This window comes from Gluconacetobacter brunescens, from assembly GCF_048695475.1.
Lineage (GTDB): Bacteria > Pseudomonadota > Alphaproteobacteria > Acetobacterales > Acetobacteraceae > Gluconacetobacter.
In genome coordinates this window covers 2,109,770-2,337,871 of the sequence record NZ_JBLHEN010000001.1, presented here as the reverse complement: position 1 = coordinate 2,337,871, position 228,102 = coordinate 2,109,770, and the positions used below count along the sequence as shown (strand labels likewise).

Below are 228,102 nucleotides of genomic sequence, written 5' to 3'. Positions count from 1 at the left end.
TGCCAGGCGGGTGCGTACGAAAGTCATCGGGCAGCTCTCGTCAGTAATGTCGAGTGACGCACTTTCCGGATCGTTCATCACTATCTCCTTCTATCCGAGTGGTTGCGGCGGCGCGGGGTTCAATTATAAGGGATGCGATTTATTTGACTGGCAGGATCTTGGATATGGCCACGGAAATGGAAAACAACACTCTGCGCGACCTGACGGCGCAGATCGCGGCGGCCTATGTCTCGGGCAATGCTGTCGAGGCGGCTGCCCTGCCGGACCTGATCCGGCAGATCTATGGCACGCTGGACGGGCTGGGCCGCGTGGCGCCGGAGCCCGAGCGCCCGGTGCCGGCGGTTTCGCCCAAGCGGTCGGTCTTCCCGGACTATATCGTGTGCCTGGAAGACGGCAAGAAGCTGAAAATGTTGAAACGGCACCTGAAGACGGCCTATAATCTGACCCCGGACCAGTATCGGGAACGGTGGGGCCTGCCCCATGATTACCCGATGGTGGCACCGAACTATGCGAGCCACCGGTCGTCCCTCGCGCGGAAAATCGGACTGGGTACGAAGCGCGAGGAGTGAATATGGGGCGCCCGGCCACGGGTCGGCCCCTCTCGGAGGAGGCGGTAGCTTCGTTGGACCAGACGACTGAGGTTCGGGCCGGACTGCCAGCATGGTAGCGTCGGGCGATGCCATGGAATCGCGCATCGGCCAGATGTGCATCGAGCGCGGCCTGAAAATGACAGGGCAGCGGCGCGTGATCGCGCGCGTCCTGTCCGAGGCCGAGGATCATCCCGATGTCGAGGAGCTGTACCGCCGCGCGGTCAACCTCGACGCGCGGATCTCGGTCGCGACCGTGTATCGGACCGTGCGGCTGCTCGAAGAGAAGGGCATTCTCGAACGCCGGGATTTCGGTGGCGGGCGGGCGCGCTACGAAGCGACCGAGGACGGCGACCATTATCACCTGATCGATGTCGACACCGGCAAGGTCGTCGAATTTGAAGATGCGGAACATACGGCCCTGATGCATCGGATCGCCGGACGGATGGGGTTCGACCTGGTTTCCCACCGTCTGGAACTGTTCGCGCGCCGCAAGGCGACACCGCCGGAGGAGAAGCCGGCCAGGGCCGCCCGGGCGGCAAGCAAGGATGGATCACGTCGTTGAGCCTTGAAAAACCGATCCGGTCGCTGTCGACCCTGGAATTCGAACGGGATGGGTTTCCCGAACTGCGCGGCGGCAATCTGGGTGTGCGCATCGCCGCGAACGACGCTGAGCGCGATGCCGCCCAGGCGCTGCGCTATCGCGTCTTTTATGAAGAGATGGGCGCGCGGCCCGATGAGCGGACCCTGCGCACCCGCCGCGATGTCGATGAATTCGACGAATATGCCGATCATCTGCTGGTCATCGACCATGCGATTTCCTCGGGCCCCAAGGGCGTGGTCGGGACCTACCGGCTGTTGCAGGGCGACAATGCGCGCAAGGTCGGGCGCTTCTACAGTTCGGGCGAATATGACCTGTCGCCGCTGACCGATTTTCCGGGGCGGCTGCTGGAAGTCGGTCGGTCGTGCGTCGATCCCAACTATCGCGGCCGCGCGGCGATGCAGTTGCTGTGGCGCGGCATCGCCTCCTACATCTTCCTGCACCGGATCGACGTGCTGTTCGGCTGCGCCAGCCTGCCGGGAACCGATCCCGCGCCGCTGGCCGACGAGCTGACCTATCTCTACCACAACCATCTGGCGCCGCCCGCGCTGCGGCTGCGCGCGCTGCCGCATCGGCGGGTCGAGATGCTGCGCGGCGATCCGAACCTGCTGGATCATCGCCGCTGCCTCGCCCGCCTGCCGCCCCTGATCAAGGGCTATCTGCGGCTGGGCGGCTATATCGGCGATGGCGCGGTGGTGGACGATCAGTTCAATACGACCGACGTGGCGGTGATCGTGAAGAGCGAACTCCTGGCCGACAAATATTACCGTCACTACGAACGACGGCTGCGTGACGCTCTCGACTAGGGCTCTGCCCGCCGGCGGGCTGCCGGAGGGTGCCCTGCCCGTTGCGCCGGTTCCGCCCGTCTGGCTGGGGAATGGCCTTGGGCGCGTGATCGGGGCCGGCGGATGGCGGGCCGACCTGCTGATGCTGCTGGCGGGGGCACTGGCCGCGCTGGCCTTTCCGCCGGTCGATCTGTTTCCGGTCCTGATTCCGTGCTTTGCCCTGCTGACGGCGGCGATCGATGCCGCCGGTTCGTGGCGGGGGGCCGCGCGGCGCGGCTTCGTGTTCGGGCTGGGGCTGCATACCGCCGGGCTGTACTGGCTGACCGATGCGATCCTGGTTCGTGCGGATACGTTCTGGTGGCTGGTGCCGCTGGCCTCGCCCGGCTGTGCGCTGATCCTGGCACCCATCGCGGCGTTTCCGGCGGCCCTGTGCCGTCTGGCGCCTGCCGGCTGGCGGCGCCTGCTGGCGTTTGCCGGGTTGTGGACCCTGTTCGACATGGCGCGGGTCTTCATCTTCAGCGGCTTTCCGTGGAATCCGCTGGGGACGACCTGGGAACTGCCGGGCCGTCTGGGTGACGTGATGATCCAGCCGGCGGCCTGGATCGGGGTGGATGGGCTGACCCTCTGCACCGTTCTGCTGGCGCTGCTGCCGCAGGCCGGACGGCGCGGTGTGCTGGCGGTTCTGGCGGGGCTGGCGGTCTGGGCGCTGGCAGGGTGGGGGCGGCTGGCCCTGACGCCGCTGCCCCCTGGCCGGAACCCGACGGTGGTGCTGGTGCAGGGCAATGTGCCGGAAACCGAGAAGATCGGCGGCCGCGACAATGTCGCGATCTTTCGCCGCTATCTGGCCTTGACGCGCTCCGGCATTGCCGATGCGCTGCCGGAGGCCGGGGGGCGGCCGCTGGTGTATGTCTGGCCCGAGACGGCTTTCCCCGGCCTGCTGGAGGAAGACGATATCGCGCGGCGGATGATCGCGCGGGCCGGCGAAGGAGCGGCGGCGGGGGTGATCGGCACGATCCGCAGCGATTCCGAGGGACGCTGGCGCAATAGCGTGATGGCGGTGACCGGGCCTGACGGGCGGGTGGCCGATCTCTACGACAAGTCTCATCTGGTGCCGTTCGGCGAATATCAGCCGCGTTTCCTGCCGTTCCATGTCGTTCCCGGCGAGGGCATGGCGGCGGGGAGCGGTGTCCAGACCTGGCATCTGCCGGATGTGGCGCCGGTCGGCCCGCTGATCTGCTACGAGGTGATCTTCTCCGGCCAGGTCGTGGACGCGAAGGATCGCCCGGACTGGCTGGTCAATGTGACCAACGACGCCTGGTATGGCGACAGTGCCGGGCCGCGCCAGCATCTGGCGGCGGTGCGCATGCGCGCGGTCGAGGAAGGGCTGCCGGTGGCGCGGGCCGCCAATACCGGTATTTCCGCCGCGTTCGATGCCCATGGCCATGAACTGGCGCGGCTGGGCTGGAACCGGCAGGGGGTATTGGCCGTTTCCCTGGGGGCCCCGCTGCCCGGAACAGTGTTCGGCCGCTGGGGCCGCTGGATTCCGATCCTGCTGGCGATGGCGACGCTGCTGCCCGCACTGGCGTTCCGGGTGCCGGGGATCGGCGGAAGAATGGCCGCCCGCCGCCTGTAGGCGGGCGCCACACCGGCCGGCCGCGTGGTGACATCGTCGTTTCTGCTATCGGCTATACGCCTGCCGTATCGCCTGCCCGCGCGTTGATGCCGGGCCGCTGACGCGCATGCCCCACCTTACAAATTGATTGTCAAATTGTCAGTTAGCGGGCTGTCTGGATGATGGTAAACCAAATGTTAATGTCGCATTATCCTGCCCGTCGCATATTGGACCCCGCACATGCCAAGGGACAAGAAGAGCCGTTGACCGACAAGCCCAGTGGTCCGAAGCCTGTGGATGTGCATGTCGGCGGTCGTATCCGGTTGCGCCGGACATTGCTGGGCATGTCGCAGGAGCGCCTTGGCGAGGCTCTGGGCCTGACGTTCCAGCAGGTGCAGAAATATGAGCGCGGGACCAATCGGGTCAGCGCGTCGCGGCTGTATGAATTGTCGGACGTGCTGGATGTGCCGGTCAGCTTCTTTTTCGACGGGCTGGACCATGGCCGCCGTTCGTCCGGCCAGGCGGCCGGCAGACCCGGTCTTGAGATGGCGTCCGGCTTTGCCCAGGCCCAGGAAGCCTTTGGCGGCGCGCCCGATGGCTCGCTGGCATCGACCAGTGAAATGACCCTGCTGGCGCGCCGCGAGACGATCGAACTCGTGCGCACCTATTATCGCATCGAAGATGCCGCGACCCGTCGGCGGGTGCTGGACCTGATCCGGATGATGATTCCGCCGCAATAAGCGGGGTCAAGGGGCCGACTGGCCCCTTGCGGGTCGAGGGCAGGGCCCTCGCCTTTCTCACTCGCGCCGAAGCACCCGGTCATTGACAAAGGACGCCAGCCGCCCGGCGATAAAATCCTGGCGCAGTTGAGCCTCGTCATATTCGTCACGCACCCAGTCCAGAAAGAGGATGCGCCCCTCGGCCTGCTGCTGGTAGCGCAGGAAGAAGGCGTCGAGGATACCGGTGCGCGAGCGGTTGAAATGGCCGAACCGCCATGAAAGCTGGCGCAGGGCCTGTGCTGCGGTGCCACCTTCGAACAGGATGACCAGCCCCGAGGCGAGGCCCGCCCGGTCGGCGCCGGATTTGCAGTGCATCAGCATCGGGAAGGCGATCGTCTGGTACATCGCGGCGAAGCGCAGGATGCGCTCGCGATGCGGGGCGCCCCGGCTTTCGAAGGCCATGTCCAGATGGGCTAGCCCCAGCCGGCTTGCGGCCTCGCGCGACAGGGCGTCGGACCCGCATTTGCGGTGGCCGCGCAGATTGACCAGCGTGCGCAGGTGATAGCGGCGCATGGCCGCCGCCAGCCGGGCCGGAGTTGGGTGGTTGCAGCGATAGACCTTGCCGGGGATGACGGCGGCGAGATTGGTCCAGGGAATGCGGAAGATGGCATGATCGACGAACAGGCTGTCGATCCACGCCCGCCTTCTGCCGCCGGGTGCGGCCAGGGAACCTTCGAACACGGCAGGCGGCTTCCTCGGTCTCGACAAAAAGAAAGGGCGCCGGATGTGTGTCATCCGGCGCCCCCCCAGTCAATCTCTTCCCACCTGGCAATCTCTTCCCGTCAGGCGGGCTGGGAGATCGGGATCAGACCTTGCGTTCCAGTTGCAGTTCCTTGATCCGGGCGATCGCCTTCGCCGGGTTCAGGCCCTTGGGGCAGGTCTGGGTGCAGTTCATGATCGTGCGGCAGGCATAGAGCTTCAGCGGATCTTCCAGCGCATCGAGCCGGTCGCCCGTATGCTCGTCACGGCTGTCGGCAATCCAGCGATAGGCCGCCAGCAGGGTGGCCGGGCCCAGATACCGGTCGCCGTTCCACCAGTAGGACGGGCATGAGGTCGAGCAGCAGAAGCACAGGATGCATTCCCACATCCCGTCCAGCTTCTCGCGTTCCTCGATGCTCTGGCGGCGCTCGGAATCCGGCGGCGGCGCGGTGTCGGACTTCAGCCAGGGCTCGATCGAGCGGAGCTGGGCATAGGCGCCGTTCAGGTCGGGCACCAGGTCCTTGACCACGGGCATGTGCGGCAGCGGGTAGATCGACACCGCGTCCTTCACGTCCTTGATCGGCTTGAGGCACGCCAGCGTGTTCTCGCCGTCGATGTTCATCGCGCACGAGCCGCAGATGCCCTCGCGGCACGAACGCCGGAAGGTCAGCGTCGTGTCGACGTTGTTCTTGATGTGGATCAGCGCGTCCAGCACCATCGGGCCGATCTTGTCCAGATCGAGCTCGTAGGTGTCGACCACCGGGTTGGCGCCATCGTCCGGGCTCCACCGATAGATCCGGAAGGGCTTGACGTTCTTGGCACCGGGCGCGGCCGGGAAGATACGGCCCTTCCCGATCGTGCTGTTCTTTGGCAGGCTGAATTCGACCATCGTCTCGTTCCTTTTCCGCCGCTTCGCTCAGTAGACGCGCTTCTTGGGGGGGAAGACCTGAACGTCGTCGGTCAGCGTCTTCATATGCACCGGGCGGTAGGTCAGGGAGACGCCACCCTTGTCGTCCAGATGGGCGACGGTGTGCTTCATCCATTCCTTGTCGTCACGGTCCGGATAGTCGTCATGGGCCTGGGCGCCCCGGCTTTCATGCCGGGCTTCGGCGCCCGCCATCGTGACCGTGGCATTGGCCAGCAGGTTCTCGAACTCCAACGCTTCCATCAGGTCGGTGTTCCAGATCAGCGAGCGATCGGATACCGCGATGTCGGGCACCTCGGTCCAGATCTCCTTGATCTTCTCGACACCTTCCGCAAGGCTCTTGGAATTGCGGAACACGGCCGCATGCTTCTGCATCGTGCGCTGCAGCTTGTCGCGCATGGCCGACACATGGGTGCCGCCCTTGGCGTTGCGCAGCTTGTCCAGACGGTCCAGCGCGGCCTCGCCGGCCTTGGGCGGCAGCGGCGCGATGGTCTCCAGCGGCTTGATCAGCTCGGCGGCGCGCTTGGCGGCGGCGCGGCCGAACACGACCAGATCCAGCAGCGAGTTGGTGCCCAGGCGGTTGGCGCCATGCACCGACACGCAGGCGGCTTCGCCCACGGCCATCAGGCCGGGCACGACGGCGTCGACATTGTCGGCGGTCGGGCGGATGACCTCGCCATGATAGTTCGTCGGGATGCCGCCCATGTTGTAATGCACGGTCGGCAGGACGGGCACCGGCTCCTTGGTCACGTCGATGCCGGCGAAGATGCGCGCGGTCTCGATGATGCCGGGCAGGCGCTCATGCAGCAGCTCGGAGCCCAGATGCTCGAGATGCATCATGATGTAGTCCTTGTGCGGACCACAGCCACGGCCTTCGTTGATCTCGATGGTCATGGAGCGCGAGACCACGTCGCGCGACGCCAGGTCCTTGGCGGTCGGCGCGTAACGCTCCATGAAGCGTTCGCCTTCCGAGTTCGTCAGGTATCCGCCCTCGCCGCGGCAGCCTTCGGTCAGCAGGCAGCCGGCCGGATAGATGCCGGTGGGGTGGAACTGGACGAATTCCATGTCCTGCGTCGGCACGCCGGCGCGCATCGCCATGCCGCCGCCGTCGCCGGTGCAGGTATGGGCCGAGGTGCAGGACTGGTACGCACGGCCGTAGCCGCCGGTCGCCAGCACCACCGTCTGGGCGCGGAAGCGATGGATCGTGCCGTCTTCCAGGCACCAGGCGACGACGCCGCGGCAGGCGCCTTCGTCGTCCATGATCAGGTCGATGGCAAAATATTCGACGAAGAACTCGACGTTATGCTTCAGGCACTGCTGGTACAGCGTGTGCAGGATGGCATGGCCGGTGCGGTCGGCGGCGGCGCAGGCGCGGGGCACCGGGGCCTCGCCGTAATTGCGCATGTGGCCGCCGAAGGGGCGCTGGTAGATCTTGCCCTCTTCGGTGCGCGAGAAGGGAACACCCAGATGTTCCAGCTCCTGCACCGCCGGCACGGCCTCGCGGCACATATATTCGATGGCGTCCTGGTCGCCCAGCCAGTCCGACCCCTTGACGGTGTCGTACATGTGCCAGCGCCAGTTGTCCTCGGCCATGTTGCCCAGCGACGCGCCGATGCCGCCCTGGGCGGCGACGGTGTGGCTGCGGGTGGGGAAGACCTTGGTGATGCAGGCGGTCTTCAGACCGGCCGCACCCATGCCCAGCGTCGCGCGCAGGCCCGACCCACCGGCACCGACGACCACGACGTCGTAGGCGTGGTCGATGATGCGGTAGGCATTCGATGATGGAAGAGTGATCGCGTTCATTGTTTGGACGTGTCCCGATGCTCGTCCGGCCCGATGGGCGCCTTAGGCGGCTGCTCCGGGGCCGGAACTGTCCTCTGTGTCACTTGCCTCGCGGCCCCCCGGACATCCGCCCGGGGGAGCCCGATCAGGCACCCGCCTTGGTCGACGGAGCCAGCGCCAGCTTCAGGACGGCGATCACCGCGAACAGCCCGATCAGAAGGGCGGCGCCCTTGAGAAGCAGGCTGGCCGGCAGATGCGCCTTGCCATGCACGTAGTCATCGATGATGACCTGCAGGCCCAGCTGCATGTGGTAGAAGGTCAGGACCATCAGGGCCAGCAGCATCGAGGCGTTGACGGGCTTGCCGCCCCATTCCACGACGTCCTGCTGTTCGGCGCCGGCCAGGCGCAGGACCTGGATGACGAACCAGCCCGAGAGGGGAACCAGCGCCACGGCGGACATCCGTTCCAGCCACCAATGGTCGACACCGGTCTTGGCCGAGCCGAGGCCCCGGGCCCGGCTCAGTTGAGAGCGCATGACATCGATGCGCGGCGTATGGGACGCGTTCATGTCAGGATGCCTTCTTCTTCTTTCTGGAGCGGCAGGCGGCGACGCCGAAGATGCTGGCGAGCAGCACCAGCGTGGCCCCCACCGTCACACCCATGGCCACCGGGCCGTCTTCGTTGATCTCCTTCTTTTCGAAGCGGTGGCCGGTATCCCACGCGAGATGCCGCAGGCCTGCCACGAAATGGTAGACCAGCGCCAGCGTCCACCCCGCCAGGGCGAGCTTGCCCAGCGGATTGCGGGTGACCTTCTGAACCTTCTTGAAGGATTCTGGTCCTTTCGCCGCGGCGCTCAGCCAGCAGACGCCCAGCGCGGACCCTGCCGCGGCTGCGACGCCGGCTGCCCGGTTCGCAATCGAAAGAAACATGGAGAGGCGGAAGCGATAGACCTGGAGATGCGGGGACATGGGTCGCCGGGTCAGTGTTCCGTCGCTTCGGTGCCCTATATAGAGCGCATCACGGACATCCTGCATGGTCGTCTCGTCGATTTCCCTGATTATGGCTCCGGTTTGTTCCGTCGCCTTGTGCCTGTTCGGTCCTACGCCCGGGAAAGGGCGCGGTCAACGCAGGGGGGAACACGAGGTCGCGAGACGCGCGGCCGGCGTCTGGCCCCGGGAAACCGGAACGGTGTCGAACCGTTCCGGTTTCCCGGCAGTTAAGCGCAGTTATACTCGGTGGGCGGGGGGGTGAATCAGGTCCAGCGCGATCATGGTCTCGGCGATCTGCACTGCGTTCAGCGCAGCCCCCTTGCGCAGATTGTCGGAGACGCACCAGAAGGCCAGCCCATTCGGCACGGTGGGGTCGATCCGCAGCCGCGACACGTAAGTCGCGTCCTCACCGACACATTCGATCGGCGTGACGTAGCCGCCATCCTCCTGCTTGTCGTGCAGGATGACGCCCGGCGCATCGCGCAGGACGGCGCGGGCGCGCTCGAGGTCCACCGGTTCCTCGCATTCCACCACCACGGCCTCGGAATGGCCGATGAAGACCGGCACCCGCACGCAGGTAGCGAATACAGAGATATCAGGGTCGAGGATTTTGCGGGTCTCGACCGCCATCTTCCATTCCTCCTTCGTCGCGCCGTCATCCATGAAGCGGTCGATATGGGGAATGCAGTTGAAGGCGATCTGCTTGGTGAACTGCTCGGGGCTGGCCGGGTCGCCGACGAAGCTGCCGCGCGACTGGATGAACAGCTCGTCCATGCCTTCCTTGCCCGCGCCGGCCACCGCCTGGTAGGTGGCGACCACCACGCGGCGGATGGTGAACAGGTCGTGCAGCGGCTTCAGCGCCACCACCATCTGGATAGTGGAGCAGTTCGGGTTGGCGATGATGCCGCGCTTGGCCTTCTTCAGCGCGTCGGGATTCACCTCGGGCACCACCAGCGGCACATCGGGCTCCATGCGGAACTGCGACGTGTTGTCGATGACGATGCAGCCGGCCTTGGCCGCGCGCGGCGCATGCACGGCCGAGACCGAGGCGCCGGGCGAGAACAGGGCGATGTCCCAGCCGGTGAAGTCGAAGGTCTCCAGGTTCTGGACCTTCAGCACCTTCTTCTCGCCGAACGAGATCTCCTGCCCGACCGAGCGGGCCGAGGCGAGGGCGGCAATCTCGGTAATCGGGAACGCGCGCTCGGCCAGCGTTTTGAGAATTTCACGCCCCACGGCTCCCGTGGCGCCTACGACCGCGACGCGGTATCCCATCGACACAATCCCTGCTCTATGCCCCCGGCCTATCCGGCGAGCCTCTCCTCTCCGGAACGGAGAGTGGTGAGAGGTAGTGCCAGACCCGGTGCTATGCAAGCGAGCGCCGCTGTCGGGCGCGGTTTTTCCCCGTTCCGGCCCCGGCGCGCGGCCGGGGTCTCATGCTTGTGTTGCTCTCCGCGCGGTGCCGCGCGTTGTCAGGATGGCCGCGCGGGTGCCAGATGGGCATGGCGATCCGGCGCCATGCGTCCGCTTCCGCCGCCGGCCCGCGCGGTGGCGGCCTGTCCAGGGGGATATCCCGTCATGTCGTTTTCTCGCGATATTTCGTCGCCGGCGCGCAGCAGGCACGCCATTCCACCGTCGGGCACCAAGCCGGCACCGGCCTGCACGCTGGTCATTTTCGGCGCGCGCGGCGACCTGACCAAGCGGCTGCTGATCCCGGCACTCTATAATCTGGCGGGCAGCGGATTGCTGGACGCGGATTTCCGTGTGCTGGGCGTGGATCGCGTGCCCGGCACCGCCGCCGACTGGCGGGACGGGCTGGCCGCCACGATGCAGGACTTCACCAGGGACCCGGACGGCGAGTTCTATACCCCGACCATCGACCAGGAATCCTGGAGCTGGGTTGCCGAGCGGCTGGATTATGTCCAGGCCGATTTCGCCGAACTGGAGCAGATGCGCGCGCTGGCGGGGCGGGTGAAGGGCAATGCCGTCTTTTATCTGGCGGTGCCGTCGCGCTTCTTCGGCCCGCTGGTGGCGATGCTGGGGCAGGCGGGGCTGGTCGCCCAGCAGGAGGGGGCGTTCCGCCGCGTGGTGATCGAGAAGCCCTTCGGCTCCGACCTGGCCACGGCGCGGGCGCTGAACCGGCAGGTCCTGAGTGTGCTGGACGAGCAGCAGGTCTATCGGATCGATCATTTCCTGGGCAAGGAGACGGTCCAGAACATCCTGGCCATGCGGTTCGGCAACCTGATCTTCGAGCCGCTCTGGCGCAGCGAATATATCGACCATGTGCAGATCACGGCGGCCGAGACCATCGGGGTGGAGCAGCGCGGCGCGTTCTACGAGCCCACGGGCGCGCTGCGCGACATGGTGCCCAACCATCTGTTCCAGTTGTTCGCCATGGTGGCGATGGAGCCGCCGGCCTCGTTCTCGGCCGAGACGGTGCGCACGGCGAAGGAGCAATTGTTCGAATCCGTCCGCCCGGTGCGGCCGGAGGATGCGGTGCGCGGCCAGTATGGTGCCGGCACCGTGGAGGGCAGGCCGGTGGTGGCCTATCGCGCGGCACCGGGTGTCGCGCCCGACAGCGTGACGGAAACCTATGTCGCGCTGAAGCTGCATGTCGATAACTGGCGGTGGTCGGGCGTGCCCTTCTATCTGCGGACGGGCAAGTCGCTGGGCGGCCGGCGGACCGAGGTTGTGGTGCAGTTCAAGAAGCCGCCGGTGGCGATCTTTCGCGGCACCGCGACCGACAGCCTGCCGCCCAACCGCATGATCCTGAACGTGCAGCCGGCCCAGGGCCTGACGATCGAGATGGCGGCCAAGCATCCGGGCCCGGCGATGGATCTGGCGGGGGTGCAGGTGAAGTTCCGCTACGAGGATGCGTTCGATCTGCAGCCCAATGTGGGGTACGAAACCCTGCTGTATGATTGCCTGACCGGCGATGCCACGCTGTTCCAGCGTGCCGACAATATCGATGCGGCCTGGGCGGCGGTTGATCCGGTGCTGCAATCCTGGGGGCAGGGGCCGGAGGGGCTCGAATTCTACGATGCCGGGGCGACCGGGCCTGCGGGTGCCGATGCGCTGCTGGCGCGCGACGGGCGGGCCTGGTACCCGCTTGACGGGACCTGAAGGATCGGGCTCTGCCCGAACCCGGCAGGGGTCGTGGACCCCTGCACCCCTATTCGTTTCTCAGTGCGTGGTGGCGGCCTGTTTCGGATGGTTGTCCGACTGGCGGAACAGGACGTCGGCGTCTTTCTTCTGCGCGTCGCTCAACCCGTTATACAACGTGCGGAAGGCCATGTTCAGCGCCTGGAGGTCCTGCGCGCGCTGGGTGATCAGGTCGGCGTAGGACTGCATGTTGTCCGGTGCGCTCAGGGTCGGCAGCTTGGTGCGGCGCTGCTCGATCGTGTCATGGAAGCGTGCCGCGTTGTCGCGCATCACCTGCGCGAAGGCGTTCCATGCGCTTTCCTGCGCGGTGGTGATGCCCAGTTGCTGATGCAGCGTGGTGATATGGGCTTCGAGCTGGTCCGGCGAGGGATCGTGCGGCGTGTGGACCGGAACGGCCGAGCCCTGCGGGGTCGGCGTGGCGGCGGATGTCGGGGCCGTGGTGTCGGCCGCCGCCAGTGCGGGCGTGGCCAGCAGGGAGAGGGCGGCAAGGAAGGAAAGCCGGCGGACAGTCATGGACGGAGGTCTCCGGAAAATCATGGGCTGAACGGGGGCCGGGCCTTTCGGCCCGGACGGGTTCAGTAAGGCTGCGCCCCGTAACCGTAGGACGCCTGAGGATAATAAGCCGGCGGGGGCGGGGGCGGTTCCGGCTGGGGCGGATAATAGGCGGCGGGCGGCGGCGCGGCCTGCGAGGCCAGCGCGCCACCCAGGATGGCGCCTACCGCCAGGCCGGCGACGCCGGCGCCGATGGCGGCACCGACGCCAGGGCCGCGACGGCCGCCCCGGTCACCGCCGCGCCAGCCGGGGCCACCGCCCCGGTAAGGCCCCGGGCCGCCATGACCGCCCCGGTCGTGACGGCCACGATCCCAGTGTTGCGCAAGGGCCGGGGCGGAGGCTGCGATAGGTGCGGCGGTGGCCAGCAGGAGGCCGGCCATCAGGATTGGGAGTGTGCGGACCCGCATGACGGGACTCCTATGGGTCTATAGCCGGTTCGGCCATGGTGAACCGAATTCTGTTTCATGTCAGGATGATCGGCGCCGATCATGTCAGAATCAGGGCCGATGTGGCGTGAGGATCGGGCGCGCGGGATCAGGCGGCGGACGACAGGCGCTTTGCCAGGGCGGACAACCGGTGGCGGCGCAGTTCGTTCCGGGCCTTGGCGTCGTTTTCCATATAATTGAGCTGGATCGTGTAGCGCCGGCCGACATATTGCCGGTGGCCGTGCCAGGTGGTCGGGCCGTTGGGGAAGACCAGCAGCGTGCCGTCGACGGGCGGGATCTCGGCCGCGTAATCCTCGACATCGTCCGGGCCGCGCAGCAGGCGCAGGCAGCCTTCCTGCCGGGCCCAGGCCTCGCTGGCCGGGTTGAGATACAGCAGCACCGTCACGCGCTTGGCCACGGAATCGCAGTGGATGCGCCCGTCCTTGGCCCGCGTGCGGCCGCGCAGGGTCAGCATGGTCGGCGCGTCGTTCAGGTCCAGGGCGAATTTGCGGGCGATCGCCTGGCGCAGGACCGGGCCTTCCAGTTCCGCGATCAGGCCCTGCGCCAGGGGCGAAAGGTTGAGCGAGGAGGGCGGGAACGACCCGCCGGACGACAAGTCGGGCAGGGAGGCCACCAGCGCCGCAAGATCGTCCGGCCGGATGAAGTTCCGGACCACGACATGGGCGAAGGGCGTGCTGGAAACCGGAGCGGCGTCCAGGGCGGCATAATCGGGGCGGATCGGCGTGGTGACGGTCATGGAACCTGCATGGGATGATGAAAACCACATCCCGATTCCTAGAGCCGGAGCCGGCGTGAAGGCAAGGCGGACGGAAATGGGGCGGCGGGGCTGGTGCCCCGCCGCTGGGGCTCAGGCCCCGCCGGCGGCCTTTTCGGCCGCATCGAGCGCCCGGGTGGAATAGACCGCGGCCGCGCCGGCATTCAGCGCCACGGCCACGCCCAGGGCTTCGGCGATGTCCTCCTTCGTGGCACCGGCCTGCACGGCGGCCTTGGAATGGACCGCGATGCAGCCGTCGCAGCGCGTGGTCACGGCGACGGCCAGCGCGATCAGTTCGCGCGTCTTGGCGTCCAGCCGGTTGGTGGCCTTGGCGGCGTTGTCCAGCGTCGTCAGCCCTTTGACCGTATCCGGTGAAAGGGTGGCGAAGGCGGGCACGGCCTGGCCGAGAAAGTGACGGTAGGCGGACCAGTCGATCATCACGAAATATCCTTGATGTGTGGTCATGGACCGCGGCGGAGTTCACCAGATGGAGAGCAGGCCTGTCACGACACGGTTTGGCGAGTTCATGCCCTTGATGAGATGCGTTGCCGGCGCTATCGGCCATAGATCATGGAATCCGCGCTGACAGCCTTCGCATCCGATCTGAACCTGCCCCCTGGCTCGGGGCCCCTGGCAGCGTACGAGGCGCGTGTGGCCGCCGGATTGCTGTCCCGCGACCCCGAGCAGGCCAAGGCGGCCGCGCGGCTGGACCAGTTGTGGCGGGAACTGCCCGGCTATCACCCGGTGGTGCGGCGGCCGAAGCCCAAGGGCCTGCTGGGCGGCCTGAAGGCCCGGCTGGGCCTGGAGGGCGGTGCGCCGGAGGTCCCGCGCCCGCGTGGGGTCTACATGGTCGGGCAGGTCGGGCGCGGCAAGACCATGCTGATGGACCTGTTCTTCGAACTGGCGCCGGTCGAACACAAGATGCGGGTGCATTTCCACCGCTTCATGCAGGATGTGCACAAGCGGCTGCATGACATGAAGCTGGCGCATCCGGAACTGACCGACCCGATTCCGCCGCTGGCCCATGCCATCGCGCAGGAAGCCTGGCTGCTCTGCTTCGATGAATTCCAGGTGAACGACATCGCCGATGCGATGGTGCTGGGGCGTCTGTTCGAATATCTGTTCGCCGACGGCGTGGTCGTGGTCGCGACCTCGAACACCGAACCGCAGGATCTGTTCCAGAACCGGCCGGGGGCCGATGCCTTCCGCCCCTTCATCGCGATCATCCAGCGCGAGGTCGATACGGTGGTGCTGGATTCGCCGCGCGACTATCGGCGCGGCGGCATGCGCGGCATGACGACCTGGATCGTGCCGCCCGGCCCCGACGCGGTGCAGGAGCTGGATTCGATCTTCATGCGCCTGGCCGACGGCGCGCCGATCCGTCCGGTGACGCTGGAGGTGATGGGCCGCAAGCTGGTGGTGACGGTCGCGGCCGGCCCGGTCGCGCGCTTTACCTTCGCCGATCTGTGCGGGCGGCCGCTGGGTGCCGGGGATTACCTGGCGCTGGCCACGCGCTTCCCGGCGCTGGTGCTTGAGGATATTCCCCGTCTGGGCCCCGATAATTTCGATGTTGCCCGCCGTTTCATCGTTCTGATCGACACGCTGTACGAACAGAAGGTGAAGCTGTTCGCCTCGGCCGAGGACCAGCCGGATGCGATCTACCAGAAGGGTGAAGGGGCGCAGGCGTTCGAACGCACGGCCTCGCGCCTGGAGGAGATGCAGAGTACCGCCTATCTGGACCTGCCGCATCTCTCCTGATCCGGCGCGTGGCGGCAGCCGGCGCCGTTAAACCGGCGCTGTTAAAATAGATGCAGGGTCTGCCTCTCTTTTCATCATTTCCGACGGGTGTGGCGTGGGGTGCCGCCTGCGTGTTCCGGGCCGTGTGCGCCGGGCGCGCGGGCGGCGGTGGAGGCGTTCGGGCTTCGGTGCGGGCGTTCCCTGCTGTCACGGTATCGTGACGCATATGGCGGTGGTGTGAGCGGTGCGGCGGTAGGCAAGTGGTTCGCTCTTTGCTTGGGTATGGGCGGCCCTTCGGGTCATCCGCCGGTTTTGCCGCCGTTCGGTGTGCTTTGCGCCTGGTCGCGGGTTCCGTACCCCGTTGCGCAAGCGGGTGGAAACGGAAAGGTGAGTATGCGTGCGAAGCAATCCTGACCGTGGCGAAAGATGGCGGCGGATGGCCAAAGGTGGCGTTAGGGTTGAGACGATAAACGGCTGGGGCCGGCATTCCGCCACGATTGGCGGTGATGGCTCTGGTCCGGATAATGACGTGGCCGGTCAGGTCATGAATGAGGAGATGTCTTCAAGATGGCGGGCGTAGATATCCTGTCGACCGCGTTCAGCGGAGCCAACACGGCCTATCTGGCCGACCTGTATGCTCGCTGGGCGGCGGATCCCGGCAGCGTCGATCCTTCTTTCGCATCGCTGTTCGCGGCGATGGACGAGGAAGGCGCTGCGATTTTGCATGACGCGGAAGGGGCCTCGTGGGCGCCGCGCCCGTCCAGCATCGATGGCGGCGACGTGGTGGCGGCCCCGGCCAAGGGCGCGCCCGTCTCGGCGGAGAGCCTGAACGCGGCGGCCGATGACAGCCTGCGCGCGACGCAGCTGATCCGCGCCTATCGCGTGCGCGGCCACCTGGAAGCCCGGCTCGATCCGCTGGGGCTGCAGGTCCCGAAGCCCCATACCGATCTCGACCCCGAGACCTACGGGTTCGGCCCGAAGGATCTCGACCGCCCGATCTATCTGGGCAAGATCGTGGCCAACCTGATCGGCAAGCAGACCGCGACGATCAACCAGGTGCTGGACGCGCTGCGCGCCGTCTATTGCGGGCCGATCGGCTCGGAATACATGCATGTGCAGGACCCCGAGCAGCGCAACTGGCTGCAGCAGCGGCTGGAAGGCGACAACTGGCGCGCCGGGGCCACGGTCGAAGAAAAGAAGCTGATCCTGCACCACCTGACCGAGGCCGAGGGTTTCGAGGCGTTCTGCCAGAAGCGCTATGTCGGCACCAAGCGGTTCGGGCTGGAAGGCGAGGACGTCACCATTCCGGCGCTGCACGCGCTGATCGACCAGGTGGCCAAGGACGGCGTGCGCACGGTGGCGATCGGCATGCCGCATCGCGGCCGCCTGAACACGCTGGTCAACATCGTGCGCAAGCCCTACACGGCCATTTTCAGCGAATTCGCCGGCGCCTCGTTCAAGCCGGACGACGTGCAGGGCTCGGGCGACGTCAAATACCATCTCGGCACCTCGACCGACGTGGATATCGACGGCAACCCGGTCCATATCTCGCTCCAGCCCAACCCGTCGCATCTGGAAGCCGTCGATCCGGTGGTGATCGGCAAGGTGCGCGCGACCCAGGACGATGACGACCCGCACGTGCGCAGCCGCCACATGGCGGTGCTGATGCATGGCGATGCGGCCTTCGCCGGCCAGGGCCTGGTCTACGAGACCATGGCGATGTCGCAGCTGATCGGTTACCGCACTGGCGGCACGGTCCATATCGTGGTGAACAACCAGATCGGGTTCACCACCGTTTCGGCCCATGCGTTCTCCGGCCTCTATTGCACCGACGTCGCCAAGGCGGTGCAGGCGCCGATCCTGCACGTCAATGGCGACGAGCCCGAGGCCGTGATCTACTGCGCGCGTCTGGCGGCCGATTTCCGCCAGAAATTCGCGACCGACATCGTGCTGGACATCGTCGGCTATCGCCGCCACGGCCATAACGAATCCGACGAGCCGTCCTTCACCCAGCCGACGATGTACAAGGCCATCGCCGCCCGTCCGACGGTGCGCACGCTCTATGCCGACCGTCTGGCGCGCGAGGGCGTGGTGAGCGAGGCCGATGCCACGGCGCAGTGGGATGCGTTCCACAACAAGCTGGAAGAAGCCTACCAGGCCGCGCAGACCTACAAGCCCAACAAGGCCGACTGGCTGGAAGGCGCCTGGACCGGCCTGAAGCCGCCGCCGGTGGGCAAGATTGACGCCGAGCCCGCGACCGGCATTTCGGTCGAGGCGCTGCGCAAGATCGGTGCCGCGATCAGCACCGCGCCGGCCGATTTCAACGTCAACCCGAAGATCGTGCGCCAGCTCAAGGCCAAGGCGACGATGTTCCAGACCGGCGAAGGCATCGACTGGGCGACGGGCGAGGCCCTGGGCTTCGGTTCGCTGCTGCTGGAGAAGCATCGCGTCCGCCTGTCGGGCGAGGATTGCCAGCGCGGCACCTTCAGCCAGCGCCATGCGGTGCTGATCGACCAGGTCAACCAGAACACCTATGCGCCGCTGAACAATATCGACCCGGCGCAGGGCGTGTTCGAGGTCTATAACTCGCTGCTGTCCGAATTCGGCGTGCTGGGCTTCGAATATGGCTACTCGCTGGCCGATCCGAACGCGCTGGTGCTGTGGGAAGGCCAGTTCGGCGATTTCGCCAACGGTGCGCAGGTCATCATCGACCAGTTCATCGCCTCGGGCGAGACCAAGTGGCTGCGCATGTCGGGCCTCGTGCTGCTGCTGCCGCACGGCTATGAAGGCCAGGGTCCGGAACATTCCTCGGCCCGCCTGGAGCGTTACCTCCAGCTCTGCGCCGAGAACAACATGCGGGTGTGCAACATCACCACGCCGGCGAACTACTTCCACGCCCTGCGCCGCCAGCTCAAGATGGACTATCGCAAGCCGCTGGTGATCATGACGCCGAAATCGCTGCTGCGTCATCGTCTCGCGGTGTCCAACCTCGAGGAATTCGCGTCGGGCACCACGTTCCGCCCGGTCATCGGCGAGATCGATCCGATCGCGTCGGGCGACAAGGTGGAGCGGGTCGTGATCTGCTCGGGCAAGGTCTATTACGACCTGCTGGCCGAGCGGCGCGAGCGTGGGCTGGACAAGGTCGCGATCCTGCGGCTGGAGCAGTTCTATCCCTTCCCGGAAAAGCTGCTGGCCGAACAGCTTGCGCTGTATCCCAAGGCCCAGGTGATCTGGTGCCAGGAAGAGCCCGAGAACATGGGGGGATGGACCTTCGTCGATCGCCTGATCGAGGGCGTGATGGGCAAGGTGGGCCGCAAGGGCGGGCGTCCGACCTATGTCGGCCGCGTCGCGGCCGCCAGCCCGGCCACGGGTCTGGCCCGCGTGCATGCCAGCGAACAGGCGGCCCTGGTCGCCAGCGCGCTGGGCGTGGCCTGAGGTTGCGTCCCGGCCGGCGGGCCGGGACGTTCGAAGGTCGGCCGGCGCGGTCTTTTCGCGCCGGCATCAGTCTGGTTATGTTGAGAATACACAAGCCGGCAGACGACGGGTGGGGGGCACGGAAGGCCGTGCCCCAATCCAGCACGCGGATCTGACCGGCAGAGGGAATGGAAAGAAAGATGTCTGCCGAGATCAAGGTTCCGACACTGGGCGAGAGCGTGACGACCGCCACGATTGCCAAGTGGCTGAAGAATCCGGGTGACAGCGTCGCCGCCGACGAGCCGGTGGTGGAGCTGGAGACCGACAAGGTCAGCGTCGAGGTCGCGGCGCCGGAAGCCGGCGTGCTGGGTCCGCAGCTCGTCGCCGAAGGCGCCGAGGTCGAGGTCGGGACCATCCTGGCGTCGGTCGAGGCCGGCAGCGGCGCCCCCAAGGCCGCCGCGCCCGCCAAGGCCCCCGAGGCGCCGAAGGCTCCCGCCGGTGTGCAGGCCCAGCCGGTCGCGGCCGGTCCGGTCGCGCGTCCCGCCACCCCGCCCTCCGATGTCGCGGCGCAGGGCGCGGCCCATGCCCCGATGCCGTCGGCGCAGAAGATGATGGCCGAGAAGGGCATCTCCACCGCCGAGATCGGCACCGGCACCGGCAAGGACGGCCGCGTGACCAAGGGTGACGTGCTGGCGTTCCTGGCGCAGCCGCCGGTGGCCAAGGCGGCCCCCGCCCCGGCCACGCCGCGCACCGACGATCCGCGCGAGGAACGGGTGAAGATGACCCGCCTGCGCCGGACCATCGCCCGCCGCCTGAAGGACGCCCAGAACACCGCCGCCCTGCTGACCACCTTCAACGAGGTGGACATGACGGCGGTGAAGGAACTGCGCGCCGAATATCGCGATGCCTTCGAGAAGAAGCATGGCGGCACCAAGCTGGGCTTCATGTCGATCTTCGCCAAGGCGGTGATGGCGGCGCTGAAGGAATTCCCGGCGGTCAACGCCGAGATCGACGGCGACGACATCATCTATCGCGAGTTCGTCAATCTGGGCATCGCAGTCGGCGGCCCCAACGGGCTGGTCGTGCCGGTGATCCGCGATGCGGAGAAGCTGAGCTTCGCCGGGATCGAAAGCGCGATCGCCGGTTTCGGCAAGCGCGCGCGCGACGGGTCGCTGAAGCTGGACGAGCTGTCGGGCGGCACATTCTCGATCACCAATGGCGGCATCTACGGCTCGCTGATGTCAACGCCGATCATCAACGCGCCGCAGTCGGCCATCCTGGGCATGCATGCCATCGTGGATCGTCCGATGGCCGTGAACGGCCAGGTCGTGATCCGGCCGATGATGTATATCGCCCTGACCTATGATCACCGCATCGTCGACGGCAAGGAAGCCGTCAGCTTCCTGGTGCGCGTGAAGCAGAACGTGGAAGATCCGCGTCGTCTGCTGCTCGAGGTCTGATGCGCCGGGGCGGACCGGGTCTTCGGCCCGGTCCGCCGATCTGATTCCGACGCAGCGAACGCAGGACAAGAAGATGACCATTGAAATCAAGGTGCCGACTCTCGGCGAGAGCGTGACGACGGCCACGATCGGCAAGTGGCTGAAGCAGCCGGGCGACAGCGTCGCCGCCGACGAACCGGTCGTGGAACTGGAGACCGACAAGGTCAGCGTCGAGGTCGCCGCCCCCGCGGCCGGCCGTCTGGGCGCGCACGCCGTGGCCGAGGGCGACGAAGTCGCGGTCGGCGCCGTGCTGACCACCGTCGAGGAAGGTGCTGGCGCCGCCCCGGCGAAGCCCGCCGCCGCCAAGCCCGCTCCGGCGGCGAAGCCTGCCGAAGCCAAGGCCGCCCCGGCTCCGGCCCCCGCCGCCCCGGCGGTCGCTCCCCCGGCCGAGACCGATTACGACGTGATCGTCATCGGCGCCGGCCCCGGCGGCTATGTCTGCGCCATCCGCGCAGCCCAGCTCGGCTTCAAGGTCGCCTGCGTCGAGAAGCGCGCGACGCTGGGCGGCACCTGCCTGAATGTCGGCTGCATCCCCTCCAAGGCGCTGTTGCAATCGTCCGAGAACTTCCATGCCGCCGGCCATGATTACGCGGGTCATGGCATCGTGATCGACAGCGTCAAGCTGGATCTGAAGCGGATGATGGCGCGCAAGTCCGAGGTGGTCGAGGCCAACGTCAAGGGCGTCGAGTTCCTGTTCAAGAAGAACAAGGTCACCTGGCTGAAGGGCTTCGGCAAGCTCGAGGGCACCGGCCGCATCACGGTCGACGGCAAGCCGGTGACGGCGAAGCACATCGTCATCGCCAGCGGCAGCGACAGCGCCGGTCTGCCGGGCGTCGATGTCGACGAGAAGGTCGTCGTTACCTCGACCGGCGCGCTGGAACTGTCGGCCGTGCCGAAGAAGATGGTCGTCATCGGCGGCGGCGTGATCGGCCTGGAACTGGGCAGCGTGTGGCACCGTCTGGGCGCCGAGGTCACGGTGGTCGAATATCTCGACCGTCTGGTTCCGGGCACGGATGGCGAAATCGCCAAGCAGTTCCAGCGGATTCTGGCCAAGCAGGGCCTGCAGTTCAAGCTGGGCCACAAGGTCACGAAGGCCGAGAAGACCGGCAAGGGCGTGACTCTGACCGTCGAGCCGGCCGCCGGTGGCGCCGCCGAGACGCTGGATGCCGACATCGTGCTGCTGGCGATCGGCCGCACCGCCGCCAGCAAAGGCATGGGCCTGGAAGAGGCCGGCGTGGCGCTGGACAAGCGCGGCCGCGTCGTCACCGACGCGCATTACGCGACCAGCGTGCCGGGCGTGTATGCGATCGGCGACGTCATCGCCGGTCCGATGCTGGCGCACAAGGCCGAGGATGAGGGCGTTGCCATCGCCGAGATCCTCGCCGGCCAGGCGGGCCACGTGAATTACGATGCCATCCCCGGCGTCGTCTACACTTGGCCCGAGGTCGCGACCGTCGGCCGTACCGAGGAAGACCTGAAGGGGGCTGGCGTCACCTACAAGACCGGCAAGTTCCCCTTCACCGCCAACGGCCGCGCCCGCGCCATGGGCATGACCGACGGCTTCGTGAAGGTGCTGGCCGATGCCACGACCGACAAGGTGCTGGGCGTGCACATCATCGGCCCCGGCGCCGGCGAACTGATCGCCGAAGCCACGCTGGCGATGGAATTCGGCGCGTCGTCGGAAGACATCGCCCGGACCTGCCACGCCCACCCGACGCTGAGCGAAGCGGTCAAGGAAGCGGCGCTGGATGTGGAGAAGCGCGCGATCCATATCTGATCGCACGTTCGGGTTTACTCTTTATCGCGCCCGGCCATTTCGGTGGCCGGGCGTTTTTTGTTGGGGCGCCTGTTTTCCGGGCGTGGCGGGTTGTGCTCGGGCTCTGCCCGAACCCGGCAGGGGTCGCGGACCCCTGCACCCCGATTCGTTCAGGCCTTGCGGAGGAACTCGGCCTTCAGCATGTAGCTGCCGGCTTCGATTGCGTGGTCGCCACCACGCAGGCGGATGTTCTTGATCTTGGTGCCGACCTTCAGCGTGGTCGAGGAGCCCTTCACCTTCAGGTCCTTGATCACGACGACCGTGTCGCCGTCGGCAAGCACCACGCCATTGGCATCGCGCACGACCTCTTCGGCGGTGGTTTCAGCGATGTCTGCTGGCCATTCATAACCGCAGGTGTCGCAGACATGATGCGCCCCCTCGATATGCGTTTCTGCCAGGCTGCATTGTGGGCAGGTGGGTGCGGTGGTGTTCATGAACGGGACTTATCCTCACCGGACCCGGCAGACAATCCCCGTCTCCTATCGGGCGGCGGCACTCGCCGCGCGGATGGCGGCGAATTCGGAACCGGCCTTCCATTGCGGCCATGCGTGCGAGAAGGCCACATTGCGCCCGACCTGATAGACGAGCGCCGCATCCTCGGCCGCGCCCCGCAGATCCCAGTCCTGGCTCCAGGCGTCACAGGCCTGATGGTAGCAATGCATATAAGCCTTCAGCCACGCCTCGCCCGCCGGGATGCCGCCCGACAGCAGGTCGTAAGGGCCGGTCATGTCCATCACGGCAATGACCGGTACGCCCGCGCGCGCAAAGGGCAGATGATCGGCGCGATAGAAGGCACCACGCTCGGGACTGGCCTCGGGCTGCACGATGCGGCCCTGTGCATGGGCGGCCGGCACGAGGTCGTCCTGCAGGCTATTCTGGCCGTCGCCGATGACGAAGGCATTGCGCGCCGGGCCGGCCATCTGCAACACGTCGATGGTGAAATTGGCGGCGGTTTTCGCAAGCGGAGCCAATGGATGTTCGACATACCAGGTCGATCCGAGCAGGCCGCGTTCCTCGGCCGTCCAGGCCGCGAACATGACCGTCCGGGCCGGTTTCGCACCGGCCTTGAAGGCGCGGGCGATTTCCAGCATCGCGGCGATGCCCGACCCGTCATCGATGGCGCCGCGCCGAATGACGGGCTGGCCCCGCGCGTCGGTGCCGACGCCGAACGCATCCCAGTGCGCGCCATACAGGACTGTCTCGTCAGGATATTTCGCGCCGGTCAGCTTGCCGATGACATTGCGGCTTTGCAGATGCGCCACCGCGACCGGCACGTCGGCCGTCAGGGTCGCGCCGGCAAGCGTCACCGGTCGAAACCCCGGATCGCGCGCCTTGACGCGCAACGCCGCAAGGTCGAGCCCCGCGCGGGCGAAGAGGCGCGTGGCGGCGCTCCCTTCCAGCCAGCCCTGGAGCGGCACGGGCTTGCCGGCGCCTTCCTCGCGCACGATGTCGAATGCCTCGCCGCCCGGCGCGATCACGGTCGTCCATGGATAGGAGGCGCCGGGCGTGTCATGCACGATCAGGGCCGCGATCGCGCCACGTCGCGCCGCTTCCTCATATTTATAGGTCCAGCGCCCGTAATAGGTCATCGTCCGGCCGCCAAAACGCCCGGCGACGGGCTCTTCCGGCCTCGCATCGAAATCCGGATCGTTGACCAGAAAGACGGCGACCTTGCCTTTCAGGTCGACGCCCTTGTAATCGTCCCACTGGCGTTCGGGCGCATGCACGCCATAGCCCACGAACACCAGTGGGGCCGCGTTCACCCTGATCCGTTCGATTGGCGACAGGGTGGTGAGATAGACATCCTTTTTCAGTTCCAGCGGCAGTGCGGCGCCGCCGACCGTTACGTCGAGCCGGGACGGCGTTCCGATCCTGGTGCGCAGCAACGGCACGGTCTGGGTCCAGCCGCCATTCTCGCCACCTGGTTCCAGCCCGATCTTCCGATATTGCGCGATTAGCCAGTCCACTGTCCTGGCCTCGCCCGTGGTCGCGGGGGCACGGCCTTCAAACGGATCGGAGGCGAGGGTGCGGATTGCCGCCGACATGCGCGCCGGATCGATCGGCGCCCATGGGATGGCCGCGTGGGCAGGCGCCAGCGTCGCGAGGATCGCGGCGGGAAAGAGCGCCGCGAGCGGACGACGAAGGATCATGGACTCTCTCCGGTCGGAATGATGCCGCCGCGTGGCAGCCTGTCGATGACAGGCACTCTGGGCAGGTTTCACCAGGGCGACAAGGCCGGGCGATCGGAAACCGGAGGGTTGTCGTGGATGTCTGCCTGGCACGTCTCCGGCGGCCGGACAGGTCTCAGCCCGCGTCTGACGGCGCGTCGCTGGCTGCGGCGGCGCGCAGGGCGCGGTCGCCGATGTCGCGCCGCCACACCGCGTCATCCCAATGGATGGCCGGGATGGCCTGATAGGCGCGGGCGCGGGCTTCGCCCAGCGTGCCGCCGGTGGCGCAGACGGTCAGGACGCGGCCGCCAGCCGCGATCAGGCGGCCCTGGTCGTCGCGCCTGGTGCCGGCATGGAAGATGTGGACGCCGGGCTGGGCTTCGGCCTGTTCCAGTCCCGTGATCACGCCGCCGGCGGCGGGCTTGCCCGGATAGCCGCGCGCGGCGAGGACGATGCTGATGGAGTGATCGTCGGAGAAGCGGATATCCGCCGCCTCCAGCGTGCCGGCGGCGACCGAGGCCAGGGCGGGCAGCAGGTCGGATTGCAGGCGGATCAGCAGGGCCTGGGCCTCGGGGTCGCCGAAGCGGACGTTATATTCGATCAGTTTCGGGCCCTCGGCCGTCAGCATCAGGCCGGCGAAGATGACGCCACGGAAGGGCGTGCCGCGCCGGACCATTTCGGCCAGCATAGGGCGCACCAGCAGGTCCAGCGCCGCTTCCTGCCTTGCACGGTCGAAGCCGGTGGGGGGCGAGACGGCGCCCATGCCGCCGGTGTTGGGGCCGGTATCGCCCTCGCCGATGCGCTTGTGGTCCTGCGCCGCGCCGATCAGCACGGCGGTTTCGTCGGCGCAGAAGGCGAACAGGGACACTTCGTCGCCCACCAGGCATTCCTCGATCACCACCGACTGGCCGGCGGCGCCGAGGGTGGCGTCGTCCATCATGGACCGGATGGCCTCTTCGGCTTCCGCGACCGTCATGGCCACGACCACGCCCTTGCCGGCGGCCAGGCCGTCGGCCTTGATCACGATCGGCGCGCCACGGCGGCGGACGAATTCCAGCGCCGGGGCGGCGGCGTCGAACCGTTCCCAGCGGGCGGTGGGGATGGATGCGGCGTCGCAGACTTCCTTGGTGAAGCTCTTGCTGCCTTCCAGTTCGGCGGCGGCGCGGCTGGGGCCGGCGCAGGGGATGCCGGCCGCGATGCAGGCATCGGCCAGGCCCGCGACCAGCGGGGCCTCGGGGCCCGGCACCACCAGGTTGATCCGTTCGGCCTTTGCAAAGGCCACCAGGGCAGGCACGTCATCGACGGCAATGGCGACATTGGTGCCCAGCGCGGCGGTGCCCGGATTGCCGGGGGCGATGAACAGGGCCTCCAGCGCGGGCGAGCGCGCGATCGCCGCCGCCATCGCATGTTCCCGTCCACCCGATCCGACCAGAAGCACCCGCATCACGTTACCGTCCCTGTCACTGACATATCCGACATTCCCCGGCTGTCCGGGGAGGCCGTCTCTATCATACCCCGCGCCGGCGGACGATGTTCTTTGCGGCGGCGCGGGTTCATGACCGGCCTTTCCGCCCGCCCTTCACCAGCCTGCCCACGGTTCTTCCCAGGCTGGCAAGCAGGCCGCTCCGCTCGGGCGGTCGCGGCCCGGCGCGCCTGATGGTAACGCCGCCGAAGGACAGCGCCGCCGAAAAGGGCCTGGAGAACGCAACGCGGAATTCGGTGGTCGGATCGCCGGCCGGCAGGTCGAAGCGCAGCGTGAAGGCCGTGGAGGGCCCGATTGTCGCCGCGCGCAGCCGGCGCCTGCCGACGACGCCGCCGGGCATGCAGAAGACGTCGATCACCACGTCGCTGGCGAACGGGCTGCAAGCAGGGTCGATGACGAGGTCGAACACGGCTTCGAAATACCCTTTGGGCAGGGTGACATACGGTCCGAAGATCCGATGGCCGGACGGGTAAGGGCCTGCCGGGAAATCCAGCCTGCCGTCGATCAGCCTGGAATCGCGACCGGTGAACAGTTCCGCCCCGAAATGGAGCTGCCCTTGTGTTGCAGGCGTCCCGAATGCTGCGGCATGCAGGGCCTCCCGACCCTCGGTAAGGTCGCGGAACATCCTGAGATCGTGGAACGAGACCAGATTGCTGCCGCTGTCATGCAGCACCGCCGTTTCAAGCGCGTCGATTGCGGGCGGCTGGCTGGTACGTGTGGTCTCGCCCGCGCGGAGCAGCCAGTCGCCGAGGGGTTTTTCGATGTCGGGTGTCAGGCCGGGGTTGGCATCCGACAGGGCGCGCAGCCTGGCCATCGTCGTCTCGCGGTCGTTCTCGCTCAGGCGGCGGAGGCCCTGCGTGATCTGCTCGCGCACCACACGCGGGGAATAATGTTCGCGGATATGGTGCTGGGCGTCGAGGACCTGACTGTGGACCAGCGGGTCCGCAAGGCTGGCCACGGCGGCGGCGAACAGGTTCAGGTCGTAATGCTCGAAGGCCAGCGGATGCTCGGCGAGCAGGGCGTCCAGTGCCGTATTGCGCCAGGCGACGACCGGCAGGTCGCACCGCATGGCCTCGAAGACGGGCAGGCCGAATCCCTCATGTTCGGAGAGGCAGAGAAGCGCGTCGGACTGGTTATAGAGCGCGCTGAGTTCCGCTTCGGAAATCTCGCCCAGGAAACGGACATCGACCTGGAGCTTCGCCGCGAATGCCGCGATGTCCTTCTTGACCTCGTCCTCCCGGCCGGCGAAGCGCACGATGACGGGGCGGCCGGTGAGGGCCGCGACGCGCCGCGCGATCGCCACGATGGAGCGATGGCCTTTATGGGCCACCACGCGGCTGACGAAGACGAGATTGATCGGCCCTTCCTGCGGAAAGACCCGGCGCTGCGGCGTGCGGTCGGGGCTGGTTGCGGCGGTCAGGTAGCGACTGGCGGGGAAGACGGTCGTGCATCGGCCGGGATCACCGCCGAGGGCTGCGAACTGGTCGCGCGTGAAGTCCGAATTGACCCAGAAACGCAGATGTGGCGCCTGTGCGAGGGCAACGATGTTTTCGAATCCCGCCAACGTATGCGACAGGTGCGTGGATTGGGAGAGGTAGAACCACGGCGCGGTGTTGTTGTGCCAGCGTATGACCGCGCGGGTGGGCCGCCCGCGCAGGAAATCGTCGATCTCCGGCCAGGCGCCGCAATAATGATAGATGATGATGCCATCGGGGTTTTCGTCGCACCATGCATGGAATTGGGGCAGGTCCTCGATCGGCACGTCGGGGTGCCGGGCCTGGTCGAAACGCTCCGCGAACAGGCGGGCGGTTTCGCCGCCCGGCATGTCGCGCAGCAGACGGTATTGATAGACGCAATCGAAACCGATCGAGTCGCTGATTTCGAACAGGCCCTGAACAAGGAAGGCAATTTTCATGGATGGCTGGTCCGGAGTTCGGGGCGTTGTCACGATCCGGCCCCCTGAAGTTCGGCACGCGCCAGGCTGGCGGCGGGGTGCAGGGAGGCCGCCGCCGCTTCGTAATACCGAAGCGCGTCGTCAGACCGTCCGGCTATCTTGTAGAAATGGCCGAGCTGAAGAGTGAGATCGGGATCGCCGGGACGCATGCCGAGCGCCCGCAGATAAAGCCGCTCTGCCAGGGCCATCGCCCCCGTTTCCTTGAGCATGTGGGCGCATTGAACGGTATAGTCGAAATGATCCGGTTGCAGCAGAAGCCCCTTTGAATAGATCCTGGCCGCTACTGCCCATTTGGCTTCGTCACGCGCGATGTTGCCGGCACGGAAAAGACGGCGGGCACGAACCCTGCCCAGAATCGCGCGGCTGCGCTTCCCGGCCAGAAGCGTTTCGATGTCCGATGCGGGAAGCGGCGGATTTTCCGATCCTTCGGTCTCGTCCTTGATGGCGAAATCGCGATGCGCATTTCGCAGTCTTGCACCGCCGAACGCAACCATCCCCGTGAAAGCCTGGCGTGGGTGGATGCGAAACGTGACCAGGGCGGATTCGTCCGTCGTCTCGAAGGTAATGCTGGCAGGGGGCATTCTCTCTCCCGGCCGGCATGTCAGGCAGTCGCGACCCACGACATGCGTGCCGTTCACGACGGCTTCGATATCGACCGTCAGTTCGCCCGGTGTCTGGAGCGTGATGTCGAGGATGAAGCGTACCCGATAGGTGCCGGGGGGAAGGGCGATATAGGGGCCGCTGACAAGGGGCCTGGCGGGATAATGCCGCGCCGCCCCGGCGGAGCCGGATTGGCGCCCGGGCGTGGTGATGACGGCGGAAAAACAGTTGAAATCCAGGGGGGCGATCCGAAGTTCGGCATCGTTTTCCGTCGCCAGGGCCGCGTAGCGCCGGGCCGTCGTCATCTCGGTGTGCGCGCGCGCCAGCCTGAGGTCGTGAAGCGAGGTGATGTTGATATGGCTGTCATAGGCCAGGCTGGCTTCGCTGCTTTGCGGAAAATGCCCTGCCGCGCGGTGCCATTCCCGCACGACCTGCCGCAGGATGGCGGGATGGCGCTCAAGCGAGGGTTCGCCCAGATCCGCCTCGGGTGCCGGTGCCGCCTGGTCCTGCGGGCCGGCCGGAAACACGCTGGCCAGGCCGGCGAGAATCTGATCGTTCGTGATCTCGGGCCGATAGCGGGGCAGGAGCATCGCCTGGGAGTCCAGAACGCGGCTGCGCACCACCGGGTCGCGCAGGGCGGCGATGGCGGATGCGAACATGTCGATATCAAAATGCCGGAACGCGAAAGGATGGCCATCCAGCAGGGTTTCCAGCGCCGTTACCGCCCAGGCGACCACCGGAACGCCCGCGCGCAGGGCGCCGAAGACATCATCCCCGAAGCCCTCATGTTCGGAAAGACTGAGGCAGGCGTGCGCTCGGGCGTGGAGATCGCGCAGCGTGCCCTGTGAAATGCCTTCATGCAGCACGATTGTGCAGTCTGCCGTCTCGATGGCGTCGCGCAGGGCGCCGGCATAAGGTGTGGGATCGTGGAAGCCGCTGCCCACGAAATGGAGCGTGAGAGGGCGCCCGGTGATTGCCTTGACCCGGTCGGCGACATGGATGGCATTGATCTGCCCCTTGTGCGGTGCGACGCGGCCCGCGACCAGCACGGTCGTTTCGTCGGGCGACGTGGCATGTGCCGTCCGTGCATCCGGTTTCGCCTGTTCCGTGGCGGCATGACCTGCCGGAAAGACGACGCGGCTCCGATCGGCCCGTCCACCCAGAGCACGGAACTGTTCGCGCGTGAAAGGCGAATTGCACCAGACGTGGATGTGGGGATATCGCGCGATCTCGGCAATGGTTTCGTAGCCCGCCAGGGCGGCGTGCGCATCGGCGTTCTGCCGGCCGAACGTGAACCAGGGAGGTGTCGCATTGTGCCAGCGCAGGATCACGGGCGCGCGCCGGTTGGTCAGAAGGTCGAGGCACGGAAGTGGACCATCCCGGTAATGGACCACGAGAACGCCATCTTCGTGCTCCGCGCACCAGCGCGGCAGATCGGCCGGGGAGGCGATGTCGGGAATCGGGAAGACGCCGGAATCAGGCAGGTCGGTAAAGAATGTGACCGCCTGGTCCGGGAAATGATCGCGCAGGAACCGGTATTGCGCGGCACAATCGAACCAGGCCGGATCGCCGGGGGCGGAGAGATGGGCGGTCCATAAAGCAATTTTCATCATATTGCCCGGGTTATTGCCAAGATGAAGTGTCCAGCCAACGAAAATGCGCGTCAAACGGCGCAAGGCGCGGGAGGAGGCGCCTGATCGGGAGAGGGGAGAAAGCAGGCCACCGGCACCGCTTCGGTGGTGATCGGCGCGTTGGGATGCCGTGTGCATCCCGCGCGCATGGCGGGCAGCGCGTCGCTTTCGCTGATCGATGCCGGGGCGCCAAGGGCCATCGTGTCCGGCCCGTCAGGCCGTTCTTGACTCGGCATCGGCACTTTTCAGACAGTCTTTTAACCGTGTTATCCATTACGCCCTATCGGTAACAGAGGCAACCGTCCGGGGCGGGCAGGGGCGGCTCGTGGCGGCTGGAAAGTGGCGACCAAGCCGCGTCGCCGTCGGGAATGGGGCCGGTCGGTCTGTCCGGTCTTTCGGGATCGGCGTGTCTATCCTACCTTGCGGCGATGGACGAAACGCTTCGCACGTCCGGTGGCCCCGGACCGGGCCCTGGACCGGGCAATGTGCCCGAATATTCAGTCTCCGAGATTTCGGGGGCGATCCGCCGTACGCTGGAAGGCACGTTCGGCCGCGTGCGGGTGCGGGGCGAGATCACGGAATTCAAACGCTATTCGTCCGGCCATCTTTATTTCTCGCTGAAGGATGAGAGCGGGAAGATCTCGGGGGTCGTCTGGCGCGGGTCGGTGTCGCGGCTGGGGCTGGTGCCGGAAAACGGGCTGGAGATCATCGCCACCGGCAAGGTCTCGTCGTATGGCGAGCGCTCGTCCTACCAGTTGATCGTCGAGCGGATGGAATATGCCGGCGAGGGCGCGCTGCTGGCGCGCATCGAGCGGCTGCGGCTGAAGCTGGCGGCCGAGGGCCTGTTCGATGCCGCGCGCAAGCGGGCGCTGCCGTTCCTGCCCGATGTGATCGGCATCGTCACCTCGGCGCAGGGCGCGGTGCTGCATGATATCCGCACCACCGTCGCCCGGCGCTTTCCCCGCCGGCTGCTGGTGTGGCCGGTTGCCGTGCAGGGCGAGGGGGCTGCGGCGCAGATTGCCGCCGCCATCGCCGGGTTTGACGCGATCGACGGGCGCGGGGCGGTGCCGCGCCCCGACGTGCTGATCGTGGCGCGCGGCGGCGGGTCGCTGGAAGACCTGATGGCCTTTAACGACGAGGCGGTGCTGCGGGCGGTGGACGCCTGCCGCATTCCGCTGATTTCGGCGGTGGGGCATGAGACCGACACCACGCTGATCGATTACGTTTCCGACCGGCGCGCGCCCACCCCCACGGCGGCGGCCGAGATGGCGGTGCCGGCGCGGGCCGAACTGGTGGCCGATCTGGCGCATCGTGTCGCGCGTCTGACCAGCGGGCTGACCCGCCTGACGCAGACCGCGCGACTGCGGCTGGACCGGGCGGCGGCGCGGATGCCCGACCTGCCGTCGCTGCTGGCCACGGCACGGATGCGGGTGGACGACCGGGGCGAGCGGCTGGACCGCGCGCTGCCGGGGTTGATCGAGCGGCGGCGCGCCGCCCTGCTGGCGACCGGGCGCATGATGCCCTCGCCCCTGCTGCTGACGGGGCCAGGGCGGGCCCGCCTGGATCTCGTGGCCAGCCATCTGCTCTCGGGCCTGCGGCAGGCGTTGCGCGACCGGCGGGCGCGGACCGACCGGGCGCGGCTGTCAGCTGCTCCGCTGGCGGGGATGGTGCGCGAGCGGCGCGCCCATCTGAACGGGCTGGCGGGGCGGCTGGAGTCGCTGTCGCCCATGGCGGTGCTGGAGCGCGGCTATGTGCTGGTGCGCGATCCGTCAGGCGTGGCGGTGACCCGCGCGGCCGACGTGCGGCCGGGCGGCCGCCTGGAACTGACATTCGCCGATGGCGTGGCGGAGGTCCGCGCGCTGCGGCCCGACGGGTCCCAGGGGCGGCTCGATCTTTGACCGTGCGGGCGATAAGACGGATGATGGATGGGACCGGATCGGCTTGCCCGATGGCCGGCCGGAGTACACAGGACAGAGCCATGAACGCACGTCGCCGGTCTTCCTTCATGCGCGCGGCCGGCCGGGTGGCGCTGGGCGTGCTGCCGGTTCTGGCTCTGCTGGCCGGTTGTGCCAAGCCCCCCGCGCCGGTGGCGAGCCAGCCGGGGCGGCATCCGCCCTTGCAGTTCGCGCCGGGAACGGTGGTGGAAGCCCCGCCGCCCGCCAACGAGGCGCAACTGGTGAACGACCCTTCCGCCCCGCTCGATACGCCGCTCTGCGGTGCTTCGGCGCATGCGACGCAGGCCATGGCGGCACGGGTGAATCCGGCGCCGCTGGCGTCGGGCAACGCCTGCGTGGCCAATGCCTGTTTTGATCCGCTGACCGGGACTTATATCGGCGCGGACGGGGAGCGGCATATCTGTCGTTAAGTATTTGTTCTTTTTTGAAAAAAAGAACCAAAAAACTTTTGATCTGTTTGGAATTCTTCTGCCGGGGCAGAGAACGCCCGTAAACGAATAAAAGTCTTTTTGCTTCTTTTTCTTCAGAAAAAGAAGGTTCTTCCTTCACCCATACGCCAACACAGATCAGGATCGCCGTATAAGGCTTATCCGGAAACGCGCCTGCGATTGGTGCAGGTTATGATTGACAGCCGAAGCCACGGGGCAACATCGTCGGGGGGATGAGCGGCCTCACTCCTCCGGATGGCGCCAATGACGGCCTGGCGACCGTTCACCTCTTTCCGTTGCGGCGCATGTTGCCGCTGGCCGATGCTGCCATCTATCTGGGTATCCCTGCGCGACGGCTGCGCATGCTCGGCCTGCTGCATGCGGGGCCGCGCCCGGCGGCGCGGAACGGGCGGACCCTGATGTATCGGGTCGAGGATCTGGATCGATATGTCACGCAATTATACGGTCGGGCACGGATTTCGGCGGCTGAGGAAGCGCGACAGCGGCAGGAATGGCGGGCGCGGATCGCGGCGCCGCCCGTGCAGGACGCACGCGGGCGCCCAGTCCGGCTGATCGATCCCTGCATGCAGGCGCTGACGCTCGATGCGCTGGTGTCGTCGGGCGGCCCGCTGGGGCTCAAGCTGCTGTTTGCTTCCGGGCTGGGGCTGATCTTTCTCTCCCATACGCCGGTGATGTGGCGGCTGTATGCGATGCTCTGAAAGCCTGCCTGGAAATGCGCGCTGGCGGCGATCCGACGCGTGTTTCCTGTGCTTCGGTGCTCACGGCCATCAAGGCCGCTCCGCTCCGATGCTCGGAAACACACGACGGGCACGGCCCTCACGGGCCGCTCTCGCTCGCCAGCGCACATTTCCAGGCAGGCTCTGAGGCGGGATGCTTCCGGATATGGGTGTGACGTCGGGAACATTTGCATCACGCACCGACGCCACCGCAGCAGACTGTTCTGGAATTACAGCGGAATTGTGGCTTTTTCGGCGCCTGTCAGCAGGCTCCGGCGCAGGGTGGTTCCGGTGGTGGCAGCACGCCGCCGGTCAGGCCGGGCGGGCGCATGGAGGGCTCGGGCGCGCGGGCTCCGGGTGGCGGCGGGGGTACGACCTGCGGCACGTTCGGGGGCAGGCTCTGCACGTCGATCGGCTGGGCCTGGGGGATGGGCTGGCCCTGATAATAGAGCGGGCCGCGATAGCTCTGCGGCAACTGGGCCGCATTCAGCCGGTCGACCAGCGAATCGCCCGTTCCATCGGGATAGGCGGAGTGCGACGCGTGGGGTGCCGAGGCCGGTGCGGGGCGGGCGGATGACAGTGCCGGTGGCAGGCACAGGGCGGCGAGGGTGAGGCAGCCGGCAATCTGCCGATGGGAACGCGGGTTCATGGCGACGGACCCTTTCAGAGAGGGGTGTGGAGAGGGGAGTATGGCACGCTCCGGGCCGGATCGTCGTGCGTGTATGTACGTGTTTGAACGGGCGAGGACTGGTCAGGCTCCCGGTGATCGGCTAGGCAGGGCAGCATTGCTGTTTTTGCCGTTCCCGGCCCGCGCGCCGTCGCGTTTGCTCCCTGTCTTACGGATTGCGATCATGACCGATATTTCCCGGGCCTCGTGCCGCCGGCTTCTGGCTGGATTCTTCGTTGTGACCGGGATGGGCGCCGTCCTGACCCCCGCCCTCGCGGCCGCCCCGGCGGCGCGGACAGCGCCCGCACCCGCGGCTGCCTCCGCGCCTGCCGGTGCCGACCAGCAGCCGGTCCTGCCCGCGCCGCCAGTGCCCGATTTTGCGGCGTTGCCGCCCGGTGCCAAGCCTCCCGCGCCGATCGTGGGCGTATTCGATACCGACGCGATCATGCGGCAATCGGTTGCGATCCAGGAAGTCGAGAAGGAGATGGCCGCGCGGCGCGATGCCCTGATCCGTGATGTGCGGGCCGAGGAACAGCAGCTTCAGACCCTGCGCCAGCAGATGATGAATGCGCCCCGGGCCGAGGCGGAAGCCCAGCAGCGCACCTTGCAGCAGCGCGCGGCGGCCGACCAGCGCAAGTTCGGCAACCGCAACCGGATCCTGGAGGAAGATATCCAGATCGCGGTGAACCAGGTTCAGCGAGAAATCGGCCAGGTGGTGAACACCGTGGCGAAGGCGCGCGGGCTGACGCTGGTGGTGCAGTCGGGCCTGACCGTGCTGCATGGGCCGCAGGTCGATATCAGCAACCAGGTGGCGAGCCGGCTGAATGCCATTCTGCCGCATGTCTATCTGCCGGCGGCGAACGAGGACCCGGAAGTGATCGCGAAATCGGGCAAGTTCCCGACTGCGCCGGTGCAGATGACCGATCCGCAGCAGCAGCAGGGGTAAGAAAGCGGTCCTGGAGCGCGCTGCGGCCAGTCGAATGACCGCACCACGCTTTAGGATCTCGCCTGCAAGCAAACCGGAAAACGAACAAAGTCTTTTTGCTTCTTTTTCTTCAGAAAAAGAAGATCACTCCGCCGTCAGATCCGCCAATGTGGCCGCACTGGCGCGCAATGCGTCGGCCGGGAGCAGGCGCACCTGCAAGCCGCGCTGGCCCCCATTGGTATAAAGATAGGGCAGGTCGGCAGCCTGCCGCGCGAAGGCCGTGGGCACGCGCTTCTTCTGCCCGAACGGGCTGATGCCGCCGACGCGGAAGCCGGTGATGCGCTCGGCATCGGCCGGCTTCATCATCCTGGCGCTCTTGCCGCCGAAGGCGGCGGCCAGTTTCTTCATGCTGACCTCGTGGTCCGACGGCACGACGACGCACACCGCGTTGCCGTCGATTTCCGCCATCAGGGTCTTGAAGACCCGGGCCGGGGGCTCGCCGATCGCCTCGGCGGCCTGCACGCCCAGACGGTCGGCGTCGGGATCGTAGCTGTAGGTCACGGGGATGAAGGCGATGCCGGCGCGGGTCAGGGCCAGTGTGGCCGGCGTGCCGGGGGTCTGGGGTTTCTTGGCCATGCCGGTGTCATAACAGAATCGGGCGGGCGCGTCAGGCTCTTGCGGGTGTCGTGATCCGTTGCCCGTGGCGCTGTTCGTCGGGCCGGCACAGGGCGGCGAGGGCGGCGGCGACCTGTTCGGGCCGGGGCAGGGCGGACAGGTCGGCGGCGGGCATGGCCTGCACCCGCAGGCGGGTGGCCACGGGGCCGGGATCGTAGAGATTGATCCTGAGCGCCGAGTCCGGCCCGATTTCATCGGCCCAGGTCAGCACCACGGCCTCCATGGCCGCTTTCGAGGCCGCCATCATGCCCCAGAAACTGGCGGGGCGGGTGGCGTGGCCGTCGGTCAGGAACAGGGCGCGGCCGGCGGGGGCGCGGTCCAGCAGCGGTGCGGTGGTGCGGATCAGCCGCCAGGTGGCGGTGGTGTTGACCGCCAGCGTGGCCTCCCAGTCGGTGTCGCGCATGTGGGTGACGGGTGTGAGCACGCCCAGCATGGCGGCGCAATGCACCAGCACGTCCAGCCGGCCGAAGCGGGCGGCGATCGAGGGGCCCAGCGCGTCGATCGCGGCGCCGTCCCGCAGGTCCATGGGCAGCAGGGTGGCGGGGCGGCCGGTGCGGCGGGTGATCAGGTCGTCGGTTTCCTCCAGCCCGCCCGGCGTGCGGGCGGTGAGGATGCAGTGGGCCCCGGCATCGGCCAGGGCCAGGGCGGTGGCGCGGCCGATGCCCCGGCTGGCGCCGGTGATCAGGGCGACGCTGCCGGGGGCCATGCTGCCGGGGTTTACGCTATCCGGCGGCATGCCGCCTCAGGCCCGGCAGGGGTCACGCGGCGTCGGAATGCGGGTCGCCGCCGGCGGCCTCGTAATCGACCAGGGCGATCGGGTAGTCGCCGGTGAAGCAGGCATCGCAATAGCGGCCGGCGGCGGCGTCGCGTCCCTCGTGGCCCAGGGCACGATACAGGCCGTCGAACGAGATGAAGGCCAGGCTGTCCACGCCGATCAGTTCGGCCATTTCCTTCAGGTCGTGGCGGGCGGCCAGCAGCTTGCTGCGCTCGGGCGTGTCGATGCCGTAGAAGCAGGAATGCGTGGTCGGCGGCGAGGAGATGCGCATATGCACCTCGCGCGCGCCGGCGGCGCGGACCATGTCCACGATCTTGCGCGAGGTGGTGCCGCGCACGATCGAATCATCGACCAGCACGACGCGCTTGCCGTCCAGCACCGGGCGGTTGGTCGAATGTTTCAGCTTCACGCCCAGATGGCGGATCTGGTCGGTCGGCTCGATGAAGGTGCGGCCGACATAATGGTTGCGGATGATGCCCAGTTCGAAGGGAATGCCGCTGGCCATCGCGTAGCCCATGGCCGAGGGCACGCCGGAATCGGGCACCGGCACGATCACGTCGGCATCGACCGCGCTTTCGCGGGCCAGTTCGACGCCGATGCGCTTGCGGGCCTCGTAGACCGGCACGCCGTCCAGCACCGAGTCCGGGCGGGCGAAATAGATATATTCGAACACGCAGAAGCGGGCCTTCTGCTCGCCGAAGGGCTTCACCGAGCGCACGCCGTCATTGTCGATGATGACGACCTCGCCCGGCTCGACGTCGCGGACGAATTCCGCGCCCACGATATCCAGCGCGCAGGTCTCGCTGGCCAGCACCCAGGAAGGCGGGGCGGACTCGGTCTCGCCGGGGATGCGGCCCAGGATCAGCGGCCGCACGCCCAGCGGGTCGCGCACGCCGATCAGCGCCTCGCGCGACAGCACCACCAGCGAATAGGCGCCCAGCACCTGCTTCAGCGCGTCGATCAGCCGGTCGATCACCGAGGCGTAGAGCGAGATCGCGATCAGGTGGATGAACACCTCGCTGTCGGTCGTGGACTGGAAGATGCAGCCACGGCGGATCAGGGCGCGCTTGAGGGTTTCGGCGTTCGTCAGGTTGCCGTTATGCGCCACCGCCAGGCCACCGAACTCGAAATCGGCGAACAGCGGCTGCACGTTGCGGATCAGCGTGGCGCCGGTGGTAGCATAGCGGTTGTGGCCCACCGCCCGGTGGCCGGGCAGGGTGGCCATGACCCGCGCGTCGCCGAACACGTCGCCCACCAGCCCCAGCCCCTTGTGGGTGTGGAAGCGCTCGCCGTCATACGACACGATGCCCGTGGCTTCCTGCCCGCGATGCTGGAGCGCGTGCAGCCCCAGCGCCGTCAGCGCCGAAGCGTCGTTGACGTTCCAGACACCGAAGACGCCGCATTCCTCATGCGGCTTGTCGTCGTCGTGCCACTGCGGCGGCACGTCGTCGCGGTGGCCCGACGGACACGCGGCGGCCGGGCTGCATGAGGTGGCGGCCTGCGGGACGGTGGGGCGGATCGGCATGATCGGTTCTCTCTTTCCTCGGCTTTTGACCGGGCGAAGACCCTGGGCAGGCCCCAGGGAGGCGAAGGGGGAAAGGCCCCGTTCAGGGGTCATATCGGGGCGTCATGGCGCGTCTGCACCGGTTGCGCAAGCTGTGCCTGCATGGAAATGGGCAGGAGCCTGCCGAGAAAGAAGGCCCCCCGGGCAACGAAAGCGGTTGCGCGTGCATCCTGCACCGGCTGGGGCCAATCCATCGGCGCCACTTCCGTGCTCACGGCGACATAGAGCACGGCCAGGACGACATAGCCGCGCAGGCCGCCGAACAGCAGGCCCAGCATGCCGTTTAGCCCCCCGAGAACCGAGTCGCGGACGATCCGGCCGAGAAGATGGGCCAGCAGCGTGAAGACGACCAGCAGCCCGATGAAGGGCAGGGCGAAGCTGGCGGCGGTGGCCACCAGCGGATTGTCGATCCACGGCGTGAGCGCCTGATGCACCGGGTCCATCCAGCGCATGGCCAGGACCAGCGCGCCGGCCCAGGTCGCCAGCCCCAGGATTTCGCGGACCAGGCCGCGCGCCCAGCCGAACAGGGCCGAGGCCAGCACGACCAGTGCCGCCGCCAGATCCACCCAGGCCCCGTTCATGGAGCGGGATCGGCCACCCGGCCGGACGCTGGGAAAAAAGGGACCCGAGACATGGGGGGCGGGACTGTCCTTGTGCTGTGGCGGGCTGTCATGACACGGCGAAGCGTGACCTTGGCGCGCTTATGCCACCCGTCCCTCCACGGTGCCAAAGGAAAGATCGCATTCCCGCCATCAGGGCAGCTTGGTGGACTGGATCTTCCACGGTCGGCCGAGGGCGCGCCCGGCCGACCGCCCGGCGCGGCGGCGCGGCGTGTTGTTCAGCATCATCAGCAGTTCGCCGACCTGGGTACGGCGGTCCAGCTCGGTCCATACGGCGCCGGCCGAGAGGTTCCGCGCCGCCCAGATCCGCATCAGGCAGGTCAGCACATGGGCGCTCTCGCGGACGAGCTGGCTCCTGTCGCCGGCGATCAGCCCCACCACGCAATGGTCGCCATGCAGCCCGAAGGCGCGGGCCAGGCGGCGGATATCCCGTTCCGTGGGCGGCGGCGCCTGGGCGGCATCCTGTGACAGGGCCTGCCACAGCGCCTCGACCGCCCGCCGCGCGTCGGGCGCGGCGGCGGGATCGTCATGCGGCGGTAGAGGGGGGGGAGATGCCATCCCGCGATGATGCCGGGGGCGGGATCATGCGGTCAACATCACGCGGGGATGGCAGATGGCGGTCTTGCGTCAGATCGAAAAATATTTCGCCTGCGGATTGAGGACCACCAGGGCCGAAGTCGATTGCTCGGGGTGCAACTGGTAACCGTCGGTCAGCGACACGCCGATTCGCTCGGCATCCAGCAGCTTCAGGATCGGTTCCTGGTCCTCCAGCCGGGGGCAGGCGGGATAGCCGAAGGAATAGCGCGATCCGCGATAGCCCTGCTGGAGCAGCTTGGCCATGTCGCGGTCGTCCTCGGCGGCGAAGCCCAGCTCGGCGCGGATGCGCTTGTGGGTGTATTCGGCCATCGCCTCGGCCATTTCGACCGAAAGCCCGTGCAGATAGAGGTAATCCTTGTAGCGGTTGGCCTCGAACCACGCGCGGGCGATGTCCGATGCCTTCTGCCCCACGGTGACGACCTGCAACCCGATCACGTCGCGGGCTTCATCATCCACGTCGCGCACGAAATCGGCGATGCAGGCGCCATCCTCGCGCGGCTGGCGGGGCAGGGCGAAGCGCGCGACCTCGGTGGTGCCGTCCTCGGCGAACAGGATCAGGTCGTTGCCCTGGCCGGCGGCCTTCCAGTAGCCGTAGGAGGCCTGGGGACGCAGGATGTCCTGCTCGGCCGCCAGCGCCAGCATGCGGCGCAGCACGGGGCGCAGTTCCTGCTTGGCCCAGCCCATGAAATCGTCCAGCGAGCGGCCCTGCTTGCGGAAGCCCCACTGGAATTGATAGAGCGACCGCTCGTTGAGGAAGGGCAGCACGGCGTCCGGCGTGGCTTCCAGCACCCGAGAACCCCAGAAGGGCGGGGTGATGACCGGCTCGTCGTGCGTCAGGCGGTGGCGGCGAGCGCGGGCGGCGGCGACATCGACGGGGCCGAAGCCGCGCTGCTCCTGCTGTTCCATGTCGCGGGGGCGCGAGCGGGTGGCCTTGCCGGCGCGGCGGGAACGCACGGCGGCGAGGTAATTGTCGAACTCGCCCTTCGCCACCTGATCCATCAGCGACAGGCCGTCGAAGGCATCGCGGGCATAGGCCACGCGGCCGTCGGTGCCGTAGGCGGCGGCGCAATCTTCCTCGACGTAATTGCGGGTCAGCGCGGCGCCGCCCAGCAGCACGGGCAGGTCGACCCCCTGGCGGGCCATTTCTTCCAGGTTCTCGCGCATGATCACGGTCGATTTGACCAGCAGGCCCGACATGCCCACGGCGTCGGCGTTATGCTCGCGCGCGGCGGTGATCATGTCGGCGACCGGCACCTTGATGCCCAGGTTGATCACCCGGTAGCCGTTGTTGGTCAGGATGATATCGACCAGGTTCTTGCCGATATCGTGCACGTCGCCCTTGACGGTCGCCAGCACCATCGTGCCGCGCGCCTGGCCATCGACGCGCTCCATGTGCGGTTCCAGGTGCGCGACGGCGGCCTTCATCGTCTCGGCCGATTGCAGCACGAAGGGGAGCTGCATCTTGCCGGCACCGAACAGCTCGCCCACCACCTTCATGCCGTCCAGCAGGATGGTGTTGATGATGTCGAGCGGCGGGATGGTGGCCATCGCCTCGTCCAGGTCGGCTTCCAGCCCCTTGCGGTCGCCATCGACGATGCGGTCCTTCAGCCGGCCTTCCACCGTTTCGGCGCGCACCTTCTTCACCGCGTCGGCGGCCTTGCGGTCGGCGAACAGTTCCAGCAGCTTCTGCAGCGGGTCGTAGCCCTCCGCACGGCGGTCGAAGATCAGGTCCTCGGCCACCTTCACCTCTTCCGCCGGGATCAGGTGCAGCGGGCGGATCTTCGAGACATGGACGATCGCCGCCGTCATGCCCGCGCGCACCGCGTGGTCGAGGAACACCGAGTTCAGCACCGCGCGCGCCGCCGGGTTCAGGCCGAACGAGATATTGGACAGGCCCAGCACGATCTGGATGTCGGGGAAGCGCTCATGGATCTGGCGGATGCCCTCCAGCGTCCACAGCCCCAGCTTGCGGTCGTCCTCGACGCCGGTGCCGATGGTGAAGGTCAGCGGGTCGATCATCAGGTCCGACTGCGGCAGGCCGTGGCGGTCGCAGGCGAATTCCACCAGCCGGGTCGCGATGCGCAGCTTGTCCTCGGCCGTCTTGGCCATGCCCACTTCGTCGATCGTCAGCGCCACCACGGCGGCGCCGAACTTGCGGGCCAGGAGCATGCGGTCGGTGGCGTGGCCCTCGCCATCCTCGAAATTGATCGAGTTGATGATCGCCTTGCCGCCATAGAGCTTCAGCGCGGCCTCGATGACCGGGGTTTCGGTGGAATCGATCACCAGCGGCGCGTTGACCGAGGCGGTGAAGCGGGTGACCACCTCGTTCATCTCGCGCATTTCGTCGCGGCCGACGAAGGCGGTGCAGATATCCAGCGCGTTGGAACCCTCGCCCACCTGCTCGCGGCCCACGGCCACGCAGCCGTCCCAGTCGCCCTCTTCCTGCAGGGTGCGCCATTTCTTCGAGCCGTTGGCGTTGCAGCGCTCGCCGATCGAGAAATAGCTGTTTTCCTGCCGCAGCGGGACCTGGGTGTACAGGCTGGCGACCGAGGGAATCCACACCGGGCGGCGCACGATCGGGGCGGGGCGGTGGCGGCCGGTGCCCTCGGCGCGGCGGCGCAGCATGGCGTCCAGCGCCGCGATATGCGGGGTGGAGGTGCCGCAGCAGCCGCCGACCAGGTTCAGCCCGTCTTCCGTGATGAAGCGCTCCACCCAGCTTGCCATGTCGGCGGGCGAGAGCGGGTAGTGGGTCTGGCCGTTGACCAGTTCGGGCAGGCCGGCATTGGGCTGGATGGAGACCAGGCCCGGCCAGTTGGTGGCCAGCCAGCGCACATGCTCGGCCATTTCCTGCGGGCCGGTGGCGCAGTTCAGCCCCATCAGCGGCACGTCCAGCGCGTGGATGGCGGTGGCCGCCGCCGCGATGTCCGGCCCGACCAGCAGGGTGCCGGTGGTCTCGACCGTGACCTGCACGAAGATCGGGGTGTCGGTGCCCTGTTCGGCGCGGGCGATCTTGGCGCCGTTCACCGCCGCCTTGATCTGGAGCGTGTCCTGGCAGGTCTCGATCAGCAGCGCGTCGACGCCGCCTTCGATCAGGCCCCGGCATTGCTCGGCGATGCCGGCTTCCAGCGTATCGTAATCGATATTGCCCAGCGAGGGCAGCTTGGTGCCCGGCCCGATCGAACCGACGACATAGCGGTGGCGGCCGTCGGCGAAGCTCTCGGCGGCCTCGCGCGCCAGGTGGGCGGCGGTGCGGTTGATCTCGCGCGCCCGGTCGGTCAGGCCGAATTCGCCCAGCGTGATGGGCGAGCCGCCGAACGAATTGGTCTCGACCATGTCCGCGCCGGCTTCGAAATAGCCGCGATGGATCTCGCGCACCAGTTCGGGGCGGGACAGGTTCAGGATCTCGGTGCAGTTCTCCTGCCCCCAGTAATCGCGTTCGACATCGAGGTCGAGCACCTGCACGCGCGACCCCATGCCGCCATCGCAGAGCAGGACCTGGTCACGGAGGGCGTCGAGAAGATGGGGACGAGCGGTCATCGTGATCCTGCGGTCGGGGCGGGAGGGGAAGGCAGGTGTTATGCCGTGGCGCGGCCGCCTGTCCAGCCTGTTGTGGGCGGCCGGCCCGTCACGCGCGATTGACGGCCCGCCACGCCGCCGCCCCCAGCAGCACGAGGCCGAGCAGCGAGGACACCACCAGCGCCAGGGCGACGCCCATGGTGCCGAAATGCGGCATGAGCGCGCCGAGGCCCGCGAACAGGACCAGCATACGGATAAGGCGCACCCGCAATGCCCGCCCGGCATGCCCGATCGCGAGCAGGGCCGGCTCGAAATTGACGCCGATCAGGTCCAGCGAGGCCGCGATGCCCAGCACGAGCAGGAGCGGGAAAACGCCCACGGATTCCCTGCCCGCCATGAGGTGCAGCAGGGGCTGCCCCAGCGCGAAAAGCATGACGAGGATGATCGCCGTGCTGCCGGCCGCCAACCGGGTGGAGCGCCACAGCAGCCGGCGGATGCTGGCCTGGTCCTGCGTGGCGTGCGAGCGCGCGAATTCCGGCAGCACGGCGCGGGCGAACATTTCCGATACCCGCACCAGCGCCTGGCTGAGCTGGTAGGCCAGGCGATAATGGCCGGCATCGGCGGCACCGGTCGCGACGCCGACCACCAGCACCAGCATGTTGTTGCAGCCGGTGCCGACGATCGAATTCAGGTTGGTCAGCCAGGCAAAGCGCCAGATGCCCGGGTTCTCGTCGGCGGCGGACCAGATGGTGCGAAGGGTCATCGCGCGCAGGAAGCCCGGCATGACCCGCAGCGCGCAGACCCAGTAGATGATGGCCGTGGCGATGTCGGCGATCGCCCAGGCGAGGAGAAAGCCCATGACAGTGGGGGCCCACAGCACCGCGGCGACCGCGCCCACGAAGCGCATGATCGGTGTCGCCGCATCGGCCATCGCGCCGACACGGTAGCGGTCGCGCACGCGCAGCACGCCCACCGCCGTGGAGCGGATGGACAGCAGGAGCACGAAGCAGAAGGCCAGCGCGGCGTGGGACAGGCCGTCCGACCAGCCCAGCAGCGGTTGCAGCAGCGTGACGCCGCCCCATGCGATCAGGCATCCGGCCATGGCGCCGGCGATGTCGAGCCCCATGCAGAAGCCGATCAGGCGTGCCAGCGCGCCTTCATTCCCGGCCAGCAGGTGATGGGCGCCATAGCGCACGACGATCTGCCAGGTCTGGAAGCTGACGATGGCGGCGACGGATTGCGCGGTGCCGAAAATGAGGGTGAATTCGCCGAATCCCTCGCTTTTCAGTACCCGTACGGCCAATCCCAAATAAATAAGGCTGAGTATTGCACCGACGCCCTTGCCGGCCAGTAGCCAGGAGACGTTCATCAGTGCTCGTTTGAGCGAACCCTGCTTGTTTTCCACCAATGTCAGAAGCTCTTGTTCTTTATAGGCCTATGCCCTAAGCGTCGGGGCATGATCGAGGTCGCATTCCTGTACATTGCTGAGTCCTATCAATGCTATCATGCTGCGGCGATTGCTCTCGAGCTGGCGCAATATGACGGCGTGCAGGTGACGAACTTCTACAACGACCCCGAGACACCCTACCACCTCGAGCGCGTTCGCCAGGCCATGAGCGGCCCGGACATTGCCTGCCATCGCCTGCGCCGGTCTATGCCGACGGTCGCGATGCAGTCAATCCGCACGCTGGGCATGTTCAAGGACATGGTCCTGCGCGACAACGCATTGATGCTCAACCGATATGATGCAATTGTAACAGTGGAGGATACAGTCGCCTCCGCGCGGCGGTTCGGGATCACCCGGCCGAAGCTGATTTATATCCCGCATGGCTGCGGGGATCGGGCGCGCGGTTTTACCGAGGAGGTCAGGTCGTTTGATTACGTTTTATTGCCGGGACAGAAATCGGCCCAGAGAATGCTGGCGTCCAATTTGATAACATCCGACAATCATGCGGTGATCGGTTCGGTCAAGCTGGAGACCTGCGACATATTGCCCCATTTTGGTAATCCCCTTTTTCCTGCGACCCGGCCCACCGTTCTCTATAATGCCCACAAGGCGCGCGGCCTGTCGTCGTGGCGGCGGTTCGTCAAGCCGATGGTGCGACAGTTCGCCGACCAGTCGGACTTCAACCTGATCGTCGCGCCGCATACGAAGATGTTCCGCCGCCGCAGCCAGAAGGTGCGGGATCGGTGGAACGCGCTGGGCAATGCGACGACGCTGGTCGATACCGGGTCCGACAGATGTGTCGATATGACCTACACGAATGCGGCGGATATTTATGTCGGCGATGTCAGCAGCCAGGTCTATGAGTTTCTGAACACGCCAAGACCCTGCGTCTTTCTGAACGCGCATAATATTGCGTGGCGGGACGATCCGAACTTCCAGCACTGGCATCTGGGCGACGTCGTCGAGACGCCGGCCGATCTTCTGCCCACCATCAGGGCTGCCGTGGCGCGCCATGCGCTCTATCGCGCGCGCCAGGAGGACATGGCGGGCCGGTCCCTGGGGGATCGCTCCCCGGGCGCCGCGCGACGCGCCGCGACGATTATCCGGGATATTCTGCCGGCATGAAAATCGGTTTTCTCTTCAATCACGATGCCTTGCACCAGATCCCTCATACGGCGCCGATCATCGCGGAACTGGTGGCGTCCGGTGTCGATGTGTCGGTTTTTACCTCCAGCCCCCAACAGGAAGGCAGGGCGCGGGATTTCATCCCGGCCGGCCTGCCGGTGCGTTTCGTCCGGCTCGCGACTTCCCGGGCGGCGGATATCATGAATGTCCTGGCGCTGGGCGTCATTCCATTCCGGCGCCTGGCGATCCTGCGGAGAAATTCACCGTCTTTCCGGGACCTTGACGCGCTGGTGGTGCCGGAAACGACCTCCACGCGGCTGAAACGCCAGCAGGGACTGGCCGACCTGAAGCTGATCTACCTGCCGCATGGGGCGGGGGATCGGTCGGTGGGGTTCCATGAGGTGACCCGCCTGTTCGATTTCGTCCTGCTGTCGGGCAACAAGGTGCGCGACAGGATGTTGCGCGGCGCGTTGATCTCGCCGGAGAATCATGCGGTCGTCGGCTACCCGAAATTCGATACGGTGGATTTCGATCATGCGCCGCGCATCTTCGATAATGACCTGCCGACCGTCCTGTACAATCCCCATTTCGATCCGCTCCTGTCGTCCTGGGGGGCCATGGGCGAGGAGGTGCTCGATTATTTTGCGGGGCAGGACAAATACAATCTCATTTTCGCGCCGCATGTCATGCTGTTCAAACGGCGGCTGCATGCCTCGCTCGAACATCGGCGCATGCGGCTGCGCAAGGCGATTCCACGCCGCTTCCTGGATGCGCCGCATATCCATATCGACACCGGCAGCACCATGTCGACGGACATGACCTATACGCGCGCCGCCGATATCTATCTCGGCGATGTCAGCAGCCAGGTCTATGAGTGGATCTACAAGCCCCGGCCTTGCATTTTCATCAATTCGCATGACGCGGCATGGAAGGCCAATCCGGATTACGCGCACTGGTCGCTGGGCGAGGTGATCGACGGTGTATCCGACCTGCCGGGCGCGCTGGCGCGTGCCGTGGCCGGTAACGGCGGATTTGCCGGCCTCCAGTCCAAGGCGTTCCGCGAGACATTCTGCATGTCCGGCGTCCCGTCATCGCGCAGGGCGGCGGATGCGATCAGGCAGTTCCTCGGGGCGCCTCCGGTCGCCTGCTCTTCGGACGAGGCGGTACTCCGGAAAGCCCTGTAAACCTGGCGGGGGCCGCGCCGGTCGGGCGATGGCGGCCTGTCATTGCCTCGAAGGAGCCATCGCGGTGCGCCGTCAGTCATCCTGGACCCCTCATCTGGCGGACGGCATGACCTCTCCGGCCGAGCGCCTGGCCGAGGCGCTGGGCGGCGATATCCTGTCCGGCGTGCTGCGGGAGGACGAGCGGCTGCCCGCCCACCGGCCCCTGGCCTGGCAGCTCGGGATCGGCGTGGGATCGGTGACGCGGGCCTATGCCATCCTGGAGCGGCGGGGGCTGGTGCGCAGCGTGCATGGGCGCGGCACCTTCGTCGCCGTGCGGCAGGATGCGGCGGGGCCCATGCTGGACCTGGCGACGAACATGCCGCCGCCCATGTTCAGCGACCGCGCCCTGGCCCGCACGCTCAACCGGCTGGCGAAGCATGTCGATCCGGGCCTGTTCAATATCTATCCCCCCGTGGCCGGGCATCTGGAGCATCGGCGGATCATGGCGCACTGGCTGGCGGGGATGGGGGTCGCGGTGGCGCCGGACCGGCTGCTGCTGACCAGCGGGGCGCAGCAGGCGCTGAACGTGGCCGTCCATGTCGCCCGGCAGCATGCGTCCTATGCCGTGGCCGAGGCGCAGACCTACCCCGGCATGCTGGGCGCGATGCGTCAGGCCGGGCTGGAGATCTGCCCCGCCGCCATGGACGCAGAAGGCATGCAGCCCGCCGCGCTGGAAGCCATTCTGGCGCGCAGGCGGGGCGAACGCGCGATCGTCTATCTGACGCCCGAGATGCACAACCCGACCACGGCGACGATGGACCTGCGCCGCCGCCGCGACATCGTGGCGCTGTGCCGGGCATGCGATGCGCTGATCATCGAGGACGGCGTGTATGTCCATCGGGACGATCCCGCGCGGCCCGCCCTGATGGCACTGGCGCCGGAGCGGACGTTCCATGTCAGCAGCCTGTCGAAAATCCTCAGCCCCGGCCTGCGCATCGGGGCGCTGATCCCGCCCGAGCGGTATGCGGAGGCCTGCCTGCCGGCGCTGCTGGCGTCCTCCCTTATGATCGCCCCGCTGTCCTACGCGATGATGGCGCAATGGATGCAGGACGGAACGGCGGAGAGCGTGCGCGCCGCCCTGCATGCCGAAGCCGTGCGGCGCCAGGATCTGGTGCTGTCCGTGCTGGGCGCATGGGTCGTGAAGCCCGCCAGCCATGCCTTCCACGCCTGGTTGCCCCTGCCGGCCGGGCAGGCGGCGCGCGTGGTGGCACAGGCACGCGGCCTCGGCGTGGCGCTGCCGCCGTCCGACGCCTTTCTCAGCGGCGAGGGCGTGCGGGGCACCGGGGTGCGTCTGGCATTCGGCAACGTGACGTTCCGCGCCCTGCCGGAAGCACTGGCACGGGTCAGGCAGGTCTGTGCCGATATCGCGGGAAAAGTGTCCCGTGACACTATGGCGATATCCTGAAAGTGTGTCGCCCTGTTAGGGTCCCGCCACGTTCATCCGTGGCGGAGGCAGGTCATGCACGAGGAACAGCGGGGCGTCGTGACGGTGGTTGCGGCGTTCCACATCAATCCCGGCCATCTGGACGCGGCGCTGCCGGTGATCGCCGCCTGCGTGAAGGCGTCGCGGCAGGAGGCGACGAACCTGTCCTATACCTGCCGGCGGGACCTCGACGATCCGTCGCATTTCGTGTTCATCGAGCAATGGCGGAGCGTGGCGGCGATCCATGAACATGAGACACTGCCGCATTTCCTGGCGATGAAGGCGCTGTTCGAGAACGGGATGGCCGGGTCGCTGCAAGTGACCCTGCTGGGTGACGTCGACAGCCTGTCCTGATGACGGGGCACAGACACGCCATGGCGTCGCACGTCTATATCCTGGGCACGGCGGACACGAAGTCTGACGAATTGCTGTTCCTGCGCGCCGTGCTGGCCGAGCGGGGCGTCAGTGGCCGGATCGTGGATGTCAGCACCGGCGGCGCGTCGCCGGACTGCGCCGATATCGCGGCGCGCGTGGTGGCCGATCATCACCCCGAGGGCGCGGCTTCGGTGTTCTGCGGCGAGCGTGGGCGGGCCATCGCCGCCATGTCCGAGGCCCTGCGGCGCTTTCTGCCGGCCCGCGACGATCTGGCCGGGGTGGTGGCGATCGGCGGGTCCGGCGGTGCCGCCGTCGTGGCGCCCGCCATGCAGGCGCTGCCCATCGGATTGCCGAAGATCCTGGTCTCGACCGTCGCCTCGGGGAACGTGGCGCCCTATGTCGGCGATGTCGATCTCTCCATGGTCTATTCGGTGGTCGATCTCATGGGGCTGAACCGCATTTCGCGGACCATCCTGACCAACGCGGCCAATGCCATGGCGGGCATGGCGCGGCATCTTCCACCACCGGATGCCGATCCGCACCCGGCTGTCGGCATCACCATGTTCGGCGTGACGACGCCCTGTGTCACCGAAGCGGTGCGGGTTCTGGGGGAGTCGTTCGAAAGCCTGGTCTTCCACGCCACCGGCACGGGTGGGCGGTCGATGGAGCGGCTGGTCGACCAGGGCGTGATCCGTGGGGTGCTGGATATCACCACCACCGAGTTCTGCGATTTCGTGGCGGGCGGCATCTTCGCCTGCGGGGCGGAGCGGCTGGAGGCGATCGCGCGGACGGGCGTGCCGTATGTGGGCAGTTGCGGCGGGCTCGACATGGTCAATTTCGCAGCCATGGAGAGTGTGCCTGAATGTTATCGGGATCGGGTCTTCGTGCGGCACAATCCCTTCATCACGCTGATGCGCACGACGGCGGATGAATGCCGCGACATGGGGCGGCTGATCGGCGAGCGGCTGAACCGGTGCGACGGGCCGGTGCGGTTCTATTATCCCGAAAACGGGTTTTCGGAACTCGACCGGCCGGGCCAGCCCTTTTACGACCCGGAGGCGGATGCGGCGTTTCGCGATGCGCTGCTGGCCACGCTCCGGCAGACGGCGCAACGGCGCTTCATCAGCCTGCCCTGCGCCCTGAACGATCCCGCCTTCGCCCGCGCGATGGCGACGGACTTCAAAACCCTCTTCAAGGAGATACAGCCCCATGCCCAGAATTGAACGTGAAGCCATCCTCGGCCGCCTGCGTACGCTGATCGCGGAGCGCAAGCCCATCGTCGGCGGGGGCGCGGGCACGGGCCTGTCGGCGAAATGCGAGGCCGCCGGCGGGATCGACCTGATCGTGATCTATAATTCCGGCCGCTATCGCATGGCCGGGCGCGGGTCGCTGGCCGGTATCCTGGCCTATGGCAATGCCAACCAGATCGTCATGGACATGGCGCGCGAGGTGCTGCCCGTGGTGCCGAACACGCCGGTGCTGGCGGGGGTGAACGGCACCGACCCGTTCGTGGATTTCGACGTGTTTCTCGACGATCTGCGCCGCGTCGGCTTCTCCGGCATCCAGAATTTTCCGACGGTGGGGCTGATCGACGGCAATTTCCGCAAGAACCTGGAAGAAACGGGCATGAGCTACAGCCTGGAGGTCGATGTGGTGGCCCGGGCACGCCAGAAAGACATGCTGACGACGCCTTATGTCTTCGACGTGGCGCAGGCGAAGGACATGGCCCGCGCGGGTGCCGATATCCTCGTCGCCCATATGGGGCTGACGACCGGCGGCAGCATCGGCGCCGAGACGGCTTTCACGCTGGAAGATTCGATCAAGTTGATCAACGAGATCTCCGATGCCGCGAAGAGCGTGCGCGACGATGTCATTCTTCTCTGCCATGGCGGGCCGATCGCGATGCCGGCCGATGCGCAGACGGTGCTGGATGCCTGCCCGGACTGCCACGGCTTCTATGGCGCATCGAGCATGGAACGCCTGCCCACCGAAACCGCGCTGGTCGCGCAGACGCGAAGCTTCAAGGCCATGACACGGTGAGCATCGTGTTTCCCGAACCGTCCTCCGCCGAAACCGGGCCTGCGAAAAAGGACGATGCCGCGATGGGGCTGGATGTTGCCGCCTCCATCCTCAAGCGCCGGGCGACCAAGGTTTTCGATGCCGCCTATCGCATGCCCGATGCCGACCTGGACACCATCCTCGGCCTCGCGCGGCGCATGCCCACCGCCTTCAATATCCAGAACTGGCGCTTTCTGGTCGTGACCGACCCGGACCTGCGGCAGCAGATCCGCAAGGTGGCGTGGGACCAGCCGCAGGTGACGGACGCCTCCGCCCTGCTGGTGCTGTGCGCCGATATCAGGGCGTGGGAGAAGGCGCCGGAACGCTATTGGGCAAATGCCGACCAGTCGGTGCGCGATTTCATGGTCGGGGCGATCGACCAGTATTATCGCGGGCGCGAGCAGGTGCAGCGGGATGAAGGCATGCGCTCCTGCGGCATGGCCGCCGGCGCGATCATGCTGCTGGCGGAAAGCATGGGTTATGCGACCTGCCCGATGGACGGCTTCGATTTCGCGGCGGTGGGGGAATTGATCCGGCTGCCTGCCGACCATGAGATCGTGATGTTCGTCGCCATCGGCAAAGCGGCGGCCGCGCCGTATCCGACGGGTGGAATCATGCCCGAGAAGGACATCATCTTCGCGAACAGCTTTGCCTGATCCCATTGGCCGCCGCACCGGGCTTTCCCGGTGCGGCGGCCGGGATGATCGTCAGTGCCAGACCACCTGCTGGGCGCCGAGCGCCTTGCGGGCTTTTGCCACATCGGCGGCCGAGACGGCCGGTGCGGCGTTGCCCTGGCTGTTGCGGATATAGGTCAGGACGTTGGCGATCTGGTCGTCGTGCAATTTCCAGGCGAAGCCGGGCATGCCGGCACCCGTGGGGTTTGCGGCGGTCGCGGGGCCGGTGGTGCCCGCGAGCAGGATATTCAGCAGGCTGTCCGGGCTTTTCGCATTGATCGCCGGGTTGCCCTGAAGCGTCGGGATCATGTTCGCCACGCCCTGACCGCTGCTGGTATGGCAGGCGCTGCATTGCACGAGGAATTCGCGCCGCCCCGCGACCATCTGCGCATTGGTGGCGGGAAGCGGCGGGGGAACATCGACCGTCCGTGCCGGCAGCGCCTTGAAATAGGCGGCGATGGCGTGCAGGTCGGCATCCGTGAGATGCTGGGTGGAATTCACGATCACTTCGGTCATCGGCCCCGACGAGGCGGTATGGCGATTGGTGCCGCTCCGCAGGTAGGTCACGATGTCTTCGGCGCTCCATGTGCCGAGGCCGGTATGGTCGTTGTTGGTCAGGTCGGGCGCGTGCCAGCCCTGGAGCGACGTGCCCTGGTAGGTGGCGCTGCTGTCATGGCCGAGGGCGTTCTTGGGGGTGTGGCAGATGCCGCAATGTTCCAGCGCCTCGACCAGATAGGCACCGCGATTGACCGCCGCGCTCCTGGTGGAATCCGGCGTGAACGGCGTCCTGTCGAAGAACAGGGCATTCCAGACCACGAGGGCGGCGCGGATATTGTAGGGGAACGGCAGCTTGTTCTCCACCACCTTCTGGCTGACCGGCGGAACCGTCCGGATATACGCCCAGAGATCGGCCATGTCGGCATCGGTCATCTTGACGTAGGCGGTATAGGGCATGGCGGGGTAGAGATTCCCGCTGGGGCCCTTGCCGTGCCGGACGGCGGCATCGAATTGCTGGAATGTCCACGATCCGATGCCAGTCTCCTTGTCGGAGGTGATGTTGCTCGCCGTGATGACGCCGAAGGGCGTCTTCAGGTCCAGCCCGCCGGCGAAGGGCTTGCCGCCGGGGGCGGTATGGCAGGCGACGCAATCGCCGGCGATCGCGAGATAGCGTCCATGCTCGATCCCGGTGGCGGCGGGGGCATCCTGCGCCCGTGCGGCGTTGGCGAGCAGGGCCGCCACCGACAAGGCAACGCCACCACGGATGCAGGCACGCAGGGTGCTGCGGAGCTGATGTCTTGCCATGATTACACCCTTACCAGCGGGCCGGGGTTCTTGAGATACATCTCCTTGATCGCCTTCGCGGTCCACAGGGTGGTCGCGCCCACCACGACCGTCGGATTGTATCCGCCATTGTTCGGGAAGGACGACGCCCCGATCACGAACAGGTTGGGAATGTCCCAGTTCTGCTGGTAGCGGTTCTGGACGCTGGTTTTCGGGTCCTCGCCCATGACGACGCCGCCCTGGACATGCGAGGAATCCCACAATGTGTAGCCCGAATAGGGCCGATCGGGGAACGAATCGCCCCAGACCTGCTTGGCGCCCATCTCCCTGGCGATTTCGATGCATTTGTCGCGGACGAACCGGCCGGAGCGGCGATCGTTCTCGTTGTAATCGAAGGTGATGCGCAGCAGCGGCTGGCCGTACTTGTCCTTGTAGGTGGGGTCGAGATCCATGAACTGCTCGCGGTGGGCGAAGTTCGTGCCCTGGCCCTGGATCTGCGCGTAATTCTGGTAGCCTTTCCGGAAAGCCTGCTTCCAGCCCTTGCCCCATTGCGGGCTGCCTTCGGGCACCAGCCCCGCCATGCCGATCGGCAGGCCCTGGTTGCACAGCGACTGGATGCCGGCGCCCCCGATGAAGCCCAGGCCGGTATGGTCGAAATTGTCGCCGTTGAAATCGTCGATCTGGGTTGCCAGGGCACCGGTGTTCATGAATGGGTTCAGATATTCGTTCTCGAAGAACATGAAGCCCCAGGATAGGGTCTGGAAGGTGAAGGCACGCCCCACGACGCCCTGGCCCGACGCGAAATCATACGGCGTGCTGATGCCCGAGAGCAGGAGCAGCCGGGTATTGTCGAGCGTGAAGGTGGCGGTGATGACGATATCGGCCGGCTGCTCGCCGACATTGCCGTTAGAATCGATGAAGGTGACGCCGGTCGCCATCTTCTTGTCGGGCGTGGTGTTGATGCGGATCACTTCCGATTCGGTGACGACCGTGAAGTTCGGGCGCTGCATCAGCACCGGCAGGATGCAGATATTCGGGCTGGATTTCGACCAGTTGCCGCATCCGTAGAGCTGGCAGTAGCCGCAATAGGTGCAGGGCGCCAGATTGAGGCCCAGCGCGTTGGTATAGGGCGCGCCGATCATCGCGGACGGGACGGGGAATGGATGATAGCCCAGCCGGGTCGCGGCTTCCGAGAACAGCAGATTGGCGCGCGTGCGCTCCAGCGCGGGGGTGGGATAGGGGCTGGTGCGCGACCCTTCGAACGGATTGCCGCCGGGCTGCTTGACGCCGTTGATCACGCCCGCCGTGCCGGACGTGCCGGCAATCTTCTCGAACCGGTCGTAGAAAGGTTCGAGGTCGTCATAGGTCACGCCCCAGTCCTGGAGAATGAGCCCGTCGACCAGTTGCCTGGCGCCGTAACGCTCCATGACGCGGCTGTAGGGCTGGTGGTCGAATGCCTGCCAGCGCCAGCTTGCGCCGGCCCAGTGCGTTCCCGCGCCGCCGACATTGTTGCCCAGCGTCAGGTTATTGAATTTGCGGAGCGGCAGGGCGGTCTGGTTGGCCTTGTTGCGTACCGTATAGGTTTCGGTGACCGGTGCCTGGAGGATATCCTTGCGCACCGATCCGCTGAGTTCGTCGGGATCGCGCGTCGTGGGGAAACTCGTGGTGGTATCGCGCCACGCGCCGCGCTCGATCGCGACCACGTTCAGCCCCGCGCGGGTCAGTTCCTCGGCCATCGTGGAGCCGGACCAGCCGAGCCCGATAATGACCACATCGGCCTTTGGCCTCTTGTAATTCATGAAGACGTGCCTTTTTCTTTTTTATTATGGGCCTGATCGGAGCAGCCGGCGGTCAGGCGCGGCTCAGCAGGCTGACGGGTTCGACGTCGATCTTCTGTCCGCGTTTCGAGACCATCCAGTCGCGATAATCGTAGATCGCACCAGGAAAGCCGACCAGTTTCCAGCCGACCATGTCGCGGTTGCCGCCATACATCGGATCGGCCAGATAGCCCTCGCGGACGTTCTGCAACAGCATGGAGAAGAATTCGTTCGATTTCAGCGTCTCGAACGGAATCTCCCCGCTTTCGATCCCCTTCATGAAGGCGATCTTCTGGTCTTCTGCCAGATCGAGGAAGGATTTGCCGAACTTCGCCTGTGCGGCGTGCTCGAGTTCGACCAGACCCTTGCGGTAGAGTTCCGCCGGGGTGGCGATGCTCTGCGGCCCCTGTTGCGGCAAGCCTTCCACCACCGGCCCGAGCCGGTAATCCTTGGCCGCCGCGCCATAGGGCCCGGCCAACTGGTGATCGAGAAAAGTCACGCAGCCGGCCTCGGTCGCGCCGATCCCGAGTTCGTCATGCGGGATCAGGATATCGAATACCGCGCCGACCAGTTTCGCCTCGGCTTCGGTCAGATAGACCAGCCGGCTGGAATCGACCACCGTCAGCGGTGGGGGCGGATCGGCCTTCCACAGGCCGCTGCCGCCGACGAACGTCTTGGAATAGGCAGGCTTGTAGATGGAGGCCAGCGTGGTGGTCGCCATCAGCACCAGCCCCCCTTTTATGACGTCACGCCGCTTCATTGTCTTTTCCATTTTTCTTTAGGGCGCATCAGCAGAAATCATTCTTGTGGCGCCGCATTTCCAATGTTTTACACGCCGCCGAATTTCAGAGGCTGCTCACCACATTGCCCAGGGGGTGGCCATCCAGCGTCTCCGGCAGCATGAAGCCGAGGCTTATGAAGGGCGGTTTCACGGTATTCGCGCCCGCATTGTTGCCCGGCAGCCGCTCGGTCTGCGGGACCGGCACCAGCATGTGTCGATCGGCGGTGATGAACAGGGCATCGCCATCGACCAGCCGCGGGTCCTCGATCAGCGTCAGCAGCTTGTGCTCCGGCGTCAGCACCCTGATCCGCCCGCGCTCGGCATCGGCGAAGTAGAAATTATCGAGCGTGTCGATGGCGGTTCCCATCATCGTCGGCATATCCAGCACCGTTTCGATCTTCGCGGCCAACTGGGCGTCGGTCAGGCTCATGTCGAGCAGGGCGCTGGTGGACAGGCGGCGCAGCGGGCCGATGGGGCAGGAGAAATAGAACCATTTCCGGTCGGCGGTGATTTCGAGCATGTCGGAATGGACCAGCGGCCGCTTGCCGTTCTTGTCCATGAAGATATGCCCGTCGCGGCCGCGCATCGGCTTGGCATAGGTCGCCCGCAGCAGCGGATGTTCCGACAGCCGGCGCACCGTCTCGCCGCTGCCCATGTGATGGATGATGATCCCGCCGAGGCCGGAATCGGTCACGAACATCAGGTCGCCGGCAATGCGCAGATCATTCATCGCCGAACCCGGCGGCAGGATATCGGGCCCCCAGCGCAGGATCTGAAGCACCTTGCCGCTTCTGGTGTCGAACTGCACCAGTTTCTGCCCGCCGGGTACCGTGGTCCCGGTGGTCGGGTCGACGCCCTGGTCGACGACCCACAGCGTATCGTCACTGAAGATATGCAGGCCGTTGACCATCAGGAACGCATTGGTCGGGTCGGCGCCCGGCTTCCACTGGTTCCAGCTTCCACCGGGGAAGGGCTGGAGTGCGCCGTCCGGCGCCACGCGGAACACGCAGGGTGTGTCTTCCATAGACTCCCAGCGCGGCGCGCCGAGGAACAGGGTGCCGTCCCGCGTCGCGGCCACGGCATTGCACAGATAGCGGGGTGACGAGGCGATGACGGTCGCGTGGAGATGCGGCGGGCGGAATGCCGCCACGGCCTGCCGGATGCCGGCGGCTTCGCACCCGGCCAGCGCCAGGCCGCCGGCCAGACCCGTCAGCGCGGCGCGCCGGGAGAGCGGCCGAGCGAAAGCGTCGATGAGATGAGACATGGGATGTTCTCTTGTTCTTATTCTTGTTGTTGGCGTTTTGTTGTTGGTGGTGTCTGCCGGCCCCGTCGCCCCCGCGACGCCATGGGCCGGTTTCAGGCGGGCAGGGAAAGCCGTCGTATTTTGCCCACCACGAAGAGATAGAGAAGGATCGCGACGATGCAGTGCGCGGCGACGAAAAGCAGCGCGCCGTCATAGGATTTCGTCCAGGCGACGATGTATCCGATCACGATCGGCGTCACGATGCCCGCGATATTGCCGATGCCGTTGAAGATTCCGGCGGCGAGGCCGGGCGTTTCCTTCGGCGCGATGTCGGAGATGACGGCCCAGCCGATCGCGGCGACGCCCTTGCCGAAGAACGCGAAGGACATGATCGCCACGATCAGCCACGCGGAATGCACGAAATTGCACAGGCAGATGGTCGAAGCGATGGCCATCCCGATGACGTAGGGCGCCTTGCGCGCCAGGGTCGCCGACCGCCCCGCCCGCAGCAGCATGTCCGACAACGCGCCGCCGATGATCGCGCCGCCCAGCCCGCACAGCGCCGGCACGCTGGCCGCCAGCCCGGTCTGGGTCATCGAGAGCCCGCGCGACTGGTGCAGGTAGAGCGGAAACCAGGTGAGGAAGAAATACAGGATGGCGGTGATGCAATATTGCCCGCCATAGACGCCGAGCAGGGTCCGGTCGGTCAGCATGAAGCGGATCTGCCGCCCGGTGAGCGTGGTCCTGACCCGCCGGCTGCGGTCGTCGATATCGACCAGCGCCCCGCCGGCGCGCATGAAAGCCAGCTCGGCGGCGTTGACGGCGGGATGGCTGGCCGGCGGCCGCATCCGGGCGAGCCAGAAGAGCGAGAGCCCCACGCCCGCGATGCCCATGGCGGCGAAGATATATTCCCAGCCGAATTGCTGGGTGACCCAGCCCATCACCGGCGCGAAGAACGCCACGGCGACATATTGCGCCGAGTTGAAGATGGAGGTGGCAAGGCCGCGCTCGGAGGTCGGAAACCAGCTCGAGACGATGCGGCTGTTGGCGGGAAAGGTCGGTGCCTCCACCAGCCCCAGCCCGGCCCACAGCACGAACAGCGCGGGAAACGCGATTGCGTGCGGCAGGTGTCCGATGCCGGAAATTGCCAGCGTGCAGGCCGACCAGGCGAACAGGCTGACGCCATAGACGCGGATCGAGCCGTAGCGATCCAGCAGCCAGCCACCCGGCACCTGGCTCAGCACATACGCCCAGCCGAAGGCCGAGAAGACGTAGCCCATCGCCACCGGCGTCAGGCCGAGATCATGCGAGATGCTGGAGCCCGCGATGCCCAGCGTCGCGCGGTCGCCGTAATTGATCGCGGTAATGGCGAACAGGAACGCGAGGACGGCATAGCGCACGACCGTGCGCCTGCCGGCTCTGGTTGCCTCGTCGGTCGCCGACGGATGTGTGACCGGGGGGCATATTGTTGGCCCTCTTGTTGTCGTCACCCTCGTTTTCTCCCTCAGTGCGTGGACCGGGGCGGTGGAACCGGGGATGACCGGCCACCACGCCGCGATGCCACGCGATCCTGCGGCATAGGGAGCGCGAGGCGCCGGGCGGCGTCAAAGCCAAACTTGGCATGGATCAATACAGGGCGTGCATCGTTGGGGCCGGATCGGGCGATCGGGCGCCCTGCCGGTCAGGGGGCGGACGCAGCAGCCAGTCGCCCCGCTTTGGCGATTTTCTCCGCAACAGCCATGACATTTTCAAGGACCAGGCTTGCGTCCTGCGCGCGATAAGCCATGAACAGCTCGACCTCGATCTCCTCGCCGAAGGCCAGCGGGCGGCAGATGACATTTCCGATACCGAGCCGGGAGGCCGATTCGGGAATCAGCGCCATGCCCACGCCGGTCTTCACCATGGAGAGCACGGCGTGGATCTGCGTGAGGTGATGCACGAGGCGGGGCCGGATGTTGGCGCTGACCAGCAGCCGTCGCACGATGTCGTGAAAATAGCCGCTGCCCAGGATCGAATACATGATCAGTTCCTGGCCCTCCAGGTCCGCCGGCGTCAGCGCGCTGCGGGCCGCGAGCGGATGGTCGGCGGGCAGGGCGGCGACCATGCGTTCGGCCAGCACCCGTCGCGACCGGATCTCGGCGGCCTCGAAGGGCGGTCGCACGAAGGCGAGGTCGATGCGGTGAGAGGCCAGGGCCGCGAGCTGGTCGCGGGTGATCATCTCTTCCAGCATCAGTTCCACATCGGGATAGTCCGCGCGCAGGGCGGAAATCAGCCGGGGCAGGAAATCGTAGCTGTTTGAAGGGGTAAAGCCGATCGCGATCTGCCCCAGGGCGCCGCGTCCGGCCCGCCGGGCGGCGAGCACCGCGTCCTCCGTGCCGCGCAGCAGGCGCCGTGCCTCGGCCAGGAACACCGTGCCCGCCTGGGTGAGCCGGACGCTGCGGCTGGTGCGTTCCAGCAGTTCGACCCCCAGTTCATGCTCCAGAAGCTGGACCTGCCGGCTCAGCGGCGGCTGCGTCATGTTCAGCCGCGCCGCCGCCCGGCCGAAATGGCGCTCTTCCGCGACCGCGACAAAGCACCGGACCTGGGTGAGCTGAAGCATTGATACCAATCCTGTCTTGATCCATGCCGTATCTAATCTGGACACCACGGATCTGTCGCGCCCTAACTTGCCCCCGAACGCATCCCGCCATGGCTGATGGCCATGAACGGGCAAGGAGAAGAACGCATGACAGAAGACGCCGGAGCCCGGACGCCCGACCTGGCCACGGGCGGCACCGAGAGGCGCAGGCTGCGCAGCGAGCGGTGGTTCGGGCCGGCCGATCTGCGCAGCTTCGGGCACCGTTCGCGCGCGATGCAGATGGGGTACGATCCGCAGGACTGGGAAGGCAAGCCGGTTATCGCGATCCTCAATACCTGGTCGGACATCAATCCCTGCCACATGCATTTCAAGCAGCGGGTCGAGGACGTGAAGCGCGGCGTGCTGGAAGCCGGCGGCTTTCCGCTGGAGCTTCCGGCGATCTCGCTGTCCGAGAATTTCATGAAGCCCACCACCATGCTCTATCGCAACATGCTGGCGATGGAGGCGGAGGAATTGCTGCGCTCCTACCCGGTGGATGGCGCGGTGCTGATGGGCGGCTGCGACAAGACCACGCCGGGCCTGCTGCTGGGCGCGACCAGCATGGATATTCCCGCGATCTACGTGCCCGCCGGCCCGATGCTGAGCGGCCACTGGCAGGGCAAGACGCTGGGCTCGGGCGCGGATTCCTGGAAATACTGGGACGAACTGCGCGCCGGCAAGATCACCCAGGCGGACTGGCAGGGAGTGGAGGCCGGCATCGCCCGCAGCGCGGGCACCTGCATGACGATGGGCACGGCCAGCACCATGACCGCCATTGCCGAGGCGATCGGCCTGTCGCTGCCGGGGGCCAGTTCGATCCCGGCGGTCGATTCCAACCATATCCGCATGGCCAAGAGCTCGGGGCGGCGGATCGTCGACATGGTGCGCGAGGATCTGAAACCGTCGAAAATCCAGACCCACGCCGCCTTCCTCAACGCGATCGCGGTGGCGATGGCGATGGGCTGCTCGACCAATGCCATCATCCACGTCATCGCCATGGCGCGCCGCGCCGGCGTTCCGATCGGCCTGGACGATTTCGACCGGGCCAGCCGCGAGGTGCCGGTGATCGCGAATGTCCGGCCCACCGGCACGACCTATCTGATGGAGGATTTCTACTACGCCGGCGGAATCGCGGCGCTGATGCAGCGGATTTCGTCCTTCCTCGACCTCTCCTGCCTGACCGTGACCGGCCGCAGCGTGGGCGAGAACATCAAGGACGCACAGGTGTGGAACGACGACGTCATCCGGCCGCTCGACAGGCCGATGTTCACCGGCGAGGCTGGCGGGGCGCTGACCGTCCTGCGCGGTAACCTCGCCCCCGACGGCTGCGTGATGAAACCGGCCTGCTGCGACCCGAAATTTCACAAACATAGCGGGCCGGCGCTGGTCTTCGACGATTACCCCACCATGAAGAAGGCGATCGAGGACGAGACGCTGGACGTCACCCCCGATCATGTCCTCGTCCTGCGCAATGCCGGCCCGCTGGGCGGGCCGGGCATGCCGGAATGGGGCATGCTGCCGATGCCCAAGCGCCTGATCAAGGAGGGGTATCGCGACATGCTCCGCCTATCGGACGCCAGGATGAGCGGCACCAGCTACGGCGCCTGCGTGCTGCATGTGGCACCCGAGAGCTATATCGGCGGGCCGCTGGCGCTTCTGAAAACCGGCGACATCATCTCGGTCGATGTCGAGGCACGTTCGATCTCGATGGAGGTGCCCGAGGAGGAGCTGGCACGCCGCCGCGCGGCCTGGACCCCGCCGCCGCCGCGCTACGGGCGCGGCTATGGCTGGATGGCCGCGCACCATATGCGCCAGGCGAACGAGGGGTGCGATTTCGATTTCCTCCAGACCGATTTCGGCGCCCCGGTGCCCGAGCCGGTCATCTATTAGCACCGCCCGGACAGGCCAGGGACAGGACAGAGAGCATGAACAGGAACCCGATCCGGCGTGTCTGGGCAGAGGGCGGGGCGGTGATCAACGGCTGGCTGTCGATCGCCAGCCCGTTCTCGGCCGAGATCATGGCCGCCGCCGGCTATGATTCGGTGACCATCGACACCCAGCACGGTGCCATCGGCTACGAAGGCATGCTGGGCATGCTCCAGGCGATGCGGGCCTCGGGCGTGGCGCCGCTGGTGCGTTCGACGTGGCTCGACCCGGCCTCGATCATGAAGGCGCTGGATGCGGGCGCCTGGGGCGTGATCTGCCCGATGGTCAACAGCCGCGCCGATGCCGAGCGGCTGGTCTCCTACGTGCGCTATCCGCCCCGTGGCTGCCGCAGCTTCGGGCCGACGCGGGCCAATTTTGCGCTGGGCGGCGATTACGGTGCCGTCGCCGATGACGAGGTGCTGTGCTTCGCGATGATCGAAACGGCGGAGGCGATGGCCAATCTCGACGAGATCGTGCGCACGCCGGGGCTCGACGGCGTCTATGTCGGCCCCGCCGACCTGACGCTCGGCCTGACCGGGCGGCGCTACCGCACCGGCTTCGACCGCGAGGAGCCCGAGATGCTCGAAGCCATCCAGCGCATCATCGCCGCCGCCCGCGGCGCCGGCATCCGCATGGGGCTGCATAACGGCTCGCCCGCCTATGCCGCCCGCGCGATCGGCTGGGGGTGCGATCTGGTCACGGTCTCCAATGATGTCCGCCTGCTCGCCCAGGCGGCGCAGGATTCCGTGGCCGAGGTCCGCCGACGCGCCCAGGCCGGCGATGCGGTCGCAGGCACGACGGCCTCGGCCTCCTATTGATCGGCCCGCGCGGGCCCACCTTCACCGCATGCAGTTCAGGAACATAGAGATGAGCACGAAGATCATTCCCCACGTCATCGGCGGCCACCATACGGAAGGCCACGGCACGCGCCGGTCCGATGTCTTCAATCCCGCGACCGGTGCAGTCGCCTGCCAGGTCGCGCTCGGCGATGCCCATGACCTGGAGGCCGCCATCGCCGCCGCCCGCAAGGCGTTTCCGGCCTGGGCCGAAACCCCGCCGCTGACCCGGGCGCGCATCCTCTTTCGCGCCCGCGACCTGATCGAGGCCCGCAGCAACGACCTGGCGGCGATCATCACCGCCGAGCACGGCAAGGTGCTGTCGGACGCCCGGGGCGAGATCACGCGCGGGCTCGAGGTCGTGGAGTTCGCCACCGCCGCGCCCGAGCTTCTGAAAGGCGAATATACCGAGCAGGTCAGCCGGGGCATCGATGCCTGGACCATGCGCCAGCCGCTGGGGATCGCCGCCGGCATCACGCCGTTCAATTTCCCGGTGATGGTGCCGCTCTGGATGGCGCCGATGGCGATCGCGACCGGCAACTGCTTCATCCTCAAGCCGTCCGAGCGTGATCCGTCCGCCTCGGTGCTGCTGGCCGATATCTTCAAGGAAGCCGGGCTGCCCGATGGCGTGTTCCAGGTCGTCCATGGTGACAAGGACATGGTCAACGCCATCCTCGAACACCCGGCCATCGCCGCCGTCAGCTTCGTCGGCTCGACGCCGATCGCAAAGCATGTCTATGCGACGGGCACTGCGGCCGGCAAGCGGGTGCAGGCGCTGGGCGGTGCGAAGAACCACGCCATCGTCATGCCGGATTGCGATCTGGAGAAGACCGTGGATGCGCTGATCGGCGCGGCGTACGGCTCGGCCGGCGAGCGGTGCATGGCGATCTCCGTCGCGGTGGCCGTCGGCCCGGTCGCCGACCCGCTGGTGGCGATGATCGCCGAGCGGGCGCGGGCGCTGCGGATCGGCGCCGGCACCGACGAGGCCAGCGAGATGGGGCCGGTCGTAACCGCCCAGCATCGCGCGAAGATCCGCGCGCTGGTCGATTCCGGGGTCGAGCAGGGGGCGACGCTGGTGGTCGATGGCCGCGATCTGGTCGTGAAGGATCACGAGGGCGGCTTCTTCATCGGCGGTTCGCTGTTCGATCATGTAACGACGGAAATGGAAATCTATCGCGAGGAGATCTTCGGCCCGGTCCTGTGCGTGATGCGCGCGCCGGATTTCGAGGCGGCGCTGGCACTGGTCAATGGCAGCCCCTATGGCAACGGCACCGCGATCTTTACCCGCGACGGCGACAGCGCCCGCGCTTTCACCCACGGCGTGACGGCGGGGATGATCGGAATCAACGTGCCGATTCCGGTGCCGATGGCGTTTCATTCCTTCGGCGGCTGGAAAGATTCGCTGTTCGGCGATCATCACATGCATGGGCCGGAGGGCGTGCGCTTCTTCACGCGCATGAAGGCGGTGACCCAGCGCTGGCCCACGGGCATTCGCACTGGCGCGGAATTCGCGATGCCCACACACGGGTAAGCGAGACCGAACTCTTTCCGGCTTGAAACACGGGCGGGACTTCACCCGCCCGAAACGGAAGTCATCCGCATGGCATAAAGACAACGCCTACTCATAAAGAAATCCGAAAAAGAATAAAAACAAGAGGTTTCTTCATGTTCAACCGTGCTGATGCGGTCGGGCACGTCGCGCGCGCAAGGCAGGCGGTGCGGCCTTTTCTCGTGTTCGTTCTTCTGATGGTGGCGATGATGATGCCAGCCATGCGGTCATGGGCGCAATCGACGAATACCGGCCCCGGCGCCCTGCCGGAAATCCTCAACGCGATTCCGCCCGGGACCGATTATTATCCGCCGCCGCCCCCCGTCACCCATCTCCTCCAGGGCGAGGTGGGGCGCTGGCGTGAGACCCTCGCGGACAAGGGGGTCAACCTGCTGATCGACGACTGGTCGGAATTCGCCGGCAATCTGTCGGGCGGCACGCGCAAGGCGCAGGATTTCGCAGGTCAGGTCGCGGTCGAGGTCGATCTGGACTGGAACAAGATCCTGCATATTCCCGATTTCACCACCACCATCACCGCCGTGCAGCGCCATGGCAGGCGGCTTTCGACCGATGCGTTGCAGGACGGCATCGTCAACCCCGAGCAGATCTATGGCGGCGGCGGCAATGTCGTGATCCATCTCGTCTATTTCTACGCCCAGAAGAAATGGATGCACGGCCGGGTGATCCTGACGATGGGCCGCTACGCGCCCGGACCGGATTTCGATTCCAGCCCGCTGCAATGCCTGGTCATGGGCCAGGCGACATGCAGCCAGCCTCGCGCGACGACCCTCACGGACGGTTATTCGTCCTGGCCGGGTACCGTGTGGTCGGCGATGCTGCGCGTGCGCCCCACGACGCCGACCTACCTGACCTTCGGCGCCTATGAGACCAGCCCGATCAAGGGCGGCACTGCGGGCACCGACTGGGGCGGCGACCATATCACGGGCGTGACCCTGGCCATCGGCGGGGGCTACGAGCCGGTCTTCGGCCCGCATCGCCTCAACGGGCATTACAAGGCCGGCATGCTGTGGGATTCCTCGCCCCACGCCTACAACGTGCCGGCCGACGACGGCGCGACCCGCTGGCGGCACGGCCAGATGATCAGCTATATCGCGTGCGACCAGATGGTGCTGCGCAACGGCCCCTATTCCGACAGCGGCGTGATCATCCAGGGTGGCTACACCCATGTCACGTCCGCGATCTCGGTCGTTTCCGACCAGGCCTATGTCGGCCTCATCGATGTCGGGCAGTTTCCCGGCCGGCCGCGCGACGCGCTGGGGATGACCTGGTCCACATTGCGCTACGGCCCCAACGTCAAGTCGATCTGGCAGCCGAGCGCGACCGCGTACACGCCCGATCCGCTCGCCCCCAACATGCCGCTCCTCGCCAGCCGGGAGTCGATCTTCGACATCACCTATAATTTTCATCTCAGGGATGGAATCGATCTCGCCCCGGATTTTCAGTATTTCTGGCGACCGGGCGGCTCGGGCCGTGTTCCCAACGCAACGATCCTCGGCATCAACTTTCACGCCATCCTCTGACGTTTCAGCGTGTGAGTCGCGCGACATGGTGAAAAGAAGAAAAACAATGTTGCTGAAACCCGATATCCTGCCGTCATCGTTCGTGGCCCTCCATCCGCGCTTCGTGCCCGGCTGGCTGCTGTGGCTTGCATTGGCCGCGTGCTGCGGCACGATGGCCTATTCCTCGTTTGTCGATCCGGTGATTCCGGACTTTGCCCGTCTCTCCACGATCGGGCTGGATGGCCTGGCCCTGCTGATCGCGGTTCTGGTCATGCCCGGGCATTTCGTCGCCGGCTTTCTGGGCTCGCTGCTGCCTTTTCTGATCAGCTGGCGCGTGGCGGCCATTCATGGCTCGGTGCCCGGCATGGCCAGTTCCACGATCGCGTTCCTGGTCTATCTCGTGCTTTACGCCGATTGTGCCGTGCATGACTGGAGGGCCTGCCGCGTGTCGGGAGGGGGCGGCCACCTGCAATGGCAGATCGCGACGATCCGCATCTATTTTGGCTTCGACATGGTGGGGCATTTCGCGGAAAAACTGTTCGCGGGCTTTCATTCCTTCCATCACATGGCGCAATTGTTCATCGGGTTCGGGTTGCCGTCGGGCGGCCTGGCCGTGATCGCCGCCGGATTATGCGAACTCGCGATCGCGATCGGCGTGGGGATGGGGGTGCTGACCCGCGCGGCCGGTATCGGCGGGGCGGTCTATTATCTGATCGCCAATCAATATGGCCGTCATTTTGGCGATGGTTTCACCTGGAACAATGCACCGGTCGGCGGCTGGGAATATCCCATGCTCATGATCGTCCTGTTCGCGAGCTTTTCGATTGCAGGTGCGGGAAAGTTCTCGATTGACGGCTGGATGATCGCGCATGGCTGGATGCCGCGCGTCCTGCGTCCGCTCTGCGTGTCGGCCACACCGGATTACGCGCGGGCGGATTCTTGAAAAATGGTGACAGGGTCACATCACATGGATGAGAGGTGCGCTTGTTTCCTTTCTGGATTCTTTGCTCTTTTCGCAAAGTATAGTAATGAATATCAAGTAAACCATGTAAAACTCTCTTGAGTGTCAGACGTTTTTATTGTCGGCGCCTGTGTGCTCGCGCTGCGGTCGAAACGTCATCAGGGTTCACGAATAACAATCAGAATAAGGTAACCCGTAACATGAAACGGATCTTTACAGTTCTCGCCGCGCTGGCCTCCTTCAGCACCCCGGCGCTCGCGCAGTCGTCGTCGACGGCGCCGCAGCTCAACATCACCACCGAGGCGGCGTTGAACATGGCCCATTATGCGGTCGGGCTCGCCGAAAGCCGGCACCTCAAGCTCTGCATCGCGGTAGAAGATACAGACGGGAATCTCGTTGCCTTCATCCGGATGCAGGGCGCCTATTCGGGCTGCGTCGATGCCTCGATCGCCAAGGCGAAGTCGGCCGCGCGCTTCGCCCGGAACACCATCGAATTCTTCGACGCCGCGCGTGCGCAGAACCTGCCTATCGGCTTTGTCCCAGGCATCCTGCCATCGGCGGGTGGCGCGGTCTTCAAGCAGGGGGATGTGGTCGTCGGCAGCATCGGCACCAGCGGCGATACCAATGAGAACGAGCAGGCGCTCGTTATCGACGCGGCCAAGCATTTTCACTGATCTGAAATCCTCCATGACAATCGGACCAGTCTTTCAAACACTCCTGCATCTGGATCGCACATGAAAATCAGACATCTCGGCCCTCTGGCCGTTCTGGCGCTGTTTCCCGCGTTCGCGGCAGCGCATGCCGAAGGCAAATTGCTGACGCGCGCCATTCTCAGCAGCGAGGGCGCGAAAAGTCTGCTGAGCGCCGCCGAGGCCGACGCGAAGCAGCGCGGCATGCATGTCAGCATCGCGGTGGTCGACGGATCGGGCCGGTTGCTGGCCTTTACCCGCATGGACGATTCCCAGACCGGCACCGACGATACGGCCATCAAGAAGGCGCGGACCGCCGCGCTCTATTCCTCGCCGGGCAAGGAGTTCGCCGAGCGTATCAAGCAGAACCAGGCCTTCCTGATGACGCTCCCCGGCATTGCGGCGGTGCCGGGCTCCCGCCCGGTCATGAACGGAAAATACGTGATCGGCGCGGTTGGGGTCAGCGGCGCGACCGACGATCTGGACGATGCCGTGGCGAGCGCCAGCGCGACCAACTTCCATCCGTAAGAAGCCGAAGGCCCGGCTATACGGGAACCGGCAAGGGGCTTGGTGCGGAACGGTGCCGCGCGCACCGGCTGAATCGTCACGTATCGCGATGAAGCATCGAGCCCCAGCCGGTTCCCGATCCTTGAGGATCTGACGAGGCCTGATCTCCCCGTGCGGATCATCGTCATCATGCCTCGATGTGATAGACTCCTCCATCGACCGGTCGTGGAGGACCATCATGCGAGGCGATGACGCGCGGATCGCGCTGGAACTGGTGGATGAGGCCGCCTTTGCCCGCCTGCCGGGTGGCCGCGCGACGCTGGTGCTGCGCATGGCGGGCACCCATGGCGGCGAGGGGCAATGGCTGGATCAGCTTGTGCTGCCGGCGTCCTCGCCCTTCGGGCATGGCGGGGGCTGCGTCTGCTGCACGCCGGACGGCGCGATTGCCGCCATGCTGGCCGATCTGTTCCGTGCCCGCGTTACCGGCCAGCGCCCGTGGTTCGCGCGGGTCATCGTGGTGGTGCCCGCCGCGCTGCGCGAGGGCACGCGGCAGGCGCTGGAGGCCAACCGCGTGGTTGCGGCACGCTATCGCCCCACCTGGCTTTCGATGGCGGATGCGTCTTAGCGCTGCGCATTAACCGTCCATTCGTCTTCCCGCTTTAGGGTCGCCCCACCGGCACCAGCGAAGGACGATCCGTGGCGCAGCCAGACCAGGGGGCAGATCAGGGGACAGGGGCGCGGCCGACGCCGATGATGATCCGCCTGTATGCGGCGGTCGCGGCGGCGCGATATCATGGTCTTTCGATGGATGTGCGCGATTTCGTCGCCGAGCCGGGCGAGATCGCGCCTTCGCCGGCGGCCCTGGCGCGCTGGCTGAACGACAGCGGCGCGGTGGCGCGCGGCATGCGCCTGCGCTGGCGCGACCTGGTGCGGCTGCGCAACGTGCCGCCGATTGTCCTGATGTTTCGTGACGGCTCGGCGGGGCTGATGGTGGCGGGCGACCCCGATCGGGGCGTGGTGTGGCTGCGCGATCCGCTGGGCGATGAAGGCACGCCCCCCGTGCCGCTCGACGAACTGCGCCTCGCACAGGTCTGGACGGGCGATGTGCTGCTGGTCAAGCGCCGCCGCGACCAGAGCGAGGCCGACGCGCCGATCAACGCCGCGTGGCTGGGTCGCATGGTGCTGCGCGAGAAGGGGCTGCTGCGCGATATCCTGCTGTCCTCGATGGTGCTGAGCGTGCTGGCGATCTTCCCGCCGCTGATCGTCATGCAGGTGGTGGACAAGGTGGTGAGCTACCACTCGTTCTCCACGCTGATCTCGATTGCCGCGATCCTGGGCATGATGAGCTTCTACGAGGTTCTGCTGACCTATGCGCGGCGCGAACTGGCGCTGGTGGTGACGACGCGGCTGGATACCAGGATCTCGCTTCTGGTGTTCGATCGCCTGCTGTCCCTGCCGCTGGAATTTTTCGAGCGCGAGCAGGCCGGGCAGGTGATCGGCCGGGTATCCGCCATCTACAAGGTGCGCGATTTCATGACCGGCAAGCTGATGAACACGGTGCTGGACCTGTTCACGCTGGTCGTCGTGTTGCCGTTCCTGTTCTATTTCAGCATGCCGCTGGCCTGGATGACCATGGCTGCCGCCGGCGGGATCGGCCTGGTGGTGTTCGGCTTCATGCGGCCGGTCGGCCATCTGGTCGGCCGCAAGATCGTCGCCGACATGGCGCGTGGCGCCGTGCTGTACGAAACGGTGGCGGGCATCCGCACGGTCAAGACGCTGGCGCTGGAACAGACAAGGCGCCAGCTCTGGGACGACCGCTCGGCCGAGTCCGCCTTGTGGGGGCTGGCGGCGGGGCGCATGGGCAACATGGCCGCGACCGTGGCCCAGCCGTTCGAACTCTTCATCAATCGCGGGATCATGCTGGTCGGCGCATGGCTGATCCTGACGCATCACGGTGACATGGGTGCCGGGGCGCTGATGGCGTTCATGATGCTCGGTGGCCGCGTCGCGTCGCCGCTGGTCGGGCTGGCGCGGCTGCTGGATGATTTCAACGAGGTCCGCAGCGCGCTGGGCGAAGCCGGCCAGGTGCTGAACCAGCCGACCGAACGCCAGGCGCTGACGACCGGACTGCGCCCTGTGGTTCACGGTGCCCTGTCGTTCCGCGAGGTCTATTTCACCTATCCCGGCGCCACCACGCGCGCCCTGTCGGGCGTCAATTTCGACGTCCCGGCCGGCAGCACGCTGGGGCTGGTGGGGCGCAGCGGCTCGGGCAAATCGACGATCACCCGCCTGCTTCAGGGCGTCAGCCGGTCCTATACCGGCTATCTGCGGCTGGACGGGGTGGATCTGCGCGAGATCAACCTGACGCATCTGCGCCGGTCGCTGGGCGTGGTGTTGCAGGATAATTTCCTGTTCCGGGGCACCGTGCGCGACAACATCACCGCCGGCCGGCCGGGCCTGACGCTGGATGACGTGATCCGCGCCGCCCGGCTGGCGGGGGCCGAGGAATTCATCGAGCGCATGCCGGCGGGGTACGAAACCTGGATCGAGGAAGGCTCGACCAACATCTCCGGCGGCCAGCGGCAGCGGCTGGCCATCGCCCGCGCGCTGATCTGCGACCCGAAACTGCTGATCCTGGACGAGGCGACCTCGGCCCTGGACCCGGAGAGCGAGGCCGTGGTCAACGCCAACCTGCAACGCATCGCGCGCGGGCGCACCATGGTCATCGTCTCGCACCGCCTGTCCTCGCTGGTCGATTGCGACCAGATCTGCGTCATGGACCAGGGGCAGGTGGTCGATATCGCGCCGCATGCGGTCCTGCTGGAACGCTGCGCGATCTACCGTTCGCTGTGGCAGCAACAGAACCGGCATGAAGCGGGCGGCCGCGCCCACGCCCATCCGGCGGCGATGCTGGCCGAGGGAGACGCGCCATGACCGCCACCCCGCTGGTACCGCCGGAGTCCGACGCCGTGGAAGCCTATGTGCTGCCCGAGACCGCCGATCGCGACATGCCCCGCGCCCTGCTGGAATTTCACTCGCCCAGCCTGGCGCTGATCGACCTGCCGCCCACGGCCTCGGCGCTGTATCTGGCGTGGATCATCTCGGGCCTCGCGATCATGGGGGTGATCGTGATGTCGGTCTTCCCGCTCGACCAGGTGGTGGCGTCGCAGGGGCGGATGGTCTCCACCGAGGCGACGCTGGTGGTCCAGCCGCTGGAAACCGCGATCATCCGCACCATCGACGTGCATGAGGGCGATTTCGTCCACAAGGGCCAGATCCTCGCCCGCCTGGACCCGACCCTGACTGGCGCGGATGTCGAGGATATGGGCCAGCAGGCCAGTGCCTACGCCGCCCAGGTCGCGCGCCTGACGGCCGAGGCCGAGGGCCGGGATTATGCGCCCGACCCCGCCGACCCGGCCGCGATGCAGGAGGCCGCCGCCTTCGCGCGGCGCCGGGCCGAACTGACCGCCCGCATCCAGAACTACGACAAGCAGATCGCCGGCGCGCGCAGCGACATGCAGGGCAATCTGGCCGATGCCGCGATGTATGGCGCCCGCGCCCGCGTGGCGGCCAACGTGCATGCCATGCGCCTGCGCCTGCAACGCGACCAGGTGGGCAGCCGCCTGTCCACGCTGGCGGCGCAGAACGACCTGATGGAGGTCGAGCGCGCGCAGATCGCCGCCCATCAGGCCGCCGACAGCGCCCGCGCGAAGCTGGAGGCCGTAACGGCCGAGCGCGACGGCTTCGCGCAGAACTGGAAAGCCACGATCTACGAGGATCTCGCGACCGCCCAGCACCATCTGGCCGACGCGCGCGATGAAGCCCGCAAGGCCGGGCTGCGGCACAGCATGGTGGTGATGCGCGCCGACCGCGACGCCGTGGTGCTGAGCATCGCCGCCCTGTCCGTGGGGTCGGTCATGCAGTCGGGTACGCAGTTGATGACCCTGGTGCCGGTCGATAGCGGGCTGGAGGTCGAGGCGGCGATCCGGGGCTCCGATGTCGGCTTCATCCGGCCGGGAGACCATGTGCTGCTGAAATTCGCCACCTTTCCCTACACCCAGTATGGCGGCGCGGAAGGCACGGTGCGCGTCATCAGCGCGGATTCCTTCGCCCCCGGCGAGAGCGGGCGCGGCGCTCCCGGATCGCCGGCCCCGGCGCAGTCGGCCGATACCGGCGGGATGGATGCCTATTACCGCGCGCGGGTGCGGGTCGATCGCTACACGCTGCATGGCGTGCCGCCCTTCTTCCACGCCCAGCCCGGTATGCCGGTCGAAGCCGATATCCATGTCGGCCGCCGTACCATCATGCAGTATCTGATGAATCATCTGGTGCCGGCCCTAACCAATGGCATGCGCGAACCATAGTTTTGGCCCGCAAACGCGCGCTGGCGGCGATCCGACGCGCGTCCGCTGTGCTCCGGTGCTCACGCCATCAAGGCCGCTCCGCTCCGGTGCTCGCGGACACACGCCGGGCGCTGCACTGCGTGCAGCTCTCGCTCACCAGCCCACGTTTGCGGGCCAAAACTTCGCGGCTCAATCCGATCTGGGGCGCACTTTTTGGCGCCTGTGTTCACTGCTGTTACGTTCTTCTGCTCGGAAATATTTATGCTCTGCTCTGGTGATTATCTGATCTTGGGTAGTGCATGAGGCGGGTTTTTTCCGCTCTGGGGGCGCGGTTTTCTTCGCGGGGGCGTCTGGCGCATGCCTTGCGGCTGATCGAGGACGGGGATGTGGTGGCCGGGGTGGCGCTGTTGGGCAGCGTGGCCGAGGCCGGGGTGCCGGAGGCGCAGTTTCGGGTGGGTCGGGCCTATCTGGATGGCACCGGCGTGCCGCCCAGCCTGGTGGAGGGCGCGCGCTGGATGCGGCGCGCGGCCGAGGCCGGGTGGGTCGAGGCCCGGATGGTGCTGGGCACGCTCTATCTGTTCGGCCTGCCGCGCGAAGGGGGGGCGGGCGAGGGCGTGCGTCTGGTGGCCGAGACGCCGGCCGACCGGGTGCCCGATCCGGTCGAGGCCGCCCGCTGGGCCCTGCTGGCGGCGGAGGCCGGATCGCCCGATGCGCAGGCATTGTATGGCTACATCCTCGCCGACGGGCCGCCCGACATGCGCGATGTGGCGGCCGCCGAGGGCTGGTTTGCCCGCGCCGCCGCCGCCGGCTGCCCGCAGGGCCATCTGGGGCTGGGGCTGGTGTGGATGCGGGCGGCGACCGACGAGGCCGGGCATGCGCGGGCGGCGGAGGCCCTGCGCGTGGCGGCCGAGGCCGGGCTGGGGTCGGCGCAGTTCATGCTGGGGGCGCTCACCGAACGGGGGCGCGGCGTGGCGCGGGATATCGCGGCGGCTACCGCGCTGTACGGGCGCGCCGCCGAGGCCGGAGTGCGCGCGGCGCAGGCGCGGTTCGGTCTGGCCCTGCTGGAGGGGCGGGGCTGCGCGCGCGACGCGGGGCGGGCGGAAAGCTGGCTGCGCCGCGCCGCCCTGGCCGGCGATCGCGAGGCGGCATCGCTGCTGGGGGATCTGTATGCCAGCGGGGGCGACCTGCCGCCGAACTATATCGAGGCCGCGCTGTGGTACGGCCGCGCCGCCTCGGCGGGTCACGCGGCGTCCTGGCGGGCGCTGGGGATGCTGGCCCTGACCGGGGCCGGCCAGCCCCGTGACGTGACCGAGGCCGCGCGCTGCTTCCGCCAGGCGGCGGCACTGGGCGACGGGCGGGCGGGTGCCGATCTGGGCAATCTGCTGCTGGACCAGGATGTGTCGGAGGATGACCGGCGCGATCTCGGGCGGTATTTCGCCCATGCGGCAGAGGCCGGGGACCCGGTCGCGGCCTTCAATTTCAGCATCTGCCTGACCCACGGGCTGGGAATGGCGCGGGACGAGCAGGCGGCGGCCGCCTGGATGCTGCGCGCCGCCGACGGGGTGGTGAACGCGCAATACTGGTATGGCCGCATGCTGCTGGAGGGGCGCGGCTGCGCGCCCGATAGCGCGGCGGGGCGGGGCTGGATCGCGCGCGCGGCCGAGGCCGGCATGGCCGATGCCCAGGTGGCGCTGGCGCAATTGATGCTCACCGGCCGTGGCGGTCCGCGCGACCATGCGGCGGCGGCCGCGCTTTATCGGACGGCGGCCGAACAGGGGCAGGTCGATGCCATGTTCTCGCTGGGTGCGCTGCTGGGCGGCGGGCACGATGTGCCGGTGGACCGGGCGCAGGCCCAGCACTGGTTCCGCATGGCCGCCGAACGCGGCAACGCGCTGGGGCAGTTGATGCTGGGCCGCTATCTGCTGCGCGGACTGGCAGGCGTGAATGACCCGGCCGAAGCCCGGTTATGGCTGGAACGCGCCTGCGCGCAGGGCGTGCCGGATGCGGCGGCCGAACTGGCCCGGCTGGGGGCCGCCCCGGTGGCCGGCGCCGGGGCGGGCTGAATGGCTGCGGGGCGTATGGTGCCGCCCGCGCGGGGGCGGGCAACGCCGGAGGATCGCGCGGCGTGGCAGGTCTGGGCCGATGCCCAGGCCCAGTCGGCCTTTCGTCGGGCGCGGGAATGCGAGGACGCGGGCGATGCCGAGAGCGCACGGGCCTGGTACGAGCGCGCCCACCGGCTGGCACCGGAGAGCATCGTGGTAGCCTTTCCGCTGGCCATGGCGCGGCTGCGCGGCGGCGACGGCGCGGGGGCCGCGCATGTGCTGCGCGCGCTGACCGGGCGTTTCGATTTTCGCGAGGGCTGGGTCGCCCTGGCCGCCGCCCTGCTGATGGCGGGCGAGGATACGGCCGCGATCGCCGCCGCGCAGCACGCCCTGTCCCGCCACGCGCCACCCGACGACATGGGGGCGTTGTTCGCACGGCTGGCAACGCTGGCCGGGCGGCCGAGCTGGTGCGGTCTTTCGGTGTCGGGCCGGTTGTCGCTGGGCACGTCGGCGGTGACGGTGTTGATCGATGGGCGGCCGGTCTCCGGCGTGGCGGACGGCATGATGTTGCCCGCACATTGGCGCCGGGCCCGGCAGGTGACGGTCCTGGCCGGCGGCGTGCCGCTCCTGGGCAGCCCGCTGGACCCGGCGGCCCTGCAACGGATCGACGGGCTGGTGGAAGCCGGGCCGGATGGCCTGTCGGGCTGGGCCTGGCATCCATCGGACCCGGAGCAGGTGCCGGCCCTGCATGTCCGCGATGCGCGGGGGCGCACGATCCGGCGCCTCATGGTCGCCGATCCCGCTTCGGAGGTGGACAGTCTTATTCCTCTGGCCCGGCCGCGCCGCTTTGCCGTGGCGGCGGCGGATCTGCCGCCCGGCCGGCTGCATGTGGAAGGGCCGGATGGATGCGACCTGACGGGCAGTCCGCTGGTGGTGCATCCCCTGGCGTTGCCCGGCGAAGAGGGACGTGTCCGCTCACCCCCCTCGGTGCCGCCGCGCCGGGCCGGACCCGCCATCGTCATTCCCGTGCATGGTGACCGTCCTGGTACGCTGGCGTGTCTGGACTCGGTGCGGGCCAGCGTGGGGAACGAGGTGCCGGTGATCGTGGTCGACGACGCGACGCCAGACCCGGCTCTGGCGGCGGAACTGGACCGGCGGGCCCATGCGGGGGTCATCCACCTGATCCGCCACGCGCGCCGTCTCAGCTTTCCGCAATCGGCCAATGACGGCATGCGCGCGGCGGCGGGGCGGGATGTCGTGCTGCTGAACAGCGACACGCTGGTCGCCGGGGGATGGCTGGCGGAACTGGCCGACATCGCCTATGGCGCGGCGGATATCGGCACCGTCACGCCGCTGTCGAACGCTGCCAGTCTCTTTTCCTGGCCCGGCCCGGACGCCCTGCCCGATGACGCGCCCCTGCCGATGCCCGATCTGGAAACGGTGCGGCGCCTGATGGCGGCGGCCCGGGCGGCCAATGGCGGGCAGGCGGTCGCGGTGCCGACCGGCCACGGATTCTGCCTGTTCATCCGCCATGACTGCCTGGCCGCCACTGGCCCGTTCCGCGCCGATCTCTTCGCGCAGGGCTATGGCGAGGAGAACGAATTCTGCCGCCGCGTCGCCGGGGCGGGCTGGCGGCATGTCGCGGCCACCGGCGCATTCGTCGGCCATGCGGGTGGTGCGTCCTTCGGCGCCGCCCGCCCGGCGCTGCTGCGGCGCAATCTGGCGATCCTGGACCGGCTGCATCCCGGCTACGGCGCGCTGGTCGCCGCCCATGGCGTCGTCGATCCGCTGTTCGCCGGCCGGCGGCGGCTGGACCTGGTGTGCTGGCAGCGTGGCGGGGCTGGCTGGCGCCATGCGGTGCTGCTGGTCACGCACGATCAGGGCGGCGGGGTGGAACGGGTGGTGCGGGACCGCGCCCGGTTATGGCGCGCCCGGGGCGCGCGGCCGGTACTGCTGCGGCCCACGCCCGATGGATGCCGGCTGGAGGACGGCGCGGGCGGTGCATGGTCCGCCATGCCACGCTTCCGCCTGCCGGCGGACTGGGACCTGCTGCTGGCGGTGCTGCGCGCGTCGGGCGTGGACCGCGTGGAATGGCACCACGGGCTGGGGCACGCGCTCGACGCGCCGACGCTGGCCGCCGGGCTGGGCGTGCCCTACGCCGTGCATGTCCATGATTATGTCTGGTTCTGCCCCCGCGTCGCGCTGGTGGATTCATCCGGCCGCTATTGTGGCGCGCCGGGGCCGGCGGAATGTGCCGCCTGCCTGCGGACTGGAGACAGCCTGCTGAAGGGCGCTGGCCCGGTGCGGGCACGTCTGTCGGCCTATCGCGCCCGGTCGGACGCCGTGTTGCGGGGGGCAGAGGGGGTTCTCGCACCTTCCGATGATACGGCCCGGCGCATGCGGCGGGTCTTTTCCGGCCTGGCGATCGGCGTGGCCGCGCTGGCGGACGACCGGGCGCTGGCGGCGCCGGCAATTCGGGCGCGGGTTCCGGGGCAGAGGATACGGGTAGCGGTTCCCGGCGCGATCGGCGTCGAGAAAGGCTACCGCGTGCTTCTGGCGGCGGCGCGCGATGCCGCGACGCGGGCGCTGGACCTGGAATTCATCGTGGTGGGGCACACGCCGGACGACGACGCGCTGATGGCCACCGGCCGGGTGTTCGTCACCGGGCCTTATGCGGAAGCCGACGGCGCCGCGCTGCTGGCGGCGCAGCGGGCGGACCTGGCCTTTCTGCCCTCGATCTGGCCCGAGACCTGGTGTTTCGCGCTGGGGCTGGCATGGCAGGCGGGGCTGCGCGCGGTGGTGTTCGACCTGGGGGCCATGGCCGAGCGCGTGCGCCGGACCGGTTGGGGAGCGGTGCTGCCGCCCGACCTGCCCATTCACGAATTGAATACGTTTTTCCTGTCTTATGGGCAGATCGGGGTGGCCACCGCGCGCCGCCGGGCGAAAAGGGAGATCGCGACCTTGCATCCAGTCGACCGCCTGCCGGCGCAGCCCGCCGCGCCTCGTTCCCCCGCCCCCCGACGGAAGGCCCGCTGATGCCCGACAGCATGACGATGGACAGCCCGGGCCGGATGACGGACCTGAAGGTCGCCGGCCGCCTGATGACGCTGGATGCGGGGCTCTACTGCATCTTCCACGCCGCCGGAGCCGAGGCGCCGGCGGGCGAGGATTTGCCCGGCGTGCGGATCTCGCGCGCGCCGGGGCCGGGCGGCGCCGGGGTCGGCATCGCGACGTTTGATGCCGAGGGCTGGCTGGGGGCGGCGCGCAATGCCGCGCTGGTCCGCGTGCCGGGTGACGCGGGGCAGATCCTGATCACCATCTATCACCACCCGGCCCGGATGGCCGAGACGCCGCGCCTTCAGGTGGTGCGTCTGGCCGATGCGGCCGTGGCGCGCCCCGCACCCGCCATGGCGCCACCACAGCCGGGCCCCGGCGCCATGCCGTCCTTTCCGGCGGTGTCATCGGCGCAGCCGAAGGCCGACCCCGGCGCGAAGGGCCGCGCCGGCGAACTGACGGCGCATATCCAGCGGCGTGGCGACGTGGCGGCCTCGCTGATGGACTGGATGGGCACGCCCGGCAGCCGGAACTGGATCGAGGGCTTCGCCATCGCGCCCACCCATCTGATCGCCGCCGAGGATATCGAATATCAGGCGGTGCTCGGGCGGGGCTGGCTGTCGCCCTGGGCCTCGGGCGGCCAGTTCTGCGGCAGTCGCGGCATGGCGCTGCCGATCCTGGGCCTGCGCGTCCGGCTGAGGCCGCAGGCCGCCGGCCGGTATCATTGCCGTGTCTGGGCCAGTTTCACCGATGGCAGCCGGGTCGGGCCGGTGACGGATGGCGGGGTGGCCGAGGCCGAAAGCGCGGCACCGCTGGAAGCCTTCCGCGTCGAGATCGTGCCCGTGGCGGCGGCGGAGCGCCCCGATGAAGGGGAACAGGCGCTGCTGGCAGCGGCGACGGTGGTGGAGACGAAAGCCGGTCGCCGGCCACCGGAGCCCGTGGAGACCGCCTGCCCCGTGGAGGAGGCGCCCCCCCGGAAATGGCGGGTCAAAACCGTCGGACCGGTGGCGGAAGCGACCGCCGAGGCTGAACCGGTGAGCGACCATCCTGCCGGACCCGTCCGAAAACGTCGGGGCAAGGCGGCCAAACCCGTCATGGAGGCGACCGCCGAACCGGCCGAGGCTGCCGTGCCCGTCGAATCCGTGCATCCGGGGCGGGGGCGCAAGGCGGCGGGGTCGCGCGTGGGCCTGCTGAAGGCGCGCCGGCAGATGGTGGCGCGGCGCCGGTCCCGACAGGAGACATGAGCCGGCCCGCTCCAGCCCCCATGCCCCATCAGGCCACGGGATGATGTCTTGAGATATCTGTTCGTTCACCAGAACTTTCCCGGACAGTTCCTGCATCTGCTGCGGCATCTGGGCCAGGAGCCGGGGAACGAGATCGTCTTCATCAGCGAGCCGAACGACAACCAGGTTCCCGGTGTGCGCCGCGTGGCTTATCGCCTGCCGCGCGGCGGAGTGGACGGCGTGCATCCGGGGGCGCGGGAGTTCGACCTCGCGCTGATGCGGGCCGAATGCGTGGCGCGCGCGGCAGCCAGCCTGCGCGATCTGGGCTATCGGCCGGACATCGTGATCGGCCATCACGGCTGGGGCGAATTGCTCAATCTGGGCGATGTGTTCCCCGGCGTGCCGGTGCTGGGCTATTTCGAGTTCTTCTATCACGCCGAAGCGCTGGATGTGGGGTTCGACCCGGAATTTCCCTCGCCCGAGAGCCTCCGGCCGATCATCCGGGCGAAGAACGCGGTCAATCTCCAGGCGCTGGCGCTGGGGGGGCATGGCCATACCCCGACCCGCTTCCAGTGGATGACCTATCCCGACTGGGCGTGGCAGCGGATCGCCCTGCTGCCCGAGGGCGTCGACCTGGCCGCCTGTTCGCCCGATCCGTCGGCCTTCCAGCAGCCCCTGCCGGTCGCCGGCACGGTCATCGCGCCGCACGACCGGCTGGTGACGTATGTGGCGCGCGACCTGGAGCCCTATCGCGGCTTTCACGTCTTCATGCGCGCGCTGCCGCGCATTCTGGCGGCGCGGCCGGATGTGCGGGTGGTGCTGGTGGGCGGCGACGGCGTCAGTTACGGGGCCAAGCAGCCGCAGGGTGCATGGCGGGCGCGCATGCTGGCGGAACTGGCGGGACGGATCGACCCCGACCGCGTCCATTTCGCGGGACGGGTCGATTACGAGACGTTCCGCGCGCTGCTGCGCCGGTCCGACGCGCATGTCTATCTGACCTACCCGTTCGTCGCGTCCTGGTCGCTGCGCGAGGCGATGGCGATGGGCTGCGCGATCGTGGGCAGCGATACCATGCCGGTGCGCGAATTCCTGACCGACCGGCGCACCGGGCGGCTGGTGCCGTTCCTGGACCCCGATGGCATCGCCGAGGGCGTGCTGGAGGTGCTGGAAGATACCCGCCTGTCCACCCGGCTGCGCCGGGCCGTGCGCCGGCAGGCCGAACGCACGCTGGACATGGCGGATTACATGGCGCGCTACCGGGACCTGATCGACCGGGTGGCCGGCCGGGGCGCCCGAAAATAATCTTTCCTGCCCCCCAGGCGCGGCAAGAGGGGAAAGAGGACTTAAAGAGGTTGTTTGAAAAGTCGGCCTGCCGAGCGAGAGTGCCGCGTAGCGGCACGCCCGGCGTGCATTTTTGAGCATCGGAGCGGAGCGGCCTTGATGGCCGTGAGCACCGAAGTGCCGCAAATGCGCGTCGGATCGCCGGCAGGGTGACTTTGCAAACGGCCTCTCAAACCTTCTGGGCGGCGGCGAGCGAGGCCTTGATGATCTCGCCGGCTTCCTCGCGGCCGGCCCAGCCGGTCACCTTTACCCACTTGCCCTTCTCCAGGTCCTTGTAGCGGGTGAAGAAATGCTCGATCGCCTGGAGGGTGATCTCGGGCAGGTCTTCCAGCTTCTCGACCTTGGAATACTGCGGATGCACCTTGTCGTGCGGCACGCAGATGATCTTCTCGTCCTGGCCGCTTTCGTCTTCCATGCGCAGCATGCCGATCGGGCGGGCGCGGATCACGGCGCCGGGCACCACGGGGGCCGGAATCAGCACCAGCGCGTCGGCCGGGTCGCCATCGTCGGCCAGCGTGCCGGGAATGAAGCCGTAGGCGGCCGGGTAGGCCATCGGCGTGAACAGGATGCGGTCGACGACGATGGCGCCGCTGTCCTTGTCGATTTCATATTTCACCGACGACCCCTGCGGGATCTCGATGACGACGTTGATATCGAACGGCACGTCCTTGCCGGGCGAGATTTTCGAGACATCCATGGCGGCGCTCCATACTCTTGGAAACAGGGAGAGAAGACCGCCGAACCTATCGACGCCGCCCGTCCTTGCCAAGCGCCGTTTCGGCACGGGAATCGCCCGCGCGGGGCACGCCGCATCTTGCCAAATGCCCCCACATGCGCGAAGTGAGGACCGGCCTGCGCGCCCGTAGCTCAATTGGTTAGAGCGGGCCGCTCATAACGGCTTGGTTGCGGGTTCAAGTCCTGCCGGGCGCAGGCTGCAAAACCAGGCCGCGCATCCCGTCTGGGGAACGCCGGCCGTTCGGTTTCTTTTTACTCTGGATCATCGGGAGCCTTCGTCATGGCCGCCACGCAATATGTCTATGTGATGAAGGACCTGACCAAGGCGTATCCGGGTGGGCGCGAGGTCTTCAAGGGTATCACCCTGTCCTTCCTGCCGGGGGTGAAGATCGGCGTGCTGGGCGTGAACGGCGCCGGTAAATCGACCCTGCTGAAGATCATGGCCGGCATCGAGAAGGAATATGGCGGCGAGGCCTGGGCCGCCGAAGGCACCCGCATCGGCTATCTGGAGCAGGAGCCCAAGCTCGACGAGTCCCTGACCGTCGGCGAGAACGTGGCGCTGGGCTTCGGCGACCTAAAGGTGGCGGTCGACCGCTTCAACGAAATTTCGATGCTGTTCGCCGAGCCGATGTCGGACGACGAGATGACGGCGCTGCTGGCCGAGCAAGCCGAATTGCAGGAGAAGATCGACGCCGGCGACGGCTGGGAGTTGGACCGCAAGATCGACATCGCGCTGGATGCGTTGCGCTGCCCGCCGGCCGACAGCCCGGTGACCAAGCTTTCGGGCGGTGAGCGCCGCCGCGTGGCGCTGTGCCGCCTGCTGCTGGAAAAGCCCGACCTGCTGCTGCTGGACGAACCGACCAACCATCTGGATGCCGAGAGCGTGGCGTGGCTGGAGCGGACCCTGCGCGACTATGAAGGCACGGTCATGATCATCACCCATGATCGTTACTTCCTGGACAACGTCACCAACTGGATCCTGGAACTGGAGCGTGGCCGGGGTTATCCGTTCCAGGGCAATTACTCCTCGTGGCTGACCCAGAAGCGCAAGCGCCTGGCCCAGGAGGAAAAGGAAGAGAGCGCCCGCCAGCGCGCCCTGGCCGCCGAGCAGGAGTGGATCGGCTCCAGCCCCAAGGCCCGGCAGGCCAAGAGCAAGTCGCGTATCGCCCGCTACGAGGAAATGCTGGCCCAGAACGCCGAGCGCGCGGGCGGCACCGCCGATATCGTCATTCCGCCCGGCCCCCGCCTGGGCGGCACGGTGATCGAGGCCGAGGATCTGCGCAAGGCGTTCGGCAACCGTCTGCTGATCGACGATCTCAGCTTCAAGCTGCCGCCGGGCGGCATCGTCGGTGTCATCGGGCCGAACGGCGCGGGCAAATCGACCCTGTTCCGCATGATCGTGGGCCAGGAGCAGCCGGATTCCGGCACGCTGAAGGTCGGCGACACCGTCAAGCTGGGCTATGTCGACCAGTCGCGCGACAGCCTGGATGACAACAAGACGGTGTGGGAGGAAATCTCCGGCGGCACCGACGTCATCTATCTGGGCAAGCGGGCCGTGCCGTCGCGCGCCTATGTCGGCGCCTTCAACTTCAAGGGCGCGGACCAGCAGAAGAAGGTCGGCATCCTGTCGGGCGGCGAGCGCAACCGCGTGCATCTGGCCAAGATGCTGCGGCAGGAAAGCAACGTCATCCTGCTCGACGAACCGACCAACGACCTGGATGTCGACACCCTGCGCGCGCTGGAAGACGCACTGGCCGAATTCGCCGGCTGCGCGGTGATCATCAGCCATGATCGCTGGTTCCTCGACCGTCTGGCGACGCATATCCTGGCCTTCGAGGGCGACAGCCACGTCGAATGGTTCGAGGGCAATTTCCAGGCCTACGAAGAGGACAAGCGACGCCGACTCGGCCCGGATGCGACCGAGCCGGGACGGATCAAGTACCGCCCCCTGGCACGCTGAACCGCCGGGGCGATGCACGTCCCGCTCTCTCGGCCCGGTTCCCGTGACGCGCCCGCCGCGCAGGGTTGACGGGCCGGACCCGGCCGGGGCACGGCATCTGCGCCGTGGCCCGTGGGGGCAGCCCGCCGACCGCGCCGACTGGGCGACCCATCCCCGGATCACGGGCGGGTCGATCCGCACGCCGCGCCTGGTGCTGGAGCCGGTCTCGTGGCGGGACATGGACGAGATGGCCCGGCTGAAGGCCGATGCCGGGGCATTCGGCATGATGCTGGGCGGCGTGCGCGGCCGCCAGCAGGCCGAGGCCGACATGGCCGACGACATGGCCTGCTGGGCGCGGCGCGGGGTCGGGATCTTCACCATTCGCGAGGATGGCCGCTTCATCGGCATGACCGGCCTGCACGAACGCCCCGACGGGCGCGGGCTTGGCCTGCGCTTCGCGCTCTGGCCGTGGGCGGCCGGGCGCGGCCTGGCGCGCGAGGCGGCCTCGGCGGCGCTGAGCTTCGCCCATGATGCGGGGATTCGCCGCGTGATGGCGGTGACGCGCGACACTAACATCGCCTCGCGCACCATCCTGGGCGGCATCGGCATGACCCAGTGCGACAGTTTCGAACGCGATGGCCACCAGATGCTGGTCTATGAAAGCATCCGCGAGACCGCCGCCGACCCGCTTCCTCCCCTGCCGCCTCGCCGTCCGGTCAGGTTGCCGGAATAGCGCGTATTGACAACCGCCTTTAAGGCGTAGGCGCGTTGTGGGCGGCGACCTGATGATCCAGCGCGTTCAGCAGGGCGTCGACGCTGCCGTTGTGCCGGCCGATGAAGGAGGCATAATCCTGCCGGGTGGTCAGGCGCAGGCTGGGGCCCTCGGCCATCACATCCACCACCATGGGCTTGCCGCTGCTGAAGCTGACGATCCACTGGGCGTTCACGGCCGGCTGCTCAGGGCGGTTGATCACCGTATCCACCGCCTGGTCGGTTCCCGAGGCGGTGACATTGCCGATGGTGAAGGTCACGCCCCGGTAATCGCCGATCTTGTCGGAGATCGAATTGACCAGGATCTGGTGGAACAGCGACAGGAAGCGGGCCTGCTGCTCCGGCGTGGCTACCCGCCAGTAGCGGCCCAGGCAGTAGCGGCCGATGGCGTCCATGTCGACGTGGTCCTGCAACAGCGGCAGGATCGCGGTCTTCTTGTCAGCCAGCGAACGGTCGGAATTGACGATCGCGATCAACTGCTGGCCGAACGTGCTGACGAATGTGCGGGCTTCCTGCGCGGAAGCCGCGCGGGCCGGTGCCGTGACCTGCACGGCGGCGGCCGCAGCGGCAAGACCCAGCGCATGACGACGGGAGAGGGCTGTCTTCATCTCTGTGTCCCTGTTCAGTTGTACCAGTCGGGTACGGTGGCGCGGTGGTCGTTGCGGATGGCTTCGGCCTGGGCCTTGCGCTGCTGCTGGTAGGCGCTGCGGATGGTGGCGTAAGGGTCCAGCGCGTCCTTCTGCAACTGGTCCAGCGCATCCAGATGGTCGGCCCGGCCGTTGATCGTGCCCATGATGTTATAGGCCCAGTTGAATGTCAGCAGGCCGTAGCCCCTGGGCACGTAGTTCCAGGGCGACAGGCCGACATCAATGCCGTAGCCGGCCCCGTCGCGGAATGATGACGGCCCCATCATCGGCAGGAACAGATAGGGGCCGGACGGCACGCTCCACGTCGCCAGCGTCAGCCCCGCGTCGTTGTCGTGATGCGGATAGCCCGCATATTTCGCGACATCGATCAGGCCGCCGAGGCCGGCGACCATGTTGACGCACCAGCGCACGAAGGCATCGCCCGCCCGGCGCGGCTTGCCGGCGCCGACATCGTTGAAGAACACCACCGGCTCGTTCATCGTCTGGACCATCGTGCCCAGCGACTGCCGCACGCGGTAGGGCACCGCCCAGACATAGGCCTTGGCAACAGGGCGCATGGAATATTTATCCAGCACCATGCTCACGTCGTACATCTTGCGATTGAGGGACTCATACGGATCGTTGGCCTCGCGATATTCGGCCAGCGCCTCCGGGTCCTTGGGCGGCGGGGCAGCGCATCCGGCGAGGGCGACCAGCCCCAGTCCGGCCCCCAGTCCGGCGAAGAGGCGGGTGATCCGGCGCGGGCGGCGGGTGGGCGTACATGACCGGGACGGCTGTAAGTTCGATCCTGTCACTGCACGCATGCTCGTTCCCGTTTCCCTGATCTGCCGTCCCCGACGCCTGTAACGCGCGGGGAAGCCAATGGATCTCGCGGCCCGTCGAGGCGCGTCCGCGAAACTTCTCTCTAGCATGGGATGCGGCCTGTGCAATCGTCCACGATGACCGATCGGTCATGCGTCGGGGGAACGAGGCGGGGATGGGCAGGATTTTCCGTTCCCGATGGTGCGCGGAGCCTGTTTCCCAGCCGGAATGGTCTGTCCGTCATGGCCGGATGCAGCCACGCCGTGCGCTGCGGCAGCGGAGGGGAACGCACGGGCGCGGCATCGTATGGTGTCGTATCCGATGGGGGTGTTCACGTTCCCGTGATATCGTGCCCGCTTCGGCGGTGGCATCCCGCCGGCAGGGTATGGTGGGGGATGATGAATGATCTGGCGGACCTGGCAGCCGGGGCCCCCGTGGCGCGGGTCGTGGCGCTGCATGTCCATCCCGTCAAATCGCTGGGCGGGATCGCGGTGGCGGCGGGCATGCTGGGGCCGTGCGGGCTGGAGGACGACCGGCGCTGGATGGTCACCGATCCGGATGGCGGTTTCCTGACCCAGCGGCAGGTGGCGCGGATGGCGCTGGTGACGGTGGCGCGCAGCCCCGGCGGGCTGGTGCTGGCGCTGGCCGGCCAGGGCGCGCACGCGGTCGCCCTGCCGCCCGCCGACGGCCCGCGCCGGATGGTGCGGGTGTGGAAGGATAGCGTGCCGGCCGTCGATGCGGGCGATGCGGCGGCCGTGTGGCTCACCGCCGCGCTGGGTCGTCCCTGCCGGCTGGTTTATCTGCATGATGCCGGGGCGCGGCCGGCCGACCCGGCGTTCGCGCCGGCGGGCGCCACCGTGGGGTTCGCCGATGGATTCGCCGTGCTGGTGGCCAGCCGGGAGTCGCTGGCCGCATTGAATCGCGACCTGCCGTCCTCCGTGCCGATGGATCGTTTCAGGCCCAATCTGGTGCTGGAAGGGGCCACGGCCTGGGCCGAGGATGGCTGGCGCCTGCTGGCGGCGGGCGAGGCGCTGCTGCAAATCGTCAAACCCTGTTCGCGCTGCGTCATGACGACCATCGACCAGAAAACGGCCGAAATCCCCGACCCGCGCGAACCGCTGGCGACGCTGGCCCGTACCCGCCGCGCCCGGGGCGGGGTGATGTTCGGCCAGAACGCGGTGGTGGTGCGGCCGGGCCGCATCGCGGTGGGCGATGCGGTGCGGGTGCTGGAGGCGGGGCCGTCGAATCTCGTCGCGGCCTGAGAGCCCGTTTGGAAATCCACGCTGGCGGCGATCCGACACGGGTTTCCTGTGCTTAGCGGCTGTTTGAAAAGTCGGCCTGCCGAGCGAGAGTGCCGCATAAGCGGCACGGCCGGCGTGTATTTTTGAGCATCGGAGCGGAGCGGGCTTAATGCCCGTGAGCACCGAAGCGCAGAAAATGCGCGTCGGATCGCCGGCAGGATGACTTTGCAAACAGCCTCTTAGCGGCCGAGATGCGGTCCGATCTCGGGCAGCAGCCCGACCAGGTCCGTGACCTCGCGCTTCGACAGGCCGGAGGCCTGCAAATCGACCTCGCGGCCGGCCAGCACGTCGCGCAGCGCCCGCAGGGCGGGGCCGGAGAGCAGGGCGGCTTCCTGCATGTAGTCGCGGAAGGCTTCGTAGGTCAGCGGCACCCAGCGTTCCACCAGGTTCAGGATCGTGTCGGCATAGGCGCGGATTTCATACTGCGCATGGGCATCGGCGCGCAGCCGCAGGAAATGCAGCAGGTTCCACAAATTGAGCTGCCAGTAGAACTGCGTCATCACGTTCACCGGCAGCGTCATGCGCGCCAGTTCGCGCGCCACCACCGGGCGGGCGGGATCGACGACATTCCCTTCCTCGTCCTGGTTCAGCATTTCCAGGTAATGGTCGTAGCAGCGGGTCGCGTCCTCGCGCAGCAGGTCAAGCACATGCTGGGCCGCATCGGCGGGCAGGCTCTCGCCGCGCCCCTGCTTGTTGCTGGCGGACTGGTGGGCGATGTCCTCGGGCCGGGGGAAATAGAATTCCTTCTCCAGCACCGAATAACGGGCCGAATATTCGTTGATGCTGGCCGTGCGGTGGCGGAACCACTGGCGGGTGACGAAGATCGGGGCACGGACGTGGAACTTGGCCACCGCCAGTTCGAACGGGCTGGTGTGCCGGTGGCGCATCAGGTAGCGGATCAGCCCCCGGTCGTCCGACGTGCTGCGGGTGCCGCGCCCGTAGGAGACGCGCGCGCCCTGCACGATGGCTTCGTCGCCGCCCATATAGTCGACCAGCCGGACGAATCCGGTGCCCAGCACCGGCTGGGGCTCGTAGAGCACGTCTTCGATGGCGGGAACGACCGTGCGGCGCGTCTGGGCCCAGTCGGCGCGGGCAGCGTCGATTTCCGATTTCTGGTCCGTTGAAAACATTGCCGCGCTCCGTCCCTGCCTCTGAGTCCAAGGGGCCGCATACCACGAATCACCGGCCACGGACACGGCTTGCCACCAGGAAGCGTCATCCTTATATACCGGAGTGCCGGAGGGGCTTGCTCCTTGGCTATGGCGATAAACGGCACGTGGAATAAGTGTAGTGGACCCGGGGGCAGTACCCGGCGTCTCCACCAGAACTCTCCCCGCCATGACCCTTCGGGGCAGGGGAGCATGGGGACGAAACAGGCTCGACACGCATGGTAAAGACCTGCCTTTTGCCCGGCATTGTACCGCCGTCATCGGGCTAACTTACAAGTGCCAACGATAACTCTGAGGTGCTCGCTGTCGCTGCATAAGTGACAAGCGCGGTTCGGGAGGGCACCGGGCAACAGAAGCCCTCCCACTTCACCGCCTGATCATGCCATTATTCTTCCTGCGGTTGTGATGTCTGACCTGTCGTGGCAGCCCTTGTGCGCCCGCGCGGTTTGACGCATGGCTGAAGGCTGTGGCAGGGCGTGGCGCGACCCACACGGCCATCATGGCCCGGTCGACCCCCACCGGGGCGGCCGGACGGTACGGAGTATCCCGCATGTCCGACGATCGCGACGAGGAAAACGGTTTCGAGACCACGATTCCGGAAAGCCTCCTCCCCTACGATTCCTGGATCGAGGATGCGTATCGGGGCGTGATGCTGCGCGCGCTGGAGCATGTGGGGCGCGAGGGCCTGCCCGAGGGGCACCATTTCTACATCACCTACCGCACCGACTGGCCGGGCGTGGTGCTGCCCGCCCGTCTGCGTGCCCAGTATCCGCACGAGATCACCATCGTGCTGCAGCACCAGTTCTGGGACCTGAAGGTGGATGAAGAGGCGCAGACCATTTCGGTCGGCCTGTCCTTCGGCGGCGTGGGATCGATCCTGGTCATTCCCGTCGACGCCGTGACCGCCTTCGCCGACCCGCATATCCGGCTCGCGCTGCGCTTCACCCCGCCCGAGCCGGCGGACGAGGAAGAGGCCCCCGTCGCCGAACTGGCGGCTCCGGTGGAGGACGCTGCGGAAGCGGCCCCCGAGGAAGCGCCGTCCTCGCCACAAGTGGTCAGCCTGGCCGCGTTCCGGAAGAAGGGTTCCGGCCCGGGCTGAACCGTACACCATCCGGGGGGCCCGGATGCGGCCGGGCTCTCCGTGCATCGCCACCACCCGGAACCAATCCGGGGGAGACAGGCACACAGAGGGAGACTGTCCATTGAACGCATCCACCCCCCCCAAGCCACCGTTGAAGCCGTTCGTCTACGGCCCGCTCTTTCCGCTCCATGATGACGACACGCCCTATCGGCGGTTGGACATCGAAGGGGTCCACACCGTCGTGTGCGACGGCCGCACCGTGCTGCACGTCAAGCCCGAGGCGCTGAGCGAACTGGCCGCCCGTGCCTTCCACGAGATCGCGCACCTGCTGCGTCCCGCCCATCTGGCCCAGCTCGCCAAGATCCTGAAGGACCCCGAGGCGTCGGACAATGACCGCTTCGTGGCGCTGGACCTGCTGAAGAACGCCTGCATCGCCGCCGGCGGCGTGCTGCCGATGTGCCAGGATACCGGCACCGCCATCATTTACGGCAAGAAGGGCCAGCGCGTCTGGGTGGACGGCAACGAGGAAGAGGCCTTCTCGCGCGGCGTCTACGACACCTACACCCGCACCAACCTGCGCTATTCGCAGATGGCACCGCTGTCGATGTTCGAGGAAGTGAATACTGGCACCAACCTGCCGGTGCAGTTCCACATCTCGGCCACGCCGGGCGACTACCATGCCGAGCAGATGGACCTGATGTTCGTCGCCAAGGGCGGCGGCTCGGCCAACAAGACCTTCCTGTTCCAGGAAACCCGCGCCCTGCTGTCCACCAAGGAAAACCTGCTGAAATGGCTGGACGTCAAGGTGCGCACGCTGGGCACCTCGGCCTGCCCGCCCTACCATCTGGCGGTGGTGATCGGCGGCATGTCGGCCGAACAGACGCTGGAGACGGTCAAGCTGGCCTCCACCAAGTGGCTGGACAGCCTGCCGACCGAAGGAAGCCCGCAGGGCCACGCCTTCCGCGACCTGGAGATGGAGCAGGAGATCCTGAAGCTGACCCAGGGCCTGGGCATCGGCGCGCAGTTCGGCGGCAAGTATTTCTGCCATGACGTGCGCGTGGTGCGCCTGCCGCGCCATGGCGCGTCGCTGCCCGTGGGCATCGGCGTATCCTGCTCGGCCGACCGGCAGATCAAGGCCCGCGTCACCGCCGACGGCTTCTTCCTCGAACAGCTCGAGACCGATCCCGCGCGCTTCCTGCCCGAGACGACCGACGAGCATCTGGGCGGCGAGGAGGTGCAGATCGACCTCAACAAGCCGATGGACGAGATCCGCAAGCAACTGTCGCAGTACCCGGTCAAGACCCGCCTGTCGCTGACCGGCACCATGGTCGTGGCGCGCGACATCGCCCATGCCAAGTTCCGCGAGCGGCTGGAGCGCGGCGAGGGCCTGCCGCAGTACCTGAAGGACCATCCGGTCTATTACGCCGGCCCGGCCAAGACCCCGGACGGCCTGCCGACCGGCTCCTTCGGCCCCACCACCGCCGGGCGCATGGACAGCTATGTCGATATGCTCCAGGCTGCCGGCGGATCGTACGTGATGCTGGCCAAGGGCAACCGGTCGAAGGCCGTGCGCGAGGCGTGCCACAAATATGGCGGCTTCTATCTCGGCTCGGTCGGCGGCCCGGCGGCGCGGCTGGCCAAGGACTGCATCCGCAAGGTCGAGGTTCTGGAATATCCGGAACTGGGCATGGAAGCGGTCTGGAAGATCGAGGTCGAGAATTTCCCGGCCTTTATCGTCATCGACGACAAGGGCAATGATTTCTATGAAGGTCTGACGGGCTGAGTCCGGGGGGATCGCCCCCGGCTTCCGTCTACAAGGAGATCCCCGTTCCATGCGCTTTACCGTCGATCGGCTGGACCATGTCGTCATCACCGTCCGTGACCTGGAGGTCTCGGCGTCCTGGTATCAGCGGGTTCTGGGCATGGAGCGGGAGGAATATGGCCGCAACAACCGCACGGCGCTGAAATTTGGCGGCCAGAAGCTCAACCTCCGTCCCCATGGGGCGGAAGGCTGGGCCACGGCCACCGACGCGCTGCCCGGCACCAACGATCTGTGCTTCATCACCGCCGTTTCCAGCGGCGACGTGGTCGAGCATCTGGAGGGTTGCGGCGTCCGCGTCACCGACGGGCCGGTAGCCCGCCTGGGGGCGCTGGGGCCCGTCACCTCGGTCTATTGCGAAGATCCCGACGGCAATCTGGTCGAGATCGCCTCCTACCAGGGCTGATCGTGTCCGGGTCCGCTTCCGTTCCCCCCACGGCGCCCGATCCGGCATGCTACCCCCAGCCGCATGACCGGCCACTGGCCGGCGAGCCGCACCCCGACTGGCTGATCCATCCCCGCCTTTATGCCTGCGAATGCGCTGGCACCGCGCTGCTGATGATCTTCGGCCTCGCCACCAACATCCTGCTGGGCGCGGCCGGCAGTCCCGTGGGGCGGGTGCTGGCGGCCCATTCCGCATTGCAGGTGGCATTGCAGGGATTGTTCTTCGGCCTGGGCGGGACGCTCGCGGCCCTCTCGCCCTTCGGCCGGGTCAGCGGCGGGCATGTCAGCCCGTCGGTGACGCTGGCGTTTACCCTGATGGGGCGCCTGGCCTGGCGCGACATGCTGGGCTACATCGCCGCCCAGTTGGCGGGCGCCGTGCTCGGTACCGGCCTGGTGGCGCTGGCGGGGCTGATCTGGCCGCGCTGGGCGGCGTGGTCGCGGGCCACCCATTTCTCCGCCACCCTGCCTTCGGCATGGGCCCCGCTGGGCTGGGCCTTCGCGGGCGAAATCTGCACCACGGCGCTGCTGATCGGCAGCCTGCTGGTCACGGGTGGAACCGCCCGCCTGCGCTGGGTGACGCCGCTGGTGGCCGGCCCGCTATTCTTCATGCTGAACCCGTTCGAAGCCTGGCTGTCGGGTGACAGCACCAATCTGGCCCGCAGCCTGGGGCCGGCGCTGTTCTCCGGCCAGTGGCGCGGTTTCTGGATCTACGCCCTGGCCCCTTTCGTCGGCGCGGCCCTGATGGTGGCGCTGGTGCGGCTGGGCGTTCTGGGCGCGATCGAACTGCACGAGGCCCGGGTGGCCCATTTCGGCCATCACGGCCGCGCGCCCTATCTGCTACCGTGGCGGCGCCGGCCGGGCACGCCCACGCCCACGCCATAAAGCCGCGCAACCGGAACAGGATGGGATGATGGGGAACGAGGCGGGCTCGACGACATCGTCCACACCCTTCTGGACGCAGCCGCCGGAGGCGACGTTCGCGGCCCTCGGCTCCAGCGCGCAGGGCCTGACGGCGGCGGAGGCGGCAGCCCGCCTGGCCAGCGACGGCCCGAATACCGACCGGCCGGTGCGCCGGATCTCGCCGGTCATCGCCATCGCCCGGCGGTTCCTGGAGCCGCTGATCCTGCTGCTGCTGTTCGCCGCCGCCGTCTCGGCGGCGATGGGCGATGTGACCAGTGCGGGCATCATCGCCGCCATCATCATCCTGTCCATCGCGCTGGATGCGATCCAGGAGGGCCGCGCCGCCCGGACGGCCGATGCGCTGAAGCAGTCGGTGGCGCTGACGGCCGAAGTCCGGCGCGATGGCCAGTTTGTCAGCATTCCCACCGCCGAGGTCGTGCCGGGCGACGTCTTTCGCGTGCGGATCGGCGACGTCGTTCCGGCCGATGCCCTCATTCTCGACGTCTCCAGCTTCACCGCCAACGAGGCGGCGCTGACCGGCGAACCCTACCCGGTGGAAAAACATCCCGGCACCACCGCATCCCGTTCCCCCGCCGAAGCGACGAACGCGCTGTTTCGCGGGTCGATCGCGCAAACGGGCGAGGCCACGGCCCTCGCGGTGGCCACCGGCCGCAGGACCCTGTTCGGCGCCGTCGCCTCCGTGCTGGCCGAGGACGCCGCGCCCTCTCCCTTCCAGCGCGACCTGCGCGCCCTCGGCCTGGTCGTCGCGCGCGCGGCCGGCGTGCTGTCCGTGGCCGTGCTGGCGATCAACCTGCTGTTCGGCCGGCCGCTGGTCGAATCCCTGATGTTCGCGGTGGCGCTGGCGGTGGGGCTGACGCCGGAACTCCTGCCGATGATCACCACCGTCACCCTGTCGCGGGGCGCGGTGCGGATGGCGCGGCAGCGGGTGATCGTCAAGCGGCTGACCGCGATCCACGATCTCGGCGCCATGACGGTTCTCTGCACCGACAAGACGGGCACCCTGACCTCCGCCGAAATCGTGCTGGCCGGCAGTCTCAACGCCAGCGGCGAGGACGATCCGCATATCGCCACCCTTGCCGGCCTGTGCGCCGAACTCGCGGGCGATCGTGGCGCCATGGATGGCGCGCTCGCCACCGCCGCACCGGGCGCGGCCGAAGGATGGACCGCGCAAGGCCGCATCGGCTTCAATTACGAGCGTCGGCGCGGCTCCGTGCTGGCTGCGCGGGCCGGGGAATGCCTGCTGATCTGCAAGGGCGCGCCCGAAGCGATCCTGGCGGTCTGCGATCGGCGGCGGGACGGACCAGACGCCCCCGCCCTCGACGACGCGGCCCGTGACGCGATCACGACCCGGCTGAACGGCCTCGCCGCCCAAGGACTCCGTGCCGTCGCGGTCGCCACGAAGCCCTGTGCCACACCGGCCGGCGCGCTGGCGCCCGAGGACGAAGCCGAGCTGATTTTCGAAGGAGTCTGCACATTCGCCGACCCGCCGAAGGCGAGCGCCGCCGTCGCCCTGAAGCGGCTGGCGGCGGCCGGCGTGCGGGTGAAGGTCCTGTCGGGCGACGACCCGCTGGTGGTCGCGCGCATCGCGGGGCTGGTCGGCCTGACCGAAGCCGCCGTCCTCGCTGGTCCCGAGATGGAAATGCTGAACGACGACGCCCTGGCCGCGCGCGTTCAGGGCGTCGATCTGTACGGCCGCCTGACCCCCGACCAGAAGGTGCGCGTGGTGCGCGCCCTGCAAACCAGAGGCGAGACCGTGGGTTTTCTCGGCGACGGCGTCAACGACGCACCGGGCATCCGCACCGCCGATGTCGGGCTATCCGTCGATGGCGCAACGGGCGTCGCGCGGGCGGCCGCCGATATGATCCTGCTTGCCCCGGATCTGGATGTGGTGGCCAACGGTGTCGGCGAGGGACGGCGCACCTTCGCGAACATCCTGAAATATGTCCGCATGGGGTCCAGCTCCAATTTCGGCAACATGCTCTCCATGGCGATGGCGTCGCTGTTCCTGCCCTTCCTGCCGCTGCTGGCGACGCAGATCCTGCTCAACAATCTGCTCTACGACCTGTCGGAAGTCGGCATCCCGTTCGATACCGTCGATCCGTCCGACCTCAACCGCCCCCAGCGCTGGAGCATGCGCGGGATCGTCCGCTATGCCGGTATCATGGGGCCGCTCTCCTCGGTCTTCGATGTCATTACATTCGTCGTGCTGCTCTACGGTTTCCACGTCGCGGCACCGGAATTCCGCACCGCCTGGTTCCTGGAATCCATCGCGACACAGATCCTCGTGGTCTTCCTGATCCGCACGCGCGGCCTGCCCTGGCAGACGCCTCCCGACCGCTGGCTCCTGCTCTCCGCCCTCTGCGCCCTGATCGTGGCGCTGGTGCTGCCGTTCACGATCGCTGGGCGCTGGTTCGGTTTCGCCGTGCCCGGTGCCGGCGTGCTGGTGGCCATGGGAGGGATTACGGCCGGTTATCTGGTCATGGCGCAGTGGGTGAAGCACATGGCGGCCGGGAGGAACTGAGCGGGCTTTCTTTCTGTTCTTTTTTGCAAAAAAGAACCAAAAAACTCTTATTCGTTCAGGCGTTTTTTTTGTTGGGTCAGCCTGTGGGGGACAGGAGCAGCATGAGGGCCTGCGGGGGCTGATCGCCGGTGGTGGTGTGGGACAGGGAGCCGGTGACGTTCACGTGCTGGCCCGATGTGAAATGCGGGGCGTTCCCCGTTCCCCAGACGATCGCCACGGCGCGGGCTGCGGGAATGGTCCCAAAGTTCCCATCCGCATAGCAGGCCGGTTTGTCGAGATGCAGAAGCGGATAACGATAGGCATCATGCCTCGGCTCGGCACGCGCCGGAACCGCCTCGATCGTTATCCGCCCACTCAGCGATACCGTCTGGTTCTCCACCATGCAGGGTGCGGCCAAACCCTGACCAGATGCAATGACGAGTCCGAACGCGGAGACAATGCCGAATGCAAGGCGCTTCATGGAGATCGCTTGTCCTGTGTGGGGTCCACGCGCCCAGAATAGCAACGCGCCATGCCGCGGCCCAACGTAGATTTTCCGTGAAGATCGGCGCCACAGGCTGCTCCGAACCGATGCGCTTGCCACCCCTTGTTACCGCAAAGCCCCTTGACCTCTCGCGGTTCGGCTCGTCCTTTACCCTCAAGAGGCGACGACAGGAGCAGAAAACCATGTTTTTCTTTGGAATTGGCGGGCTTATCTCTGCGGTTCTGTTCGGCCTGTGGTTGTGGATCGACAACCAGGCAGCGACCGAGGAAAGCCCGAAAGGCAGCCTTGACGCCAAAGAGGCCGACGCCGAGTTCGAGCGGACGATGAAGGACATCGAGGAAGGGAAATAAGAGGCACCGCCTCGTCACGGGTCAGGCTGTCAGGTCGTGTTTTCGCCAGCCGGCAGGTCCTGATCGAAGAGCGCGCGCGCGGTCGCGCCCGAACAATCCAGATGCACCTGATCGGTGATTTTCACGATATGGCTCGTGGGCAGATAATGCGTATCCCCGTCCGTCTTCGTGTCCTCAAGGAGCAGGCGTGTCGCGCCTTCCACGGCGCGAACCCGGCCAACCGGCTGGCCATCGGAGCCGACGACAGACATGCCGGCATGAATATCGGATAGCGCGATCATGGACTTCTGCTCCTTGTTTCGCCGTAAAGCAAAACAACGACGCGGCATGGAGAAGGATGCCCCTGCGCCCTTTTATTTAAGGCACAGATACGCCATTCCGCCTCGAATGCCCTGCGTAAGGCAGGCGGCCTGGAGTGGCAGTGCTTTGATTCGAGAAATTTTTATGGAAATGGTGCCCAAGGGCGGAATCGAACCACCGACACTGCGATTTTCAGTCGCATGCTCTACCAACTGAGCTACTTGGGCACCGGGCCGTGACCGGCGCGGGCGGTGCGATCGGGATCGTGCCGCCGTGGGGGTGTGATCTATCCCACCTCGTCATCGGGATCAACCCGTCTCGGATCGTTTTCGTCGAAGTTTTGTCCGCCTTCGCTTCGGTCGGGCACGCGGTAGCTTTCCGTGAACCAGCGGCCCAGGTCGATGTCGCTGCATCGCTTCGAGCAGAAAGGGCGGAACGCCATCTCGCCCGGCCGGCCGCAGATCGGGCAGGGGGGCAGGCACGCGGGCGTGGAAGCCGGTATGTTGGGATCAGCCATGGTCGAGCGTCCAGCTCAGAGGGGACAGGGACGGGTCCAGCCGCCAGACGGGCTTGTGCCCGGACAGTTGGGCCGCGTCGGCGACGGCGCCCGGATCGTGGTCCAGCGCGCGGGCCAGGTCGGTGCCCACGCGCAGGCCCGGTGCCCGGCCCGGCTGGCCGGCGACCTGGCGCGACCAGTCATCGAGCATCCGCAGCATGCGGCCCGGCGCGTCGGCAAGCAACGCATGCAGCGGCGGGCGGATGCGCGGGCGCATGATTTCGGCCAGGCCAAGGGCGCTGAAGCCGAGGAAGCGCGGGCGCAGCGGGTCCCGCGCCAACGCGGCCTCGATCGTCTCGCGCAGGGCCGGGCGCTTGCGGATGGCCAGCCCCGCGACGTCGATCACGATCGCGCCGGAGAGGTTGCGCAGGCGGATCTGGTGCAGCAGGGCCGGCAGGGCATCGCGATTGGCGGCGAACTGCGCCGTCTGCTTGGCGCGCCGGTCGCTGCTGGTGGTGCCGCCATCCATGTCGATGGCGACCAGGGCCGGGGTGGGGGTGATGGTGGCCCGCAGGCCCCCCGGCAATGCCACAGTTTGTTCGGCCAGCGCCGCGCAGGCGGCCTCGGTCTCGGCGTCGAAGGCATGGCGTTCGCGCTGCACCCGGCCGCGCAGCCCGGCGGGCAGGCGGGCCGCCAGGGCGGTGTCGTCGATGACGATCGGCGCGTCGGGCCACGCGGTGGCCAGGGCTTCCAGCGGCGTGGGGCCATGTGCCAGCAGGGCAGGCGGCCCGGCGAGGCCCTGGCCTTCGGGCAGGGAGAGGCCGGTGGCGGTCAGGCGGGCGCCCTTGCCGTCCTGCGGCGCGCGCACGATCCGCACCAGCACCGGGTCGCCCTCGGCCAGCGGGCCGGGAGCCGCCGAGTCGGGCAGGAAGCCGGAGGTGCCGTCGGCAAGGTCGATGAAGGTGCCGCCCATGGCCGTCAGCCGCGCGCCGGCGCGGCCGCGATGCAGGTCGCCCACGCCGTCGGGCCAGCCCGGCCGCCACAGGGCATAATCGCGCAGGCCGGCGTCGTCGGTAACCGCGATGCGGATCTCGCCCGGCGCGCTGGCGGCGAGGATCCGCGCCGTCACGGCAGCCAGGCCCCTTTCTGGCCGCGCAGCAATTGCCCGACCTCGAACAGAGGCAGGCCGATCACGGCGGAAGGCGAGCCCGATACGAAGCGGATATGCGATGCCGCATGGCCTTGCAGGGCATAACCCCCAGCCTTGCCCTCCCAGTCCCCGGCATCGAGCAGCGCCTCGATCTGCCGCTCCGTCAGCCGGGAGAAGGTGACGGTGCTGACGACCGTGCGTTCGCTGGCCCGCCCTTCGGCCCACGCGGCGGTCGGGCGCAGGGCGATGGCGGTCAGCACGCTGTGGCGCCGGCCGGACAGCAGGGAGAGGCAGCGCCGGGCGGTTTCCCGGTCCTCGGCCTTGGGCAGGATGCGCCGGCCCAGCGCGACCACCGTATCGGCGCCCAGCACCAGGGCGGGTTCGTCGAGCATCGCCGCGACATGCGCAGCCTTCTCCCGCGCCAGACGCTCGGCGTAGGGGCGGGGCAGTTCGCCAGCGAGGGGGCGTTCGTCGAGATCGGCGGCGACGATCCGCCGGGGCGCCAGTCCGATCTGCGCCAGCAGGTCGCGCCGGCGAGGCGAGGCGGAAGCCAGGATCAGCCCTGGTCCCGTGGCACTGTCGGACACAGGCTTGTGCCTTACTTGAAGCGGAACGTGATGCGACCCTTGGAGAGATCGTACGGGGTCATTTCGACGTTCACCCGGTCGCCGGCCAGCACGCGGATGCGGTTCTTGCGCATCTTGCCGCTGGTGTGGGCCAGGATCATGTGCTCGTTATCGAGCTTCACGCGGAACATGGCATTGGGCAGCAGTTCGGTCACCGTACCGCTGAATTCGATCATGTCTTCTTTCGACATTGTATCCTTCGATCGTGCTGGTTGGCCGGCATCGGGCCGGAAATAAGGAAGCAGGCATGGCCGCAGGACCGTCCTATTGGGACGGTCCTGCGGCCGGTCGGATGAAATGCAGGCGGATATGTGCGGTCTGTCGGGGCCGCGGTCAAGCTTTGTCCGCGCCCCGGCGTTGCGCGTCCAGCCGGGCCGACACGCTCAGGGCGTGGGCGTCGAGCCCTTCGGCCCGCGCCAGGGCCACCGCCGCCGGGCCGATCCGCAGCAGCGCATCCGGCCCCGCACCGATGAAGGTGGTGCGCTTGAGGAAGTCGAACACCGACAGGCCGGAGGCGAAGCGCGCCGTCCGGCTGGTCGGCAGCACATGGTTGGGTCCGCCGACATAATCGCCGATCGCCTCGGCGCACTGATAGCCCAGGAACACCGCGCCGGCATGGCGCACGCGCGCGAACAGCGCCTCGGGCTCCGCCAGCAGCAGTTCCAGATGCTCGGGCGCGATCTCGTTGATCAGCGCCGCCGCCTCGTCCAGGTCGCGCACGAGGATGATGGCGCCGTGCGTCGCCCAGCTTGCCCCGGCAATGGCCGCGCGGGGCAGGGTGCGCAGTTCGGCCTCGACCGCCGCCGCCACCCGGTCGGCCAGGGCGGCATCGGTGGTGATCAGGATCGACTGGGCCAGCGCGTCATGCTCGGCCTGCGCCAGCAGGTCGAGTGCCACGATGCGCGCATCGGCGCCCGCATCGGCTACCACCACGACTTCCGACGGGCCGGCGATGCTGTCGATGCCCACCCGGCCGAAGACCTGGCGTTTGGCCTCGGCCACATAGGCATTGCCAGGCCCGACCACGCGATCCACCGGCTGGATGGTGGCGGTGCCATAGGCGAGTGCGCCCACGGCCTGCGCCCCGCCGACGCGATAGATCTCGCTGACCCCGGCGCGGCGGGCGGCCGCCAGCACCAGCGGGTTCAGCACGCCGTCGGGTGTCGGCACGCACATGGCCAGCCGCTCCACGCCCGCCACGCGCGCCGGCACCGCATTCATCAGCACCGAGGACGGATAAGCCGCCGTGCCGCCGGGCACATACAGCCCCACCGCATCCAGCGGCGTCCAGCGCATGCCCAACTCCACGCCATCGGCGTCGGTGTAGCGCAGGTCGGCGGGCAACTGGGCGCGATGGAAGGATTCGATCCGCGTCGCGGCAACGTCCAGCGCATCCAGCAGGTCGGACGAGACCTGGGCGCAGGCAGCCTCGATCTCGGCTTCCGTCACCCGCAGCCGGTCGGGCGTGATCGGCATGCGGTCGAACCGCTCGGTATAGGCGCACAGGGCCGTATCGCCTTCGGCGCGCACGCGGGCCAGGATCTCGGCCACGGGGGCATCGACGCGGGCGGTATCGCCCTCGCGGTCGGCCAGCAGGCGCGCGAAGCCGGCGCGGAAATCGGGCTGTGTGCTGTCGAGGCGTTTCATGCGGGCAGGGTCTCGGCGGTGGTGGGCGCGGCCAAGGCCTGGCGGAAGCGCGCGATCAGCGCGCCGATCCGTTCCGGCTGGGTCTTCAGCGCCGTGCGGTTGACGATCAGCCGGCTGGTGACGCTGGCGATCGTCTCGGTTTCCTCCAGCCCGTTGGCGCGCAGGGTGGACCCGGTATCGACCAGATCCACGATCAGGTGCGACAGATCCAGTACCGGGGCCAGTTCCATCGCGCCATGCAGATGCACGATGTCGGCATTGATGCCGCGCGCCGCGAAATGGCGGCGGGTGATGGCCGGGTATTTGGTCGCCACCCGCACCCGCGACCAGCGGGCGGGATTGTCGCCCTCGCCCTGGCCCTTGGGCCGGGCGACGGAGACGCGGCAGGCGCCGATGCGCAGGTCCAGCGGCGCGTAGATTTCGGGATAGTCGAATTCCATCAGCACATCGGCACCGCAGATGCCCAGTTGCGCACCGCCGAAGGCCACGAAGGTCGCGACATCGAACGAGCGCACGCGCACCACGTCCAGCGAAGGGTCGTCGGTAGGGAAGCGCAGGCGGCGGCTGCCTTCGTCCAGGCAGTCGGGGGCGGGCAGGATGCCGGCGCCGGCCAGCAGCGGGGCGGCGGCCTTCAGGATGCGGCCCTTGGGCAGGGCGAGGACCAGCTTCGTGTCCTGAAGCGTCGTGTCCTGGGGTGGGGCGGTCATGCGAACTCCGGCTACAAGCGCGCCCCCATTGCGGTGGCGGCAGGGCCGCCAGGGCCGCGTCCAGGCGCCAGGTGCGGTGCGGCTTATCACATTCCCTCCCCCGACAGGAAGGGCCGCGCGGCCAGGGCTGGCGGAATACGGCGCTTGCCGCCCCGGCAACGGGCCGCTTACACATAAATAAGAGGGCGCTACGCCCGGTCGGATTTCCGATTTCTCGACGACGGACGACCCCATGGTGTTTCACGCGACCCTCCAGGGCGAACGCTACCGGTTCGACGACCTCCGTACCCTGCTGGCCCGGGCTTCGCCCCTGCGGTCGGGTGACGAACTGATCGGCGTGGCGGCCGCCGACCCGGTCGAGCGGGTGGCGGCCAGGGAAGCCCTGGCCAACCTGCCGCTGCGGGCCTTCCTGAACGAAACAGTCATTCCCTTCGAGCAATGTGACGTCACGCGGCTGGTCGTCGAACGGCACGATGCCGCGTCTTTCGCGCCGATCGCGCATATGACGGTCGGCCAGTGGCGCGACTGGCTGCTGGGCTACGAGGCCGACGCGGCCGCGCTGGCCGCGATCGCGCGGGGCCTGACGCCAGAAATGGTGTCGGCGGTCAGCAAGCTGATGCGCAACCAGGACCTGATCGCGGTCGCCCGCAAGGTGCGGGTCGTGACGGCTTTCCGCAATACGCAGGGGTTGCAGGGGCGCCTGGGGTCGCGCCTGCAACCCAATCACCCGACCGACGACGCGCGCGGCATCGCGGCCGCGCTGCTGGACGGCCTGCTGCTGGGTGCTGGCGATGCGGTGCTGGGCATCAACCCGGCCACGGACTCGATCGAGACCGGCATGGTGTTGGTACGCATGCTCGACGAAATCCGCCAACGCTACGACATCCCGACGCAAAGCTGCGTCCTGACCCACATCACCAACACTCTGGCGATGATCGCGCGCGGGGCGCCGGTCGACCTGGTCTTCCAGTCGATCGCCGGCACCCAGCGCGCCAATGAGAGCTTCGGCGTCTCGCTGACCCTGCTGGACGAGGCACACCAGGCGGCACGCAGCCTGCGGCGCGGCAGCGTGGGCGAGAACGTGATGTATTTCGAGACCGGGCAGGGGGCCGCGATTTCCGCCGACGCGCATTTCGGGGTCGACCAGCAGACGCTGGAAGTGCGCGCCTATGCGGTGGCACGGGAATACGCGCCGCTGCTGGTCAATACGGTCGTGGGCTTCATCGGCCCCGAATATCTCTATGACGGCAAGCAGATCATTCGCGCTGGCCTGGAAGATCATTTCTGCGGCAAACTGATGGGCCTGCCGATGGGCTGCGACGTCTGCTACACCAACCATGCGGAAGCCGACCAGGACGACAGCGACGACCTGATGCTGCTGCTGGCGGCGGCAGGGGTGAATTTCCTGATCGCCGTGCCGGGAGGCGATGACGTGATGCTGAATTACCAGAGCCTCTCCTACCACGACATCCTGACCCTCCGTTCCGTCTATGGCGTCGCCCCCGCCCCCGAATTCGAGCACTGGCTGGACCGGATGGCCCTGCTGGACGGCAAACGCCGCCTGAACGCCAATCCGCCGCGCGCGCTCCCCGGTTTCATGAATGACTGATGCACCCAGGGCTGATCTCGCGCCCGATCCCTGGACCACGCTGCGCGGCCTGACGCATGCCCGCATCGGCCTGGGCCGGACGGGCGATGCGCTGGCGGGCGCGGATGTGCGCGCCTTGCAGGCGGCGCATGCGGCGGCCCGCCGGGCGGTCCATGCCACGCTCGATCCGGCCCGGCTTGCACTCGGCGAACCGTTTATCGAGGTCGGAAGCCGCGCGCCCGATCGCGGCACCTTCGTGCGCCGCCCGGACCTGGGGCGCCGCCTGTGCGCGCAGGATGCGGCGCGCCTGCCGCATGCACCCTGCGACGTCGTGTTCGTCATCGCCGACGGGCTTTCGGCCCTGGCGGCGGCGCGGCAGGCGCCGGGGGTTCTGGAGGCCGCGCGTGCCTCCCTGCCGGACTGGACCATCGGCCCCGTCATCGTCGCCCACAATGCGCGGGTCGCGCTGGGCGACGAGATCGGCGCCCTGATCGGCGCGCGCTGCGTCGTCATGATGATCGGTGAGCGTCCGGGCCTGAGCGCCGCCGACAGCCTCAGCCTCTATCTGACTTGGCGCCCGCGGATCGGCCGCATGGATTCCGAACGCAACTGCCTCTCGAACATCCATGCCCATGGCGGCATGAGCCACGGCGAAGCCGCCCTCCGCCTCGCCTGGCTGCTGCGCGGTGCACGCACGCTTGGGCGCAGCGGCATTGCCCTCAAGGATAACAGCATGACGGCCCAATTGCCGCCCCCCACGCCATGACCACCCAGACCGACGCGCTGCCCCGCCATCTGGGCGTGGTCCATCTCTGGTCCATCGCCGTCGGGCTGGTCATCTCGGGCGAATATTTCGGCTGGAGCTACGGCTGGGCCAGCGCCGGCACGCTCGGCTTCCTGGTCGCGACCCTCGCCGTCGCGCTGATGTACCTGTCGCTGATCTTCTCCTACACCGAACTGACGACCGCCATGCCGCGCGCGGGCGGCCCGTTCGTCTATGTCACCGCCGCGTTCGGGCGGCGGGCGGGGCTGATCGCGGGCATTGCCTCGGTCATGGAATTCGTCTTCGCGCCGCCTGCCATCGCGCTGGCGATCGGCGCCTATCTGCATGTGCAATATCCGTGGCTATCGCCGACCATGGCGGCGGCGGGCGCGTTCTGCGCGTTCATGGCGCTCAATATCGCCGGGGTGCATCTCGCCGCGCGGTTCGAACTGTTCGTGACGGTGGCGGCGATTATCGAGCTTCTGATCTTCATGGCCATCGTCTGGCCCGGCTTTTCGATGGCGCGCTTTACCGATGGCGGCTGGGCGGGCAGCGGGCACCTCTCATTCGCGGCCTTCGGCGGCATCGCGCAGTCGGTGCCGTTCGCCATCTGGTTCTTCCTCGCCATCGAGGGCGTGGCGCTGACCGCCGAGGAAGCACGCGACCCGCACCGCACCCTGCCGCTGGCCTATGTCGCCTCGATCTTCACGCTGGTCGTCCTCGCCCTCGGCGTCATGGTGCTGGCCGGCGGGGTGGGCGACTGGCGCGCCCTCGCCGACCGCAACGACCCGCTGCCGCAGGCCATGCGCATCGTCGTCGGGCCCCACAGCGGATATGTCCACATGCTGGTCTGGCTCGGCCTGTTCGGGCTGATCGCCTCGCTGCACGGCATCATCATGGGCTATTCGCGGCAGATCTACGCGCTGGCACGCGATGGCGGCCTGCCGCGCCTGCTCGCGCACCGCCATCCCCGCCTCGGCACGCCCTGGGTCGCCACCCTCGCCGGGGGCATGATCGGGATTGCCGCCATTCTCTGCGACGATTTCGCCAGCTTCGGCGGCCAGTCGCTGACGGCCTCACTGGTCACGCTGTCCGTATTCGGTGCGCTGATCGTCTATGTGCTGACCATGGCAAGCCTTTTCAGGCTGCGGCGGCGCGACGGCAGCGCGCATCTGGTATGGAAAGTGCCGGGATTTCCCTATGTTCCCGCGTTCGCCCTGCTGGCGGCGTGCGGGGCGCTGGTGCTGATGGGCGTTTTTCACCCGGTGGCGCTGGGGGTTGCCGTATTGTTCGTGGGCGGGGCCATCGCGCTACCGGGCGAGGCCTGATGTTCTTTTTTGCAAAAAAGAACCAAAAAACTCTGATTCGTTCAGGAGTTTTTTTGCCGGGGCACGCGACGCCCCTGAACGAATAAAAGTCTTTTTGCTTCTTTTTCTTCAGAAAAAGAAGGCCTTAATCCTTCACGCGCTCGATCTGCGCCCCACACTGCGCCAGCTTCCGCTCCACAGCTTCATAGCCACGATCGAGGTGATAGACCCGGCTCAGAATGGTCTCGCCATGCGCCGCCAGCCCCGCGAGAATCAGCGAGAACGAGGCCCGCAGATCGGTCGCCATCACCGGCGCGCCCGACAGCGAATGCACGCCGCGAATGATGGCGGACGAGCCATGGACGTTGATGCGCGCGCCCATGCGGTTCAACTCGGGCACATGCATGAAGCGGTTTTCGAAGATGGTCTCGGTAACCATCGACGCCCCTTCGGCGACCGACAGCATGGCCATGAACTGGGCCTGCATGTCGGTGGGAAAGCCGGGATAGGGCTCGGTCATGATATCCACGCCGCGTAGCGCCCCGGTGCGGCGCACGCGCAGGGCGTCGTCCTCCTGGAACACTTCCACGCCGGCTTCCTCCAGCGTGCGGACCACCGCGCCCAGATGCTCGGCCCGGCCGCCGATCAGGCGCAGTTCGCCGCCGGTGATGGCGGCGGCGCAGGCATAGGTGCCGCATTCGATGCGGTCGGGCATCACGCTGTGCGTGGTGCCGTGCAGGGCTTCCACGCCCTCGATCGTCAGCGTGCCGGAGCCCGAGCCGGTGATGCGCGCGCCCATGCTGTTGAGGCAGGCGACAAGGTCGGCGATTTCCGGCTCGCGCGCCGCGTTGATGATCTCGGTGCGCCCGCGCGCCAGGCAGGAGGCCATCAGCAGGTTTTCGGTCGCGCCCACCGAGGCGAAGGGCAGGACGATGCGCTCGCCCACCAGCCCGCGCGGGGCGCGGGCGTTGATATAGCCGCCTTCCAGCGAGATCTCGGCGCCCAGCGCCTCCAGCCCCTTCAGGTGCATGTCCACCGGGCGGGTACCGATGGCGCAGCCGCCGGGCAGGGAAACACGGGCCTCGCCGCAGCGGGCCAGCAGCGGGCCGAGTACCAGGATCGAGGCGCGCATCTGCGACACGATGTCATAGGGCGCGACGGTATTGGTGATGCTGCCGCCGACGGCCAGCGTCCCGCCGTCGCCTTCGATATCCTCGACCGTGACGCCGTGCTGTTCCAGCAGGCGGCGCATAGTCGTGATGTCGGCGATGCGCGGCACGTTGCGCAGCACCAGCCGCTCCGACGTCAGCAGGCCGGCGACCAGCAGCTTCAGCGCCGCGTTCTTGGCGCCGCCGATGACGATGTCGCCGCGCAGCCGGTGGCCGCCGTGAATGATGAAACGGTCCATGGCGGGTGTCCTACATCCGGGGGGTGGCGACGCCGCGCTGGCCCATATATTTGCCCGCGCGATCGGCATAGCTGACCTCGCAGGGCGAGGCACCCTGGAAGAACAGGAACTGGCAGATGCCCTCATTGGCGTAGATGCGCGCCGGCAGCGGGGTGGTGTTGCTGATCTCGATCGTCACCTGGCCTTCCCATTCGGGCTCCAGCGGGGTGACGTTCACGATGATGCCGCAGCGGGCGTAGGTCGACTTGCCCAGGCAGACCACCAGCGTATCGCGGGGAATGCGAAAATATTCGACCGTGTGCGCCAGCGCGAAGCTGTTGGGCGGGATGATGCAGGTCGGCCCCGAGCGCGTGACGAAGCTGTTGGCCGCGAAATCCTTGGGGTCGACCAGGGCGTTGTCGACATCGGTGAAGATCTTGAATTCCTCGGCCACCCGCGCGTCATAGCCATAGGACGACAGGCCGTAGGAGATCACGCCCTCGCGCTTCTGCTGTTCCACGAAGGGTTCGATCATGCCGCCCTCCTGGGCCATGCGTCGAATCCAGCTATCGGGCATAATGGGCATGTGCGGTCCCTTGCGTCGCGTGGGGCGAATATCTTCTCGTATCTGCGCAGACCACTAGCGAAGGCCGGGCCCGACCGCAATCAACTCCCGCTTTTTGTCGTCTCTGCGGCGGGTGCGGGCGTCGTCTCGTCACCAATGGTATCGGCGCGGGCGCGGGATTGCTGCTTGCGGCGGCGCAGGTTGGCCCGCAGGGCCGCGGCCTCGCGCGCCAGGCGCTCCTGCCGCGCGATCTCGGCCTTCTGGACCTTGGTCAGGGGGGGAGGGGAGTCGGTCATGACAATAGCCCGTTTGCGGAAAGATCAGCGCTTGCGGCGGCTCGCCGCGAGAAAGACCAGGGATGCCGCCATCAGCAGCGCGCCGGCGATATCCAGCCCCAGGATGGGCCAGCCCCGGCCGAACAGCGGCCAGTGCCACTGCGCCTGCCCGAATTCCAGCAGGATGCTGGCACCGAAGCAGAACAGGGCGGCACTCTGGGCCCATGAAACCAGGCGCGGCGTGGGGGTCTTTTGCGGCGGATTGGCGCGGAACGGATCATTGGGCATCGGTATAAGGGGTCGCTTCCTGTAAAAGGGCCGGGTCCTCAAGCGTGTCTCCGGCGGGCTGGGCATTCTGCCAGGCGAACCATTCGGCCAGGCTGGACCCCAGGATTTCGTCATAGACCGCCAGCGTCGCGTGCTGCATGGCCTCGGTGGTGTAGTGGGCCAGCACATGGGCGCGGGCGGTGGTGCCCAATGCCATGGCCTCGTCCGGCGTCAGGCGCAGCATGGTGCCGATCGCCGCCGCCAGCGCGTCGGGGTCGCCGGGGGGTACCAAAAGGCCCGTCTGCCCGTCCACCACGGTTTCCATCGCCGCGCCATGCGCCGCCACCACGACCGGGCGGCCCATCGCCTGGGCCTCGACCACCACGCGGCCGAACGGCTCGGGCTCCAGCGAGGGCACCACCACCACGTCCGCCATCGCCAGCGCCGCCGGCATGTCGGCGCAATGGCCGGCGAAGAACACCCGCCCGCGCAGGGCCGGCCGGGCCTGCGCCATCTGTTTCAGGCTGTCGCCGAACCGGTCGCGCCGCCGGCCGGGGCCGACGAAGACGCAGGCCCAGGGGCGCTCGCCGCCGCCCTGGGCCTCCAGCCGGGTCAGGGCCTCCAGCAGCAGGGCCTGGCCTTTCCAGCGGGTCAGGCGGCCCGGCAGCATGATGATCGCGGCATCTTCGGGCAGGCCCCATTGATCGGCCAGCGCCTGGATGCGGGGGCCGCGTATCACGGCCGGGTCGAAGCGCGCCGTGTCGGCACCGCGCGGGATCACGCGCAGCCGGTCCGGCCCCACCCGATAATCGCGGGCCAGGCGCCGGGCGATGAAGGCGCTGATGGCGATCACCCGCTGGCCGGAGGCCATGACGGCGTTATAGCGGCGCTTGCCCGGCACATTCTCGCGATAGACACCATGCCAGGTGGTCACCAGCGGCACGCCGGTCAGCCGGCAGGCCAGCGCCGCCGACCAGCCCGGCGCGCGCGAGCGCGCATGGACCAGATGCACGCCGCGCGCGCGGATTTCCCGCGCCAGCCGGCGCGCGTTCAGCAGGATGGAAACCGGATTCTTGGCCCGCAGGTCCAGCGGAACATGGATGCCGCCGCTATAGGTCAGGCGCGGCAGCATGCGGCCGCCGGCGCAGGCCGCCAGCGCTACGCCCCCCGCCTGCGTGATGGCCTGCGCCATGTCGATCGTGCCCTGCTCGATCCCGCCGGCATCGAGCGCGGGCAGAACCTGAAGAATGACAGGGCGGGCGACAGGCATGTCCATAAAGGCCTGTCTAGCATGAATGAACCGGCCACGCATCGGCCGGCAACCGTCCCGCAATGCGATTGATCACGATTACGTGATATGTGATCGTGTAACATCGACATTCGGATCGGGGTTGGGTATAGAGATGGTCAAGGGGCCGAAGCGCCTCCAAGAAGATAGAAGAATAAGAAGAATCAAGAAGAAACGGAAACCTTCATGAAGAAGGGCGAGCGTTCGCTGCCGTCCCTTTTCCCGGTGCCGCCCTGTCCGTGACCGACCGCGTCGGATCCCGGGGGCGGTGCCGGGCTATCCCTGTTTTTTCTCCGCGCGCCTCCGGTCCGCCCCGCCGCACATGATGCGGGCGGGTGCTGTTTGCATCCGGGGCGTTCTGCATTATCCAGAGTCGATGAAGCGCGTTCTCGTGATCAAGCTTGGGGCGCTGGGCGACCTCGTCCTGGCCTTCGCGCCCTTCGCGGCCATCCGTGCCCGCTATCCCGACGCCGACATCACCCTCCTGACCACCGCGCCCTTCGCGGCGCTGATGGAATCCGCCCCGTGGTTCGACCATGTGGTTGTGGATTCCCGGCCCGCCTGGCGGGACCTGCGCGGCCTGATGCGGCTGCGTGGGCAGATGGCGGGCTTCGACGCGGTGTACGACCTCCAGACCTCCGGCCGTTCCTCGCGCTATTTCCGTCTGGCCGGGCGCCCGCGCTGGTCGGGCATCGCGGCCGGTGCCTGCTGGCCGCACGACAACCCACAGCGCGATTTCATGCACACCCGTGCCCGCCAGCGCGACCAGTTGCGCCGGGCCGGCATCGACCATGTGCCTGACCCCGACCTGTCCTGGCTCGCCGATGGCGGCCCGGTGCTGCCGGGGCCTTATGCGCTTCTGGTGCCGGGGGCCGCACCGCATCGGCCCGCCAAGCGCTGGCCCGCCGAACGGTTCGGCGCGCTGGCGCGCCTGCTGGCGGCACGCGGGCTCACGCCGGTCATCGTCGGCACGGCGGCCGAGGCCGACCTGGCGGCAACCATTCGCGCCGCCTGCCCCGAGGCGGCGGATCTGACCGGCCGCACCAGCCTGCGCGACCTCGCGGGCCTTGCCGCCCGCGCCACGCTGGCGGTGGGCAACGATACCGGGCCGATGCACCTGGCCGCCGCCATGGGCTGCCCCTCCACCGTGCTGTTCTCGCGCGACAGCGACCCGGCCCGCACCGCGCCGCAGGGCCGCACGCCGGGGCAGGTTCGGGTGCTGCGGGTTGACGATCTGGCGCTTCTGGGTGTGGAGAGGGTTGCGGCCTCGGTCGCCTGACGCCATTACAGGCTCTTCCTGTTTATCGGAGCATCGACATCATGCCTGCCATCACCCTGCCTGACGGATCCGTTCGCCATTTCGACGGGCCGGTGACGGGCACGACGGTGGCGGCGTCCATCGGGCCCGGCCTGGCCCGTGCCGCCCTGGCGATGGTAGTCGACGGCAAGGAAATGGACCTGTCGCGCGAGATCGCGCACGACGCCTCGGTGCGCTTCATCACCCGCAAGGACGATGCGGCGCTGGAGATGATCCGCCACGACGCCGCCCATGTGCTGGCCGAGGCGGTGCAGTCGCTGTGGCCGGGCACCCAGGTCACCATCGGCCCGTCGATCGAAAACGGCTTCTATTACGATTTCTATCGCAACGAGCCCTTCTCGCCCGAGGATTTCGCGGCCATCGAGGCCCGCATGCGCGAGATCATAGCGGCCAACGCCCCCTTCGAGCGCGAGGAATGGCCCCGCGAGGAGGCGATCCGCTTCTTCGAGAACAAGGGCGAGCGCTTCAAGGCCGAGCTGATCCGCGACCTGCCGGAGAGCGAGACGATCTCGATCTACCGCCAGGGCGATTGGCTGGATCTGTGCCGTGGCCCGCATATGCGCGGCACCGGCGATATCGGCAACGCCTTCAAGCTGATGAAGGTGGCCGGCGCCTACTGGCGCGGCGATCATCGCAACCCGATGCTGACCCGTATCTACGGCACCGCCTGGCGCGACCAGAAGGAACTGGACGCCCACCTGCACCGGCTGGAGGAAGCCGAGCGGCGCGACCATCGCCGCATCGGCCGCGAGATGGACCTGTTCCATATCCAGGAAGAGGCCGTGGGCTCGATCTTCTGGCACGCGAAGGGCTGGCGGATCTACACCGCGCTGCAGGACTATATGCGCCGCGCCCAGATCCGGGGCGGGTACGAGGAAGTCCGCACCCCGCAGCTCGTCGACCGCGCGCTGTGGGAGGCCTCGGGCCACTGGGACAAATATCGCGAGCATATGTTCATCGCGACCGTCGAGGACGAGGACAAGACCCTCGCCCTCAAGCCGATGAACTGCCCGTGCCACGTGCAGATCTTCCGCCACGGCCTGCGCTCGTACCGCGAGCTGCCGCTGCGCATGGCCGAATTCGGCGCCTGCCATCGCTACGAGCCCTCGGGGGCGCTGCACGGCATCATGCGCGTGCGCTCCTTCACGCAGGACGACGCGCACATCTTCTGCACCGACGACCAGATCGCCGCCGAGACCGCGCGCTTCGTGCGCATGCTGGCCGAAGTCTATGCCGATCTGGGCTTCGAGAGCTTCCGCGTGAAGTTCGCCGACCGCCCGGAGCAGCGCGCCGGCACCGACGAGACCTGGGACAAGGCCGAGGGCGCGCTGATCGAGGCCTGCCGCCTGGCCGGCGTGGAGTATGAATACAACCCCGGCGAAGGCGCCTTCTACGGCCCGAAGCTGGAGTTCGTGCTGCGCGACGCCATCGGCCGCGACTGGCAGTGCGGCACCTTGCAGGTCGATTACGTGCTGCCCGAGCGGCTGGATGCCAGCTATGTCGGCGAGGACAGCGCCCGCCATCGCCCGGTGATGCTGCACCGGGCCATCCTGGGCTCGTTCGAGCGCTTCCTGGGCATCCTGATCGAGCAATATGCCGGCCGGTTCCCGCTGTGGCTGGCGCCGGTGCAGGTGGTGGTGGCCTCGATCGTCACCGATGCCGCGCCCTATGCCGACCAGGTGGCCGCCGAACTGCGCGCGGCGGGCCTGGTGGTCGAGACCGACACGCGCAGCGACAAGATCAACGCCAAGATCCGCGAGCACAGCCTGGCGCGGGTGCCGGTGATCCTGGTCGTGGGCCGCAAGGAGGCCGAGGAAGGCACGGTGGCCATGCGCCGCCTCGGCGGCGCGGCCCAGGAAGTCCTGTCGCTCGACGCGGCGGTGGATGCCCTGGCGGAGGAAGCCCTCCCCCCCGACCTGCGCCGCAAAGCCTGATTGTAAATGCGCGCTGGTGGCGATCCGGCGCGCGTTTCCTGTGCTTCGCGGCGGGCGGCCATCAAGGCCGCTCCGCTCCGATGCTCGGAAACACACGACGGGCGCGGCCCTGAAGGGCCGCTCTCGCTCACGAGCCCCCATTTCCAATCAGGCTTTCGGGCCTGACCGGTGATGAATGCGCGGCGCTGATGGCGATCCGGCACGGTCCTTGGGACCGCTCTCACAGAATCGTTTTTTGTCCCGATTGGCCCGTGACCTGCTGTATTCAGGGGGCGATCGCGGTGCATCTGCTGCCGGTGCATGGCTGAATCGAACGGCCATGCGACGAGAATGCTTGATCTGGATAGCCTGTTTGGGTCAATAACGGCCAGTCCGGAAAGCCATCGCGCCGTTCCGGCCCTATAGCTGGAACAGGCCCCGGGGATGGATACCGCCCGGGGCGCGCGGGATGCGGTCACGCTTCATCCCGCAGACGCGGGCGCGGCAGGCGAACGCGCCGGTCCTGGCGGGCTCGGGCGACAGAGGCTCCGGACATGAAGACAAATACAGGAGCCGACCATAGCCAGACCTCCGATGCCCACTCCGCCTAACCGCGAGGGCCCCCGTGTCAATGAGGAAATCCGCGTTCCGCAGGTGCGTCTGATCGACGCGGAAGGCGAGATGCTCGGCGTCATGCCCACGCGCGATGCCCTGGCACGGGCTTATGCCGTTGGCCTCGATCTGCTGGAAATCAGCCCGAACGCCGAACCGCCGGTCGCCAAGATCCTCGACTACGGCAAGTTCAAGTACGAGCAGCAGAAGAAGCGGAACGAGGCCCGCAAGAAGCAGAAGGTCATCGAGATCAAGGAGGTCAAGGTCCGGCCGAATATCGATGAGAACGACTATCAGGTGAAGATGCGCGCCATGAAGTCGTTCATCGGCGAGGGCGACAAGGTCAAGGTAACGCTGCGTTTCCGTGGCCGCGAGATGGCCCATCAGGACCTCGGCATCAAGGTGCTGGAACGCATCCGCACCGAGATGGACGAACAGGCGAAGGTCGAGCAGATGCCCAAGCTCGAAAACCGCCAGATGATCATGGTGCTCTCGCCCCGCTGAGCGGGACGACACTCTGACCAAGGAAAAAGGCCCGGACGCTCCGTCCGGGCCTTTTTTTATGGCGCGTCGGCGTCCGGGGGCCGTCTCCACTGGGGCCGCATGGCACCCGCCCCGCCCTTCCTGGCCCGGACCACGGCGGTATCCAGCGCCGAGAGGAAGGTCGAGCGATCGGCACGGGTAAACCCGCGCCCACCCTGCATGATCGCCCCGGTGGAGCGCAGATCCTCCATCAGGTTGCGCATCGCCAGCGCCATGCCGATCGCGTCCGCGTCCAGGATGCGTCCGCGCGGGTCCAGCACGCAGGCCCCGCTCGCCACGCATCGCGCCGCCAGCGGAATATCGGCCGAGATCACGATATCCCGCGCGCCGGCCTGCTCGGCGATCCAGTCGTCGGCGACATCCATCCCCTGGGTCACCACCACCCGCTCGATCAGCGGAGAGGACGGAATCGCGATCAGCCGGTTCGACACCACGAACGTCTGCAGCCCATGGCGCTGTGCCACGCGATAGGTCTCGTCGCGGACGGGGCAGGCGTCGGCGTCGATGAAGATCCGGGTCAGAACGACCCCCTCACGGCGTGAGCACGAACGTGGCCGACGCGGTGGCCGACACATCCTGCTGCTCGGCCGGCGCGCCGGGTGCCACGGGTGCCGAGGCGGCGCGGGCCATCATCATCATCGGCATCGGGCGCGGCATGCCCCGGTCGGAGAGCGTGATCGAGCGGATCGAGGTGATCTTCATTCCCAGCACCTTGGCGGCGGCGTCGGCGCGCTGCCGCACATCGGTCAGGGCGGCGGCCTCGGCCTGGCGCATCAGGCTCTGGCGCAGGTCGGCCGACAGCGACCAGTCGAGGCCGCTCAGGGCCAGCCCCTTCGCCTGAAGCTGGCCCACCAGCGTCAGCAGCGCCGCGCCGTCGGCGCCCGTCAGGCGGATGGTCTGGCGGGCGGTCCAGGCCGGGGCCTTGCCGCCCTCGTTATGATCGGCCGAATAATTCTCGGTCACGGTCGTGAAGCTGCCGGCCTTGCCGGCGTCGATGGCCGCGTTGGCCAGGCTGTTCACGCGCTCCTGTGCCGCCGCCGCGCTGGCGGCGCTGGCCTCGGCGAACAGGATGGCGGTCAACTGGTCGGGTGCGGCATGGACGGTGCCGGTGCCCGACAGGGTCAGCGCGGTGCCGGTCGCGGCGTGGCGGGGGAGCATTTCCGGCATGCCCGGCCCCTGGTCGGGCGGCATGTCCTGGGCGGAGGCGGCGAACGGCACGAGGATCGCGGCGGTCAGGGCGCAGGCCCCAAGGGCGTGGCGGCGGAACGCGGTCATGAATGCGTATCTTCCTTCAGCGCCATCAGGGCGCGGCGCAGTTGAACGATTCCCGAACGGACTTTCCCTTCATGGCACAGATGCGTGCCCTGGGCGCGCAGATCGTCGACATCGTGCCGCAGGGGCGGCCCATAGGCGTCGATGGCGGCGGCCAGTCGGTTGCAGAAGGCGCGGCTGTCGCTGGTGACGACGACCGGATGCGGATGGTCGGGCTCGGCTGGTTCGTGGGCACTTGCCGCCATCGATGCCGCCATGTCCGGCGGGGGGGCCTGGCCGCACAGGCAGAGGCTCATGACCGCCAGTGCCGTGATCGCAAGGGGCTGTGAATTCATGGATTCGAGCCTAGGGTTCGTCATGTGTCACCCTCATGGGGCGATCGTGAAGTCTCCGTTACCCGGGCCAGGGCCGGGGCCGGGCCGGGGGTGGGGGCGGCGGCCCGCCGGGGCAGGCGGCCGGTCCGGGGGGCTTCGCGCGGCACCGGCATCACCATCCGCACCGCCAGCCCCGGCTGGCGCGGATACAGGCGCAGCGTGCCGCCATGCAACTGCACGATCGCCTGCACCAGCGACAGGCCCAGCCCGGCACCCGGCGTGTTGCGCGCGGCTTCGGCGCGGAAGAAGCGTTCCGAGGCCCGGGCAAGGTCGGCCTCGTTCATGCCGATCCCCTCGTCGGTAACGGCGATCGAGACCACGTCGCGGGTCGGCGTGGCCAGGGCCAGGCCGGGCAGGGCGGGGCCCAGGGCGGCGGCCAGGGTCACCGTGCCGCCTTCGGGCGAGAATTTGATGGCATTGTCCAGCAGGTTGGCCACCGCCTGCTGCATCATCGCCCGGTCGCCGTAAAAGGGCACGCTGGGCGGCAGGCGCAGCACCAGATGGATCTGGCGTTCCTCGGCCACGGCTTCGTACAGGTCGCCGATATCGGCCAGCAGCGGCACAAGGTCGAACGGCGCGAAGGCCGACCGGCGGGACCCGGCCTCGATCTGCGCGATGCGCAGCAGGGCCTCGAACACCGACGTGACATTGTCCAGGTCGCCCACCGCGCGTTCCACGGCCGCGCGCAGCTCCCCGGTGTCGCGGGCATGCAGGGCGGCATCCTCAAGCTGGGTGCGGGCGCGGGTAATGGGCGTGCGCAGATCGTGGGCAATGGCGTTGGAGACCTGCCGCACGCCGTCCATCAGCCGCACGATGCGGTCCAGCATCTCGTTGATCGCCTCGGCCACCTGGTCCAGCTCGTCGCCATTGCCGACCAGCGGCATGCGGCGGGAGAGGTCGCCATGCGCGATGGCCTGCGTGGTCTGCGCCACCGACTTGATCATGCGGCGGAACATGCTGTGGACCAGCGCGGCGCCGCTGATCGCCAGCAGCGTGACCATCATCCACGCCCACAGCAGCGAATCCGTCAGCAGCCGGCGCAGCACCGCGCGGGCGCGCACGTCGCGCCCCACCAGCAGGCGGAAGCCGCCAGGCAGGTTGAAGGCATGGATCTGCGCCGTGTCGCGCATGCCCGCGCGCGTGACTTCCAGCGAATACCACCGGTCGCTGCGCACCACCTGTGTCGGCCATTCCGACAGGTTGCCGGCCAGGCGATGGCCGGTCGGGTCCACCATCAGGTAGATCGCGTCGTCATCCAGGTTCTGTTCCAGCCGGTCATCGATCGTGAGCGCCAGCGTCGGCAGCCCGCCTTCGGTCCAGCGCTGGCTCAGGGCCCGCGCGTCGGCATTGATCGCGGTTTCCACCTGCCGTTCCAGAAAGCCGATGGTGCCCCACCAGATGAACGACATGAACAGGATCGACGACAGGGCGAACAGCAGCCCGTAGCCCAGCGAGAAGCGCAGGCCCGCCGAACGCGGCAGCCGGAACCGCCGCCGCCGCTCTCCGCCCGGAAATGTCTGCCCCGTGGATGACATGACGGGTCGCGCGACCCCGCCCCTAGCGCCCGGCCGTCCGGGGCCGGAGCAATCCGGAGCGTGCGGCGGTCTTCAGGGCGGCGGGGTGGCGTGGGGCGTGGGCGTGCATGGGGCCTTGTCCTGCTTCAGTCCGCGCGCAGCATGTAGCCGGCATTGCGGATGGTATGGATCAGCGGCGAATCGAAGGGCTTGTCCACCTTCTGGCGCAGGCGCGAGACATGGACGTCGATCACGTTGGTCTGCGGGTCGAAATGATAGTCCCACACGCCTTCCAGCAGCATGGTGCGGGTCACGACCTGGCCGGCATGGCGCATCAGATATTCCAGCAGCCTGAATTCGCGCGGCTGGAGGTCGATCCGCTGGCCGGCACGCCGCACGCTGCGCGACAGCAGGTCGATTTCCAGGTCCGCCACGTTCAGGCGCGTCTGGGGCGCATTCTCGTTGCGGCCGCGCCGCGACAGCGCCTCAACCCGCGCCAGCAGTTCGCTGAAGGCGAAGGGCTTGGTCACGTAGTCGTCGCCGCCCGCCTTCAGGCCCTGCACCCGGTCGTCCACATCGGCCAGCGCCGACAGCAGCAGCACCGGGGTGGTGTTGTTCTGCGCGCGGATGGTCTCCAGCAGCCGCAGCCCGTCGATGCCGCCCGGCAGCATGCGGTCCAGGATGATCAGGTCGAAATTCTCGCTGACCGCCAGGAACAGCCCGTCCTTGCCGTTATCCACCGGCTCGACCAGGTGCCCGGCCTCGCGCAGGCCCTTGGCGACGAAATTGCGTACGGTCGGATCATCCTCGACGACCAGGATATGCATGTCGGTCCCGCTCCGCTCTGGCTTCGCATCGGCACGGTCGAAGCATGCTTCTCCGCACCAAACGAAGACCTTACCCGCCCTGCCGGGGGCTGGCCAGTGCGACGGAGGTTGCTAGTCGTCCATGTCCGCCGGCCGGTGGGCGACGATCACGGGCACCGTCAGTTCGGTGCCGCGCCGGCTGATGCGCACCTGCACGGTCGATCCGGGACGTTCCGCCGCCACCGCGCGGATCAGGGTGCGCGCGCTGTCCACCGGTTCCTCGCCCACGGTCAGCACGATGTCGCCGGTCCGCAGCTTCGCCTTCGCCGCCGGGCCGCCCCGGTCGATATCGGTGATGCGCACGCCGGCATGGCCCTCGCCATCGGCCAGCGTCACGCCCAGCCAGCCGCGATCGATATGCCCGCTGCGGCGCAGTTCGGCGACGATGGGGGCCACGATTTCCGAGGGAATGCCGAAGCCGATGCCCACCGAGCCGCCGGTGGGCGAGACGATGGCGGTATTCAGCGCCACCACCTGCCCGCCGAGATTGAAGGACGGCCCGCCCGAATTGCCCGGATTGATCGGGGCGTCGAGCTGCAGGAAATCGTCGAACGGGCTGGCGCCGATATCGCGCCCGCGCGCCGAGACGATGCCCGCCGTGACCGACGAGCCGAGCCCGAACGGGTTGCCCGCCGCCATGACCCAGTCGCCCACATTCACCTGCCGGCTGTCGCCCCAGGTGACGAAGGGCAGCGGATGCGGTGCCTGGATGGTGATCACCGCGATATCGGTCAAATCGTCGCTGCCCACCAGCCGGGCCGGATATTCGGTCCCGTCGGAGAGCGAGACGGTGATGCGGTCGGCCTCGCCCACCACATGGGTATTGGTCACGATCACGCCGGTGGGGTCGATGATGAAGCCCGAGCCGGCGCCCAGCATTTCCTCGCCGCGCGAACGCATCCGGTCGCGGAACCGGTGCTCGAAGGGCGTGCCCTTCACCCCCGGCGGCACCGGCTGATGCCTGCCCGGATTATCCGCGTCCTGCGTCACGGCGATATTGACCACCGCCGGCACCACCTTGCGCACCAGCGGCGCGAAGGTCAGCGGCCCGGAGGTCACGATCGCCGGCACCGGCGGCGCGAACAGCGCCGTATCGTCGGCCCGCGCGCAGCCGCCCCACGGGCACAGCACCAGCGCGGCGGCAAGCGCGGACGGGGCGAGAAACAGGAGCCTGACGGAAAATGTAGGCTGGCTTGCCGTCCGCCGCATGGGCTGGAAATCCTGGTCAGGGCGCATGGTCGGCGCGTTGCAAGATCACTACGTTATATCAGGATGGCGCTGCCGTCATGTCCGCGCGGGCCGTCGCGATCCGGTCGATGGCGCGGCCTCGGCCGGGTTCTCGGGCCAGTCATGCCGTGGGTAGCGGCCGCGCATGTCGCGGCGCATGTCCGCCCAGCCGCCGGTCCAGAACCCCGCGAGGTCCGCCGTGATGGCCTGCGGCCGTCCGGCGGGCGAAAGCAGCGCGATCTGCAATTTCACATGCCCGTCGGCCAGGCGCGGCGTCGCGCGCAGCCCGTAGAAGGTCTGCGCCCGCGCCGAGGCCGTGGGCACCGGCTGGGTATAGTCGATCGGCACCCGCCCGCCGGGCAGGTCCAGCGCCGTGGGCAGGGAACGGTCCAGCCAGGTCAGGTGCCGGTGGTCCAGCCGCGCCCGCAGCATGGCCAGCACGTCCAGCGCCGCAACTTCCGACAGGCGGCTCAGCCCGCCCAGCCACGGGGCCAGCCAGGTCGCGGCTTCTCCCGCCAGCGCGGCGTCGGACAGGTCGGGCAGGTCCTCCTGCCCCGGCAGGGCACGGGCCAGCATCACGCGGGCCTGGAACTGCCGCGCCGCCGGCGTCCAGCCCAGCGTGGTCTCCAGCCGGTCGGCCACCTGGCGCAGCAGCAGGTCCGCCACCTCGTCGGCCGCCGCCACCACCGTGCGGTCGCGCAGCACCAGCGCCCCCAGCCGCAGGCGGCGCCGCGCCAGCACCGCGCCGGTCACCGGGTCCAGCGTCGTTTCCACCTGCTCGGTGGCGCGGCGGCGGATGGTCTCGGGCAGATTGTCCGGGTCCAGCTTCGCGGCTAGCCGGATCTCCGCCGCCGTGCGCACATGCAATGTCGCCACCGCCAGCAGGCCGGAATCCGCCAGCCGGTCCGCACGCCCCAGCTTCGCCCCGCCGCCGCCCGACAGGCGGAAACTGCCGGCTTCCCCCCGCCGCTGGGCAATACGGTCGGGGAAGGCGGCAGCCAGCAGCGCCGCCGCATCGCCCTGGGCGGCGACCGTGCCGCGCAGCCCCAGCCGGCGGCGATACTGGTTCGCCGCCTGACGAATGCGCGCCAGCGCGCCGCGATCGGCATCCGGGTGGTCGCCGCCGGCAATCAGCTCCAGCCGCAGGGCGATATCGGCGGGCGGCACGGCGGGGGCGCCCCCTCTGCCGCCCGGCGCGGGCCGGGCGCGCAGCGGGTCGCGCTCCTCCAGCAGGGCGGCCAGGTCGGCGGCCAGCGCGGCCTCGTTCGCATCGCGCGCCGACAGCATCATCGCCGCCAGACGCGGGTGCGCACCCAGCGCCGCCATCCGCTCGCCTTCGGGGGTGACGCGCGCATCGTCATCCATCGCCCCCAGCGCGGCCAGCAGGGCGCGCGCGGCCTCGAACGCGCCGTTGGGCGGGGCGTCGGGCAGGGGCAACTGCTCGGGCGGCGTGCCCATGGCGGCCTGCCAGGCGGCGGTGTCCAGCCGCAGGCCGGTCAGCTCGGCATCCAGGATCTCCGGCCGGTCATGCGGGGCCATGCCGCGCCCGGTGGCCTCGCTCCACAGGCGGATGCCCACCCCCGGCGCCTCGCGCCCAGCGCGGCCGGCGCGCTGGGTGGCGGCGGCGCGCGAGATCCGCACCGTGTCCAGCCGCGTCAGGCCGGTGCCGGGGTCCAGGCGCGGACTGCGCCGCCACCCGCCATCCACCACCACCCGCACGCCCGGCACGGTCAGCGAGGTCTCGGCGATCGAGGTCGCCAGGATCACCCGCCGTCCGGTCCCCGGCCGGGGGCGTAGCACGCGGTCCTGCTCGCCCGGCGGCATCTCGCCATACAGCGGCAATATCTCGGCCGGCGCGCCCGCCAGCGCCGTCTGGGTGCGGCGGATCTCCCCCACGCCGGGCAGGAAGGCCAGGATATCGCCCTCATGCTCGGCCAGCGCGGCGCGGATCGCCCGCGCCATGGCATCGGGCAGTTCGCGCAGATGGGTGATGTCGCGCGGCGCATGATGGATGGTGACCGGAAAGGCCCGCCCGGCGCTCTCGATCAGGTTGGCGCCCATCAGCGCGGACAGGGCGGCCCCATCCATGGTGGCCGACATCGCCACCAGCCGCAGGTCGGGCCGCAGGCTGCGCTGGGTATCCAGGCAGAAGGCCAGCGCCGCGTCGGCGTCCAGCGAGCGTTCGTGGATTTCGTCCAGGATCACGCAGGCCACGCCGTCCAGCGTCGGGTCGGACAGCAGGCGCCGCACCATCAGCCCCTCGGTCACCACCTCGATCCGTGTGCGGTTCGAAACAGCGGATTCCAGCCGGGTGCGATACCCCACCAGCCCGCCGGCGTCCTCGCCGATCAGCGCCGCCATGCGCTGTGCCGCCGCGCGGGCCGCCAGCCGGCGCGGCTCCAGCATCACGATCCGCCCGTCGCCGCGCCAGGGCGCATCCAGCAGCGCCAGCGGTACGGTGGTGGTCTTGCCCGCGCCCGGCGGGGCCACCAGCACGGCCGAGGGGGTTTCCATCAGGCTGGCGCACAGGTCGGGCAGGATCGCGCTCACCGGCAGTTCGGCCGGAATCGAAACCCTGGGATGGGCGGGACTTTGCAGGGCGGGGTCGAATTCCATATCCTGCTTATGCGTCCATGGCCTGGAACCGGCAATCCACCGGCTTGCCCCGCCGTTCCGCCATTCGCCCTTCCTGATTTTCCGGAGCCTCCGTTCTTGATCCTGTCCCGGTCCCTGTCCGCGTTCGCGGCGCCCCGCCAATCCCGGTCGTCCCTGTCCGGTTCGCTGCTGTCGTGGCTGGTGCCGATGCTGGTCGTCCTGTCCCTGGCCCCCGCCACCCACGCCCTGGCGGCGGAAAGCGCCGCGCAGACCAGCGAGCGCGATATCGCCACCCTGGTAACCGATACCGACCATTACCGCCCCGGCACGAAGCTGCATGTCGGCCTGCGGCTGCGGCTGAAGCCCGGCTGGCACACCTACTGGATCAATCCCGGCGACGCGGGCGAGGCCCCGACCCTCGCGGTGCAGGCCAGCGGCGGCGCCACCGGCACTTCGGGCACCATCGCGTGGCCGGCGCCGGAGCGCCTGCCCGACGGGCCGCTGATGTCCTACGGCTATACCGGCGACGTGCTGCTGCCGGCCGAATTACAGCCCTCGGGCGGCGGCGACGCGCCGATGGTGCTGAAGGCGACCGCCGAGTGGCTGGTCTGCGCCTCGGTCTGCGTGCCCGAGCAGGGAACATTTACCCTCACCCTGCCGGCCGGCGAGCCCGCGCCCTCCGCCGAGGCGCCCCAGTTCGCCCGCGCGGCCCAGGCACGCCCCATGGAGTCGCCCTTCGCCGCCACGATCACGCCGGACGGGACATTGAGCCTGACGGGCGAGGGCCTGACCCAGGCCGCCGTGCGCGAGGCCTGGTTCATACCCACCACCACCGGCGCCATCGACCAGGACGCCGCCCAGCCCCTGAAGATCGCGGACGGCACGCTGACCCTGGCGCTGAAGCCCGGCGACGCCTTCCATGCCGCCCCGACGCTGGATGGCGTGCTGGTGCTGAAGGACCCGGCGGGCGAGACGCGCGCGCTGTCGATCGCCGCCCGCCCCGGCCCGGCGACGGCCGCCCCGGCCCCAGCCATATCCCCGGCCGCTCCCGCCGTGGCGGCGGCCCTGCCCGCGCCGGGCGGCGCCGCGAGCGGCCCGCGCATGCTGCTGCTGGCCTTCGCGGGCGGGCTGATCCTGAACCTGATGCCCTGCGTGTTCCCGGTCCTGATGATGAAGGCGATGGCGCTGACCCGCCTGGCCGGCGCGCATACCATGGCCCGCCTGGCCGGGGCCGGGGCCTATGCCGCCGGCGTGGTCGGGGCGTTCATGGTGCTGGGCGGCATCATGCTGACGCTGCGCGCGGCCGGGGCGGTGGCCGGCTGGGGCTTCCAGTTCCAGTCCGCCGCCTTCGTCGCCGCCGTGTGCTGGCTGCTGTTCGCGGTGTCGCTCAACCTGCTGGGCGTGTTCGGCATGGGCAACGGCGTTGCGGCGCTGGGCGGCGCCGGGGTCACGCGCGGTGGCTATCTGGGCGACGCGATGACCGGCGTGCTGGCCGTGCTGGTGGCCACGCCCTGCACCGCGCCGTTCATGGGGGCCGCGATCGCGGGCGCGCTCACGGCGCCGGCCTGGGTGGCGATGGCGGTGTTCATCGCCATGGGCGCCGGGCTGGCCGCGCCCTATCTGGTCCTCGCCGGCGTGCCCGCGCTGGCGCGCTACCTGCCGCGCCCCGGCGCGTGGATGGATATCCTGCGCCAGGGTCTGGCCTTCCCGATCCTGGCCACCTGCGTATGGCTGATGTGGGTGCTGGCGTTGCAGGCCGGCGCGACCGCGATCGCGGTGCTGGGCGCCGGGCTGGTGCTGGTCGGGCTGGCGGCATGGCTGACCGGGCTGGCCCAGGGCATGGTCATGCGCGACGGGCCGGTGCGGCAGATCCGCCTGTGCCGCGCCCTGGCCCTGATGGCGCTGGCGGTGGCAATGGCCATGCTGCCCGGCCTGCGCGGGGGCGGCGCCAGCGCCGATGCCGGCCTGGTCGCGTCCGGCCCCGCCGGCATCGAGGCGTTTTCGCCCGCGCGACTGGCGGCGCTCCAGGCGCAGGGGCGGCCGGTCTTCGTCGACATGACGGCAGCGTGGTGCATCTCGTGCCTGGTGAACGAACGGGTCGCGCTTTCATCCGCCCCCGTGCAGGCGGCCTTCCGCGCACGGCATGTGGTCTACATGAAAGGCGACTGGACCAATCGTGACGCCACGATCAGCGCGTTTCTGGAGGCGCATGGAAGGGCGGGCGTGCCGTTCTACGTCTATTATCCGCCGGGGAACGCGCAGGCGAAGGTCCTGCCGCAGATCCTGACCAGCGGGTTGGTGCTGGATGCGCTGAAAGGATAAGGGGCCCGGGGGCGGATCGTCTCCGCCCCCGCCCTTATCCCGCCGCCATTCGTCGGCTCAGTAGCCGCTGCTGCTGTCGGGCGTGCCGGTCGCCGTGCCCGTGGGTGTGGCTGTTCCGGTGGCTGTTCCAGTGGCCGTTCCGGGCGGCAGCGTCAGGTAGCCGGGCTGCGGCGACTTCACGCGCGGAGCCAGGGCGGCGCTGTCGGGTGCCGGGCCGCCGGTCGGGAAAATCGCGTTCGGCTCGCTGGGCACCACGGCCGGTGCCGGGGCAACAGGCGCGGCGGGCACCGGCGCGGCTGCGGCCGATGCCGCCGTGGCGGCCGCCGCGACAGGCGCAGTCGCCACCGGAACCGCCGCCGGGTCGGGTGTGCCGGGCACGCCGAGCTGCTGCTGCTGGATCGCGCTCGGCGACGTGCCGGCGGTATCGACCAGCCAGTCCGCCAGATGATGCCGGATCTGGAATTCCAGTTCGACATTCATGTCCTTCATCATCTGCGACGTGATCGCGTAGAGATTGGCCGGTGAATCCGCGTTGCCGTCGCTGTCCGATGCGGTCGAGCCGAAGGTGCGCCGGACATGCGCCTCGGCATAGCCCGCATGCTGGCCGTTGGGGCTGGAGACGTCGAGATGGACATCCATCTGCCCTTCCAGCGTGCCGCCCGGCTGATGCAGGATCGAGGCCCGATCGATGGTGAAGACGGCGCCGCCGGTGTTGCCGGCCGCCATCAGCCGGTCGGTCGCCATCTGGCGCAGCGCCTGGTCGGGCGGCGTGGGCGCGCGCCCCGAAATATCGCCCGGCACCGTGCCCGGCTGCCCGTTATCGGCAATATTGATCGTCGCCACATTCAGGCGGAGCATCGGCAGGTAGTCGTAGCGCAGCGGCGCGAAATTCGGCGGCGGCCCGTCGCTGCACGCCGCGAGCGGCAGGAGCGGACAGGCGAGCAGAAGCAGCATGGGCAACCGGGCAGCCCGGCGGGACGGACGCATGAAGGGGTTCTCCGACGGTGGGGTCGATACGGGACGTCGCGAGAAAACTGCCGTTCCGTGTCCGCCCGGTCAATCCGCTACGGGCCGCCCACTTCCTCGCGGCCGAAACGGAAGCTGATATTGCAGAACGCGCAATGCATGCTGATGGTGCCGTCCTCGGCCATATGGTCCAGATCCTCGCGGCCGAAGGTCTCGAGGATGCCCGACAGCCGCGCCCGGCTGCACCGGCAGCCGAAGGCCAGCGCGCGCGGCCGGTCGGCGCAGACATCCTCGGCATGGAACAGGCGATAGAGCAGCGCCTCGGACGACAGGTCGTCGTCCAGCAGTTCCGCATCGGTCACCGTCGCCGCCAGCGTCACGGCGGTGGACCACATCTCGTCCTCGTCGCCTTCCGGCGGCGTTGCCGCCGCGATGCCGCCTTCGGTCGCGATACGTTCCAGGATCAGGGCGGAAGCGCGCCAGCCGGCATCGGTATGCGCGCAGGCCAGCCGCACCCAGCAGGCATGCTGTTCGCTGGTCTCGAAATAATGGGTGGCCATTTCCGACAGCGAGGCACCGGTAATCGCCACGATCCCCTGGTGCAGGTCGGTATCCGGCCCCTGGTCGACGGTAAAGGCCAGATAGCCGCTGCCCAGCAGCCGGCCCGCGTCGGCATCCGGGTCGCCCGCCGCCAGCGCGCCTATCGCGTCATCGTCGGAATGGGCGTGGAAGCGCAGCGCGCCGGCATGGGTGCAGTCCGCCACCAGCAGCGAGACCGGGCCGTCCCCCTTGGCCTGGAGCGAGAACGAGCCCTGGAATTTCAGCGCAGAGGCCAGGCCGCCGACCAGCGCCAGCGCCTCGCCCGCCAGACGCAGCACGATGCCGGGGTTGTCGTGCCGGCTCAGCAGCGCATCCGCCAGCGCCCCCAGCCGCACCAGCCGCCCGCGCACGGGCCGCCCGGCCAGATAGAACGGCGTCACGCCCTGGGGAATCACCAGGTCGGGCACATCCGGCCGATGGGCATCGAGAAAGGCGGGGGTATCGATCATGCTGGTGTCCGGTTGCGGTGGCGCGGTCTGGCCGAGATCGACACGCGCGTTAGGGCCTCTTGGGCGATTGCCGTCTATCGAGACTTATAGGGGATGCCTGATCGAACGTGCCACCGGCAATGTCGGCATGGCAACCGGCATGGCGTCCTTGTTATGCGCATCTGCAATGCGCATAATCGTCCGGTTGCAAGGAGCCATCCCATGGCGCATTCGCCCGATATCCGGCGTGCCACCAATGTCACGTTGCCAGCCCATCTGCTGACCGAGGCGCGCGCCCTGGGCCTCAATATTTCCCAGGCGTGCGAGCAGGGCCTCCTCGCCGCGCTCGCGGCGCGCCGTCGCGAGAACTGGCTGGCGAAGAACGCCGGCGCGATCGAATCCTGGAACGGCCATGTCGAGGCGAACGGCCTGCCGCTTGCCGCCTATCGCGCCTTCTGATGGCGCGTCTGGATGTCTACCCGATGCCCGGCGAAGGGCGCACGGGTTATGTGGTCGACGTCCAGGCGGAACTCCTGTCCGGGCTGGCGACCCGGATGGTCGTTCCCCTCATGCCGGTCTCCGACGCCCCGCCGCCGATCAGCGAGCTGAATCCCGTCATCGAGATCGGCAAACTGCCGCATGTCCTGCTGACGCAGGCGCTGGCCAGCATCCCGGTGTCGGAACTCCGCCGGCCCGTGTGCTCCATCGACGGGCATCACGATGCCATCACCCGCGCACTGGACATGCTGTTCGTCGGCTTCTGACGCGCCGTTGCGTGTCGCACCGGCCGCCTTGTGGCGCGGGCTCCTGCGAAGAACTGTTTGCTAAATGCGGGCGCTGATTTCGGCTTCCAGGGCTTCCAGCCGGATTTCGAAGGCGCGCAACGCCTCGGGCCCGATCTTCTCCCGGGTGGCCAGGGCCTTCAGCAGCGCCTGCCGGCAGCGGTCATGCGCCGCGTCCAGGTCTTCGGTCCGGGGCGCGGTCGCCAGGCAGTCCAGATAGGCATTGCGCAGCACCATCACGCCCGGCCCCGAACAGGGCAGGGTGGCGAAGGCGGCCTCGACGCTGCCTTCCACCCAGCCGGGGGCGGACGGCACATCCTCGGTGGTCGTCGGGTGGGCGGGCGTCTCGGCCGGTCCTGTCATCGCGACGGTTCCTCTTCTCCGTAATCCTGCCAGTGCTCGCCGCCCAGCGTCCAGACCAGCAGGCCCTTCTGCGCGTGCAGGCGGTTCTCGGCTTCGTCGAACACCACCGAACGGGGGCCTTCGAACACCTCCTCGGTCACTTCCTCGCCGATATGGGCCGGCAGGCAGTGCATGAACAGGGCGTCGGGGGCGGCCAGTGCCATCAGCCCGGCCGTCACCCGGTACGGGTCGAAGGCCAGCAGGCGCTGGGCGGACTCGCTGTCGGACATGCTGACCCAGGTATCGGTCACCACGCAGTCCGCTCCGGCAACGGCCTCGCGCGGGTCGGTGGTCAGGGTGATGTCGGCACCGCCCTGCCGGGCCCAGTCCACGGTCTCGGCCGGCGGGGCATGGCCATCCGGCGAGGCGAGGCGCAGGCGGAAACCGAACAGCCGCGCCGCCTCGATGAAGGAGGTGGCGACATTGTTGCCATCCCCGATCCAGGCGATCGTGCGGCCGGCGATCGGCCCGCGATGTTCCTCGAACGTCATGATGTCGGCGAGGATCTGCACCGGATGCGAATGCGGCGTCAGGCCGTTGATCACCGGCACGCTCGACCAGTGCGCCAGTTCGCGCAGCGCCGCCGCGTTGCCGGTGCGCAGCACGATGGCATCGACGAAGCGCGACAGCACGCGGGCGGTATCGGCGATCGTCTCGCCCCGCCCCAGTTGCATGTCGGCCGGCGAGAGCAGGATCACCTCGCCGCCCAACTGGCGCATCCCGACCTCGAAGGAGACACGGGTGCGGGTGGAGGGCTTGGAGAGCATCAGCCCCAGCGTGCGGCCCAGCAGCGGCAGGCGCGGATGCAGCGGGCGCGCCCGCCCATGCTGCATCTGCTTGATGCGGCTGCCCACGTCCAGAATGGCGCGCAGGGTCGCGCCGTCGAAATCGCGCAGTTCCAGGAAATGGCGCGGCGCGGCGCGCGTGGCGGGGGCGGCGGACAGGGCGTTCATGCCGCGGTCTCCGCATTCTGCGCCACGGCCGCCTGATGGGCCCGTAGGCGCAGCGCGGCGCGGCGCAGCCGGCGGCCGGCCTCGGCGCAATCTTCCTCGGTCAGCACCAGCGGCGGCACCAGGCGCAGCACGTTGTCGCCGGCGGTAACGGTCAATACGCCCTCATGCATCGCCGCATCCTGCATCAGCGCGACGGGGGCGATGCAGCGCAGGCCCAGCATCAGGCCGATGCCGCGCCACTGGGCGAACAGGTCGGGGAATTCACCGGCCAGCGAATCCAGCACCTCGGCCAGTTGCGTGCCGCGCGTCTGCACCTGGTTCAGAAAGCCGGGGGCCAGCAGCACGTCCAGCACCACGTTCGCCGCCGCGCAGGCCAGCGGCCCGCCGCCGAAGGTGGTGCCGTGCGAGCCCGCGGTCAGATATTTCGCCACCGCCTCGGTGGCCAGGATGGCCCCCATGGGAAAGCCGCCGGCAATGCCCTTGGCGGTCGAGAGCACGTCGGGCGTCACCCCCGACCATTCATGGGCGAACAGCCGGCCGGTGCGGCCCATGCCGCTCTGCACTTCATCCATGCCCAGGAACAGGCCGAATTCGTCACAGGCGGCGCGCAGTTCCTGCATGAAGCGCGGATCGGCGATGTTGACGCCGCTTTCGCCCTGCACCGGCTCGATCATGATGCCGGCGGTCTCGGGCGTGATCGCGGCGCGCACGGCGTTCATGTTGTTCATCGGCACATGGTCGAACCCTTCGACCACGGGGCCGAACCCGTCGAGATATTTCGGGTTGCCGGTGGCCGACAGCATCGCCAGCGTGCGGCCATGGAAGGCGCCGTTGAAGCAGATGATCCGCGTGCGCTCCGGATGGCCGCCATGGGCCTGCGCGCGGCGGATCATCTTGACCATGCCCTCGTTCGCCTCGGCGCCCGAATTGCAGAAGAACACGCTGTCGGCAAAGCTGGCGGCGACCAGCCGCGCGGCCAGCCGCTCGGCCTGCGGCACGCGGTACAGGTTCGACACATGCATCACCCGCGCTGCCTGCTGGGCGATGGCCGAGACCAGTTGCGGATGGTCATGCCCCAGCGACGAGGTTGCGATCCCCGCCCCCAGATCGAGGAATCGTCGCCCGTCCACCGCGTACAGCCAGGAGCCTTGGCCCCGCTCGAAAGCGAGATCGGCACGGTTGTAGGTGGGCATCAGGGCGGGGATCATGGAGGTCGGAACCTTATCGTTTCGTTGTCCGGCTTCGTCGGATATCGGTGTGGTTGGCCATATGGAACGCGAAATGGCCCACGCGCCGCGGCGGGTGGGCCATTTCGCCTCCACCCGCATGATGTGGGCGGGCGTGGCATCAAGTCAAATTCTCTGTGGCCCGCCGGCCGCGTAACGGCCATGCGGCAGGCGGGCCGGCAGGGATCTTGGAGCCTGACCTGAAATGTGGGCTGGCGAGCGAGAGCGGCCCGGAACGGGCCGCGCCCGTCGTGTGTTTCCGAGCATCGGAGCGGAGCGGCCTTGATGGCCGCCCGCCGCGAAGCACAGGAAACGCGCGCTGGATCGCCGCCAGCGCGCATTTTGGGTCAGGCTCTTACAGCGAGGCGATCACTTTCAGCCCCACCACGGCGGCATCGGGGATATGCCCCGTCTCGCCCGGCCGGATCATGTACTGGAATTCCGGCTGGATCAGCAGCCCCGGACAGGTATCGATGCCGTAATACGCCTCAATGACGTGGGAGTCCGTCTGCGGGCCCGTCACCATGCTGCCCAGCGACAGGCCGGCATCCTGGGCGATGGTCTGCCCTTCCCGCTTGCGGTCGCTGACATGGTACCAGGAATACAGGATGCCCAGCCGGTCGGTCAGGCGCCCCGGAATCAGCCCGTTGAACGAGATACCGCCATAGGCCTGGTCGGAAATCGACGCGACATGCGGCGTATTGTGGATATAGCCGGCCATCAGGTAGCCGCCGGCCATCTGCCCGGGCCCACCCATGCGATAGATCATCTGGTCGCTTTCGAACCAGAACATGTCCATCGGCGCGCTGCGCTCACGCCCCGGCTGCGCGACCAGATAGCCGGGCTTGGTGCCCAGCGCGTCCGCGTACCGCGTCGTGTCGTGGGCGTAGCCGAGGACATAATGGCCGGGCAGCTTGTAGCGCGTCAGATAGGGCTCCCAGGTGAATTCCGCCGGCAGCATCAGGCCGGTCGGGGTTTCGCTGGCCCATGCCCAGCCGCTGGGGCCGTCGGCCAGCGGCTGCACCTCGTAGGCGCCTACCTGGATGGCGGTATCGCGCGTGGGGCGGAAGCGCGCCCGCGCGCCCCAGGTCGCCTTCGGATACACGGCGAAGCCCGGATCGACCTTCAGCGCCACCGGTGCCGAGCAGGTGACCATGAACGAGCAGATCAGCGGCGAGGTCGCGAAGACGTGGGTCAGCGACATACGGCCGAAGGCGACGTCGAGGCGGTTGTTGAACGCCTTTTTCTCGGCATAGAAATCGACAAGATGCGCCACGACATGGCCCGACAGGCCATAGACCTCCATCAGGTTCACATAGTAATCGCCAACAAGATCATGCGAGACTTCGCGGCCGGCACGGTTCATCAGCAGCGTATGGATGGTCCAGCCATCCAGCGCGTGCGACATCTTCCCCAGGTCGAAATTCATCTGCAGCGTGAATTCGTGCACGTAATCCATGCCGCGCCGGATGCCGCCATTGATGTTGGCCATGCCTTCTCCCTTGTAGGTCAGCGAGAAGGTGAAGCCTTTGTCCTGCAGGCGTTTGCGAAAGGGCATGATCTGCGGCACCAGGTGCCCGGCGGCGCCGGTCGGCACGTAATAGGGGTCCGACATGTCGGTACGGCGCTGCGCGTCCACTTCCGAGGGCAGCAGCCACGACAGGCCTTCCTGGTCGGTCAGGGCATCCAGTTCGATCGCATGGTGATGGTTGCTGCGATCATACCCATTCGCGGCGCTCGCGTCCGGCGCGGCCTGGCCGGGCGTCTTCGCCGGCACGGTGCCCTTCTGCTGGACCAGAATGCCCGGATGGGACGGATCGGTGCCGCTGTCGATGCCGGTCTTCGCGGTGGGGGCCGTAACCGGGGTGGTGGCGTGCGCGGCGGAGAGGGTTGCGGCTTCGCCCGCCAGCCCGACAAGGGCGGCCAGCCACAATTTGCCCAGAGCCAACCGGCGGAACGCAGGGGGGAGTAAAGTTTCGCCGTTTGTTCTGGCCGTGGAAGTTCTCACAACGACGAGGCTCCATTATTGTTATATAGTAACCCAACTAACGGTAACAAGAACACTATGATCCCCTTTTTTTCAAGAGGAAGCGCCGTTCATTAACGGCGGAGACTTGTTATTACATGAATAAGTCCACGCGACCGGCGTGACGACGGCATCATGCGATCGATGACCGCGTGCCGGACTGAAATGCCGGCAGGATCGCGGTTTTTTGGCGAAGGGGAGGGGTGCGCGCATTCCGATCGGATCGATCGGAAAATGAAATGCCGCCATCGGGGGCATGCGGACGGACGTTTCGTTCCGCACCCTGTAAATTAATTTTTATTCATATTTCGCAACCAAAGGTGAACTCCAGGTAATTTTCTTTTTTCCCATTCCCGACCGGGCATCCGCCCTGTTCCGGGGGCGCCTCACAGGTATGAGAAGCCGAAAATTGCCTCGATAGAGCGAAGATTTCGTTTTCTCTGCGATGAAAAACAGAGCAATCCGCTGCCGGTGTAAAATACTTAAACCGGCATCAATCAATACCAAAAAGGTATCACTGGCCGTCTGCCTTCCCTTCGGCATGCTGGCGCTATCCGGGCGAAGTGTAAAAAAAACATTATAAAACAGATTTTTGCGCGGAATTCCGGCGCCCACTGGTCCTTGGCCGGGCTGTCGGCATGGCCTTCCGGAGCCGGATGTGACCGGCTATCACAAGCCCGTGACAAGGATGCCAGGCATGCGGATGGCTTTGTCAGAGCCGGTGATACAACGTGGCAGCCGGGAAAAAGGATAATCAGGTATTGATTAAAAAATATTAATAAAAATCGTGGTAAAGTTTGCTTTCACGTTATGGAAAGACGGGGGGAAGAGGCGTAAGCATCCCAAAGTTTATCGGGCGACAGATTCAAGCATTCGCATGCTTCTGGACCCGGTCCGGCTTGGCCTGAGCGCGCCGCGTGTGACGGCGAAGCCTCCAACCTTGGAACGATAGAATGGACAATACAGCGAATCATCGATCTAGGATCAGTGACGGATGCCGGATTGCATTCGTCCTGATCAGCCTGGCCGTCGGTCTGGCTCTTGTCGCCGGCGGGTTCCAGCTCGTCACGCTTGGCGGCTCGTTCTATTATTTTCTGGCCGGCGTCGCCTATGTGGCGCTGGGCGCGCTCTTCCTCGTCAGGGGGCGGGCGTCCCTGGCCCTCTCCCTGTCGGTCGCGATTTTCGTCGCGACGGTCCTCTGGGCGCTCTATGACGCACCGGAATTCGCCTTCTGGCCGCTGCTGCCGCGCCTGATGGTGCCGGCCATCCTGTTCATGCTCAGCTTGCTGGTCACGGCGACCCTGCCGTCCATGCCCGCCTCCACGCGGCAGATCAGCGCCGGCGGTGGCGTGGCGCTGCTGCTCGGCGTGGTCGTGACCCTGGTCGAGATGTTCTCGCCCCATGGCGGCATCCAGGGTGAGGCGCTGGACAAGGCGCGCGTGGCCTCCGCCGTGCCGCCCCAGCCCGACGACTGGCAGTTCTACGGGCGCAACGTCAGCGGCACGCGCTATGTGCCCTACACGCAGATCACCCCGCACAACGTCACCGACCTGAAGGTGGCCTGGGTGTATCACACCGGCCGGCGCACCAAGGGCCCCGGCGCGGGCGTGGACGAGAACACGCCGGCGCAGATCGGCTCGGTCCTGTATTCCTGCACCCCGGAAGACGTGATTTCCGCGATCGACGCCGACAGCGGCAAGCAGATCTGGAAGTTCGACCCGCACGCCCACACCGCCGAGCACGTCTCGTGCCGTGGCGTCGGCTATTACGACATCACCAAGGATGACAGCCTGTCCGACGAGGACAAGCAGGCTGCGGCCGACCAGCCCTGCCAGCAGCGCATCCTGGTCTCCGCCGTCGATGCGCGCCTGTTCGCGCTGGACGCCCACACCGGCGAGCTCTGCACGGGCTTCGGCGAGGGCGGCTATGTCGACGTCAAGAAGAACATGGGCCCGACGGAAAACAGCAAGCGCTATCATCCGACGGCGCTGCCGGTCGTCATGGGCCATCTGGCCGTGATCGGCGGCTGGGTGCGTGACATCGTGCATGGCGAGCCCTCGGGCGTGGTCCGCGCCTATGACACCCGCACCGGTGCCCTGGTCTGGGCATGGGACGTCGGCGATCCCGACAGCCCGGTTCCGCCCGATCCGGACAAGCAGTTCACGCTGGAAACGCCGAACGTCTGGGCCGTCCCGACCTATGACAAGGCGCTGAACCAGGTCTACCTGCCCACCGGCAACGGCCCGCCCGACTATTGGGGTGGTGACCGCGACGCGGTGAAGAACAAGTTCGGCGCGGCCCTCGTCGCCGTCGATGCCTCCACCGGCAAGACCAAGTGGGTCCGTCAGCTGATCCATCACGACGTGTGGGATTTCGATCTGCCGTCGCAGCCGGTGATGTATGACGTGACCAACGCGAAGGGCGAGAAGATCCCGTCGCTGATCCAGACCACCAAGACCGGCCATATCTTCGTCATCGACCGCCGCACCGGCGAGTTCGTGACGCCGGTTGAAGAACGCGCCGTCCCGACCACCCCGGCCGCGCAGGGCGAGCACCTGTCGCCGACGCAGCCGTTCTCGGTCGGCATGCCCACCATCGGCGCCGATCCGCTGTCCGAGCAGTCGATGTGGGGCGTCAGCACCTTCGATCAGCTCTACTGCCGTATCATGTTCAAGAACTCGGTTTACGAGGGTCCCTTCACGCCGCCCGGCGAGAAGCCCTACATCGAGTGGCCCAGCCTGCTGGGTGGCATGAACTGGGGTGGCATTTCGATCGACGAGGCGAACGACATCATGTTCGTCAACGACATGCGCATGCCGCTGCGGATGATGCTGGTGAATCATGAAGACGCCAAGCATTACAAGATCTCGACCGACGAGGTTCCGGGCTTCATGGGCACGCTGCGTCCCCAGGTTGCCGGCCCCTATTCGGGCGTGCGGATCGACATCCTCCAGTCGCCGCTCCAGGTGCCGTGCAACACGCCGCCTTTCGGCACCATGAGCGCCATTGACCTGCGCACCAAGAAGCTGCTGTGGCAGGTGCCGATGGGAACGGCCGAGCAGCTCGGCCCGATGGGGATCAAGAGCCACCTGCCGATGCCGATGGGCATGCCCACCCTGGGCGGCCCGACGACGACGGCCTCCGGCCTGCTCTTCTTCGCCGGCACGCAGGACTACTACCTGCGCGCGCTGGACACCAAGACCGGCAAGGAACTGTGGAAGGCCCCGCTGCCCGCCGGCGCGGTCGCGGCTCCGCTGATCTACAAGTCTCCCAAGACGGGCAAGGAATATGTCGTGATCTCCGTCGGCGGTGCCAGCCACTCGCCTGACGTGGCCGACGACGTGATCGCCTATGCCCTCCCCGAGGGAACCACGGCCCAGTAAAGCGCAAACACCGCGCTGCAAGCTGAAATAACAAAAACTCAGCCCCCGCCGTTTCCACGGCGGGGGCTTTTTTTTGATTTTCCCACCTGAAAATACGGCACCGACGATGTGCCGTGTCGTTTGCCGGATTCTCACATTCATCGGGCAGCTGGGCTTGGAAGGGGGAGCAGAAAGCCCTGAGTGCGCGATCAGACTTCTGAAGGTCTGATGCGCAGCTCAGCGAAAGGCACCGTGGCCAAGGAAACGGCCCGTCAGATTTGCATTGCTTCAGGCACCAACACGCAATCTCTTCCCAACCGGGAAATCATATGAATGCCTTCGCTTTTTCTTCCTCGCTCTCTTTGACCAGAAAAAACGGAAGGCTGCCTGAAGCCCGCCATTACGAGACCGCCTGAAACGCCTTGCGTCCTTCCGCGTCCAATGCCGCGAAATCCTCGTCGGACAGGGTGATGTCGGCAGCGGCGACGTTCTGTTCCAGGTGGACGACTTTGGAGGTTCCCGGAATCGGCAGCATCACCGGGCTGCGTTTCAGGACCCAGGCCAGGGCGATCTGGCTGGGGTGTGCGCCATATTTCCCCGCCATGGTGTCCAGGATCGAACCCGGCCTGGCGAGGTTGCCGGCGGCGAGCGGAAACCAGGGGATGAACCCGATGTTCCGGGCGGCGCAATAATCGAGCACATCCTCGCTGGTGCGATCGACGAGATTATAGCGGTTCTGGACGGTCGCCACGTCGAAGAATGTCGATGCTGCTTTGATGTCCGCGACGGATACCTCGCTCAATCCCGCATGACGGATCAGTTTCTGGTCGATAAAGGATCTGATCGCATCGAACTGCTCGTCCGCCGGGACTTCGGGATCGATCCGGTGCAACTGCCACAGATCGACCTGTTCCACGCCGAGATTGCGCAGGCTCTTATGCACCTGCTGGAGCAGGTATTCCGGTCGCCCGACCGGCTTCCAGATGTCAGGCCCCGAACGGGTCAGGCCGCCCTTCGTGGCGATCACGAGGCCCTTGGGGTAGGGGTGAAGCGCCTCCCTGATCAGCCATTCCGAGACATCCGGCCCATAGGCGTCCGCCGTGTCGATGAAGTTGACGCCGAGTGCGGGAAGGCGCCTCAGCGTGCGGATGGCTTCGTCGTGATCGGCGGGCGGTCCCCATATGCCCTGGCCGGTGATGCGCATTGCGCCGAAACCGAGCCGATGAATGGCGAGATCGCCGCCGATCGTGAAGGTGCCGGACTTGCTGGCGTTGGAAGGTGAATGGGTCATGGTCCTCGTTCCTGTTTTCCAGCGGATGGTTGGGGATCAGTCACTCCGTCAGGTCGAAGCCGCCATCGATATTGTATGCGGCGCCGGTGATGATGCCAGCTTCCGGCCCGGCAAGATATGCGACCAGTCCCGCGACTTCTGCGCTCGTGGCATGGCGTTTGATCGCCATGAAGCCGTGCATCACGTCCCTTGGCGGGCCATCGGCGGGGTTCATGTCGGTATCGGTGGGGCCGGGCTGGACGACATTGACCGTGATGCCGCGCGCCCCGAAATCACGCGCCAGTCCTCAATCTCTCTGCCAGTCTGCCGAAGGCTGGCTGATAGATGTGTGTCGGCATCCTGGTTTCCATGTCGGCCGCGTGTTCGGCAGTTGCTTCGAACTGGCCGCACCACCGGATGAAGGTACGGTTGCCGTCCGTTACGGGTAAGAGCGTGATTGTCGAATGGTAGTTCCAGATCGGCAAAGCCGACTCGATGATCGAGAATGTCACCGCATGATCCACGTCGGACAGTGCCAGAAGCTGTTCGCGGATAACGCCGACATCGCCCATTTCAAGACGGCGGATCGCGCCGACACGGTCGCCGGGATCATGGCCTTCGATCGCGCAGTGTTTCACGCCCGGTAACCATTCTCCAAGAGCGCCGAAATCACGGATCAGCCCCCAGACGGATGAAACGGGCGCATTGATGATGCTGCTGGCCATAACGTGGATCATATGGGCTCTCCCGGTTGGTTTGTTTGGCCCTTACAGCCTGACCGAAAACGCGCGTCGGATCGCCATCAGCGCGCATTTTCGGCCAGGTTCTTACAGCGACTGGCCGCCTGTCACTTCGATACGCTGGCCATTCACCCAGCGCATGTCGTCAGACAGGAGGGCCCGAATCGCGGCGCCGATATCGTCGGGCTGACCGACGCGCCCCAGCGGCGTGATATCCGCCAGGCTCTTGTTGATTCCGGCATCGTCCCGGACCAGGCCACCGCCAAAATCCGACGCCACCGCCCCGGCCGCGACGGCATTGACGGTAATGCCCCGCTCGCCCAGTTCCTTCGCCATGTAGAGCGAAATGACCTCGGTTGCCGCTTTCATGGCCGAGTAGGGACCATGATCCGTCAGGTAGAAGCGTGTCGCGGCAGAGGTGATGTTCAGAATACGGCCACCGTCACGGATCAGGGGAAGCAGCGCCACCGTCAGCAGGTATGGGCCCTTGAAGTGGATATTGTACTGATTGTCGAGCTGTTCCGATGTCGCGGCATCGAAGCGCGAGTGAATGATATTGCCGGCGTTCTGGACAACGTAATGCAGTGTCTGTTGCCCGAATTCACTTGCGAGAAGCGCTTTGACCTGCTCCGCAAAATCCGTGAACGACGCATGGTTCGCGATATCCAGCCTCAGCATGCGCAGTGTCGCGTCTCCGTTGCCGAGGGCGGTCTCGGCAGCCTTCGCCTCGTCTTCATTGGTGTGATAAGTGCCGATCACGCCGATGCCGGAGGCCGTCAGATGCTTGGCAATACTATATCCGATGCCGCGATTCGCACCCGTGACGAATGCGATTTTTGGATTGCTCATAATTAGATTCCTTGAGGAAACGTGGCGTCATGTTCCGAAAGGCGACATTTCCATACCGAACGATCCATAATATGGGCGCGAAGCAGGGTCAAGGATTTATGGAGTGACCGATACGGAAGCGGGCGCCGGGGTTAGTGGGCCCTGTCTTCTTTCGTTTCTCAGCGTCTTTTGGGCTGTTTTCCTGTTCCGGGCTTCACCGCGTTGATGTCCCACAATGTGAGGAGAGACGTGACGGTCGCATCCAGTTTCTTTGCCGCCATCCCGTCCCTGGCTTCGCATGTCATGCCGTGGAAAAAGGTCGTGAGAACATCGGGCAGAACATCTGTCGCCGCGGAGGCTCGCAGTTCGCCATCGGCAATGGCGCGTTCCACACAGGCTCTGATGCCTGCCCGCGTACGCTGTCGTTCTGCCGCGAGCAGGGTCCGGACGGGCTCGTTTTCGGGCGAGCAATTGCTGGCGCCCGAGACAACCAGACATCCGGTCGGATGTGTGCGGGCAGCCTGCATGCGCGCCGAACCGCGCAACGTACGTTCGATGGCATCGCGCGGCGCCAGGCTCTCGTCCCATAAAGGCGCCATGACCTGCCCGTATGTCGCCAGGTATTGTTGCACGACTTCCCGGAACAGGGCTTCCTTCGAGCCGAACGCGGCATAGAAGCTCGCGGGCGAGATATCGCCCATGCAGGCCTTGAGCTGGCTCAACGAGGTCGGTTCATAGCCCTGCGCCCAGAAAAGAGCCATGGCGGCGTCAATCGCCCTGTCGCGGTCAAACTCACGAGGACGCCCGGTCCGCGCCATGCTGTCGCTCCTTTGGAAAGACTTTCATATTAATCAGTCCAGAAGTGATTGCCAAGATTTACCGCCCTCATATATGTGTATCAACCGATCCATATATGAGTGGCGCATGATCCCGAATACGACATCACCCAGGCACAACCCCGATGACGGGTTGCCTGTTGCCGGCCTGCTCGCTCTGGCGATGACCGGCTTCATCTGCATCATGACGGAAACCCTGCCGGCCGGTCTGCTGCCCGAGATCGGAACCGGCCTGCATGTTTCCCCTGCGCTGGCGGGGCAGATGGTGACGGCCTATGCCGTCGGCTCTCTCAGCGCGGCGATTCCGCTGACGCTCGCCACGCAGCGATGGCGGCGGAGGAGGGTCCTGCTGCTGGCGATCATCGGCTTCGTGATATTCAATTCCATCACCGCGTTTTCCACGCATTATGGAGCGACCCTTCTTGCCCGCTATGGGGCTGGTGCCGCGGCCGGCCTCGCCTGGGCATTGCTGGCTGGCTATGCGCGCCGCATGGTGACGCGCGCCCAGCAGGGACGTGCCTTGGCGATTGCCATGGTAGGCACGCCGATCGCGCTCTCGCTGGGGGTTCCCGCCGGGACGTGGCTTGGGGGCGCCGTCGGCTGGCGGCTGGCTTTCTGGATCATGTCGGCATTGACCGTGCTGCTGATCGTCTGGGTTCTGGCCAAGGTTCCCGATTTTCCGGGCGCCGCGCATCACGAGCGCCTGCCGTTCGCGCATGTCCTGGACATGCCCGGCGTGCGCTCCGTTCTGGGCGTGGTAATGGCCTGGATGCTCGCGCACAATGTTCTCTACACCTATATCGTTCCGTTCGTGGCACCGGCCGGGCTGGCGGGACAGGCGGATCGCATTCTGCTGCTTTTCGGGATCGCCGCGCTTGCCGGCATCTGGCTGACCAGCCGCACGGTCGACCACGCCCTGCGCCTGTCCGTCTTGCTCAATCTGGCCATATTCGCAGTCGTGGCAGGGGCTTTCGCCATCGGATCGGCATCCCCCACGGTGATCGTGATCGGTGTCACGATATGGGGCCTGACATTCGGAGGCGCGGCGACGTTGCTCCAGACAGCACTCGCCGATGCGGCTGGCGACGGCGCGGACGTCGCATTGTCGATGAATGTCGTCGCCTGGAACAGCGCCATAGCCGGTGGGGGCCTTCTGGGCGGTGCGCTGCTCGACTTTTCGGGCGCTGTGTCGTTCCCCTGGGCTGTGCTGGGCCTCCTTGCCGTCGGCTTCCTGATTGCATGGCACGCACGGTCGCATGGATTTCCACCCGGCCACCGGCTCGGGCAGGGGAACTGAGCATTCGATGGGGCAGGAATAATAACCCCAAGGAAAGAAGGCGGCCTTACCGGAGCGGCCGTCTCCATGCCATGATCGTTCCGGCATTCCGAAACGCAGGCCTGATACGGCGGAGCACGGAGCGGCACCATGCGGATAATGCGTTTTGTGATTCTGCTTTTCGTCGCCGCCCTGATCACCCTGGCCGTGTTCCATCGCCGCTGGCTGTCGCCGGCCTACGACCCGACCCAGCCGCTCGATCTCCGGGCGGCCTGGACCGTCATGACACCCTTCAAGCTCCGCCTGCTGTCCAGTTCGCCGGAACTCTGTCACGCGGCACTTCTCACCTCGTCGCTACCTGTCCAGGAACATGCACGGAGCGGCACGGAAACCTGCCCGCTTCAGGATGTTTTCACGGTCGGTGGAGGGAACGTTTCCCTGCTCCCCGCCAGCTTTCTGGCATCATGCAATCTGGCGGTGCGGTGGTCGTTGTTCGAAACGCAGGTCGCCGGGCCGGTGACGCAGGCCACGTTCCATACCGGCCTCGCGCGCATCCGGCATGTCGGCAGCTTCGCCTGCCGCGATGTCCGCGACCGCCCCGGTGCCCAGAGCAGCCATGCCACGGCCGATGCGATCGACGTCTCGGCGTTCGTCCTTGCTGACGGCAGGGAATTTCCCGTCAGCGCCTGGAACGCAGGCGGGGCCGCCGGCCCCTATCTGCACCGGATGCGCGACCAGGCCTGCCGTGTCTTCGGTACCGTCCTGTCGCCCGACTATAACAGCCTGCATGCCAGCCACTTCCATCTCCAGGCCACCGGCTTCGGCCTGTGCCGCTGACGGCGGCTCGCCTCACGCTTCGGCAGGTACCGGCGCGGCCTGCGCAATGAGCTTTTCCTGTTTCAGATCGCTCCAGAACGCGGATGGAATCGCGACCTCCATGGATTGCGCATTGGCCCGCGCCTGCGCGGCATTGCGTGCGCCCGGAATAACGGCCGCGACGGTCGGGTTGGCGGCGGCGAACTGAAGGGCCGCCGTGCGCAGATCGATGCCATGCCGCCTGGCGACGGCATTCATCCGCGCGCGCTTGCGTTCCATGCCGGCCGGGATGCCGCTGCCGTAATCATATCGCTGGCGACCGGCGGCAAAGCCGGCATTCAGCGGCGCGCCCACCACGACGGAAATCCCCCGCCGGGCGAGAGCAGGGAGCGTGCGATCAAGCGTCTCCTGATGATGGAAAATGGAATATTGCGTTGCCAGCAGCATGATATCGGGGTCGCCGACCTCAAGCGTCCGGAACGCCGCGTCAGGCGTATTGATGCCAAGCCCCCAGGCCTTGATCGTGCCCTCTTCGCGCATCCTGGTCAGCGCGGGGATCGCCCCCTTGGCGGCTTGGTCGAAATACTCTGTCCACCGGGCCCCCATGTCGCTGTTGCTGGGCGATATATCGTGAATATAGACGATATCGATACGGGAAATGCCCAGCCTCTGAAGACTGTCCTCGATGGATCGCCTGACGCCGTCCGCCGAATAATCGTAGCGATAGGCGAAGGGCGAGGGGTCCCGCCACATCGTCCTTCCGGCTGGCTGGGGGGCCGCCGTCAGCAGCCGCCCGACCTTGGTGGACAGCACGAATTCATCGCGCGGCTTCGTGTGGAGGAAATGGCCGAACCGCCGCTCGCTGAGTCCCAGCCCATACCAGGGCGAGGTATCGAAATAGCGCACACCGGACGCCCAGGCGGCTTCAAGCGCGGCCTCGGCGTCCTGGTCCGTGGCCGGCGCGAAGCCATTGCCGATCGGCACCCCGCCGATGCCAAGGCGCGTGGCCGGGCGAAAGCGTTGCCCCGCCAGGCCCGCATTCAGCGGCAGCGCGGTGCGGGTCACGCGCCCCAGCGTGGGCATGACGTCTCCCGCATGCTGCATATCCTGTGCATGGCCGCTCCGGGCCATCAGGGCGGCGGCACCGCCCAGGGCGGAAATGGCGAGAAGATCGCGTCGGGTTGCTGTCATCGGGCCCTCACATGCCATGGACCCCCTTACAATGCCCGCGGCATGGACTCCGTTCCCCCGATCCATGAGAGCCTGACCGCAAATACGGTCTGGCGGCGATCCGACGCGCGTTTCCTGCGCTTCGGGGCTCACGGCCATCAAGGCCGCTCCGCTCCGATGCTCGGAAACACACGACGGGCGCGGCCCTTAAGGGCCGCTCTCGCTCGCCAGACCGCATTTGCGGTCAGGCTCTGAGGGGGTGGCATGAGCGGCCCGGCCTTGAAACAGGCATTCCCCGCGCCACCTCCTGACTGTCGGCAGCGGATCATGCCGCTGGGCGCGGAGGGAACGGCCATGCCCGGAAAGATTGTCGCCTGCCTGTGGTTCGACCAGGGGCAGGCGCAGAAAGCGGCGGAATTCTATGCGGCCACGTTCCCCGACAGCCATGTCGGGCAGGTGCTGCGCGCGCCGGCCGATTATCCCGGCGGAGAGGCGGGCAGCGTCCTGACAATCGACTTCACGGTGCTGGGCCAGGCCTTCGTCGGCCTCAATGGTGGCCACGGCTTCATGCCGAACGAGGCGGTGAGTTTCCAGGTGATCACCGAAGACCAGGCGGAAACCGACCGCTACTGGAACGCCATCGTCGAGAATGGCGGCAGTGAAAGTGCCTGTAGCTGGTGCAAGGACCGTTGGGGCTTTTCATGGCAGATCGTGCCGCGCGCCCTGCTGGCCGCCTTGCGGGACCCCGATCACGCGGCCGCGAAACGCGCGATGGAAGCCATGATGACCATGGGCCGGATCGACATCGCGCGGATCGAGGCCGCGCGAGCAGGCGACACCCCGGCCTGACACCGGCGAAGGGCCATGCCTGCCCGGCATGGGGCAGGCACGGCCCGGTGCGTCAGGGCGCGCTCGCCTGGTCCAGTTCCACGATGTCCCGTTCTTCCAGCGCCAGCGCGGCGGCCTTGGCGAAGCTCTCCACATGGCTGCGCTTGGTCGCGCTCGCGATCGGTGCCGTAACGCCCTCGCGGGCGATCAGCCACGCCAGCGCCACTTCCGCGTCGCTCGCGCCATGCCGGGCCGCGACGGTATCGAGTGCCGCGAGAATGCGCATGCCGCGCGCGTCGAGATATTTCCCGATCCCTTCGCCGCGCCTGCTCTGCCCCAGATCGTCCTTGGTGCGGTATTTCCCCGACAGGAAACCCGAGGCGAGGCTGTAATAGGTCACGACCCCCAGCCCCTCGCGGATGCACAGATCGCGCAGCGCGCCGTCGAAGCTGCTCCGGTCGTAGAGATTATATTCCGGCTGGAGCACCTGATAGGCCGGCAAATCCTTGGCCCGCGCCACATGCAGGGCCTCGTCCAGTTGCGTGGCATCGAGGTTGGAGGCCCCGATGGCGCGGATCTTCCCGGCCTTGAGCAGCTTGTCATACGCGCCCAGCGTCTCGGCATAGGGCGTGTGCAGGTCCGGCCAGTGGGAGAAATAGAGGTCGATCCGCTCGATCCCCAGCCGCGCGAGCGAGGCATCGACGGCCTGGAGAATCCAGCTCTCCGACAGGCCCTTGTGCCCCGGCACCCCCAGGTCGGAGCCGACCTTGGTAAAGATCTTCACCCGGTCGCGCATGCCGGGGCGCGCCTTGAGCCAGTTGCCGATGATCGTTTCCGACTCGCCGCCCTTGTTGCCCGGCGCCCACGCCGAATAGACATCGGCGGTATCGATGGCATCGAACCCGTGATCGACGAAGGCGTCGAGCACGTCGAAGCTCTCCTTCTCGTCGATCGTCCAGCCGAAGACATTGCCGCCGAAGACGATCGGCGCGATCTCGAAGCCGGTCCGGCCCAGGGAACGTTTCTTCATGGGGTTGGCTCTCCTGTCTTGCTGTTTCAGGACGGCGGATGGAGCATGCATCGCGCCCCGGGCCGCGCGGGTCCCCGCCACGGCCCGGCCCGGCGTCAGAACAGCACGTTGAGCGCGGTGCTGAGAACCACGGCATCCTTGAACACCGTCGTCCCGCCGACATGATTGACATACTGGAAATCGGGCTGAAGCGACACGCCGGTCATCACATGGACCGAATAGAAGGCCTCGTAGATGTTTTCATGGCCCTGGATGCCGTAGGGCGTGCCGAAATTCGATCCCTGGAACGGCACGCCATAGGCCGCCGCCGCTTCCTGCGACTGGATGGCGCTGCGGCTGAAATTGGCCCATTGGAAGTTGATGCCCACGCTGTCCAGCGGCCGGCCCCACAGATAGCCGGTATCGAGCAGGGCGGCGACCAGATGATGGTTGATCTGCGACGTCTTGCCGTCGGCATAGGAATATTGCCCGGCCAGCACCAGCCCGTTCGACTCGCCCGGCCCGTGGCGGATCAGCATCTGGTCCGCCAGCACCCACACCGAGGTCTGCCCGCTCTGCCGGCGGGGCGGCAGCCCGGTCACAATCCATGGCTGGCCGTTGCCGTCCGCGTACAGATTGTCATAGCGCGAATTGTCATACAGCACGCCGACCTTGTAATGGCCGATCAGATGGTCGGGGCCAAATTCCGGCAGCCAGCCCACTTCCACTTCGGTACCCAGCTTGCCCAGATTGTCCTGCCCCCAGGCCCAGCCGGAAATGCCGCCATTGTATGAATGCGGCGACACGGCGAACAGCCCGCCCATCACGTAGAAATGGCGCGTCGGCATCAGCCGCAGCACCGCGCCGATATTGCCCGACGGCCAGTCGCGCCCCGATGTCAGGTATTTCGTCGGCGTCACGTTGCCGCACAGCCAGACGTTCATGAAGCTGCACACCCAGGGCGAATTGTTGAAGAACGTCCCGGTCGGCATCCACCCGACGGCCAGGTCGACCTTGTGGTGCAGCCATGATTTCTCGAAATAGGCCCAGACCAGATGCGCGACCACGTTGCCGCGCGCGCCATAGATCTGCTGCACCTGGTTGCCGTTATCGCCGAAGAGCCGGCTGAGATTCTGCCCGTTGCCGTTGACCGCCAGCGTATGCAGCCACAGGTCCTCGGACCACGCGCCCGCGCCCAGCAGCTTCTGCCAGTCGATATCGACCGTGGCGCCGACCTGGCCCGCCAGAGTGTAGCTCTGCCGCTTGCCGCCCGAGACATTGCCCGAAATGCCGTCATAGACATCGAAGGCGACATAGACGCCATGCTTCTGCAGCCAGGGCTGCACGCCGCCCCACTCGCCGAAGGCATGTGTCGTGCCGTAGGGCGGCCCGAAGGACGGCGGGCCATAGGCCGATTGCAGGAAGCCGGGGATCGTCTGTTCCAGGTTGCCGACCGGCTGGGTTTCCGCCGCCGTCTGGACCGGCCGGGCGAGGGGCGAGGCCGCCGGGGCATCCTGGTCGGCGGCGCGGGCCGGCGGCATGCCGGGCGCGATAAAGGCGGCCGCCAGCGCCAGGGCCGCCAGGCCGGCGCGGGGCCGCGTGGCCGTCAGCCGGCGGGAGAGGGCACGCAGGGCGCGGGCCCCCATGCGGGCGCCTGTGCGGGTAATATCGTTCAATGAAATGGAGTGCTTCGGCCGGGCCCCGGAAAGATCGGTCACGCTTTCGTATCTTGTCGGGGCCGATCGGGCAAAAGGACAGTCCTTTCCAAGGAGAATGGGGGCGGGGCGCATCGCGGATGGGGCATTGCCGCGTGATTTTGTCCACATCATCTGTATTTTCTATTTATTTTTATTGAGAAATTCTACCCCAAAACTCAGAAAATTCATTTCATGCCTTTGTGAGCATCGAGAAAACCCCGCGCGATGACCTTTTATGTTGTCCGATATGATCCGTGGAAAATTTTTATCTTTGCAGTTGATATGTGAGAATATAATTTTCATGGGTGCGCGCCATTCACACGGAACGTGATCTCGACGCGGGGCGGGAATCCGGCGTCTTGCGCGTCATAAACATGCACGGGCCGGCGTGGTTCCGCGACGGCGGTGGCCAGCGTCATGATCGGCAGCGCGCGCGGTTCGATGAGCCTGAACAGCACCACGATACGTCGGGAGCACACGACGCGATTTTCATAAAAAATAACTTTGAAATAGAGAGTGATTTGTTTTAGCTTTCCTCCTGTTCCCGCCGGCACAAGGCGGCTCCTATCCACCGCATCGTCCACCGCACCATTGCGAGGCTCCCATGACCATCCGCACCGACACGTCGCTGCATGACGACCTGACCTTCATGCGTGCCCTGGCCGAGGCCGGGCGCAGCGCGCCGCTGACCAGCGGCCCCTATTTCCTCAGCGCCGGCCTGGTGTTCGGCCTGGCCAGCTTCGTCGCCTGGGCGGTCGCGACCGGGCACACAATCCTGCCGCCGCAGGCCCAGGTCTGGGTGTGGCTGGCGGCGATGGTCGTCTATCTGCCGGTGATCTGGTTCCTCAACCGCGCGCAGCCCGGCCGCCCCGGCAGTGTGGTCATGGTCAACCGCGCCATCGGCATGATGTGGAGCGGACTGGGCACGGGGATCGGCGTCATGTTCCTCGCGGGCATGATCCTGGCCTGGCGCAGCGGCACGCCGATCGTCTGGGTGATGTTTCCCTCGGTGATCCTGGCGGTGTACGGGGCGGGGTGGAGCGCCACCGCCTTCATCGCGGGCCAGGCCTGGCTGCGGATGGTGGCGGCGGGGGCCTTCGCCGGCGCGTTGGCCGTGGCCGCGACGATCGACAGCCCGGCGGTCCTGCTGCTCTACGGGCTGCTGATCCTGCTGCTGGTGGCGCTGCCGGGCTGGGTCCTGCTGCGCCGCGAAGGCCGGGCGGCCTGACGGGTCATGGATAATTTCGATATCGGGCAGATCGACGACGTGATCCATGGCCGCGTGCGGCTGGGCATCATGGCCTATCTGTCCTCGGCCGGAATGGCGGATTTCACGGCGCTGCGCACCCATCTGGGCGTGACCGACGGCAATCTGTCCACCCATCTGCGCAAGCTGGAGGATGCCGGCTACGTGGTGCAGGAGAAAGGCTTCGCCGGCCGCCGCCCCCTGACGCGGCTGATCCTGACCGACAGCGGCCGCGCCGCCTTCATCACCTATCTCGACGCGATCCGGCGGCTGGTCGACCAGCCGCCGGGTTGAAAATCCGCAGGGAAGGGGGCGATGTTTTGCGCGTGACGGCGGCCCCCCGACTTGCGAAAATCGGGCGATGACTGCCCATCCCGCTTACCCCGCCGATTTCCCGACCCTGAGCCGGGCCGCCGCCACCCGACGGGAACGCCATGCCGGCGGCCGCGCCCTGCGCCACAGCCTGCCGCGCGGCGCGCATGCCGACTGGGCGCCCCCGCCCGGCCGCGCCGACCCGGTGGCGATCCTGGAACGGCAGGGGCAGGACCGCATCGCCGGCCTGCTGCCGATCCGCTACCGGCGCATGGCGGCCTCGCCCTTCGCCTTCCTGCGCGGCGCCGCCGCCGTGATGGCGGCGGATCTGGCGCAGACGGCCTGGACCGGCCCGAGGGTGCAGGCCTGCGGCGACTGCCATCTGGCCAATTTCGGCGCCTATGCCTCGCCCGAGGGCGCGCCGGTCTTCGATATCAACGATTTCGACGAAACCCTGCCCGCGCCTTTCGAATGGGATATCAAGCGCCTGGGGGCCTCGCTGGTGCTGGCGGGGCAGGAGACCGGGCTTGCGGACGGCGCGGCGCGCACCCTGGCCGTGCTGGCGGCGCGGGCCTACGCGGCCGAGATGGCGCGGCTGGCCCCGCTGACGCCGCTGGAAATCTGGACCAACCGGATCGACCTCGCCGCCGCGATCGAGGCGTTCGCCGACGGCCGGGCACGGCGCCGGGCGCGGACCCTGCTGGCCGAACGCATGGACAGCGCCCGGCGCCATTTCGGCCTGGTGGCCGACAATGGCGGCATGCCTTCCCTGCGCGAAAAGCCGCCGCTGGTCATGCGCCTGCCCGCGCATGACGAGAGCGTGCGCGACGCCTTCGCCCGCTATGTCGCCACCCAGCCGCCCGAGCGCGCCATCCTGCTGGCGCAGTACCGCCTGCGCGACGTGATCTTCAAGGTCGTGGGGGTCGGCAGCGTCGGCACGTTCTGCGCCATCGGCCTGTTCGCCACCGCCGATGGCGACAGCCTGCTGCTCCAGATCAAGGAGGCGCAGGATTCGGTGCTCGCGCCCCATGCCGGGGTCTCGGTCTTCCGCAATCAGGGGCAGCGGGTGGTCACCGGCCAGCGCATGATGCAGGCGGCATCGGATGCCTTCCTGGGCTGGACCCACACCCAGGGACAGGACGAAGCGGAGGACGCCCGCCACGACCTTTCGGGGGCCGGGCGGCAGTTCTATGTCCGCCGCCTCAAGGATTCCCGCCTCGCCGCCATCGGCACCGAGGTCGCGCAGGAAGGGCTGGCGGATTACGCGCCGCTCTGCGGCCGCGCGCTGGCCCGCGCCCATGCCCGCACCGGCGACGTGGTGGCGCTGGCCGCCTATCTGGGGCGCGGCCGGGCCTTCGCCGATGCCATCGGCGGATTCTCGTCTCTGTATGCCGTGCAGACCCGCCGCGACTGGGAGGCGTTCCGCAAGGCGATCGCCGCCGGGCGCCTGCCGGCGGGGGATGGAGGGGTCTGACATCATGGCAGCCGGAACCGGGCCGGGACTGAAGGCGGCCCTGGCGCCCACGGGCCTGCTGGCGCGCCTGCGCGCAGGAGGTGGCTGGAGCGACGCGCTGGCCGGCCTGACGCTGGCCTCGATGAACATTCCACAGGTGCTGGGCTATGCCGCCATCGCCGGCATGCCGGCGGTCACGGGCCTGTACACCGTGCTGCTGCCGCTGGTGGCCTTCGCGGTGCTGGGGTCGTCGCGGCATCTGGTGGTGGCGGCCGATTCCGCCACCGCCGCCATCATCGCCAGCGGGCTGGCGGGCATGGCGGCGGCGGGCAGCCCGCGCTACGTGGCGCTGGTCGGCGCGGTGGCATGGCTGGCGGCGGCCTTCCTGCTGGGGGCGCGGCTGTTCCGGCTGGGGTTCCTGGCCGATTTCTTCTCGCGCACCGTGCTGGTCGGCTTCCTTGCCGGGGTGGGGGTGCAGGTGTGCATCGCCATGTCGCGCGACATGCTGGGCGTGGCGGCCCCGGCGCATAATCCGCTGGCGCAACTGGCGCAGGTCGCGCGCGGGCTGCCGGCGGCCAGCGGATTATGCGCCGGCCTCTCGCTGCTGGTGGTGGCGCTGATCCTGGCGGCCGGCCGGCTGGTGCCGCGCGCGCCGATGGCGCTGGTCGCGGTGGTGGGCGCCATCGCCGCCAGCCGGGTGTTCGACCTGGCCGGGCATGGAGTGGCGGTCATCGGCCCCATCGCGGGCGGCCTGCCGTCGCTGGTCCTGCCGGACGTGACGTGGAACCAGATGCTGGCGCTGCTGCCGGTCGCGGGCTCCTGCGTGGTGGTGATCATCGCGCAGAGTGCGGCGACCTCGCGCGCCTTCGCCCTGCGCTGCCACGAAAGCGTGGACGAGAACGCCGATATCCTGGGCCTGTCCGCCGCCAACGCCGCCGCCGCGCTGACCGGCGCCTTCGTGGTCAATGGCAGCCCCACCCAGACGGCGATGGCCCTGCGGGCGGGGGCGCGCAGCCAGCGCGCGCAGCTTGTGTTCGCGCTGGTCACGCTGGTCGTGCTGCTGGTGCTGACCGGGCCGCTGCGCGACCTGCCGCGCTGCGTGCTGTCCGCCATCGTCTTCAGCGTCGCGGCCGGCATGATCGACTGGCGGGGCCTGCTGGCCATCCGGCGCGAGAGCCCCGGCGAGTTCCGCCTGGCCGTGGTCACCGGTGCCGCCGTGGTGGGGGTGGGGGTGGAGCAGGGCATCTTCCTGGCGATCGCGCTGTCGCTGTTCCGCCATGTCCGCCACAGCTATCGTCCGCACAGCATGGTGCTGCTGGTCGACGATGCCACCGGCATGCTGGAGCCGGTACCGGTCGGGCCGGGCATGCAGACCGAAGCCGGGCTGGTCATCTATCGTTTCGGCGCGGACCTGTTCTACGCCAATTGCTCCCGCTTCGCGGATGACGCGCGGCTGCTGGTCAACAGCGCGCCCACCCCCCTGCGCTGCCTGATCGTCGATGCCAGCGCGATCACCGATCTGGACTTCTCGGCCGCCGGCACGCTGCGCGACCTGCTGGCGGAACTGCGCGGGCGGGGCGTGCATGTGCTGTTCGGCCGCGTTTCGCCCTATCTGCGCGCCGACATGGACCGGCACCGGATTACGGCGGTGGCCGGCGCGGACTCCTATTTCACCGCCTTGCATCCCGCGATCCGCGCCGGCCGCGCCATCGTCCGGGCAGAGGGTGCGGCCCGCTCCACAATATGAACATGCCAGTCCCCCTGTTTCCGAGACGGACAAGGTCGGGTATGAGTGCGATTGGGGGATATGCGGGGTTTGATGGCGCATGGTGGATGATTTTCATGACGTCATGGCACTGGCGATCGAAGGGAGCGGGACCGGCATCTGGGACCGCGACGTCATTACCGGCAAGATCAGGTATTCGATCGGCTGGCTCGAAATACTGGGTTATGAGCGCGGCGAGATTTCCCAGCAGATAGAAGACGCCCACGAGCGCATTCATCCCGACGACCTGGCCTACGTCCGGGAAACCATGCAGGACCATTTCGACGGGCGCACCTCGGTCTACGAGGTCGAGCACCGGCTGCGCTGCAAGGACGGCAGCTACAAATGGGTGCTGAGCCGAGGCATGGTCATCAGCCGCGATGCACAGGGCCGGGCCCTGCGCATGGTCGGCACGACCGCCGACATCACCTCGACCCGTCTCATGGCCGAGCGGCTGCGGCAGAGCACCAATCTGGTCGCCAACCTGACCAACCAGATTCCGGGGATGATCTTCGAATCTCGGCGCGCGCCCACCGGCGAGGCCCGCATGACCTATGTCAGTTCCGGCATCGGCGAGATCTTCGGGCTGACGGCCGCCGACGTGGCGACCAGCACCGCCTCCATTCACCAGCGCATCTACCCCGACGACCGGGCGATGTACCATGCGTCGCTCGATGCATCGCAGCGCGACCTGGTGCCCTGGCAGTGCATCTTTCGCGTCGACCTGCCGACGCGGGGATTGTGCTGGCGGCAGATCGACGCCCGGCCGGCCCGCCTGCCGAACGGCGACACGCTGTGGCACGGCCTGGTGACGGACGTGACCGAGCGCATGGAAATGGAGCAGCAGCTTCATGATCTGGCGCGGCTGGACCATCTCAGCGGCCTGCCCAACCGGCGCGCGTTCCTCGAGCGGATGGAAAAGACGTGGTCCGGCCTGGTGCAGGCGCGGCTCGACCGGGTGGCGGTGATGATGATCGATGTCGATCACTTCAAGTCGATCAACGATCGCTACGGCCACGCGGCGGGCGACGAGGTCATCCGCCACGTCGCGGCGATGATGTCGTCCGTCCTGCGGTCCAATGATATCACCGGGCGGATGGGCGGCGAGGAATTCGCCGTCTGCCTGCCCAATGTCGGCCTGGCCGAAGCCGGCCGCATCGCCGAACGCCTGCGTGTCGAGATCGCGGAGACGCAGGCCTGGTTCGAGGATGTCGCCATTTCGCTGACGGTGAGCATCGGAATTGCCGCGATGCTGACCACCGACCGGAATGGCGAGCAGGTTCTGGCGCGGGCCGACAAGGCGTTGTACGAGGCCAAGCAGGCGGGCCGCAACCGGCTGGCCTTCACCGAGGATGCGGGCTGAGAGGCTCCGGGGCATGCGGGCCGAGGAGCGGTCCATGACGGCCATGCCGACGGCGGGGTCGGGACTGGGATTGGGGCTGGCATACGGCGTGGCGGCCGGCGCGTTCTGGGCGCTGGGGTTCCTCGCACCGGCGCTGGCGGGCGATTTCACGCCGTTGCAGGTCTCGATCGGCCGTTATCTGGCCTATGGCGCCTTCTCGCTGGTCGCGCTGGCACCGCGCTGGCCGACGGTGCGCGCGACGGTCGGGCGGCGGGAAATCCGCGTCCTGTTCCTGCTCGGGCTGCTGGGCAACATCCTGTATTATGTCCTGCTGTCCTATGCGGTGCGGCTGGGCGGCATCGCCGCCACCTCGCTGATCATCGGCCTGCTGCCATCGGTGCTGACGCTGGTCGGCAGCCGTGACGACGGCGCGGTGTCCCTATGGCGGCTGGCGCCTTCGCTGCTGTTCAGCCTCGCCGCCATCGCCTGCATCGGCTGGGGGGCGATCGGCCCTGCTGGTCCGGCGGCAGGGCGTGCGCCGCTGCTTGGCTGGCTGTCTGCCCTCGGTGCCATGCTGTCCTGGGCGGCCTTCGCCGTCATCAACCAGCGCTGGCTGGCCCGGCTGCACCATGTCTCGGCGCAGGAGTGGAACCTGCTGACCGGCGGCGCCACCGGCGTTCTGGCGCTGCTGGTCGCGGGGCCCGCCTTCCTGCTCGGGACGCCGGGCACGGCCGGCGGGCGGGACTGGGCGCGGTTCGTGGCCGTGATGGCCGGCACCGGCTTCCTGGTGTCCATAGTGGGCAATGTCTTCTGGAACCGCATGAGCCGCCTGTTGCCGCTGACGCTGGCGGGGCAGATGATCCTGTTCGAGACCCTGTTCGCGCTGCTCTACGGTTTCCTGTGGGAGCGGCGCCTGCCGGGCACGATCGAAATCGCGGCCATGCTGCTGGTCTGCGCCAGCGTGCTGTCGGGCATGGCCGTCCATCGCCCGGCCGCCGGCACGCCGGCCCCCGAACCGTCCTGATATGTAAAGGCAGGCGACCTGAACAGCCGGTCTGCCGAGCGAGAGTGCCGCATGGCGGCATGCCCGGCGTGTATTTCCGAGCATCGGAGCGGAGTGGCCGTGATGGCCATGAGCGCCGAAGCGCAGGAAATGCGCGTCGGATCGCCGGCAAGCCGGCCCCCGAACCGTCCTGATATTGTGAAGGCAGGCGGCCTGAACAGCCGGTCTGCCGAGCGAGAGTGCCGCCCGGCGGCACGCCCGGCGTGTATTTCTGAGCATCGGAGCGGAGTGGCCGTGATGGCCATGAGCACCGAAGCGCAGGAAATGCGCGTCGGATCGCCGGCAGACCGGCTGTTCAGGCCGCCTGGTCGTCGAGTGTGCGGAACATGACGTGGCAATCCACCGGCCCCAGCGTGGCGTGGCGATAGGCGCCGGGCAGGGTGCCGACGATCAGGAACCCGGCCCGGCGCCAGAGCCGGATCGCAACCTGGTTGCTGGCCACCACCATGTTGAACTGCATGGCGGTGAATCCCAGCCGCCGGGCCTCTGCCAGCGCATGCGCGCACAGCGCGGCGGCCACGCCCTGCCCGCGCGCCGCCGGCGCCACGATAAAGCCGGCATTGCAGACATGGTCGCCCGGCCCGGCGGCATTGGGCTTGATGTAGGAACTGCCCAGAATGGTGCCGTCGCGTTCGGCCACGAAGGTGGCGCGCGGCGCCTCACCCCACAACGCCCAGCCCGCCACACGGTCCAGTTCGGGGTCCAGCGCATAGGTTTCGCGCGCGCGGGCGATGTCACGCAGGATGGGCCAGACCATGTCGAAATCGTCGGGCCTCATCGGGCGGATCAGCATGCGGAATTCCTCGTCGCGGGAGCGCGGCCGGCACCATAGACCCCTGCGCGCGCCAGGGCGAGGAGGCGCGGCCTATCGCCGCGCAAGCTGCCCCGGCTGGCCGCACCGCGCCAGCAGCGCGCGCAGGTGGTTGACCACGGGGAAGACCTCGCGGTTCCGGTCGCCGCCCTGCGCGTCCCACGCCTGCTGCTCCAGTTCCACCACCTCGCGGTCTTCCTCGAAGATCCGGTTGGTGAACACCGCCAGCGCCGGCCAGATCAGGTCGATCAGGAACGGAATCTTCGGCCGCCGCACCGACAGCAGGCCGAAGGCGCGGCTGGTGCGCTGGTCGGCGCTCTGCGGCACGTAGGCCACCCACAGATCCATCATCAGGTCGCCGTCCTTGTCGACGATGCTCAGCGTCTGGTACGGATATTCGGTGCGGATCGTCACTACTTCCTCGACCGGCTGCTCCTTGCCCTTCAGGTCGCGGTGGCGGCCGAAGATCAGGGCCTCGGCCAGGGGCTGGTGGGTATCGGTGCGGGCGAAGCTGTAGCGGGCCTCGACGAAATTCTCGCCCCGGTCCTGGCCCAGGAAGCGCGCGCGGATCTGCCCCATCTGGCGGCGGTGCAGGAACTGATGGTTCATGTCCATCAGGTTCTCATGCATGAAGGTGTAGTGGCAGGCCACGCGGGGGCCGAACTGCCGTGTGCGGTATTCCGGGTCGCCCACATGCGCCAGCCGGGGCATCGGCACCGAATCGGCCAGCACCGGGTCGCCGGGGAAGATGAAGATCAGCCCGCCCTCTTCGCGGCAGGGATAGGTGCGCACGCCGTTGGGCAGCTTGCCCTTGCCCAGATACGGCACGTCGATGCAGCGGCCCGACCGCCCGTAGGCCCAGCCGTGATAGCAGCACTGCACCGCCTGGCCCTTCACCGTGCCCTTGCTCAGCGGCACCTGCCGGTGGGCGCAGCGATCTTCCAGCGCGAAGACCGCGCCCTCGGTGGGGCGGACGAGGGCGATCGGCAGCCCGGCATAGCGGGTGCCGATGGTCTTGCCGGCCTTGAGTTCATGCGACCAGGCCACGGGGTACCAGAAATCGGGGTCGCAATCGACCGTGCGCAGGTCGGGGCCCCCGGTGCTGACGTCCGTGTCACGCTCGGTGATGGTGATCTGGTCCATGCTCATGTCCGTTCCGGTTCTTTCCTGATCGCGCATTGTCCTCCCTCGGCAACGTCCCTGTCTCGCCCCAGTTGTGAAACCGAGCCTTGCAGGAAACGAAACGGCAGCCTCCGCCCCGCTTGACACGCTGCGCGGCGGCGCTTCAGAGGGCCTGCGTCTTCCGGGTCGGGTCCGATTATCAGGGATCGCTCTCGAAATGTCATGCGCCGGAACGATCGGGCGCGCCGGTCGTTGAAACCGGTGGCGCCGCCCGCTGGCCGGCGGCCGGCTCGCCATCGGGAACGCTGACCCGCGCTCCCGGTCTTTCGCCTGTTCCCGATCGGTTTTATGCTGTCCCGACAGGGCCATCCGGCTCCGGCTTCGCGCCTCGCGGAGGCCGACAAGGCGGCAGACTGGCTGCCGGCGCGCCGCAGCGGCGCGGGTATGGAGAAACAGGGCATGGCCGTTCGCAGTCTTCTTCTGACCGTCATGGTGGGCGCAGGCGTTGCCGCCGCGTCCATCGCGCCGGCATGCGCCCAGTCGCCCGTCTATCAGGGCCGGCGCGGCGCCGCGGTCGGGATCGCGGCGGCCGTCGCCAGCAAGGACCGGCCGGAAGACGACATCGCCAGCGACAAGAACCGCAAGCCGGCCAGCCTGCTGGCCTTCGCCGGCCTGAAGCGCGGCATGAACGTCGCCGACATCATGCCGGGCAAGGGCTATTTCACGCGCCTGTTCAGCAACGTGGTCGGTGGCGAGGGGCATGTCTGGGCCATCGTGCCGACCTGGCTGGTGGCGAAGAAGCCCACGGCGGCGGATGCGGTCAAGGCCACCGCCGCCATGCCGGTGTTCTCCAACGTCTCGGTCCTGGTCCAGCCGCTGGACGCGATTCAGGTGCCCAGGCGGCTCGACCTCGTCTGGACCGCGCAGAATTATCATGACGTCTATTACGGCGCCGGCGCCGATGCCGCCCTGGCGTTCGACAAATCGGTGTTCGCGGCACTGCGTCCGGGCGGCGTGTTCATCGTGATCGACCATGTGGCCAATCCGGGCGCGGGCGCCGACGTGGCGAAGCTGCACCGGATCGACCCGGCGCTCATCCGCCAGCAGGTCGAGGCGGCGGGCTTCCATTTCGAAAGCGAGAGCAAGGTGCTCGCCAATCCGGACGACACCCACGACCTGCCGGTGTTCGACCCCGCGATCCGGGGCCATACCGACCAGGTCGTGCTGAAATTCCGCAAGCCGGCGCGCTGATGTCTGCGCCAGGCGGGCGCGGCAGCCGGAATCGGGATCTTTCCAATCGGGGTGTTTCAATGAGAATGCGATCCCTCCTGATGGCGGCGCTCATGCCCGCGCTCGCCGCCTGCCAGGCCCCGCCCCGCCCGGCATCCTCGGCATCCGTCGCCCCGGCCGTGCGCGCCGCCGGCACGCTGACCGACCAGGCGCCGCTCGACCCGGCCGACGGCGTTCCGGGGTCGGGGCCGGCGCTGGCCATCACCTATCTCTCCACCGACGGCGTCACCGGGGTCGGCCTCGTGCCCGTGACGGGCGAGGTGATCTATCCGGCCGGCACGCCGCCGCCGGGGGGCTGGCCGATCGTGGCATGGGCGCATGGCACGGTGGGCATCGCCGCCGCCTGCGCGCCGTCGCGCAATCCGCATTCGGTGCGCGACCAGGATTATCTGGGTGCGTGGCTGCGGCGCGGCTTCGCCATCGTGGCGACCGACTATCAGGGGCTGGGCGCCGGCGGCACGCACCCCTACCTCAACGCCCGCGCCGAGGCCTACAGCGTGCTGGACGGCGTGCGCGCGGCACTCGCCGGCCTGCCGGACCTGCGCGATACGATCATGCTCGTCGGCCAGTCGCAGGGCGCGGGCGCCGCCTTTGCCGCTGCGTCCTACGCACCCGCCTACGCGCCGACGCTCGATATCAGGGGAACGGTCGCGACCGGCATTCCCTACATGACGCCCGAAATCACGAAGGCCCTCATGGCCGGCGCGCACGGCGGCGCCGGCAAGACCCCAAAAGGGCAGGCGGACCCGGTCGTGGCCTATGCCCTGCTGATCGCGGCCGCCGAGGCCGGTCTCGATCCCGCGTTCGATCCGTCGGCGGCGTTCACGCCCAGGGCGATGCGCGCCTTTCGCGCGGCATCGGCAACATGCCTGTCCGGCCTGCTCGACATCGTGCGCGACGACGGCCTGACGCGGGCCAACAGCTTCCGGCCGACGCTGCCGCATGTCCTGGCGCCCGCGCTCAAGACCATGGCCTTCCCGACGCTGAAGCTGGCCGCGCCGCTCTTCGTCGGAACGGGCACGGAAGACCGTGACGTCGCGCCGCAGGGGCAGCTTCTGCTGGTGCGCGATGCGTGCCGGGCCGGCACGACGGTGCAGGCCCATCTCTATCGCGGGCTGGATCATGGGCAGACGGTGATGGCGTCGCTGCCGGATTCCGAATCCTTCACCCGGGCGGTCATGAGCGGCGCGCCCGTTACGCCGGACTGCGCGCCGGTTGCGCGCCCGGCCTCCGCCGGACCGGTGGAATCCGGCAAGAATATGTCTGCGTTATCAGAGAAATAGAGAAAAAGGGCGACGGGAGAAAGAATTGTTTCCCGTCTTGCAAATAATTTCCAATTGTAACGGGAGTGGCCGCGCGGGTTTCCGCGATTTTTTCTGCTGCTAGATTGTCTCCGCCTATTGCGACCGCGACCGGAGGAACAAAAGTGGCTGCCCCACAGAAGACGATCGTGCCGTTGCAGGCAGTCATGGAAAACCCCGCCTCCGCGTCGTGGTCCGCGCAGGTCTTCGCGCGCCTCACCCGCCTCGCGGGCTTCCGCCTGCCGACGGATATCCACGAATGGACGGCACGGGCCGGCATCCGCCTGCCCATGGGCCGCAGGCGGCGCGAGCGCATGGCGCTGGTCGCCCGGCGCGGCATCCTGTTCATCCATGTGCCCAAGAATGCCGGCACCTCGATCGCCACCGCGCTGTATGGCCGCACGCTCTCGCACCAGTCCATCCGCTATTACCAGGACGTGGCGCCGGAGCTGGCGCGCGATCTGCCCAGCTTCGCCATCCTGCGCGATCCGGTGGACCGCTTCCTTTCCGCCTACAGCTACGCCCGCAACGGCGGCACGCGGGACCGCACGGTCGCGCCCGAATTTCGCGATCTCTATATGGGCTTCCGGTCGCTGGACGATGCGCTCGACCATGTCGAGCAGGCCCGTTCGATCTACGGAATGGACCATATCTTCCGCCCGCAATCCTGGTACGTCGCCGACCGGGCGGGGCGGCCGGCGGTGCGGCACCTGCTGCGCATCGACGATATGGCGCACCTGTCCGACCTGATGCCGGAACTGGGGCCCGTGCGCCTGCCACGCCTGAACGAGGGCCGGCCCCACGGCCTGGTGCCGACCGAGCGGCAGCGGGCGCGCATCCTGGCGGCCTATCAGCAGGACGTCGCGCTGTTCGACGGTATCGCCACCGCCTGACGCCGCGCTCTCAGGCGTCCCTGGCGGCAGCCCCGGTATCCGGCAGAAACGCCCCGGCGACATGCGTCAGCCATGAGCGCAGGCGCACCAGGGCCGGGCGTTCCCAGCTGTTTTCGGGAATGAACAGCGTATAGGCGCCGATCGCCACACCGTCGAACGGCGCTTCCGGCGAGCCCACCCGCACCAGCGTACCGTTGCGCAGGTCGTCTTCCAGCAGGAACGGATTGGCCAGGGCCACGCCCTGGCCCTCGCGCGCCGAGGCCAGCACCAGATGGGCATGCCACAGCCGGGCCGCCGGGATCATGGAGGGCGCCGCCACGCCCTGCCGGGCCAGCCAGGTCAGCCATTCATCGCTGTTTTCCTCGGCCAGCAGCGGTTGCGACAGCAGGTCGCCCACCGTGCGGATCGGCCCGACACGGCGCAGGAAGTCCGGGCTGGCAACCGGAAAGACCGGCGGCCGCGCCAGTTCCGCGTGGCGGATGCCCGGCTGCGGTTCGTGGCGACGGCCGTCGAGCTGGTAGCGGATATCGGCATCGACGCCGTCGGACCAGAACCGGGCGCGCGCATCGGTCGGGCGCAGCAGCAGGTCGATGTCCGGATATTCGGTGCGGAAGCTGCCCAGCCGGCGTACCAGCCAGTGAAAGGCGAATCCCGGCACGCACCACACGCTCAGTTGCGGCAGGTCGCCGGCCCGCAGGGCCTCCGTCGCGCGGGCGATCTCGTCCAGCGCGGTGGCGATCCGGTCGTGATAGATCCGGCCCGCTTCGGTCAGCCCGCCGCCCGCGCGGTCCAGCAGCGGCACCCCGGCCCATTTTTCCAGGGCGCGCAGATGGCGGCTGACGACGGCGTGATCGATCTGCAACCATTCCGCCGCGCGGCGGATGCCGCGCGTGCGGCCGAACGCATCGAAGGCACGGAGCGGTCCGAAGGGCGGAAAAGGGCGTCTGTCTGCCATGGAATGCCGGGAATGGAGGAAGCGAACGACGGTGCGGATCAGGATAGTGGTGCCTTTTTGTCACCACAATGGCAACGAAGGCAACTTCTGCAAATTATTTCGATGGATTAACGGGTGTGTTGGCGGTGCATCTGTCGCGGAGAAAGCAGGTGTTCCGGAACAAAAGTTCTTGTCAACGGAACCGCCTTGTTTCGAGACTTGATCCGGGCAGACGACCGGTATTGCGAGCGCGCGACGCGGCGTTGGGGAAAAACGGCATATGCGATCAGGACGGGTTTTGGTGCGAAACGGACAATTCTTGCGTGCGCGACTTCTCGGAACGGCAGTCCTGGGCGGCGTCATCGGCAGCGTGATCGGCGCGCCGGCCTTCGCCCAGACGGCGTCGGACCCCGCCACCGCATCGGCGCCCTCCGCGAAGAAGCCGGCCCATGCGTCCGGCCGCCATGGCGCGGGCCGGGCCGCCCATCCGGGCACCGCGACCAGGGCCGCCACACCGGCTGCAGCCACGCCCGCGCCCGCCCGTCCGACCGCGCCCCCCCGCGCCGCCGAAGAGGCGGTGGATGTCGTGGCCAGCCACCACACCTCGCATGGCGCGGAGACCAGCATCAGCCGCGCGATGCTGGAATCGCAGGTCGCAGGCACCAACATCCTGAAGGCGGTCGGCCAGTTGCCGGGCGTCAGCTTCAGTTCCAGCGATCCGCTCGGCATCGACACCTGGGGCACCAGCGTCTATGTGCGCGGCTTCTTCCAGGATTCGATCGGGATGACGCTGGACGGCATCCCCCTGAACGACCAGACCTATACCAGCGTCAACGGCATCAACATCGCCGATGCCTGGATCTCCGACGATATCCAGGGCGTCGAAACCTCGCAGGGCGCGGGCGGCGTGGACCTGCCGGGCAATTCCAGCCTCGGCGGCACGATGCGCTTCCACACGTCCGACCCCAAGGACAAGGCGGGCGCCAAGGTCTCGCAGGTCTTCGGCAGCTACGGCACGCTGCGCACCTATGCGCGGGTGGACAGCGGCGCGCTGAACCAGACCGGCACGAAATTCTACACCGCCTATTCGCGCTCCGATGAGCGGAAATACGATGCCGACACGCCGGGCTTCATGCAGACGGTCAACGGCAAGCTCGTCCAGCCGATCGGCCATGACAGCCGCATCACCGCGCTGTTCAACTGGAACGATGCCGAAGTCTGGGGCTATGCGGACAAATCGCTGAGCATCCTCAAGAATGCCGGCTGGCGGACCGAATCCTGGGCGCCGAATTATCTGGGCGCCTATAACGCCTCGGAATATGCGTGGGTGAACGATAACGGCCTGGCCTATAACGGCCCGGGTTCCTACGATGTCGGCAGCGGCACGCCGCTGGTGCTGCCCAACGGCACCAGCCCGACCGTGCCGGCCGGCTGGGAGAACACCAACGAGGGCGCCGGCACCGCCTATTACGATGCGGGCCAGTCCACGCGCGACTATCTGGGCGCCATCAATGCCGATCTGGCGCTGACCAATTCCCTGCGCTGGAACACGGTCTTCTATGCCGGCGCGTTCGACAGCAACGCGACATATGGCGATCCCTGGACCCAGTCGCTGGGCACCGGCGCGCCGCTGTCGGAAGAGGTATGGAAGAATTCCTACCGCCGCTTCGGCTTCACCAGCGCCTTCACCTGGCATATCGGCCATCACAGCATCAATGTCGGCGGCTGGTACGAGAACAACTCCCAGCGTTCGGGCCTGTTCTGGTTCAATGAGCCGGTTTACGGCCAGGGCGCCCCGCTGAAGACGGTCGGTCCCTACACCACCTATGGCCCCGCGTTCCAGCAGGGCTACGGTTTCACATGGAACACCAACACCTTCCAGTTCCATGTCATGGATGCATGGCGTCCGGTGGAAGGGCTGACGGTGACGTACGGCTTCCGCTCGATGCTGCAGACGACTGCGGGCGGCGCGGATTACGGCAATGTCGATGCTGGCTACGGCACCGGCGTCGGGGTGGATTCCGGCCTGCCCAGCGGGTCGATGACCTCGGCGGCCGCCTTCCTGCCGGCCGTCAATCTCGATTACCATTTCGGTCGCGGCCACGAGGTCTATTTCGATTTCGCCGAGAACATGCGGCCGTTCATGGTGGCGCCGTCGGGCGGCTCGGTGTCGCCCTGGGCGGTGTCCTCGCAGGATGCGTTCAAGGATCTTCAGCATAATCTGCCGAACGAGCGCGATTTCACCTATGTCATCGGCTACCGCTACACCTCGCGCAAGATCCAGGCCTCGATCGACGGCTATCATTCCGATGTCTACAACCGCCTGATTTCGGCGTCGGTCGGCTCGCTGAACAACCCGATCACCTCGGTGGTCAATTCGAAGCACGCGGTGATGTGGGGCATGGACGCCGCGCTGACCCTGCAACCGTTCGAAGGGCTGGCGCGCGGCTTGGCCTGGACCAACTCGGTCAGCTACAACCACTTCACCTACGCCGATCACGTCAATATCTGTCCGCTCCAGGGCGATTGCGACATCAAGGGCACCAAGATGCTCGCCTATCCGCAGGTGATGTACAAGACCAGCCTGTCCTACGAGTACAAGGGCGCATCGGCGCATTTCGATGTGAACTACTACGGCAAGCGCTATTTCTCGTACATGAACGACACCCATATCTCGCCGTACTGGATGGCCAATTTGGGCGCCAAATACCGCTTCGGCAATCTCAGCGTGCTGAAGAACGTCACCCTGGCGTTCGAGGTCTATAACCTCTTCAACCAGAAATATATCGCGATGATGGGCGAAAACGGCTTCCCCATCGGCGGCCAGTCCGGCGACGGCGGCGACTACCAGTCGCTGGAGCGCGGCGCGGTGCGCGAATATTTCGGCACGATCAGCGCCGAATACTGATCGGGCGAGCGTGTCCGGGCCATGTCGCCCGGACACCTCACGTTCAACAGGGGGCAGGGAAGCCGCGATGCTGGGTTGGAACACGAAGACCGCGTACCGCGCGGCCCTGGCCGCCATGCTGGCCGCCCCGGCCGGCGCCGCCCAGGCCGCGTCGCCGGTCCTGCAAGCCGAGCAGAGCGACGTGGCGACCCTGCCGCCGGTCGGCGCGCACTGGGTCCTGCCGGCGACCGACCGGGACTCCTACACGATCTATGATGCCGATGCCGGCAGGATCCTCGGCACCCTGCCGGCCAGCATCCTGGGCAATATCGCGCTCTCGCCCGACCGGCGGACCTTCTATGTCGCCGACACGATCTGGTCGCGCGTCGATCACGGCACGCGGCAGGACCTGATCCAGGAATATGACGCCCACACCCTGGCCCTGCGGCGCGAGATCACGCTGCCGCCCCGCGCGCTGGCGGTCTACAAGGGGCAGGATTTCGACGTCAGTCCCGATGGCAGATGGGGCTATGTCTTCGACATGAGCCCGGCAACCTCGGTCACCATCGTCGATCTGGCGAAGGGCGCGGTGGCGCGCACGGTCGATATCCCCGGCTGCGCCCTGGTCTTTCCCTGGAAGCAGGACGGGTTTTCCAGCCTGTGCGGCGACGGCTCGCTGACCAATGTGGGCTATGCGGGCGGCGACAAGCCGACCGTCACCCACACCGCGCCGTTCTTCGATGCCAATAACGACCCGATCTTCGAGCAGGGGCTGGTCGATCACGCGACCGGGCGCGCGCTGTTCGTCTCCTATACCGGCAAGGTCTATGACGTGATGCTGGGCGCGAAGCCCGAGATCGCCGCCCCCTGGTCGATCCAGGCGGCCGCCGGCCAGCCCGTCGCCGGCACCGGCGTCCAGGAGCAGGCCTGGCGCCCCGGCGGCAAGCAGCCCTTCGCGTGGAACCGCGCCAGCGGGCACCTGTTCGTGCTGATGCATGTCGGCCCGCACTGGACGCACAAGACCGACGGCACCGAGGTGTGGGAGTTCGATCCCGCCCACCACACGCTGGTCCGCCGCATCGACCTGCCACAGCCCGCGCGCGGCATCGCCGTCAGCGGTGACGCCACCCCACTGCTCTACGCCACGTCGGAGGACGGCAGCATGGCGGTGCTCGACGCGCGGACCGGCACCGTCCGCCGCACGGTAGAGGCCCATTCGGAAGCCATGATCGTGGCGCCGGACCTCCTGCCGGGTCATAACGGGTGATGGATTCCGCTTCGCCGATGACCGTCCTGGCCTGGGCCCAGGCGCTGGACTGGCTGCTGCTGCTGGCGCTGGCGCCGGTGCTGGTGCTGCTGTTCCGTCGCATGCGCTACCTGTTTACCAAGGTGGCGCCGGTCGGCGCATTGATGACGTCCGGCGGCCCGGCTCCCGGCCAGATGCTGGCCGCGCACGCCCTGCGCGCGCTCGACGGCACGGTGCTCGCCGTGGGCGGCGCGCAGCCCGAAGGCACGCGCACGCTGCTGCTGTTCGTCTCCGGCACCTGCCCGATCTCGCGCAAGATGCTGCCCATCGCGCAGGATTTCGTGCGCCGCGAAGCCATCGACCTGCTGTGTCTGGGCGACGATACCGATGCGATGCAGCGGGACCTGGTGGTGCGCTTCGGCCTCTCGCCGTCCCGTTTCGTCAACGACCCCGAGATCGGGCGCGAACTCGGCATCGACAAGCTGCCCTTCGCCCTGCTGCTCGATGCGTCGGGCAGGATCGTGGCCAAGGGCCTGGTCAATAATCGCGAGCATCTCGAAAGTCTTGTTGTGGCTGGGGAAACCGGCCACGTCTCGGTGCAATCCTATCTGGACGCGCGGCCCCGCGCGGCATGATCGCGCCGGCTCGTCCCGGCCTGTGGAACCTTCAGGAGTAACGCGCCAATGCCGGTTTCTTTCCTCGACACGCTGGGCGAAGCCGTGACGCGCCGGCTGGCGGCCCGATCCTCGCGGCGCGGCGTGCTGGGGCGGATGGGCGCGGCCATGGCGGTGGCGCCCGCCTTCCCGCTGCTGCCGGTGCGCCGCGCCGAGGCCGCGTCGACGCCCACGCCCAGCCCGGCCACCACCCTGACGGATTTCGAACGGCGGGCGCAGAGCACCGATCCCACCAAGTGCAATTACTGGCGCCATTGCGCGATCGACGGCGTGCTGTGCGGCTGCTGCGGCGGCGGCATCCACACCTGCCCACCCGGCACCCAGCCGTCACCGGTGTCGTGGATCGGCACCTGCCGCAACCCCGACGATGGCCGCTCCTACGTCATCGCCTATCGCGACTGCTGCGGCCGCAATATCTGCGCCGCCCCGAAATCCTGCGACTGCAACACGGCCGATCGCGAAATGCCGATCTACCGGCCGCAGGCCAGCAACGACATCATCTGGTGTTTCGGCACGGCCTCGACGGCCTATCACTGCTCCACCGCCGCGATCATCGGCCAGGCCGGCTGAGGGGCAGAGGCGCCGCCGGAAGGGGGCGCCGTGCGACGATGCGCCATCGCTACCCGATCCTCTCCCTGGCTGTCCTGCCGGTCCTCGCCCTGCTGGGCCTGGCCCGCGCGGCCCCCACGGCGGGCGCCCTGCCGGTGATCCCGGCGGTGCAGGGCCATTATCTGATGGGGTGCGGCGGCTGCCACGGCATACAGGGCCGTTCGGGGCGCGAGGTGGTGCCCGACCTGGCGGGGCAGGTGGGGTATTTCCTCTGCACGCCCGAGGGACGGGATTATCTGGTCCGCCTGCCGAACGTGGCCTTCGCCAACCTCTCGTCGGAGGATCTGGCGCGGATGATGAATTTCGTGGTCTTCACCTTCGGCGGGGCCAGCGTCCCGGCCAACAGCCGCCCCTACAGCACGGCCGAGATCGCGGCCCTGCGCGCCCGGCCGCTGCGGATGGCCGACCTGCATGGCTATCGCGAGCAGGTGGTGCGCGCGGTCGTCCAGGCCTGTCCGGCGGCGGCGGGGCTGCATGGGTACGATGTGACGCAGGCGGCGCGTGAGGGGCAGTGACGGCGCACGGGATACGAGGACAAGGCAGATGACAGAAACCTTCCACCACAGGGGGCGGGCATGACCGCCCCCGCCATCCTGCCTCTGGCCGGCGCATTGCTGGCCGGGGGCATCGGCACGCTGCTGCTGGCTGCCGGCATCGCCAAGCTGCGCGATCATGACGGGTTTCTGACCACGCTGGCCGCCTACCGGCTGGTGCCCGATTCCCTGCTGGAATCCGCCGCCTGGGCCCTGGCGGTCGCCGAAACCGGCGTCGGCGCGGCCCTGCTCGCCGGTGTGGCTCCCCTCCGGGCCGGCATCGGCGCGGCGCTGCTGTTCGCGCTGTTCGTCCTCGCGATGGCCATCAACCTGCTGCGCGGGCGCGCCGATCTCTCCTGCGGCTGCCTGCCCGGCATGGCATCCGCCCGCCTGTCCTGGGGCGCCGTCGCGCGCGCCGCCCTGCTGGCACCGGCCTCGCTGCTGCCGGCCCTGACCGGCCTGCCCATATCGCTGCTGCTGCGCTATCAGGCGCTGGCGGCCGGCGCCTGCCTGCTGGCGGTGGTCCTGGCGCTGTCGCACCTGATATCGGCCGCGCGCGGCCCGGAGGAACAATCCGCATGATGACTGTCCTGATCGTGTCGCAGGTGCTGCTGTTCGCCGCCATCGTCGTGCTGGTGCTGGTGGTGCTCGCCCTGGCGCGCCAGATCGGCATCCTGCACGAGCGCATCGCCCCCATCGGCCAGCAGCAGCCCCAGCGCGGGCTGGAAGTCGGCCAGGCGATCCCCCGCATCACCATGCGCACGCTCGAAGGCACGCCCTTCCCGGTGGGCGAGCGCCTGGCGGCGGGCACCATCCGCATGCTGCTGTTCGTCGGCGCCGACTGCCCCGTGTGCAAGCGCGTGCTGCCGATCGCGCTGGACGTCGCGCGCGAGCGGGGCCTGGAACCTGTTCTGGTCGGCGACGGCGCGGTACCGGAACTGGAGGCCCTGCGCGACCGTCTGGCGCTGGGCGGCATCCCCTTCGTCACCGGCGTCGAACTGGGGCTGGTCCTGCAGGTCAGCCGCCTGCCGACCCTGGTGCTGCTGGACGATAACGGCACCATCCTGGCCCGCGACGTGGTCAACACACGCCGCCAGATCGAGGCGATGCTGCCGAACGTCGCCGGGCGACCCGCTGCCGCGTGAAAGGCCCAGTTCCGCCGAAGTGGAACAATCGACCGGCTACAGCGTTGTGCATGCACATGAAATGTTGCCGGAGCCCATCATGAAGCTGTTTGCCTGCCAGGCCTGCAACCAGGTCCTGTTCTTCGAGAACACGGCATGCGAGCGATGCGGCCACACCCTTGGTTACTTGCCGGAGGAAAATGATCTCAGCGCGCTGGAGCAGATAGCGGCCGAGGACGGCACATGGCGGCCGCTCTCGACGGCCGCAACGGCATCGTCCTACCGGTTCTGCGCCAATGCCGCCCAGAACGCCTGCAACTGGCTGGTCCCCGCCGGCGGCGATGCCTACTGCCTGGCCTGCCAGTTGAACCGCACGATCCCGGACCTTTCGGAGGGCAGGCATCTGGACCAGTGGCGGAAGCTGGAAACGGCGAAGCACCGGCTGGTCTATACGCTGCTGCGCCTGAACCTGCCGATCGTGACCCGGCAGGAAGACCCGGAAGGCGGGCTGGCCTTCGATTTCCTGGGTGATCCACCTGATGGCGGCAAGGTGCTGACCGGCCATCAGGACGGCCTGATCACCATCGCGCTGCGCGAGGCCGACGACGCCCAGCGCGAGGCCATGCGCGTGGAAATGGGCGAGCAATATCGCACCCTGCTAGGCCATTTCCGGCACGAGGTCGGCCATTATTACTGGAACGTGCTGGTGCGCGACGGCGGCCATCTGGACGATTTTCGCGCCATGTTCGGCGACGAGCGCGCCGACTACCAGGCGGCGTTGCAGCATCACTATCAGGTCGGCGCCCCCCCGAACTGGCAGGACAATTTCGTCAGCGACTACGCGACCATGCACCCGTGGGAGGATTTCGCCGAGACCTGGGCGCATTACCTGCACATCGTCTCCACGCTGGAAACCGCGCGGGCCTACGGCCTGTCGGTCGACATCCACGTCTCCGACGATCCGGCCATGCAGACCGAGGTCGCGTTCAATCCCTACGCGCCGGGCGACTTCGCGCGGATCGCCCAGGCATGGCTGCCGCTGACCTATGCGATCAACAGCCTGAACCGATCGATGGGCCAGATCGATTTCTACCCGTTCGTCCTCGCCCCCCCGGCGCTGGAAAAGCTGGCCTATGTCCATAACCTGATTCACGGCACCCCGCCGGCCTGAGCAGACCGTTCGGCCCTCGCCCCGCGCAAGACCGTTTACTGTTGGCGCGGCTTCGCCCATACAACCATGCATCATGGACATGGCGCCCATCCCTGTTGACGAGATGGTTGACGGTCACGGTGGCGTCCGGCCTCACTGGCGCCGTCTCCTTGGCGCGATCAGCGATCTCGGCCATCGCGAACTGCTCGAACGCGGCAGGCAGATGGCGCGCGCCCTGCACGACCAGACCGGCCCCATCGAAGGCGCCGCCGCGGGCTGCGACCCGGTTCCGCTGCTGCTGACGGCGCAGGAATTCGCCCGCCTGTCCGAAGGCATGGTGCAGCGCGCCCGCGTGCTGGAGGCGACGCTGCGCGACCTCTACGGCCCGCGCCACCTGCTGGCGGATGGCGTGCTGCCGCCGTCCCTGGTCTATCCGGCGCCGGGCTTCCTGCGCATGGGCGGCCCGGTATCGGGCGCGTTCCTCGATTTCTACGCCATGGACCTGATTCGCGGCCCGGACGGTGCCTGGCATGTCGCGGCCGACCGGGTGGCGCGCGCCAACGGCATCGGCCAGGCGCTGGAAAACCGGCGGCAGATGACGCGGACCCTGCCGGAACTGTTCGCCGGCCGCGAGGTCCAGCCCCTCTCGCCCTTCTTCGATGCCTGGCAGGACAGCCTGCACCGCCTGCCCAACCTGCCGGACCGCAATCCCGGCCTGGCCCTGCTCACGCCGGGGCCGCGCGGCACGCTGTGGGCCGAGCATGTGATCCTGGCGCGGGAACTGGGCTGCGTGCTGGCCGAGGCGGGCGATCTTGCGGTGCGCGACGGCGCCCTGTGGCTGAAGACGGTGCGCGGCCTGCGCCGGGTGGACGTGCTGCTGCTGCGCCAGGACGGATGGACGGTCGACCCCCTGGAACTGGAGGGCGGCAGCCCCCCCGGCATCGCCGGCCTGCTGGACGCGGCACGCGGCGGCGCGGTCCATCTGGTCAACCACCCGGCATCCGGCCTGGTCGAGGCGCCCGGCCTGGCCGCCTTCATGCCCGCCCTGGCCCGCCGCCTGATCGGCGAGGATCTGCGGCTGCCCGACGTCCCGGCGCGCTGGCCGGCGACATTCGGGGTCGAGGCCCTGCTGGCCGACGACCGCAGAAACTGGTGGCTGCGTGACAGCGCGAGCGCCCGTGGCCCGTCCTGCCGCCTGGACCGGGCGAAGGAGAGCGTGCTGGCGGCCCTCCACCGCACCCCGGACCGCTTCGTGGCGGTCGAGGCGCTGGCCCCCTCGGTCATGCCGGCCATCCAGCCCGGCGGAATCGAGCCCGGCGCGGTCGTGCTGCGCCTGTTCGCCCTGTTCGACGGCACCGGCTGGCAGGTCATGCCGGGCGGCATGGCACGCCTGCTGCCCGATTCCGACCTGCCGCCCGGCGGCCCGATGGATCGCGCGCGCGGCGGCCAAAGCATCACCAAGGATGTCTGGGTCACGGTCGAGGACAGCCGCAACCTGGTCGGCATCGCCGCGCCGCCCATGCCGGTGCTGGCCATCCGGCGCGGGCAGGGGGACCTGCCCAGCCGCGCGGCGGACGATTTCTTCTGGCTGGGCCGCTACCTGGAACAGTTGGAGGAAGCCGGGCGCGTCCTGCGGGTGCTGACCCGCCGGATCGGCCGGATCGACGGCTCCCCGCGCGAGCGGGCGGAACTGGAAGCCGTGCTGCGCCTGGCGGTCCAGATCGGCCTGCTCCAGGACGAAAGCATGGCCGGCGCGGGCTTCGCGACGCAGGTGCGGGCGCTGGCCGCCGTCACGCTCGATACCGGCATGCCCCGCCGCCTGCTGTCCGAAATCGCCCGGGTGTCGGCCGGTCTGCGCGACCGGATGACGGTCGAAACCTTCGAGACCATCGTCCACGGCACCGACACGCTGCGCACCCAGTTGCGCGAGGCGCGCGTTGTCGGCGATGCCGGCCGCACGCTGGAGCGGATCGGCCGCGTCACCGACAGCCTGCTGCGCTACGGCGCGACCATTTCCGGCCTGACGGCGGAGAACATGGTGCGCAGCGGCGGCCGGCAGTTCCTCGAACTCGGCCGCCGGATCGAGCGGGCCGGCGCGATCCTGACGTCGATGGCGCTGATCCTGCGCCAGAAGGACGTCTCCCAGCGTGGCCGGATGGAGGGCGCGCTGCGGTTGATGCTGGAACTCAGCGACTGCGCCATCACCTACCGGTCGCGCTATTTCGCGGTGTTCCAGCCCGCTCCGGTGCTGGACCTGCTGCTGCTGGATGGCGGCAATCCGCGCGGCGTGGCCAGCCAGATGGCGATGGTGGCCGAGGCCCTGGCCGATCTGGACCCCAGCGACGGAACGGGTCTGGCCAGCGCGGCCGGCCAGGTCATGGAGCGCCTGCGCGCGGTGGTGGCCGATGTCCTGTCCGCACCCCAGCAGGATGTTGCGGCGGCCGCGCTGCCCGACCGGCTGCGCGATATCCATGCCGCGCTGCGCGATGTGGGCCAGCAGATCGCACGGCGCTACTTCGTGGTGCTGACCTCTCCGCGCGCGGTCGGCGGCCTGCGTGCCGTTGATCGGGGCGAGGCATCGGACGAATCATGATCTATCGCGTGCGTCATCTCACCCGTTACGCCTATGGCAGCCCGGTCGATCTGGCGGCCCATATCGTGCACGTCACCCCGCGCGACCTGCCGGGCCAGGCCGTGCGCTGGACCCGGCTGGAGGTCACGCCGTCCCCGGTGCGGCGGGTCGACGGCACCGATTATTTCGGCAACCTGATCGCGTGGCTGTATCACGAGGCCCCGCATCGCAGCTTCGCCGTGCTGGCGGAATCGGAGGTCGAGGTCGCCTTTGCCCCCCCGCCGCCCGAAGAGACGTCCCTGGCGTGGGAAGACCTGGTCGCCCTCGCACGCGCCGGCGGCGCGCCGGCGTGGCAGGCGGCGGAATTCCTGTTCGACAGCCCGATGTGCGCGGCCAACGCGGCGGCGGGCGATTATGCGGCCCTGTCCTTCACCCCTGGCCGGTCGATCCTGGCCGCCCTGCTGGACCTGAACACGCGCATCTACACCGATTTCCGCTTCCGCGCCGGCGTCACCACCCTCTCCACGCCGGTTGAGCAGGTGCTGGCCCGGCGCGAGGGCGTCTGCCAGGATTTCACGCATCTGATGATCAGCGCGCTCCGCTGGATCGGCGTGCCGGCGCGCTATATGTCCGGCTATATCCGCACCCGTCCGCCGCCGGGGCAGGCCCGGCGGCTGGGCTCCGACCAGTCCCACGCCTGGGTGGGCGCATGGCTGGGCCCGGCCCATGGCTGGATCGGCCTCGACCCCACCAATGGCATCGTGATGCGCGACGAGCACGTCGTACTGGGCTGGGGGCGCGACTATGCCGATATCAGCCCGGTACACGGGCTGATCCTGGGCGGCGGCAATGACGAACTGACGGTCGGCGTGGACCTCGTGCCGGCCGAGGAGTGGGAAGACGTGCCGCCCGAGCCCACGGACCCTACCGACCTGGCATGACCTCGCGTCAGTGGTTTCCGGACGTCTTGAGGCCGGATTCGAAGCCCATGCTCTGCCAGACTTCCTTCTGGTTCTTCGGGCGATGCTTGCCCCCGCCGCAGGCGGCAACCGAGAGAACGAGGGCCGCCAGGCCAATAAACCGCATCGTCTTGAACAAAGGGGGCCTCCTGCCAAGTATCCGCCGCGCGGAGACTGGATAAAAGAATATCCTGGTCGTCTGCCGGTCCGGCAATGCATCCACGCCCTGCACATACCCGGGACCGAAATCGTTCATAGCAGACATCCCGGCTCACGCGGAAGAGATGGCGCCGGGCTTTCCTTGGCGGGGAAACGGGCCGATATAACCGGGCGCAACGATTTCACGTCACGGAACGGGCGGCAGGGCATGATGCTGGACACTCTTATCACCGACATGCGCACGGTCCATGCCGTCGCCGACCTGCGGCAGACGGTGCGCGGCTGGAAGCGGCGCGGGCTGACGGTCGGGCTGGTGCCGACCATGGGCGCGCTGCATGACGGCCATCTCAGCCTGGTCCGCGCCGCCCTGGGCGCGACCGATCGCGTGATCGTCTCGATCTTCGTCAATCCGACCCAGTTCGATAACCCGGCCGATCTCGAAACCTACCCCCGCGTCATGGAAGCGGACACGCGCCTGCTGGCCGAAGCCGGCGCGCATGTCCTGTACGCGCCCACGGTGGCCGAGATGTATCCCGCCGGCTTCGCCACTACCGTCTCGGTGCACGGCGTGTCCGAAGGTCTGTGCGGCGGCCACCGCCCCGGCCATTTCGACGGCGTGGCGACCGTGGTGTGCAAGCTGTTCCTGCAAAGCCAGGCTGACGCGGCCTTCTTCGGCGAGAAGGATTTCCAGCAGGTGCATGTCGTCCGCCGGATGGCCGCCGATCTGGATATCCCGATCCGGGTGGAAGCCTGCCCGACCCGGCGCGAGGCCGACGGGCTGGCGATGTCGTCACGCAACCGCCGCCTCACCGGCCCCGGCGACCGCGATCGCGCCCGCGCCTTGCCCCAGGCCCTGGAGCACGCGGCCCGCGCCATCGCCGGGGGCCAGCCTGTCGCCCCGGTCCTCGCGGCAACGCGCGCGCACCTGCTGGCGGCCGGGTTCACCGATGTCGAATATCTGGAACTGCGGCGCGAAGAAGATCTGGCGCCATTGGCGGCCCTCGACGGCCCGCCGGCCCGCCTGCTGGCGGCCGCCTGGCTGGCCGGGGTCCGGCTGATTGACAACGTGCCGGTTCCCGCCGCCGGGGCGTAAGGTCAGGGCGCCGCCCTGAAACCCGCCAAAGGGCATGACCCTTTGGAAACCATGCGTTATCAGGCATCGAGCGAGCGGGCTTCGTCCGGCAGCATGATGGGGATGCCATCGCGGATCGGGAAGGCCAGCCCGGCCTGCCGGCTGATCAGTTCTCCGGCCTCGCGGTCATAGATCAGCGGCCCCTTGGTCACGGGGCAGACCAGGATCGACAGCAGGCGCGGGTCCAGAGGTTGCTGGGCGGTTTCGGTCATCGGCTGGTCTCCTGTACGCATGGCCGGTAGCGGAGGCGGGACATCGGGCATCGCATGGATGCTGCCTCACGCCGGTGGTGGGTCAGATGCCTCGTCGCCGGGTTCATGTCCAGCCAGTTCCAGCAGCGTCTGCAATGTCCGCGCCCGATCGTTCAGCGAGGCGGATTCGAGCAGCGCCTGCTTTTCGGCGGCCGGGAAGGGGCAGATCATCGGCAGCGTGATCAGCAGCGTCTCGTCGTCCATCTGGTCGATCACGTTCCAGCGCGTGCCGAAGCCCCGCATGCTGCAATAGCGCCGCAGCGCCGCCAGCATACGGCTCCGGTCGAAGAACAGGTCCGCACTGTCGGTCAGGTCGCAGGCGAAGGATGACACGTCGATCCGCGCCCGCCGATAGCCGCGATGCAGGCCGGTCTCCCGCAGCAGGCGAAAGCGCGCCAACCCGGTCAGCGTCACGGCATAGGTGCCATCGGCCCGTTCGGTCAGCGAGGTGATGCGGCCGACGGCACCGATCGTGTACAGCGGCGGAAACGGGTCTTCGCCGTCCGCGTCGCTGCCTTCGTTCTCCACGGCATCGTCGCGCGGCTGGATCATCCCGATCAGCCGGTTCCCCGCCAGCGCATCCTCCAGCAGCGCGACATAGCGCGGCTCGAAGACATTCAGCGGCAGCTTGCCCCGGGGCAGCAGCAGCACCTCGCGCAGCGGGAACAATCCCAGTTCGGCCGGCATGTCCGCCAGTGTCATGTCCCGCAGGCGCGGGACGACACGCGGCACATCGTCCTCGATCAATGCGGGCGAGCCCTCGGGGCGCACGTCACGAGAACATCAGCGAGGACATGCGGCGCCGTGCCTGCAGGGTGGCCGGGTCGTCATGGCCCCAGGCTTCGAACAGCCGGATCAGTTGCAGCCGCGCGGCATCGTCATTCCAGCCACGGTCCTGGCGCATGATGGTCAGCAATTCGTCGGCGGCTTCCTGCCGCAGGCCGGCCGCGTTCAGCGCCGCCGCCAGTTCATAGCGCGCTTCATGGTCGGCCGGATTGGCCGCCAGGCGCTTGCGCAAATCCTCGGCTTCCTCGGCGGCCTTGCGGCCTTCGCGCTTCAGGTCCAGGGCCGCGCGGGCGCCGGTGATCTCGGCATGCCCGGCGATCTTTGCGGGCACGTCGGCCAGGGCGGCCTCGGCGGCTTCCTCGTCCCCCATCACGATCAGGGCCCGCACCAGCCCGCCCCAGGCGGCCGGGTTCTCGGGCTCGATCTCGATGGTCTGGGAATACAGCCCCGCCGCTTCCTCGGCGCTGCCGGCATCCAGCGCGGTGCGGGCGGCGGCGAGCAGCTCCGCCGCCGGCATGGCACCGCCGCCGGCGGCCTGGAGCAGCCCCTCGACAAAGCGCTTGATCTCGCTTTCCGGCTGCGCGCCCTGGAACAGGTCGAGGATCTGCCCCTGCCAGAAGGCGGCAACCAGCGGAATCGATTGCAGCGGCAGCCCCACCTGCGTGAGCTGCTGGGCCAGGGCGCGGTTGGCGTCGACATCGATCTTGACCAGCTTGACCCGACCGCCGGCCGAACGGACGATCTTTTCCAGCACCGGCGTCAGCTGCTTGCACGGCCCGCACCAGGCGGCCCAGAAATCGACCAGCACCGGCATGGTGCGACTGGCTTCCAGCACGTCCTGCATGAACGTGTCCTGGGTGCCATCGATGATCATCCCCGCACCGTTGCCGGCGTGACCGGCATTGCCTGCGGCTGCGGTTCCCACTGCCGGCGCCCCCGCGGCGTCAACCAGGCCGCCTGCGGGCCGCTGTGCTGCGCGGGACTGACCGATGATGTACTCCATGAAAACCGATCCTGCCTGTTTTAACGTGTTTTATCGTGCTCTACCGCCGGGCATGGCCCGGCCTCCTGCTGACCTTAACATTGTCATCGCCACCCTGTCTCACAAGCGGCAATGCACCCCTGTCACAAAAAACACCGAAGATGATTTTCCCCCCTTGTCAGCCGATCCGCTTTCCCTTAAACCCCCGTTCACCGACACGGTGAGCGGGCGTAGCTCAGGGGTAGAGCACAACCTTGCCAAGGTTGGGGTCGTGGGTTCGAATCCCATCGCCCGCTCCAGATTTTCCTAGGAAAATCAGTCGGTTAAAGACGGTCCTTCGGGGCCGTTTTTTGTTTACAGCGTGTCGCGGCGCCGGAATGTAAGCATTTTGTAAGCAGCCTGACGCAAGTCGGGTGCGGCTTCGGCGTAGCGAGCGAGTGAGCGAATCCGTTTGCTATATCCGTGAAAGCGACAATGCTTCCCCCCCTTTAGAGAGGCATCAGATACGCCACGCGCTAGGCAGCACCGTGCGTGCTCCATAGGGCTACGGATATGGCAACTCTGAACGTCTTCTCCGGGAAGGCCGAGCGAGCGCCGCGATTTTTGCTACCAGCAGATAAAGTGCCGGCGTGGTGAGCATGGTCTGGACCTGGCTGACAATCAGCCCCCCGATCAGCGCTATGCCCAGCGGCTGGCGCAATTCCATCCCATAGCCGCCCATCAGCACCAGCGGCAGCGCGCCGAGGGCGGCGGCAAAGGTGGTCATGACAATGGGCCGCAGCCGCAGCAGACAGGCCTCGCGGATGGCCTCACGCGCCGTCAGGCCGCGTTCGCGCTCGGCAGCATGGATGGCAAAATCCACCAGCAGGATGGCATTCTTGAGCGAGATGCCGGTGAGCAGCAGCATGGCGATCACCGCCATGCCTGAGAACGGCAGCCCGAACAGATCGAGGGCCATGATGGCCCCGATCCCGGCTGAGGGAAAGGTGGAGAGGATGGTCAGCGGGTGCCATACGCTTTCATAGAGCATGCCCAATGTCAGATAGACGGCCAGCACAGCGCCGATGATCAGGATCTCGCTGTCATGCGTGCTTTTGCCAACGTCCCCTTCATCGCTCTGTAGTTCGCCGGTGATGGTCTCGGGCAGATGCAGGCTCCGCCACTCCTGATCGATGATCGCCTGTGCCTGCGACAGGCTGACACCGGGAGCCAGTTCCAGCGCCAGCGAGGCGGAACTGGCATAGCCGATATGGGTGACGGCCACCGGGTCAAGGCTCGGTGTCATCCGGGCCACGACGGACAGCGGCACCAGCGTCTCCGCCCCGGTCGCCACGGCCGATCCGGTCGACGCATTCGCTCCACCCGCCAGTGAATTGGCGATCTGGTTTCTGAACGCCGCGGCACTCGTGGAGGCTGTGGTGCTGGCCGTGGCCGACGTGACCACCCGGATGGTGTTCGAGGCCGAACTGCCGGACGCTGACCCACCCGAGGGACTGATCCAGAACTGCTTCAGGATCTCAGGGTCGCGCTGGAAGCGGTTTTCCACGGTCAGCACCACGTTGTATTGCCCGTGTGTCGTGTAGATGACCGAGGCCGTGGTCTGGCCAAGCGCGTCGGACAGGGTGTTGCCGATGACCTGTGGCGTGACCCCGACACGGGCGGCGGTATCGCGGTCGATGGCCAGCGTAATGCCCTGTCCGGGCGGATCGACGTCCGGATCCACATCCGTAAACTCCGGATGATGCCGCAGGGCTTTCGCCAGTTTCCGCGTGGCTGGCCCCAGCAGCCGGTCGTCCTCGCTGCGCAGGATGTAGCTGACCCCGCTGCTGTTGGAGCCAACCCGCATCATGATGTTGCCGGGCGCCTGGGCATGGTATTCGGCATGGATATCCTTACCCATCCTGCCGATCACGCGGGTCGCGACTTCCGCCCCTGAAGCCCGCCCGGTGGACAGGTCGCGCAGCGTGGCGAACACCATGCCATGGCTGGAGCCTTCGCCGGTATCGAGATAGGCAATGACGTGCGTGACCGCCGGATCCTCCAACAGCACCCTGCTGAACCGCTCCAGCCGGACCTTTGTCTGGGTCAGCGAACTGCCGCTGCCGCGTGAGCCGCCCGAGACAATGCCGATATCCTGACGCGGGAACACGACCTTGGGCATGTGGGTGAACAGGACCACCCCCACCAGCAGGGTCAATGGCAGCAGGAACGCCGTCTTGCCGGGATGGGTCAGGCAGATTTCGAGAGTGCGGCGATACAGACTGCCACTGTGTTTCTCATGATCCAAAAAGTCTGCGGCATCGATGCCGTGGGAATGATCTTCGGCTGCGGTCGGGTGTTCTTCGTTGATGCGGGCGTCGCTTCCCTCGGCGAACCGCATGCACAACACTGTCAGACACGGCGTCACCACACAGGACAGAACCAGCGACACGGTCACGGCGATCCCCACGGTGCCGGCAAACTCCCGGAACAGCCGTCCCGTCAGACCGGAGACCAGCCCGATCGGCAGGAACACCGCCAGCACCGACACGGTAATCGACAGCAGCGTGAACGCCACCTCGCTCGCTCCGGCAATGGCCGCTTCATCAACAGACATCCCCCGCTCGCGCATGCGGATGATGTTCTCGATCACCACGATGGCGTCATCCACCACCAGGCCTGTCACCACCGTCAGCGCCATGAGCGAAAGATTGTCCAGCCCGAAGCCCGCCAGATGCATCGGCCCGAGGCTGGCGATCAGGCAGCACGGCACGATGATCGCCGCTGCCACGGAGGCCGTCCACGAGCGCAGGAACACCCACACCACGGCCAAGGCCAGAACACAGGAGGCCAGGAGCGTCACCAGCGTATGATGCAGCGAGGAACGGATCACCGCCGAGCCATCCCGCGCCACGGCGATATCCGCTCCCGGCGGCATCAGCGTGCGCAGTCGGGGCAGACGGGCTTTCACCTCATCGACGATGCCCACCAGATTGGCTCCCGGCTGGGCGCGCACCATCAGGGTCAGGGCCGGTTTCCCGTCAAAGAACGCGGCGGCATTCACGTCCTGCATGCTGTCGGTGACAGTCGCCACATCCCGCAGCCGGATCGGGCGCCCGCTCTTATAGGCGATCACCAGATCCCGGTAGGCGTCGGCATGTTCGGCCTGATCGTTGACGGCAAGCTGGTAACGCCGGTCGCCCATATCGATCACGCCCTTGGGCGTATGCGCATTGGCCGAGGCCAGAGCCGCGCGCAGGTTCTCGAACCCCATGCCGTATTTGAAGAACAGCAGCGGGTTCATCTCCACCCGCACCGCAGGGGCTGAACTGCCCATGAGCGTCACATCACCCACGCCTTGTACCTGCAACAGCATGGGCCGAAGCGTGGTGTTCACCAGGTCATACAGCTTCGCCATGGACTGTATGCCCGGCGTCACCGCCAGGATCAGCACCGGCGTCGCATTGGGGTTGGCCCGGTGATAGCTCGGGTCGGACCCCGGTGTTATTGGCAGATCCCGCCGCGCGGCCCGGATCGCCGCTTCCACGTCCCGCGCCGCACCATTGAGGTCACGGCCCAGTTCGAAGCCGAGCGAGATGGATGTCTCCCCCCGCGTGGAAGTGGACATCATCTGCGTGACGCCCGCGATATTGCCCAGATGCCGTTCCAGCGGGGCTGCCACCGTACGGCCCATCACCTCGGGCGAGCCGCCAGCATTCGACGCCGAGACCGAGATCACCGGCAGGTCGACATCGGGCAGGTCCGAGACCGGCAGGAGGGGCAACGCCATCAGGCCCGACAGCACGGCGGAGAGCAGCAGCAGGAGGGTTGCCACCGGGCGACGGACAAACCAGGCGATGAATTTCAAGGAAGATGTCCCGTCCCTGCGGGAGGGTTCACTCTATAAGACGATCGAGTGCTGCGTTTTTTCAGCGCCAACACGACGAAAAGGGTGCGAACGAGCTGTTTTTATATGCTCCGCTCATCGCTGGCCGGCGCCACCGTAATGGCCGCACTTTTAAGGGCTAGGCCATATTCGGCTGCGGCGGCATGCAGCAACGCGGCGATCTCGGGCGAACGAACGGGAATGTGGCGGCCTGTCTCGGCATTGACGAACGTAATGGCCGGGGACGTTTCCCGGCGCGTGGAGGCGATACGGTAGCGCCAGACCCGGTCCACCCCGACATCGCGCCGCAACACGTCGTGTTCAACCAGCAGGTTGAGGTTGCGCTGGAGGGATCCCTGACTAGGCGCATGCCCATCTACCATCGCCGCAAGCGTTTTCCAGATTTCGACGGCCGTCGCCCCATTTCCGGCTTCCAAAATGCCATGCAGCAGCACCCGACGCAGGTCGGTCATCTTCAGTCCGCTGTCCCGGCAGCGCTCTTCCAGTTGGCGGACCTGCCTGCGGCTGGCGCCCATGGCGGGGCGGATCTGATGTACGTCAGGGGGAGAGCGGCGATGTTCGGGGAAAGCAAGCATGGCGATGATCCTGTCACGATCGGAGAAAAGGAATGCCCAGAAACCTCAGTTCCTGTCGGCATGGATGTAGAACTCGACGGGGACGGTCAGCGTAATGGGATCGCCCTGAACACTGTCCGGCGGGACGGGCAGCGGCTGGGCGCGTTTGGGCAGCGCAATCGCTTCCTGGTCCAGCAGCGCATGGCCGGAACTGCTCGCCAGCGTCACTGAAAGCACATGACCCTTCCGGTCCATGGAGAAGGTGACGGCGGGCACGCCTTCCTGACGGTCGGCCATGGCGTCGGACGGGTAGCGCTTGAACTTTTCAAGCTGTGCCAGTAGCGCGCCTTGCCAGGTCACCGGATCATGGGAAGCATGAGCCGATGACGACCCTGGGGCTGGCGCTGCCTGTGTGGGTGCCGGTGGCGCCTCTGTCGAAGGTGGCGCGGTCGTAGCCTCGGCCGACGGTGTCTTGCCCGGGATGGGCTTTTTGAAGTTCGGAACCGGCTTGCTCTTTTTGATGATCTTGCGTGGTTTCTCCGGTTTGGGGACCGGAACCGGGGGATTGGGCGCGGGCGATGGCGGGGCCGTGATCTTGGGCGGCTCGACCGGCGCCGGATCGGGAATGGACTGCGTCTGCTTCGGGCCGATCGGTGCGTCGGTCGGCGGCGTAGGTGTCGAGACCGGTTCAGGGGCCATGTCGATGGCAATGGCCGCGGGAGGCGGTTCCGGCACGGCCATCTGTGGCGGCGGCAGACGCATGATCCACCAGATCGTTCCGCCGCTGACAGCCAGAACGGCAAGGAAAGACAGGCCCCAGCGCAGGGCATCTTCACGCCGGGCCAGACGGAGCTGCCCGCGCTGCCAGTCGGCGAAAGACGGCGAGACCGCATCCTGGGTCGCGCCAGCCGAACCGGCCGCATCTACCATGTTCGCCGTGCCGCTCACGGTGTGTTTCCCGTAGCTGGCGCCGCCGCAGGAACACTACCCGAGGCTCCCGCGCCGGTGGGCACCGTTGCCGTACCGGCTTCGCTGCCTTCCTCCTGTCCTTGCAGATTGACCAGCGCGACCTTGAGGTAGCCAGCAGACCTCAGCTTATCCATCACGCCCATCAGCGTGCCGTAATCGACTGTCTTGTCGGCCCGCAGGAAGATCCATTCGTCCTTGTTGCCTTTGGTCGCACTTTCCAGCGCACCGGGAAGCGCATCGGTGCTGATATCATCCTCTCCCAAGGCCAGACCGTGATCGGCTTTCACCGTCAGGAATACCGGATCGTCCGGGCGCGGCGTCGGCTTTTCGGTCGAGGATGGCAGATCAACCGGCACATTCACGGTGGTCAGCGGGGCGGTGACCATGAAGATCACCAGCAGGACCAGCATCACGTCGATGAACGGGGTGACGTTGATCTCGCTGGCCTCATGCGGATTTTCGTCGGTGTGACGGATACGGATCATGCCGCCTACTCCCCGGCGACTGTGCGGGCGTCACGCGACGCACCCAACCGCACCACCTGTCCGCTGGCGGTCAGGGCCTGCATACGGCCGAGATCACGCGAGACGAGGCGCATGACCAGCGCTGTGAGGTCGGCAACCTATGCGCGGCACGAGGCCGTCTGGCGGGCGAGATGGTTGTAGATCACCACCGCCGGGATGGCGGCCACCAGACCGAGGGCGGTCGCCAGCAGGGCCTCGGCAATGCCAGGAGCGACCACGGCGAGGCTGGTCGCCTTGCTGGCCGCAATGCCGGTGAAGGATGTCATGATCCCCCAGACCGTGCCGAACAGACCAATGAAGGGCGACGTCGCGCCGATGGTGGCCAACAGGCCGGTACCACGCATGAGGCGGCGACCCTCAGCGGCTTCCAACCGCTCAAGGTGCAGGACGATGCGCTCTTTCAGGCCGTCGCTGTCATCCGGGATGTCCTGTGAGCGCTTGCGTTCGGTTTCGGCCGCCATGACCAGCGTGTGGGCGATAGACGAATTCCCTCGCGTCCATTCCTCGCCAAGGTCCAGCGTATTGGCTTCTTCCAACGCTTGCTCGGCCTTCTGGAGTTTCAGGCGCACCCGCAGCAGTTCCACCGACTTGGCGATGAAGATGGTCCAGGTCAGCAGCGAGGCCACAGCCAGCAGGATCATGACGCGGCGGACGACGGGACCGGCGTTGAGGAACATCTCCCATGGGGAGAATGAAATCGGGGTCATGACTGACCTCCTTTGACAGACGGTGTGCGGCACCATGCCCGGAGGACGCAGGCGACCGTCACGATGAGAGGAATGGAAAGGGCGGTCCATGACAGCGCCAGCCAGACGCCATGCTGGCCCAGCAGGGCGGACAGCAGGCCGAAGGCAGTGAGCAAACCCAGCCCGATCGGCCACGGCCAGATGGCAACGGAAGAGCGCGGGGTCACATCTGGCGAAGGCGAGACGGGCAAATTAGGAGAGACAGCGTTCATCGGACTGCCCCCGCCGTCAGGACAGGAACAGCCGTATCGTCCGCATCATCCAGTTCGTAACCCAGCGCCCGCAGACGGGCGTCGGTGGCGATTTTCCGTTTGCCCGCCCACAGCGCCAGCCCGCTGACCAGCACCCCAATCACCACCATATCCAGCAGCGCCCAGAGGATTTTCAGCGGCATCCCGCCGTAATCCCCGAAATGCAGCGGACGGGAGACTTCGAGAAAGCGGAGATACCACGGCATGGGATACGCCCCGGTCAGTTCGCCCGTCCGGGAATCGACCAGAACTGGCGTGAACAGACGCGCCCGCAGCGGTGTCGCACCACGGGTCCAGAGCACGTAATGCACGGGGCTGCCGAAGGAGGCGCCGGGGAAAGACAGGCCGGTCACCTCATTGCCGGGTGCTGCTTTTGCCGCCGTATCGAACGCGGCCTGCACGGAGGAGAGATGATCCTGCGACGGCACCGGCAGGTTGGCGTAGGGGCGCAAAATCTGCCGCACATCGGTCACGCGCCACAGGCCGAACAGCGGCGTCTGGAGTTCATTGACCAGCCCTGTAAAGCCCACCACCGTCGCCCAGACCAGCGTCGCCGCACCCAGAAGGTTGTGCAGGTCCAGCCATGTCAGGCGCGAGGCTCGGTCGCGCCTGACCGATCCGAACGGCAGTCGCCTCATGAAACGGCCGTACAGCACTGTGCCGGACACCAGCGAGGCAACAAAGGCAGCGCCCATCGTGCCCATGAACAGCGCACCGGGAAGGCCCGCGAACAGGTTCATATGCAGGCGCGTGCAGGTGCCAAGGATGACGCCGGTCCAGGTGCGCGGCTCTTTCGGGGCGTCGGCAGGGCGGGACTGTTTCAGCATTTTGGCCGTGCGGGCGTCGAACTTGATCCAGTGACCGGAATGACGGTCGGGATGGTTCTCGTCGTCCTTTAGCGCCTGCCAGCTCGGCGCCATGGAGACCAGCACGGCAGGTTCGTCATCGTCGGGATTGACGCTGGTGATGATCTGCCCAGGATAGAGCGCACGCGCCTTCTCGACGATGACATCGAGACTGACGTTTGGCGTGCCCAGCGGCAGAACCTCATAGGGTGGATCATCATCGCCGACGAAAATGTCCCATATCTGCTCCGAAAACAGCATCGGCAGGCCGGTCACGCACACGATCAGCAGGAACAGCGTGCAGACCAGGCTCGTCCATTTATGGACCACAAACCAGCGACGAAGCGCGCGGGTGGTCATGGAAACCGCGCGCTCACAAATGCGTGTAAGAGTGAGTCGCAAATATCAAATGCACGCAAAACCAGATCCTTTGCTCTTCGCTCCTGACCTATCCAGTCGCGACATGTGCATCCATGCGATCATATGCCGCAGGGTGTTCCATGTCGGACTGAAAGCAGGTCCCACTCTCTAAGACGATCTGGAGGAACATATTTTCATTTTTTCTGGTGACTTGGTTTCTTATCCAAAGTGCGTTCACACCCTGAAAACACACAAAATATCTACTTCCAAAAGCGTACGATGAATATTGTACAAAGATTTGCGAAAACCGCCTCCTCTGCCCAACGAATTTTGTACGAACAGCTCTCGCATTTTGCACACCCCCACTCCACGAGCTTGGCACGGGGCACTACACGGATCTTGCAGAGTCAGGCTCACGCATCTTGCAAGGCGTGGACTACACGAATTTGGCATGGGGACGACGGGTAACGCCTTGTGGTCAGGCTGAAATTTGCTCTCAGTTTGGGTGGTGGGGGACTGTCTAATGCGCGCCAATGTAAGTCACGGATATTACACAGCACCGTCCCACGAGGTTGGCATGGCTCGCCCCTCGAATGTTGCCGGGGGCAACCCACGCACCTTGCCGCGAGACTGCCCCTTGAATTTGGCATGGAAGCGAGCGGGAGGCTTTTGAAGCTAAATAAGGAAAGTTGACACAGTTTTACGTCAGTAAAATTTTACCAATTATATGTCAGATTTCCATAAACACGCCGTCCCTGGCCAAGATAACAAAGGGAAGTCGAGCATGCTGTTAAATAATATTTGTTTGTCAAATTTGAAACAGAGATTTGTGCTTTCAACCCACGAAGAGAAGACGACACTGCACCGAAATCGTAGTGGGCTCCGAGGTCAAACAAAACATAAGATGGCGTTTTAAAAGATTCAACATTATCAGCATATGTAGATCCGACGTATCTCAATCCCCAATTGAGGCCAAACCCTTTAGCTACATTCTGTGGCATCGTATAATCGGCAAAAATAGAAAACATATTACGCGGCACTTGTGGAACCGACATCCCTTCTTCCGAGAGAGCATTCCCATAATATGATTTAGTATAAGGATTGTAGCGCTGATCTGTTACGTTGCTCTTTCCAAATCTTATATCCGTATAACTATAAGACGCAACCAGTCTTAAATCGCGTGTAATATTAGCATTCGCAGATACCTCAAAACCCTGAGATACAACTCGACCAGCGTCAGCACTAAAGCCTGAATGAGTGAGGTCACTAATGAGATAGTGATTTTCGTCAATATGAAATGCAGAAGCTGTTAAAAGAATGTCCTTGTTCGGAAATTTATACTTAAGACCAGCCTCAAATTGTTTACCAGTCAATGGAGCGAATGGCTGGCCAAGATAATTTGTTGATCCTGCCTGCGGAACGAACGATGTAGAATAACTGAAGTAAGGAGAAAGGCCGAAATCGAAATTATAGATAATGCCCGCGCGCCAAGTGAACGCACTTTGCGGTTCACTACCTGCATCGTTATTATTAGACATTTTTGTTCCGTAGACATTGTAATTTATGACGCTATTCCGTGAATAATTGACCCAGTCTTGACGGCCTCCTAGCAAAACAGAGAGGCCCTTCCATTTTATCTGATCTTGAAAATACAGACCATCTTGAAAATAACTTAATTCTTGACGATCACCAAAAGTGAAACATGATGTATTTGAAAAACTAAAGCAAGATGATAAGGAACTATGATACGCTTGTGGATTATATGAATTAATCAAATTACTAGATCCCAAATCATACTGAAAATATTGTGGGTAATTAAAGTTACGAAAATCATTTCCAATGACCCACGTGTGACTAACCGGACCAGTTTTAAATTTTCCGAATAGGCGTGTATCGAGGCTTGATGTGGTTTGGTTAGTATTGAAGAGCCACGGGGTCCACGCCGTGACATTGCCTTGTTCAGTGCTTGCTCCCGCATTCAAATACGAGGTCTTCATATTATATTGGCTGTTCTCCCAGCGGAATACCTGACTAAAATTAATGTATTTATTGAAATTATGCTTAAATTGGTATTCAAACATCGCATCTTTAGTGCCTGCAGTGTTCCATCCTGGTAGCCCGAAAAATGCACTTCGAGATATCCTAGTCTGGCCGTTGGAAATGAGAGTGCCGGAAAGAGGATACTCTGTAGAAATACCATTCCCTGGGGTATACATATACATTCCCAAGAGAGTGAGAGACGTTTTATTATCAACATCCCATGTAATAGAAGGCAGAACACCCACCCGGTGGTAATCGACGTAGTTTGTTTGGCTTCCTTGCGTGACACCGATAGCTGCAACACGGTACCTTACGTTCCCAGACTTAGTAAGCTTGTCACTAATATCAAATGTTGCTTCATAGCGCCCCCAGTTCCCAAACCCTAACGATGCCGAATGTAACGGTGTATCTGTGGGCTTTTTCAAATCTATTGAAAGCATTCCACCCGGCGCGACTTGTCCGTACATCACCGAAGCCGGACCATTGACCGCTTCAATGCGCTCAACAAAAGCGGTTTCCCCTGCGCTAGATGATGTTGTCATCAGGCCGTCGACAAACTCTGTAGTGGCAAAACCTCTTTGCATGATGCCGTTGGATGGCCCCCTCGAGGCGCCATTGCCTGATGTGCCAAACGTTTCCGCAAAAACACCAGGCGTGTAACGAAGTGCTTGCTGCACGCTCTGAGCTTGTTGATCAATCATTTGGTCTTTGGTGATAACGTAAATCGAGTTTGGGATTTGCGTAATTGGGGTATCTGTTTTGGTACCCGACATTGTCGTCGTCGCAACATACCCCACGCCAGGCCCAGTCGGATCCTGATGCGCGACAGTCCCGCCCACGCGGACAGGACCAAGGGTGATATTTGCAGATGATTTCGCAAGGGTCACACTGTTCGGCCCCGTGGCGCGCCAAGTCAGGCCCGTCCCTGTCAGCAGGCGGGACAGGGCCTCCTGAGGCGTGAGATTTCCCGCGACAGCGGCGGCCCGGACGTTGCCCGCATCCGCCGTCGGATAGGCGACCTGAACGCCGGACTGCTCCAGATACCGGTGCAGGGCCGTGCGCAGGGGTTGCGCCGCGATCGTGAAATGCCGGGTCGCGCCGGTACTGGCGGACGCCGTCTGCGCCTTTGCGGCCTGGGTCATCAGCCCGGAGAGACAACTTGAAGCCAGCAGGGTCATGAGGCAGACCCCTGCAACAGACGCCGACCGGTGGCGCAATGTGTGACCCATTGGTGAACGATGCTCCCATATGCAATTGAGAAAAATTCTCAAAGACTGTCATAAAAGGGAAGACGACACGGCGGCGCAGGTCTCCACACCTGTGCCGGTCTTTTTTCACACTGGTCTGTTTGCGGGCCTATGGCGGCGGGTGCGCCAGGTCGCCAAGGGTGGGGTGCCCGCCCTCTCCTCCCAGTGGGTCGCGTGGGAGGTTTTGCCTCGCTTCTGGTCCGGCGGGTGCGTTCGGACGGAGCGGCGTGCTGGGTGTGATGGGCCGCGAGGAAAGGGCCGGAAGAGGGAAGGAAACCGAGGACGGGAATAGTCCTGAAACCGAAGCGTAGTTGTCATGTGAAAACAAAGTATTATGAGTAGGCGCGATGGCAAATTCGTACGGTTTGGGTGCGCTAGATACGTGATGTGCCCCATGCCAAACGCGTGGACCTGGGGTGTGCAAGATCCATGATATTGCCGGACCTGCGCCGCCCGGCGGGGTGAGCACCGTCGGTGAGCGTGACGCCGGAGGCTCCGTGCGGCGGCACAAACTCCGCGGTGTGCCGCGTGCTGCCCTATCTGCCCGTTACCTGTCCCCGATTTGCAACAGGCTTTTTTTGAATCTGGGCGATGTAAAAATCCACGACCGCCAGACGGCTCTCTCCGCTGGAGTAACTCTGGGCCAAGGGGGTTTGGGTCGTTTTTCCCCTCCTGCAACCGCCTGTCAGAGAAAGCCCGGATAGGCCGCGTACCCCTCGAAAGCATAGGGATTGAGGATCTGACGCCCCATGAAAAACTCGCGCTCCACCTGCGTCATACCCGCATCGTCGCAGACGCTGGACCAGTTGGCCCGGATGACACCGATCTGGTCGTCGATCATCCGACGTGCCTCCTGTTCCGAGGCAATGCGAAAGGCCGGTGCCGCCTCAAGCGCGTGGACGAGGCGAGACTCCCGGTGGCTGTCCGTTATCAGCAATGCCTGATTGGCTTCCGCCGCGCCGCGTATCTGGGGCGCGATATCGTAGGCAGGCGTCAGGCGTAAATCCCGACCGTTCCAGAAGGCGGCATGATTGCGGCAATGGTCGTCGGTATTGCCGACAAGGATGTTGAACGTCAGGCGACGGAACAGCTCACGGAGATCCGCTGCCGCATCGTAAAAACGTGTGCGGATGATTTCAGCAAGCTCCACATAGCTCACGTGGCGCGAGGTCATCTCCTGTTCCCCCGTCCATGTCAGGGCCGAAACCATGGCGCGCCGTGCCGTCTGTCCCTGCCCGGCCGGAAGCCGGTCGAAGCGCTCGATAATGAGGGCATCGCGGTCCAGCACATGCTCGATATCGACATGCGCCACAGTCAGCCCCGCCTTCGCGGCGAGGCGCATGGTGGCGAATTCCGCCTTGACCATGCCGAACGGATCGTTCGAGGCGGAAAACTTGGCGATAAGGCGGCGATCCCCGTCCGTCAGCAATGCCTTGGGCCGCGCCCCACCGATCGAACTGCCATGCAGGACTGCCCTGTCCAGGACCGGCGATATAGGCTCGCCGGACTGCACCATGTCGGCCAGCCTCTGGAGGTCTTCAAGCGAAGCGTATTCCTCCCCGCGCGCGACGTACTCCCTGGCGCTGGTCTGGAAGTCCAATGCCCCGATCCGGTCCGAGCCAGACCGGAGCATGAATGTCAGCTCGTCGGCCTCGGTCGTCTCCAGCCCTGCCCTTTTCAGACTCGTCAGGTCACTGATGATCACGCGACGCCCCCAGGCATCTGGCAGAGCATCACGAAGACAGGGTGCCAGATTGTGCTGTCCGGGCGGAACCTGTTCCCCCGCCCTGAGGGGGAGATCGGGGTCATACAGCGAAATGGCGTCTGGATTGGCCAGATAGCGCTGCCCGTACAGGAAGCGATAGTCATCCGCTCCGGACTGCGTGCGGTACACCTTGCCAGCGACAACCGGAACCGTAGCCCCAGGCAGCCAGATCCAGACGAATGCGTCCTGACCGGAGTGGGTGATCCGGGCCTCAGAAGTCATCATTCACCTGACCGGCGCTTCTGGCCCGCATGCGTTGAGGCAGTAGGGCGAGGCGCTCGGTTTCATGCTGCCATTGCCGCGCCATGGCGTCCTCCCCTCCGAACAGCGACAGTCCGACGGTGATCGCCACTTCAAAAGCGATCCCGACCTGCACCGTGGCTTCCCCTTTCTCCACCGCCCGCAGCGAGGCGCGTGAGACGCCCGCGCGCGTGGCCAGCTCCTGTTCCGACCAGCCTTTCTGTTTCCTCATCACGGACACCTCGGCACCCAGAAGCTGGAGCGCCGCTTTCGTACTCCGGGACAGATGGCGTGTGACACTGCTGGCATTGTCTTTCATGACGCACCTTATAGCAGATAATGTGTGCTTTGGCAGACATTTTATGGTGCACGCATGACCGCCCAATCGCGCATGCCCTATGCGTTATGACAGTCATTCATCAGCTTAAAGTATGCTCTGGAGGACAAATACACAGTCGCACATGACGGTCATGCCATCATCCCAATATTGCGAACTATTCTTAACAATGCTACAGGCAATGAGAATTTCATGGATGACCCTATGACATGCAGGATAACATCGCCACCCTGACGACCCTGATGATGAAAGAACGGCCTTCGCTGTTTCACCTCATGTACCGGATCATCAAGAACCGCGAAGCCGCAGAAGACGCCGTTCAGTCCCTGTTCGAAAAAATCCAGCGTGTTGAACCCGAGGCGGTCATCCTCAGCCCGCATGCCTATCTTTATCGGCTGGCTTCCAATCTGGCGATTGATCACGCGCGCAGCCTGTCCCGCCGTGAAGACGTGCAGGACAGCATTCACGACCTGCTCTGGCTTGAGGACGACAGCCCGACCGCCGAACAGCAACTGGCCGGGAAAAAGAGGCTGGCTATGGTGGAAAGCATGATTGAAACCATGCCCGAACCCATGAAGACCATTTTCTGTCTCAATCGCTTCCATGGACTGAGCCAGACGGAAATCGCCCGCCGTTCGGGCAAATCGGTGTCTCTGATCAACCGTTACGTGCAGCGGGCGCTCGACCTGTTAGCCACGGTCCGGGAAGACTGATATTTTCCTTAAACCATGACCTGCCAGTATAAAGATGTGGTTTCCAGCCGTCTTACAGTTGAGAGCGGCGAAACAGCCATGGATGCAACGTGACCCGGACACAGCCTGACATCTCGGACACCGCGCGGCACTGGATCGTGCGCATGGCATCGGGAGAGATGACCGAGGAAGAACTCGCGCAATTTCGTGAATGGCGCGCGGCGTCCCCGGACCACAATACGGTTTTCGAGCAGGAACGCAGGCTCTGGCGGGCACTCCGTATTTCCTCCGCTCAGGATCAGGCCGTGCAGGCTTCATGGACGCGCATGGGTCGAAAACAGACTTTGAAAACCGGGCTGTTTTCCCTCACAGCCATTGCCGCATCGGCCGCCATTTTTCTGTATGCCCCGTCATTCAGGACATGGCTCCAGGCCGACCAGTGGACCGGCACGACCATTCAGACCGTGGCGCTGACCGATGGTTCAGAAGCCATTCTCGATAGCGATACCGCGATCGCCATCCATTATTCGGCCCATCATCGGGACATCACCCTGCTACAGGGGAATGCCCTTTTCAAGATTCGCCATGATGCCGACCGGCCATTTCGCGTGACGGATCAGGACGGGCGGATTGAAGATGTCGGCACGGTGTTCGAAGTGCGGGATGCCCCTGAGCATGTCACGGTCAGCGTCAGTCAGGGCCTTGTGGATGTCTACACGCCTTCTACCCATTCCGTGGCCGTCCGGCTCCGTGAAGGCGAGCGCCTTGCCTACGCCCATGGCACTACTTTTCCGGTCGAGAGAGACATCAGCCCCGATGACATCGCCGCCTGGTCGCGCGGTGATCTGACACTGGACAATGCCACACTCGCCGAGGCCGTGCGGGCCATCTCCCGCTATCGGCACGGAGCCGTCTATGTCTGGGGAGACGCGCCGGCCGCCAGCCGGATCAGCGGTGTGTTTCGCATCGACCAGCCTGACGAAGCACTCTCGACCATTGCCGCGACATCGGGCATGAAAATCGTTCATTTGCCGGGTCATATCGTGGTGCTCAGGAGAGCATGATCCAGGCAAGAATGCCGCACGGCTCGGGTTAATCCCATCTCGTATCTGGCACTGTCACATCACGGGACTTGCAGCGCGACCTCATGGATGTTGCACACCCAGATCACGAATGTTGCACAGCCCCACTCCACGAGTTTGGCATGGGGCACTACACGGATCTTGCAGGGTCAGGTTCACGCATCTTGCAGGGCGTAGACAACACGAATTTGGCATGGGGACGACGGGTAATGTCTTGTGGTCAGGCCGAAATTTGCTCTCAGTTTGGGTGGTGAGCGACTGTCTAATGCGCGCCAACGTAAGTCACGGATATTGCACAACACCGTCCCACGGGGTTGGCATGGTTCGCCACTCAAGTGTTGGAGGGAGCAACCCATGATTTTTGCATGGGATGCCTCCAGAAACCTATAGCGAGGCTCCCCCACGACTTTGGCGCTGAGACGAGGGGCAATACATTGAATCGAAATAAGGAAATTCAGTGTAATTTCTGGCAGTAAGTTTTACCAATTATATGTCAGATTTCCATAAACACGCCGTCCCTGGCCAAGATAACAAAGGGAAGTCGAGCATGCTGTTAAATAATATTTGTTTGTCAAATTTGAAACAGAGATTTGTGCTTTCAACCCACGAAGAGAAGACGACACTGCACCGAAATCGTAGTGGGCTCCGAGGTCAAACAAAACATAAGATGGCGTTTTAAAAGATTCAACATTATCAGCATATGTAGATCCGACGTATCTCAATCCCCAATTGAGGCCAAACCCTTTAGCTACATTCTGTGGCATCGTATAATCGGCAAAAATAGAAAACATATTACGCGGCACTTGTGGAACCGACATCCCTTCTTCCGAGAGAGCATTCCCATAATATGATTTAGTATAAGGATTGTAGCGCTGATCTGTTACGTTGCTCTTTCCAAATCTTATATCCGTATAACTATAAGACGCAACCAGTCTTAAATCGCGTGTAATATTAGCATTCGCAGATACCTCAAAACCCTGAGATACAACTCGACCAGCGTCAGCACTAAAGCCTGAATGAGTGAGGTCACTAATGAGATAGTGATTTTCGTCAATATGAAATGCAGAAGCTGTTAAAAGAATGTCCTTGTTCGGAAATTTATACTTAAGACCAGCCTCAAATTGTTTACCAGTCAATGGAGCGAATGGCTGGCCAAGATAATTTGTTGATCCTGCCTGCGGAACGAACGATGTAGAATAACTGAAGTAAGGAGAAAGGCCGAAATCGAAATTATAGATAATGCCCGCGCGCCAAGTGAACGCACTTTGCGGTTCACTACCTGCATCGTTATTATTAGACATTTTTGTTCCGTAGACATTGTAATTTATGACGCTATTCCGTGAATAATTGACCCAGTCTTGACGGCCTCCTAGCAAAACAGAGAGGCCCTTCCATTTTATCTGATCTTGAAAATACAGACCATCTTGAAAATAACTTAATTCTTGACGATCACCAAAAGTGAAACATGATGTATTTGAAAAACTAAAGCAAGATGATAAGGAACTATGATACGCTTGTGGATTATATGAATTAATCAAATTACTAGATCCCAAATCATACTGAAAATATTGTGGGTAATTAAAGTTACGAAAATCATTTCCAATGACCCACGTGTGACTAACCGGACCAGTTTTAAATTTTCCGAATAGGCGTGTATCGAGGCTTGATGTGGTTTGGTTAGTATTGAAGAGCCACGGGGTCCACGCCGTGACATTGCCTTGTTCAGTGCTTGCTCCCGCATTCAAATACGAGGTCTTCATATTATATTGGCTGTTCTCCCAGCGGAATACCTGACTAAAATTAATGTATTTATTGAAATTATGCTTAAATTGGTATTCAAACATCGCATCTTTAGTGCCTGCAGTGTTCCATCCTGGTAGCCCGAAAAATGCACTTCGAGATATCCTAGTCTGGCCGTTGGAAATGAGAGTGCCGGAAAGAGGATACTCTGTAGAAATACCATTCCCTGGGGTATACATATACATTCCCAAGAGAGTGAGAGACGTTTTATTATCAACATCCCATGTAATAGAAGGCAGAACACCCACCCGGTGGTAATCGACGTAGTTTGTTTGGCTTCCTTGCGTGACACCGATAGCTGCAACACGGTACCTTACGTTCCCAGACTTAGTAAGCTTGTCACTAATATCAAATGTTGCTTCATAGCGCCCCCAGTTCCCAAACCCTAACGATGCCGAATGTAACGGTGTATCTGTGGGCTTTTTCAAATCTATTGAAAGCATTCCACCCGGCGCGACTTGTCCGTACATCACCGAAGCCGGACCATTGACCGCTTCAATGCGCTCAACAAAAGCGGTTTCCCCTGCGCTAGATGATGTTGTCATCAGGCCGTCGACAAACTCTGTAGTGGCAAAACCTCTTTGCATGATGCCGTTGGATGGCCCCCTCGAGGCGCCATTGCCTGATGTGCCAAACGTTTCCGCAAAAACACCAGGCGTATAACGGAGTGCTTGCTGCACGCTCTGAGGTTGTTGATCAATCATAAGTTGTTTATTTACAACATAGATTGAATTTGGAATTTCGGCTAATGGTGTGTCCGTTTTCGTTCCAGCCATTGTGGTGTCGGCTACGTAACCCACGCCAGGGCCGGTGGGGTCCTGCTTCATAGTTCCACCGACACGGACCGGACCAAGCGTGATGTTAGCAGATGCCGGAACGAGCGTTACCGTATGCCCTTCCGACAAGCGATATGTAAAACCCGTTCCTGCCAGCAAACGGGAAAGTGCATCAGCAGGCGTCAGCCTACCGCTAACGCCGGGACAGAGATGGCCCCCGTTTTTTGGACAGGTGGTTAAGCTATAATCCGACCTGAGAGAGGACGGGTTTTATGGGCAAAGTTACGCGCAAGAGGTATGCGGCGGAGTTCAAATCACGGGTTGCGCTGGAAGCGATCCGTGGGGACCTAACACTGGCGGAGCTGGCATCGAAACATGGGGTGCATCAGACGATGATCGCCCAGTGGAAACGGCAGGCGATCGAGGGGATGGAAGCGACTTTCTCCGGGAAGGCGATGGCTGAGCCCGCAGTCAGTCCGGCCGACGTTGAGAAGCTGCATGCCAAGATCGGCCAGTTGCTGGTGGAACGGGATTTTTTGCGGGATGCCTCTGCTCGGTTGGGCGTGATCAGAGGCGGCAAATGATTGACCTGAAACGGCCCCGGCTTTCGGTGGTGCGACAATGCACGCTGCTGCACTTCAACCGGTCGGGCGTCTATTATCGGCCTGTACCACAGAGCGAGGCCAATCTGGCGTTGATGCGCCTGATCGACGAGCAGTTCCTGGAAACGCCGTATTATGGCTCACGGCAGATGACGTGGCATCTGCGCCGTCTCGGTCATGATGTCGGCCGCAAGCGGGTTCGCCGGCTCATGGCGATGATGGGGCTGCGGGCGATCTACCAGAAGCCGCGCACGAGTGTGCCCCATCCGGAGCATCGGAAATATCCGTATCTGCTGCGGGACCTAGTCATCGACCGGCCCAACCAGGTCTGGTGTGCCGACATCACGTATCTTCCCATGAGACGGGGCTTTCTCTACCTCGTGGCGATCATGGACTGGGCGACGCGCAGGGTGCTGTCGTGGCGCCTGTCGAACACGATGGATGCGGAGTTCTGCATTGAGGCGCTCCGGGATGCGCTGGTGCGCTATGGCAGCCCGGAGATCTTCAATACCGATCAGGGATCGCAGTTCACGACACCCCGCTTCACCGACGTGCTGGAACAGCGCCAGATCCGAATCAGCATGGACGGGCGAGGTCGCTGGCTGGACAACGTGTTCATTGAACGCCTGTGGCGATCCCTGAAATACGAATGCGTCTATTTGCACGCGTTCGAGACAGGATCGGAACTGCGGGCCGGGCTTGCCGGATGGATCGCCCATTATAACGGGCAGCGTCCGCACTCGGCACTGGCTGGACGCACGCCCGATGAGGCGTATCATAAGGTGCCGACGCCATCTGGTCCGGGGTTAACCCCGGACCAGATGGCCAACAGCAACGCCGTCAGAAGGGCGGCATGACAATAACAGGGTATAGCTTATTCATCCCCAAAAGCTGTCCGAACAGACGGGGCCACCTCTGTTATTTTACGTTGGAGCGCAGATAGCAAACGTTCCGCATTAGCGCCCCGTCCGGCAATGCGTGCTGGACCCGAAAGACCGCCGGTACCGTTCCTGTCATCCAAGGTCCATATCTTCCTGTTGCCTGAAGATAACAGGCATGGCCTTGGGGTGAACAGCGCCGACCTCATGGTTAGCCTCGGTGGTCAGGAATCCATACAGGTCGTCCGTCGTTTCGCCGTCGCCCAAGTTTCCTGACCGATGTCCACCGGCACCGGAGCCCAGCGAAGAAGGCCCGCGGCCTGCCATCTGCCTTGGCGAACCAGATCTGACGGCTTCCTCTTCCCGGCAGATGTTCAGGCTCGGCAAAGGCGGTCAGCGGGACTAGGCTGCGGTGTTCGACGCCCAGCCAGCGCCGCCACCAGGACGACTCCGTGGTCCGTATATTGGTCTCGCCTCGTCCACCTTCTTGGCCTTGAGCATGCCGGGTGCGGTTCGGGCCTGAACTGGAACGCCGTCTGGATCAGGCTTATGGCCGCGTTGCCGAACCGATCCTCGCTGTCCGGTCGATCCAGTCTCTGTCGCGCGCAATTTCGCCGATCTGTAGTGTCTCACTGGCGCTGGTGCGGGCCGGGAGGTATGGTGGTTGTTCTGAAAATCCCCGTCAGCCAGTCGATGAAGACGCGCACGCGCGGTGACATCTGCCGGTTATGCGGATAAAGCAGCGACACCGGCGAAGGGGCGGGAGGAAACGCGCTCAGCACCTCGACCAGTGCTCCGGTCCTGAGATCCCCTTCCGCGTGATAGCGCGGGATCTGGATGAGACCCAGACCTGCCCGTGCGGCTGAAATATAGCTCTCCGCCGCGTTGGCGGCCATGTGGAGGGGCAGGAGGACGTTGCGCGGCTTCCCGTTGATGATGAACTCCAAGGGCAATATCCTGCCCCGCAGACTCGACTGGAACCCGACCATGATGTGACCACCGGGCAGGTCGTCCGGGTGTGTCGGAATGCCGTGGGTCTCCAGATAGCTCGGTGAGGCAAGCGTCATTTCCTCCAGCGTTGTCAGGGGTCTGGCCACCATCTCGCTGTCCCGCAATTCGCCTACCCGCAGGACGCAGTCCACGCCTTCGCGCACCAGATCGACCAGGCGGTCGCCTTCGCTCATGTGCAGTTCGATATCGGGATAGGCGGCAAGGAAGGCGGGCAGGGACGGCAGGATGAAATGGCGGGCCAGGGTGCCGTGGACGTCGATCCGCAGCGTCCCGCTGGGGCGGAGGGTTCCGAACGCCGTCTCGGCATCCTCGATCTCGGCGACGATATGACGGCAACGACGATAATAGGTCTCGCCTTCCGGTGTCGGGCTGACCTGGCGCGTCGTACGATGCAGAAGGCGCACGCCCAGCCGGGCTTCCAGCGTCTTGATGACATCGGTGGCGGTCGAGCGCGGCAGGTTCATGTCTTCCGCGGCCTGGGTGAAACTTTCGCGTTCCACGATGCGCATGAACAGGCGCATGACATCCAGCCGGTCCATTAACTGTTCCCTTTTTTCGGATAATCTATCCGGATTATGCGGGATTATCGGGCGGACGAAAAGAGGCACAGTCCTGTTCACGGGCCGGAGCGGCCGCAGACAAAAGGAAAAGCTGACATGACCAAGAACAGGAAAGTCGCGATCGTCACGGGATCATCGCGCGGGATTGGGGCGGCCATTGCCACGCGGCTGGCGAAGGACGGGCTGGCGGTTGTCGTCAATTACGCCGGCAATGCCGCGCAGGCGGAAGAACTGGCCGCGACAATCCGACAGGCCGGCGGCGAAGCCCTCCCGGTGAAGGCCGATGTCTCGGACGCAGCGGCTGTGACCGCGCTGTTCGATGCGACGGAGAAAGCCTTTGGCGGCGTCGATGTGCTGGTCAACAATGCCGGGATCATGACGCTGGGACGGATCGCCGATGTGGACGATGCCGCCTTCACGCGACAGGTGGACATCAATTTTCGTGGTACCTTCAATACGTTGCGTGAAGCCGCGAAGCGGCTGCGGGATGGTGGACGCATCGTCAACCTGTCGACCAGCGTCGTCGGTCTGAAATTCGAGAATTACGGGGTGTACGCGGCGACGAAGGCGGCGGTGGAAACCCTGACCGCGATCCTGGCCAAGGAACTGCGCGGCCGGAATACGACGGTGAACGCGGTCGCCCCCGGCCCGACCGGGACGGAGCTGTTTCTCGATGGCAAAAGCCCCGAACTGATTGAAAAACTGTCGAAGATGAACCCGCTGGAACGTCTTGGAACACCGGAAGACATCGCGGCGGCGGTTGCCTTCCTGGTCGGCCCGGATGGCGCGTGGATCAATGGCCAGACCCTGCGCGCCAATGGCGGCATGGTCTGAAGAATCGTCCGGAAAGGGAGAAGATCATGGGCAGGCAGGTTATCCTGATTACGGGAGCGTCGAGCGGTTTTGGCGCCATGACGGCCCGCGGCCTCGCCACTGCCGGGCACTGCGTCTATGCCGGTGTGCGGGACATCCACGGAAAAGGCGCGGCGGCTGTGGCGGATGCGGCCAGATTCGCGAAAGAGTGGAACGTCGATCTGCGCACCGTGGAACTCGATGTTCTCCAGCAGACACAGGTGGACGCCGCCGTGGCCCGGGTCATGGCGGAACAGGGCCAGATTGACGTGGTGATCCATAATGCCGGTCATATGTGCTTCGGCCCGGCCGAGGCTTTTGCGCCGGAACAACTGGCGGCGCTGTATGATGTGAATGTCCTTTCCACCCAGCGCCTCAACCGCGCGGCGCTGCCGCATATGCGGGAAAGAGGACAGGGGCTCGTCGTGTGGGTGTCGTCATCCAGCACGCGGGGCGGCACGCCGCCTTTCCTCGGCCCGTATTTCGCGGCGAAGGCGGCGATGGATGCCCTGGCCATTTCCTATGCGGGTGAACTGACACGGTGGGGGATCGAGACGACCATCGTCGTGCCGGGTGCCTTTACCAAGGGGACCAACCACTTTCGCGATGCCGGGGCGCCGGCGGACCAGAGCGTGGCGCAGGCCTACATGGATGGCCCGTACAAGGGTGTGGAAGAGAAGGCGCTCGCGGGTCTGGCGGGCCTCGAACCGGCCGATGCCGACCCGGAAAGTGTGGCCAGGGCGATCGAGGCCGTCGTGGATGCACCGCGTGGCAAGAGGCCGTTCCGGGTCCATGTGGATCCGTCACAGGACGGGGCTGAGGTCGTCAACGGCGTTGCGGACAGGGTCAGGGCCGAATTGCTGCGGCGTATCGGACTTGGGGATCTGCTGCATATCGCACAGCCGGCATGATATTCATGGCAAAGGGCTGAAGAGACTTTATGGTCATTCGGTTGCGAAACGCGGGCCACGGAGTGACAGGATTCAGATGACGGCCAACATGATCAGGACGAATTCTGACGATACCTGTCCACCCTGTGAACCGCAGACTTTCCGGAAGCTGTTTCGCCACGACGCGGTCAATGTCGGTGGTGTCAGGCTTCATTTTGTCGAGGGCGGCAGCGGCGCTCCGGTGCTGCTGATCCCAGGTTGGCCGCAAAGCTGGTACGCCTGGCGCTATGTCATGCCGCTGCTGCGCGAAAGCGGACGGCGGGTCATTGCACTCGATCCGCGCGGCATGGGAGATTCGGACCGGCCGGCCGCCGGTTATGATCTTCGCACTGTGGCGCGCGACATTCACGGTCTGATGCAGGCCCTGGACCTGACGGCGGATGGTCCCGTCGATATCGTGGGGCACGACGTTGGGACATGGATCAGCTACGCTCTGGCCGCGGACTGGCCGGAAGACGTGCGGCGTCTCGCGGTTTTCGACGCCGCCCTGCCCGGAATCACACAGGTTCCGGCGGCCGGCGTTCTGCCGGAAGCCGTCAATCTGAAGACATGGCATTTTGCCTTCAATCGTCTTGACGATCTTCCGGAGATTCTGCTCCAGGGGCGCGAGCGTGAATTTCTGACCTGGCTGTTCCGGGTCAAGGCGAACAGGCCGTGGACCATAACTCCTGCTGATCTGGAGGAGTATGTGCGCGTCAATGCGGCACCTGGCGCCACGAGAGCCGCGCTGTCTTATTACCGACACGCCTTCAGCCCGGAAGGACTAAAGGCTAACGAAGAACGCGCAACCCGCCCGCTGTCGATCCCGGTGCTGGCTTTTGGCGCGGATAACGGCGCGGGAGCGGGCCTGATTGCAACTATGAAGACCGTCGCCACGACCGTGACAGGTGGCGTGTTCGGGGATTGCGGTCATTACATGCCGGAAGAAGCGCCGCGCAGCCTTGTGAAAGAACTGCTGGCGTTCTGGGCCGTTACGGAGCTGATCTGAGATCGTCAGGGTTGGGACGAATCAGTAGAGCACGAAAGCTCCCGCCATTGCAGGAAGCCCGCTTGCAGGGCCGCCAGCTTGTCGCCGACAAGCCGCACCGCGTCGCTCCCTAACAGCAGATGCGCAGGCGGCGCCTCGACCGTCAGGATCTCTAGCATTGCCCGTGCGGCCCGTTTCGGATCACCTAGATGATGCCCTTCATTTTCGGCACGGCGTTCGTGTAACTGGGCAAAGATCGCATGATAGTCAGGGATATGGCGTTCAGCCCTGACCATGGACCGTCCGGCCCAATCGGTCCGGAACGCACCGGGTTCCACGGCTGTTACATGAATTCCGAAACCGGCTACCTCCTTGCCCAGAGCTTCGGTAATGCCTTCGAGGGCGAACTTGCTGCCGTGGTAAAGACCCAGCCCCGGCATGGTGATCATACCCCCCATCGAGGTAACATTGAGGATATGACCAGCCTTGCGAGCGCGCATATGCGGCAGAACCGCCTGGATCATTGCAATGGCGCCGAAGACATTGACCTCGAACTGACGTCGTATCTCGTCCAGGGATGCTTCTTCGATCGTGCCTTCCAGCCCGTAACCCGCGTTGTTGACGAGCACGTCGATCGGTCCCCGATCCGCTTCAATCCGGTCGATGGCGGGTTTGATGGCAGCGTAGTCCGTGACGTCGAGCAGAATGCCGGTTGCGCGTGCCCCAAGCGCCTCGAATGTCTCCCGCGCCCTGCCCGTCCGGACAGTGCCTATGACATCATGACCGTCAGCCAGGGCCTGCCCGGCCAGTGCGCGCCCCAGACCGCTGCTGACGCCGGTAATGAAAAAGCAGCGCGTTTGTGATCGTGTCATATCTGGTTCTGTTTCCTTATGTGTTACGAAGGTTTCCGCTCAGCCGACGGACAGCCGCACGTTCAGGCCGCATAGACCGCGCGGCGCAGCGCCAGTGGGAACGCCCCGGTCATCCCGGCGACCGCCGTATTGGTCAGCGCCACGACACTCAACTCGCGCGCCGGGTCGACCCAGAAGCCGGTTCCATACAGGCCCGACCAATTCCATGAACCGGGTGAGAGAGGGAGCCCCGCCTTTGCCGGGTCTGTCAGGACCGCAACGCCCAGCCCCCAGCCAAAACCCGGACCCGCCGCCCCGACCGCCAGGTTGCCTATGGCATTGCCGGTCATGGCAGCGACGTCCTGCGGCTTCAGTATCCCGGCACCTCCCGTCCGGATGGCTTCGGCAAAGCGCAGATAATCGGCGGCCGTGCCCAGCATGCCGACACCCCCGGACGGCCACGCGGCCGGATCGAAGGCGCGGGAGGGCGAATACACCACATGACCCGGCCCGAATTTCAGGCTGAACGGGTCTGTCATGCGCACGGCTTCCGCCGCCCCGCCGTCGCCATATGGGATTGCGATCGGCGTGCCTTGGGGCACCGTGAAGGTCATGGTGTTCAGGCCAAGCGGGCCGGTCACGAGCATCCTGACCGCCGATGGCAGATCCTGGCTGGTGACGCGTTCGATGACGCCGCCCAGAACATCAATGGCGAGCGAATAATGCCATGCCGTTCCGGGAGCAAAGAGCAGGGGTGCCGACGCGATCCGGGCGATGTTTTCTTCCAGCGTGAGACCGGAATGGTCCAGCCCGTCTGACACGCCAGCCCGATGGTAGGGGCCGGTTTCAGGCTCCAGAAAGCCATAGCCGAGTCCTGCCGTGTGCGTCATGAGATGCCGGATGCTGATGACCGGCTGTCGCCCGTCAGGCAGGGCGGGACGGAAATCGGGCAGCCAGCGTGTCACCGGCGCGTCCAGTGACAATTTGCCCTGTTCCATCAGGGCAAGTGCGGCGACGCAGATGACCGGCTTGGTCATCGAAGCCAGGCGGAAGAGCGTGTCCGTCCGCATCGCGATGCCGGCCTCACGATCGGCGGAACCGACTGCGCGCTGATAAACGGTCCTGCCGCGTTCCGAGACCATCACGGTCGCCCCAACAATTGTGCCCGAACGGACAGCCTGGTCCACAACGCTGTCGATCGCGCCTGCGCGCGGACTGGTGGCAGATCCTTTCGCAGCCGATGCGGGAGAGAACGATGATGCCCACATGGCGGCTGGCAGGGCCGCACCAAGAATGCTGCGTCGCCCCGTGGCGGACAGATCCCGTGTCTGTGTTCGCTGTCGCATGCAGGCGCCCTCCGCGTTTCCCGTTTTGTGCAAGGATGAAGGCGCTATCGTAATTCTTCCCATTTTCGGACATAATCCGACTGAAGAGGGATTCAGTTTATACGGATAGTCATCAATCACATGCTCGACCGCATTACCGGCATGCAGCTTTTTTCCCGTGCCATCCATATGGGCAGCATTTCGGCAGCCGGCCGGACGCTGGGTCTTTCACCCGGCATGGCCAGCAGGCATCTGGATGTGCTGGAGAAGCGCCTGGGCGTGCGTCTGTGCCATCGCAGCACGCGCAGGCTCAGCCTGACCGAGGCGGGCCAGCACTATCTGGAACTGTGCCTGCGTCTTCTTCCCGAACTGGAGGAGGTCGAGGCGCGTATTGCCTCACAGCGTATCGAGGCGTCCGGCGTCCTGCGCTTCAATGTCCCGCTGTCTTTTGGGGTGCGGTATATCGCGCCGCTGATCCCGGCATTTCACGCGTTACATCCCGCAGTAACGGTCGATCTGGGGCTTAGTGACAGGGTTGTGGATCTGACGGGAGAGGGGTGGGATCTGACCATCCGCATCGGCCGTCTCAGGGACAGTCGCCTTGTTACCCGCGGGCTGGCCGCGTGCGAACTGATGGTCTGCGCGGCACCTGATTACCTGACAAGGCGGGGGAGGCCCCGATCCTGGACCGACCTGTCGGAACACGACTGTCTGGGTTTTTCACTCTCCGGCATCGCGAAGCCGGGAGAATGGCTTTATGGGAGATCACGGGGCAAGCGGGTCACCGTTCGTGGTCCCATGTGCGCGAATAATGGTGATGCCCTGGTCGGCTGTGCAAGCGCGGGACTGGGGATTATTTACGAGCCGGACTTCATCGTGGCTGATGCGGTCCGGGCAGGCGCGTTGGAAGTTCTCACCCTCGATGAGCCGCCGGCGGAGCTGGGTGGTGTTCATCTGCTCTACTCTCCCGATCGGGCACCGCCGGCTAAAGTGCGGGTCATGATCGACTTTCTCGTGCAGGCGTTCGATGGAGCGGCTCCATGGTCCGTGAAACGGGCGTAGTGCATAGGAGGGCCGTCGCCTCTCAATGCCGTCAGGGCGTGATGGTCGTACGCGCCTGATAGTCCCTCAGAACATCAATAAAGGCCCGTAGCGCAGGCGGGACCAGCCGATGGCCGGGGTAATAGAGGGCATGCCCCGGAAAGCTGGGTGTCCAGTCATCCAGGATGGCCGTGAGCTGTCCCTGTTCAAGGGCTGTCCGGGCTGTGTCTTGCGAGACGAACGCAATGCCCTGCCCATCCATGGCCGCTTCGGCCATGAGGTCCATGTCGTCCAGCGTCAAGGCACCGGAGACATCCACTGCATAGTCCTGGCCGTGCCGTGCGAACTCCCATCGGTAGATTTTGCCGCCGGGCAGGCGAAAACGGATGCAGGCATGATGTTGCAGGTCGTCCGGCGTCTGTGGCGCGCCATGGACCGCAAGGTAGCCGGGGGAAGCCACGGCAATGAAGCGCCCTTCCGTGCCAAACCGTATGGCAATCATGTCCTGCGGGACGGCTTCCGCCAGTCGGACACCGGCGTCGAAGCCCTCGGCGACAATGTCTATGAAGCGGCCATTGGTCACGAGATCGAGGTGGACGTCCGGATAGCGATCCCGGAACAGGGGGACGACGCCTCGGAGCAGGGCGCGGGCCGCACTTCTGGATGCGTTGATCCGAAGGGTGCCGGATGGCTGCGTTTTCAGCATGCCGACGGTGGCGAAGGTCTGGTCGAGGCTGGAAAGAATGGGGGCAAGGCTGGCGAAGAACTGCGCGCCCGCTTCTGTCGGGGCGACACTGCGCGTCGTCCTGTGAAAGGGACGCACACCCAGGCGCTCTTCGAGGGCACGAATCATATGGCTGAGGGTTGAGGCCGAGAGACCGAGTTCGTCCGCCGCCGCGCGAAAGCTCTGGTGTCGCGCGACGGCGAGGAATGCGGTCAATTCCGTCAGGCTGGGCGTCTTATTCATGGTGTTTTTTCAATAGTCCATGCCGATTTCCCCGCATAGACCCATTGATTTGGATGGATCAGGATTCCTCCACGGTTTTCGAACATTTCGGGTCCGCAGAGCAGGAATAGGCATGATGTCCAGAAATTGGCTTATCACGGGAACATCCTCCGGGTTCGGCCGTATCATGACCGAACGACTTCTGGAGCGCGGTGACACCGTTGTCGCGACATTGCGCCGGCCCGACAGGCTCCATGATCTTCAGTCCCGGTATCCGGAGCGTTTGCACCTGGCAGCGTTGGATGTCACCGATACGCAGCGGCTCCGTCAGGTCGTTGATCAGGCCTTTGCGCAGCTTGGTCGGATTGACGTGATCGTCAGCAATGCCGGCTACGGGTTGTTTGGCGCGGCGGAAGAGGTCTCGAGCGACCAGATCCGGCAGCAGCTCGATACGAACGTCATCGGATCGATCGAACTGGTCCGGGCGGTGTTGCCGTATCTGCGCGCTCAAGGAGGGGGGCGCATCCTTCAGCTTTCGTCGATGGGCGGACAGATCGCCTTCCCTGGTCTCAGTCTTTATCACGCCAGCAAATGGGCGATCGAGGGGTTCTTCGAAAGCCTTGTGCAGGAAGTCGCATCGTTCGGAATCGAGGCGACGCTGATCGAGCCGGGGGCGGCGAGAACGCAGTTCGGCCGTGGCAGTATGGTCATGGCCGATCCGCTGGAGGTATATCAGGCAGTCCCGTTCAGCGCGCGGCGCGCGGTTCTGGCTCAGGACTCCTACACGCCCATCGGCGATCCGGAAAAGATGGTCCGCGAGATGATTGCCAGCGTGGATGTCTCACCCGCGCCTCGGCGCCTGGCCCTGGGCAGCGACGCCTACCGGCTGATGCATGAGGCGCTGACAGGGCGGCTTGAACAGCTCGAGGCACAGAAGGACATCGCCCTCTCGACGGATGCCAGCCCGTAAAGGACGGCCCGGGGTCGGCGTATTTCAATCCTTCATTCAGATATCGGAAAGGACAGGTTTCATGAGCAATTCTCTTCAGGGCAAGGTTGTGGCCATTACGGGTGCCAGCAGCGGGATTGGCGAGGCCACGGCCCGGCTGCTTGCGCGGTCCGGTGCTTTCGTCGCGCTCGGAGCCCGTCGGACGGATCGTCTTTCCGCCATCGTGGCGGACATCGAGCGCGAGGGCGGCAAGGCCATTGCCTTTGAACTCGACGTTCAGGACCAGGGGCAGGTTCGGGCGTTCGTTGACGGGGCCGTCAAGGAATTCGGGCGGATTGATGTGCTGGTCAATAATGCGGGCGTCATGCTGCTCGCGCCGCTTGGCGACCGGAAGATCGAGCAGTGGGACCGGATGATCGATGTGAACATCAAGGGCGTGCTGTACGGGATCGCGGCGGCCCTGCCGCATATGCAGGCGCAGGGCGCGGGCCACGTCATCAATGTCTCGTCGGTTGCCGGGCATAAGGTCGGGCCCGGTTTCGCTGTCTATTGTGGCACCAAGTTCGCCGTTCGAGCCATTTCAGAAGGGTTTCGCCAGGAAGCCGGACCGACGATCCGGAGCACGATCATCTCTCCGGGTGCCGTGACGACCGAACTGGCGACTCATGTCAGCGATGGCCCTGCGAAGGATGCGGTGGACACCATGTATGCTACGGCCGCGATCAGCCCTGACGCGATTGCCAACGCTATCCATTACGCGATTTCTCAGACACCTGATGTCGATGTCAACGAAATCATCATCCGGCCGACGGGGCAGGAATTCTGATCACAAGAACAGATCGTTCAATGTCCCTGCGATTAAACAAGGGATGGCCCGGATTGGCGCGCTTAGAGCGGGATTCGACCTGAGTGAATCTTTGGGGGTACCCAGGCAGACGAATGTGTGATTCATCATGATGACCGGACGGGAGGCCGGCGGTCATGTCGAAAGCTCTATCGGTGGATCTTCGCATCCGTGTTCTGGCTGCGGTTTCGGGAGGTGCGAGCCACCGGGTTGCGGCTGTGCGATTTGGTGTGAGCGCTGCGAGCGTGAGCCGCTGGCGTAAGCTTGAACGGGAGAAGGGCGAGGTCACGCCCGGCGCTCTGGGTGGAGATCGACGTTCGGGTCGGATCGAGGAAAAGCCCTGCTCCGCAAGGCAGCTGAACGCACTCGCGCAGGATTATGGGACGCTATCGGTGTCCTTTCCGAAAGCTTCATCCCCACCGAATGCGCCAACTATTTCAGGGCTGCAGGATACGATCCAGACAGGTCGGATTAGACTCTAAAACGATATGAACCGCATCGAACGTCTAAATCCCGACAACTCAGCGATTCCCCTTCTGGTAGATCCTACTTTCTTCGCTGTTCGTAGACAGTAAGATTAAGATTGGTCAGATCGAGAATTGGCGTGGCAATCTGATGCGTGCGGGCCCGCTTCACGAGGTCGCCAATGATCTGCGTCGCCTCGATGGGAGCGCCCTGGGACAGATCACGGAACATGGACGATGTCAGGGACGATTCCTTTGCAGTCAGCAGCCGGACGATACCGCCCAGGGTTTCCTCGGTGAGCGGATATCCCGCCGCCGCCGCAATCGAAGCGCATTCGCCGATCGTCGCCCGCGCGAAATCCTCACCCGCGGGCACGCTGGCCACTTCCCCCACGGTGGCCCTCATCAGGCAGCATATTGTGCCCAGCGATGCCAGCAGAGCCCATTTGTTCCACATCTCCTGAATGATGTGGTCCGACAATATAGTCTCGAAGCCAGGACCGGAGAGAGCATCCTTGAGGTGCCGGATCGAGGAATTGTCGCCAACGGATCGCGGGCCAAAGGTCAGTTTGGGGAGTGATCCCACTTGAACGACCCGTCCTTCAGAATCCAGCTTGCTGACGATGAAACACGTCCCGCCCAGGACCTTCGGATCTCCGAAATGCTCTGCCAGTACATCGAGATGCCGCATGCCATTGAGAAGGGGTACGATGCGCGTGTCCGGGCCGACGGCGGCGGCGAAATCGTCCATCGCGGACGCGAGGGAGTATGCCTTTACGCTGAGAAGAATGACGTCATAAGGGCCATCGATATCGTCGGATGTCACCATTTGCGGCGCGAGGGTCGCATCCCCCAGCGGACTGATTAGCCGGAGCCCATCCGTACGCAGTTGCCGCAGCCGGGTGGGACGCACCAGGAATGTTACGTCATGTCCCGCTGTTGCCATTCGGGCCCCAAAATATCCCCCAACCGCACCTGCGCCGACGATCAGAACTTTTGGCTTCATGGTGTCGTTCCTTGCTCCGGGACTGCCGCGCCGCGGGTCCGGTGACGGCAGTTTCACCTTTGATACCATTAATGCGCGTTGTTCATGAACAGGGACGTTGGAGTGGGGAATCCTGCATGTTCTGACCGGTGAGGGAACGTTCTGGATCGACGATCCGGCCATCGAGACTCCGTTCGCGCCGGGCCATCTGCTGGTGTTCCCCAGACGCGCCGTCCATGCCCTGCCGCGCCTCTTGCGTCCGCCGGTGGTGTTCCTGGCCATCGATACGCCGCGTCGTGCGGCAGATGACGTCACGTTCGTCGATCCCGCATGTGGCACGGCGACCGAATTCATCGCGAAGATCTGACGCATGGTCCGCTCCGACCTGTGAAACCGGGCGTTTCGGGCCACTCAGGTCGAATTGGCAGTCCGGGTTGATTATCGATGGCGCAGGCCGCCCGATTCCATCTCCTGCATCCTGAAAAAGAGCCGGGCAAAAAAAAGTCCCGGCTCTCAGCGAATGGCCGGGCGGCGATCAACTTTATCCGTGCGCTACACATGATATGGTGTCATTATGTATCCAGGACCACAATATGAGCTATGCGGCGTCCGATTCGGGTCTGCGAGCGGCTTGGATGATGGAGGTGGTGCATGGACGGAGATCTCTCGCTGTTTGCTGGAGCGCTGGATAGTCCGGTGACCGTGCGTGAACCGTTTGAAGGCGCATTCGGCACACGGCCCGCGCCTGCTCGATCGCTGGATCGTGGCATGGGGGAAGCCGTCGGCCGCCGCACCGTATTCCGACCGTCCGATCGGGAAGATTTCGGCCGGGTCGCCGATCGGGTCGCGGAGGGCAATGTCGGGATTCTGTCGACGGTTGACGATCGGGAGATCATGCAACTCCGCAACGCCATCGCCACGGGCGCATTGCTCACTTCGGGTCGTCATCTCCAGCATGGTGACAGCGGGCAGGCGGGCCGGAACATGGAGATGTTCACCAACTGCGCCACGGCCATCTGCTCCTTCGCCAAGTTCTACCTGCTGCTGAACGGGTCCGGTGTGGGCCGGGCCTATGACGACGAACTCTGTGTCGTTGACTGGGCTCGGGCCCCCGACCTGCGCTTTGTCCTCTCTGCCGACCACCCCGATTATCCGCGTGATCGCACCGGTCTTCTACGCTTTGGCCTTGAGATGCAGATCCTGCCCTGGGGTACGGCGCTGGAGGTATTCGACGCTGACATGGAGGCACAGGTTCGCGCGTTCCTGGGTGAAACCATTCTGCCAGGCGCTCCGGATCAGCCTGGCGCCTTCGTCCATGTCATCGAAGACAGCCGGGAAGGGTGGGGCAAGGCTGTCGAGACGATCGAGGCCATGGCGTTTCGGGGCGAGCGGGACCGGACCCTGATCCTCGATTTCAGTGCCATCCGCCGCGCCGGCAGCCCGATTGCGGGCATGCAGGGTCGCCCGGCATCCGGCCCCGTTTCGCTGCTGCGCGGTCTGTTGAATGTCCGCCAGCATGTAATTGAAGCGGCCCGTGAAGGTACTATGCCGCTCTGGGAGCAGGCCCTGCGGGTCGATCACTACCTCTCGGTCGAGGTGCAGGTGGGTGGGGCCCGGCGTGCCGCGCGCATGGCGACCAAGTCGTGGCGCGACGCCGACGTGCTTCGCTTCATCCGCGCCAAGGAAGAAGGCGGCCTATGGACGGCCAACCATTCGGTCATGGTGGACCGGGAATTCTGGGCATATGTGAACGATCCGGCCACGACCGGGCCGCTGGCCGAGCACGCTCGCGCCGTGTTTGCCGAGGCCACGCGCTGCGCATGGATCAACGGCGAACCGGGTTTCATAAATGGCGATAGGCTGGAAGACAGCCGCACGGGGAGCGCGCGGCTCAAGGCGGTGCATGCGGATGGGCGGGATTTCCATTCCGAGCGGTATAGGGCGACCGAGGCCGCCGACCTGCTGGCCGATCTCGCGACGCGGGCAGCAACGTCCCGCTTCCCGGTCACGACCAATCCGTGTGGCGAGATTACGCTGCATGTGACCGGTGGATATTGCGTGATCGGGGATTTCGCGCCGTTGCTGGCTTGCCCGGTTGCCTTTGACGAGGTGATCCCGGGTTCGCTGCCGGAGGAAACGGCGGAGTTGTGGGATGCGCGGGTGCGGGATTCCGTGCGTCTTGGTGTGCGCTTTCTGTTGCGGGCCAACCGCATGGACGCGCTGTATGGCGAGGAGGTGCGGCGGACCAACCGCATCGGCATCGGTCCGACCGGTCTGCATGAATGGGCCTGGATGCGGTTCGGGCTCGGCTTCCGCGATCTTCTGGATGAAGAACGCGCGGCGCCCTTCTGGAATGCCGTGCGTGGTCTTTCCACCATCGCGAAGGCGGAAGCCAATGCGTATGCGCGGGAAACCGGCACGGCGAAGCCGGTCACCGTCACGACCGTCAAGCCGGCGGGCACCACGTCCAAGCTGTTCGGCCTGACTGAAGGCGCGCATCTGCCCGCGCGGCGGCAATATCTGCGCTGGGTGCAGTTCAAGGGCGTCCGGCGAGAGGACGGCACGTGGGAGGCCGGAACAGATCCGCTCCTGCCCGCTTATGAGCGCAAGGGCTATCCCGTGCGCTCGCTGCGCAGCTTCCCCGGCATGAGCGTCGTGGGCTTTCCCACCGTGCCGCTGATCCAGCGTCTGGGCATGGGTGATCGTGTGGTCACGGCCCCGGAGGCGTCCCCGGAAGAGCAATATCGCTGGCTGGAACTGCTGGAAAAATACTGGATCGGAGCGGAGCAGGGGAACCAGGTGTCCTATACGCTCAAGGTCTATACCGACCGGCATGATCTTGACGGGTTCCGGGCCATGGTGGCGGCCCACCAGCCGCATGTGCGCTGCTGCGCCGTGCTGCCCAGCCGCCCGGATTCAGGCCTTGGTTATGAATATCTGCCGGAAGACGAAGTCTCGGCAGGGAAATTCGCCGCCATCACCGCCATGATCCATGATGACAATGTAAAAGAAGTTGTGGATTGGGCGCATCTACAATGTGCCAGCGGGGTCTGCCCGATTTAGGCGGGTAGCACCTCGGGATCGATGGCGCGCAGGACGAATGTCCTCTCAACCGGGTTCCGGCACCCGGTCTGGCTTTATCGATTGCAGAGAAAACCGGGTGATCTCGGAGGGCTTTCCAATCCGGAGCGCGAAGCCGGGCCATAGGCCGGTGCCGTTGCTGACATAGAGCGTCATGGTGCCGATATCGTAGCGGCCGGACACGAACCCGTTGTTGCCGCGTGCGACGAGGCGATCGAGGCCCGGAAGCATGCCGCCATGCGTATGGCCCGACAGTTGAAGGGCAACGCCGCACTCGGCAGCGGATCGCGCATTGCGCGGCTGATGATCGAGCAGCACGACCGGCGCGCCCGAGGGCATGCCGTCGAGGGCCGCGTCGAGGTCCGGACCGGCATGGCCATGCCCGGGCGCAGACAGATCGGTCACGCCGGCGATGACCAGGTGCGTGGCGTCCCGCGTGACGACTGCATGGGCATTCGCTAGCATGCGCATGCCCAGATCGGACAAATGGCGCATCCAGCCGGCGTAATCGAAAAAATATTCATGATTGCCGGGGACCGCGAGAACCCCGTCCGGGGCCTGCAACCCCTGCAGTGGCGCGATGTCGGTGCGACGCATGGCCACCGAACCGTCGATGAAATCGCCCGTCACGACGATCAGATCGGCTTCAGCAGCATTGGCCCGTGCTACGACCGCCTGGCTCCAGGCCGTCGGGAATAGCCTGCTGACATGCAGGTCGCTCAATTGAAGCAGCCGATAGCCTTCGAATGAGGGCGGCAGGTCGGCGATCCTGACCGTCACGTCCCTGATCGGGGGGACGCGCAGTGCATTGGCGACGCCGACGGTGGCAAGCAGGCCCGCCACGCCGCCGGCCGCTTCGCGTGCGCCGTCGGGAATAGGGACCGACCGCCATCGCACCAATGCCGTAGCCAGGGCGCCGAGATCGAGCGCGATCTGGAACAGGGCCAGAAACAGCATGGCCCCAAAGGCCCAGTTGAACAGGATGACAAGGGGGCGGGGAAATTCGGGTGCGAAGACGGAGCCCGAGGAAAGCCGGGACCAGAAATGATATTGCGAGGCCACAAGCAGCAGAATGGCCGCCGGCATCTTCACCCAGAGGGGAAGGGCCAGCGGCCAGAGCCAGTTCAGGATGACGATCAGGCAGGGAAGAGCGAAGATAAGGCGCAAATGATCAGGTTCCTTGAGGCAGCGTGGCGTCGACGGCGACCCTGAGCTTTTCGGCGTCGGCCGGTGTCGCGGGATTGTAGACGACCAGGGTCAGGTCCGGCCGGCCATCGACCGAGAACGTCGAATGTTCGAAGGCGAAGGGACCGAGGACCGGATGGTCGATGTGCTTGACGATGTCGACGGGCGCCTCGGTGACGCTGTTTTCATGCCACATCGTGTGAAATTCGGGGCTGAGCCGGCAGAGTTCCGTCACCAGGGGGGTGATCTCGTCTGCTGCCCCGGCGCGTGCCGTCTCGATGCGGAAGGCGCCGATAACGTAGCGTGCCATGCTTTCCCAGTCGGGCTGCATGGCGCGGGAGCGCGGGTCGAGGAAGATGATCCGCAGGATGTTGCGTTCCGCCGACGGCAGGGCGCTGTAATCGCCCAGCATGATGGTCGCCGCCCGGTTCCAGGCCGGGACATCCCAGGTCGCGGTTCGGATCAGCGCCGGGCTGGGATCCAGCGCGTCGAGCACGCGTTGCAGGCGCGGTGTGACGCTGCCGCTCTTGCGATACTGCGCATCGGGCGGGCGCCCGAGGCCGAGCAGGAACAGGTGCTCGCGCTCGACATCGGTCAGCATCAGGGCGCGCGCGATCCGGTCCAGCACGTCGGCTGACGGGGCGCCGCCACGCCCCTGTTCCAGCCAGGTGTACCAGGTCGGGCTGATATTGGCCCTCTGCGCAACCTCCTCGCGCCGCAGGCCGGGCGTGCGGCGGCGTTCCGAGGGAAGGCCGAAGGCTGCCGGATCGAGCTTCGCGCGACGATCCTTCAGCCAGGTGCCGAGCCGTTTCCCGCCGTCCTGATGCTCGCTCATCCTGTTAGTCTTTATAATACGATAAGATCACTACTTTAACAGAATAGGGCATAGACCGAGATTTGTCTTCACCAGAAAACGGGAGACTTCGCTCATGCGTATATTCGTCACCGGTGCAACCGGATTCATCGGCATGCCGACCGTCAGGGAACTGATCGCCGCCGGTCATGACGTGCTTGGCCTGGCCCGTTCGGATGACGGGGCGCGCGCCCTCGCCGCCGTCGGCGCGCAGGCGCAGCGCGGCGCGCTTGAGGATCTCGACAGCCTACAAAAGGGTGCGGCGGCTTCGGACGCCGTCGTTCACCTGGCCTTTATCCATGACTGGTCGAACTTCATGGCCAGTTGCGAAACGGATCGCCGAGCCATCGAGGCGCTCGGGTCCGCGCTTGCCGGATCCGACAAGCCGTTCCTGGCCACGGGCGGGCTGGCAGGACTGGCACCGCCGGGACAGGTGGCGACCGAAAACGATGTGATTCTGCCGGACTTCCCGTTCCCGCGCGTGTCCGAACAGACGGCGCTGGCGCTGATCCCGCAAGGTATCCGCGCTTCGGTCGTGCGTCTGCCGCAGGTTCACGACAGGGCGAAGCAGGGGCTGATCACGCCGCTGATCGAGACGTTCCGTCAGAACGGCACCTGTGCCTATGTGGGCGATGGGAGCAATCTCTGGCCGGCGGCGCATGTGCGCGATGTCGCCCGTCTTTACAGGCTGGCCATCGAAAAGGGCGCGACGGGCGCCGCCTGGCATGCGGTGGCCGAAGAGGGCGTAGCGATGCGCGATATCGTCGAGACGCTCGGCCGGCGCCTGGACCTGCCGGTCCGATCCATCTTGCCCGACGAAGCGCCTGCTTTCTTCGGACGCTTCGCGATGTTCGCGGGCTTCGACATGCGCGCGTCCAGCGCACTGACGCGGCAGGCACTGGGATGGGTACCGACCGGCCCGGGGCTGATTGCCGATCTGGAACAGCTTCAGGACGCCTGATCGAACGCCAGACGGGCCTCCCGGATGGCGGCATGGCTCTGATTGGCCCATCGGACAAGGGAGGTCAGCGGTTCGAGGATCGTAACACCAAGAGGCGTCAACCGGTACTCGACGCTGGGCGGCTTGGTGGGGAACACCGTGCGTGCGATCAGGCCGTCACGCTCCAGATCGCGGAGGGTCTGCGTCAGCATCCGCTTGGAAATGTCCGGGATCGCGCGCTGCACGGCGCTGAATCGGTGCGGGCCCCCGGCGAGGGTGCCCAGTATCAGCGTCGACCACTTGTCCCCGATGCGATCGAGCACGTCCCGCACCGGGCATTGTGGATCGACCGGTTGGCCGGGCTGCCGTTCGGCGAATAATTGGACGGTGGCATCGAATGCCGGGGCGGTTACTTTTGCCTCACCCTGTCCCAAAATCCTGCCTCCTTCACGCCGTCTGTGGTCTCACTTAATTACCTTGTGTCGATTGAAAACCACAAGGAAGACCGACAATGCCCACCGCACCCACGCTCTTCGTCAGCGCTGCCACCGGCCATCTCGGCGGCCTGGTCATCGACGCACTGCTTGAGACGGTGCCCGCCAGCGCCATCGTGGCGGGCGTACGTGATCCCGCCAAGGAGGCGGCGGTCGCAATCCGCGACAAGGGCGTGGAGGTCCGCGTCGCCGACTATGCCCGGCCGGAGACACTGGCCAGTGCGCTCGCCGGCGTCGACCGGCTGCTCCTGATTTCCGGCAGCGAAATCGGCCAGCGCACGGCACAGCATCGCAATGTCATCGCCGCGGCGAAGGACGCGGGTGTCGGCCTGATCGCCTATACCAGCATCCTTCATGCGGACACGTCCCCCCTGTTCCTCGCGGGCGAGCATCGCGACACGGAAGCCGTGCTGAAAGAGTCCGGTGTGCCGTTCGTGCTGCTGCGGAACGGTTGGTACACCGAGGTCTATACCTGGAGGATCGCGCCTGCCCTGCAGCATGGTGTATTCCTTGGCGCCTCCGGGGAGGGTCGTATCTCGTCCGCCGCCCGCGCCGACTATGCCAGGGCCGCGGCGGTCGTGCTGGCCGGCGGCGACCATGCCGGCCGCACCTACGAATTGGCCGGTGATACATCCTACACGCTGGCCGAGTTCGTTGCGGCGGTAGCCGAGGCCTCGGGGAAGCCGCTCCCCTATCGGAACATGGACCCGGACGCGTATCGAACGGCGCTGCTCGGCGCCGGCGTGCCGGAGCTGTTTGCCACGATCCTGTCGGACACCGATGCGGGCGTCGCGAAGGGGGCACTGTTCGATGACGGCGGCGAACTCGCCCGGCTGATCGGCCGGGCAACCACGCCCTTCGGCGTCACCGTAGCAGAGTTCTTTTAGAGCATCTTCAGGCTCCGTAATGCTCAGCTCCATTTGAAGACGGGAACGGGCGTATAGCGCGGGCGATTGGTGATCTGCTGCCGGCCTGGTCGGAACGGAGCGCTCAGCGTTTCTGCAGCCTGTCGGCGCAGATTCGTCAGGAGTGAAAGGACGACGACGCGCTTCTGGACGCGACCCAGAAAGGCGAGCGCTGACAGCGCCCGGTGGTTGAACTGATTCCTGCGGTGCCGCGCCGATCTGAACCGCTGATTGCCAGTTCCGTCGTGCTGTCGGGATATCTGGTCGATGTCACGCCGCTTCGGCACGGGATTTCAGGGCCTGGTTCATTTTGATGAACTCGGCCCGAACCGTCTCAACGTCATAGAACCAGAGCAGAATCCCGGCGAACGCTTCGCTCTGGCGGAACAATGTCCCATGGCCGGTTTGCGTGATCTCGAAATCATGGGTCCCGGTCAACAATCCGGGTAATCCCCAGAGGCGGCCAATCCACTGCAACCTCTGGCCCGGCATGACGGTGACGACCTCGGGATGAAACACCATCCCACCACCTGCCTTGTCCCCACCGAGACAGACGGTCAGTCGCTGACGAGGCTCCAGGCGCCCGGTCAGCTTGCGAATGAAGGGATTCCAGGACGGATAAGCTGCCATATCTGTCAACACAGACCATACACGTTCGGGGGAAGTCGCGATCTCGATTTGCGTGTCGATATGACGTCGTGGACCAGGAAAGTTCGACAAGGATCCGTCTCCCAAAGACGTTGGAATGACCGCAAAAACACATTTTATCGTGTTCTTCATGTCCGCAGGGTAATGCCTTGCCTGGCAGGCAGGGTATTGCCGGTTATGACAGATCAACTCTACAATTTCGTATGGATCAGATCGACTGGCATCTCTGGCGAAGCTTTGCGGCAGCGTGCCGCGCGGGCTCCCTGTCGGGAGCAGCACGCGCTCTGGGGACGACACAACCAACGGTCAGCCGTCAGATCGCCCAGTTGGAAGCAATGATCGGTCAGACGCTCTTTACGCGATCAAAGTCGGGGCTTGTGCCGACCGCCCATGCAAGCGCCCTGATGCCGATCGCGGCATCCATGATCGATCAGGCGCATACCCTCGAGCGGCTGGCGAAATCGGCAAGTGCTGCCGAAACGACGACGCTGACCATCACCGCCAGCCAGATCACCGGCACGATGGTCCTGCCGTCGATCCTGGCGGCTTTTCTCGACGATCATCCGACGACGCGCATTGCTTTGTCCCTGACCGACGCCGTCGAGAACATACTCGAACGCAAAGCCGATGTGGCTGTTCGGCACACCGAACCGACACAGCAGGAATTATGGGGCCGCAAGATCGGCACGGTGCCGATCAAGCTATATGCCCATCGAGACTACGTGCAACGCCACGGCATCCCGCACGACCTCACCGAGCTTTCCCGGCATCGTCTGATCGCGTCGTCCGCCCATTTGCGTCGTCTTCCCGAACTGACGGCCCTTGGCCAACGCCCGGCCCTCGATTGCAGCGACGATGTCGGATTGCTGGCAGCCCTGCGTGCGGGCGTCGGTATCGGTTATTGCCAAATGCCCATTGCGCGGGACAACCCGGATCTCGTGCCGGTCTTGCCGGACTATATACCCGCCACTCTACCCTTCTGGATTGTTACCCATCACGACCTCCGCAACGTCCTGAATGTGCGTGACGTGATGCGGCATATGGGAGAAGGCTTGAACGCGTATTGTCGTCGCTCACGATGAGGTCCTGTCGGCTCATTTCGCTCCTGCGTCCTGCTGGCCGATGTGACCGCACTACAGATGCAGACGGGATGGGAATCGGGATGAAAGGAGCGTAAGCTGAAACATTTTCCTGATTACGCACTAATTTCAGCCAATTTGAGCAGGCGATAGGGCATAGGCGGGGTTCTGACGGCGGCGTATCCGAGGCGAGGGATCATGGCGGCGAGGTCGAAGCGGCGATTGAAGCGATAAACGAACTCGGCGAGATAGCGTGGCGTATGCTTGTCACGGATAGCGCGGTAAGTAGCCGGTCATGGCATTCTTGATGTTGGCGAGAGCGGTATTGACCCATTTGAAAGCAGGATTGCGGCCTGCCTTTGGTCCCGAACCGGTCAAGATGGGATGATGGACGCACCCTGCTTCGGTGACGGCGGCGAAACAGCGTAGACCGTCACTGACCACGCTGCTGGCGGGGTCGAAGCTGTTTTTTGCCATCTTTGCGATCTCGGCCCTGCTGAACCCGGCCACGCGGCGGAGTTTCAGGCGGATTGGCTTGCCTTGCGGTGTGGTTTCAACAGCGGCCACGATCGGCGTCTTGCCCGCTGATCCTCGCCCGCGTTTGCCGCCGCCGCGTTCTCCGCCGAGATAGGCGTCATCCAGTTCGATGCTGGAGATGCCGCCTTTGCTCTGGGTTAGATGATACAGGGCACGGAACCAGGTCCGTAACGGCACCTTGGTTGCCGCGAAGATCGTTCCGGCGATCAGCGACGTCTGCTTCCGACAGGCGCTACATTGATACTGCCCACGGCTCCGGATGACGCTATGTTCTCGCCCGCCACAGGCCGGACATTCAAAGCCCGATGGCCAGCGCCAGCCAAAGATCACCGCTCGGCACTTCTCTTCGCTTCCGTAAAGTTCGTTAAATTGGGCTTCGCTTAGCCCTTTCTGAAACTGGACCTTGTTGCGAGCCATCGATCAAGCCTCTCAAAAACAACAGATATTCTCGTTTTGTGCCATAAATCCATAGCTGAAAATAGTGCGTAATCAGGAACATTTTTGATCGACAGCTTCCGCCTTCATCTCGGACATCAAGTGCCTATCACTATACTTTTCAAAGCGGACATTTTTGGGAGATTCCAATTCACGATCAGATAAGATCCCGCCAACCATTCGGGTGATGAGTAAAAATCCTCTGACACAAACTATCATTGGCATAAAGAGGTTATCCTTACCGAAACCGCGCGGTAATTCCGCAAGCCGTCCCATTGAATTCTTAGCTCTCGTCCCCATGCCCGAGCCGGTGGCCAGGACGAAATCCGTGGGATCGGGCTTGCCATGCGATCAAGAAACCAGCAATTGCGAGCCCCAGCACAGCCCAAGGGAACGACATAGCCCCCCAGGTCTCAAGCAACACACCGCCCAGAAGGCCGCCACCGGCTATGGCACTGTTCCAGGCGACGACATTCATCGACAGCGCGACGTCCACGCCATTCCCGGCCGCATCGGCGAGCGCCGTCTGGAGCAACGTCGCGGCGCCACCGAATGTCAGACCCCATATCGCGACACCGATCATGATCACCGCAGGCGATGCAGATCCGATGGCGAAAGCCCCTGCCACGACTGCGAATATGGCCAGATTGAGCAAGACGGACAGGCGCAGGGCGTGGTCGACCGTGCGGCTGGTCAGCCAGATGCCGGCAAGCGCGGCGATCCCGAAAAGCAGCAGAATGCGATCCGCCTGTCCCGCCAGCCCGGCCGGTGCCACGAACGGCACGATGTAAGTGTAGAGCACATTGTGCGCCAGCATCCAGGCCACCACCACGCCCAGAACAGATCGCACGCCGGGTGTTCCCAGAACATGCCGGAACGGCAGACGATCGTGATGCGTGGCACCCGGAAAGTCAGGAACCTTCGCCAGGACCCACGCGATCAGCAGCACGGTCAGGCCCGACATGATCCAGAAAGCCAGACGCCAGCCGACGGCGCCCCCCAGCCATGTCCCGGCGGGGACCCCCAGCGAGAGCGCGATCGGCGTGCCCACCATGGCGATGGCCAAGGCGCGACCCTGCTGGGCGCGCGTCACCATCCGGCGCGCATAGCCGGCCAGCAACGCCCAGGCGAGGCCGGCCGCGGCACCGGCCCCATAGCGGGCCACGAGGGTCGCGCCGTAATGCGTCGAAAACGCGGTGATAGAATTGAACACCACGAAACCGATGATCGCCAGCAGCAGGACCCTTCTGCGCTGCCATCGCTGCGTGGCGAGTGTCAGCGGGATCGCCGCACTCAGCGAGCCTATGGCATAGGCCGTCACCATCTGTCCGGCGAGAGCTGGAGAAATACGCAGACCCGCGCCGATCTCAGGCAACAGACCTGCCGGCAGCGTTTCGGTCATGATGCAGATGAAGCCGGTCATGGCCAGCGCGAGCAGACCGGCGACAGGCAGGCGCTCATCGGCTTTTTTCGTGGGCGATGTGATGGTCGGGGTCATGGGCTACTCATATATGGATCGGACGATACATATATAGGGGAGCAAAAGCCTTGGCAATTACTTCTGGATCACTTAATATGGAAGTCTTTCGAAAGGAACGATGACATGGCGCGGACTGGGCGTCCTCGCGAGTTTGACAAGGAGAGGGCGATTGACGCCGCCATGGCGCTGTTCTGGGCGCAGGGATATGAACCGACCTCCCTGACGCAGCTCAAATCCTGCATGGGTAATATTTCGCCCGCGAGCTTCTACGCCGCGTTCGGCTCCAAGGAAGCCCTGTTTCGGGAAGTCGTGCAGCGATACCTGGCGACATATGGGCAGGTCATGGCGCCCTTATGGGACGAGAGCCTGTCACCGCGCGAGGCCATCGAACGGACGTTGCGAGGCTCGGCGCGCATGCAGTCTGCCCGCGCACACCCGACCGGATGCCTGGTCGTGTCCGGCGCCAGCAACTGCTCACCCGAAAACGAACCCGTCCGCGCCCTTCTCGCGACAGAACGACAGCGCACGCGGGCGGGCCTCAGGGCCTGCGTGGAACGCGCCGTGGCCAGGGGCGAATTGAAGGCGTCCCCGGCGACAGATGTCCTGCCCGATATTCTCGTGACTTTTTTCCACGGCATGACATGCGAAGCCAGGGACGGGATGACCTCCGACACTCTGGATGCGGCCGTCACGTCTCTCCTGACAGTGTGGGACGTCAATGCCGTGAAGCCGGAAACAGAAAAGCGGCTCAAAAAACGCTGACGGTCTGGCGAAGGGGAAGGCCAACCAGCCCCGGTACGGTTTTTCCGTATCGGTCGGTCCATAAATCCTTGACCCCAGTTCACGCTTCTTTTATGGATCGGTCGGTATGGAAATGGTGTCTTCGGAACACGACGCCATGCCTCCTCAAGGAACCCGGTCATGAGCACATCAAAAATCGCCCTCATCACGGGCGCCAATCGCGGCATCGGCTACAGCATCGCGAAGCATCTGACAGCCGCCGGCATCAGCGTGATCGGCACTTATCACACCAATGAAGACGAGGCGAAGGCTGCTGAAACCGCTCTCAGCAACGAGGACGCGAAACTGCGCATGCTGAAGCTGGATATCGCGAACCACGCGTCGTTCACGGATTTTGCAGAGCGGGTCAAAGCCCTTCTCGCAGACGCGTTCGGACAGCAAGCACTGAATTATGTTGTCCAGAACGCCGGCAATATCATTCACACACGCTTCGATGCCGCGACGTCAGAGCAACTCGACAATCAGTACAACATCCACTTCAAGGGCCCGTACCTGCTGACGGTAGCGCTCCTTCCGCTGATCCGCGATGGCGGCCGCATTCTCAACATCACCTCCGCCGCGACACGCTTCTACCTGACGGATCATGGTCCCTACTCGGCCATGAAAGGGGCGACCGAGGTCATTTCGCTCTACATGGCGAAGGAACTGGGCGAGCGGGGCATTACCGTCAATGCGGTCGCACCTGGAGCCGTGGCGTCGGATTTTGGCGGTGGCCTGGTCCGTGACGATGCCGGGATCAACAAGAGCCTGGCGGATATCACGCCCATGGGGCGCGTCGGTCAGCCCGACGATATCGGCGCCGCGATTCGTGCCCTCCTGTCTGACGACATGCGCTGGGTGAATGGCCAGCGTATCGAAGTGACGGGCGGCCAATCGCTGTAACGGCCACACGAACACAACCGGGAGAGTCCATATGATCCACGTTATGGCCAGCAGCGTCATCAATGCGCCCGTTTTATCCGTCTGGGGGCTGATCCGTGATTTCGGCGCCCTTGGAGCGTGGTTGCCGGGCGTGAAACACTGCGCGATCGAAGGCGATGAACCCGGCGATCGCGTCGGCGCAATCCGCCGTGTTGAAATGGGGGATGTCGGCGTTATCCGCGAACAGCTTCTGGCGCTGTCCGACGTGGATCATACGGTGACGTTCTCGATCATTGAAGCGGCTTTGCCGCTCCGGAACTACCGGTCGACAATCACGCTTCTGCCCATAACGGATGGCGATCGCACGTTTATCCGGTGGCGCGGTCAATTCGAAGCGACTGCTGAACACGCAGCCAGCATGGAGGCCAGGATGCCGACACACATCTATCAGCCAGCCTTCGACAGACTGGCTGAGATACTGGCATCAGAGGCAATACCGTCATGAGCAGTTTTTATGGTAAATCCGTCCTCGTACTCGGCGGCAGCCGCGGGATCGGCGCGGCGATCGTACGCCGCTTCGCTTCGGATGGAGCGAAAGTCGTTTTCTCGTATCTGTCCTCCCCTGACGAGGCTCGGGCCTTGGCCGCCGAGACCGGAAGCAAGGCTCTGCGCGCCGATAGCGGCGACCGGGACTCTCTCATCGAACTGATTGTCTCGCTCGGTCCTCTTGACGTGCTGGTCGTCAATTCCGGAATTCTTGGCGCGGGCGACCTATTGGACATGCCTCCGGACGACATCGACCGGCTTTTCCGCATCAATATCCACGCCCCTTACCACGCGGCCGTTTCTGCCGCACGAACCATGCCCGACGGAGGTCGCATCATTTTCATCGGCTCCGCCAATGCCGATCGTATGCCGATGACCGGGCTTGCTGCCTACAGTGCCAGCAAGGCGGCACTGAAAGGTATGGCCAAGGGACTGGCTCGTGATTTCGGCGCGCGAGGCATCACCGTCAACGTTGTCCAGCCCGGTCCCACCGATACCGACATGAACCCCGCCGATGGTCCGTTGAAGGACGTTATGCACGACTTCATGGCGATCAAACGCCATGCCACGGGCGCGGAGATTGCGGGATTGGTGGCGTATCTTGCCGGGCCAGAGGCTGGCATCATCACGGGGGCTGCATACAACATTGATGGTGGCTTCGCAGCCTGACGAAATGACGGATCTCCAACCATCCGCTGGGAAAAAGGAGCGAGGATCATGACCCATTCATCTCCCAACGCCGCCAACGCCGGCACCTTCACGATCGGCCGCGATCTCGCCGTTCATCGGCTCGGCTTCGGCGCCATGCGCATCACCGGCAAAGGCATATGGGGACCGCCCGCCGATCATGACGAAGTCATCCGCACGCTGAGGCGCCTTCCCGAGATCGGCGTCAACTTCATCGACACCGCTGATTCTTATGGTCCGGATGTCTCGGAATGGCTGATCAGGGAGGCACTGCACCCCTACCCCAAGGGCCTCATGATCGCGACAAAGGGAGGCCTGACCCGATCGGGGCCGGACATCTGGAAACCCGTCGGGCGGCCGGAATATCTGCTCCAGCAGGTGCACAAGAGCCTGCGCAATCTCGGCGTCGAGCAGATCGATCTGTGGCAGTTGCACCGGATCGATCCCAAGGTTCCGGCCGATGAGCAGTTCGACGCGATCAAATCCTTCATCGATCAGAAACTGATCCGTCATGCGGGACTGAGCGAGGTATCCGTCGAAAACATCAAGGCGGCCTCGAAGTTCTTTGAGGTCGCGACCGTCCAGAACCGCTACAATCTCGTCGATCGCACCAGCGAGGACGTGCTCGACTACTGCACGGCGCAGAACATCGGGTTTATCCCGTGGTTCCCGCTCGCCGCCGGCGACCTCGCCAAGCCAGGGTCTATTTTGGACACCATGGCGAAGAAATACGGCGCGCACCCGAGCCAGATCGCATTGGCCTGGGTCCTGAAACGCAGCAACGTGATGCTGCCGATCCCCGGCACCTCCAAGGTCGCCCATTTGGAGCAGAACGTCGCCGCGGCCGACATCACCCTCTCCGACGAGGACTTCGCGACTCTGGATGCCGAAGGCCGCAAGGCTTTCCAGTCAATGCCGTAGGGGAGTGCCCCCGGACAGTTACAATCCCAGCGCTGAAAGGCCGGGGTGACTGTCCGGACGCCGCCTTGCAGACCAGTGAAACAGGCGGCTGGCAGCTGAAATGGGTTGATCGTTGATTGACGCTGCTCGATAGCGCATCAATCCGCTTTCATCGAACTCCCAGTTCTCGTTCCCATGGGACCTGAACCATTGCCCGGTCTGATCACGCCACTCATAAGCGAAGCGGACCGCGATCCGATTGTCCCGAAAAGCCCAGAGCTCCTTGATGAGCCGATACTCCTGCTCGCGCTCCCATTTCGATGTCAGGAACGTCACGATCTCTTCTCGACCGCGGATGAATTCCGAACGATTGCGCCACCGGCTCTCGGGCGTATAGGCCAACGCCACCTTTTCAGGGTCCTGACCATTCCAGGCGTCTTCTGCGAGACGGACCTTCTCAACGGCAGTTTCGGCATTGAATGGAGGAAACGGGGGGCGGGACATTGGAAATTCTGCCTCTGGTTCGGGGACGGATCGCTGGCTGATCTGCCGTCTACCAGTGTTTTCCGGAAGAGCGTTTGACGAAAGGACAATGATCCCTCATTTCAGGACATGCCCATACGGATCGGTCTCCTGCTTTATCCCGACTTCCAGTTGCTCGACGCCGCCGGAGTAACGGCGGCCTTTGAGATCGCCAGCACGTTTGGGGGCGCTGGGTATGAGACGACACCCCTGTCCCGGCATGGAGGTCTGGTCCGGTCGTCGTCCGGCATGACGATCGAGACCGTTCCGCTCGCGGCGGTGGGGGCCTTTGACACGCTTGTCGTCGTCGGGGGCGAAGGGCACAAGCAGGCTATGGCCTGTCCGGAACTGCAGGCCTTCATCCGACATCAGGCTGGCACGGCACGGCGGATATGCAGCGTGTGTACGGGCGCTTTCCTGCTGGCGGCGGCCGGACTGCTTGATGGACGCCGCGTGACGACGCACTGGCAACAGGCCGGGGCCCTGAAAGCACGGTTTCCGGAAGTCAGGGTCTTGGCCGATGCTATCCATGTCCATGATGGTCCGGTCTGGACGTCAGCCGGCATCAGCGCAGGAATAGACATGGCCCTGGCGCTGGTGACCGAAGATATCGGTGCGGACATCGGGCGGCGCACGGCGCAGCAGATGGTGGTTTTCTATCACCGCCCCGGAGGGCAGTCCCAGTTCTCGGCGCTTCTTGAGATGGGGAGCACGCAGGAACGCTTTGCCGATCTTCTGGGATGGATCCGGTCCAACCTGCAACAGCGCCTGACCGTGGACATTCTCGCCAGCCGGGTCGGCATGAGCCCCAGGAACTTTTCACGCAGTTTCCGGACCGCCGTGGGGATGAGCCCCGCCAGAGCGGTCGAGAAACTGCGTCTGGAGGCAGCACGGGAGCGGGTCGAACGATCCACGCTCCCCATCGAATCCATTGCCGTGATGACCGGCTTCCACGACCCCGAGCGGATGCGGCGCGCCTTCCTGCGTGAGTTTCATCAGCCACCTCAAGCTGTCCGGCGAAATGCAACTGGTAATCCGAACTGAAAAAATAACCGGCTTGCCCCGTTCTTTTCGCGCCTCACCGGCATAAAACGGGTCTTCGTGGTTTCCGGAACACGCAAACAAATGGGCGACACCTTTCATCTTCGGATTGAACAGGTTGCCGAGATTACGCGATGGCGATCGTGTCAAGCCGCGCCTGAACATCGGCCGACAGTTCCAGCGTTGCTGCTGCAAGATTTTCTGACAGATGAAGGGGGTTCGACGTCCCCGGGATGAGAAGCAGGTTGGGTGAACGGGCCAGCAACCAGGCCAGCGCCACTTGTAAGGGGGTGCCCCCGATATCGGCTGCAACCTGGGAGAGGGCATCCGACTGGATCGGGCTGAACCCGCCCAACGGAAAAAATGGTACATAGGCGATGCCCTGTGCGGCCAGCGCATCGATCAACTCATCATCCTTTCTATGAACCAGGTTGTAATGGTTCTGCACACATACGACTGGCGCGATCGTCTGCGCTTCAGCCACCTGGGCGGCCGTCGCATTGCTGAGGCCGAGATGGCGGATGAGGCCCTGTTCACGCAGAGCAGCCAGTGCTGAAAACGGCTCTGCCAGCGAGCCTTCTTTGGGCGCAAAGATGTCACCCATCAGCCGCAGGTTGACCACATCAAGACGATCAAGCCCCAGATTGCGCAGATTGTCATGCACGGCTCTGGTCAGATCTTCCGCGCTTTGGGCTGGCTGCCATGACGCATCCTCGCCCCGCACCGCCCCAACCTTGGTCACGATCACAAGGTCATCGTCATAAGGATGCAGCGCTTCCCGGATGATCTGGTTCGTGACATGCGGGCCATAGAAGTCACTGGTATCGATATGATTGACGCCAGCTTCGACAGCAGCGCGCAGCACAGCAACAGCGGCTTCGCGGTCCCGCGGCGGTCCGAATACACCCGGGCCAGCAAGCTGCATCGCCCCATATCCCATACGGTTCACGACGCGGTCGCCGAGTGAAAAGGGTCCTGCATTGGTACGATTGCTCATCGGTATCTCCTTGATAAGGGGTGCGCACCAGACATGGACTACGCTCGAATGATCGATAAGCTGTTCAATCCTGAACGGGCTGTACGGAAATTCGCACAATGTCATTCGAGCTTGATGATCTCTCGGCGTTCGTCGCGGTTGCGCGGGCGGGTGGCTTTCGAGAGGCCGCGCGTGTTTCGGGTCTTTCAGCATCCGGCCTCAGCGAAGCTCTGCGCCGACTGGAAACCCGTCTCGGTTCGCGTCTGCTTCATCGCAGCACACGCAGCATCTCGCTCACAGAGACGGGTGCCCGGCTGTTCGCGCGACTTTCGCCAGCCCTTGCTGAGATCAGCGCTGCGCTCGATACGGTCCATGCTCAAACCGACCAGCCCGCGGGCACGATCCGTCTCAACGTGCCGGCCAATGTTGCCCGGACTGTGCTGCCGGGCATTCTGTCGCCCTTCCTGATCGCTCACCCGCAAATCCGCGTGGAAGTGACGGTCGAGGACAGTTTTGTCGATATTCTTGCCTCTGGCGCGGATGCAGGCATCCGTTATGAAGAACGTCTGGAACAGGACGTGATTGCTGTCCCCATCGGGCCGGGCACTCAGCGCGTTCTTACTGCGGCCGCACCATCCTATCTGTCTGCGAAGGGACGCCCCCGACACCCGAGCGAGTTGCTGGAACATGCCTGTCTGCGTCTTCGCTTTTCCGGCGGTGCGTCAGCCGTGTGGGAGTTCGAGAAAAACGGCGAGATTATTCGCCTCGATCCACCAGGCCCTTTATTGGTCCAACCGGGATCGGCCTGCGACCTTCTGCTTGAAACTGCTCTGGCAGGTCTTGGCATCGTCTGTCTGTTTGAAGACTGGCTGGCTCCTCACATTCGCAGCGGTGCGCTGGACGTGGTGCTTGAAGACTGGGCCGCACCTTTTTCAGGGCCCATGCTTTACTATTCCGGTCGTCGCCAGCTGCCCCCGCCGCTCCGGGCGTTCGTCGATTTCATTCGCTCGCGTTCGATGCCTTCAGGCAAGGAGCAATGATCTGACCGCGCCGCCCCTAGGGATAAGGGGCTGATATCACGGGTTATAGAACCTGTTTTACGATCCATTTTTCCAGGACCTTGACGTTCTCCGTCATTTCCACCCTGCCTGGCCGGATCATCCATAAGACGTTCCATCCGCATCGAACCCGACCGGCGCAACAAGCCGACCGGTTGCGATATCGTCGGCCGCGATGATCCGGGGCGACAGGGCGACGCCCAGGCCGCTGGCGGCGGCTTCCAGCATCCTGAAATGATGGTCGTATAGACGCACGTCGCGCGGTGCGGGGCTGCCGGGGCGGCGGGCCAGCCAGTTCCGCCATGCCTTAGGCCGAGTGCGCGATCCAAGCGCCAGATAGTCTCCCGCTGCGAACCGCTCCGCCATGTCGGGCCGCATCACCGGCCCGACCGCCTCCGCCGCGAGCGTGGTGACGGCCAATTCTGGATCCAGGGGAAAGTCCAAGCGCCGGATTGTCAGCGTGATGCGGTCGCGCGCGAAATCCAGCGCGCCGCCGCCGGTCGAAAGATGCACATCGATACCCGGATGACGGTCCTGGAAATCGGACAGGCGCGGGATTAGCCAGCGCATCGCCAATGACCGCTTGCACGACAGCACGATCGGCTGCGCATCGGATGAGGACCGGATTTCCGCCAGTGCTGCCGCGATCCCCTTCAGCGCGTCGGTTGCCGCTTCTGCCAGACGCGAGCCGTCCCGGGTCGGCCGCATACCACGTCCATCCGGTTCCAGCAACTGGAGTCTCAGATCATCAGCCAGCTTGGACGCCCGGCGGCTGACCGCGCCGTGGGTCAGGGCCAGTTCCGTGGCCGCCGCCCGCACCGAACCGAGGGGTGACGGCCTCGAACGCGCGCAGATCGTCGAGCGACGGGATGTCGGAGCGCGTCATTGGTTAGTTTTTATCACCGGAACGGGTCAGTTCATATCGATTTTCCCTTCTGACCGTTCCGTTACGCTCACCATCATGAGCAAAAGCGCCTCCCTCGATATCCGGCCACTGGCCGCCACGATGGGCGATCCCGCCGGGATCGGGCCGGAGATCGTGGCCCGGATGTTCCTGCGGCGACCGGCGCAGCGGCGCTGGATCGCCGTTGGGGACCCGATGGTGATGGGCCATGCGCTGGCCGCGCTGGACCCAGCGGCGCGGGTGCGCCGGGTGGCGACACCGGCCGAGGCGCGGTTCGAAGACGGGGTGCTGAATGACGTCGCGCCCACGCGCCGAGGAAGAGGATGCCTTCGCCACTCCGCCCGACCTCTTCGTCCCTCGGATTGTGCATCCTGGCTTGCCGCTCCCGATGGCCGGGAGTATGCAAAAGTGAGAATGGTTCTTAAATGACCCCGCCCAGGAGCTATGCGTGCATGAAGACCGGCGTAAGAGCGAGCGGATGACAGCGAAGCGGACGCCTCTGCTCGCGAGCTTCGAACGGCATTATCAAGACCTTCTGCGGTTTCTGTTTCATCGCACTGGCGATGTGAATGATGCGGCGGACCTGGCCCACGACACCTATGTCCGGCTGAGCAGGGTCACCGAAGCCGTTGAGAACGAAAAAGCCTATATTTTTCGTGTCGCCGGCAATCTCGCCCTTGATATGCGACGGCGAGCAGGGCGGCGCGCGACATGGCTTTCGGACGAAGAACTTGATGAGAATGTGCCCGAACAGGTACCCTCGCAGGAGCGACAGGTCATTGACCGCGACCGGCTGGAAAGGCTGGACGCGGCATTGGTCGAACTCCCCATAAAGGCACGCCTTGCCTTGCTCATGCTGAGAGTGGACGGTCTGCCTTATGTGGAAATCGCGGCACGTCTTGGCGTGTCAGAGAGCATGGTCGCGAAATATATCATGCAGGCCGTCCGTCATTGCCGCGATCGTGTGAGGCAGGGTGAAGACTGATTTTCAGCACCGTCACTGCAAGTCCCTGTGGTCCCGTTCGTCCTTGTCTATGAAACTGGTCATGATCAGTCTCATCAGGGAGGGGGACATGCGAAAGCCGCAACGGGGACACAAAGGGAATCGGTGTCTTTATGCCTGACTCCCCAGGAGGGAAGGATCGCCCCCGGACACCGCGCCGTCTCGCGCTGAGTGACGAGGCCATTGCATGGCTGACGACACTCTGCTCCGGTCGCGCAACCGAGGATGACCGGCGGGCCTTTGCCCGGTGGCGGGCACGCTCTCCCGCGCATGAGGAGGCCGCACAGGAGGCCGAGAGGCTTTTCGGCCAGATCGGTGAGACGGCCGCTGCACAGGAATACCGGACGGTGGGGACGGCCCTTGCTCCGCCACCCTACCAGTTGCGTGCGCGCCGTTTCGGGCGCCGAGCATTTGGCGCTTCGCTGGCGGCTGGAGCGACTGCATGGGCTTTCGGCCCGGCGGCTGTCTCCACCCTGACGGCAGCCATGGCGACGTATCATACGTCGGTTGGGGAACGGCGCCGGGTCGCGCTGGAAGACGGCTCCCATGTCTGGCTGAATACAGCGACCGCGATTTCGGTCGCATTCACCGGTCAGGAACGCCGGATTGCCCTGCATGATGGCGAAGCCCTGTTCGATGTGATCCATGATGCCGCCCGTCCGTTCGTCGTGACCGCAAACGGCGGGCAAGCCGAGGCGCAGCGAACGATCTACGGCGTCAGGCGGATCGGATCCGCGACGGAAGTGGCGGTCCAGGCCGGGATGGTGGCCGTGCGGGACGGAACTGACGCGCAGCGGGTCACGACGGGGCAGATGGTACGGTACGATCATGGGATCGTCAGCGCCCCAGCCAGCATCAATGTCAACGATATGACATCGTGGACGCGCGGGAAGCTGATCTTCAATCGGGAAAACCTGGAAACGGTCGCCCGGGAACTGGAGCGCTACCAGCGCGGTCGTATCGTGGTGGTGGGAGACAGGCTCAGGAAGCTGCAAGTCACCGGCGTCTTCGACATTGATGACAAGACGGCCCTGCTGTCCGCGCTTCAGTCTTCTACAGGCGCGCGTGTGACCCATCTGCCCTATCTGCTGCTCATCAGTTGATCAGCTTCCTGGCCGGCAAGTTTTTTATCTTTTTTTGAGTGGCGGACTGCAAGTCGGCTTCACTTGAACGTCCTTGAAAATGAGATGCAGTCTTAACTGGATGCGATGGCGTGTTCCAGGCGGACATCAATTTTCAAGGTGGACGGAATGAGCGTAGCACAGGCGACGCGGAGAATGGTCTGGCAGCTGACGGTGATGACAACGGTCGGGACGCCGCCTGTCGTAATGGAGAAGGCATTTGCGCAGTCGGTCGTCGAGACCAGCGTGGATTTCCATGTGGCGGCGGGCGATCTCGATCATGCGCTGACGCAGGCCGCCGACCAGAGTGGCGTTCATATTTTCTTCCCGTCCGCCGCCGTCACGGGAAAAAGGACCGATGGTCTGTCCGGCAGGCTGGCAGTCAGCGACGCCATGGCCCGCCTGCTGAATGGCAGCGGCCTGTCCTGGCACCTGCAGGACGGCAGGACGATTGTCGTGGCGACCAACAGAAATCCGACAATCACCCTCAGCCCGGTGCGTGTGCAGGGGACGGCGTCCCAGCTGGCGAAAACCACCGGTGCGGGCCTGGCAAGCCGGACGGAGACGGCGACAGGCTCCGTGAAAGGATATGTCGCCCATCTCAGTGCTTCGGGCACCAAGACCGATACGCCTCTCATCGAAACGCCTCAGTCAATATCCGTCGTTTCACGCGATCTGATTTCTGACATCGGCGCGCAGAGCCTGGGCCAGGCGCTGGTCTATTCCGCCGGCGTCCAGACCCAGCCCTATGGGTTCGATCCGCGTTATGATCAGCCTCTGATCCGTGGCTTCTCCGCAAACCAGTATGGCAATTACCGCGATGGCCTGCGATTTGCGAACGGCAGTTTCGCCTACTTCCGCAACGAACCCTACGAGGCGGAACGCATAGAGGTCTTCCGGGGACCGACATCGGTCTTGTACGGTTCCAATAATCCGGGCGGCCTCACCAATGTTGTCAGCAAGCTGCCCGTCGATACGTCCATTCATGAAGTTGAGCTGACACTGGGAAATTACAATCGCTATCAGGGTGAGTTCGATCTTGGTGGCGCCATCGATCACGGGCACGATGTTCTCTACCGGGTGACCGGCCTGTTCCGCGACAGTGATACCCAGGTTCATGACACCAAGGACAACCGTATTGCGGTTGCCCCTTCCATGACGTTTCATATCACGCCCCGTACGACGCTGACCCTGTTGGGAGAATACCAGAAGAATCTGACATCGATGTGGCCTTACTATCTTTATGTGCCAGGAAAGGGCCTGACCCATATTCGTGTAGGGGACCCTGCCTATGACGCGTTTCGTCAGCAGCAATGGTATTTTGGCTACAAGCTGGAGCATAAAGTCAGCGATCTTGTGACTCTACGTCAGAATTTCCGGTACGGGCATGCTTATCTGGATGGAGAGTTCGAGGATGCATACTCCTTACTGGGCACCAATCTGACCCGATATGCGGGACAATGGCAGGAAGGGCTGACAAGCCTGAATCTCGATACACAAGCCCAGTTCAATTTCCGCAGTGGTCCCGTGAAACATACGGTGCTGTTCGGCGTCGATTATTTTCAACAGCATCTGAACAGCAAGATGGGGGAAGGATGGGGTTCCACGCTGAATCTTCTGAACCCGGTCTACAGCACGAGCGGCGTATCCATCATCCAGACGGCGACAGATGTCTACCAGACCATCAACCAGGTTGGTGTCTATGCGCAGGAGCAGTTGTCCTGGAAGCACTGGCATCTGCTTCTGGGTGGCCGAGAGGATATGGTCGGCACAAGTTCGAGAAACCTGCTTGCCAATAATGCGACAACCAGAACCAGCCCCAACGCTTTCACGGGGCGCGCGTCTCTTTTGTATCTGTTTGACAACGGGATCGCGCCGTATTTCAGTTATTCCACATCGTTCATGCCGACCTCGGGGGTCAGTTCGCCTGCAAACGGCAGCCACCCGTTTGATCCGACCAAGGGACACCAGTACGAAGCTGGTCTAAAATATCAGCCACATGGATTTGATAGCTATATTACCGCCGATTTCTTCGATCTACACCAAACCAATGTCCTGACGACGGATCCTGCCAATACAGTATATAATATACAGAATGGCCGGGTCAGGTCGCGCGGCGCGGAAGTGGAGGCGGTCGCGAATCTGGGCTTCGGCCTCCAGGCCATAGGATCTTATACTTACGTCGATATATTGAATACCCAAAGTACGACAGCGCCCCACAAGGTCCCGGTCGGTGTTCCCCGAAACCAGGCGTCCCTTTTCCTGAATTACGCTTTTCCCACGCGTCTCGTGCCGGGCTTCGGCGTTGGTGCGGGTGTGCGCTTTCTGGACAAGACCTGGGCGAATGTCGCGAATACCCAGAGGAACGACGCCCTTACCGTCTTCGATGTCATGACGCACAAGGATTTGGGTCCGGTCAGGCTGCAGCTCAATGTCAACAATATTGCCAATCGGCGCGTGGCGGTCTGCAATTCCGGGAATTGCACATGGTCGCTTGACCGTGTCGTTCTCGGCTCCGTACGGGTGCGGTGGTGAGGATGACAGGCATTGCGTTGCGCCGATGGGTATGGATCCATAAATGGACAAGCATAATTTCCACGATTTTTCTGCTCATCCTGTGCCTGACGGGTCTCCCGCTGGTATTTGGAGAGGAAATCATCGGCTGGAGCGAAAATGCCTTAACCTATTCAGATGCCTCAGGAGCTTCTTCATCCGAGGTGACGAACGCCATAGTGTCTTCCGCCCGGAGCCGTTATTCCGGGCAGATTATCACATCCGTATTTGTCGATGACGATGAACCACAGACTATCGTCGGCATGGCAAGATCTTGGCCGGAGTACAACACGAACCCCCGCTCCGCTCATTTTCTGACTTATGATTCTGGAAACGCCAAATTATTGCGTGACAACGCGCAGCCAGTGCAGAGTCGTCATCCTGTCATGGCGATCATTCAGGGTTTGCACAAAAATCTTCTGAACGGCCTGCCGGGCAGCATCGTGCTGGCTGGCGTGTCTCTCTGTTTTTTTCTTGCCCTTCTATCTGGTGTGTTGATTTACGCTCCCTTCATGCGGGGGCGCCCTTTTGGGACTATGCGCACAGGACGCCGTCAGGCGTTCTCATGGCTGGATTTCCATAATTTTCTGGGAATCGCCGTGACAGTCTGGATGGGTGTGGTTGGTGTGACGGGCTTCATGAACGCCTTGTCTGCCCCGCTTTTCATGGCCTGGCAGCAGCAGGATGTGCGCAAGGTTTTGAGCCCGTGGCAGGGGCAGACCCCGCCTCCCGTTGAAGCATTGGCACCTATCGGCAGCGTTCTTGCCGCCACCCAGGCTGCACTGCCCGGCATGAAGATCGTCAGCGCAATTTTCCCCGGGGCAGGCATCGGAAGCCCGTTTCACTATCTTGTATGGGTCAAGGGCGACACGGCTCTGACAGGCCGGCTGTTTACGGCTGTTCTCGTGGACGCCCGCTCGGGCAAGATCACGACGGTGTTGCGGATGCCGTGGTATCTCAACATCCTTGAGCTTTCCCGCCCGCTCCATTTCGGTGACTACGGCGGCATTCCCATGAAGGGCATCTGGGCGATGCTCGATATTTATATGATCGTCGTAATAATAAGCGGGATAATTATTTTTATAAGAAAGAACCGTTTTTATTCATTTATCGAAGCACGACATACAGGGGAACAGATAGGCCCTGTAGGCGACGCCCCTCCCGAATCTGCTGTTCGTTGACCGAAGTGAAGGGCATTCTGGACGGTCTGGCATACTACTAACAGCCGATATCCAATGCTCTCTCGTCATCCGGACTTGGCACGTCCATGCGAAGCGGACAGTGCCATGGCTCGGCCTTTCGTTTCCACCGATCTTCACAGTAACAGGCCCGATGAGATCCTTTCCTAGAACATCTCATCATATACCTGCGTAATGCAGAGTGGACTGATCACATGATCGGCATGCATCGGTCCATCTCGCGTTCAAAGTCAATTTCGAGTCTCAACTATCATCATTTCGGGAGTTGACCTTCTTCGCTCCCTCCAAGGGGAGGCCTATCTGGATGGAGCATAGCAGATCTGATTGCTCTGCGCCGGCAGGACGGTAACGCTGGCGAATGTGCCAGTCGAATCGGGCCTGAATCTCGACGCGCTCAATTTCCGCTACGTGGTCGAAAGTATGAAAGGCGGTGTCCCGCCCTGGATGCCGCTCTGGGCCTTCGATGACGGTCAGAAGGTGTTCATCGCGTTTTCGGTCAGTATCGGCCAGGGCGAACTGCTGCCACTCTTCGTGCTGAGGGCAGACGGTGGTCCGGAACTGGTCAGCCGCTTGCCGTCGAGACACGAACCGGGTAACAATCGAAGCTGATAATGAGTTGCAAATGCGCTCTGTGCAAAAGAGCTGGGTTGTTCGGAGATCGGTCAAGGCACTGAAATTGTGGATTCCTTGGAACAGACGGGTTCGGTGGTGTCCCTGTACACCACGCATCAGAGGGCGTTGCTGAAATACGC

Annotated in this window: 202 protein-coding genes, 3 tRNA genes, 1 other RNA gene and 10 pseudogenes (2 of these 216 only partly in view); 111 read left to right on the top strand and 105 right to left on the bottom strand. The window is 65.8% G+C overall.

Translation table 11 applies throughout. From position 1 onward, the window contains the following. A protein-coding gene (locus ACMAUO_RS10385; protein ID WP_420356814.1) for a sulfurtransferase TusA family protein crosses the window boundary here: on the bottom strand, positions 1–78 show its beginning. Its footprint begins 165 nt before the window's first position; only the first 78 of its 243 coding nucleotides appear in the window; it begins with the start codon at positions 76–78; its stop codon lies off the left edge, out of view. A gap of 86 nt (positions 79–164) precedes the next feature. Between ACMAUO_RS10385 and ACMAUO_RS10380 the strand changes: the two genes are divergently transcribed. The 5 genes from ACMAUO_RS10380 (at position 165) to ACMAUO_RS10360 (ending at position 4,325) form a co-directional block, all read left to right on the top strand. After that, a complete protein-coding gene (locus ACMAUO_RS10380) occupies positions 165–569 on the top strand; it encodes a Ros/MucR family transcriptional regulator (RefSeq protein ID WP_420356813.1) in 405 nt (134 codons plus the stop codon). Between the two features lie 91 nt (positions 570–660). Continuing rightward, a complete protein-coding gene (locus ACMAUO_RS10375) occupies positions 661–1,152 on the top strand; it encodes a Fur family transcriptional regulator (RefSeq protein WP_420356812.1) in 492 nt (163 codons plus the stop codon). Then, complete coding sequence (locus ACMAUO_RS10370; RefSeq protein ID WP_420356811.1) at positions 1,149–1,994, top strand: GNAT family N-acetyltransferase; 846 nt, start codon at positions 1,149–1,151, stop codon at positions 1,992–1,994. Before ACMAUO_RS10375 ends, ACMAUO_RS10370 begins: the two co-directional genes overlap by 4 nt. A gap of 121 nt (positions 1,995–2,115) precedes the next feature. Then, the gene (gene lnt / locus ACMAUO_RS10365) at positions 2,116–3,606 is read left to right on the top strand and encodes an apolipoprotein N-acyltransferase (protein ID WP_420357261.1); all 1,491 of its coding nucleotides are present in this window, start codon (positions 2,116–2,118) and stop codon (positions 3,604–3,606) included. 161 nt (positions 3,607–3,767) lie between these two features. Further along, on the top strand, positions 3,768–4,325 hold the full coding sequence (locus ACMAUO_RS10360; RefSeq protein WP_420357260.1) for a helix-turn-helix domain-containing protein: 558 nt from the start codon (positions 3,768–3,770) through the stop codon (positions 4,323–4,325). Between the two features lie 57 nt (positions 4,326–4,382). On the opposite strand, the gene ACMAUO_RS10355 is transcribed toward ACMAUO_RS10360, so the two are convergent. From ACMAUO_RS10355 to ACMAUO_RS10330, 6 genes are all read right to left on the bottom strand, one after another. Continuing rightward, entirely contained in the window at positions 4,383–5,045 is a 663-nt protein-coding gene (locus tag ACMAUO_RS10355) for a tyrosine-protein phosphatase (protein ID WP_420356810.1), read from the bottom strand. A gap of 124 nt (positions 5,046–5,169) precedes the next feature. Then, a complete protein-coding gene (locus tag ACMAUO_RS10350; RefSeq protein ID WP_420356809.1) occupies positions 5,170–5,952 on the bottom strand; it encodes a succinate dehydrogenase iron-sulfur subunit in 783 nt (260 codons plus the stop codon). A gap of 27 nt (positions 5,953–5,979) precedes the next feature. Then, positions 5,980–7,791 (bottom strand): succinate dehydrogenase flavoprotein subunit, encoded by a 1,812-nt coding sequence (gene sdhA / locus ACMAUO_RS10345; RefSeq protein ID WP_420356808.1) that lies wholly within the window; start codon positions 7,789–7,791, stop codon positions 5,980–5,982. A 124-nt stretch (positions 7,792–7,915) separates the two neighbouring features. After that, positions 7,916–8,338, bottom strand: a complete 423-nt coding sequence (sdhD, locus tag ACMAUO_RS10340; protein ID WP_420356807.1) for a succinate dehydrogenase, hydrophobic membrane anchor protein — start codon at positions 8,336–8,338, stop codon at positions 7,916–7,918. 1 nt (position 8,339) lies between these two features. Then, positions 8,340–8,804, bottom strand: a complete 465-nt coding sequence (gene sdhC, locus ACMAUO_RS10335) for a succinate dehydrogenase, cytochrome b556 subunit (RefSeq protein ID WP_420356806.1) — start codon at positions 8,802–8,804, stop codon at positions 8,340–8,342. A gap of 192 nt (positions 8,805–8,996) precedes the next feature. Further along, positions 8,997–10,031: an aspartate-semialdehyde dehydrogenase gene (locus tag ACMAUO_RS10330; RefSeq protein ID WP_420356805.1), complete on the bottom strand. Its 1,035-nt coding sequence runs from the start codon at positions 10,029–10,031 to the stop codon at positions 8,997–8,999. Positions 10,032–10,334: 303 nt separating this feature from the next. Here ACMAUO_RS10330 and zwf point away from each other — a divergent pair, with 303 nt between their 5' ends. Beyond that, on the top strand, positions 10,335–11,879 hold the full coding sequence (gene zwf / locus ACMAUO_RS10325) for a glucose-6-phosphate dehydrogenase (RefSeq protein ID WP_420356804.1): 1,545 nt from the start codon (positions 10,335–10,337) through the stop codon (positions 11,877–11,879). 60 nt (positions 11,880–11,939) lie between these two features. Here zwf and ACMAUO_RS10320 read toward each other — a convergent pair whose 3' ends face one another. The 4 genes from ACMAUO_RS10320 to ACMAUO_RS10305 form a co-directional block, all read right to left on the bottom strand. After that, positions 11,940–12,431 (bottom strand): Spy/CpxP family protein refolding chaperone, encoded by a 492-nt coding sequence (locus tag ACMAUO_RS10320; protein WP_420356803.1) that lies wholly within the window; start codon positions 12,429–12,431, stop codon positions 11,940–11,942. 62 nt (positions 12,432–12,493) lie between these two features. Then, positions 12,494–12,877 carry a hypothetical protein gene (locus ACMAUO_RS10315; RefSeq protein WP_420356802.1) on the bottom strand — a complete coding sequence of 128 codons (384 nt, stop codon included), beginning with the start codon at positions 12,875–12,877 and terminating at the stop codon, positions 12,494–12,496. Between the two features lie 127 nt (positions 12,878–13,004). Further along, positions 13,005–13,652: a 2OG-Fe(II) oxygenase family protein gene (locus tag ACMAUO_RS10310; RefSeq protein WP_420356801.1), complete on the bottom strand. Its 648-nt coding sequence runs from the start codon at positions 13,650–13,652 to the stop codon at positions 13,005–13,007. A 111-nt stretch (positions 13,653–13,763) separates the two neighbouring features. Then, positions 13,764–14,108: a carboxymuconolactone decarboxylase family protein gene (locus ACMAUO_RS10305; RefSeq protein WP_420356800.1), complete on the bottom strand. Its 345-nt coding sequence runs from the start codon at positions 14,106–14,108 to the stop codon at positions 13,764–13,766. Between the two features lie 132 nt (positions 14,109–14,240). Between ACMAUO_RS10305 and zapE the strand changes: the two genes are divergently transcribed. The 4 genes from zapE to lpdA all read left to right on the top strand — a co-directional run bounded on the left by zapE (position 14,241) and on the right by lpdA (position 22,097). Next, positions 14,241–15,428, top strand: coding sequence for a cell division protein ZapE (zapE, locus tag ACMAUO_RS10300; protein ID WP_420356799.1), 1,188 nt, complete (start codon positions 14,241–14,243; stop codon positions 15,426–15,428). Between the two features lie 546 nt (positions 15,429–15,974). After that, positions 15,975–18,842: a 2-oxoglutarate dehydrogenase E1 component gene (locus ACMAUO_RS10295; RefSeq protein ID WP_420356798.1), complete on the top strand. Its 2,868-nt coding sequence runs from the start codon at positions 15,975–15,977 to the stop codon at positions 18,840–18,842. Between the two features lie 179 nt (positions 18,843–19,021). Then, positions 19,022–20,281 carry a 2-oxoglutarate dehydrogenase complex dihydrolipoyllysine-residue succinyltransferase gene (gene odhB, locus ACMAUO_RS10290; RefSeq protein ID WP_420356797.1) on the top strand — a complete coding sequence of 420 codons (1,260 nt, stop codon included), beginning with the start codon at positions 19,022–19,024 and terminating at the stop codon, positions 20,279–20,281. A 73-nt stretch (positions 20,282–20,354) separates the two neighbouring features. Further along, positions 20,355–22,097 carry a dihydrolipoyl dehydrogenase gene (lpdA, locus tag ACMAUO_RS10285; RefSeq protein WP_420356796.1) on the top strand — a complete coding sequence of 581 codons (1,743 nt, stop codon included), beginning with the start codon at positions 20,355–20,357 and terminating at the stop codon, positions 22,095–22,097. A 149-nt stretch (positions 22,098–22,246) separates the two neighbouring features. Here the strand turns inward: lpdA and ACMAUO_RS10280 are convergent, their stop codons facing one another. The 6 genes from ACMAUO_RS10280 to ACMAUO_RS10255 all read right to left on the bottom strand — a co-directional run bounded on the left by ACMAUO_RS10280 (position 22,247) and on the right by ACMAUO_RS10255 (position 30,208). Next, positions 22,247–22,570 (bottom strand): zinc ribbon domain-containing protein YjdM, encoded by a 324-nt coding sequence (locus tag ACMAUO_RS10280; RefSeq protein ID WP_420356795.1) that lies wholly within the window; start codon positions 22,568–22,570, stop codon positions 22,247–22,249. Positions 22,571–22,615: 45 nt separating this feature from the next. Continuing rightward, positions 22,616–24,286 carry a M28 family metallopeptidase gene (locus tag ACMAUO_RS10275; protein WP_420356794.1) on the bottom strand — a complete coding sequence of 557 codons (1,671 nt, stop codon included), beginning with the start codon at positions 24,284–24,286 and terminating at the stop codon, positions 22,616–22,618. Between the two features lie 154 nt (positions 24,287–24,440). Beyond that, a complete protein-coding gene (purD, locus tag ACMAUO_RS10270; RefSeq protein WP_420357259.1) occupies positions 24,441–25,748 on the bottom strand; it encodes a phosphoribosylamine--glycine ligase in 1,308 nt (435 codons plus the stop codon). 109 nt (positions 25,749–25,857) lie between these two features. Then, the gene (locus ACMAUO_RS10265; protein ID WP_420356793.1) at positions 25,858–27,702 is read right to left on the bottom strand and encodes a glycosyltransferase family 4 protein; all 1,845 of its coding nucleotides are present in this window, start codon (positions 27,700–27,702) and stop codon (positions 25,858–25,860) included. A 29-nt stretch (positions 27,703–27,731) separates the two neighbouring features. Next, complete coding sequence (locus ACMAUO_RS10260) at positions 27,732–29,954, bottom strand: glycosyltransferase (RefSeq protein WP_420356792.1); 2,223 nt, start codon at positions 29,952–29,954, stop codon at positions 27,732–27,734. Between the two features lie 50 nt (positions 29,955–30,004). Next, a complete protein-coding gene (locus tag ACMAUO_RS10255) occupies positions 30,005–30,208 on the bottom strand; it encodes a hypothetical protein (RefSeq protein ID WP_420356791.1) in 204 nt (67 codons plus the stop codon). Positions 30,209–30,400: 192 nt separating this feature from the next. Between ACMAUO_RS10255 and xseA the strand changes: the two genes are divergently transcribed. The 3 genes from xseA (at position 30,401) to ACMAUO_RS10240 (ending at position 33,074) form a co-directional block, all read left to right on the top strand. Then, positions 30,401–31,870, top strand: a complete 1,470-nt coding sequence (gene xseA, locus ACMAUO_RS10250; RefSeq protein ID WP_420356790.1) for an exodeoxyribonuclease VII large subunit — start codon at positions 30,401–30,403, stop codon at positions 31,868–31,870. Between the two features lie 107 nt (positions 31,871–31,977). Further along, positions 31,978–32,337, top strand: coding sequence for a BA14K family protein (locus ACMAUO_RS10245; protein WP_420357258.1), 360 nt, complete (start codon positions 31,978–31,980; stop codon positions 32,335–32,337). Between the two features lie 251 nt (positions 32,338–32,588). Continuing rightward, on the top strand, positions 32,589–33,074 hold the full coding sequence (locus ACMAUO_RS10240; RefSeq protein WP_420356789.1) for a DNA-binding protein: 486 nt from the start codon (positions 32,589–32,591) through the stop codon (positions 33,072–33,074). Positions 33,075–33,354: 280 nt separating this feature from the next. Here ACMAUO_RS10240 and ACMAUO_RS10235 read toward each other — a convergent pair whose 3' ends face one another. Continuing rightward, complete coding sequence (locus ACMAUO_RS10235; RefSeq protein ID WP_420356788.1) at positions 33,355–33,741, bottom strand: hypothetical protein; 387 nt, start codon at positions 33,739–33,741, stop codon at positions 33,355–33,357. 202 nt (positions 33,742–33,943) lie between these two features. On the opposite strand from ACMAUO_RS10235, the gene ACMAUO_RS10230 reads away from it, so the two are divergent. Beyond that, complete coding sequence (locus ACMAUO_RS10230) at positions 33,944–34,705, top strand: OmpH/Skp family outer membrane protein (RefSeq protein WP_420356787.1); 762 nt, start codon at positions 33,944–33,946, stop codon at positions 34,703–34,705. Positions 34,706–34,828: 123 nt separating this feature from the next. Here ACMAUO_RS10230 and ybaK read toward each other — a convergent pair whose 3' ends face one another. The 7 genes from ybaK to ACMAUO_RS10195 form a co-directional block, all read right to left on the bottom strand. Then, a complete protein-coding gene (gene ybaK, locus ACMAUO_RS10225; protein ID WP_420356786.1) occupies positions 34,829–35,320 on the bottom strand; it encodes a Cys-tRNA(Pro) deacylase in 492 nt (163 codons plus the stop codon). 31 nt (positions 35,321–35,351) lie between these two features. Then, a complete protein-coding gene (locus ACMAUO_RS10220) occupies positions 35,352–36,095 on the bottom strand; it encodes an SDR family NAD(P)-dependent oxidoreductase (protein ID WP_420356785.1) in 744 nt (247 codons plus the stop codon). A 22-nt stretch (positions 36,096–36,117) separates the two neighbouring features. Further along, positions 36,118–37,659, bottom strand: a complete 1,542-nt coding sequence (gene purF, locus ACMAUO_RS10215) for an amidophosphoribosyltransferase (RefSeq protein WP_420356784.1) — start codon at positions 37,657–37,659, stop codon at positions 36,118–36,120. A gap of 89 nt (positions 37,660–37,748) precedes the next feature. Beyond that, a complete protein-coding gene (locus ACMAUO_RS10210; RefSeq protein WP_420356783.1) occupies positions 37,749–38,279 on the bottom strand; it encodes a CvpA family protein in 531 nt (176 codons plus the stop codon). Between the two features lie 171 nt (positions 38,280–38,450). Continuing rightward, positions 38,451–38,876 (bottom strand): phosphoribosyl-ATP pyrophosphatase, encoded by a 426-nt coding sequence (locus tag ACMAUO_RS10205; RefSeq protein ID WP_420356782.1) that lies wholly within the window; start codon positions 38,874–38,876, stop codon positions 38,451–38,453. Positions 38,877–38,945: 69 nt separating this feature from the next. Next, positions 38,946–42,452: a methionine synthase gene (gene metH, locus ACMAUO_RS10200; RefSeq protein WP_420356781.1), complete on the bottom strand. Its 3,507-nt coding sequence runs from the start codon at positions 42,450–42,452 to the stop codon at positions 38,946–38,948. An 88-nt stretch (positions 42,453–42,540) separates the two neighbouring features. Continuing rightward, on the bottom strand, positions 42,541–43,800 hold the full coding sequence (locus ACMAUO_RS10195; RefSeq protein WP_420356780.1) for a lipopolysaccharide biosynthesis protein: 1,260 nt from the start codon (positions 43,798–43,800) through the stop codon (positions 42,541–42,543). An 87-nt stretch (positions 43,801–43,887) separates the two neighbouring features. Between ACMAUO_RS10195 and ACMAUO_RS10190 the strand changes: the two genes are divergently transcribed. From ACMAUO_RS10190 to ACMAUO_RS10160, 7 genes are all read left to right on the top strand, one after another. Then, the gene (locus ACMAUO_RS10190; protein WP_420356779.1) at positions 43,888–45,003 is read left to right on the top strand and encodes a CDP-glycerol glycerophosphotransferase family protein; all 1,116 of its coding nucleotides are present in this window, start codon (positions 43,888–43,890) and stop codon (positions 45,001–45,003) included. Then, entirely contained in the window at positions 45,000–46,187 is a 1,188-nt protein-coding gene (locus ACMAUO_RS10185; RefSeq protein WP_420356778.1) for a CDP-glycerol glycerophosphotransferase family protein, read from the top strand. Before ACMAUO_RS10190 ends, ACMAUO_RS10185 begins: the two co-directional genes overlap by 4 nt. Before the next feature lie 64 nt (positions 46,188–46,251). Continuing rightward, entirely contained in the window at positions 46,252–47,631 is a 1,380-nt protein-coding gene (locus tag ACMAUO_RS10180) for an aminotransferase-like domain-containing protein (protein WP_420356777.1), read from the top strand. Positions 47,632–47,685: 54 nt separating this feature from the next. Further along, a complete protein-coding gene (locus tag ACMAUO_RS10175) occupies positions 47,686–48,003 on the top strand; it encodes a putative quinol monooxygenase (protein WP_420356776.1) in 318 nt (105 codons plus the stop codon). Between the two features lie 20 nt (positions 48,004–48,023). Further along, entirely contained in the window at positions 48,024–49,247 is a 1,224-nt protein-coding gene (locus ACMAUO_RS10170) for a Tm-1-like ATP-binding domain-containing protein (protein WP_420357257.1), read from the top strand. Further along, entirely contained in the window at positions 49,234–50,064 is an 831-nt protein-coding gene (locus tag ACMAUO_RS10165; protein WP_420356775.1) for a phosphoenolpyruvate hydrolase family protein, read from the top strand. The genes ACMAUO_RS10170 and ACMAUO_RS10165 overlap by 14 nt, the downstream gene beginning before the upstream one ends. Before the next feature lie 62 nt (positions 50,065–50,126). Further along, entirely contained in the window at positions 50,127–50,738 is a 612-nt protein-coding gene (locus ACMAUO_RS10160) for a nitroreductase family protein (protein ID WP_420357256.1), read from the top strand. A 51-nt stretch (positions 50,739–50,789) separates the two neighbouring features. On the opposite strand, the gene ACMAUO_RS10155 is transcribed toward ACMAUO_RS10160, so the two are convergent. The 6 genes from ACMAUO_RS10155 to ACMAUO_RS10130 all read right to left on the bottom strand — a co-directional run bounded on the left by ACMAUO_RS10155 (position 50,790) and on the right by ACMAUO_RS10130 (position 58,477). Beyond that, on the bottom strand, positions 50,790–52,058 hold the full coding sequence (locus ACMAUO_RS10155) for a c-type cytochrome (protein WP_420356774.1): 1,269 nt from the start codon (positions 52,056–52,058) through the stop codon (positions 50,790–50,792). Positions 52,059–52,060: 2 nt separating this feature from the next. Continuing rightward, positions 52,061–53,836 (bottom strand): GMC family oxidoreductase, encoded by a 1,776-nt coding sequence (locus tag ACMAUO_RS10150; RefSeq protein ID WP_420356773.1) that lies wholly within the window; start codon positions 53,834–53,836, stop codon positions 52,061–52,063. Positions 53,837–53,888: 52 nt separating this feature from the next. Beyond that, positions 53,889–54,614, bottom strand: coding sequence for a gluconate 2-dehydrogenase subunit 3 family protein (locus ACMAUO_RS10145; RefSeq protein WP_420356772.1), 726 nt, complete (start codon positions 54,612–54,614; stop codon positions 53,889–53,891). An 85-nt stretch (positions 54,615–54,699) separates the two neighbouring features. Further along, entirely contained in the window at positions 54,700–55,899 is a 1,200-nt protein-coding gene (locus tag ACMAUO_RS10140) for an SMP-30/gluconolactonase/LRE family protein (RefSeq protein ID WP_420356771.1), read from the bottom strand. 92 nt (positions 55,900–55,991) lie between these two features. After that, entirely contained in the window at positions 55,992–57,278 is a 1,287-nt protein-coding gene (locus tag ACMAUO_RS10135; RefSeq protein WP_473965176.1) for an MFS transporter, read from the bottom strand. Between the two features lie 281 nt (positions 57,279–57,559). Next, on the bottom strand, positions 57,560–58,477 hold the full coding sequence (locus tag ACMAUO_RS10130; protein ID WP_420356769.1) for a LysR family transcriptional regulator: 918 nt from the start codon (positions 58,475–58,477) through the stop codon (positions 57,560–57,562). Positions 58,478–58,603: 126 nt separating this feature from the next. Between ACMAUO_RS10130 and araD the strand changes: the two genes are divergently transcribed. The 14 genes from araD (at position 58,604) to ACMAUO_RS10060 (ending at position 78,447) form a co-directional block, all read left to right on the top strand. Continuing rightward, the gene (gene araD / locus ACMAUO_RS10125; protein ID WP_420356768.1) at positions 58,604–60,385 is read left to right on the top strand and encodes an L-arabinonate dehydratase; all 1,782 of its coding nucleotides are present in this window, start codon (positions 58,604–58,606) and stop codon (positions 60,383–60,385) included. Between the two features lie 35 nt (positions 60,386–60,420). Then, entirely contained in the window at positions 60,421–61,239 is an 819-nt protein-coding gene (locus ACMAUO_RS10120; RefSeq protein ID WP_420356767.1) for an HpcH/HpaI aldolase family protein, read from the top strand. A 49-nt stretch (positions 61,240–61,288) separates the two neighbouring features. Continuing rightward, the gene (locus tag ACMAUO_RS10115) at positions 61,289–62,788 is read left to right on the top strand and encodes a CoA-acylating methylmalonate-semialdehyde dehydrogenase (RefSeq protein ID WP_420356766.1); all 1,500 of its coding nucleotides are present in this window, start codon (positions 61,289–61,291) and stop codon (positions 62,786–62,788) included. A gap of 134 nt (positions 62,789–62,922) precedes the next feature. Beyond that, the gene (locus tag ACMAUO_RS10110) at positions 62,923–64,347 is read left to right on the top strand and encodes a carbohydrate porin (protein WP_420356765.1); all 1,425 of its coding nucleotides are present in this window, start codon (positions 62,923–62,925) and stop codon (positions 64,345–64,347) included. A 46-nt stretch (positions 64,348–64,393) separates the two neighbouring features. Next, positions 64,394–65,269 carry a DoxX family protein gene (locus ACMAUO_RS10105; RefSeq protein ID WP_420356764.1) on the top strand — a complete coding sequence of 292 codons (876 nt, stop codon included), beginning with the start codon at positions 64,394–64,396 and terminating at the stop codon, positions 65,267–65,269. Positions 65,270–65,487: 218 nt separating this feature from the next. Continuing rightward, entirely contained in the window at positions 65,488–65,961 is a 474-nt protein-coding gene (locus ACMAUO_RS10100; protein WP_420356763.1) for a GlcG/HbpS family heme-binding protein, read from the top strand. Between the two features lie 60 nt (positions 65,962–66,021). Next, a complete protein-coding gene (locus ACMAUO_RS10095; RefSeq protein WP_420356762.1) occupies positions 66,022–66,504 on the top strand; it encodes a GlcG/HbpS family heme-binding protein in 483 nt (160 codons plus the stop codon). A gap of 217 nt (positions 66,505–66,721) precedes the next feature. Beyond that, positions 66,722–67,108 carry a hypothetical protein gene (locus tag ACMAUO_RS10090; RefSeq protein ID WP_420356761.1) on the top strand — a complete coding sequence of 129 codons (387 nt, stop codon included), beginning with the start codon at positions 66,722–66,724 and terminating at the stop codon, positions 67,106–67,108. Positions 67,109–67,233: 125 nt separating this feature from the next. Then, positions 67,234–69,417, top strand: a complete 2,184-nt coding sequence (locus tag ACMAUO_RS10085) for a peptidase domain-containing ABC transporter (RefSeq protein ID WP_420356760.1) — start codon at positions 67,234–67,236, stop codon at positions 69,415–69,417. After that, positions 69,414–70,847 carry an HlyD family type I secretion periplasmic adaptor subunit gene (locus ACMAUO_RS10080; protein WP_420356759.1) on the top strand — a complete coding sequence of 478 codons (1,434 nt, stop codon included), beginning with the start codon at positions 69,414–69,416 and terminating at the stop codon, positions 70,845–70,847. The genes ACMAUO_RS10085 and ACMAUO_RS10080 overlap by 4 nt, the downstream gene beginning before the upstream one ends. Before the next feature lie 278 nt (positions 70,848–71,125). Further along, positions 71,126–72,889, top strand: coding sequence for an SEL1-like repeat protein (locus ACMAUO_RS10075; protein WP_420356758.1), 1,764 nt, complete (start codon positions 71,126–71,128; stop codon positions 72,887–72,889). Continuing rightward, a complete protein-coding gene (locus ACMAUO_RS10070) occupies positions 72,890–75,904 on the top strand; it encodes a glycosyltransferase (protein WP_420356757.1) in 3,015 nt (1,004 codons plus the stop codon). Further along, entirely contained in the window at positions 75,904–77,166 is a 1,263-nt protein-coding gene (locus tag ACMAUO_RS10065; protein WP_420356756.1) for a hypothetical protein, read from the top strand. Before ACMAUO_RS10070 ends, ACMAUO_RS10065 begins: the two co-directional genes overlap by 1 nt. A gap of 48 nt (positions 77,167–77,214) precedes the next feature. Continuing rightward, complete coding sequence (locus ACMAUO_RS10060; protein ID WP_420356755.1) at positions 77,215–78,447, top strand: glycosyltransferase family 4 protein; 1,233 nt, start codon at positions 77,215–77,217, stop codon at positions 78,445–78,447. 208 nt (positions 78,448–78,655) lie between these two features. On the opposite strand, the gene ppa is transcribed toward ACMAUO_RS10060, so the two are convergent. Further along, the gene (ppa, locus tag ACMAUO_RS10055; RefSeq protein ID WP_420356754.1) at positions 78,656–79,183 is read right to left on the bottom strand and encodes an inorganic diphosphatase; all 528 of its coding nucleotides are present in this window, start codon (positions 79,181–79,183) and stop codon (positions 78,656–78,658) included. A gap of 159 nt (positions 79,184–79,342) precedes the next feature. Here ppa and ACMAUO_RS10050 point away from each other — a divergent pair. The 3 genes from ACMAUO_RS10050 (at position 79,343) to ACMAUO_RS10040 (ending at position 81,893) form a co-directional block, all read left to right on the top strand. Beyond that, a tRNA-Ile gene (locus ACMAUO_RS10050) sits at positions 79,343–79,416 on the top strand. Positions 79,417–79,501: 85 nt separating this feature from the next. After that, the gene (gene ettA / locus ACMAUO_RS10045; RefSeq protein ID WP_114725495.1) at positions 79,502–81,181 is read left to right on the top strand and encodes an energy-dependent translational throttle protein EttA; all 1,680 of its coding nucleotides are present in this window, start codon (positions 79,502–79,504) and stop codon (positions 81,179–81,181) included. A 157-nt stretch (positions 81,182–81,338) separates the two neighbouring features. After that, the gene (locus tag ACMAUO_RS10040) at positions 81,339–81,893 is read left to right on the top strand and encodes a GNAT family N-acetyltransferase (RefSeq protein ID WP_420357255.1); all 555 of its coding nucleotides are present in this window, start codon (positions 81,339–81,341) and stop codon (positions 81,891–81,893) included. Positions 81,894–81,912: 19 nt separating this feature from the next. On the opposite strand, the gene ACMAUO_RS10035 is transcribed toward ACMAUO_RS10040, so the two are convergent. Both ACMAUO_RS10035 and ACMAUO_RS10030 read right to left on the bottom strand, forming a co-directional pair. Then, the gene (locus ACMAUO_RS10035) at positions 81,913–82,539 is read right to left on the bottom strand and encodes an MlaC/ttg2D family ABC transporter substrate-binding protein (RefSeq protein WP_420356753.1); all 627 of its coding nucleotides are present in this window, start codon (positions 82,537–82,539) and stop codon (positions 81,913–81,915) included. 14 nt (positions 82,540–82,553) lie between these two features. Next, complete coding sequence (locus ACMAUO_RS10030; RefSeq protein ID WP_420357254.1) at positions 82,554–83,372, bottom strand: MlaA family lipoprotein; 819 nt, start codon at positions 83,370–83,372, stop codon at positions 82,554–82,556. Between the two features lie 402 nt (positions 83,373–83,774). Between ACMAUO_RS10030 and ACMAUO_RS10025 the strand changes: the two genes are divergently transcribed. Next, the gene (locus ACMAUO_RS10025; protein WP_420356752.1) at positions 83,775–84,641 is read left to right on the top strand and encodes an MOSC domain-containing protein; all 867 of its coding nucleotides are present in this window, start codon (positions 83,775–83,777) and stop codon (positions 84,639–84,641) included. A gap of 218 nt (positions 84,642–84,859) precedes the next feature. Here ACMAUO_RS10025 and thyX read toward each other — a convergent pair whose 3' ends face one another. Beyond that, positions 84,860–85,810, bottom strand: a complete 951-nt coding sequence (gene thyX, locus ACMAUO_RS10020) for an FAD-dependent thymidylate synthase (protein WP_420356751.1) — start codon at positions 85,808–85,810, stop codon at positions 84,860–84,862. A 65-nt stretch (positions 85,811–85,875) separates the two neighbouring features. On the opposite strand from thyX, the gene ssrA reads away from it, so the two are divergent. From ssrA to mgtA, 6 genes are all read left to right on the top strand, one after another. Next, positions 85,876–86,215, top strand: a transfer-messenger RNA (tmRNA) gene (gene ssrA / locus ACMAUO_RS10015). A gap of 184 nt (positions 86,216–86,399) precedes the next feature. Further along, positions 86,400–86,948 carry an SspB family protein gene (locus ACMAUO_RS10010; protein ID WP_420356750.1) on the top strand — a complete coding sequence of 183 codons (549 nt, stop codon included), beginning with the start codon at positions 86,400–86,402 and terminating at the stop codon, positions 86,946–86,948. Positions 86,949–87,051: 103 nt separating this feature from the next. Continuing rightward, the gene (locus tag ACMAUO_RS10005) at positions 87,052–88,713 is read left to right on the top strand and encodes a fumarate hydratase (protein ID WP_420356749.1); all 1,662 of its coding nucleotides are present in this window, start codon (positions 87,052–87,054) and stop codon (positions 88,711–88,713) included. A gap of 49 nt (positions 88,714–88,762) precedes the next feature. Continuing rightward, positions 88,763–89,155 (top strand): VOC family protein, encoded by a 393-nt coding sequence (locus tag ACMAUO_RS10000; protein ID WP_114725502.1) that lies wholly within the window; start codon positions 88,763–88,765, stop codon positions 89,153–89,155. 2 nt (positions 89,156–89,157) lie between these two features. Next, positions 89,158–90,075, top strand: a complete 918-nt coding sequence (locus tag ACMAUO_RS09995) for an MIP/aquaporin family protein (protein WP_420356748.1) — start codon at positions 89,158–89,160, stop codon at positions 90,073–90,075. 25 nt (positions 90,076–90,100) lie between these two features. Continuing rightward, positions 90,101–92,635 carry a magnesium-translocating P-type ATPase gene (gene mgtA, locus ACMAUO_RS09990; protein ID WP_420356747.1) on the top strand — a complete coding sequence of 845 codons (2,535 nt, stop codon included), beginning with the start codon at positions 90,101–90,103 and terminating at the stop codon, positions 92,633–92,635. A gap of 76 nt (positions 92,636–92,711) precedes the next feature. Here mgtA and ACMAUO_RS09985 read toward each other — a convergent pair whose 3' ends face one another. Continuing rightward, positions 92,712–93,095, bottom strand: a complete 384-nt coding sequence (locus tag ACMAUO_RS09985) for a hypothetical protein (protein ID WP_420356746.1) — start codon at positions 93,093–93,095, stop codon at positions 92,712–92,714. Positions 93,096–93,172: 77 nt separating this feature from the next. On the opposite strand from ACMAUO_RS09985, the gene ACMAUO_RS09980 reads away from it, so the two are divergent. After that, on the top strand, positions 93,173–93,469 hold the full coding sequence (locus tag ACMAUO_RS09980; protein WP_420356745.1) for a hypothetical protein: 297 nt from the start codon (positions 93,173–93,175) through the stop codon (positions 93,467–93,469). A 29-nt stretch (positions 93,470–93,498) separates the two neighbouring features. On the opposite strand, the gene ACMAUO_RS09975 is transcribed toward ACMAUO_RS09980, so the two are convergent. From ACMAUO_RS09975 to hisG, 8 genes are all read right to left on the bottom strand, one after another. Further along, positions 93,499–93,750: a DUF2171 domain-containing protein gene (locus ACMAUO_RS09975; RefSeq protein ID WP_420356744.1), complete on the bottom strand. Its 252-nt coding sequence runs from the start codon at positions 93,748–93,750 to the stop codon at positions 93,499–93,501. A gap of 170 nt (positions 93,751–93,920) precedes the next feature. Continuing rightward, a tRNA-Phe gene (locus ACMAUO_RS09970) sits at positions 93,921–93,996 on the bottom strand. Positions 93,997–94,055: 59 nt separating this feature from the next. Next, a complete protein-coding gene (locus ACMAUO_RS09965) occupies positions 94,056–94,286 on the bottom strand; it encodes a DNA gyrase inhibitor YacG (RefSeq protein ID WP_420356743.1) in 231 nt (76 codons plus the stop codon). Next, positions 94,279–95,394, bottom strand: coding sequence for a ribonuclease E/G (locus ACMAUO_RS09960; RefSeq protein ID WP_420356742.1), 1,116 nt, complete (start codon positions 95,392–95,394; stop codon positions 94,279–94,281). Before ACMAUO_RS09960 ends, ACMAUO_RS09965 begins: the two co-directional genes overlap by 8 nt. Then, positions 95,391–96,002: a Maf family protein gene (locus ACMAUO_RS09955; RefSeq protein WP_420356741.1), complete on the bottom strand. Its 612-nt coding sequence runs from the start codon at positions 96,000–96,002 to the stop codon at positions 95,391–95,393. Before ACMAUO_RS09955 ends, ACMAUO_RS09960 begins: the two co-directional genes overlap by 4 nt. Before the next feature lie 11 nt (positions 96,003–96,013). Further along, the gene (gene infA / locus ACMAUO_RS09950; protein WP_003622234.1) at positions 96,014–96,232 is read right to left on the bottom strand and encodes a translation initiation factor IF-1; all 219 of its coding nucleotides are present in this window, start codon (positions 96,230–96,232) and stop codon (positions 96,014–96,016) included. A gap of 142 nt (positions 96,233–96,374) precedes the next feature. Further along, positions 96,375–97,688 carry a histidinol dehydrogenase gene (gene hisD / locus ACMAUO_RS09945; protein ID WP_420356740.1) on the bottom strand — a complete coding sequence of 438 codons (1,314 nt, stop codon included), beginning with the start codon at positions 97,686–97,688 and terminating at the stop codon, positions 96,375–96,377. Continuing rightward, positions 97,685–98,395 carry an ATP phosphoribosyltransferase gene (hisG, locus tag ACMAUO_RS09940; protein WP_420356739.1) on the bottom strand — a complete coding sequence of 237 codons (711 nt, stop codon included), beginning with the start codon at positions 98,393–98,395 and terminating at the stop codon, positions 97,685–97,687. Before hisG ends, hisD begins: the two co-directional genes overlap by 4 nt. 232 nt (positions 98,396–98,627) lie before the next feature. Between hisG and ACMAUO_RS09935 the strand changes: the two genes are divergently transcribed. The 3 genes from ACMAUO_RS09935 to eat are packed head-to-tail and all read left to right on the top strand — an operon-like array spanning position 98,628 to position 102,074. Further along, positions 98,628–100,004 carry an ethanolamine ammonia-lyase subunit EutB gene (locus ACMAUO_RS09935; RefSeq protein WP_420356738.1) on the top strand — a complete coding sequence of 459 codons (1,377 nt, stop codon included), beginning with the start codon at positions 98,628–98,630 and terminating at the stop codon, positions 100,002–100,004. Further along, positions 99,997–100,749 (top strand): ethanolamine ammonia-lyase subunit EutC, encoded by a 753-nt coding sequence (eutC, locus tag ACMAUO_RS09930; RefSeq protein ID WP_420356737.1) that lies wholly within the window; start codon positions 99,997–99,999, stop codon positions 100,747–100,749. Before ACMAUO_RS09935 ends, eutC begins: the two co-directional genes overlap by 8 nt. Further along, a complete protein-coding gene (gene eat, locus ACMAUO_RS09925) occupies positions 100,746–102,074 on the top strand; it encodes an ethanolamine permease (protein ID WP_420356736.1) in 1,329 nt (442 codons plus the stop codon). The genes eutC and eat overlap by 4 nt, the downstream gene beginning before the upstream one ends. A gap of 124 nt (positions 102,075–102,198) precedes the next feature. On the opposite strand, the gene murA is transcribed toward eat, so the two are convergent. The 5 genes from murA to ACMAUO_RS09900 form a co-directional block, all read right to left on the bottom strand. Continuing rightward, positions 102,199–103,461 (bottom strand): UDP-N-acetylglucosamine 1-carboxyvinyltransferase, encoded by a 1,263-nt coding sequence (murA, locus tag ACMAUO_RS09920; protein ID WP_420356735.1) that lies wholly within the window; start codon positions 103,459–103,461, stop codon positions 102,199–102,201. Positions 103,462–103,471: 10 nt separating this feature from the next. Then, positions 103,472–104,026 carry a dCTP deaminase gene (gene dcd, locus ACMAUO_RS09915; RefSeq protein ID WP_420356734.1) on the bottom strand — a complete coding sequence of 185 codons (555 nt, stop codon included), beginning with the start codon at positions 104,024–104,026 and terminating at the stop codon, positions 103,472–103,474. Positions 104,027–104,106: 80 nt separating this feature from the next. Then, a complete protein-coding gene (locus tag ACMAUO_RS09910; protein ID WP_420356733.1) occupies positions 104,107–104,301 on the bottom strand; it encodes a hypothetical protein in 195 nt (64 codons plus the stop codon). A gap of 24 nt (positions 104,302–104,325) precedes the next feature. Next, the gene (locus tag ACMAUO_RS09905) at positions 104,326–104,568 is read right to left on the bottom strand and encodes a hypothetical protein (protein ID WP_420356732.1); all 243 of its coding nucleotides are present in this window, start codon (positions 104,566–104,568) and stop codon (positions 104,326–104,328) included. Further along, complete coding sequence (locus ACMAUO_RS09900) at positions 104,558–105,823, bottom strand: glycosyltransferase family 4 protein (protein WP_420356731.1); 1,266 nt, start codon at positions 105,821–105,823, stop codon at positions 104,558–104,560. The genes ACMAUO_RS09905 and ACMAUO_RS09900 overlap by 11 nt, the downstream gene beginning before the upstream one ends. Before the next feature lie 388 nt (positions 105,824–106,211). Between ACMAUO_RS09900 and ACMAUO_RS09895 the strand changes: the two genes are divergently transcribed. The 3 genes from ACMAUO_RS09895 to infC all read left to right on the top strand — a co-directional run bounded on the left by ACMAUO_RS09895 (position 106,212) and on the right by infC (position 110,182). Beyond that, the gene (locus ACMAUO_RS09895; protein WP_420356730.1) at positions 106,212–107,114 is read left to right on the top strand and encodes a glycosyltransferase family 9 protein; all 903 of its coding nucleotides are present in this window, start codon (positions 106,212–106,214) and stop codon (positions 107,112–107,114) included. A 41-nt stretch (positions 107,115–107,155) separates the two neighbouring features. Then, positions 107,156–109,087, top strand: a complete 1,932-nt coding sequence (gene thrS, locus ACMAUO_RS09890; protein ID WP_420356729.1) for a threonine--tRNA ligase — start codon at positions 107,156–107,158, stop codon at positions 109,085–109,087. A gap of 573 nt (positions 109,088–109,660) precedes the next feature. Further along, on the top strand, positions 109,661–110,182 hold the full coding sequence (gene infC / locus ACMAUO_RS09885) for a translation initiation factor IF-3 (RefSeq protein WP_114725527.1): 522 nt from the start codon (positions 109,661–109,663) through the stop codon (positions 110,180–110,182). Between the two features lie 56 nt (positions 110,183–110,238). Here the strand turns inward: infC and ACMAUO_RS09880 are convergent, their stop codons facing one another. The 7 genes from ACMAUO_RS09880 to hrpB form a co-directional block, all read right to left on the bottom strand. Beyond that, positions 110,239–110,742: a YaiI/YqxD family protein gene (locus tag ACMAUO_RS09880; protein ID WP_420357253.1), complete on the bottom strand. Its 504-nt coding sequence runs from the start codon at positions 110,740–110,742 to the stop codon at positions 110,239–110,241. Positions 110,743–110,752: 10 nt separating this feature from the next. After that, the gene (locus ACMAUO_RS09875; RefSeq protein ID WP_420356728.1) at positions 110,753–111,496 is read right to left on the bottom strand and encodes an SIMPL domain-containing protein; all 744 of its coding nucleotides are present in this window, start codon (positions 111,494–111,496) and stop codon (positions 110,753–110,755) included. Then, on the bottom strand, positions 111,493–111,828 hold the full coding sequence (locus ACMAUO_RS09870) for a hypothetical protein (protein WP_420356727.1): 336 nt from the start codon (positions 111,826–111,828) through the stop codon (positions 111,493–111,495). Before ACMAUO_RS09870 ends, ACMAUO_RS09875 begins: the two co-directional genes overlap by 4 nt. A gap of 20 nt (positions 111,829–111,848) precedes the next feature. Next, complete coding sequence (locus tag ACMAUO_RS09865) at positions 111,849–113,402, bottom strand: sensor histidine kinase (RefSeq protein WP_420356726.1); 1,554 nt, start codon at positions 113,400–113,402, stop codon at positions 111,849–111,851. 125 nt (positions 113,403–113,527) lie between these two features. Then, positions 113,528–114,208, bottom strand: a complete 681-nt coding sequence (locus ACMAUO_RS09860) for a winged helix-turn-helix domain-containing protein (RefSeq protein WP_420356725.1) — start codon at positions 114,206–114,208, stop codon at positions 113,528–113,530. A 111-nt stretch (positions 114,209–114,319) separates the two neighbouring features. Next, on the bottom strand, positions 114,320–115,456 hold the full coding sequence (locus ACMAUO_RS09855; protein WP_420356724.1) for a S1C family serine protease: 1,137 nt from the start codon (positions 115,454–115,456) through the stop codon (positions 114,320–114,322). Between the two features lie 75 nt (positions 115,457–115,531). Further along, positions 115,532–118,090, bottom strand: coding sequence for an ATP-dependent helicase HrpB (hrpB, locus tag ACMAUO_RS09850; RefSeq protein ID WP_420356723.1), 2,559 nt, complete (start codon positions 118,088–118,090; stop codon positions 115,532–115,534). A 186-nt stretch (positions 118,091–118,276) separates the two neighbouring features. Here hrpB and ACMAUO_RS09845 point away from each other — a divergent pair, with 186 nt between their 5' ends. Beyond that, complete coding sequence (locus tag ACMAUO_RS09845) at positions 118,277–120,391, top strand: protein-disulfide reductase DsbD family protein (RefSeq protein ID WP_420357252.1); 2,115 nt, start codon at positions 118,277–118,279, stop codon at positions 120,389–120,391. A gap of 57 nt (positions 120,392–120,448) precedes the next feature. Here ACMAUO_RS09845 and ACMAUO_RS09840 read toward each other — a convergent pair whose 3' ends face one another. Next, a complete protein-coding gene (locus tag ACMAUO_RS09840) occupies positions 120,449–121,378 on the bottom strand; it encodes a hypothetical protein (protein WP_420356722.1) in 930 nt (309 codons plus the stop codon). Positions 121,379–121,455: 77 nt separating this feature from the next. Further along, positions 121,456–122,406 (bottom strand): Hsp33 family molecular chaperone HslO, encoded by a 951-nt coding sequence (hslO, locus tag ACMAUO_RS09835; RefSeq protein ID WP_420356721.1) that lies wholly within the window; start codon positions 122,404–122,406, stop codon positions 121,456–121,458. 201 nt (positions 122,407–122,607) lie between these two features. Here hslO and ACMAUO_RS09830 point away from each other — a divergent pair, with 201 nt between their 5' ends. After that, entirely contained in the window at positions 122,608–122,844 is a 237-nt protein-coding gene (locus tag ACMAUO_RS09830) for a type II toxin-antitoxin system CcdA family antitoxin (RefSeq protein ID WP_420356720.1), read from the top strand. Then, the gene (locus ACMAUO_RS09825) at positions 122,844–123,149 is read left to right on the top strand and encodes a CcdB family protein (RefSeq protein WP_420356719.1); all 306 of its coding nucleotides are present in this window, start codon (positions 122,844–122,846) and stop codon (positions 123,147–123,149) included. The genes ACMAUO_RS09830 and ACMAUO_RS09825 overlap by 1 nt, the downstream gene beginning before the upstream one ends. A 60-nt stretch (positions 123,150–123,209) precedes the next feature. Here the strand turns inward: ACMAUO_RS09825 and ACMAUO_RS09820 are convergent, their stop codons facing one another. From ACMAUO_RS09820 to ACMAUO_RS09805, 4 genes are all read right to left on the bottom strand, one after another. After that, a complete protein-coding gene (locus ACMAUO_RS09820; protein ID WP_420356718.1) occupies positions 123,210–123,530 on the bottom strand; it encodes a hypothetical protein in 321 nt (106 codons plus the stop codon). Next, entirely contained in the window at positions 123,527–124,522 is a 996-nt protein-coding gene (argF, locus tag ACMAUO_RS09815) for an ornithine carbamoyltransferase (RefSeq protein WP_420356717.1), read from the bottom strand. Before argF ends, ACMAUO_RS09820 begins: the two co-directional genes overlap by 4 nt. Then, positions 124,519–125,730, bottom strand: a complete 1,212-nt coding sequence (locus ACMAUO_RS09810) for an aspartate aminotransferase family protein (RefSeq protein ID WP_420356716.1) — start codon at positions 125,728–125,730, stop codon at positions 124,519–124,521. Before ACMAUO_RS09810 ends, argF begins: the two co-directional genes overlap by 4 nt. Positions 125,731–126,103: 373 nt before the next feature. Continuing rightward, positions 126,104–127,696, bottom strand: a complete 1,593-nt coding sequence (locus ACMAUO_RS09805; RefSeq protein ID WP_420356715.1) for a carbohydrate porin — start codon at positions 127,694–127,696, stop codon at positions 126,104–126,106. 1,031 nt (positions 127,697–128,727) lie between these two features. Between ACMAUO_RS09805 and ACMAUO_RS09800 the strand changes: the two genes are divergently transcribed. Then, entirely contained in the window at positions 128,728–131,157 is a 2,430-nt protein-coding gene (locus tag ACMAUO_RS09800) for a membrane-bound PQQ-dependent dehydrogenase, glucose/quinate/shikimate family (protein WP_420356714.1), read from the top strand. 379 nt (positions 131,158–131,536) lie between these two features. Here the strand turns inward: ACMAUO_RS09800 and ACMAUO_RS09795 are convergent, their stop codons facing one another. The 5 genes and pseudogenes from ACMAUO_RS09795 to ACMAUO_RS09775 form a co-directional block, all read right to left on the bottom strand. Beyond that, entirely contained in the window at positions 131,537–132,427 is an 891-nt protein-coding gene (locus ACMAUO_RS09795; RefSeq protein ID WP_420356713.1) for an aldo/keto reductase, read from the bottom strand. A gap of 40 nt (positions 132,428–132,467) precedes the next feature. Further along, positions 132,468–132,713, bottom strand: a pseudogene (locus tag ACMAUO_RS09790) (SDR family oxidoreductase); the annotation flags it as partial. Then, positions 132,700–133,143: an SRPBCC family protein gene (locus ACMAUO_RS09785; RefSeq protein ID WP_420356712.1), complete on the bottom strand. Its 444-nt coding sequence runs from the start codon at positions 133,141–133,143 to the stop codon at positions 132,700–132,702. The pseudogene ACMAUO_RS09790 and the gene ACMAUO_RS09785, both read right to left, overlap by 14 nt. Positions 133,144–133,233: 90 nt before the next feature. Then, on the bottom strand, positions 133,234–133,995 hold the full coding sequence (locus ACMAUO_RS09780) for an SDR family NAD(P)-dependent oxidoreductase (protein ID WP_420356711.1): 762 nt from the start codon (positions 133,993–133,995) through the stop codon (positions 133,234–133,236). A gap of 158 nt (positions 133,996–134,153) precedes the next feature. After that, a complete protein-coding gene (locus ACMAUO_RS09775; RefSeq protein ID WP_420356710.1) occupies positions 134,154–134,792 on the bottom strand; it encodes a TetR/AcrR family transcriptional regulator in 639 nt (212 codons plus the stop codon). Between the two features lie 106 nt (positions 134,793–134,898). Here ACMAUO_RS09775 and ACMAUO_RS09770 point away from each other — a divergent pair, with 106 nt between their 5' ends. Beyond that, a complete protein-coding gene (locus ACMAUO_RS09770) occupies positions 134,899–136,107 on the top strand; it encodes an MFS transporter (protein WP_420356709.1) in 1,209 nt (402 codons plus the stop codon). A 147-nt stretch (positions 136,108–136,254) separates the two neighbouring features. Further along, entirely contained in the window at positions 136,255–136,923 is a 669-nt protein-coding gene (locus ACMAUO_RS09765; RefSeq protein WP_420356708.1) for an extensin-like domain-containing protein, read from the top strand. A 12-nt stretch (positions 136,924–136,935) separates the two neighbouring features. Here ACMAUO_RS09765 and ACMAUO_RS09760 read toward each other — a convergent pair whose 3' ends face one another. Then, positions 136,936–138,093, bottom strand: a complete 1,158-nt coding sequence (locus ACMAUO_RS09760) for an aldo/keto reductase (RefSeq protein WP_420356707.1) — start codon at positions 138,091–138,093, stop codon at positions 136,936–136,938. A gap of 333 nt (positions 138,094–138,426) precedes the next feature. On the opposite strand from ACMAUO_RS09760, the gene ACMAUO_RS09755 reads away from it, so the two are divergent. Then, a complete protein-coding gene (locus tag ACMAUO_RS09755) occupies positions 138,427–138,921 on the top strand; it encodes a VOC family protein (protein ID WP_420356706.1) in 495 nt (164 codons plus the stop codon). A gap of 52 nt (positions 138,922–138,973) precedes the next feature. Here the strand turns inward: ACMAUO_RS09755 and ACMAUO_RS09750 are convergent, their stop codons facing one another. From ACMAUO_RS09750 to ACMAUO_RS09740, 3 genes are all read right to left on the bottom strand, one after another. Beyond that, positions 138,974–139,930 (bottom strand): aldo/keto reductase, encoded by a 957-nt coding sequence (locus ACMAUO_RS09750; protein WP_420356705.1) that lies wholly within the window; start codon positions 139,928–139,930, stop codon positions 138,974–138,976. 95 nt (positions 139,931–140,025) lie between these two features. Then, the gene (locus ACMAUO_RS09745) at positions 140,026–141,627 is read right to left on the bottom strand and encodes a carbohydrate porin (RefSeq protein WP_420356704.1); all 1,602 of its coding nucleotides are present in this window, start codon (positions 141,625–141,627) and stop codon (positions 140,026–140,028) included. Positions 141,628–141,905: 278 nt separating this feature from the next. Next, positions 141,906–142,190, bottom strand: a complete 285-nt coding sequence (locus ACMAUO_RS09740; protein ID WP_420356703.1) for a hypothetical protein — start codon at positions 142,188–142,190, stop codon at positions 141,906–141,908. Between the two features lie 20 nt (positions 142,191–142,210). Here ACMAUO_RS09740 and ACMAUO_RS09735 point away from each other — a divergent pair, with 20 nt between their 5' ends. From ACMAUO_RS09735 to ACMAUO_RS09710, 6 genes are all read left to right on the top strand, one after another. Further along, positions 142,211–142,834: a hypothetical protein gene (locus ACMAUO_RS09735; protein WP_420356702.1), complete on the top strand. Its 624-nt coding sequence runs from the start codon at positions 142,211–142,213 to the stop codon at positions 142,832–142,834. Between the two features lie 6 nt (positions 142,835–142,840). Further along, positions 142,841–143,146 (top strand): winged helix-turn-helix domain-containing protein, encoded by a 306-nt coding sequence (locus ACMAUO_RS09730; protein ID WP_420356701.1) that lies wholly within the window; start codon positions 142,841–142,843, stop codon positions 143,144–143,146. Positions 143,147–143,213: 67 nt separating this feature from the next. Continuing rightward, entirely contained in the window at positions 143,214–144,638 is a 1,425-nt protein-coding gene (locus ACMAUO_RS09725) for a DUF2252 domain-containing protein (RefSeq protein ID WP_420356700.1), read from the top strand. A 4-nt stretch (positions 144,639–144,642) separates the two neighbouring features. Then, complete coding sequence (locus ACMAUO_RS09720) at positions 144,643–146,364, top strand: SulP family inorganic anion transporter (RefSeq protein ID WP_420356699.1); 1,722 nt, start codon at positions 144,643–144,645, stop codon at positions 146,362–146,364. A gap of 79 nt (positions 146,365–146,443) precedes the next feature. Continuing rightward, positions 146,444–147,745, top strand: coding sequence for a sensor domain-containing diguanylate cyclase (locus ACMAUO_RS09715; protein ID WP_420356698.1), 1,302 nt, complete (start codon positions 146,444–146,446; stop codon positions 147,743–147,745). A 34-nt stretch (positions 147,746–147,779) separates the two neighbouring features. Then, entirely contained in the window at positions 147,780–148,748 is a 969-nt protein-coding gene (locus tag ACMAUO_RS09710) for a DMT family transporter (RefSeq protein WP_420356697.1), read from the top strand. A 334-nt stretch (positions 148,749–149,082) separates the two neighbouring features. Here the strand turns inward: ACMAUO_RS09710 and ACMAUO_RS09705 are convergent, their stop codons facing one another. Both ACMAUO_RS09705 and ACMAUO_RS09700 read right to left on the bottom strand, forming a co-directional pair. Beyond that, on the bottom strand, positions 149,083–149,580 hold the full coding sequence (locus tag ACMAUO_RS09705) for a GNAT family N-acetyltransferase (protein ID WP_420356696.1): 498 nt from the start codon (positions 149,578–149,580) through the stop codon (positions 149,083–149,085). Between the two features lie 72 nt (positions 149,581–149,652). Next, entirely contained in the window at positions 149,653–150,747 is a 1,095-nt protein-coding gene (locus ACMAUO_RS09700) for a Rieske 2Fe-2S domain-containing protein (RefSeq protein WP_420356695.1), read from the bottom strand. Between the two features lie 321 nt (positions 150,748–151,068). Here ACMAUO_RS09700 and ACMAUO_RS09695 point away from each other — a divergent pair, with 321 nt between their 5' ends. From ACMAUO_RS09695 to ACMAUO_RS09685, 3 genes are all read left to right on the top strand, one after another. Continuing rightward, entirely contained in the window at positions 151,069–151,971 is a 903-nt protein-coding gene (locus ACMAUO_RS09695) for a class I SAM-dependent methyltransferase (RefSeq protein WP_420356694.1), read from the top strand. A 65-nt stretch (positions 151,972–152,036) separates the two neighbouring features. Continuing rightward, on the top strand, positions 152,037–153,293 hold the full coding sequence (locus ACMAUO_RS09690) for a lipase family protein (protein ID WP_420357251.1): 1,257 nt from the start codon (positions 152,037–152,039) through the stop codon (positions 153,291–153,293). Positions 153,294–153,436: 143 nt separating this feature from the next. Beyond that, positions 153,437–154,204, top strand: a complete 768-nt coding sequence (locus ACMAUO_RS09685) for a sulfotransferase family 2 domain-containing protein (protein ID WP_420356693.1) — start codon at positions 153,437–153,439, stop codon at positions 154,202–154,204. A 10-nt stretch (positions 154,205–154,214) separates the two neighbouring features. Here the strand turns inward: ACMAUO_RS09685 and ACMAUO_RS09680 are convergent, their stop codons facing one another. Continuing rightward, positions 154,215–155,159, bottom strand: a complete 945-nt coding sequence (locus ACMAUO_RS09680; RefSeq protein ID WP_420356692.1) for a LysR substrate-binding domain-containing protein — start codon at positions 155,157–155,159, stop codon at positions 154,215–154,217. A gap of 298 nt (positions 155,160–155,457) precedes the next feature. On the opposite strand from ACMAUO_RS09680, the gene ACMAUO_RS09675 reads away from it, so the two are divergent. The 10 genes from ACMAUO_RS09675 to ACMAUO_RS09630 all read left to right on the top strand — a co-directional run bounded on the left by ACMAUO_RS09675 (position 155,458) and on the right by ACMAUO_RS09630 (position 166,874). Further along, on the top strand, positions 155,458–158,046 hold the full coding sequence (locus tag ACMAUO_RS09675) for a TonB-dependent receptor (RefSeq protein ID WP_420356691.1): 2,589 nt from the start codon (positions 155,458–155,460) through the stop codon (positions 158,044–158,046). Positions 158,047–158,113: 67 nt separating this feature from the next. After that, positions 158,114–159,292: an amine dehydrogenase large subunit gene (locus tag ACMAUO_RS09670; protein ID WP_420356690.1), complete on the top strand. Its 1,179-nt coding sequence runs from the start codon at positions 158,114–158,116 to the stop codon at positions 159,290–159,292. Next, positions 159,292–159,906, top strand: a complete 615-nt coding sequence (locus ACMAUO_RS09665) for a thioredoxin domain-containing protein (RefSeq protein WP_420356689.1) — start codon at positions 159,292–159,294, stop codon at positions 159,904–159,906. The genes ACMAUO_RS09670 and ACMAUO_RS09665 overlap by 1 nt, the downstream gene beginning before the upstream one ends. Positions 159,907–159,954: 48 nt before the next feature. Next, entirely contained in the window at positions 159,955–160,515 is a 561-nt protein-coding gene (locus ACMAUO_RS09660) for a methylamine dehydrogenase light chain (protein ID WP_420356688.1), read from the top strand. Positions 160,516–160,553: 38 nt separating this feature from the next. After that, a complete protein-coding gene (locus tag ACMAUO_RS09655) occupies positions 160,554–161,069 on the top strand; it encodes a hypothetical protein (RefSeq protein WP_420356687.1) in 516 nt (171 codons plus the stop codon). 60 nt (positions 161,070–161,129) lie between these two features. Continuing rightward, positions 161,130–161,669, top strand: a complete 540-nt coding sequence (locus tag ACMAUO_RS09650) for a MauE/DoxX family redox-associated membrane protein (protein ID WP_420356686.1) — start codon at positions 161,130–161,132, stop codon at positions 161,667–161,669. Next, complete coding sequence (locus ACMAUO_RS09645) at positions 161,666–162,232, top strand: thioredoxin domain-containing protein (protein WP_420356685.1); 567 nt, start codon at positions 161,666–161,668, stop codon at positions 162,230–162,232. Before ACMAUO_RS09650 ends, ACMAUO_RS09645 begins: the two co-directional genes overlap by 4 nt. A 79-nt stretch (positions 162,233–162,311) precedes the next feature. Then, complete coding sequence (locus ACMAUO_RS09640) at positions 162,312–163,382, top strand: zinc-binding metallopeptidase family protein (RefSeq protein ID WP_420356684.1); 1,071 nt, start codon at positions 162,312–162,314, stop codon at positions 163,380–163,382. 79 nt (positions 163,383–163,461) lie between these two features. After that, on the top strand, positions 163,462–165,954 hold the full coding sequence (locus ACMAUO_RS09635; RefSeq protein ID WP_420356683.1) for a circularly permuted type 2 ATP-grasp protein: 2,493 nt from the start codon (positions 163,462–163,464) through the stop codon (positions 165,952–165,954). Next, the gene (locus tag ACMAUO_RS09630; RefSeq protein ID WP_420356682.1) at positions 165,951–166,874 is read left to right on the top strand and encodes a transglutaminase family protein; all 924 of its coding nucleotides are present in this window, start codon (positions 165,951–165,953) and stop codon (positions 166,872–166,874) included. The genes ACMAUO_RS09635 and ACMAUO_RS09630 overlap by 4 nt, the downstream gene beginning before the upstream one ends. Positions 166,875–166,881: 7 nt before the next feature. Here ACMAUO_RS09630 and ACMAUO_RS09625 read toward each other — a convergent pair whose 3' ends face one another. After that, on the bottom strand, positions 166,882–167,148 hold the full coding sequence (locus ACMAUO_RS09625) for a hypothetical protein (RefSeq protein WP_420356681.1): 267 nt from the start codon (positions 167,146–167,148) through the stop codon (positions 166,882–166,884). 114 nt (positions 167,149–167,262) lie between these two features. On the opposite strand from ACMAUO_RS09625, the gene panC reads away from it, so the two are divergent. Continuing rightward, complete coding sequence (gene panC / locus ACMAUO_RS09620; protein WP_420357250.1) at positions 167,263–168,144, top strand: pantoate--beta-alanine ligase; 882 nt, start codon at positions 167,263–167,265, stop codon at positions 168,142–168,144. Between the two features lie 59 nt (positions 168,145–168,203). Here the strand turns inward: panC and ACMAUO_RS09615 are convergent, their stop codons facing one another. From ACMAUO_RS09615 to ACMAUO_RS09605, 3 genes are all read right to left on the bottom strand, one after another. Continuing rightward, entirely contained in the window at positions 168,204–168,395 is a 192-nt protein-coding gene (locus tag ACMAUO_RS09615) for a Trm112 family protein (protein ID WP_420356680.1), read from the bottom strand. Positions 168,396–168,461: 66 nt separating this feature from the next. After that, the gene (locus tag ACMAUO_RS09610) at positions 168,462–169,136 is read right to left on the bottom strand and encodes an LON peptidase substrate-binding domain-containing protein (protein WP_420357249.1); all 675 of its coding nucleotides are present in this window, start codon (positions 169,134–169,136) and stop codon (positions 168,462–168,464) included. A 70-nt stretch (positions 169,137–169,206) separates the two neighbouring features. Beyond that, complete coding sequence (locus ACMAUO_RS09605; protein ID WP_420356679.1) at positions 169,207–170,223, bottom strand: tetratricopeptide repeat protein; 1,017 nt, start codon at positions 170,221–170,223, stop codon at positions 169,207–169,209. Positions 170,224–170,426: 203 nt separating this feature from the next. Between ACMAUO_RS09605 and ACMAUO_RS09600 the strand changes: the two genes are divergently transcribed. After that, positions 170,427–170,501: transfer RNA gene (locus ACMAUO_RS09600), tRNA-Gly, on the top strand. A gap of 245 nt (positions 170,502–170,746) precedes the next feature. Here ACMAUO_RS09600 and ACMAUO_RS09595 read toward each other — a convergent pair. The 9 genes and pseudogenes from ACMAUO_RS09595 to ACMAUO_RS09555 all read right to left on the bottom strand — a co-directional run bounded on the left by ACMAUO_RS09595 (position 170,747) and on the right by ACMAUO_RS09555 (position 183,948). Next, positions 170,747–174,049, bottom strand: coding sequence for an efflux RND transporter permease subunit (locus tag ACMAUO_RS09595; protein WP_420356678.1), 3,303 nt, complete (start codon positions 174,047–174,049; stop codon positions 170,747–170,749). Between the two features lie 101 nt (positions 174,050–174,150). Continuing rightward, entirely contained in the window at positions 174,151–174,540 is a 390-nt protein-coding gene (locus tag ACMAUO_RS09590; protein WP_420356677.1) for a Fur family transcriptional regulator, read from the bottom strand. Between the two features lie 168 nt (positions 174,541–174,708). Then, positions 174,709–175,572 (bottom strand): energy transducer TonB family protein, encoded by an 864-nt coding sequence (locus tag ACMAUO_RS09585; RefSeq protein ID WP_420357248.1) that lies wholly within the window; start codon positions 175,570–175,572, stop codon positions 174,709–174,711. 14 nt (positions 175,573–175,586) lie between these two features. Then, complete coding sequence (gene exbD, locus ACMAUO_RS09580) at positions 175,587–176,096, bottom strand: TonB system transport protein ExbD (protein WP_420356676.1); 510 nt, start codon at positions 176,094–176,096, stop codon at positions 175,587–175,589. Between the two features lie 5 nt (positions 176,097–176,101). Beyond that, positions 176,102–176,842: pseudogene (exbB, locus tag ACMAUO_RS09575) on the bottom strand (tonB-system energizer ExbB). Between the two features lie 247 nt (positions 176,843–177,089). After that, positions 177,090–178,337, bottom strand: a complete 1,248-nt coding sequence (locus ACMAUO_RS09570; RefSeq protein WP_420356675.1) for a PepSY-associated TM helix domain-containing protein — start codon at positions 178,335–178,337, stop codon at positions 177,090–177,092. A gap of 716 nt (positions 178,338–179,053) precedes the next feature. After that, positions 179,054–181,555 carry a TonB-dependent siderophore receptor gene (locus ACMAUO_RS09565; protein ID WP_420356674.1) on the bottom strand — a complete coding sequence of 834 codons (2,502 nt, stop codon included), beginning with the start codon at positions 181,553–181,555 and terminating at the stop codon, positions 179,054–179,056. Positions 181,556–182,309: 754 nt separating this feature from the next. Next, the gene (locus tag ACMAUO_RS09560) at positions 182,310–183,614 is read right to left on the bottom strand and encodes a type II toxin-antitoxin system HipA family toxin (RefSeq protein WP_420356673.1); all 1,305 of its coding nucleotides are present in this window, start codon (positions 183,612–183,614) and stop codon (positions 182,310–182,312) included. Continuing rightward, the gene (locus tag ACMAUO_RS09555) at positions 183,601–183,948 is read right to left on the bottom strand and encodes a helix-turn-helix transcriptional regulator (RefSeq protein ID WP_420356672.1); all 348 of its coding nucleotides are present in this window, start codon (positions 183,946–183,948) and stop codon (positions 183,601–183,603) included. The genes ACMAUO_RS09560 and ACMAUO_RS09555 overlap by 14 nt, the downstream gene beginning before the upstream one ends. 227 nt (positions 183,949–184,175) lie before the next feature. Here ACMAUO_RS09555 and ACMAUO_RS09550 point away from each other — a divergent pair, with 227 nt between their 5' ends. Together ACMAUO_RS09550 and ACMAUO_RS09545 are read left to right on the top strand one after the other, a co-directional pair. Further along, positions 184,176–184,679: an RNA polymerase sigma factor gene (locus tag ACMAUO_RS09550; RefSeq protein WP_420356671.1), complete on the top strand. Its 504-nt coding sequence runs from the start codon at positions 184,176–184,178 to the stop codon at positions 184,677–184,679. Positions 184,680–184,768: 89 nt separating this feature from the next. Continuing rightward, complete coding sequence (locus ACMAUO_RS09545) at positions 184,769–185,722, top strand: FecR family protein (RefSeq protein ID WP_420356670.1); 954 nt, start codon at positions 184,769–184,771, stop codon at positions 185,720–185,722. 497 nt (positions 185,723–186,219) lie between these two features. Here the strand turns inward: ACMAUO_RS09545 and ACMAUO_RS09540 are convergent, their stop codons facing one another. Both ACMAUO_RS09540 and ACMAUO_RS09535 read right to left on the bottom strand, forming a co-directional pair. Further along, positions 186,220–188,316, bottom strand: a complete 2,097-nt coding sequence (locus ACMAUO_RS09540) for a TonB-dependent siderophore receptor (RefSeq protein ID WP_420357247.1) — start codon at positions 188,314–188,316, stop codon at positions 186,220–186,222. A 105-nt stretch (positions 188,317–188,421) separates the two neighbouring features. Continuing rightward, a pseudogene (locus tag ACMAUO_RS09535) lies at positions 188,422–188,505 on the bottom strand (STN domain-containing protein); the annotation flags it as partial. Between the two features lie 83 nt (positions 188,506–188,588). Here ACMAUO_RS09535 and ACMAUO_RS09530 point away from each other — a divergent pair. Next, positions 188,589–189,775, top strand: a protein-coding gene (locus ACMAUO_RS09530) for an IS3 family transposase (RefSeq protein ID WP_420356669.1) whose coding sequence is annotated in 2 segments (ribosomal slippage) — positions 188,589–188,859 and positions 188,859–189,775 — 1,188 coding nt in all. Because the reading frame shifts where the segments join, the coding sequence is not laid out codon by codon here. Between the two features lie 61 nt (positions 189,776–189,836). On the opposite strand, the pseudogene ACMAUO_RS09525 reads toward ACMAUO_RS09530, so the two are convergent. Together ACMAUO_RS09525 and ACMAUO_RS09520 are read right to left on the bottom strand one after the other, a co-directional pair. Continuing rightward, positions 189,837–190,309: pseudogene (locus ACMAUO_RS09525) on the bottom strand (SOS response-associated peptidase family protein); the annotation flags it as partial. A 116-nt stretch (positions 190,310–190,425) separates the two neighbouring features. Continuing rightward, positions 190,426–191,346 carry a LysR family transcriptional regulator gene (locus ACMAUO_RS09520; protein ID WP_420356668.1) on the bottom strand — a complete coding sequence of 307 codons (921 nt, stop codon included), beginning with the start codon at positions 191,344–191,346 and terminating at the stop codon, positions 190,426–190,428. Between the two features lie 117 nt (positions 191,347–191,463). On the opposite strand from ACMAUO_RS09520, the gene ACMAUO_RS09515 reads away from it, so the two are divergent. The 3 genes from ACMAUO_RS09515 to ACMAUO_RS09505 all read left to right on the top strand — a co-directional run bounded on the left by ACMAUO_RS09515 (position 191,464) and on the right by ACMAUO_RS09505 (position 194,157). Next, entirely contained in the window at positions 191,464–192,201 is a 738-nt protein-coding gene (locus tag ACMAUO_RS09515) for an SDR family oxidoreductase (protein ID WP_420356667.1), read from the top strand. Between the two features lie 26 nt (positions 192,202–192,227). Next, positions 192,228–193,130, top strand: a complete 903-nt coding sequence (locus ACMAUO_RS09510; protein WP_420356666.1) for an SDR family oxidoreductase — start codon at positions 192,228–192,230, stop codon at positions 193,128–193,130. Positions 193,131–193,206: 76 nt separating this feature from the next. Further along, positions 193,207–194,157 (top strand): alpha/beta fold hydrolase, encoded by a 951-nt coding sequence (locus tag ACMAUO_RS09505; protein WP_420356665.1) that lies wholly within the window; start codon positions 193,207–193,209, stop codon positions 194,155–194,157. Positions 194,158–194,162: 5 nt separating this feature from the next. On the opposite strand, the gene ACMAUO_RS09500 is transcribed toward ACMAUO_RS09505, so the two are convergent. Both ACMAUO_RS09500 and ACMAUO_RS09495 read right to left on the bottom strand, forming a co-directional pair. After that, complete coding sequence (locus tag ACMAUO_RS09500) at positions 194,163–195,008, bottom strand: oxidoreductase (protein WP_420356664.1); 846 nt, start codon at positions 195,006–195,008, stop codon at positions 194,163–194,165. Between the two features lie 62 nt (positions 195,009–195,070). Then, positions 195,071–196,333 carry a serine hydrolase domain-containing protein gene (locus tag ACMAUO_RS09495; protein ID WP_420356663.1) on the bottom strand — a complete coding sequence of 421 codons (1,263 nt, stop codon included), beginning with the start codon at positions 196,331–196,333 and terminating at the stop codon, positions 195,071–195,073. Between the two features lie 120 nt (positions 196,334–196,453). On the opposite strand from ACMAUO_RS09495, the gene ACMAUO_RS09490 reads away from it, so the two are divergent. After that, positions 196,454–197,374, top strand: coding sequence for a LysR family transcriptional regulator (locus tag ACMAUO_RS09490; protein WP_420356662.1), 921 nt, complete (start codon positions 196,454–196,456; stop codon positions 197,372–197,374). A 31-nt stretch (positions 197,375–197,405) separates the two neighbouring features. Here the strand turns inward: ACMAUO_RS09490 and ACMAUO_RS09485 are convergent, their stop codons facing one another. Further along, on the bottom strand, positions 197,406–198,320 hold the full coding sequence (locus ACMAUO_RS09485) for a LysR family transcriptional regulator (RefSeq protein ID WP_420356661.1): 915 nt from the start codon (positions 198,318–198,320) through the stop codon (positions 197,406–197,408). Positions 198,321–198,432: 112 nt separating this feature from the next. Between ACMAUO_RS09485 and ACMAUO_RS09480 the strand changes: the two genes are divergently transcribed. The 4 genes and pseudogenes from ACMAUO_RS09480 to ACMAUO_RS09465 all read left to right on the top strand — a co-directional run. Next, complete coding sequence (locus ACMAUO_RS09480) at positions 198,433–199,269, top strand: SDR family oxidoreductase (protein ID WP_420357246.1); 837 nt, start codon at positions 198,433–198,435, stop codon at positions 199,267–199,269. Between the two features lie 61 nt (positions 199,270–199,330). Continuing rightward, positions 199,331–200,074 carry an SDR family oxidoreductase gene (locus ACMAUO_RS09475; RefSeq protein ID WP_420356660.1) on the top strand — a complete coding sequence of 248 codons (744 nt, stop codon included), beginning with the start codon at positions 199,331–199,333 and terminating at the stop codon, positions 200,072–200,074. Between the two features lie 155 nt (positions 200,075–200,229). After that, positions 200,230–200,424: pseudogene (locus tag ACMAUO_RS09470) on the top strand (helix-turn-helix domain-containing protein); the annotation flags it as partial. Between the two features lie 2 nt (positions 200,425–200,426). Beyond that, positions 200,427–200,567: pseudogene (locus tag ACMAUO_RS09465) on the top strand (IS630 family transposase); the annotation flags it as partial. A 71-nt stretch (positions 200,568–200,638) separates the two neighbouring features. On the opposite strand, the gene ACMAUO_RS09460 reads toward ACMAUO_RS09465, so the two are convergent. After that, positions 200,639–201,562, bottom strand: a complete 924-nt coding sequence (locus ACMAUO_RS09460) for a ketopantoate reductase family protein (RefSeq protein ID WP_420356659.1) — start codon at positions 201,560–201,562, stop codon at positions 200,639–200,641. Between the two features lie 97 nt (positions 201,563–201,659). On the opposite strand from ACMAUO_RS09460, the gene ACMAUO_RS09455 reads away from it, so the two are divergent. Both ACMAUO_RS09455 and ACMAUO_RS09450 read left to right on the top strand, forming a co-directional pair. Next, on the top strand, positions 201,660–201,908 hold the full coding sequence (locus ACMAUO_RS09455) for a hypothetical protein (RefSeq protein WP_420356658.1): 249 nt from the start codon (positions 201,660–201,662) through the stop codon (positions 201,906–201,908). A gap of 284 nt (positions 201,909–202,192) precedes the next feature. Then, complete coding sequence (locus ACMAUO_RS09450; protein ID WP_420356657.1) at positions 202,193–204,604, top strand: recombinase; 2,412 nt, start codon at positions 202,193–202,195, stop codon at positions 204,602–204,604. Between the two features lie 45 nt (positions 204,605–204,649). Here the strand turns inward: ACMAUO_RS09450 and ACMAUO_RS09445 are convergent, their stop codons facing one another. Next, entirely contained in the window at positions 204,650–205,789 is a 1,140-nt protein-coding gene (locus ACMAUO_RS09445; RefSeq protein WP_420356656.1) for a metallophosphoesterase, read from the bottom strand. Positions 205,790–205,793: 4 nt separating this feature from the next. Continuing rightward, entirely contained in the window at positions 205,794–206,642 is an 849-nt protein-coding gene (locus ACMAUO_RS09440; protein WP_420356655.1) for a helix-turn-helix transcriptional regulator, read from the bottom strand. 94 nt (positions 206,643–206,736) lie between these two features. On the opposite strand from ACMAUO_RS09440, the gene ACMAUO_RS09435 reads away from it, so the two are divergent. Next, positions 206,737–207,621 (top strand): SDR family oxidoreductase, encoded by an 885-nt coding sequence (locus tag ACMAUO_RS09435; protein ID WP_420356654.1) that lies wholly within the window; start codon positions 206,737–206,739, stop codon positions 207,619–207,621. Here the strand turns inward: ACMAUO_RS09435 and ACMAUO_RS09430 are convergent. After that, a complete protein-coding gene (locus ACMAUO_RS09430; RefSeq protein WP_420356653.1) occupies positions 207,609–208,034 on the bottom strand; it encodes a winged helix-turn-helix transcriptional regulator in 426 nt (141 codons plus the stop codon). The two genes, ACMAUO_RS09435 and ACMAUO_RS09430, sit on opposite strands and share 13 nt — an antisense overlap. A 77-nt stretch (positions 208,035–208,111) precedes the next feature. On the opposite strand from ACMAUO_RS09430, the gene ACMAUO_RS09425 reads away from it, so the two are divergent. Then, complete coding sequence (locus tag ACMAUO_RS09425; protein WP_420356652.1) at positions 208,112–208,981, top strand: SDR family oxidoreductase; 870 nt, start codon at positions 208,112–208,114, stop codon at positions 208,979–208,981. A 29-nt stretch (positions 208,982–209,010) separates the two neighbouring features. Beyond that, positions 209,011–209,124, top strand: a pseudogene (locus tag ACMAUO_RS09420) (DUF4172 domain-containing protein); the annotation flags it as partial. A 145-nt stretch (positions 209,125–209,269) separates the two neighbouring features. Here ACMAUO_RS09420 and ACMAUO_RS09415 read toward each other — a convergent pair. Continuing rightward, positions 209,270–209,719, bottom strand: coding sequence for an SRPBCC family protein (locus ACMAUO_RS09415; protein WP_420356651.1), 450 nt, complete (start codon positions 209,717–209,719; stop codon positions 209,270–209,272). Positions 209,720–209,850: 131 nt separating this feature from the next. On the opposite strand from ACMAUO_RS09415, the gene ACMAUO_RS09410 reads away from it, so the two are divergent. Then, entirely contained in the window at positions 209,851–210,729 is an 879-nt protein-coding gene (locus tag ACMAUO_RS09410; protein WP_420356650.1) for a LysR family transcriptional regulator, read from the top strand. 113 nt (positions 210,730–210,842) lie between these two features. Here ACMAUO_RS09410 and ACMAUO_RS09405 read toward each other — a convergent pair. Together ACMAUO_RS09405 and ACMAUO_RS09400 are read right to left on the bottom strand one after the other, a co-directional pair. Next, positions 210,843–211,680, bottom strand: a pseudogene (locus ACMAUO_RS09405) (IS1595 family transposase). Positions 211,681–211,981: 301 nt separating this feature from the next. After that, positions 211,982–213,196, bottom strand: a complete 1,215-nt coding sequence (locus tag ACMAUO_RS09400) for an MFS transporter (protein WP_420356649.1) — start codon at positions 213,194–213,196, stop codon at positions 211,982–211,984. Positions 213,197–213,301: 105 nt separating this feature from the next. Here ACMAUO_RS09400 and ACMAUO_RS09395 point away from each other — a divergent pair, with 105 nt between their 5' ends. The 5 genes from ACMAUO_RS09395 to ACMAUO_RS09375 all read left to right on the top strand — a co-directional run bounded on the left by ACMAUO_RS09395 (position 213,302) and on the right by ACMAUO_RS09375 (position 216,994). After that, complete coding sequence (locus ACMAUO_RS09395) at positions 213,302–213,940, top strand: TetR/AcrR family transcriptional regulator (protein WP_420356648.1); 639 nt, start codon at positions 213,302–213,304, stop codon at positions 213,938–213,940. Positions 213,941–214,099: 159 nt separating this feature from the next. After that, positions 214,100–214,861 (top strand): SDR family NAD(P)-dependent oxidoreductase, encoded by a 762-nt coding sequence (locus ACMAUO_RS09390; protein ID WP_420356647.1) that lies wholly within the window; start codon positions 214,100–214,102, stop codon positions 214,859–214,861. Between the two features lie 31 nt (positions 214,862–214,892). Further along, on the top strand, positions 214,893–215,345 hold the full coding sequence (locus tag ACMAUO_RS09385) for an SRPBCC family protein (RefSeq protein WP_420356646.1): 453 nt from the start codon (positions 214,893–214,895) through the stop codon (positions 215,343–215,345). After that, complete coding sequence (gene bdcA / locus ACMAUO_RS09380; protein ID WP_420356645.1) at positions 215,342–216,055, top strand: SDR family oxidoreductase; 714 nt, start codon at positions 215,342–215,344, stop codon at positions 216,053–216,055. The genes ACMAUO_RS09385 and bdcA overlap by 4 nt, the downstream gene beginning before the upstream one ends. A gap of 48 nt (positions 216,056–216,103) precedes the next feature. After that, positions 216,104–216,994, top strand: coding sequence for an aldo/keto reductase (locus tag ACMAUO_RS09375; RefSeq protein WP_420356644.1), 891 nt, complete (start codon positions 216,104–216,106; stop codon positions 216,992–216,994). Between the two features lie 18 nt (positions 216,995–217,012). Here ACMAUO_RS09375 and ACMAUO_RS09370 read toward each other — a convergent pair whose 3' ends face one another. Then, positions 217,013–217,477, bottom strand: a complete 465-nt coding sequence (locus tag ACMAUO_RS09370; protein ID WP_420356643.1) for a nuclear transport factor 2 family protein — start codon at positions 217,475–217,477, stop codon at positions 217,013–217,015. Positions 217,478–217,585: 108 nt separating this feature from the next. On the opposite strand from ACMAUO_RS09370, the gene ACMAUO_RS09365 reads away from it, so the two are divergent. Further along, complete coding sequence (locus tag ACMAUO_RS09365) at positions 217,586–218,539, top strand: GlxA family transcriptional regulator (RefSeq protein ID WP_420356642.1); 954 nt, start codon at positions 217,586–217,588, stop codon at positions 218,537–218,539. A gap of 124 nt (positions 218,540–218,663) precedes the next feature. Here the strand turns inward: ACMAUO_RS09365 and ACMAUO_RS09360 are convergent, their stop codons facing one another. Beyond that, positions 218,664–219,533, bottom strand: a complete 870-nt coding sequence (locus ACMAUO_RS09360; protein ID WP_420356641.1) for an aldo/keto reductase family oxidoreductase — start codon at positions 219,531–219,533, stop codon at positions 218,664–218,666. 98 nt (positions 219,534–219,631) lie between these two features. Between ACMAUO_RS09360 and ACMAUO_RS09355 the strand changes: the two genes are divergently transcribed. Beyond that, positions 219,632–220,552 carry a LysR family transcriptional regulator gene (locus ACMAUO_RS09355; protein ID WP_420356640.1) on the top strand — a complete coding sequence of 307 codons (921 nt, stop codon included), beginning with the start codon at positions 219,632–219,634 and terminating at the stop codon, positions 220,550–220,552. 117 nt (positions 220,553–220,669) lie between these two features. Here the strand turns inward: ACMAUO_RS09355 and ACMAUO_RS09350 are convergent, their stop codons facing one another. Both ACMAUO_RS09350 and ACMAUO_RS09345 read right to left on the bottom strand, forming a co-directional pair. Next, entirely contained in the window at positions 220,670–221,278 is a 609-nt protein-coding gene (locus tag ACMAUO_RS09350) for a LysR substrate-binding domain-containing protein (RefSeq protein WP_420357245.1), read from the bottom strand. A 39-nt stretch (positions 221,279–221,317) separates the two neighbouring features. After that, a pseudogene (locus ACMAUO_RS09345) lies at positions 221,318–221,389 on the bottom strand (hypothetical protein); the annotation flags it as partial. Between ACMAUO_RS09345 and ACMAUO_RS09340 the strand changes: the two are divergent. From ACMAUO_RS09340 to ACMAUO_RS09310, 7 genes and pseudogenes are all read left to right on the top strand, one after another. Then, a complete protein-coding gene (locus ACMAUO_RS09340; protein ID WP_420356639.1) occupies positions 221,373–221,903 on the top strand; it encodes a hypothetical protein in 531 nt (176 codons plus the stop codon). The pseudogene ACMAUO_RS09345 and the gene ACMAUO_RS09340 overlap by 17 nt on opposite strands. Positions 221,904–221,922: 19 nt before the next feature. Beyond that, complete coding sequence (locus tag ACMAUO_RS09335; protein ID WP_420356638.1) at positions 221,923–222,459, top strand: sigma-70 family RNA polymerase sigma factor; 537 nt, start codon at positions 221,923–221,925, stop codon at positions 222,457–222,459. Between the two features lie 131 nt (positions 222,460–222,590). After that, positions 222,591–223,580, top strand: coding sequence for a FecR family protein (locus ACMAUO_RS09330; protein WP_420356637.1), 990 nt, complete (start codon positions 222,591–222,593; stop codon positions 223,578–223,580). Positions 223,581–223,754: 174 nt separating this feature from the next. Next, positions 223,755–226,133: a TonB-dependent siderophore receptor gene (locus tag ACMAUO_RS09325; protein WP_420356636.1), complete on the top strand. Its 2,379-nt coding sequence runs from the start codon at positions 223,755–223,757 to the stop codon at positions 226,131–226,133. Positions 226,134–226,135: 2 nt separating this feature from the next. Further along, positions 226,136–227,332, top strand: a complete 1,197-nt coding sequence (locus tag ACMAUO_RS09320) for a PepSY-associated TM helix domain-containing protein (RefSeq protein WP_420356635.1) — start codon at positions 226,136–226,138, stop codon at positions 227,330–227,332. Positions 227,333–227,667: 335 nt separating this feature from the next. Then, positions 227,668–227,917 (top strand): annotated as a pseudogene (locus ACMAUO_RS09315) (TrbG/VirB9 family P-type conjugative transfer protein); the annotation flags it as partial. A 111-nt stretch (positions 227,918–228,028) separates the two neighbouring features. Continuing rightward, positions 228,029–228,102: the beginning of an RNA polymerase sigma factor gene (locus ACMAUO_RS09310; protein WP_420356634.1), read on the top strand. 448 nt of this gene lie beyond the right edge of the window; the window shows 74 of its 522 coding nt (coding positions 1–74); the start codon lies at positions 228,029–228,031; its stop codon lies beyond the right edge, outside the window.

Bases quoted from the DNA above. Each gene is read 5' to 3' on its own strand.
- ACMAUO_RS10380 (WP_420356813.1), top strand. From the start codon at position 165: ATGGCCACGGAAATGGAAAACAACACTCTGCGCGACCTGACGGCGCAG.
- ACMAUO_RS10375 (WP_420356812.1), top strand. From the start codon at position 661: ATGGTAGCGTCGGGCGATGCCATGGAATCGCGCATCGGCCAGATGTGC.
- lnt (WP_420357261.1), top strand. From the start codon at position 2,116: ATGCTGCTGGCGGGGGCACTGGCCGCGCTGGCCTTTCCGCCGGTCGAT.
- ACMAUO_RS10360 (WP_420357260.1), top strand. From the start codon at position 3,768: ATGGTAAACCAAATGTTAATGTCGCATTATCCTGCCCGTCGCATATTG.
- ACMAUO_RS10350 (WP_420356809.1), bottom strand. From the start codon at position 5,952: ATGGTCGAATTCAGCCTGCCAAAGAACAGCACGATCGGGAAGGGCCGT.
- sdhA (WP_420356808.1), bottom strand. From the start codon at position 7,791: ATGAACGCGATCACTCTTCCATCATCGAATGCCTACCGCATCATCGAC.
- sdhD (WP_420356807.1), bottom strand. From the start codon at position 8,338: ATGAACGCGTCCCATACGCCGCGCATCGATGTCATGCGCTCTCAACTG.
- sdhC (WP_420356806.1), bottom strand. From the start codon at position 8,804: ATGCAGGATGTCCGTGATGCGCTCTATATAGGGCACCGAAGCGACGGA.
- ACMAUO_RS10330 (WP_420356805.1), bottom strand. From the start codon at position 10,031: ATGGGATACCGCGTCGCGGTCGTAGGCGCCACGGGAGCCGTGGGGCGT.
- zwf (WP_420356804.1), top strand. From the start codon at position 10,335: ATGTCGTTTTCTCGCGATATTTCGTCGCCGGCGCGCAGCAGGCACGCC.
- ACMAUO_RS10320 (WP_420356803.1), bottom strand. From the start codon at position 12,431: ATGACTGTCCGCCGGCTTTCCTTCCTTGCCGCCCTCTCCCTGCTGGCC.
- ACMAUO_RS10315 (WP_420356802.1), bottom strand. From the start codon at position 12,877: ATGCGGGTCCGCACACTCCCAATCCTGATGGCCGGCCTCCTGCTGGCC.
- ACMAUO_RS10310 (WP_420356801.1), bottom strand. From the start codon at position 13,652: ATGACCGTCACCACGCCGATCCGCCCCGATTATGCCGCCCTGGACGCC.
- ACMAUO_RS10305 (WP_420356800.1), bottom strand. From the start codon at position 14,108: ATGATCGACTGGTCCGCCTACCGTCACTTTCTCGGCCAGGCCGTGCCC.
- zapE (WP_420356799.1), top strand. From the start codon at position 14,241: ATGGAATCCGCGCTGACAGCCTTCGCATCCGATCTGAACCTGCCCCCT.
- ACMAUO_RS10295 (WP_420356798.1), top strand. From the start codon at position 15,975: ATGGCGGGCGTAGATATCCTGTCGACCGCGTTCAGCGGAGCCAACACG.
- odhB (WP_420356797.1), top strand. From the start codon at position 19,022: ATGTCTGCCGAGATCAAGGTTCCGACACTGGGCGAGAGCGTGACGACC.
- lpdA (WP_420356796.1), top strand. From the start codon at position 20,355: ATGACCATTGAAATCAAGGTGCCGACTCTCGGCGAGAGCGTGACGACG.
- ACMAUO_RS10280 (WP_420356795.1), bottom strand. From the start codon at position 22,570: ATGAACACCACCGCACCCACCTGCCCACAATGCAGCCTGGCAGAAACG.
- ACMAUO_RS10275 (WP_420356794.1), bottom strand. From the start codon at position 24,286: ATGATCCTTCGTCGTCCGCTCGCGGCGCTCTTTCCCGCCGCGATCCTC.
- purD (WP_420357259.1), bottom strand. From the start codon at position 25,748: ATGCGGGTGCTTCTGGTCGGATCGGGTGGACGGGAACATGCGATGGCG.
- ACMAUO_RS10265 (WP_420356793.1), bottom strand. From the start codon at position 27,702: ATGAAAATTGCCTTCCTTGTTCAGGGCCTGTTCGAAATCAGCGACTCG.
- ACMAUO_RS10260 (WP_420356792.1), bottom strand. From the start codon at position 29,954: ATGATGAAAATTGCTTTATGGACCGCCCATCTCTCCGCCCCCGGCGAT.
- ACMAUO_RS10255 (WP_420356791.1), bottom strand. From the start codon at position 30,208: ATGCCGAGTCAAGAACGGCCTGACGGGCCGGACACGATGGCCCTTGGC.
- xseA (WP_420356790.1), top strand. From the start codon at position 30,401: ATGGACGAAACGCTTCGCACGTCCGGTGGCCCCGGACCGGGCCCTGGA.
- ACMAUO_RS10245 (WP_420357258.1), top strand. From the start codon at position 31,978: ATGCGCGCGGCCGGCCGGGTGGCGCTGGGCGTGCTGCCGGTTCTGGCT.
- ACMAUO_RS10240 (WP_420356789.1), top strand. From the start codon at position 32,589: ATGAGCGGCCTCACTCCTCCGGATGGCGCCAATGACGGCCTGGCGACC.
- ACMAUO_RS10235 (WP_420356788.1), bottom strand. From the start codon at position 33,741: ATGAACCCGCGTTCCCATCGGCAGATTGCCGGCTGCCTCACCCTCGCC.
- ACMAUO_RS10230 (WP_420356787.1), top strand. From the start codon at position 33,944: ATGACCGATATTTCCCGGGCCTCGTGCCGCCGGCTTCTGGCTGGATTC.
- ybaK (WP_420356786.1), bottom strand. From the start codon at position 35,320: ATGGCCAAGAAACCCCAGACCCCCGGCACGCCGGCCACACTGGCCCTG.
- ACMAUO_RS10220 (WP_420356785.1), bottom strand. From the start codon at position 36,095: ATGCCGCCGGATAGCGTAAACCCCGGCAGCATGGCCCCCGGCAGCGTC.
- purF (WP_420356784.1), bottom strand. From the start codon at position 37,659: ATGCCGATCCGCCCCACCGTCCCGCAGGCCGCCACCTCATGCAGCCCG.
- ACMAUO_RS10210 (WP_420356783.1), bottom strand. From the start codon at position 38,279: ATGAACGGGGCCTGGGTGGATCTGGCGGCGGCACTGGTCGTGCTGGCC.
- ACMAUO_RS10205 (WP_420356782.1), bottom strand. From the start codon at position 38,876: ATGGCATCTCCCCCCCCTCTACCGCCGCATGACGATCCCGCCGCCGCG.
- metH (WP_420356781.1), bottom strand. From the start codon at position 42,452: ATGACCGCTCGTCCCCATCTTCTCGACGCCCTCCGTGACCAGGTCCTG.
- ACMAUO_RS10195 (WP_420356780.1), bottom strand. From the start codon at position 43,800: ATGAACGTCTCCTGGCTACTGGCCGGCAAGGGCGTCGGTGCAATACTC.
- ACMAUO_RS10190 (WP_420356779.1), top strand. From the start codon at position 43,888: ATGATCGAGGTCGCATTCCTGTACATTGCTGAGTCCTATCAATGCTAT.
- ACMAUO_RS10185 (WP_420356778.1), top strand. From the start codon at position 45,000: ATGAAAATCGGTTTTCTCTTCAATCACGATGCCTTGCACCAGATCCCT.
- ACMAUO_RS10175 (WP_420356776.1), top strand. From the start codon at position 47,686: ATGCACGAGGAACAGCGGGGCGTCGTGACGGTGGTTGCGGCGTTCCAC.
- ACMAUO_RS10170 (WP_420357257.1), top strand. From the start codon at position 48,024: ATGGCGTCGCACGTCTATATCCTGGGCACGGCGGACACGAAGTCTGAC.
- ACMAUO_RS10165 (WP_420356775.1), top strand. From the start codon at position 49,234: ATGCCCAGAATTGAACGTGAAGCCATCCTCGGCCGCCTGCGTACGCTG.
- ACMAUO_RS10160 (WP_420357256.1), top strand. From the start codon at position 50,127: ATGGGGCTGGATGTTGCCGCCTCCATCCTCAAGCGCCGGGCGACCAAG.
- ACMAUO_RS10155 (WP_420356774.1), bottom strand. From the start codon at position 52,058: ATGGCAAGACATCAGCTCCGCAGCACCCTGCGTGCCTGCATCCGTGGT.
- ACMAUO_RS10150 (WP_420356773.1), bottom strand. From the start codon at position 53,836: ATGAATTACAAGAGGCCAAAGGCCGATGTGGTCATTATCGGGCTCGGC.
- ACMAUO_RS10145 (WP_420356772.1), bottom strand. From the start codon at position 54,614: ATGAAGCGGCGTGACGTCATAAAAGGGGGGCTGGTGCTGATGGCGACC.
- ACMAUO_RS10140 (WP_420356771.1), bottom strand. From the start codon at position 55,899: ATGTCTCATCTCATCGACGCTTTCGCTCGGCCGCTCTCCCGGCGCGCC.
- ACMAUO_RS10130 (WP_420356769.1), bottom strand. From the start codon at position 58,477: ATGCTTCAGCTCACCCAGGTCCGGTGCTTTGTCGCGGTCGCGGAAGAG.
- araD (WP_420356768.1), top strand. From the start codon at position 58,604: ATGACAGAAGACGCCGGAGCCCGGACGCCCGACCTGGCCACGGGCGGC.
- ACMAUO_RS10120 (WP_420356767.1), top strand. From the start codon at position 60,421: ATGAACAGGAACCCGATCCGGCGTGTCTGGGCAGAGGGCGGGGCGGTG.
- ACMAUO_RS10115 (WP_420356766.1), top strand. From the start codon at position 61,289: ATGAGCACGAAGATCATTCCCCACGTCATCGGCGGCCACCATACGGAA.
- ACMAUO_RS10110 (WP_420356765.1), top strand. From the start codon at position 62,923: ATGTTCAACCGTGCTGATGCGGTCGGGCACGTCGCGCGCGCAAGGCAG.
- ACMAUO_RS10105 (WP_420356764.1), top strand. From the start codon at position 64,394: ATGTTGCTGAAACCCGATATCCTGCCGTCATCGTTCGTGGCCCTCCAT.
- ACMAUO_RS10100 (WP_420356763.1), top strand. From the start codon at position 65,488: ATGAAACGGATCTTTACAGTTCTCGCCGCGCTGGCCTCCTTCAGCACC.
- ACMAUO_RS10095 (WP_420356762.1), top strand. From the start codon at position 66,022: ATGAAAATCAGACATCTCGGCCCTCTGGCCGTTCTGGCGCTGTTTCCC.
- ACMAUO_RS10090 (WP_420356761.1), top strand. From the start codon at position 66,722: ATGCGAGGCGATGACGCGCGGATCGCGCTGGAACTGGTGGATGAGGCC.
- ACMAUO_RS10085 (WP_420356760.1), top strand. From the start codon at position 67,234: ATGATGATCCGCCTGTATGCGGCGGTCGCGGCGGCGCGATATCATGGT.
- ACMAUO_RS10080 (WP_420356759.1), top strand. From the start codon at position 69,414: ATGACCGCCACCCCGCTGGTACCGCCGGAGTCCGACGCCGTGGAAGCC.
- ACMAUO_RS10075 (WP_420356758.1), top strand. From the start codon at position 71,126: ATGAGGCGGGTTTTTTCCGCTCTGGGGGCGCGGTTTTCTTCGCGGGGG.
- ACMAUO_RS10070 (WP_420356757.1), top strand. From the start codon at position 72,890: ATGGCTGCGGGGCGTATGGTGCCGCCCGCGCGGGGGCGGGCAACGCCG.
- ACMAUO_RS10065 (WP_420356756.1), top strand. From the start codon at position 75,904: ATGCCCGACAGCATGACGATGGACAGCCCGGGCCGGATGACGGACCTG.
- ppa (WP_420356754.1), bottom strand. From the start codon at position 79,183: ATGGATGTCTCGAAAATCTCGCCCGGCAAGGACGTGCCGTTCGATATC.
- ettA (WP_114725495.1), top strand. From the start codon at position 79,502: ATGGCCGCCACGCAATATGTCTATGTGATGAAGGACCTGACCAAGGCG.
- ACMAUO_RS10035 (WP_420356753.1), bottom strand. From the start codon at position 82,539: ATGAAGACAGCCCTCTCCCGTCGTCATGCGCTGGGTCTTGCCGCTGCG.
- ACMAUO_RS10025 (WP_420356752.1), top strand. From the start codon at position 83,775: ATGATGAATGATCTGGCGGACCTGGCAGCCGGGGCCCCCGTGGCGCGG.
- thyX (WP_420356751.1), bottom strand. From the start codon at position 85,810: ATGTTTTCAACGGACCAGAAATCGGAAATCGACGCTGCCCGCGCCGAC.
- ACMAUO_RS10010 (WP_420356750.1), top strand. From the start codon at position 86,400: ATGTCCGACGATCGCGACGAGGAAAACGGTTTCGAGACCACGATTCCG.
- ACMAUO_RS10000 (WP_114725502.1), top strand. From the start codon at position 88,763: ATGCGCTTTACCGTCGATCGGCTGGACCATGTCGTCATCACCGTCCGT.
- mgtA (WP_420356747.1), top strand. From the start codon at position 90,101: ATGATGGGGAACGAGGCGGGCTCGACGACATCGTCCACACCCTTCTGG.
- ACMAUO_RS09985 (WP_420356746.1), bottom strand. From the start codon at position 93,095: ATGAAGCGCCTTGCATTCGGCATTGTCTCCGCGTTCGGACTCGTCATT.
- ACMAUO_RS09975 (WP_420356744.1), bottom strand. From the start codon at position 93,750: ATGATCGCGCTATCCGATATTCATGCCGGCATGTCTGTCGTCGGCTCC.
- ACMAUO_RS09965 (WP_420356743.1), bottom strand. From the start codon at position 94,286: ATGGCTGATCCCAACATACCGGCTTCCACGCCCGCGTGCCTGCCCCCC.
- infA (WP_003622234.1), bottom strand. From the start codon at position 96,232: ATGTCGAAAGAAGACATGATCGAATTCAGCGGTACGGTGACCGAACTG.
- hisD (WP_420356740.1), bottom strand. From the start codon at position 97,688: ATGAAACGCCTCGACAGCACACAGCCCGATTTCCGCGCCGGCTTCGCG.
- hisG (WP_420356739.1), bottom strand. From the start codon at position 98,395: ATGACCGCCCCACCCCAGGACACGACGCTTCAGGACACGAAGCTGGTC.
- ACMAUO_RS09935 (WP_420356738.1), top strand. From the start codon at position 98,628: ATGGTGTTTCACGCGACCCTCCAGGGCGAACGCTACCGGTTCGACGAC.
- eutC (WP_420356737.1), top strand. From the start codon at position 99,997: ATGACTGATGCACCCAGGGCTGATCTCGCGCCCGATCCCTGGACCACG.
- eat (WP_420356736.1), top strand. From the start codon at position 100,746: ATGACCACCCAGACCGACGCGCTGCCCCGCCATCTGGGCGTGGTCCAT.
- murA (WP_420356735.1), bottom strand. From the start codon at position 103,461: ATGGACCGTTTCATCATTCACGGCGGCCACCGGCTGCGCGGCGACATC.
- dcd (WP_420356734.1), bottom strand. From the start codon at position 104,026: ATGCCCATTATGCCCGATAGCTGGATTCGACGCATGGCCCAGGAGGGC.
- ACMAUO_RS09910 (WP_420356733.1), bottom strand. From the start codon at position 104,301: ATGACCGACTCCCCTCCCCCCCTGACCAAGGTCCAGAAGGCCGAGATC.
- ACMAUO_RS09905 (WP_420356732.1), bottom strand. From the start codon at position 104,568: ATGCCCAATGATCCGTTCCGCGCCAATCCGCCGCAAAAGACCCCCACG.
- ACMAUO_RS09900 (WP_420356731.1), bottom strand. From the start codon at position 105,823: ATGGACATGCCTGTCGCCCGCCCTGTCATTCTTCAGGTTCTGCCCGCG.
- ACMAUO_RS09895 (WP_420356730.1), top strand. From the start codon at position 106,212: ATGAAGCGCGTTCTCGTGATCAAGCTTGGGGCGCTGGGCGACCTCGTC.
- thrS (WP_420356729.1), top strand. From the start codon at position 107,156: ATGCCTGCCATCACCCTGCCTGACGGATCCGTTCGCCATTTCGACGGG.
- infC (WP_114725527.1), top strand. From the start codon at position 109,661: ATGCCCACTCCGCCTAACCGCGAGGGCCCCCGTGTCAATGAGGAAATC.
- ACMAUO_RS09875 (WP_420356728.1), bottom strand. From the start codon at position 111,496: ATGACCGCGTTCCGCCGCCACGCCCTTGGGGCCTGCGCCCTGACCGCC.
- ACMAUO_RS09870 (WP_420356727.1), bottom strand. From the start codon at position 111,828: ATGAATTCACAGCCCCTTGCGATCACGGCACTGGCGGTCATGAGCCTC.
- ACMAUO_RS09865 (WP_420356726.1), bottom strand. From the start codon at position 113,402: ATGTCATCCACGGGGCAGACATTTCCGGGCGGAGAGCGGCGGCGGCGG.
- ACMAUO_RS09860 (WP_420356725.1), bottom strand. From the start codon at position 114,208: ATGCATATCCTGGTCGTCGAGGATGATCCGACCGTACGCAATTTCGTC.
- ACMAUO_RS09855 (WP_420356724.1), bottom strand. From the start codon at position 115,456: ATGCGGCGGACGGCAAGCCAGCCTACATTTTCCGTCAGGCTCCTGTTT.
- hrpB (WP_420356723.1), bottom strand. From the start codon at position 118,090: ATGGAATTCGACCCCGCCCTGCAAAGTCCCGCCCATCCCAGGGTTTCG.
- ACMAUO_RS09845 (WP_420357252.1), top strand. From the start codon at position 118,277: ATGCTGGTCGTCCTGTCCCTGGCCCCCGCCACCCACGCCCTGGCGGCG.
- ACMAUO_RS09840 (WP_420356722.1), bottom strand. From the start codon at position 121,378: ATGCGTCCGTCCCGCCGGGCTGCCCGGTTGCCCATGCTGCTTCTGCTC.
- hslO (WP_420356721.1), bottom strand. From the start codon at position 122,406: ATGATCGATACCCCCGCCTTTCTCGATGCCCATCGGCCGGATGTGCCC.
- ACMAUO_RS09830 (WP_420356720.1), top strand. From the start codon at position 122,608: ATGGCGCATTCGCCCGATATCCGGCGTGCCACCAATGTCACGTTGCCA.
- ACMAUO_RS09825 (WP_420356719.1), top strand. From the start codon at position 122,844: ATGGCGCGTCTGGATGTCTACCCGATGCCCGGCGAAGGGCGCACGGGT.
- ACMAUO_RS09820 (WP_420356718.1), bottom strand. From the start codon at position 123,530: ATGACAGGACCGGCCGAGACGCCCGCCCACCCGACGACCACCGAGGAT.
- argF (WP_420356717.1), bottom strand. From the start codon at position 124,522: ATGAACGCCCTGTCCGCCGCCCCCGCCACGCGCGCCGCGCCGCGCCAT.
- ACMAUO_RS09810 (WP_420356716.1), bottom strand. From the start codon at position 125,730: ATGATCCCCGCCCTGATGCCCACCTACAACCGTGCCGATCTCGCTTTC.
- ACMAUO_RS09800 (WP_420356714.1), top strand. From the start codon at position 128,728: ATGGACAATACAGCGAATCATCGATCTAGGATCAGTGACGGATGCCGG.
- ACMAUO_RS09795 (WP_420356713.1), bottom strand. From the start codon at position 132,427: ATGACCCATTCACCTTCCAACGCCAGCAAGTCCGGCACCTTCACGATC.
- ACMAUO_RS09785 (WP_420356712.1), bottom strand. From the start codon at position 133,143: ATGATCCACGTTATGGCCAGCAGCATCATCAATGCGCCCGTTTCATCC.
- ACMAUO_RS09780 (WP_420356711.1), bottom strand. From the start codon at position 133,995: ATGAGCAATCCAAAAATCGCATTCGTCACGGGTGCGAATCGCGGCATC.
- ACMAUO_RS09775 (WP_420356710.1), bottom strand. From the start codon at position 134,792: ATGGCGCGGACCGGGCGTCCTCGTGAGTTTGACCGCGACAGGGCGATT.
- ACMAUO_RS09770 (WP_420356709.1), top strand. From the start codon at position 134,899: ATGATCCCGAATACGACATCACCCAGGCACAACCCCGATGACGGGTTG.
- ACMAUO_RS09760 (WP_420356707.1), bottom strand. From the start codon at position 138,093: ATGACAGCAACCCGACGCGATCTTCTCGCCATTTCCGCCCTGGGCGGT.
- ACMAUO_RS09755 (WP_420356706.1), top strand. From the start codon at position 138,427: ATGCCCGGAAAGATTGTCGCCTGCCTGTGGTTCGACCAGGGGCAGGCG.
- ACMAUO_RS09750 (WP_420356705.1), bottom strand. From the start codon at position 139,930: ATGAAGAAACGTTCCCTGGGCCGGACCGGCTTCGAGATCGCGCCGATC.
- ACMAUO_RS09735 (WP_420356702.1), top strand. From the start codon at position 142,211: ATGACCATCCGCACCGACACGTCGCTGCATGACGACCTGACCTTCATG.
- ACMAUO_RS09730 (WP_420356701.1), top strand. From the start codon at position 142,841: ATGGATAATTTCGATATCGGGCAGATCGACGACGTGATCCATGGCCGC.
- ACMAUO_RS09725 (WP_420356700.1), top strand. From the start codon at position 143,214: ATGACTGCCCATCCCGCTTACCCCGCCGATTTCCCGACCCTGAGCCGG.
- ACMAUO_RS09720 (WP_420356699.1), top strand. From the start codon at position 144,643: ATGGCAGCCGGAACCGGGCCGGGACTGAAGGCGGCCCTGGCGCCCACG.
- ACMAUO_RS09715 (WP_420356698.1), top strand. From the start codon at position 146,444: ATGGTGGATGATTTTCATGACGTCATGGCACTGGCGATCGAAGGGAGC.
- ACMAUO_RS09710 (WP_420356697.1), top strand. From the start codon at position 147,780: ATGACGGCCATGCCGACGGCGGGGTCGGGACTGGGATTGGGGCTGGCA.
- ACMAUO_RS09705 (WP_420356696.1), bottom strand. From the start codon at position 149,580: ATGCTGATCCGCCCGATGAGGCCCGACGATTTCGACATGGTCTGGCCC.
- ACMAUO_RS09700 (WP_420356695.1), bottom strand. From the start codon at position 150,747: ATGAGCATGGACCAGATCACCATCACCGAGCGTGACACGGACGTCAGC.
- ACMAUO_RS09695 (WP_420356694.1), top strand. From the start codon at position 151,069: ATGCTGTCCCGACAGGGCCATCCGGCTCCGGCTTCGCGCCTCGCGGAG.
- ACMAUO_RS09690 (WP_420357251.1), top strand. From the start codon at position 152,037: ATGCGATCCCTCCTGATGGCGGCGCTCATGCCCGCGCTCGCCGCCTGC.
- ACMAUO_RS09680 (WP_420356692.1), bottom strand. From the start codon at position 155,159: ATGGCAGACAGACGCCCTTTTCCGCCCTTCGGACCGCTCCGTGCCTTC.
- ACMAUO_RS09670 (WP_420356690.1), top strand. From the start codon at position 158,114: ATGCTGGGTTGGAACACGAAGACCGCGTACCGCGCGGCCCTGGCCGCC.
- ACMAUO_RS09665 (WP_420356689.1), top strand. From the start codon at position 159,292: ATGGATTCCGCTTCGCCGATGACCGTCCTGGCCTGGGCCCAGGCGCTG.
- ACMAUO_RS09660 (WP_420356688.1), top strand. From the start codon at position 159,955: ATGCCGGTTTCTTTCCTCGACACGCTGGGCGAAGCCGTGACGCGCCGG.
- ACMAUO_RS09655 (WP_420356687.1), top strand. From the start codon at position 160,554: ATGCGCCATCGCTACCCGATCCTCTCCCTGGCTGTCCTGCCGGTCCTC.
- ACMAUO_RS09650 (WP_420356686.1), top strand. From the start codon at position 161,130: ATGACCGCCCCCGCCATCCTGCCTCTGGCCGGCGCATTGCTGGCCGGG.
- ACMAUO_RS09645 (WP_420356685.1), top strand. From the start codon at position 161,666: ATGATGACTGTCCTGATCGTGTCGCAGGTGCTGCTGTTCGCCGCCATC.
- ACMAUO_RS09640 (WP_420356684.1), top strand. From the start codon at position 162,312: ATGAAGCTGTTTGCCTGCCAGGCCTGCAACCAGGTCCTGTTCTTCGAG.
- ACMAUO_RS09635 (WP_420356683.1), top strand. From the start codon at position 163,462: ATGGCGCCCATCCCTGTTGACGAGATGGTTGACGGTCACGGTGGCGTC.
- ACMAUO_RS09630 (WP_420356682.1), top strand. From the start codon at position 165,951: ATGATCTATCGCGTGCGTCATCTCACCCGTTACGCCTATGGCAGCCCG.
- ACMAUO_RS09625 (WP_420356681.1), bottom strand. From the start codon at position 167,148: ATGAACGATTTCGGTCCCGGGTATGTGCAGGGCGTGGATGCATTGCCG.
- panC (WP_420357250.1), top strand. From the start codon at position 167,263: ATGCTGGACACTCTTATCACCGACATGCGCACGGTCCATGCCGTCGCC.
- ACMAUO_RS09615 (WP_420356680.1), bottom strand. From the start codon at position 168,395: ATGACCGAAACCGCCCAGCAACCTCTGGACCCGCGCCTGCTGTCGATC.
- ACMAUO_RS09610 (WP_420357249.1), bottom strand. From the start codon at position 169,136: ATGACACTGGCGGACATGCCGGCCGAACTGGGATTGTTCCCGCTGCGC.
- ACMAUO_RS09605 (WP_420356679.1), bottom strand. From the start codon at position 170,223: ATGGAGTACATCATCGGTCAGTCCCGCGCAGCACAGCGGCCCGCAGGC.
- ACMAUO_RS09590 (WP_420356677.1), bottom strand. From the start codon at position 174,540: ATGACCGACCTGCGTCGGGTGCTGCTGCATGGCATTTTGGAAGCCGGA.
- ACMAUO_RS09585 (WP_420357248.1), bottom strand. From the start codon at position 175,572: ATGGTAGATGCGGCCGGTTCGGCTGGCGCGACCCAGGATGCGGTCTCG.
- exbD (WP_420356676.1), bottom strand. From the start codon at position 176,096: ATGATCCGTATCCGTCACACCGACGAAAATCCGCATGAGGCCAGCGAG.
- ACMAUO_RS09570 (WP_420356675.1), bottom strand. From the start codon at position 178,337: ATGACCACCCGCGCGCTTCGTCGCTGGTTTGTGGTCCATAAATGGACG.
- ACMAUO_RS09565 (WP_420356674.1), bottom strand. From the start codon at position 181,555: ATGACCCTGCTGGCTTCAAGTTGTCTCTCCGGGCTGATGACCCAGGCC.
- ACMAUO_RS09560 (WP_420356673.1), bottom strand. From the start codon at position 183,614: ATGATGACTTCTGAGGCCCGGATCACCCACTCCGGTCAGGACGCATTC.
- ACMAUO_RS09555 (WP_420356672.1), bottom strand. From the start codon at position 183,948: ATGAAAGACAATGCCAGCAGTGTCACACGCCATCTGTCCCGGAGTACG.
- ACMAUO_RS09550 (WP_420356671.1), top strand. From the start codon at position 184,176: ATGCAGGATAACATCGCCACCCTGACGACCCTGATGATGAAAGAACGG.
- ACMAUO_RS09540 (WP_420357247.1), bottom strand. From the start codon at position 188,316: ATGGCTGGAACGAAAACGGACACACCATTAGCCGAAATTCCAAATTCA.
- ACMAUO_RS09520 (WP_420356668.1), bottom strand. From the start codon at position 191,346: ATGGACCGGCTGGATGTCATGCGCCTGTTCATGCGCATCGTGGAACGC.
- ACMAUO_RS09515 (WP_420356667.1), top strand. From the start codon at position 191,464: ATGACCAAGAACAGGAAAGTCGCGATCGTCACGGGATCATCGCGCGGG.
- ACMAUO_RS09510 (WP_420356666.1), top strand. From the start codon at position 192,228: ATGGGCAGGCAGGTTATCCTGATTACGGGAGCGTCGAGCGGTTTTGGC.
- ACMAUO_RS09505 (WP_420356665.1), top strand. From the start codon at position 193,207: ATGACGGCCAACATGATCAGGACGAATTCTGACGATACCTGTCCACCC.
- ACMAUO_RS09500 (WP_420356664.1), bottom strand. From the start codon at position 195,008: ATGACACGATCACAAACGCGCTGCTTTTTCATTACCGGCGTCAGCAGC.
- ACMAUO_RS09495 (WP_420356663.1), bottom strand. From the start codon at position 196,333: ATGCGACAGCGAACACAGACACGGGATCTGTCCGCCACGGGGCGACGC.
- ACMAUO_RS09490 (WP_420356662.1), top strand. From the start codon at position 196,454: ATGCTCGACCGCATTACCGGCATGCAGCTTTTTTCCCGTGCCATCCAT.
- ACMAUO_RS09485 (WP_420356661.1), bottom strand. From the start codon at position 198,320: ATGAATAAGACGCCCAGCCTGACGGAATTGACCGCATTCCTCGCCGTC.
- ACMAUO_RS09480 (WP_420357246.1), top strand. From the start codon at position 198,433: ATGATGTCCAGAAATTGGCTTATCACGGGAACATCCTCCGGGTTCGGC.
- ACMAUO_RS09475 (WP_420356660.1), top strand. From the start codon at position 199,331: ATGAGCAATTCTCTTCAGGGCAAGGTTGTGGCCATTACGGGTGCCAGC.
- ACMAUO_RS09460 (WP_420356659.1), bottom strand. From the start codon at position 201,562: ATGAAGCCAAAAGTTCTGATCGTCGGCGCAGGTGCGGTTGGGGGATAT.
- ACMAUO_RS09450 (WP_420356657.1), top strand. From the start codon at position 202,193: ATGGACGGAGATCTCTCGCTGTTTGCTGGAGCGCTGGATAGTCCGGTG.
- ACMAUO_RS09440 (WP_420356655.1), bottom strand. From the start codon at position 206,642: ATGAGCGAGCATCAGGACGGCGGGAAACGGCTCGGCACCTGGCTGAAG.
- ACMAUO_RS09435 (WP_420356654.1), top strand. From the start codon at position 206,737: ATGCGTATATTCGTCACCGGTGCAACCGGATTCATCGGCATGCCGACC.
- ACMAUO_RS09425 (WP_420356652.1), top strand. From the start codon at position 208,112: ATGCCCACCGCACCCACGCTCTTCGTCAGCGCTGCCACCGGCCATCTC.
- ACMAUO_RS09410 (WP_420356650.1), top strand. From the start codon at position 209,851: ATGGATCAGATCGACTGGCATCTCTGGCGAAGCTTTGCGGCAGCGTGC.
- ACMAUO_RS09400 (WP_420356649.1), bottom strand. From the start codon at position 213,196: ATGACCCCGACCATCACATCGCCCACGAAAAAAGCCGATGAGCGCCTG.
- ACMAUO_RS09395 (WP_420356648.1), top strand. From the start codon at position 213,302: ATGGCGCGGACTGGGCGTCCTCGCGAGTTTGACAAGGAGAGGGCGATT.
- ACMAUO_RS09390 (WP_420356647.1), top strand. From the start codon at position 214,100: ATGAGCACATCAAAAATCGCCCTCATCACGGGCGCCAATCGCGGCATC.
- ACMAUO_RS09385 (WP_420356646.1), top strand. From the start codon at position 214,893: ATGATCCACGTTATGGCCAGCAGCGTCATCAATGCGCCCGTTTTATCC.
- bdcA (WP_420356645.1), top strand. From the start codon at position 215,342: ATGAGCAGTTTTTATGGTAAATCCGTCCTCGTACTCGGCGGCAGCCGC.
- ACMAUO_RS09375 (WP_420356644.1), top strand. From the start codon at position 216,104: ATGACCCATTCATCTCCCAACGCCGCCAACGCCGGCACCTTCACGATC.
- ACMAUO_RS09370 (WP_420356643.1), bottom strand. From the start codon at position 217,477: ATGTCCCGCCCCCCGTTTCCTCCATTCAATGCCGAAACTGCCGTTGAG.
- ACMAUO_RS09365 (WP_420356642.1), top strand. From the start codon at position 217,586: ATGCCCATACGGATCGGTCTCCTGCTTTATCCCGACTTCCAGTTGCTC.
- ACMAUO_RS09360 (WP_420356641.1), bottom strand. From the start codon at position 219,533: ATGAGCAATCGTACCAATGCAGGACCCTTTTCACTCGGCGACCGCGTC.
- ACMAUO_RS09355 (WP_420356640.1), top strand. From the start codon at position 219,632: ATGTCATTCGAGCTTGATGATCTCTCGGCGTTCGTCGCGGTTGCGCGG.
- ACMAUO_RS09350 (WP_420357245.1), bottom strand. From the start codon at position 221,278: ATGCGGCCGACCCGGGACGGCTCGCGTCTGGCAGAAGCGGCAACCGAC.
- ACMAUO_RS09330 (WP_420356637.1), top strand. From the start codon at position 222,591: ATGCCTGACTCCCCAGGAGGGAAGGATCGCCCCCGGACACCGCGCCGT.
- ACMAUO_RS09325 (WP_420356636.1), top strand. From the start codon at position 223,755: ATGGTCTGGCAGCTGACGGTGATGACAACGGTCGGGACGCCGCCTGTC.
- ACMAUO_RS09320 (WP_420356635.1), top strand. From the start codon at position 226,136: ATGACAGGCATTGCGTTGCGCCGATGGGTATGGATCCATAAATGGACA.